188 protein-coding genes, 4 tRNA genes, 1 other RNA gene, 4 pseudogenes and 1 riboswitch (2 of these 198 running past the window's edge) are annotated in these 230,686 nt (G+C 47.1%); of the genes and pseudogenes, 58 read left to right on the top strand and 139 right to left on the bottom strand.

Features of this window, described 5'->3' with window-relative positions:
• The 4 genes from PTQ21_RS15890 to PTQ21_RS15875 all read right to left on the bottom strand — a co-directional run.
• Positions 1–855 carry the 5' portion of a carbohydrate ABC transporter permease gene (locus PTQ21_RS15890; protein WP_053783705.1) on the bottom strand. The gene continues 54 nt to the left of window position 1, outside the view, so the window shows 855 of its 909 coding nt (coding positions 1–855); the start codon lies at positions 853–855; the stop codon falls past the left edge of the window.
• Between the two features lie 17 nt (positions 856–872).
• The gene (locus PTQ21_RS15885; protein WP_064639152.1) at positions 873–1,859 is read right to left on the bottom strand and encodes an ABC transporter permease; all 987 of its coding nucleotides are present in this window, start codon (positions 1,857–1,859) and stop codon (positions 873–875) included.
• 174 nt (positions 1,860–2,033) lie between these two features.
• On the bottom strand, positions 2,034–3,653 hold the full coding sequence (locus PTQ21_RS15880; RefSeq protein ID WP_179132123.1) for a response regulator transcription factor: 1,620 nt from the start codon (positions 3,651–3,653) through the stop codon (positions 2,034–2,036).
• A complete protein-coding gene (locus PTQ21_RS15875) occupies positions 3,628–5,427 on the bottom strand; it encodes a sensor histidine kinase (RefSeq protein WP_274570414.1) in 1,800 nt (599 codons plus the stop codon). Before PTQ21_RS15875 ends, PTQ21_RS15880 begins: the two co-directional genes overlap by 26 nt.
• A 368-nt stretch (positions 5,428–5,795) precedes the next feature.
• Between PTQ21_RS15875 and PTQ21_RS15870 the strand changes: the two genes are divergently transcribed.
• Positions 5,796–7,232, top strand: coding sequence for a hypothetical protein (locus PTQ21_RS15870; protein WP_079694808.1), 1,437 nt, complete (start codon positions 5,796–5,798; stop codon positions 7,230–7,232).
• Between the two features lie 13 nt (positions 7,233–7,245).
• Here PTQ21_RS15870 and PTQ21_RS15865 read toward each other — a convergent pair whose 3' ends face one another.
• The 3 genes from PTQ21_RS15865 to PTQ21_RS15855 all read right to left on the bottom strand — a co-directional run bounded on the left by PTQ21_RS15865 (position 7,246) and on the right by PTQ21_RS15855 (position 8,661).
• Positions 7,246–7,836: a DUF4269 domain-containing protein gene (locus PTQ21_RS15865; RefSeq protein WP_274570413.1), complete on the bottom strand. Its 591-nt coding sequence runs from the start codon at positions 7,834–7,836 to the stop codon at positions 7,246–7,248.
• Between the two features lie 21 nt (positions 7,837–7,857).
• Complete coding sequence (locus tag PTQ21_RS15860) at positions 7,858–8,064, bottom strand: YwbE family protein (RefSeq protein ID WP_063564738.1); 207 nt, start codon at positions 8,062–8,064, stop codon at positions 7,858–7,860.
• A 126-nt stretch (positions 8,065–8,190) separates the two neighbouring features.
• Positions 8,191–8,661 (bottom strand): hypothetical protein, encoded by a 471-nt coding sequence (locus PTQ21_RS15855; protein WP_274570412.1) that lies wholly within the window; start codon positions 8,659–8,661, stop codon positions 8,191–8,193.
• 200 nt (positions 8,662–8,861) lie between these two features.
• Between PTQ21_RS15855 and PTQ21_RS15850 the strand changes: the two genes are divergently transcribed.
• Complete coding sequence (locus PTQ21_RS15850; protein WP_053783698.1) at positions 8,862–9,497, top strand: biotin/lipoyl-containing protein; 636 nt, start codon at positions 8,862–8,864, stop codon at positions 9,495–9,497.
• An 8-nt stretch (positions 9,498–9,505) separates the two neighbouring features.
• Entirely contained in the window at positions 9,506–11,047 is a 1,542-nt protein-coding gene (locus PTQ21_RS15845; RefSeq protein WP_274570411.1) for a DHA2 family efflux MFS transporter permease subunit, read from the top strand.
• Positions 11,048–11,184: 137 nt separating this feature from the next.
• On the opposite strand, the gene PTQ21_RS15840 is transcribed toward PTQ21_RS15845, so the two are convergent.
• From PTQ21_RS15840 to PTQ21_RS15830, 3 genes are all read right to left on the bottom strand, one after another.
• Positions 11,185–11,961 carry a polysaccharide deacetylase family protein gene (locus PTQ21_RS15840; RefSeq protein ID WP_063564741.1) on the bottom strand — a complete coding sequence of 259 codons (777 nt, stop codon included), beginning with the start codon at positions 11,959–11,961 and terminating at the stop codon, positions 11,185–11,187.
• Positions 11,962–12,028: 67 nt separating this feature from the next.
• The gene (locus PTQ21_RS15835; protein ID WP_072732331.1) at positions 12,029–12,967 is read right to left on the bottom strand and encodes an aldo/keto reductase; all 939 of its coding nucleotides are present in this window, start codon (positions 12,965–12,967) and stop codon (positions 12,029–12,031) included.
• An 88-nt stretch (positions 12,968–13,055) separates the two neighbouring features.
• The gene (locus PTQ21_RS15830) at positions 13,056–15,080 is read right to left on the bottom strand and encodes a Na+/H+ antiporter (protein WP_063564743.1); all 2,025 of its coding nucleotides are present in this window, start codon (positions 15,078–15,080) and stop codon (positions 13,056–13,058) included.
• Positions 15,081–15,293: 213 nt separating this feature from the next.
• Between PTQ21_RS15830 and PTQ21_RS15825 the strand changes: the two genes are divergently transcribed.
• On the top strand, positions 15,294–15,593 hold the full coding sequence (locus PTQ21_RS15825) for a hypothetical protein (protein ID WP_072732330.1): 300 nt from the start codon (positions 15,294–15,296) through the stop codon (positions 15,591–15,593).
• Positions 15,594–15,680: 87 nt separating this feature from the next.
• On the opposite strand, the gene PTQ21_RS15820 is transcribed toward PTQ21_RS15825, so the two are convergent.
• Positions 15,681–16,163 carry a MarR family winged helix-turn-helix transcriptional regulator gene (locus PTQ21_RS15820; RefSeq protein WP_274570410.1) on the bottom strand — a complete coding sequence of 161 codons (483 nt, stop codon included), beginning with the start codon at positions 16,161–16,163 and terminating at the stop codon, positions 15,681–15,683.
• A gap of 189 nt (positions 16,164–16,352) precedes the next feature.
• Here PTQ21_RS15820 and PTQ21_RS15815 point away from each other — a divergent pair, with 189 nt between their 5' ends.
• The gene (locus tag PTQ21_RS15815) at positions 16,353–16,877 is read left to right on the top strand and encodes an NAD(P)H-dependent oxidoreductase (protein WP_063564746.1); all 525 of its coding nucleotides are present in this window, start codon (positions 16,353–16,355) and stop codon (positions 16,875–16,877) included.
• 252 nt (positions 16,878–17,129) lie between these two features.
• On the top strand, positions 17,130–18,236 hold the full coding sequence (locus PTQ21_RS15810; RefSeq protein WP_274570409.1) for an FAD-dependent monooxygenase: 1,107 nt from the start codon (positions 17,130–17,132) through the stop codon (positions 18,234–18,236).
• A 102-nt stretch (positions 18,237–18,338) separates the two neighbouring features.
• Here PTQ21_RS15810 and PTQ21_RS15805 read toward each other — a convergent pair whose 3' ends face one another.
• The 8 genes from PTQ21_RS15805 to PTQ21_RS15770 form a co-directional block, all read right to left on the bottom strand.
• A complete protein-coding gene (locus PTQ21_RS15805) occupies positions 18,339–20,915 on the bottom strand; it encodes a beta-mannosidase (protein WP_090949013.1) in 2,577 nt (858 codons plus the stop codon).
• 92 nt (positions 20,916–21,007) lie between these two features.
• The gene (locus tag PTQ21_RS15800) at positions 21,008–22,591 is read right to left on the bottom strand and encodes a helix-turn-helix domain-containing protein (RefSeq protein WP_090805247.1); all 1,584 of its coding nucleotides are present in this window, start codon (positions 22,589–22,591) and stop codon (positions 21,008–21,010) included.
• The gene (locus PTQ21_RS15795; RefSeq protein ID WP_090949011.1) at positions 22,588–24,393 is read right to left on the bottom strand and encodes a cache domain-containing sensor histidine kinase; all 1,806 of its coding nucleotides are present in this window, start codon (positions 24,391–24,393) and stop codon (positions 22,588–22,590) included. Before PTQ21_RS15795 ends, PTQ21_RS15800 begins: the two co-directional genes overlap by 4 nt.
• Before the next feature lie 29 nt (positions 24,394–24,422).
• Positions 24,423–25,277 (bottom strand): carbohydrate ABC transporter permease, encoded by an 855-nt coding sequence (locus tag PTQ21_RS15790; RefSeq protein WP_371121405.1) that lies wholly within the window; start codon positions 25,275–25,277, stop codon positions 24,423–24,425.
• 39 nt (positions 25,278–25,316) lie between these two features.
• Entirely contained in the window at positions 25,317–26,195 is an 879-nt protein-coding gene (locus tag PTQ21_RS15785; RefSeq protein ID WP_274570408.1) for a carbohydrate ABC transporter permease, read from the bottom strand.
• 144 nt (positions 26,196–26,339) lie between these two features.
• Positions 26,340–27,653, bottom strand: a complete 1,314-nt coding sequence (locus tag PTQ21_RS15780; protein ID WP_274570407.1) for an extracellular solute-binding protein — start codon at positions 27,651–27,653, stop codon at positions 26,340–26,342.
• Positions 27,654–27,878: 225 nt separating this feature from the next.
• Positions 27,879–29,972, bottom strand: coding sequence for an acyltransferase family protein (locus PTQ21_RS15775; protein ID WP_063564752.1), 2,094 nt, complete (start codon positions 29,970–29,972; stop codon positions 27,879–27,881).
• Positions 29,973–30,486: 514 nt separating this feature from the next.
• The gene (locus PTQ21_RS15770; protein WP_090805236.1) at positions 30,487–31,047 is read right to left on the bottom strand and encodes a flavin reductase family protein; all 561 of its coding nucleotides are present in this window, start codon (positions 31,045–31,047) and stop codon (positions 30,487–30,489) included.
• A 258-nt stretch (positions 31,048–31,305) separates the two neighbouring features.
• Between PTQ21_RS15770 and msrA the strand changes: the two genes are divergently transcribed.
• Positions 31,306–31,782: a peptide-methionine (S)-S-oxide reductase MsrA gene (gene msrA / locus PTQ21_RS15765; protein WP_274570514.1), complete on the top strand. Its 477-nt coding sequence runs from the start codon at positions 31,306–31,308 to the stop codon at positions 31,780–31,782.
• A gap of 60 nt (positions 31,783–31,842) precedes the next feature.
• On the opposite strand, the pseudogene PTQ21_RS15760 reads toward msrA, so the two are convergent.
• Positions 31,843–32,535 (bottom strand): annotated as a pseudogene (locus PTQ21_RS15760) (HAD family hydrolase); the annotation flags it as partial.
• 190 nt (positions 32,536–32,725) lie between these two features.
• Between PTQ21_RS15760 and PTQ21_RS15755 the strand changes: the two are divergent.
• From PTQ21_RS15755 to PTQ21_RS15745, 3 genes are all read left to right on the top strand, one after another.
• Positions 32,726–34,486, top strand: coding sequence for a DEAD/DEAH box helicase (locus PTQ21_RS15755; RefSeq protein ID WP_072732325.1), 1,761 nt, complete (start codon positions 32,726–32,728; stop codon positions 34,484–34,486).
• A gap of 2 nt (positions 34,487–34,488) precedes the next feature.
• Entirely contained in the window at positions 34,489–35,706 is a 1,218-nt protein-coding gene (locus PTQ21_RS15750; protein ID WP_274570406.1) for a YqhG family protein, read from the top strand.
• Between the two features lie 333 nt (positions 35,707–36,039).
• On the top strand, positions 36,040–36,945 hold the full coding sequence (locus tag PTQ21_RS15745) for a hypothetical protein (protein ID WP_274570405.1): 906 nt from the start codon (positions 36,040–36,042) through the stop codon (positions 36,943–36,945).
• A gap of 95 nt (positions 36,946–37,040) precedes the next feature.
• Here the strand turns inward: PTQ21_RS15745 and PTQ21_RS15740 are convergent, their stop codons facing one another.
• A complete protein-coding gene (locus tag PTQ21_RS15740; RefSeq protein WP_064639170.1) occupies positions 37,041–37,265 on the bottom strand; it encodes a YqzE family protein in 225 nt (74 codons plus the stop codon).
• A gap of 193 nt (positions 37,266–37,458) precedes the next feature.
• Here PTQ21_RS15740 and PTQ21_RS15735 point away from each other — a divergent pair, with 193 nt between their 5' ends.
• The gene (locus PTQ21_RS15735; RefSeq protein ID WP_063564760.1) at positions 37,459–38,232 is read left to right on the top strand and encodes an N-acetylmuramoyl-L-alanine amidase family protein; all 774 of its coding nucleotides are present in this window, start codon (positions 37,459–37,461) and stop codon (positions 38,230–38,232) included.
• On the opposite strand, the gene PTQ21_RS15730 is transcribed toward PTQ21_RS15735, so the two are convergent.
• Complete coding sequence (locus tag PTQ21_RS15730) at positions 38,207–39,151, bottom strand: divergent polysaccharide deacetylase family protein (RefSeq protein WP_244552048.1); 945 nt, start codon at positions 39,149–39,151, stop codon at positions 38,207–38,209. The genes PTQ21_RS15735 and PTQ21_RS15730 overlap by 26 nt on opposite strands.
• Positions 39,152–39,227: 76 nt before the next feature.
• Positions 39,228–40,124 (bottom strand): AraC family transcriptional regulator, encoded by an 897-nt coding sequence (locus PTQ21_RS15725; protein ID WP_274570404.1) that lies wholly within the window; start codon positions 40,122–40,124, stop codon positions 39,228–39,230.
• 210 nt (positions 40,125–40,334) lie between these two features.
• Here PTQ21_RS15725 and PTQ21_RS15720 point away from each other — a divergent pair, with 210 nt between their 5' ends.
• A complete protein-coding gene (locus tag PTQ21_RS15720; RefSeq protein WP_274570403.1) occupies positions 40,335–42,773 on the top strand; it encodes a glycosyl hydrolase family 95 catalytic domain-containing protein in 2,439 nt (812 codons plus the stop codon).
• Between the two features lie 82 nt (positions 42,774–42,855).
• Here PTQ21_RS15720 and PTQ21_RS15715 read toward each other — a convergent pair whose 3' ends face one another.
• From PTQ21_RS15715 to PTQ21_RS15705, 3 genes are all read right to left on the bottom strand, one after another.
• A complete protein-coding gene (locus PTQ21_RS15715; RefSeq protein ID WP_274570402.1) occupies positions 42,856–44,460 on the bottom strand; it encodes an extracellular solute-binding protein in 1,605 nt (534 codons plus the stop codon).
• 133 nt (positions 44,461–44,593) lie between these two features.
• Entirely contained in the window at positions 44,594–45,484 is an 891-nt protein-coding gene (locus PTQ21_RS15710) for a carbohydrate ABC transporter permease (protein WP_063564764.1), read from the bottom strand.
• Positions 45,485–45,512: 28 nt separating this feature from the next.
• Positions 45,513–46,469 carry an ABC transporter permease gene (locus PTQ21_RS15705; RefSeq protein ID WP_063564765.1) on the bottom strand — a complete coding sequence of 319 codons (957 nt, stop codon included), beginning with the start codon at positions 46,467–46,469 and terminating at the stop codon, positions 45,513–45,515.
• A 253-nt stretch (positions 46,470–46,722) separates the two neighbouring features.
• On the opposite strand from PTQ21_RS15705, the gene PTQ21_RS15700 reads away from it, so the two are divergent.
• Positions 46,723–48,450 carry a cache domain-containing sensor histidine kinase gene (locus PTQ21_RS15700; RefSeq protein WP_274570401.1) on the top strand — a complete coding sequence of 576 codons (1,728 nt, stop codon included), beginning with the start codon at positions 46,723–46,725 and terminating at the stop codon, positions 48,448–48,450.
• 68 nt (positions 48,451–48,518) lie between these two features.
• Here the strand turns inward: PTQ21_RS15700 and PTQ21_RS15695 are convergent, their stop codons facing one another.
• From PTQ21_RS15695 to PTQ21_RS15650, 10 genes are all read right to left on the bottom strand, one after another.
• Complete coding sequence (locus PTQ21_RS15695) at positions 48,519–50,639, bottom strand: alpha-galactosidase (RefSeq protein WP_274570400.1); 2,121 nt, start codon at positions 50,637–50,639, stop codon at positions 48,519–48,521.
• Positions 50,640–50,805: 166 nt separating this feature from the next.
• The gene (locus PTQ21_RS15690; RefSeq protein ID WP_274570399.1) at positions 50,806–55,383 is read right to left on the bottom strand and encodes an S-layer homology domain-containing protein; all 4,578 of its coding nucleotides are present in this window, start codon (positions 55,381–55,383) and stop codon (positions 50,806–50,808) included.
• A 297-nt stretch (positions 55,384–55,680) separates the two neighbouring features.
• Entirely contained in the window at positions 55,681–57,213 is a 1,533-nt protein-coding gene (locus tag PTQ21_RS15685; protein WP_090805203.1) for a response regulator, read from the bottom strand.
• 100 nt (positions 57,214–57,313) lie between these two features.
• Positions 57,314–59,644 (bottom strand): glycoside hydrolase family 95 protein, encoded by a 2,331-nt coding sequence (locus PTQ21_RS15680; RefSeq protein ID WP_274570398.1) that lies wholly within the window; start codon positions 59,642–59,644, stop codon positions 57,314–57,316.
• 154 nt (positions 59,645–59,798) lie between these two features.
• On the bottom strand, positions 59,799–61,856 hold the full coding sequence (locus tag PTQ21_RS15675) for an alpha-galactosidase (protein WP_274570397.1): 2,058 nt from the start codon (positions 61,854–61,856) through the stop codon (positions 59,799–59,801).
• A gap of 129 nt (positions 61,857–61,985) precedes the next feature.
• Positions 61,986–64,361, bottom strand: coding sequence for a glycoside hydrolase family 95 protein (locus PTQ21_RS15670; RefSeq protein WP_274570396.1), 2,376 nt, complete (start codon positions 64,359–64,361; stop codon positions 61,986–61,988).
• A gap of 29 nt (positions 64,362–64,390) precedes the next feature.
• Positions 64,391–66,154: a right-handed parallel beta-helix repeat-containing protein gene (locus PTQ21_RS15665; RefSeq protein WP_274570395.1), complete on the bottom strand. Its 1,764-nt coding sequence runs from the start codon at positions 66,152–66,154 to the stop codon at positions 64,391–64,393.
• A gap of 114 nt (positions 66,155–66,268) precedes the next feature.
• Positions 66,269–67,912 carry an extracellular solute-binding protein gene (locus PTQ21_RS15660; RefSeq protein WP_090805183.1) on the bottom strand — a complete coding sequence of 548 codons (1,644 nt, stop codon included), beginning with the start codon at positions 67,910–67,912 and terminating at the stop codon, positions 66,269–66,271.
• 97 nt (positions 67,913–68,009) lie between these two features.
• Positions 68,010–68,909, bottom strand: coding sequence for a carbohydrate ABC transporter permease (locus tag PTQ21_RS15655; RefSeq protein ID WP_063564773.1), 900 nt, complete (start codon positions 68,907–68,909; stop codon positions 68,010–68,012).
• 15 nt (positions 68,910–68,924) lie between these two features.
• Complete coding sequence (locus PTQ21_RS15650; RefSeq protein ID WP_143805411.1) at positions 68,925–69,809, bottom strand: ABC transporter permease; 885 nt, start codon at positions 69,807–69,809, stop codon at positions 68,925–68,927.
• Positions 69,810–69,968: 159 nt separating this feature from the next.
• On the opposite strand from PTQ21_RS15650, the gene PTQ21_RS15645 reads away from it, so the two are divergent.
• On the top strand, positions 69,969–70,139 hold the full coding sequence (locus PTQ21_RS15645) for a hypothetical protein (RefSeq protein ID WP_218135355.1): 171 nt from the start codon (positions 69,969–69,971) through the stop codon (positions 70,137–70,139).
• Here the strand turns inward: PTQ21_RS15645 and PTQ21_RS15640 are convergent.
• From PTQ21_RS15640 to pelA, 4 genes are all read right to left on the bottom strand, one after another.
• Positions 70,136–72,250, bottom strand: a complete 2,115-nt coding sequence (locus PTQ21_RS15640; protein WP_240321374.1) for a helix-turn-helix domain-containing protein — start codon at positions 72,248–72,250, stop codon at positions 70,136–70,138. The two genes, PTQ21_RS15645 and PTQ21_RS15640, sit on opposite strands and share 4 nt — an antisense overlap.
• A 419-nt stretch (positions 72,251–72,669) precedes the next feature.
• Positions 72,670–76,539 carry a X2-like carbohydrate binding domain-containing protein gene (locus PTQ21_RS15635; protein WP_274570394.1) on the bottom strand — a complete coding sequence of 1,290 codons (3,870 nt, stop codon included), beginning with the start codon at positions 76,537–76,539 and terminating at the stop codon, positions 72,670–72,672.
• 351 nt (positions 76,540–76,890) lie between these two features.
• A tRNA-Leu gene (locus tag PTQ21_RS15630) sits at positions 76,891–76,974 on the bottom strand.
• A gap of 118 nt (positions 76,975–77,092) precedes the next feature.
• On the bottom strand, positions 77,093–78,052 hold the full coding sequence (gene pelA, locus PTQ21_RS15625; protein WP_274570393.1) for a pectate lyase: 960 nt from the start codon (positions 78,050–78,052) through the stop codon (positions 77,093–77,095).
• A 412-nt stretch (positions 78,053–78,464) separates the two neighbouring features.
• A riboswitch (cyclic di-AMP (ydaO/yuaA leader) is annotated at positions 78,465–78,596 on the top strand.
• A gap of 5 nt (positions 78,597–78,601) precedes the next feature.
• Between pelA and PTQ21_RS15620 the strand changes: the two genes are divergently transcribed.
• Positions 78,602–79,066: a C40 family peptidase gene (locus PTQ21_RS15620; RefSeq protein ID WP_064639184.1), complete on the top strand. Its 465-nt coding sequence runs from the start codon at positions 78,602–78,604 to the stop codon at positions 79,064–79,066.
• A 104-nt stretch (positions 79,067–79,170) separates the two neighbouring features.
• On the opposite strand, the gene PTQ21_RS15615 is transcribed toward PTQ21_RS15620, so the two are convergent.
• The 4 genes from PTQ21_RS15615 to PTQ21_RS15600 form a co-directional block, all read right to left on the bottom strand.
• Positions 79,171–79,500: a carboxymuconolactone decarboxylase family protein gene (locus PTQ21_RS15615; RefSeq protein ID WP_062322073.1), complete on the bottom strand. Its 330-nt coding sequence runs from the start codon at positions 79,498–79,500 to the stop codon at positions 79,171–79,173.
• Positions 79,501–79,617: 117 nt separating this feature from the next.
• Positions 79,618–79,836, bottom strand: a complete 219-nt coding sequence (locus tag PTQ21_RS15610; protein WP_063564777.1) for a hypothetical protein — start codon at positions 79,834–79,836, stop codon at positions 79,618–79,620.
• A gap of 123 nt (positions 79,837–79,959) precedes the next feature.
• Positions 79,960–80,289, bottom strand: a complete 330-nt coding sequence (locus tag PTQ21_RS15605) for a hypothetical protein (RefSeq protein WP_024629266.1) — start codon at positions 80,287–80,289, stop codon at positions 79,960–79,962.
• Between the two features lie 98 nt (positions 80,290–80,387).
• The gene (locus PTQ21_RS15600; protein WP_063564778.1) at positions 80,388–80,969 is read right to left on the bottom strand and encodes a xanthine phosphoribosyltransferase; all 582 of its coding nucleotides are present in this window, start codon (positions 80,967–80,969) and stop codon (positions 80,388–80,390) included.
• A gap of 204 nt (positions 80,970–81,173) precedes the next feature.
• Between PTQ21_RS15600 and PTQ21_RS15595 the strand changes: the two genes are divergently transcribed.
• Positions 81,174–82,232, top strand: coding sequence for a YkvI family membrane protein (locus PTQ21_RS15595; RefSeq protein ID WP_063564779.1), 1,059 nt, complete (start codon positions 81,174–81,176; stop codon positions 82,230–82,232).
• A gap of 90 nt (positions 82,233–82,322) precedes the next feature.
• Here the strand turns inward: PTQ21_RS15595 and PTQ21_RS15590 are convergent, their stop codons facing one another.
• The 6 genes from PTQ21_RS15590 to PTQ21_RS15565 form a co-directional block, all read right to left on the bottom strand.
• A complete protein-coding gene (locus PTQ21_RS15590; protein ID WP_090948962.1) occupies positions 82,323–83,453 on the bottom strand; it encodes a glycosyltransferase family 4 protein in 1,131 nt (376 codons plus the stop codon).
• A gap of 448 nt (positions 83,454–83,901) precedes the next feature.
• Positions 83,902–84,456 (bottom strand): GNAT family N-acetyltransferase, encoded by a 555-nt coding sequence (locus tag PTQ21_RS15585; protein WP_072732310.1) that lies wholly within the window; start codon positions 84,454–84,456, stop codon positions 83,902–83,904.
• 99 nt (positions 84,457–84,555) lie between these two features.
• Entirely contained in the window at positions 84,556–85,611 is a 1,056-nt protein-coding gene (locus PTQ21_RS15580; RefSeq protein ID WP_274570392.1) for a hypothetical protein, read from the bottom strand.
• A 99-nt stretch (positions 85,612–85,710) separates the two neighbouring features.
• Complete coding sequence (locus tag PTQ21_RS15575; protein WP_090948957.1) at positions 85,711–86,514, bottom strand: Cof-type HAD-IIB family hydrolase; 804 nt, start codon at positions 86,512–86,514, stop codon at positions 85,711–85,713.
• A 343-nt stretch (positions 86,515–86,857) separates the two neighbouring features.
• On the bottom strand, positions 86,858–87,604 hold the full coding sequence (locus tag PTQ21_RS15570; protein ID WP_063564784.1) for a pseudouridine synthase: 747 nt from the start codon (positions 87,602–87,604) through the stop codon (positions 86,858–86,860).
• A complete protein-coding gene (locus PTQ21_RS15565) occupies positions 87,601–89,289 on the bottom strand; it encodes an RsmB/NOP family class I SAM-dependent RNA methyltransferase (RefSeq protein WP_063564785.1) in 1,689 nt (562 codons plus the stop codon). The genes PTQ21_RS15570 and PTQ21_RS15565 overlap by 4 nt, the downstream gene beginning before the upstream one ends.
• A 228-nt stretch (positions 89,290–89,517) precedes the next feature.
• Here PTQ21_RS15565 and PTQ21_RS15560 point away from each other — a divergent pair, with 228 nt between their 5' ends.
• The gene (locus PTQ21_RS15560; protein ID WP_063564786.1) at positions 89,518–90,066 is read left to right on the top strand and encodes a thioredoxin family protein; all 549 of its coding nucleotides are present in this window, start codon (positions 89,518–89,520) and stop codon (positions 90,064–90,066) included.
• Positions 90,067–90,277: 211 nt separating this feature from the next.
• On the opposite strand, the gene PTQ21_RS15555 is transcribed toward PTQ21_RS15560, so the two are convergent.
• The 3 genes from PTQ21_RS15555 to PTQ21_RS15545 all read right to left on the bottom strand — a co-directional run bounded on the left by PTQ21_RS15555 (position 90,278) and on the right by PTQ21_RS15545 (position 92,807).
• Positions 90,278–90,772, bottom strand: a complete 495-nt coding sequence (locus PTQ21_RS15555; RefSeq protein ID WP_063564787.1) for a DUF309 domain-containing protein — start codon at positions 90,770–90,772, stop codon at positions 90,278–90,280.
• Positions 90,759–91,574 (bottom strand): GTP diphosphokinase, encoded by an 816-nt coding sequence (locus PTQ21_RS15550; RefSeq protein WP_063564788.1) that lies wholly within the window; start codon positions 91,572–91,574, stop codon positions 90,759–90,761. The genes PTQ21_RS15555 and PTQ21_RS15550 overlap by 14 nt, the downstream gene beginning before the upstream one ends.
• A gap of 135 nt (positions 91,575–91,709) precedes the next feature.
• Positions 91,710–92,807, bottom strand: coding sequence for a quinone-dependent dihydroorotate dehydrogenase (locus PTQ21_RS15545; protein WP_072733431.1), 1,098 nt, complete (start codon positions 92,805–92,807; stop codon positions 91,710–91,712).
• A gap of 238 nt (positions 92,808–93,045) precedes the next feature.
• On the opposite strand from PTQ21_RS15545, the gene PTQ21_RS15540 reads away from it, so the two are divergent.
• Positions 93,046–93,201 (top strand): hypothetical protein, encoded by a 156-nt coding sequence (locus PTQ21_RS15540; RefSeq protein WP_274570599.1) that lies wholly within the window; start codon positions 93,046–93,048, stop codon positions 93,199–93,201.
• 86 nt (positions 93,202–93,287) lie between these two features.
• Here the strand turns inward: PTQ21_RS15540 and PTQ21_RS15535 are convergent, their stop codons facing one another.
• The 3 genes from PTQ21_RS15535 to PTQ21_RS15525 all read right to left on the bottom strand — a co-directional run bounded on the left by PTQ21_RS15535 (position 93,288) and on the right by PTQ21_RS15525 (position 96,565).
• Positions 93,288–94,676: a L,D-transpeptidase gene (locus tag PTQ21_RS15535; protein ID WP_170867763.1), complete on the bottom strand. Its 1,389-nt coding sequence runs from the start codon at positions 94,674–94,676 to the stop codon at positions 93,288–93,290.
• Between the two features lie 222 nt (positions 94,677–94,898).
• On the bottom strand, positions 94,899–95,141 hold the full coding sequence (locus tag PTQ21_RS15530) for a ferredoxin (protein WP_024629252.1): 243 nt from the start codon (positions 95,139–95,141) through the stop codon (positions 94,899–94,901).
• A gap of 119 nt (positions 95,142–95,260) precedes the next feature.
• Positions 95,261–96,565, bottom strand: a complete 1,305-nt coding sequence (locus PTQ21_RS15525; RefSeq protein WP_072732307.1) for a DNA polymerase IV — start codon at positions 96,563–96,565, stop codon at positions 95,261–95,263.
• A gap of 546 nt (positions 96,566–97,111) precedes the next feature.
• On the opposite strand from PTQ21_RS15525, the gene cimA reads away from it, so the two are divergent.
• The gene (gene cimA, locus PTQ21_RS15520) at positions 97,112–98,731 is read left to right on the top strand and encodes a citramalate synthase (protein WP_274570391.1); all 1,620 of its coding nucleotides are present in this window, start codon (positions 97,112–97,114) and stop codon (positions 98,729–98,731) included.
• A 110-nt stretch (positions 98,732–98,841) separates the two neighbouring features.
• On the opposite strand, the gene PTQ21_RS15515 is transcribed toward cimA, so the two are convergent.
• On the bottom strand, positions 98,842–99,393 hold the full coding sequence (locus PTQ21_RS15515; RefSeq protein ID WP_064640973.1) for a TlpA family protein disulfide reductase: 552 nt from the start codon (positions 99,391–99,393) through the stop codon (positions 98,842–98,844).
• Between the two features lie 184 nt (positions 99,394–99,577).
• On the opposite strand from PTQ21_RS15515, the gene PTQ21_RS15510 reads away from it, so the two are divergent.
• Complete coding sequence (locus PTQ21_RS15510) at positions 99,578–100,066, top strand: M67 family metallopeptidase (RefSeq protein WP_274570390.1); 489 nt, start codon at positions 99,578–99,580, stop codon at positions 100,064–100,066.
• Here the strand turns inward: PTQ21_RS15510 and PTQ21_RS15505 are convergent.
• The 3 genes from PTQ21_RS15505 to PTQ21_RS15495 are packed head-to-tail and all read right to left on the bottom strand — an operon-like array spanning position 100,052 to position 103,314.
• Complete coding sequence (locus PTQ21_RS15505) at positions 100,052–100,789, bottom strand: exonuclease domain-containing protein (protein WP_274570389.1); 738 nt, start codon at positions 100,787–100,789, stop codon at positions 100,052–100,054. The two genes, PTQ21_RS15510 and PTQ21_RS15505, sit on opposite strands and share 15 nt — an antisense overlap.
• The gene (locus PTQ21_RS15500; protein ID WP_371121402.1) at positions 100,786–101,880 is read right to left on the bottom strand and encodes a DUF294 nucleotidyltransferase-like domain-containing protein; all 1,095 of its coding nucleotides are present in this window, start codon (positions 101,878–101,880) and stop codon (positions 100,786–100,788) included. The genes PTQ21_RS15505 and PTQ21_RS15500 overlap by 4 nt, the downstream gene beginning before the upstream one ends.
• A 33-nt stretch (positions 101,881–101,913) precedes the next feature.
• Entirely contained in the window at positions 101,914–103,314 is a 1,401-nt protein-coding gene (locus PTQ21_RS15495) for an ammonium transporter (RefSeq protein WP_274570388.1), read from the bottom strand.
• Positions 103,315–103,668: 354 nt separating this feature from the next.
• Here PTQ21_RS15495 and PTQ21_RS15490 point away from each other — a divergent pair, with 354 nt between their 5' ends.
• Both PTQ21_RS15490 and PTQ21_RS15485 read left to right on the top strand, forming a co-directional pair.
• The gene (locus PTQ21_RS15490; protein ID WP_063564944.1) at positions 103,669–104,097 is read left to right on the top strand and encodes a MerR family transcriptional regulator; all 429 of its coding nucleotides are present in this window, start codon (positions 103,669–103,671) and stop codon (positions 104,095–104,097) included.
• A gap of 29 nt (positions 104,098–104,126) precedes the next feature.
• Positions 104,127–104,807 (top strand): zinc metallopeptidase, encoded by a 681-nt coding sequence (locus tag PTQ21_RS15485; protein WP_063564795.1) that lies wholly within the window; start codon positions 104,127–104,129, stop codon positions 104,805–104,807.
• Positions 104,808–104,841: 34 nt separating this feature from the next.
• Here the strand turns inward: PTQ21_RS15485 and PTQ21_RS15480 are convergent, their stop codons facing one another.
• Positions 104,842–105,753: a glutamate biosynthesis transcriptional regulator GltC gene (locus PTQ21_RS15480; protein ID WP_024629242.1), complete on the bottom strand. Its 912-nt coding sequence runs from the start codon at positions 105,751–105,753 to the stop codon at positions 104,842–104,844.
• 70 nt (positions 105,754–105,823) lie between these two features.
• The gene (locus PTQ21_RS15475; protein ID WP_063564796.1) at positions 105,824–106,450 is read right to left on the bottom strand and encodes a rhomboid family intramembrane serine protease; all 627 of its coding nucleotides are present in this window, start codon (positions 106,448–106,450) and stop codon (positions 105,824–105,826) included.
• A 148-nt stretch (positions 106,451–106,598) separates the two neighbouring features.
• On the opposite strand from PTQ21_RS15475, the gene tpx reads away from it, so the two are divergent.
• Positions 106,599–107,117 (top strand): thiol peroxidase, encoded by a 519-nt coding sequence (gene tpx / locus PTQ21_RS15470; protein ID WP_063564797.1) that lies wholly within the window; start codon positions 106,599–106,601, stop codon positions 107,115–107,117.
• 73 nt (positions 107,118–107,190) lie between these two features.
• Here tpx and PTQ21_RS15465 read toward each other — a convergent pair whose 3' ends face one another.
• From PTQ21_RS15465 to PTQ21_RS15450, 4 genes are all read right to left on the bottom strand, one after another.
• A complete protein-coding gene (locus tag PTQ21_RS15465) occupies positions 107,191–107,583 on the bottom strand; it encodes a DUF1499 domain-containing protein (RefSeq protein WP_024629239.1) in 393 nt (130 codons plus the stop codon).
• A 186-nt stretch (positions 107,584–107,769) separates the two neighbouring features.
• A non-coding RNA gene (gene ssrS, locus PTQ21_RS15460) (6S RNA) lies at positions 107,770–107,961 on the bottom strand.
• Positions 107,962–108,012: 51 nt separating this feature from the next.
• Complete coding sequence (locus tag PTQ21_RS15455) at positions 108,013–108,849, bottom strand: YesL family protein (protein WP_063564798.1); 837 nt, start codon at positions 108,847–108,849, stop codon at positions 108,013–108,015.
• Between the two features lie 183 nt (positions 108,850–109,032).
• Positions 109,033–110,625, bottom strand: a complete 1,593-nt coding sequence (locus PTQ21_RS15450; protein WP_063564799.1) for a degradosome RNA helicase CshA — start codon at positions 110,623–110,625, stop codon at positions 109,033–109,035.
• A gap of 314 nt (positions 110,626–110,939) precedes the next feature.
• Here PTQ21_RS15450 and PTQ21_RS15445 point away from each other — a divergent pair, with 314 nt between their 5' ends.
• The 4 genes from PTQ21_RS15445 to PTQ21_RS15430 all read left to right on the top strand — a co-directional run bounded on the left by PTQ21_RS15445 (position 110,940) and on the right by PTQ21_RS15430 (position 115,025).
• Positions 110,940–111,752 (top strand): YitT family protein, encoded by an 813-nt coding sequence (locus tag PTQ21_RS15445; RefSeq protein ID WP_371121400.1) that lies wholly within the window; start codon positions 110,940–110,942, stop codon positions 111,750–111,752.
• A gap of 175 nt (positions 111,753–111,927) precedes the next feature.
• Positions 111,928–112,116 carry a hypothetical protein gene (locus tag PTQ21_RS15440; protein WP_170867818.1) on the top strand — a complete coding sequence of 63 codons (189 nt, stop codon included), beginning with the start codon at positions 111,928–111,930 and terminating at the stop codon, positions 112,114–112,116.
• A gap of 161 nt (positions 112,117–112,277) precedes the next feature.
• Positions 112,278–113,459, top strand: a complete 1,182-nt coding sequence (locus tag PTQ21_RS15435) for a putative glycoside hydrolase (protein ID WP_079694852.1) — start codon at positions 112,278–112,280, stop codon at positions 113,457–113,459.
• 204 nt (positions 113,460–113,663) lie between these two features.
• Positions 113,664–115,025, top strand: coding sequence for an MATE family efflux transporter (locus tag PTQ21_RS15430; protein ID WP_063564945.1), 1,362 nt, complete (start codon positions 113,664–113,666; stop codon positions 115,023–115,025).
• Between the two features lie 81 nt (positions 115,026–115,106).
• Here the strand turns inward: PTQ21_RS15430 and pfkA are convergent, their stop codons facing one another.
• Together pfkA and PTQ21_RS15420 are read right to left on the bottom strand one after the other, a co-directional pair.
• Complete coding sequence (gene pfkA, locus PTQ21_RS15425; RefSeq protein ID WP_053783630.1) at positions 115,107–116,078, bottom strand: 6-phosphofructokinase; 972 nt, start codon at positions 116,076–116,078, stop codon at positions 115,107–115,109.
• Between the two features lie 54 nt (positions 116,079–116,132).
• Complete coding sequence (locus PTQ21_RS15420; RefSeq protein WP_175381611.1) at positions 116,133–117,212, bottom strand: tetraprenyl-beta-curcumene synthase family protein; 1,080 nt, start codon at positions 117,210–117,212, stop codon at positions 116,133–116,135.
• Between the two features lie 179 nt (positions 117,213–117,391).
• Between PTQ21_RS15420 and PTQ21_RS15415 the strand changes: the two genes are divergently transcribed.
• Together PTQ21_RS15415 and PTQ21_RS15410 are read left to right on the top strand one after the other, a co-directional pair.
• Positions 117,392–118,732: a multi antimicrobial extrusion protein MatE gene (locus PTQ21_RS15415; RefSeq protein WP_079694853.1), complete on the top strand. Its 1,341-nt coding sequence runs from the start codon at positions 117,392–117,394 to the stop codon at positions 118,730–118,732.
• 36 nt (positions 118,733–118,768) lie between these two features.
• A complete protein-coding gene (locus tag PTQ21_RS15410) occupies positions 118,769–119,938 on the top strand; it encodes an MFS transporter (protein ID WP_063564874.1) in 1,170 nt (389 codons plus the stop codon).
• A 147-nt stretch (positions 119,939–120,085) separates the two neighbouring features.
• Here the strand turns inward: PTQ21_RS15410 and PTQ21_RS15405 are convergent, their stop codons facing one another.
• A complete protein-coding gene (locus PTQ21_RS15405; RefSeq protein WP_017689394.1) occupies positions 120,086–120,283 on the bottom strand; it encodes a cold shock domain-containing protein in 198 nt (65 codons plus the stop codon).
• Positions 120,284–120,446: 163 nt separating this feature from the next.
• Between PTQ21_RS15405 and PTQ21_RS15400 the strand changes: the two genes are divergently transcribed.
• The 5 genes from PTQ21_RS15400 (at position 120,447) to PTQ21_RS15380 (ending at position 124,543) form a co-directional block, all read left to right on the top strand.
• Positions 120,447–120,680: a hypothetical protein gene (locus PTQ21_RS15400; RefSeq protein ID WP_024629225.1), complete on the top strand. Its 234-nt coding sequence runs from the start codon at positions 120,447–120,449 to the stop codon at positions 120,678–120,680.
• 3 nt (positions 120,681–120,683) lie between these two features.
• Positions 120,684–120,869 (top strand): hypothetical protein, encoded by a 186-nt coding sequence (locus tag PTQ21_RS15395; RefSeq protein WP_024629224.1) that lies wholly within the window; start codon positions 120,684–120,686, stop codon positions 120,867–120,869.
• Positions 120,870–121,069: 200 nt separating this feature from the next.
• Positions 121,070–122,860, top strand: a complete 1,791-nt coding sequence (pepF, locus tag PTQ21_RS15390; protein ID WP_274570512.1) for an oligoendopeptidase F — start codon at positions 121,070–121,072, stop codon at positions 122,858–122,860.
• 135 nt (positions 122,861–122,995) lie between these two features.
• A complete protein-coding gene (locus tag PTQ21_RS15385) occupies positions 122,996–123,385 on the top strand; it encodes a LapA family protein (RefSeq protein ID WP_063564876.1) in 390 nt (129 codons plus the stop codon).
• Positions 123,386–123,502: 117 nt separating this feature from the next.
• Positions 123,503–124,543, top strand: coding sequence for a M42 family metallopeptidase (locus tag PTQ21_RS15380; protein WP_090805122.1), 1,041 nt, complete (start codon positions 123,503–123,505; stop codon positions 124,541–124,543).
• Between the two features lie 189 nt (positions 124,544–124,732).
• Here PTQ21_RS15380 and PTQ21_RS15375 read toward each other — a convergent pair whose 3' ends face one another.
• The 9 genes from PTQ21_RS15375 to PTQ21_RS15335 all read right to left on the bottom strand — a co-directional run bounded on the left by PTQ21_RS15375 (position 124,733) and on the right by PTQ21_RS15335 (position 134,209).
• Positions 124,733–125,671, bottom strand: a complete 939-nt coding sequence (locus tag PTQ21_RS15375; protein ID WP_072732300.1) for a hypothetical protein — start codon at positions 125,669–125,671, stop codon at positions 124,733–124,735.
• Positions 125,672–125,837: 166 nt separating this feature from the next.
• The gene (locus PTQ21_RS15370; RefSeq protein ID WP_072732299.1) at positions 125,838–127,772 is read right to left on the bottom strand and encodes an ABC-F family ATP-binding cassette domain-containing protein; all 1,935 of its coding nucleotides are present in this window, start codon (positions 127,770–127,772) and stop codon (positions 125,838–125,840) included.
• A 79-nt stretch (positions 127,773–127,851) separates the two neighbouring features.
• Complete coding sequence (locus PTQ21_RS15365) at positions 127,852–128,430, bottom strand: TetR/AcrR family transcriptional regulator (RefSeq protein ID WP_063564880.1); 579 nt, start codon at positions 128,428–128,430, stop codon at positions 127,852–127,854.
• Positions 128,431–128,443: 13 nt separating this feature from the next.
• Entirely contained in the window at positions 128,444–129,253 is an 810-nt protein-coding gene (locus PTQ21_RS15360) for a DUF92 domain-containing protein (RefSeq protein ID WP_063564953.1), read from the bottom strand.
• Positions 129,254–129,490: 237 nt separating this feature from the next.
• Positions 129,491–130,264, bottom strand: a complete 774-nt coding sequence (locus PTQ21_RS15355) for an ABC transporter permease (RefSeq protein WP_063564881.1) — start codon at positions 130,262–130,264, stop codon at positions 129,491–129,493.
• A gap of 16 nt (positions 130,265–130,280) precedes the next feature.
• A complete protein-coding gene (locus PTQ21_RS15350; protein WP_064639210.1) occupies positions 130,281–131,057 on the bottom strand; it encodes an ABC transporter ATP-binding protein in 777 nt (258 codons plus the stop codon).
• Between the two features lie 27 nt (positions 131,058–131,084).
• Positions 131,085–132,140: an ABC transporter substrate-binding protein gene (locus PTQ21_RS15345; protein WP_090948932.1), complete on the bottom strand. Its 1,056-nt coding sequence runs from the start codon at positions 132,138–132,140 to the stop codon at positions 131,085–131,087.
• Positions 132,141–132,161: 21 nt separating this feature from the next.
• Positions 132,162–133,601 (bottom strand): aryl-sulfate sulfotransferase, encoded by a 1,440-nt coding sequence (locus PTQ21_RS15340; RefSeq protein ID WP_274570387.1) that lies wholly within the window; start codon positions 133,599–133,601, stop codon positions 132,162–132,164.
• Positions 133,602–133,651: 50 nt separating this feature from the next.
• Positions 133,652–134,209, bottom strand: a complete 558-nt coding sequence (locus PTQ21_RS15335) for a MarR family winged helix-turn-helix transcriptional regulator (RefSeq protein ID WP_274570386.1) — start codon at positions 134,207–134,209, stop codon at positions 133,652–133,654.
• Between the two features lie 364 nt (positions 134,210–134,573).
• Here PTQ21_RS15335 and PTQ21_RS15330 point away from each other — a divergent pair, with 364 nt between their 5' ends.
• Positions 134,574–134,975 carry a hypothetical protein gene (locus PTQ21_RS15330; protein WP_274570385.1) on the top strand — a complete coding sequence of 134 codons (402 nt, stop codon included), beginning with the start codon at positions 134,574–134,576 and terminating at the stop codon, positions 134,973–134,975.
• Positions 134,976–135,094: 119 nt separating this feature from the next.
• Here PTQ21_RS15330 and PTQ21_RS15325 read toward each other — a convergent pair whose 3' ends face one another.
• The 6 genes from PTQ21_RS15325 to hemE form a co-directional block, all read right to left on the bottom strand.
• Positions 135,095–135,730 carry a fumarylacetoacetate hydrolase family protein gene (locus PTQ21_RS15325; RefSeq protein ID WP_274570384.1) on the bottom strand — a complete coding sequence of 212 codons (636 nt, stop codon included), beginning with the start codon at positions 135,728–135,730 and terminating at the stop codon, positions 135,095–135,097.
• A 104-nt stretch (positions 135,731–135,834) separates the two neighbouring features.
• Positions 135,835–136,587, bottom strand: a complete 753-nt coding sequence (locus tag PTQ21_RS15320; protein ID WP_090948924.1) for a glycerophosphodiester phosphodiesterase — start codon at positions 136,585–136,587, stop codon at positions 135,835–135,837.
• A 27-nt stretch (positions 136,588–136,614) separates the two neighbouring features.
• Complete coding sequence (locus PTQ21_RS15315; protein WP_274570383.1) at positions 136,615–138,024, bottom strand: CapA family protein; 1,410 nt, start codon at positions 138,022–138,024, stop codon at positions 136,615–136,617.
• A gap of 183 nt (positions 138,025–138,207) precedes the next feature.
• Entirely contained in the window at positions 138,208–139,632 is a 1,425-nt protein-coding gene (gene hemY, locus PTQ21_RS15310) for a protoporphyrinogen oxidase (protein WP_063564889.1), read from the bottom strand.
• On the bottom strand, positions 139,632–140,582 hold the full coding sequence (hemH, locus tag PTQ21_RS15305; RefSeq protein WP_274570382.1) for a ferrochelatase: 951 nt from the start codon (positions 140,580–140,582) through the stop codon (positions 139,632–139,634). Before hemH ends, hemY begins: the two co-directional genes overlap by 1 nt.
• Positions 140,575–141,639, bottom strand: a complete 1,065-nt coding sequence (hemE, locus tag PTQ21_RS15300; RefSeq protein ID WP_090948915.1) for a uroporphyrinogen decarboxylase — start codon at positions 141,637–141,639, stop codon at positions 140,575–140,577. Before hemE ends, hemH begins: the two co-directional genes overlap by 8 nt.
• 204 nt (positions 141,640–141,843) lie before the next feature.
• Between hemE and PTQ21_RS15295 the strand changes: the two genes are divergently transcribed.
• Positions 141,844–143,055, top strand: coding sequence for an MFS transporter (locus PTQ21_RS15295; protein WP_063564892.1), 1,212 nt, complete (start codon positions 141,844–141,846; stop codon positions 143,053–143,055).
• Positions 143,056–143,169: 114 nt separating this feature from the next.
• Here PTQ21_RS15295 and PTQ21_RS15290 read toward each other — a convergent pair.
• Positions 143,170–144,371 (bottom strand): annotated as a pseudogene (locus PTQ21_RS15290) (cytochrome P450).
• Positions 144,372–144,878: 507 nt separating this feature from the next.
• Between PTQ21_RS15290 and PTQ21_RS15285 the strand changes: the two are divergent.
• On the top strand, positions 144,879–146,090 hold the full coding sequence (locus tag PTQ21_RS15285) for an asparaginase (protein ID WP_274570381.1): 1,212 nt from the start codon (positions 144,879–144,881) through the stop codon (positions 146,088–146,090).
• 130 nt (positions 146,091–146,220) lie between these two features.
• Here PTQ21_RS15285 and PTQ21_RS15280 read toward each other — a convergent pair whose 3' ends face one another.
• A complete protein-coding gene (locus PTQ21_RS15280; protein ID WP_274570380.1) occupies positions 146,221–146,853 on the bottom strand; it encodes an O-methyltransferase in 633 nt (210 codons plus the stop codon).
• Between the two features lie 241 nt (positions 146,854–147,094).
• Here PTQ21_RS15280 and PTQ21_RS15275 point away from each other — a divergent pair, with 241 nt between their 5' ends.
• The 4 genes from PTQ21_RS15275 (at position 147,095) to PTQ21_RS15260 (ending at position 151,862) form a co-directional block, all read left to right on the top strand.
• Positions 147,095–148,246 carry a THUMP domain-containing class I SAM-dependent RNA methyltransferase gene (locus tag PTQ21_RS15275; RefSeq protein ID WP_063564896.1) on the top strand — a complete coding sequence of 384 codons (1,152 nt, stop codon included), beginning with the start codon at positions 147,095–147,097 and terminating at the stop codon, positions 148,244–148,246.
• A 213-nt stretch (positions 148,247–148,459) separates the two neighbouring features.
• A complete protein-coding gene (locus PTQ21_RS15270) occupies positions 148,460–150,457 on the top strand; it encodes an LTA synthase family protein (protein WP_274570379.1) in 1,998 nt (665 codons plus the stop codon).
• An 88-nt stretch (positions 150,458–150,545) separates the two neighbouring features.
• Positions 150,546–150,971 carry a cytidine deaminase gene (locus PTQ21_RS15265; protein ID WP_063564955.1) on the top strand — a complete coding sequence of 142 codons (426 nt, stop codon included), beginning with the start codon at positions 150,546–150,548 and terminating at the stop codon, positions 150,969–150,971.
• A 156-nt stretch (positions 150,972–151,127) separates the two neighbouring features.
• Entirely contained in the window at positions 151,128–151,862 is a 735-nt protein-coding gene (locus PTQ21_RS15260) for a DsbA family oxidoreductase (protein WP_274570378.1), read from the top strand.
• Between the two features lie 318 nt (positions 151,863–152,180).
• Here the strand turns inward: PTQ21_RS15260 and PTQ21_RS15255 are convergent, their stop codons facing one another.
• Both PTQ21_RS15255 and PTQ21_RS15250 read right to left on the bottom strand, forming a co-directional pair.
• The gene (locus tag PTQ21_RS15255) at positions 152,181–153,011 is read right to left on the bottom strand and encodes an aldo/keto reductase (protein WP_063564899.1); all 831 of its coding nucleotides are present in this window, start codon (positions 153,009–153,011) and stop codon (positions 152,181–152,183) included.
• A 175-nt stretch (positions 153,012–153,186) separates the two neighbouring features.
• On the bottom strand, positions 153,187–153,468 hold the full coding sequence (locus tag PTQ21_RS15250) for a hypothetical protein (RefSeq protein WP_090805070.1): 282 nt from the start codon (positions 153,466–153,468) through the stop codon (positions 153,187–153,189).
• A gap of 203 nt (positions 153,469–153,671) precedes the next feature.
• On the opposite strand from PTQ21_RS15250, the gene PTQ21_RS15245 reads away from it, so the two are divergent.
• Positions 153,672–154,070, top strand: coding sequence for a hypothetical protein (locus PTQ21_RS15245; protein WP_063564901.1), 399 nt, complete (start codon positions 153,672–153,674; stop codon positions 154,068–154,070).
• Between the two features lie 92 nt (positions 154,071–154,162).
• Here PTQ21_RS15245 and PTQ21_RS15240 read toward each other — a convergent pair whose 3' ends face one another.
• The 10 genes and pseudogenes from PTQ21_RS15240 to PTQ21_RS15195 all read right to left on the bottom strand — a co-directional run.
• Positions 154,163–154,384, bottom strand: coding sequence for a YuzB family protein (locus PTQ21_RS15240; RefSeq protein WP_024629198.1), 222 nt, complete (start codon positions 154,382–154,384; stop codon positions 154,163–154,165).
• 21 nt (positions 154,385–154,405) lie between these two features.
• Positions 154,406–154,708 carry a hypothetical protein gene (locus PTQ21_RS15235; protein WP_063564902.1) on the bottom strand — a complete coding sequence of 101 codons (303 nt, stop codon included), beginning with the start codon at positions 154,706–154,708 and terminating at the stop codon, positions 154,406–154,408.
• A 144-nt stretch (positions 154,709–154,852) separates the two neighbouring features.
• Entirely contained in the window at positions 154,853–155,110 is a 258-nt protein-coding gene (locus PTQ21_RS15230) for a hypothetical protein (RefSeq protein WP_062322197.1), read from the bottom strand.
• Positions 155,111–155,341: 231 nt separating this feature from the next.
• Entirely contained in the window at positions 155,342–156,556 is a 1,215-nt protein-coding gene (locus PTQ21_RS15225) for a M14 family metallopeptidase (RefSeq protein ID WP_371129211.1), read from the bottom strand.
• Positions 156,557–156,796: 240 nt separating this feature from the next.
• Positions 156,797–157,606, bottom strand: coding sequence for a glutamate racemase (racE, locus tag PTQ21_RS15220; protein ID WP_072733426.1), 810 nt, complete (start codon positions 157,604–157,606; stop codon positions 156,797–156,799).
• A gap of 225 nt (positions 157,607–157,831) precedes the next feature.
• Positions 157,832–158,218, bottom strand: coding sequence for a YtxH domain-containing protein (locus PTQ21_RS15215; RefSeq protein WP_274570377.1), 387 nt, complete (start codon positions 158,216–158,218; stop codon positions 157,832–157,834).
• Between the two features lie 186 nt (positions 158,219–158,404).
• The gene (locus tag PTQ21_RS15210; protein ID WP_274570376.1) at positions 158,405–159,310 is read right to left on the bottom strand and encodes a DUF4261 domain-containing protein; all 906 of its coding nucleotides are present in this window, start codon (positions 159,308–159,310) and stop codon (positions 158,405–158,407) included.
• A gap of 11 nt (positions 159,311–159,321) precedes the next feature.
• Complete coding sequence (locus PTQ21_RS15205; protein ID WP_063564905.1) at positions 159,322–159,783, bottom strand: DUF86 domain-containing protein; 462 nt, start codon at positions 159,781–159,783, stop codon at positions 159,322–159,324.
• Positions 159,784–159,956: 173 nt separating this feature from the next.
• Entirely contained in the window at positions 159,957–160,244 is a 288-nt protein-coding gene (locus PTQ21_RS15200) for a Dabb family protein (RefSeq protein WP_274570375.1), read from the bottom strand.
• 284 nt (positions 160,245–160,528) lie between these two features.
• Positions 160,529–160,867: pseudogene (locus PTQ21_RS15195) on the bottom strand (phage holin family protein); the annotation flags it as partial.
• 493 nt (positions 160,868–161,360) lie between these two features.
• On the opposite strand from PTQ21_RS15195, the gene PTQ21_RS15190 reads away from it, so the two are divergent.
• Positions 161,361–161,957, top strand: a complete 597-nt coding sequence (locus tag PTQ21_RS15190) for a helix-turn-helix domain-containing protein (RefSeq protein ID WP_024629188.1) — start codon at positions 161,361–161,363, stop codon at positions 161,955–161,957.
• 675 nt (positions 161,958–162,632) lie between these two features.
• Here PTQ21_RS15190 and PTQ21_RS15185 read toward each other — a convergent pair.
• On the bottom strand, positions 162,633–163,787 hold the full coding sequence (locus PTQ21_RS15185; RefSeq protein WP_111619272.1) for a sn-glycerol-1-phosphate dehydrogenase: 1,155 nt from the start codon (positions 163,785–163,787) through the stop codon (positions 162,633–162,635).
• 159 nt (positions 163,788–163,946) lie between these two features.
• Between PTQ21_RS15185 and PTQ21_RS15180 the strand changes: the two genes are divergently transcribed.
• Positions 163,947–164,126: a hypothetical protein gene (locus PTQ21_RS15180; protein ID WP_063564909.1), complete on the top strand. Its 180-nt coding sequence runs from the start codon at positions 163,947–163,949 to the stop codon at positions 164,124–164,126.
• Between the two features lie 59 nt (positions 164,127–164,185).
• Here PTQ21_RS15180 and PTQ21_RS15175 read toward each other — a convergent pair.
• Positions 164,186–164,269 (bottom strand) — tRNA-Leu (locus tag PTQ21_RS15175).
• A gap of 234 nt (positions 164,270–164,503) precedes the next feature.
• Between PTQ21_RS15175 and PTQ21_RS15170 the strand changes: the two genes are divergently transcribed.
• The 4 genes from PTQ21_RS15170 to PTQ21_RS15155 all read left to right on the top strand — a co-directional run bounded on the left by PTQ21_RS15170 (position 164,504) and on the right by PTQ21_RS15155 (position 167,744).
• Positions 164,504–165,691: an adenosylhomocysteinase gene (locus tag PTQ21_RS15170; RefSeq protein ID WP_274570374.1), complete on the top strand. Its 1,188-nt coding sequence runs from the start codon at positions 164,504–164,506 to the stop codon at positions 165,689–165,691.
• A gap of 40 nt (positions 165,692–165,731) precedes the next feature.
• On the top strand, positions 165,732–166,724 hold the full coding sequence (locus PTQ21_RS15165) for a Gfo/Idh/MocA family protein (protein ID WP_274570373.1): 993 nt from the start codon (positions 165,732–165,734) through the stop codon (positions 166,722–166,724).
• 57 nt (positions 166,725–166,781) lie between these two features.
• Entirely contained in the window at positions 166,782–167,177 is a 396-nt protein-coding gene (locus PTQ21_RS15160) for a DoxX family protein (RefSeq protein ID WP_274570372.1), read from the top strand.
• Positions 167,178–167,384: 207 nt separating this feature from the next.
• Positions 167,385–167,744, top strand: coding sequence for a winged helix-turn-helix transcriptional regulator (locus PTQ21_RS15155; RefSeq protein WP_063564912.1), 360 nt, complete (start codon positions 167,385–167,387; stop codon positions 167,742–167,744).
• Between the two features lie 77 nt (positions 167,745–167,821).
• On the opposite strand, the gene PTQ21_RS15150 is transcribed toward PTQ21_RS15155, so the two are convergent.
• The 3 genes from PTQ21_RS15150 to PTQ21_RS15140 all read right to left on the bottom strand — a co-directional run bounded on the left by PTQ21_RS15150 (position 167,822) and on the right by PTQ21_RS15140 (position 171,375).
• Positions 167,822–169,438, bottom strand: coding sequence for a sensor domain-containing diguanylate cyclase (locus PTQ21_RS15150; protein WP_063564913.1), 1,617 nt, complete (start codon positions 169,436–169,438; stop codon positions 167,822–167,824).
• Positions 169,439–169,618: 180 nt separating this feature from the next.
• A complete protein-coding gene (locus PTQ21_RS15145; protein ID WP_274570371.1) occupies positions 169,619–170,368 on the bottom strand; it encodes a spermidine synthase in 750 nt (249 codons plus the stop codon).
• 104 nt (positions 170,369–170,472) lie between these two features.
• Positions 170,473–171,375, bottom strand: a complete 903-nt coding sequence (locus PTQ21_RS15140; protein WP_053783582.1) for a LysR family transcriptional regulator — start codon at positions 171,373–171,375, stop codon at positions 170,473–170,475.
• Positions 171,376–171,439: 64 nt separating this feature from the next.
• Between PTQ21_RS15140 and PTQ21_RS15135 the strand changes: the two are divergent.
• Positions 171,440–171,853, top strand: a pseudogene (locus tag PTQ21_RS15135) (helix-turn-helix domain-containing protein); the annotation flags it as partial.
• A 61-nt stretch (positions 171,854–171,914) separates the two neighbouring features.
• Here the strand turns inward: PTQ21_RS15135 and PTQ21_RS15130 are convergent.
• Complete coding sequence (locus PTQ21_RS15130) at positions 171,915–172,352, bottom strand: MerR family transcriptional regulator (protein WP_090948885.1); 438 nt, start codon at positions 172,350–172,352, stop codon at positions 171,915–171,917.
• A 205-nt stretch (positions 172,353–172,557) separates the two neighbouring features.
• On the opposite strand from PTQ21_RS15130, the gene PTQ21_RS15125 reads away from it, so the two are divergent.
• Positions 172,558–173,442, top strand: a complete 885-nt coding sequence (locus PTQ21_RS15125) for an SDR family NAD(P)-dependent oxidoreductase (protein ID WP_090948883.1) — start codon at positions 172,558–172,560, stop codon at positions 173,440–173,442.
• A gap of 97 nt (positions 173,443–173,539) precedes the next feature.
• Here the strand turns inward: PTQ21_RS15125 and PTQ21_RS15120 are convergent, their stop codons facing one another.
• Positions 173,540–174,934: a DUF1254 domain-containing protein gene (locus PTQ21_RS15120; RefSeq protein ID WP_090948881.1), complete on the bottom strand. Its 1,395-nt coding sequence runs from the start codon at positions 174,932–174,934 to the stop codon at positions 173,540–173,542.
• Positions 174,935–175,086: 152 nt separating this feature from the next.
• Here PTQ21_RS15120 and PTQ21_RS15115 point away from each other — a divergent pair, with 152 nt between their 5' ends.
• The gene (locus PTQ21_RS15115) at positions 175,087–176,250 is read left to right on the top strand and encodes an oxalate decarboxylase family bicupin (RefSeq protein ID WP_090948880.1); all 1,164 of its coding nucleotides are present in this window, start codon (positions 175,087–175,089) and stop codon (positions 176,248–176,250) included.
• 28 nt (positions 176,251–176,278) lie between these two features.
• Positions 176,279–177,418 (top strand): zinc-dependent alcohol dehydrogenase, encoded by a 1,140-nt coding sequence (locus PTQ21_RS15110; RefSeq protein WP_274570370.1) that lies wholly within the window; start codon positions 176,279–176,281, stop codon positions 177,416–177,418.
• A gap of 106 nt (positions 177,419–177,524) precedes the next feature.
• On the opposite strand, the gene PTQ21_RS15105 is transcribed toward PTQ21_RS15110, so the two are convergent.
• The 4 genes from PTQ21_RS15105 to PTQ21_RS15090 form a co-directional block, all read right to left on the bottom strand.
• Positions 177,525–178,310: a class I SAM-dependent methyltransferase gene (locus PTQ21_RS15105; RefSeq protein ID WP_064639244.1), complete on the bottom strand. Its 786-nt coding sequence runs from the start codon at positions 178,308–178,310 to the stop codon at positions 177,525–177,527.
• A gap of 197 nt (positions 178,311–178,507) precedes the next feature.
• Positions 178,508–180,502, bottom strand: coding sequence for a PTS fructose transporter subunit IIABC (locus tag PTQ21_RS15100; RefSeq protein ID WP_274570369.1), 1,995 nt, complete (start codon positions 180,500–180,502; stop codon positions 178,508–178,510).
• Positions 180,503–180,637: 135 nt separating this feature from the next.
• The gene (gene pfkB / locus PTQ21_RS15095) at positions 180,638–181,549 is read right to left on the bottom strand and encodes a 1-phosphofructokinase (RefSeq protein WP_274570368.1); all 912 of its coding nucleotides are present in this window, start codon (positions 181,547–181,549) and stop codon (positions 180,638–180,640) included.
• A 2-nt stretch (positions 181,550–181,551) separates the two neighbouring features.
• Positions 181,552–182,298: a DeoR/GlpR family DNA-binding transcription regulator gene (locus PTQ21_RS15090; protein WP_274570367.1), complete on the bottom strand. Its 747-nt coding sequence runs from the start codon at positions 182,296–182,298 to the stop codon at positions 181,552–181,554.
• A 262-nt stretch (positions 182,299–182,560) separates the two neighbouring features.
• Between PTQ21_RS15090 and PTQ21_RS15085 the strand changes: the two genes are divergently transcribed.
• On the top strand, positions 182,561–183,244 hold the full coding sequence (locus PTQ21_RS15085; RefSeq protein ID WP_274570366.1) for a G1 family glutamic endopeptidase: 684 nt from the start codon (positions 182,561–182,563) through the stop codon (positions 183,242–183,244).
• Positions 183,245–183,358: 114 nt separating this feature from the next.
• Here the strand turns inward: PTQ21_RS15085 and PTQ21_RS15080 are convergent, their stop codons facing one another.
• The 5 genes from PTQ21_RS15080 to PTQ21_RS15060 all read right to left on the bottom strand — a co-directional run bounded on the left by PTQ21_RS15080 (position 183,359) and on the right by PTQ21_RS15060 (position 195,475).
• Positions 183,359–183,808 (bottom strand): hypothetical protein, encoded by a 450-nt coding sequence (locus tag PTQ21_RS15080; RefSeq protein ID WP_079694886.1) that lies wholly within the window; start codon positions 183,806–183,808, stop codon positions 183,359–183,361.
• Between the two features lie 167 nt (positions 183,809–183,975).
• Positions 183,976–185,403 (bottom strand): FAD/NAD(P)-binding protein, encoded by a 1,428-nt coding sequence (locus PTQ21_RS15075; RefSeq protein ID WP_063564926.1) that lies wholly within the window; start codon positions 185,401–185,403, stop codon positions 183,976–183,978.
• A gap of 412 nt (positions 185,404–185,815) precedes the next feature.
• The gene (locus PTQ21_RS15070; RefSeq protein WP_420800365.1) at positions 185,816–193,519 is read right to left on the bottom strand and encodes a hypothetical protein; all 7,704 of its coding nucleotides are present in this window, start codon (positions 193,517–193,519) and stop codon (positions 185,816–185,818) included.
• A 364-nt stretch (positions 193,520–193,883) separates the two neighbouring features.
• Positions 193,884–194,837 (bottom strand): SDR family NAD(P)-dependent oxidoreductase, encoded by a 954-nt coding sequence (locus PTQ21_RS15065; protein ID WP_269055749.1) that lies wholly within the window; start codon positions 194,835–194,837, stop codon positions 193,884–193,886.
• Between the two features lie 116 nt (positions 194,838–194,953).
• A complete protein-coding gene (locus PTQ21_RS15060) occupies positions 194,954–195,475 on the bottom strand; it encodes a TetR/AcrR family transcriptional regulator (RefSeq protein WP_063568300.1) in 522 nt (173 codons plus the stop codon).
• Positions 195,476–195,964: 489 nt separating this feature from the next.
• Between PTQ21_RS15060 and PTQ21_RS15055 the strand changes: the two genes are divergently transcribed.
• From PTQ21_RS15055 to PTQ21_RS15045, 3 genes are all read left to right on the top strand, one after another.
• The gene (locus PTQ21_RS15055; protein WP_063568299.1) at positions 195,965–196,384 is read left to right on the top strand and encodes a MarR family winged helix-turn-helix transcriptional regulator; all 420 of its coding nucleotides are present in this window, start codon (positions 195,965–195,967) and stop codon (positions 196,382–196,384) included.
• 27 nt (positions 196,385–196,411) lie between these two features.
• The gene (locus tag PTQ21_RS15050; protein ID WP_076289766.1) at positions 196,412–197,062 is read left to right on the top strand and encodes a nitroreductase family protein; all 651 of its coding nucleotides are present in this window, start codon (positions 196,412–196,414) and stop codon (positions 197,060–197,062) included.
• 86 nt (positions 197,063–197,148) lie between these two features.
• The gene (locus PTQ21_RS15045) at positions 197,149–197,445 is read left to right on the top strand and encodes a putative quinol monooxygenase (protein ID WP_274570365.1); all 297 of its coding nucleotides are present in this window, start codon (positions 197,149–197,151) and stop codon (positions 197,443–197,445) included.
• Between the two features lie 147 nt (positions 197,446–197,592).
• On the opposite strand, the gene PTQ21_RS15040 is transcribed toward PTQ21_RS15045, so the two are convergent.
• The 12 genes from PTQ21_RS15040 to nrdR all read right to left on the bottom strand — a co-directional run bounded on the left by PTQ21_RS15040 (position 197,593) and on the right by nrdR (position 214,468).
• Complete coding sequence (locus PTQ21_RS15040; RefSeq protein WP_274570364.1) at positions 197,593–198,642, bottom strand: NAD(P)/FAD-dependent oxidoreductase; 1,050 nt, start codon at positions 198,640–198,642, stop codon at positions 197,593–197,595.
• Positions 198,643–198,880: 238 nt separating this feature from the next.
• Positions 198,881–199,696, bottom strand: coding sequence for a helix-turn-helix domain-containing protein (locus PTQ21_RS15035; protein ID WP_063568296.1), 816 nt, complete (start codon positions 199,694–199,696; stop codon positions 198,881–198,883).
• 189 nt (positions 199,697–199,885) lie between these two features.
• On the bottom strand, positions 199,886–200,893 hold the full coding sequence (locus PTQ21_RS15030; RefSeq protein ID WP_274570363.1) for a FecCD family ABC transporter permease: 1,008 nt from the start codon (positions 200,891–200,893) through the stop codon (positions 199,886–199,888).
• Entirely contained in the window at positions 200,890–201,897 is a 1,008-nt protein-coding gene (locus PTQ21_RS15025; protein ID WP_274570510.1) for a FecCD family ABC transporter permease, read from the bottom strand. Before PTQ21_RS15025 ends, PTQ21_RS15030 begins: the two co-directional genes overlap by 4 nt.
• A gap of 12 nt (positions 201,898–201,909) precedes the next feature.
• Positions 201,910–202,884: an iron-hydroxamate ABC transporter substrate-binding protein gene (locus PTQ21_RS15020; RefSeq protein WP_063568294.1), complete on the bottom strand. Its 975-nt coding sequence runs from the start codon at positions 202,882–202,884 to the stop codon at positions 201,910–201,912.
• Positions 202,885–202,999: 115 nt separating this feature from the next.
• Positions 203,000–204,646 (bottom strand): helix-turn-helix domain-containing protein, encoded by a 1,647-nt coding sequence (locus PTQ21_RS15015; RefSeq protein ID WP_090812082.1) that lies wholly within the window; start codon positions 204,644–204,646, stop codon positions 203,000–203,002.
• 408 nt (positions 204,647–205,054) lie between these two features.
• Entirely contained in the window at positions 205,055–207,637 is a 2,583-nt protein-coding gene (locus tag PTQ21_RS15010; protein WP_274570509.1) for an Ig-like domain repeat protein, read from the bottom strand.
• A gap of 228 nt (positions 207,638–207,865) precedes the next feature.
• The gene (locus PTQ21_RS15005) at positions 207,866–208,999 is read right to left on the bottom strand and encodes a response regulator (RefSeq protein WP_274570362.1); all 1,134 of its coding nucleotides are present in this window, start codon (positions 208,997–208,999) and stop codon (positions 207,866–207,868) included.
• 124 nt (positions 209,000–209,123) lie between these two features.
• Positions 209,124–209,198 (bottom strand) — tRNA-Ala (locus tag PTQ21_RS15000).
• A gap of 53 nt (positions 209,199–209,251) precedes the next feature.
• The gene (locus PTQ21_RS14995) at positions 209,252–213,055 is read right to left on the bottom strand and encodes an IPT/TIG domain-containing protein (RefSeq protein ID WP_274570361.1); all 3,804 of its coding nucleotides are present in this window, start codon (positions 213,053–213,055) and stop codon (positions 209,252–209,254) included.
• A 684-nt stretch (positions 213,056–213,739) separates the two neighbouring features.
• Positions 213,740–213,815: transfer RNA gene (locus PTQ21_RS14990), tRNA-Ala, on the bottom strand.
• 185 nt (positions 213,816–214,000) lie between these two features.
• Complete coding sequence (nrdR, locus tag PTQ21_RS14985; protein WP_063568108.1) at positions 214,001–214,468, bottom strand: transcriptional regulator NrdR; 468 nt, start codon at positions 214,466–214,468, stop codon at positions 214,001–214,003.
• A gap of 115 nt (positions 214,469–214,583) precedes the next feature.
• Here nrdR and PTQ21_RS14980 point away from each other — a divergent pair, with 115 nt between their 5' ends.
• Entirely contained in the window at positions 214,584–214,805 is a 222-nt protein-coding gene (locus tag PTQ21_RS14980) for an alpha/beta-type small acid-soluble spore protein (RefSeq protein WP_053783555.1), read from the top strand.
• A 107-nt stretch (positions 214,806–214,912) separates the two neighbouring features.
• Here PTQ21_RS14980 and PTQ21_RS14975 read toward each other — a convergent pair whose 3' ends face one another.
• From PTQ21_RS14975 to PTQ21_RS14920, 12 genes are all read right to left on the bottom strand, one after another.
• The gene (locus tag PTQ21_RS14975) at positions 214,913–215,476 is read right to left on the bottom strand and encodes a lytic transglycosylase domain-containing protein (protein ID WP_063568107.1); all 564 of its coding nucleotides are present in this window, start codon (positions 215,474–215,476) and stop codon (positions 214,913–214,915) included.
• On the bottom strand, positions 215,473–216,069 hold the full coding sequence (coaE, locus tag PTQ21_RS14970; RefSeq protein WP_090954532.1) for a dephospho-CoA kinase: 597 nt from the start codon (positions 216,067–216,069) through the stop codon (positions 215,473–215,475). The genes PTQ21_RS14975 and coaE overlap by 4 nt, the downstream gene beginning before the upstream one ends.
• Positions 216,070–216,078: 9 nt before the next feature.
• Complete coding sequence (locus PTQ21_RS14965; RefSeq protein ID WP_063568105.1) at positions 216,079–216,858, bottom strand: manganese efflux pump; 780 nt, start codon at positions 216,856–216,858, stop codon at positions 216,079–216,081.
• Positions 216,859–217,012: 154 nt separating this feature from the next.
• Positions 217,013–217,843 (bottom strand): DNA-formamidopyrimidine glycosylase, encoded by an 831-nt coding sequence (mutM, locus tag PTQ21_RS14960; RefSeq protein WP_063568104.1) that lies wholly within the window; start codon positions 217,841–217,843, stop codon positions 217,013–217,015.
• A 116-nt stretch (positions 217,844–217,959) separates the two neighbouring features.
• Complete coding sequence (gene polA, locus PTQ21_RS14955; protein ID WP_274570359.1) at positions 217,960–220,614, bottom strand: DNA polymerase I; 2,655 nt, start codon at positions 220,612–220,614, stop codon at positions 217,960–217,962.
• Between the two features lie 220 nt (positions 220,615–220,834).
• Entirely contained in the window at positions 220,835–221,494 is a 660-nt protein-coding gene (gene phoU, locus PTQ21_RS14950) for a phosphate signaling complex protein PhoU (protein ID WP_063568102.1), read from the bottom strand.
• A gap of 63 nt (positions 221,495–221,557) precedes the next feature.
• Positions 221,558–222,313, bottom strand: a complete 756-nt coding sequence (gene pstB / locus PTQ21_RS14945; protein WP_063568101.1) for a phosphate ABC transporter ATP-binding protein PstB — start codon at positions 222,311–222,313, stop codon at positions 221,558–221,560.
• 218 nt (positions 222,314–222,531) lie between these two features.
• Positions 222,532–223,725 carry a methyl-accepting chemotaxis protein gene (locus PTQ21_RS14940; RefSeq protein ID WP_274570358.1) on the bottom strand — a complete coding sequence of 398 codons (1,194 nt, stop codon included), beginning with the start codon at positions 223,723–223,725 and terminating at the stop codon, positions 222,532–222,534.
• Between the two features lie 151 nt (positions 223,726–223,876).
• The gene (locus PTQ21_RS14935; protein WP_053783546.1) at positions 223,877–224,605 is read right to left on the bottom strand and encodes a response regulator transcription factor; all 729 of its coding nucleotides are present in this window, start codon (positions 224,603–224,605) and stop codon (positions 223,877–223,879) included.
• A 115-nt stretch (positions 224,606–224,720) separates the two neighbouring features.
• Positions 224,721–226,550 carry a two-component system histidine kinase PnpS gene (gene pnpS / locus PTQ21_RS14930; protein WP_072733977.1) on the bottom strand — a complete coding sequence of 610 codons (1,830 nt, stop codon included), beginning with the start codon at positions 226,548–226,550 and terminating at the stop codon, positions 224,721–224,723.
• A 30-nt stretch (positions 226,551–226,580) separates the two neighbouring features.
• Positions 226,581–226,925 (bottom strand): cupin domain-containing protein, encoded by a 345-nt coding sequence (locus PTQ21_RS14925; protein WP_274570357.1) that lies wholly within the window; start codon positions 226,923–226,925, stop codon positions 226,581–226,583.
• A 273-nt stretch (positions 226,926–227,198) separates the two neighbouring features.
• A complete protein-coding gene (locus PTQ21_RS14920; protein ID WP_274570356.1) occupies positions 227,199–228,068 on the bottom strand; it encodes an SDR family oxidoreductase in 870 nt (289 codons plus the stop codon).
• A 448-nt stretch (positions 228,069–228,516) separates the two neighbouring features.
• On the opposite strand from PTQ21_RS14920, the gene PTQ21_RS14915 reads away from it, so the two are divergent.
• On the top strand, positions 228,517–230,076 hold the full coding sequence (locus PTQ21_RS14915) for a histidine kinase N-terminal 7TM domain-containing diguanylate cyclase (RefSeq protein WP_274570355.1): 1,560 nt from the start codon (positions 228,517–228,519) through the stop codon (positions 230,074–230,076).
• A gap of 226 nt (positions 230,077–230,302) precedes the next feature.
• On the opposite strand, the gene PTQ21_RS14910 is transcribed toward PTQ21_RS14915, so the two are convergent.
• Positions 230,303–230,686: the 3' portion of a hypothetical protein gene (locus PTQ21_RS14910; RefSeq protein WP_231952601.1), read on the bottom strand. The gene runs 42 nt beyond the window's last position; the window shows 384 of its 426 coding nt (coding positions 43–426); its start codon lies off the right edge, out of view — the gene reads right to left on this strand; it ends in the stop codon at positions 230,303–230,305.

Below are 230,686 nucleotides of genomic sequence, written 5' to 3'. Positions count from 1 at the left end.
TGGATATGCCAGTACGATTGGACCAATACCGACTACAGCCATCGCCATCTGCAGTGTTTTATTCGGCAGATTCAGCAACCCGCCCTGGGAGGAAATCTGTGAAGAGACATTGGAGTTGGATGTTAAATATTGAATATCGAGCAGCGTCCGGTACATAAGGTACTGAAGACTGATCGTCCGGTTATCAGATATAAAAATCATGCTGAGATACCAGTCGTTCCAGTAATTCAATGTGCTGAACAGTGCAACAGTCGCCATCACCGGAAGGGAGAGCGGAAGCACGATACGTGTAAACGTTCTCAATTCACCCGCTCCATCAATCCGTGCCGATTCAAGAATCGATACCGGAATGGAATTGGCGAAGAACGTACGCATGACCAGCACGAAGAACGGTGACAACAGCAGCGGCATGATCAGTGCCAGAATCGAGTTTTTCAAATCCAGTACGTTCACATAGACGAGATACCACGGGACCAGACCGCCATTGAACAGCATGGTGAAAAAGATGAAAAAGGCGAACCACCCACGATACGGCAAATCTCTTCGGGAAAGCGGATATGCGTACAATGCAGTCAGTGCAACACTCGTTATTGTACCTATCACGGTTACGATAATTGAAATGCCATAGGAATGGATGATCTGATCCATGTCCTTGAACAGAAACTCATAGGCAGTCAGGCTAAACTTCTCCGGAATCAGCTTATACCCGTTCGCAATGACCGTCGTCTCGTCCGAGAATGAGATCGCGAAGACAAGCAGGATCGGCACGATGCAGGCAATGGCATAGAATATAAACATAGCGTGTATGATAGACGCGGAACGCCGCGACACGGCTAATGGATCACGTGATTTCACAGCTGGCTTGCCTCCTCTCAAAATAATGCATTATCTTTGTCCATTCTCCTAACGATGGTATTGGATACGAGAACAAGTACAAATCCGACAACAGCCTGATACAGCCCGGCTGCCGAGGACATCCCGATATCGCCTCCAATAAGGAAGGTTCGGTACACATAAGTATCCAGAACGTTCGTAACCGGGAACAATGCGCCCGATTCCAGCGGAACCTGGTAGAACAGACTGAAATCCGCGTAGAAAATACGACCGATCTGCAGCAATGTCATAATCACGATCAGCGGTACGAGAAACGGAACGGTAATGAAGCGAATCTGATGCCACTTGCTTGCGCCATCCAGCACGGCTGCTTCATAATATTCCTCATCGATGCCTACCACTGCTGCCAGATAAATGACGGCATAATAACCGATATTCTTCCATGTGTTCACCAGTGGCAAAATGTACGGCCAATACTTGGGCTCCGAATACCAGTCAATTGGTTGTCCGCCAAAGAGCTGAAGAATCGTTGAGTTCATGAAGCCCGAATCCTTGCCGAGAAACGCGAGCACCAGATAGCTGACTACAATCATCGACAGAAAATACGGAAGCAGCATGAGTGACTGATACAATTTGGACATCGCCTTGTTCTTCACTTCATTCAACAAAATCGCAAGCCCTACACCTACAAATAAATTCAGCGCAATAAATACCGTGTTATAGGCGAGCGTATTACGTGTGATCTCCCAAGCATCGCTGGTGGAGAACAAATACTTGAAATTATCCCAGCCGCTCCACGGGCTGCCCCAAATACCGTCGGCATAGTTTACATTTTTGAATGCAATCAGAACGCCGAACATCGGCATATAGTTGTTCACCAGCAGAAACAGAATGCCTGGCACAAACATGAGATACAAAACCTTGAATTTACCTAGATTGTACAGGACAGACTTTCGTTTTCGAACCGATATGTCCCTTCCATCCGATAGACGTGCTGCCTTACCCGCCTGGGGTTGTGTCTTCATAACTTGTTCTCCCTCACTCCTCTTGAATTTCATCCTCAGGATGAAACACCGCTGTGTCTCCTGTGGTTCAAGTATACGGCGGGGCGTTCAGGACCAATATCTGCTGTGGTGACCTGTTCACTGATCAAATTATGACTTTAGGGCACAAAAAAACAAAAGACGCAGCATGCTGCGTCAAATCTGTACCGTTCGAGACTGTTTGCGAAACTCCTGTGGGGTAATGCCCGTGCACTTTTTGAACATTTTCGTAAAATGAGAGTAATTGTAGTAACCGACCTTGCCTGCGATATCCGTCACTTTCACAGTAGACTGGGACAATAATGTCTTCGCTTTGGCTACTCTGCGCTGGAGAATAAATTCGGAAAGCGACATGCCTTTTTCTTTACGAAAAAGGCGGGATAGATAGGCCGGATTAAATCCGGCAAAGGATGCAAGTTCTTCTCGCATCAGCTCTTCACCAATATGATTTTCAATGTAAATGCATAACTGGTCCACAATCGTCATTGGACTGTGATCGTCCGGATACAATACCGGGATGGCACGACTAATCAGATCTGATGTCCACTGTTTCAGTTGGGGCAGCGAACGTGTCACAACGTTTTCTTCCGGCTCCCGTTCTCCGGGATACAGGCTGCGTACAGATACATTTTTCTGATGCAGCAACGGGTAGATTACATGCAGCATCGCATGATAATACAAGCGCAGAATTTCCGGTGACAAACGCTCCTGTGAAGCCAGTAATTCAAAGATTTCGTCCACACGCTCGCGCAGGTCGTCAAACTTTCCCGTTTCGAACAGGATGGACAGCTCGGAGAACCACGGTATTGGCAGAAAACGATCCTCCGTATCTCGGCCCACCTCGTCATAGATAAAGACCCCTTCAAGCTCGTTGATATTGCGACGCTCCATGTCCATCAGCTCATTCAGCATCCCCTGTAAATCTGTAACTGCTACCGGGACTCCGACGTAACAGGACAATCGGCAATAAAAGTAGGTACCGCACTCCTGAATATAACTCTGACATCCTTGTGCCATTTCACTCGCCGTAGGTATGATACCGTCCTGTTCGTATGCAAGCACAATATTTAGTCCACTGTGATCCTGAAACACTTCCCCAGGTTTGTCACCAAGCAGCATTTCCTTGGCAGCATTGCGGAGCGCATATTCCAGCACCTCCTCGTCACGCAGATCGAAGTCTCGCACCCATTCTTCGACGGAAATGACAATCGGCAACACGCACACGTGCGGATCAATCTCGGCTCCATAGACCTCGGCCAGCTCCTGCAGCTTTTGCTGGGTTAAGGTTACGCGCTGTGAGATGGCGTCTTTCCAGAAACGCTCGATCAACAGTGGTTTATGCGTTTGCCAGCGTTTGTACACCGTCTCATATACTTCATTGGTGCGGGAACGCTTCTCGTCATCCTTGATTTTGTCCATTGCCTGGCTCACAACCTTGAGCAGCTGGTCTGCGGGAGCAGGCTTCAGCACATAATCGAAGCTGTTCAGCTTGATTGCCGTCTGGGCATAATCGAACAGGGCATGACCTGTAAGAAAAATCGTCTGCATGCCGGGATCATGCTTTAACACCCAGCTCTGCAGATCCAGTCCCGTTTCACCCGGCATCTCAATATCACAGATCATAATATCAATGGGATGGGCTCTCATCAGCATTCTCGCTTCTTCCGCATCACCAGCACTGAATACCTGGTCAATTCCGGCCAGGCTCCAGTCCACCCCTTCCACCATCGCTTGCAGGGCGTATACTTCATCATCCACGATCAACAGGTTCCGCATAGGCTCTCCCTTCTTCTTCTTCCGTCTGGGCCGGCATATGAATATGAACTGCTGCCCCTCCTTCAGTCTGATTACTGAACTGCAATCCGGCATGTTCGCCGTACTTTACAAGCAGCCGATGAATAACGTTCCAGATGCCAATGTGCTGTCCACCCGGATCTTCGGCGTATTGCCCCTGTTGCAGGCGCTCCAGTATGTCTTGCTCAAATCCAACACCGTTATCTGTAATTGAAAGTTGAAGAACCGAAGACGGTTCAGGATCAGATAACGTTTTCGACTTCCATGCTCTTATGCAAATAACAAAAGGCTCTTTGCGCCGCTGGAAGCCATGAATAATGGCGTTCTCCACAAAAGGCTGAATCGTTAAAGGCGGCAGCACATAATGCCCCAGATCCGGTCCGACATCCAGAACGAAATCCAGCTTGTTTGGAAACCGCAGCTTCTGGATCTCCAAATAATGACTGATATGTTCCAATTCTTCATCCAATCGAATAACACGTTTGCCTGCACGCAGGCTGAACCTGAAATAATCTGCCAGATGCCCCGCCATCTGCTGCACCAGCTCATGCTTTTGCAACGAAGCCAGGCTATGAATGATATTCAATGAATTCAGGTAAAAGTGAGGATTAATCTGCATCTGCAATTGTTTAAACTCTGCTTCTCTTGTGCGCAATTGTTCCTCATACACATCTATCTTCAGATGCTGGATCTCACTTGTCATCTGATTGAAGCTGTGTGTGACAAACTCCAGTTCAGATGAAGACGGCGTCTCAAGCCTCACATCAAGTTCTCCTCGGCTGACCCTCCTCATCCCACGTATGAGCACATTCATCGGACGGAACAGGAGCTGCCTGAGAAAAATCATAGCTGTTATTAGGATGACTGCTGCACCAATCGGAAGCAGGCGAATGATCTGCTGAAAAAATGGCAGGTTTCGCATCATATCCTCCTCGGGCAGCAGGACAATATAATTCATCCCAGACATGGCTGAGGCAATGCCAAGCATCAGATACTGACGTGCACTGCCTGTGGACGTTACTTCAGAGATCACCTGGTACGGATTATTTAATCCCGTGATATGGGCTGCGGCCAATTTGATTTGTGCCGAGTTCAGAGCTGAATCGGACAGTGCCCCGCCATCTGCTCCCACGATGACTGCGCCTCCCCGGTCACCGGACTCCGTGAATTGCTCGGGGTGATTCAGTGCATTCATGTCCACCAGCGCCCCCGCATAGAACTGGGCGTTGATCCGCACCGTTTTGACCAAGGCATTCCATGTGCCTCCCCGAACGATGCTCCACTCTGGCTTCTGGATTTCCCCCTCCAGCTGCTGCATCTGGACCGGCATGCTCTCCTGCACAATCGACATTTTGACATCATAATTGCCCGAGGTAGCGAGTAACAGATCGTCATTCACGGCATCGTACAGAAAAAATGAATCGATCAGATTATAAAATCCGATATCGGTCATGAATTTGTTCATAATACGCTGTTTGGCAATAATATAATCGCCGCTGCCGTATTTGAGAAAAAACAGGGAGATAATGTCCGGGTCTCGCTCACCCAGACTGTATAAATACCGATTGGTCTCCTGCAGCACACGCTCGTTCTGCTCCACACTCTTCGCAAGATGATTCATATTGGTGAGAGACACTTGATCACGTACAACTTTCATGGCATATACGTTGTTGTAATATAGCAGCATGAATAGTGGCATCATGATCAATGTCAGACCCACGATAAACTTAAAGCGCAATGAACGGATGAAGTTCATGAATTCCCGCCCTTTTGTCTAATCTAGATTTCAGTTCTTTTGCACATTGTTGTAACCGCTGTCAAGATCAAGCGATTTCTCCTGTTTTTTTGATGCTCCACCACTGTATTTCTTCCATCTTCTTCCTTATAATGGCATGTTTATTGTAGTCATACTTGCTTGCATCTGTCTATGTGGTTCCGTGACCTGTCAGTGTCAATTCTGGTGACTTGCTCTTGGCTTACAGTACGTGTTCGAGGGTCCATGCTCTAATTAGTTCTCCATCTGTAAAAAAAATCCTGCTCCACACTCCACGAACGCCCGGTGATGACATGCATACGATATATCACTCCTTGGATTGACATCAAGGATGTAAGGAGGCATGTCCGATGAATATACAACTCGTCCCATTGCATTATGTATATCTGGCTTTTATCGTCTTGATTATCGCCGTCATGGTTCGGCGTAGAGACACAACCATCATTTGTGTCGCAGGTATCATGACCATTGGACTCCTGGCGACTGAAACATTAAGCGGATCGGTTTCCGGAATCTTCAGCAGTTTTATTTACGCAGCCAAGGAGCTGCTCAGCACCATTTTTATCATCTCGATCATTGTCGCCATGAGCCGGGTATTAATCCGGACGGGGATCAATGAAGTCATGGTGACACCACTCACCCGGTTCATCCGTTCTCCACAGGTCGCCTATTGGGGAATTGGATTCATTATGATGATCGTATCATTGTTTTTCTGGCCCTCTCCTGCCGTTGCCCTGGTTGGAGCTGTACTTCTTCCGGTAGCAGTACGAGTCGGACTTCCTCCCATCGGCGCTGCCATTGCCATGAATCTGTTCGGTCACGGCATTGCCTTATCAGGGGATTACATTATCCAAGGGGCACCCAAACTGACAGCTGATGCAGCTGGCCTTCCCGTTACCGCTGTTATGACTGCAAGTATCCCACTTGTCATAGTGATGGGGACGGTGTCTACCGTAACGGCATTCTGGATGCTGCGCAAGGAGATGAAGTCAGGTTCCCCCGTTAAACTCAGTGATCCGATCTCTGGTGAAGCAGTAACCGTTCATCCACCTTCGTCAGACTCTGCGCCGATCTCCGAGGAGCCAGCCGTTCAACGTCAAGCAATGCCCCCACGTTTGCAAAAGGTATTCGCTCTGATCATCCCATTGTTATTCTTAGTCGATGTCATTCTGATGTTTTTACTTAAATTACAAGGCGGTGATGCCACAGCACTAATTGGTGGAACGGCCGTGCTCATTCTGATTGCCGTATCACTTGCCGCGCATCGTCATACAGGTCCGGAAGAAACAACAAACTATTTAATTGAAGGATTTCAGTTCGGATTCAAGGTGTTTGGTCCTGTTATCCCGATTGCCGCTTTCTTTTATCTTGGGGATGCTGCGATCACAGAACTGTTCAACAACCCGCTGCCTGCTGGATCACACGGGATTGTGAATGATTTAGGGGTTGCTCTTGCAGGGCTAGTGCCATTGAATAATACGGTAGGTGCTATAACGATGACTGTGACCGGAGCGGTCACGGGAATGGATGGTTCGGGGTTCTCTGGAATATCCCTGGTCGGCTCCATTGCGTCCATGTTTGCAGGCTCGGCAGATTCCGCACCTGTATTGACGGCACTGGGTCAGGTCGCCGCCATATGGGTAGGCGGTGGGACCTTAATTCCATGGGCCTTAATTCCAGCTGCTGCCATCTGTGGAGTCAGTCCATTTGAACTGGCACGACGCAATCTGAAACCGGTACTGCTGGGATTAACAGTTACTACTATCGTTGCTATCTTTCTAATCTGATTACTTAACCGTGCTATTCGAACTGAAAAGACGTACGCAAACGGGCCCATTGCCAAAGCTCATCCTTACTCATTGCGGCCAGATGAAGCAATTCCTCATACGGGTCTCCCTGAAGTCCTAATACAGTAGCGAATGCTGGCTCCGTCTTCAAGCCTTCCAGCTTCAGTTTGCGAATCTCCCGATGTCCTGCTGCACCCCAGAGTTGCAACAATTCCCACTCTACCAGCATGTGAATATAAGCATTCTGCCTGCGTACAGATAGGGACTGAGCGAAAATCTCTACAGGCCAGTTTCCAATTTCCACACTACAGGTCACATAAGGACGCTGGCCAGCACGGCCATACCCCCTGTCGCATCGAAAACCCTGCATTCCGCCCAGTTGTTGGTGCACCAATGTTTGGAACGCCTCGAGATCCGCTGCCTCACATAATAGATCAAGATCACTTCCAGGAATATCAATATCAATCGGCACTGTTCCAGCCGGATAAGGCTGGTAAGCTGCCAATATGCTTAACAATCCACTGGATTGCAACACCTTATACGCATCCTGCTGACGCTCGTTCCCCGAGGCCAAATGTGCCATTACATCCGTAGTTGTAATCATGTCACACCCTCGGGTAGCGGCTCATTCTGACGCTCCTGTAACGACTTGTTTCACTCGACCCACCTGTCCACTGGTCAAACGCACTTTGATCCCATGCGGGTGTGTGGGCGATTTGGTCAACAAATCCTTCACGATACCGCGTGTCAGTTTGCCTGTCGGCTGATCTTGCTTGAGCACGATATCCACTTCAAGACCCGGTTTGATATTTACTCGTTGTTGTCCATTCATGGGTTTCCCTCTCCTCTTCAACGTATTCCATGTCATGTAGCCATAATTTAGAAAGCTTCATCTATTGTAGACGTTTTGGATTGAAAACGAAAGCCATGTCCAATGTTCAAAAACATAACTGAACTGTTATTTCCGCTTTGAAGAGGGATCAGAAGATTTGCTTTTCATCACTTTCAGAGCCGATCGATAGACTTCATCTGCACTCTTTTCAGGTTCTTTTGTCTCCGTCAGCACCGTTTCGTCTTCCACTTCGGCAGGTTTACGGAAATGAAGCAATGCTTGGCGATAAGCTTGATCACCATCTGTAGTCTGCGTCTCTCTTTTCTGTGGTGAAGGGGTCACTTCCGATGTAGAATCCATCTGATTAATTTCTGTTTGCCTACGATCCTCATGTTCCAAAACTTCTTTACGCTCTGCCTGTTCGTAAATTTTGTCTTCCTTCCGGGATCGATCTTCTTCATGCAGCAGGACAGGCCCTTCATCCATCTCTGTTATTTTGGAAGCTCTTGCTTCTGCAGCCTTGCGGGACAATCTGGAGTTATAAATCATCAGAAACACAACCCCAATAACAACAATTACCACCAAAATGATCAACATATGAGCATCCTCCTTATCATCCGCCTGTAGGCAGCCTTAATCAATATATTGGTGCCCTATTCTGCGAATAATATTTCACCTTGTTTCGTATAGAGCGACAAAGTAGCGGGAATGCTCCAAACAGGATTGTCAGCAGAAGACTTTCAGCACCAATCAAAGAGAAGGTTTACAGAAAACCGAATTGAGGAGGAATGATCAGCATGAATTCACGTGCCATTTTGATCAATATCATTGTTATACTGGTGATTTTGGGAGCCGGGGCTGCCGGGATCTACTATTACAACCAATCCACCAGCTACGTTAAAACCGATAATGCGCTTGTTACCGGGCAGCCTATCTCCGTGGCTTCCGCAGTAGGCGGTGAGCTTCGATCCTGGAAAGGCAAGGTAGGTACAACATTTAATGCAGGCGATACCGTTGCCACCGTCACCGCTGCGGGAAAATCAACATCCGTGACGATGCCTGTTGATGGCACCATTGTACAACAGACCGCCGTCGAAAATTCACTAGTATCTGCAGGTACGCCCCTCGCACGGGCCTATGATTTCAATAACCTGTACGTGACGGCCAATGTAGACGAGACCGCGATTGATAAAATTAAAGCGGGTCAGATCGTCGATGTATATGTCGATGCTTTTCCAGACACCACATTGACTGGCAAAGTAGACCAGATCGGACTTGCCACTGCGTCCTCCTTTTCACTACTGCCGTCGTCCAATACCAATGCGAATTACACCAAAGTAACACAAGTCATCCCGATCATCATTACGATCGAAGGATATAAAGGACTGGGTGTGGTTCCCGGCATGAGCGCTACCGTGCGCGTTCATATCTAAGGCTGCTGATGGATAATCAAGTACCTCTTGGGAAAACCATCGCTGTCCTGCTGCTCGGCGCCTTTATCGCCATTCTGAACCAGACTTTGCTCAATGTAGCCATCCCCCATCTGATGAATGACTTTAACGTATCAGCAACGACCGTGCAGTGGCTGTCCACAGCCTATTTGCTGGTGAACGGGGTACTCATTCCGATTACCGCCTACTTGATTGAATCGTTCGGAACCCGCAAATTATTCGTGACTGCGATGCTGTTGTTTACGTTAGGTTCGCTAATCTGTGCCATCAGTCCTGGATTTACGGTCATGCTCATCGGTCGTATCGTACAAGCCAGTGGAGCCGGTATTATTATGCCTTTGGTTATGAACGTGTTTCTGACTGTTTTCCCTCCTGAGAAACGGGGAACTGCCATGGGCACGATGGGCATTGCCATGATGTTTGCTCCGGCCATTGGCCCGACGTTATCTGGATGGATCGTGGAACATTATACATGGCGGATTCTGTTTTATATGGTCATCCCGCTTGCCTTGCTTGATATTTTGTTTGCCTTCATTTGGCTGAAAAATGTGTCCAAACTTACTTCGCCGAAATTTGATGGTTTTGGCGCTTTATTCTCCACCATCGGTTTCGGCTTTCTGTTATATGGATTCAGCTCTGCCGGAGATAAAGGCTGGACCAGTGCAACTGTGCTGTTGACACTGATTATCGGCGTGCTCTTCATCGTCTTCTTTGTACTCAGAGAAACGGCCATGAAGAACCCTCTGCTAGAATTTCGTGTATTCAAATACGATATTTTCACCATCTCAACGCTGGTCAGTGCAACGATTAACATGGCACTCTTTGGCGGAATGCTGCTGTTACCGATCTATCTGCAAAATATAAGGGGATTCTCTCCCCTGCAATCCGGGTTGCTGCTGCTGCCTGGTGCATTGCTAATGGGCGTTATGTCTCCCATCTCAGGAGCGCTGTTTGACCGGATTGGCTCTCGCCCCCTAGCCATTGTCGGCTTGATCATTACTGCCATCACCACCTTTGAGTTTAGTAAGTTGACGGGGGAGACGCCTTATGGTCACATCATGATGCTATACACGTTCCGGAGCTTCGGCATGTCCATGCTTATGATGTCTGTACAGACAGAGGGGTTAAACCAATTACCGCCTCATCTCACCAGTCATGGTACGGCCATGTCCAATACGGTCAGACAGGTCGCAGGTTCAATCGGGACCGCCCTGCTCATCACCGTAATGGCGACACGTGCAGGTATTCATTTGGCGGATTACAGCAACACCGTGACTACAACCAATGTAGCACTGACAGAACAAGTCGGTATGCTTGGCACGCAAATGGCTACTGCGGCAGGAATGCCGCCTGAACAAGGCACCAGTCTAGCATTACAGCAGCTCTATGGTATCGCTGTTCAGACGTCAACCATTGAAGGCATTAATGATGCTTTCATTGTAGCGACCTGGATTTCAATCATTGGTCTGTTTCTGTCGTTATTCCTGCGGCGGGCTCGCTCCCGTCCTCGTAAAGTCAAAACTGAACGCTAAAATGGCGTTGGGCAACCCTATATACTATATACAACCCCTGTATCACAGATCAGATCCGCAAGCTTCACTTAGATCAATTGAAACAATAAAAAACCGCAAGTCTCTTTAATCCAGAGACCTGCGGTTTTTGGCTTGCGCTATGGATGCTGGGGTAAGGATGAATTGTCATCCTTGGCAGCCTCTCTCGCCTTAACAGCAAGCAGTTCCGATACGGTTACAAAACGATAACCTTGCTCCTGCAGCTTAGGCAGAATCGTTTTTAGCGCAGCAACCGTCTGGGACTTGCCCTCCACCTTGTCATGAAACAGAACAATGTCCCCGTTACGTGCGTTCTTCAGCACTTTGTTCACAATGGCTGATACGCCTGGTGAAGCCCAATCACGTGTGTCCTGATGCCAGGACCATAGCACAATCGTATAGCCTTGCTGCTTGGCGACCTGAATGACCATGTCATTGTAATAGCCTCCCGGGGGTCTAAACAACGTCGGACGCTGCGCCCCTGCTCCAACAATGGATTTCTCCGCTATGTTCATTTCATGGCTGTACTTATCCGCCCTTGTTGACCTGACCGCGTACGTATGTGCATACGTATGATTGGCGATTTCATGTCCTTCCCGCTGCTCCTGTTTGATCAGGTCAGGAAACTTTTCCGCCCATTTGCCAAGCACAAAAAAAGTGCCTTTGGCCTGATACTGCTCGAGTAAAGCCAGAATTTGCGGGGTCTGGACCGGATCTGGCCCATCATCAAAGGTCAGTGCGATGAGTTTGTCATGTGTGGGAACCTCCCACACAATCTCTCCCCGTTCCTCATAATACTGTCGGTTCTTCTGCACAGGTTTGGCGTAGGCAGAACTGCTGCCAAGCAAAAAAACCAGCGTACACAATCCGATGCATCGGGCTGCCTTCAGGTTCATGTTTATGTCCTCTCTTTATCTTCAAACGTAAACTCCCTGTTAGCATTTCCCGATTCACCAGAACTATTTAACGAAATATTTGATCAATGACTGCAATTTCCTCAGCTGTGAGCTCAACATCCAGTGTTTTCAGATTGTTGATGACCTGCTCTGGTTTCTTGGCACCAGGAATGAGCGCATCAATGGACGGCTGAGTCAGGTACCAGGCCAGAACGAGATGGGCGACCTCAGCATCCTTGGACTGTGCAATGCTGCGTAGTTGTTCCACCTTGTCCAGATTCTGAATAAAGGCTTCCCCTGTGAATAACGGGTTCTTCGCCCGTCCATCCTGGAAGGTTGTATCACGATTATATTTGCCACCCAGCAGACCTGCTGCCAGAGGGAAGTAAGGTACAAAAGAAATGTCATGCTCTGCCGTATAGGGCAGCAATTCCTTCTCCGCTTCTCTTTTGAACAAATTATATTCAGACTGCAGCACATCCACATCTCCATTCCGATTTGCCTCACGCAGCTGATCAATGGAGAAATTGGAAACTCCGATGGCACGGATTTTACCTTCGTCCTTCAAACGTTTCAGCGCACCTACAGCCTCATCCTTCGGTGTAAGTTCATCCGGGAAATGAATATAGAACAAGTCAATATAATCTGTCTGCAAGCGTTTCAATGCCTCATCTACAGAGGTTTTGAGGAAAGCAGGCGAGTTATCAAAGACTACGTTACCATCCACGAATTTATGTGCAGCTTTCGTTGCTATGATAGTATCTTGACGCTGACCCGTTTCTTTCAGCACTTCACCAATTAAGCGTTCTGAATGCTCAGGTCCATAGATGAAAGCAGTATCCAAAAAGTTAATACCCTGTTTCAAAGCTGTACGAACGACATCCTTACCTGTCTCATCATTCAGCATATTCGGATAGATGTTATGTCCTCCTACTGCATTAGCCCCCAATCCAATCGGGTTAACAATCAGATCGGTTTTGCCCAAGCGAGTACGTTGTTCTGCCATGTCTCATCCATCTCCTTTTCTGAGCGTTGGTAACTCACATATATTATATCAGAGGGTTAAGCATATTTAAAATATCGGGTTTATCGGATTAGGTGTTTTTCAGCGCTGTAGCTTCCACATCATTGATGAAACGGCGGAGTTTTGCAGCCACATCGCGGTTAATTTCGCCATTTTCGTATAGCTGCTGTATGGTATTACGCTGCTCCTGCATCGCCACCATTTGCAATTCCAGCTTTTCCTGATCAAATGGATCTTCCGTTTTGCCCTGATTCCAGGTGCGTAATTTGGCAATTACCCGCTCATATCTGGAGATGACTGACAGAGCCACAATCCGGTTACTATCGTTCATATGAGCACGAATCGCCTTGATCGCTGCTTCAGAGGTACGCATCTTCACTTGACGGAACAGATCTGCATTTTCAATCATAAATGGCTGATCCGGCTTCCGTGAACGATTCGTAAACACATGTCCAAACAATCGTCCAATTTCACTGAGTGAGAACATCATCTGTGTATTCGTGCGGTTTGCAAGCATCATTTCCTTTCGATCCAACCAGCTGTTACATCTAAAGGCGGCTTCCGAAGCAATTACATTTTCATCCATCATATTCTCAATTTCTTTGCGTTCAGCCCGTGTACCGATGAGATTAATTGCTGTTTCCTGTTTTAAAATGTCCTTGCGCTTACCGGCAGTAAGCTCGCCAGCCGCCTGCCTGATATACTTCGACAGATCGGAAACAACCGCAAGCGCAGCAGCTTTATTCTGGTCGTTCATTTCCGACTTCACTGCACGAATGGCAGCATTCAGCATAATATCCTGTGCTTTTCTTTCTGTCGTTTGCGGTGTACCTTCTTCCGCTTTATCTTCGTTCTTCGCAAGAATAGGAAGGAACACACTTGCAGCAATCAGAGTGAACAGTATCACACCTGCGGCCAGGAAAATGATCAGATCCCTTTCAGGAAAAGGAGACCCGTCTTGGAGAACATAAGGAATGGAGAATGCCCCCGCCAGCGTTACAGCCCCTCTCACACCCGAAAGAGTAATGATCGTAACTTCTTTCAGCCGAGGCTTCCCGCTGGACAACGCCTCACCGGAATTTTCATTTCCTTTCCAGAACAGATAGATCCAGACAAAACGAAGTACCAACAATAGCACTGAAATGAGGCCCACATATCCGAGTACTTGAAGGTTATCAAACGAGACATTCTCGAAGATGGTACTCAGCACATCCGGGATCTGTACCCCCAGAATGACAAAGACCAATCCGTTCAAAATAAATAAAATGACAGACCAGGTACTGGCAGATACCACCTGCATCTTCAGTTGTACAGACTCGGTCCGATCACGCTCAATAGCATGAATGATCCCGCCAGCGACGACCGCAAGAATGCCCGAAACACCGACCTCTTCACTGACCAGATAAATGACGAAGGGCGTTAGAATTTGCAATAACATATGAATCGTTACATCTTCCATCCCCAGACGCCGAATCCAGACACCCAATCGGATCAACAGGAACGATAATAAGGCACCAATCAGCAACCCGCCAATCGCGATAAGTATAAAACTAAATGACGCCTGAGCCAGGGAAAATACCCCTGTAACCGTGGCGGCAATCGCAAATTTGAATGCAACCAGACCGGATGCATCATTCATTAATGCTTCTCCCTCAAGAAGCCTATGTATGCTCTTGGGTAAATGCACACGACCTGCCATAGCGCCTACAGCCACAGCGTCTGTCGGGGACAGAATTGCCGCAAGTGCAAAAGCCGCAGGAAGCGGAATGGTTGGAATGAGCCAGTGAATGGCATATCCTGCCACGACAACCGTTACAAATACAAGGCCCAGGGCCAGCAGAAGGATGGGCGCTCTTAGATTCCACAGCTCGTGCCTCGGTGTTCGCTTCCCGTCGTTGTACAGCAACGGAGCGATAAAGAGTACGAAAAACAATTCCGGATTCAGTGGCAGATGCACACCCGCAGGTAATAGTGCAATGGCTACACCGAGAACAATCTGAATCAACGGAATGGGGATAAAGGGTACAAATCGGTTCAAAATATTCGATAAACCGATCAGTACCAGCAAAACAAGCACGGCGATAAATAGTTCCATGATGACAATCCCTTTCCGTATAATGAAGTGGTGAAAACCATTTTGTGTACCTTATTTTAACATAAACCAAAGTTTATTATAAAAATGTTGTCATATTAATACCCGTCCAAAGCGAATGGACAACAGTCCGATTGCAGATTTCTGATTGGTTCTGTTTATAAGATGTTACAATATGCTCAGGACAATACCCGTTTGGAAAGGAACTTGGTGTCTATGGCATTTGGAATTAAACGACAGGAGCTGGCCGAGTGGAAAGAACGTGTATCTCGTGGCGACCTTGCCTATCTCACTCATTTCTGGATCGACAACCGTTTTCCGGGCATTACCAGTGTGACCAAAGTGGGCTGTTCGGATCTGAAACGGCTTGAGGACTGGTGTAGAGAGCATGGACTCGACCCACGTTACATCCATCGGCGTCAGCCTTTCCCCCATTTTGACCTGCTCGGTAAAAAACAGAAGGAAATTCTGATCCAGGAAGGTCTGACTGATCACATTCAACGTTTCCATCTTTAATTGAAAAAATTAAAACGCCAGCCTTCAAGATTCAAGTCCCAAAGCGGGCTCAAATTCTTGAAGGCTGGCGTTTTACACACCATATATTTAGCGATGCGTTTGTTCCAACGTTTTCATTTTTTCCAGCAGTTTCAGCTCAATTTTCTTCAGCATGCCAAACATCTGCAGTTGTTCCTCTTCCGTAAGCGCCTGCAAAAGTTCCCACGTCATCCGACCGCGATTATAAATCAACGTTCTTGCAAGCTGCTTCCCATCTTCAGTTAAAGATAACCATACAATTCTTCGGTCCTCTTCACTGCGCACCCGCTGGATCAGACCTTCGCTCTCCAGTTGATTCAGCACAATTGTGGTTGCTCCAGAAGATAGACTAAGTTGTCTGGCCACATCCACAGCCATACAGCGTTCTTCACGCAAAATCATGCCCAATATATGACTTTTCGTCGGATTCAATTTGCAGTTTGTTTCATTTCTTTGCTGCTGATCCAATACTTTATTTTTATATCTGAAGAAGGCCTCCAACAATTGATCGACATTTGCCAATTGAGAGTTTCGCTCCGTATCCGGGCTCATAAACGTTCCTCCTACCTTTGATCATAACCTACCTTATATTGTAACATATTTGTACTATTTTGTTTGTGAAAAATGTGCTTGTTTCCCAAAACCCTTTACTTGTCTGTAAAGTTCATGCTTATTTTGCCGTTTCATGTGACAAGCTACCTTATAGCATGAACAGATAACCACACAAGGAGGAATCAAGCAATGAACATTTATATTGTTTTCGATAGTGAAGGCGGTCATACACGAGCGCTTGCCGAGTCGATTGCTGCTGGCGCAGCCAGCGTGCATGGTGCAACCGTTCATTTGCATTCCACAGAAGAAGCCGACATTTACAAGCTGGTGGAAATGGACGCCATTATCTGGGGCTGCCCCGGACATTTTGGCTCCATCAGCTCCGGGTTGAAAAATTGGATCGACAAGCTGGGCTACCTCTGGGCAGAGGGCAAGCTTGTAGACAAAGTAGGTGCGGTGTTCTGTACCATCGCAACCGAGCATGGTGGACTGGAGTCAACGTTAATTCATCTGCTGACACCCATGCTCCATCAGGGCATGATCATTACCGGACTACCTGGAAACTTTGCAGATAATGCATTATATGGCTCCTATTATGGTGTTGGGGTGACTTGTCCGGTGGACAGTGATGATCTGCTCAGCGAACAGGGCATAGCACTGGGTAAAGCTCTGGGAGAACGCGTGGCTCGCATAACCAACCGACTGATCACATAGATATCAGAGTATTTCCCTTAAAAGAATTTGCTGTTCTTATCAAGCCTGCGCTCATAAGCTGAAAAGCAGTACCGCAGGCTTGAATCCTCCTTCCTGTAGAGAAATAGAAGGATTCTATTGCATTATTGGATTGAATTTGTTTATAATAACGTATATCTTTAAAGTTACTTTTAGTTACTTAATGATTTTTATAAATCTGTTATTATAAAGTAATAGGTTATTCATCCATTATATTGCAAGGGAATTTTACACATGAATCAAAATTCGTATTTAAAAACTGACGTTTGTATTGTGGGAGCTGGTCCTGGTGGGGCTCTACTCTCATTCCTGCTGAAACGGCAGGGAATATCCACCATTCTGATCGAGCGCCAGCCGCACCTTCTTAAGTCGTTTCGTGGCGAAGTGCTTAATGCAGATGGTGAACATGTATTGAATAAACATGGGTTATACCCTTCTGTAACCCAGCGTGGCGTGCTGCCTCTGGAGCAAATTCAATATTGGGAGAACGGTCAGATCATCCACACCATTTTCCCTGGAGAGCAAGAATCCCATGTGGGCATTCATGTGCCTCAGGATCATCTGCTGGAAGTCATCGTGTCACAATCACAGAACCAGGAAAACGAACAAGTCCTTTATAATACGGTTATGACTGGATTATTACGGAATAAGGCTGACCACACGGTTGGCATCAACATTCGGCAAGAAGGACGGCCTGCTTCCATTGAAGCAGCGGTTATTGTTGGTGCAGATGGCAGATATTCAGCTGTACGCAGACACGCTGGTCTGACCCCGGATATCCGCAAACATGGATACGATCTGTTATGGGCTCGCATTCCTGCTCCAGCAGGCTGGGAACCTGCTGTTCGAATGGCCAGTATGGATGGTCAGCAGTTGGCGCTATTCTCACAATTTGGAGGATACGTACAGATCGGATGGAACATCCCGCAAGGGTCCTTCTCCAAGCTGCGTGAACAGCCTTTTGCTCCCTTTGTACAGAAACTCGTGGCGGCCTTCCCCTGTCTCGCTGATTCGGTAGCTCAACATATCCAGACATGGAGTGATTTTGTTTTGTTATCCGTTGAGAGCAGTTTCGTCGATTCGTGGGCACAGGACAATGTGGTCTTGCTTGGTGATGCGGCTCACACAATGACTCCAACGGGCGCTTTTGGATTGAATGCCGCATTGGAAGATGCGGACGTGCTCGCTGAGCTGCTCATTGATATGGCAGCCGATCAATTCACTTCTACAGAACGGCTGCAAGAGCTGCAGGCCCGACGTGGAGAAAAAGTGAAGCAGCAGTTGGCTAGGCAACTGGAGATGGAGTCTTCGTTCCAGCAGCGGTACGAATCTTTTCAATAATGGGGCGTGTTATTCACATACCGCGTAAATCAACAAACAGCCGATGACTCCCTGTTGGGGAAGCATCGGCTGTTTTGTTCTTTGTGGAAAAACAATTAGGGATCAGGCTTCACTGCCATTCATGGCGCTTACCCGTAGCTCAGTCATCGGCAGAGACAACTTATCGGGATGACGTAATCTCACCGTACGGCTCTCACCAGGGAGAAGATCAAAATAGTTATCACTAAAACGAACGCGTCCGAGGGGCAGCTCGAGCTTCACCAACCGTGCAATTGCACCAATGGCTGTAACCGACACGGATTGCTCCTCTTCGTTCACATGTACACTGAGCTGAGATTGAGGCAGGTTAACATCCTTCGGATCACGTAAGAAATATCGATTGAGTGGTGCAGTGAAACCTTCGGCTACCAATTCAACCATCACTTCATCTGCCAATTTGCCTCCCAATACTTCCGCTTCGCTCAGCTCTGCAATGCGATTAGCGGATTGCGAACCTGTCTCCACATGATGCGAGCTGGAGTATACTTTTTCCCCATTCAATCCATAGACATTAAGTCGAAGCTGTCCCTTCAGAGTGTCACGTGTATCATTCACAACCCATAACGTAAGCAACTCACCCGGTTCATGTTCCAGAGACAGCAGTATCGGGTGAAAGAATACTTTTCCGTAATAAAAGGAGGCCTTCGGCAGCAGCTCGTAGTCAATCATGGACCAGCTTGTGCCTGGCCAGCTGTCATTCAGCTGCCACACAAGGGCTCCACTATTGCGATGATTGATCCGCCGGAAATGTTCAATGCCATACCGTAGTCCTTCCGCCTGTGTCAGCATCGAGTAGTTCATGTACTCTTCAATATTTTGCGGAATGCCCGTATATCCTTCCATTAGAAGAATGCCTTTCTGATGATTGGTATCCTTATTCCGATAGGCCATTTCGGGGCTGCCCCAGTAAAATTGCCCTGCAGGCATGTTTTTCTCCAGTGTGTAGCGGTTGGCCGAGGCGTGCATGCCGAATTCACTGCTGAACAGGGCATTATCTTTTTTATAGTTTTTGAAAGTCACGCCCTCAATACTGTAATTCAGCAGTGGCGGCTCGCCGTGTTTTCGGGGATACACGGAACCATGCCATACTTGCCAGTTATGACGATCCCCCACAGCCGGATCGTTGGCATCATTGCCGTGACTGTCCCCATACGGTGAGGAAGGCCAGTATGGACGAGACGAATCCAACCGCTCCAGCACTTCCGGTATCAGCTCATGGTAGATCAGCTCTCCATAGAAGGGGCTGGTAATATCTCCACTGGCGGACTTCATGTCATATAGCCAGTCAATTTCGTTATTGCCACACCAGAGTGCAAGCGAGGCACGATTGCGCAGGCGCAAGACATTATTTTCAACCTCATCCCGTACATTGTTCATGAAGTCCCGATTGAAATCAGGGAATAAGGCGTTGGCAAAAGCAAAATCCTGCCACACCAGTACGCCTTGCCGATCACACTCATCATAGAAGACGTCCTTTTCATATATACCGCCCGCCCAGACACGCAGCATATTCATATGCCCTTCCACGGTCAACTCGATCAGCTCACGATACCGGGAGGCCGGGATGGCACCAATCAGATGGTCGGCCGGAATCCAGTTGGCTCCCTTCGCGTACACACGCACTCCGTTCAGGATAAACGTAAAAGCATCCTCACCCTGATCATTATGAAGCGCCAGTTCAATGGTTCGTACACCATAAGGCTCGTTGTAACGATCTACTTCCACCCCATCGGCAAATAGCGTAACTTCCATCCTGTACAAGTAAGGTTCACCCAAATCATGCGTCCACCATAATTGTGGTGAATCTAATTTTAGTATTGTATCGGCGAGACCATTTTCCACAACTGCTTCGGCTGACCGTGCCACTTCATGTCCACTCGCGTCCAGTAAACGGATATCACAAGACAGGGCCACCGCTTTTTCACGTTTCTGTCTGCTACGGAAAGACAATACGGACTTCACATCCGCAGTGACATGGACAACTGCTTGCTGCTTGCTGGCTGATTCGGTACGTGCATATACGTTCTCCAGCTTTGCAATCGTTCGTCTTTCAAGACGTACCCCTCCCCAAATTCCTACGGTGACCATCCGTGGACCCCAGTCCCAGCCAAAATTCATCGCAGCTTTGCGCAACCATGGCCGTTCCTTCGTATACGAAGACCAGTCAAACGTTTCCTTGTCTCTGTGATGCAGATAAAGGGGATCGAACTTGACCGCTAAGGCGTTCCAGCCATTACGAACTAGTGTAGTCACATCGAAATTATGGGACATGAGCATATTAGCCGTTTGCCCCACTTCATGTCCGTTCACATATACGGTGGCGAACGTATCCAACCCGTCGAATATTAACTCAAAGTACTCCTCTGCTTCCCCATCCTTCGACAGGTTGAAGCTAGTACGATACCACCATTCCTTCTGCTCGATCCATCGACTCTTGGCATCGTTATGCCCATAGTAGGGCGGATCAATGATGCTGCGTTCCACCAGAGCGGTGTGCACATCCCCTGGCACCTCCGCTCCGATCCAAAATCGATCATCCAGCGCTGCCGCTGCAACATCCATGGGCCGCTTCTCCCCAACCTCGAAATGCTGTATTTTCCATTGTCCTGACAAATCCTGACTTGAATTAATCATCTTCATCCTTGCCTCGCTCCCCAGTTTCCTTGGTAATAAAATATCGAAAACGTTTGCAATATAAAAATGACTTCGTTCGTTCTTTAGCCTGCTAACCTTTAATGTCCGGAAGTCTTGTACGACACGGCCTCCTCGCGAAACTCACTCGGAGTCTTGCCTGTATGTTTTTTGAACAGCCTGCTAAAATACTTAACGTCCTCATATCCGCTGATAGCCGCCACTTCACTTACTTTTGCGGGAGAAACCACCAGCATGTCCATCGCGCGTCGAATTCGCATGCCAGTTACAAAATCACCAAAAGTGACGCCCGTTTCCTTCTTAAACAGTTCACTGAGATGGCCCGGATGCAGATGAACCTGACCTGCGACATATTGCAGGCTAATATCCTGTGCCAATCCAGATTCCATATAAGCAATAGCCTTCTGTACATGGGTGGTCCGCCCTTGTCCCATCTGGCTGTGATAGGTATGCATCAGCCCATATAAATGATGAAACAGCAGATCACGAAGTTCACCAGCATCGGCATCCGGGTTTGGCCTCCATGGTTCGAATCGTTCCAGATCGTCTCTTCCAATGGCCCGCATCGTGCGAATCAACCAGCGCTGTCCGGCATTCACCGCAGCATGCAGACAGGCATCAAAAGACTCTGGCGTTACTTCGGGGTCCAACAGGAGTTCATTCACCAGTTCTCGCGTCCATGTGGTCAGCATAATCGAGTCGTTATCCATTAACAATGTCCCCAGGGTAGTTTCTTCCTCATGCTGAAGGACGGCTTTGCCTCCTATGCGGTGCAAAACGTCTTCATATTGCCATATCCTGTCTTCAAGTAACCCATGGTAACGGTATGCAATCGACGCTGTTCGGTAGCTCTCATGCAGAAGTTGAACCTCCATACAGGGTCGACCTACTGCTGCACGCAATGTACATTTCAACAGTTGCTCCATCCGGGTTAACGCAATCCCCAAAGTAAATTGGAAATCCTGCTCATTCGGCGGCAGCTGTACAACACAGATAATCCGGTCTTTTTGAATGTGTGCAATTGCGCCTGACAGAACATCCTCCAGCATATTTTGCACGGCAAAGTTCAGTAAAGTAACCGAAGAATGATTCCACCCCTCAGCTTTTAAAATAAGAATCTGTCTCTGCACTTGCTCCTTGTCTGAGGAATATTCCGATTGCACATTCATTCCCGACTGGAGAAATACAGGACAAGGGCTTGATTCAACGTCTCCATCAATGATCCATCCAGCGAACAGGCGCTGTTTGTTCTCTCGCAGTAGCTGCCCTTCTCTTGATTTCTCAGCCCATCGTTCGGTAATCCGTTGTTTGGCCTGAAGCACCGTCTTGATAATATCTTCCGGTTTACTCGTCTTAAGCAGATAATCCGTGACACCTTGACGAATCGCTTGCTGAGCGTAAGAGAAGTCATCGTATCCCGATAAAATAATGACCTCGAGTTCCGGCAGCATATGCCGCCCTTCCTCAGCCAGTTCAAGCCCCGACCTTCCCGTCATCCGAATATCAGTCATCAGAATATGTGGCCTCTCCTCGGCCATGCGTGTTAACGCCTCTTCTGCCGAGGCTGCTGGCGAAAGCAGCTCAATCCCCAGTTCATGCCAAGCGATTACACTGGCGAGCCCTGTGCGGATAATTACTTCATCATCAACAATCAGTAATCTCATCGTGATTCCTCCAGGATTGGAATGGAAAATGAAATCCGGGTTCCACCTCCGACCCGGCTGTCCACTTCGAGCTGCGCCTCCGCTCCGTAATGAAGCAGTAGTCTCTCGTTCACATTGCGGAGTCCGTAACCCCCTTGGGATGTTTGCTTCATTGGCTCTTTCTCCGTCCAGTAGTGGTTTGAATCATGGTGCTCTTCCTCATCCGATGACACAAGGCTGCTTCTGACATGCTCAAGTCTGTCCCGCTCCATGCCAGCCCCGTCATCCAGAACCAGCACATTCATTCGTTCCTGTTCTTGACGAATCATGATCGTAATTGTGCCCATACCCGCTTTTGGCTGAATTCCGTGAATCATGGCATTTTCGACAAGTGGTTGGAGCAGCAATTTCAGCATCATTCGCTGTTCAAGTGCCGGATCCACAATATAATGCACGGCGAACTTGTCGGGAAATCGGATGGATTGTACACGAACATAATGGCGAATGTGGGCAATCTCCTGCCCAACTGGACAATAATCCCTACCCTGATTCAAACTGATGCGCAAAAAATCACTCAATCCCTCAACCATCTCTGCGATCCGCTTTTCCTCAGACATCAAGGCAATCCAGTGAATGGATGAAAGGGTGTTATACAGAAAATGAGGATTGATCTGCGCCTGAAGTGCCCTGAGATCAGCTTCCTTCTTGCGGGTTTCACCACGGATAACCTCTTCCTTCAGTCTCTCAATATGTGCACCGAGCAAATTATAACTCTCTCCCAGCTTGCCGATTTCATCATCACTTTCCGATCGAAATAGGGGCATCGGTCGATCCGGGTCCATTCGGGACAAATGTCTCGTAAGAACTCTCAGCGGCTTTGTGACTCGTCGCACCGTAAACCAGACCAGTCCTGCACTGATCGCAGCAGACAGCGTCACTGCAACAGCAGTTAGGATCAGAATATAACCGTTTTCGGACTTATACTGATCGTAGGGAACCGTTCCGGTCAGCGTCCAATCTGTCAACAGTTCCGGATAATAGAGCAAAGTACGTTTCTCATTGCCGCTGCCATACGTGGCTGTTCCACTGACTTCCTGTTGGATCAGCGTATGTACTTCAGGCTCGATCTTCTCCAGTGACTGTCCAAGACGGGATTTGTCCATGGAAGACAAAATCTCTCCAGTGGGACCGATCAGTTCCAGTCGACCTTCGCCCATACCCAGTCCCAGCGCTGCCCATCCTTTCGAGATTGCCTTCTCATCTAGACTGATCGCCAGCCATCCGATGGGCCGATAATCATGAATGCTGCGAATGGGTCGAACCAATGTTATTACATTTTGGATACCCGCATAATTCTGAACCGGATATACGCCAGTCCATGCTTTAACCGCATCACCACGCGGAGCAGGAGGATAAGTTACATTGGATGATTCATACCATGTAGCCGTGGACAGAGCCGCATCGAAACGTTCCGGATAGATGGCAATGTTGGCAATATATTTTTTGGAAGCGGCCAAATTGGTCATCCTGCCCAGAATATCCACACGCTCCTGCACATCGTCCTCATCGCTACTCAAATACTGCTGAATGTCCCTTTCTCCAATCAAAAAAATCGATAATGTCTCGGCATCCTGCAGCATATAGCGCAAATTCGCTTCTACCTGCTTCAGTGTGTCCATGCCGGAAAGCTTTGTTTTTTGCTCTGTGATGCGGGAAGAGATCAGAAAGGCGAACAGCCCCAGTGCCAGCAGCGGCACAATCATGGAAGCCGTAACCACGACGGACAGCTTCCGCTGCAGTGAAGATGTTAGCCAGCGTCCCACACCTTTTCCTCCTCTGGATGCGCTCTCATTTAACCTTTGACTGCTCCGGCCGTCATGCCTTTCATGACTTGTTCCTGAAATACCAGGTATAGAATGATGGTCGGGATTACGGACAAGGTCATGGCAGCAAGAGTCAGACCGTAATCGGTCTGATATCCGTCGGCAAAGTTGGCGATCGCGAGCGGTAACGTTTTCAACCCTGTTTTGTTAATAAACACGAGTGCGAATGAAAAGTCATTCCATGCGTGTAGAAAACTTAGAATAGTGACCGTTGACAAGGCAGGCACAGACATGGGAAGCATGATCCGGGTGAACAGCCCCCATAGACCTGTTCCATCAATAAAAGCGGCCTCTTCAATGTCACGTGGAATGCTAGTCAAATAAGCTGTTAGCACAAATATCGCGGTTGGCAACGCAAATGCGGTATACGGCAATATCAGTGCCCAATACGTATTCAGCAGAGACATCTGTTTCATCAAAATAAATAACGGAACCAATGTGCTATGAATGGGAATCAGCATACCTACAACGAAGAAGGTCATGATCAACCCTTTCCAACGAAACTGGAAACGTGCAAGTATAAATGAGGCCAGCGCTGCTATAAACAGCGTTATGATAAGCGAACCTACGGACACAATCAGGGAATTGCCAAAAGCGGTTCCCAGCTTTGAGCTTTCCCAAGCATTACTGAAATTCTCCACGTTCCATTTCTCCGGAAGCCCGAAGGGCCTGCTATAGAAATCTTCATTCGTTTTGAATGCACTGATCACAAGCCAATAGAACGGATACAATGTTAAAATACCATAGACCGTCAACAGCGTCCAAACAATTCCACTACGGAATTGGCGAACCGGATGGCCTGAAGTATTCCCTGGTGTTGGCATCGATAACGGTGTAACACTCATTACATTCCCCCCTCTCTCCTAATTCTCTTTTCTCTTACGGCTTGTCGCCCACTGGCTTGTTCCGATCAGCAGCAGGGAGATTAGCACAATGGTGGTCGAGATAGCACTCCCGAAGCCATAGCGATACGTGTTGAAGGTTGAATTATACATATACGTTGCCAGCAGCTCTGTCGCATGCGCCGGGCCGCCTTTGGTCATGATGTACACCAGATCGAATGATTTTAGGCTGCCCGAGATACATAGAATGATCGCCACCTGAACCGTTCCCCAGATCATGGGCAAAGAAATGGAAACCAGCTTGCGAATTCCGGAAGCACCGTCAATCTTGGCAGCGTCATGGATTTCGCCCGGAATATTCTGCAGCGCCGAGATGAAGATAATCAAGTACAAACCGACAAAACTCCAGAGCAGCGGTGGCACCAAGGAGAAAATGGCGATTTTGTCATCTGAAAGCCACTGCAGCTTCCAGCTTTCCAGCCCTAATGCATCCAGTAGGAAGTTCAGTATCCCGATCTGCGGGTGATAGATATATTGCCAGATCATACCGATAACTACTGTGGATAATACCATCGGCAGAAATACGGCTGAACGCAGAAAACGCTGTAACGGATTGCTTTTGTGCAAAATGACCGCCAGCATCAACGCTAACGGAATTTGCCCAAATACTGAAGCTAGAACAAAAATGACGTTGTTTTTCAGTGCCCGCCAAAATACGGAATCATGCCATATTTCCACATAGTTATCCAGTCCGATATATTTTGACTCTCCGATTCCCGACCAGTTGAAGAATCCATAGTACGCTGACCATACAACCGGCACAAATACAAACAAAGCGTAAATTAGAACTGCCGGAGCGAGCCCCAGCATAATAAAACGTCGACTGCGCAATGCGTTCATCTTGCTCACTTCCTTTCATCAAACCTTTGGTAATTACAACCCTTGATATCAATGCAAAACCCCTCCCCTACCGGGAAGGGGTCTGAATCTTACCGCAAAGCATCTTTCAGCTCATCCAGATCTGGATCGGAATGACCTATGACCTTAATTTCCCACTGCACTGGCTTGCGATGCCTGGATTTTATTCGCGATATCTGCGGCTTTACCACCCATCAATAGCTCCTGCAATCCATTGTTGATAACCTCGACGGTTGCAGATCCTAGTTTGGAATCATACACCGGAGTAATCTTTACTTCCTGCATTAAGTCATAGAGCTCCACAAACAATGGATGGGCTTTTGATTTGTCCAGATCAATCTTGTAGCTGACGAGTGTGCTGCTATCCAGAGTTGCTTTCTGACCGTCAGGGCCTGCCAAAGCGTAGAATAGCTCCATGGCCGCATCCTTCTGGGCACCGCTTAACTTTTTGCTTACACCCAAGCCTGTCCCCACAACTCCCGATGTCGTCCTGTCCTCACCCTGGCCTCCATCTACTGCTGGTAAAATCGTTATGTGTGTATTGTTCAAAATGTCTTCCGGTGCGTTGTTGACGAGGTTGGCCAATGCCCATCCGCCGTTCATCACCATCGCTGCTTTTCCCTGGAAGTACAGCTGCATCATCTGTGTTTCGTCAATACTGTTGAAACCATCCTGAAATGCTTTGCTGTTACCGAGTTCCTGCATTTTGTCCAGCGCCTGGATGAATTGTGGGTCTGTAAAGCTGGCCCCATCCTGCGCTGTTGCTTTTAAGAACCAGTCTGTGCCGGTTACCCGGTCAGCCAGTGTACTGAAGATCGTGGATTGAGCCACCCAATTGGCCTTGTTCCCCAGTGCGATCGGTATTACTTTGTTCTCATTAAATGTAGCGATGGCCTGCTCCAGCTCAGCCCACGTTTCAGGTACTTTCACGTTGTACTGCTTAAACAGTGCTTCATTGTAATAAATAAAGGAAGTGGGTGCGAGATTCATCGGTACCGAGTAGATATCCCCGTCCACCGTATATCCATCCAGAGCGTTCGGAATAAAGTTGTCTTTCCATTCCGGCTTCGCGTCCAGCTCGGCATTGATCGGCTGCAACAGATCCCCTTTCACAAACTCCTTGGTCATCGCATCCGGCCACATGACGAACAGATCCGGCATTTCATTGGCCGCTGCCACGGTCCGGAGCCTTGTTTTGAGGCCATCTGTCGGCAGACCTTCATCCACGACTTCAATATCCGGATGCGACCCACGGAAGTCTTCAATGATTTTGCGCATCGCCACCGCTTTGGCGTCCTGTCCAGTCCAGTTGTGCCATATAGTGACGGTTACTTTATCCTTGCTGTCGCTGCTTTCTGAGCTGTCCCCGCCGCCGCAACCAGCCAGAACGATAGAAAATAGCGTCATTGCCAATATTCCCGAAAGCCATTTTTTCAACATCTCTATAGTCCCCCTTGGCGATTTGTATACACTTATTGTAAATGGTAACGCTATCATTCTGTAAGGTGACGATGCACGGATGCAGGGGTGAAAAATATCGGATTCCCCGTTGATCCTGCAATCTTTGCTACATACAGAAAGAGCCCTCATCATGAGAGCTCTTTCTGTATGTGGATTCGGGAACCATTCTTGAATTTATAAATAAATGAATAGATAAGTTCTGATTTATTTCATACTGTCTTTCACAAGTGCTGCAAAAGCTTCCGAACCTTCCTTCGTCAGATGTACACCATCTTTTTCGAAATATTCGTCATGTCCTTCACTTGCAGTGTGCCAGTCAATGAGAGATACATTGCTATAATCTGACGCCGCTTCGTTCAGTGCTTTATTCACGGTTCGTTCCCATGGGCGAGGGACTCGCACAGTAACCAGATAAACATGTTCTTCATCTTTCAAATAATCCAACACGGAATTCAGACTTTTGGAATTGAAGGAACCGTTTGTTCCAAGCTCCAGTACGACCTGACTGCCCATTTGGTTATTTCTCTTCAGGCCATCCAGTACATCGGCAGCCTCCCACATCTGACGGCCGATATGACCGTCCACGTGCACGCCCGAAATGGTTTGTTCAAGATAAGGCTTGGCGTCCAAAATAACTGAATCTCCAATGACCGTATAATGAATCTTGCCATCTTTGGCTGGAGGGGCTGTTTCCTCTTGCTCTTTGGACGAATCTGATGTATTGACAGGATCCTCGGGTTGTTCATTACCGTTGTCTTCTGGATTTCCAGGATTGTCGGTGCTTCCTTTGGGTTTACCAACAGCATGGTTCGAGTCGCCAGGAGTTGATCCTTTCTGCTCACCTGAAGTTGGTTCCTCAGATTTCGGAGCATTACCTGGCTTCGTCGTTTGCTGTTCTCCTTTGCCTGGTGGATCTCCAGCGTTCGCCGCTGGTTTATCGTTTTTCTGTGGCGCAGGTTGGTTGTTGGCCCCGGAGGTGCTCACTGTTGCTGGAAGAACGTCCTGCCCCTTTTCCTCCGTTACGGAATGATCTCCATTCAGCGTGGCCGACATCGATACCGAATGGGAATCAGAATTCGCTGCTGACGTAATCATCATCTGTGACACCGTAAAGCACATCAACAGAATACTCATCAGCAATCCAGCGCGCTTCCACCATACGTTGCGAATACCTGTTGCATTGCGCCCTCTTCCCCATAACCGGGACCAGGAATCACGAAATCCGTTATGACGAATTGGATTTTCAATATATTTAAGTGACAAGGAGGCCAGTGCAACCGTTGCTGCAACCTGCAAAACCATTCGCACAGGATGTGCTCCACCCGTGTCTACCGTTGGACTCGTCAGAATAATGACAGGATAGTGCCACAAATATAAACCATAGGATCGTTCCCCGATCCAGCGCAATGGCTTGGCGCCAATAAGCCTTGCCAGGAAGGATGATGGATGAGCCAGTACAGCTACGAGCAAAGTCGTCGCTATAGCCTGAAGTACCATTCCTCCTCGATACAATGAAGGGTCGTACTCGCTGCTATTCAGCATCATGTAGATTAACCAAGCCAGCGCAGCTAAACCTAACACGTCCAGGACAAGGCGATTGATGCGGGCAAGGGATGACGATAGTTTGCGACTCGGCCATACCACGGCCAGTGCAGCACCAGCCAATAAGGCGAATGCTCTTGTATCTGTTCCATAATAAACACGGCTCGGGTCCAGATCCGGATTATACATGATGGCCATCGCACCAGCAGACAATTCAGCTGCTACGACAATAAAGACGACCAGCCATCCCTTTCTTTTGAACAAAACGATTGCTGCGACCAGTAGAAGGGGCCAAACAATGTAAAACTGTTCTTCCACAGCCAGCGACCAGAAATGTCCAAAGGGTGATGGAGGGCCGAAACTTTCGAAATAGGAAACGTTATGAAAGATATACCACCAATTGCTTATGTATAATACTCCCGAGACAATGTCACCACGCAACGCAGCCAGTCGAGATGGATCTGTGCAAAGCAGCCAAATCATCACCACTGCAGTCATCGTGATCATGCCAGGTAACAAGCGCCTTACTCTTCGCACCCAGAAATCACCGAGCGAAATCCGGCCATGCTCCTGCCATTGTGTCAAAAGAATATCTGTAATCAAATACCCTGATAGAACAAAGAAAATGCCTACACCGAGCAAACCGCCCGGAATAAAACCTAAATTCAGATGATACCCTATTACTGCAAGCACAGCGATGGCTCGCAAACCATCCAGTCCGTTCATATGCCGCTTGCTTTTCAACGATTGTGACATGCGAGCCCCTCCTTGACAATGTGAGTCGACATCATCCATGTCTGGGGCGTTCGTGAACTCCTTGTGGTTCTGGTTGTCATTAACATACGTATTGCACCTTCCATCATTCATTTACAACATAAAGAAGACGTGTTACTTAACCATGATGTTTTATGATTACGATTTCTTTATATCTTTGTCGTTATGTCCCGTTTAGCATTATACGCCCGAAAGATTATTCACAAATTACAGTAATAGTTACAATCCAGTGAAACGATGTAACCTTTCCTGCCAAGCATATATAGCTGTAAAATCATACTCTAATTTTATTGTTAAATACAGCATTTTTCATAGAATGGCTAATATTACCTTACCTTTTATTTCATATATGAGCAGATCCTTCTGAGGGTCTGGAGTGTACACTTATGCCAATAGGAAAAGGCTGCCGACTTGCTCAGCAGCCAATAACCATTATAAACCTATCTCTTGCCGGATTGAAAGTTTTGCTCATAATTGCATCTTGGTGCCTAGGACCCTAGAGGTAAAACGGATGAACCTTCTCCTCCGCACTCCCATCAAGAATCCGATAAGAGGATCGTCCTACGTACATTGGAATCTGCAATTTGTCCAGATTAACCATTCCATTTTCCAAGAAGTATTCCGGGTCTTGATACCGCTGTAATACTTCACCTGCAATCCATTCATGATCCCCATATGTTGTGATATCGATTACCTTGCACTCGTAAGCAAAATAAGATTCAGTCAGAATGGGTACATTCACTTTAATTCCTTCTTCGTATGTAATCCCGAATTTCGAGAATTTGTCTGTGTCTCTTCCACTGAAGGTTCCCGCAGCCTGAATCCACTCCGAATGATGACCCGGAAGGAAGTGTACCCCGAATACTCCACTCTGCTCAATCAATTCATAAGAGTACGTTTCCTTCCTCAGCGATATCCCGTAAATTCCGGGAGACGACCCAATATAGGTATGCCAGCCTGAGGCCATCACATTCTGCATGCCCTTATGACGAGACGTCACTACCGCCACCATGCCTGGATATGAATAAAACATAGGTTCATCTATCGGTTTCCGCATCTGATCACCTCTTCGTTTTCAATTGGCCCCAAAGCTGTAACAGGCCGTTTTCTCATCCATTATTATACAATATAAGTAAAGGATGAAAAAGAATTACTTCCTTATCACAAATCACTTTTTGAAAAGAAGAGGCTGGGTGAACTATCAAATGGATTGCGTTATGACTAGTATTCATAGTAATCTTGATTAAACACAACTGAGAAATGGGGAATAGCAGTGATTGAAAAAGCAACGTTTGCCGGGGGATGTTTCTGGTGTATGGTAAGTCCCTTTGAAGAGCAGCCCGGCATTCACGGGATTATATCCGGATACATGGGTGGAACCGTAGAAAACCCTACATATGAGCAAGTATTGACCGGGGACACGGGGCATTTGGAAGTTGTGCAAATCTCGTTTGATCCAGCCATTTTCCCATATGAGAAATTGCTTGAGCTGTACTGGCCGCAGATCGATCCCACAGATGCCACGGGTCAGGGTAATGATCGCAAAAGCCAATATCGGGCTGCCATCCTGTATCACAATGAAGAGCAACGCCAATTGGCCCTGAAATCACGAGAGGAACTTGCCAAAACAGGCCGATTCGATAAACCTGTCGTTACTGCCATTGAGGAAGCCTCCGTATTTTATCCGGCAGAAGAATATCATCAAAATTTCCATCGCAAAGATCCGAAATATTATAAAGAATCCCGGATTTATTCCGGACGTGATGAAATTATCAAGAAATATTGGAGTTAATCTCTTTAAATAATTAATTAATAAAGCGGCCACATGGGCCGCTTTTTTGTCGCATCCATTTTACAGTACACCGATTAAAGTCTTCAACTCCTCGAAGCTATCAATAACCCGATCCGCCTGAGCTAGTTCATCGGCTTGAGCAAAGTCAAAATTACATCCAATGGAAATTAAATCATTATCCTTCGCCGCCTTAATGTCAGACAAGCGATCCCCGATAACCATGCCATGAGTGATCTTATATTTCTCCACGATGGAGCGTACGAGATCAGACTTATTTTGTGATGAAATCTGCTGTATGCTGAAGGTTTCCGTTACCCACTCATCCAAATGATAATAGGTTACGATGGCATTCAAGTATTCGATTTGTCCATTACTCGCTATGTATATCGGTATACTCTTCTCTTTGCAGTATAGAAAGAACTCTTCTACGTACGGGTACAGGGCACCATGGCCTGCCTCGATATTCGCAATCAACTTCTCATGAAACCATTCATTCGCTTGTTGTCTAATCTGGTCCGAGTATCCGGGCAATAAATTCTCCCAGACGACGGGCAGAGGAACTCCCATAATCTCACGATACTTTTCTATTGGCGTATTCTGCTCCCACAATTCCTTTGATCTCAGATGATTAAAAGTGTCATGCAGAGAAGTTTCCAATATTCGATCTGTCTGAAATAACGTACCATCCATATCAAAAATCAATGAAAGCATCAACAGATTCTCCTCCTTCATATTCAGGATATAGTTTGAGATATAATAGTCACTCTACTTAAGTAAAGTGACTATTCATCAACATACGTGAATACCTATCATTTTACAACCCTTCCAAACTTTCTGATTGAAATCACCCCTTATTCCAAGGTTGGTTATGAACTGCCTCTCATTCGTCCATACTATTACCTACGAATAAACCGTCATCACGAATGGCAGGGGAGGAAGCACCATGAACCGGAAAAACCCGCATCAACTTAATCAACCTGCAGCAGAACTACCCGTTCCGCTTGAATTCGATCGCAGCTGGATCACCCAACTGGAGTCCAGACTCGATAAAGGCGGCCCTTGGGGCGATTACAGACTCTTTCAACTTGGCATTCAAGCCGAAGAGACGAATCTGATTCCCAACTTTGATGAAATCCAATGTCTGAAGCATTTACAGGGACTCACCCCTCTTCCACACCAGATGGATACTGCACGCAGAGTACTGTTTGAAATGTCAGGCCGTGCCATTCTCGCCGATGAGGTTGGACTTGGCAAAACGATTGAAGCTGGCCTGATTTTGAAAGAATATATGGTCCGTGGACTTGTATCCAAAGTGCTCATTCTCGTGCCTGCGTCCCTTGTACTACAATGGGTCCGGGAGCTGAATTCCAAATTTGGCATCCCAGCGATTGCACAGAAAAAAGCCTATTCCTGGCAAAATGAAATCGTGGTTGCCTCTATGGATACAGCAAAGCGTGACCCGCATAAAGATATGCTGCTGAATACAGATTACGACATGATTATTATCGACGAGGCTCATAAGCTCAAAAATAAAAAAACAACGAACTATCAATTCATGCTGAAATTGCGGAAAAAGTACTGCCTGCTGCTTACGGCTACACCGGTACAGAATGACATGAGCGAGCTGTTCAACCTCATTAATCTGCTCAAGCCGGGACAGCTTGGCCGTCAGGGTGATTTTGCAGCCAACTTTGTCGTCGACAAACGTATTCCGAAAAATCAGGAGCAGCTCAAGGATGAGTTGTCCAAAGTCATGATCCGTAACCGTCGCGGTGAAGGACCTGTTCAATTTACCAAACGAAACGTTTCCAATGTGAATTTGCAGCTTTCGCCTGAAGAACAAGCCCTTTACGATGGGGTGACTTCCTTTGTGAAGGATCAGTACCAGGAAGCCGGCGGCAATCTGAGCAGCATGCTTTCGCTAGTGACGTTGCAGCGAGAAGTATGCAGCAGTCGGGATGCCGTGTTTGTGACGTTGGTCAATCTGTCGAAGAAGCTTCCACTGGACTCCCCACTGAGGGATAAGATTTGGGAGCTCGTTGCCCATATTAAAGCGATCAAGGAAAATACGAAAGCCGAAAAAACGATGGAACTCGTTCGTGACATGAATGAGAAGGTTATTATTTTCACCGAATACCGTGCCACGCAGGAGTATTTGCTCAATTATTTTCGCAACAACGGCCTAACCGCTGTTCCCTACCGGGGCGGCATGAACCGTGGTAAAAAAGACTGGATGATGGACCTCTTCCGTGGCCGCGTACAGGCAATGATTGCAACCGAGGCGGGCGGTGAGGGTATCAACCTGCAATTTTGCCATCACATGATCAACTTCGACCTGCCCTGGAATCCTATGCGTGTCGAGCAGCGGATCGGTCGCGTACACCGATTGGGACAACAGAATGATGTGAACATCTACAACCTTTCGACGACAGGCACAATCGAGGAGCATATTCTGAATCTGCTTCATGAGAAGATCAATATGTTCGAGATGGTTATTGGTGGATTGGATGTCATTCTGGAGCGGCTGGAGAAGAAGGAATCGATCGAAAAGAGTTTGTACAAAATCATGCTTGAATCACAAAACGAAGAGGATATCCGCCGTAAAATGGACTCGCTTGGACAATCGTTGAACTCCATTCAGCGCGAAGTCGCAGATGAGGCACCAGCCGTATCCGGGCTTGATATTCGTAAAGGAGGCCTCTGATCATGACCATGTCACCCCATGAAGTGCAAGCGTATGTGCTCACTTACCTGGAAACACTTGATTGTCAGATTATGGAGCGTTCTCCTGCCCATGTTACGGTAAAACTTTCACCTGAAGCCGACAAGGCATTAACCAACCGTCCGTATTATTGGGGATTTGTGGAGCGAACCGGTGCACCTGCGGAGACGATGTCCTTTACATTCGTCTTTGATCCGGATGCCCATCAGCAAGCGTTGGAAGCTGAAGAAGCAAAAGCTGCACAGTTTGCTCCTCCAACCTCACCAGGTACCGGTACCCCCGAGGCTCCCAAAGATACCATTCTAGGTCGGTACTTCGGTATTGTCCCTTCTCTGCCTCAGCTGGGACCCGGACGGATTTTGAAAGAAGATGTTGTATATGGCAGTCGCAGGTTGCAGCAGATCTTCAATGCAGCACGTGAAGGCGGCGCATTCGTGAACCTGTTCGAACAGGCTGCAAAAAGGCAATTGCGAGCTACCGCGCCAGCAGTATATGAGCCATGGCTTGGTGTGTGTTTTAAAGTGGAATTCGCCTGTGATCTGAAAAAAGAGGAACTTCATTTTATCGGCATCTCCCTCAGAACAGGGGAAATTGTCGAGAAGTTCGGCTCGAAACTGAACAGGCGTGACCTTAGCCCAAGGCTGGCTGAAAATATGCACGTACAGACCGCCAAAGTGTCGCTAGCCGATGCCGGGGCAGCTCTGGAATCGCATTTGACAAATCGCTTGCTGGAACTCGACTATAGCTGGGCAGAGAAAGCCAAAGAACGGCTTGATCTGGAGCTTGCTGTTGTGGATACGTACTATGAAGCAGTTCTTAGAGAGGACACCCCTGAGGTCGACGTTGATACAACCTCTGCCTCCAGCACAGACGGTAGTTCAACGGATCAGGAACATGCAGGGACCGGGCCATCTACCCAAATTCAGACTTCTCGCTCTGGCCCTACTCGTATCCAGAAAGCACATCTACAGCCCATCGAACCAACTGGCGTGATGATTGGAGCAGATGTCGAACTCGCTGCTGAAGCTGCTGTTCAGGCAGAACCAGAAACGGACCCGGAACAGGAGAAAGCCCGCCAAGCGGTCCTGGACCGGGAAGCTATGAAGCTGCAATATGAAACACGGCGTACCGAGATGATCTGGCAATATGAGCCCAAAGTGAAGGTGACCGCGATTAGCAGCGGCATGTTTCATTTGAGATAGACGACGAAGACACTACTTTTCCCGCAAATGACGGCAAAAGTAGTGTTTATTCATGAGTGGCAGCCCGACAGGTTGCAGCAACCTTTGCATAACCTGTCCTCTAAAATGGAATTAGAAACGATCACGTAGCGAAAATGGAGTCCGTTTTGTCAGGATATGTACCCCAGAAAAGTAGGTGTTAGCATGAAACGACCCTTCCACAAGGGATGGAACGTGATTCGCCGTATAACCGGCATTGTAATGTGTTTTCTATGTATAATCACCCTGCTCCCCTTACTGCAAGCTGAAGGTGCTGGAATCCAAAATGCAACTAGGTTCGTACTACCCACTACATTGGCCACAAGTACGGCGGAACTTCATTCCGACACACTGGCTCCTGATGCAGTACAACAATTTGCTCGCGAGCAAGCTATCATTCTAAGTACTGAACATGAAGGGAACCATTGGGATCATGCTCAATTGGACTTTTATCCCCTCGGTCCAGGCACACGCAGCTGGTTGGTATACGCTAATGTTGGAGAGTCACCCGTTGGTTATATGATCATTTCAGCTAACGAGCAAGGACAATTACAGCTCAGCGAGTATGGTCAGGGAGAACAACGACCGTACAACATTTCCTTGTTGGATCAAGCTCTGGATCGACAGCAACTGGACTTGAAGAAAATGATTAATGACGGAGGAGGGCTTCAATTACGTTATGCGCCTCCCCTGCTCGCTTATTGGAAAGTGGAGAGACCTAACGATGATGCAATCTATATTGACGCAACCAACGGCGACACCTTACCAACGGGTATTTTGGATGCACTGGATACGGACTCACGGCAGGCTACGAGTCGAATGAAGTTCATAAGGTCAATATCTGTACAAGCTGTCGTGATGACCCCCGAGGATTCGCCACAAGTCTCCTCGTTGTCGTTGTCCGTTGACTCCATGGATCTGCAACCTTTCTTTGATCCCGCGGACAATCTGTTATGGATCACTTCAAAAGCACTTTCGATCAATGGCGTAAAGACATTGAATCAGCAATGGAAAGAGCATAAGAAGATCATTTTCTCTGCAGATGAGAAAAATGTCTTGTATGGCGGGGCTTTGCCTGTCAGTGGTTATCAAATCTGGCGTGACGACCGTGGAACCGTTCAAAAACAATATGTAGCTATTGGCGGGAATACTTCGGTAAGACGATTTGTACCTCTTCAGACTTTGCTGCGGGACGGGCATTTCTATGCTGTGAAACCTTGACCGATCTATACAACAAATAAGACGCCTTCCTCTGGTTCTTCATAGGAATGCGTCTTTTTCTTTGGAAGAAGCTACTACCTATGTTGGTTCTTGATTCACCCTTTACCTGAAGAGCTTCGTTTCTGCATTTTCCCCTGCGAATTCATTGCTTTTTCCTTTTTTCCAACCCATAGAGATACAGCAAAAGGAATCATTCCAAACCACTTCATAGTCCATGGCTCTTTGGCTTTGGTTCGTCCTTTACGCTCATCCTTCGGTGTGTCGATATAATGAACAACTCGCTCTGTAATGTATTTCACCAGCTCATCACTTTTGGCCATAACCTCTGCCTCCTTAGCTCCGGCAAAGCCGGGGCTTATGTTATCTCTATTGTGTGCAGAAGGGATCATCAATAAACATTTTTTTGCTGCAAAGAGTATGAAAAACAGAAGAATGCACAGTCTAATGCCAAAGGTATCCATCCACTCACTTTATGGCATAAGATGCCTATTTCAAGAAGGAGCGTGTATTCTCATGTATAAGCTGCTGGCCGCATCGATGGCATTGCTAATCAGCATCAGTTCCATCCCTCTGACCTCCCATGCCAGCGCGGCAAAATTTGCCTTAACCGACCTGCCTACATTGCATTCACAACGATCACCCATAAGCCCATCCATGCTGCCGGTAACCGATGGGGATGCCTATCACTCCACTCATCATGCTTTTGCAGCACCTGTGATCCTTCTGGACGTTGGTCATGGCGGCATTGACGGTGGAACAACAGACCATGGCGTACTGGAAAAAGACATCAACCTAGCCATTAGCCAAAAGGTGTATCTTCTGCTTCGCAGCAAGGGTTATGCAGTCATCATCAACCGACTTGGAGACTATGCGCTGAGTGACGAGAATCGCTGGTTAAACAGTCGCTCACGCCATCGCAGAGATTTGGCTCAACGCAAAAGCCTTAGCGAAGAGGTCAGCACCGACATCGTCGTCAGTATCCATGCCAACTGGAGTCCAAGATCAGCTGCTCGTGGCCCAGTTGTTTTACATCAGAACGAAGGAAGAAGCTACATGCTCGCAAGTTCCATTCAGAATCAGCTAAATCAATTGTACAAGACGGAGCGCGATGTGGTATGGGGCAAGCCCTTTTACCTGTTAAATCATGTGAAGCAACCCGCTGTAATTGTTGAAACCGGATTTCTGAGCAATGCACACGATCGCGCAATGATCAGCGACCCGGGCGAACAGAAACGGATTGCACAGTCCATTGCTAATGGCATTATTTATTATCTGTCGGCAGTTTAGGCTCAGCTTGCCAATGCCACACATCTCGGACCAGATCGCTAATACCGACGAACTCAATCTGACCTTTGAGCCGAGATACGGATTCATGGACGACAGCAGAGGTATTTAATCCGGTATGACCAACGTGACCGATCACTACACACACATCTTTGTCGAGAGCACGTTGGGCTGCCAAATCCATTTGCTTGCGTATTTGTTGTTTGGAATTGTGGTCATCTAGAAAAATATCGTTGCCGACGGGTGGCATGTTTTTGGTGATGGCCAATTCCCCTACCACAGATCGAAAATTGGTACGACTATCCACAAAAAATAGCCCGCGCTCTTGACATACATCCAATACAATGGACATGATCCGTTTATCAGACGTAATTTTGGAACCCATATGGTTGTTCATGCCGACGGCATAAGGAACTTCATCTATGGCTTTCTCGACTCGATCACGCACTTCCTCATCCGTCAGATTGGATGTGATCGCACCTGGCCCAAGCCATTCTGGTCTTCCCTTTTTGGGCTCCATTGGCATGTGAACAATCACATCCATTCCTTTTTCATGTGCGGCAATCGCATCTTTCTTCGTCGTTGGCAAGAATGGCATCACGGCCAACGTTAACTTAACCGGGGTCGCCAAAATTTCAGAAGTACCTTTCATGTCATTCCCCGCATCATCAATGATGATCGCCATTCGTTTACGCTGCGATTTGTCTGCCGGAGTTGGTGATATCTGACCTGAAGTTGAACCAGGTACTTGTATTAAGGTTTGCTCCATTAACATTTGCTCTGGCTGCCCTGAACGAATTTGTGATTCCGCACTGCTGGCAGAAAAGCCAAAACCATAAACCATGAATATCGTACCTGTGAGTACCACTGACATTTTAAATTTCCAGGTGCAGGACCACCCTTTTCGTCCGGCCTTATTCATCCATCGTTCCCTCCTTTGTTCTGTCCCATCATTATTTGAACAATGAAGGGGGAATATGTAGACAAAAAAAGCCTGTTCATTCCAATGGAGCGCTGAAGGCCGCTGTGTTGGAATGATGTAAGCGATATTGGCGAGGAGCCTGACCTGTCAGTTGATGAAAAAGGCGAGAGAAGTAATGAACCGAGCTAAAATGATATTTTTCAGCAATTTGAGTGATATTTAATGTCGTGTGAAGCAAATCATACTTCGCCCGTCCAATACGAAAGTGATTCATATACTGGATGGGGGAGTATCCTGTAGATTTCCTGAACAGCTCGAAAAAATGACCACGGCTCATTTTGAGACTTTTGTGATAGATATCCAGCGGCTTGGGTGCTCCGTGAAGTAAGTCCTTCTCCAAAATTTTAAGAATATGGGCTATCCGGCGATCAGGGATTAAATTCCCCTTCTCCATGCAGCAGTTCAGAAAATAGTCGATAAACGTCTGAAAATGACGCTGAATCGTCAAGCTCCGCATAAAAGTCTGCTCATTGGTGTATGAACCACTTTTATAAAAGTCTTGGAACAGATCCTGCCAGATTCGCAACGACTCCACCTTTGAAATCTCCCTAAGTTCATATGGAAAGGCTGGGCCAACAAAAGCTTGTTGCAACACCTGCGGCGGATAACAGATCGGACAGGACGTATCAAATACCTCTTTTCGCTCCACATAGTGCCAATCAAAATAACAACACAGATGTACCATAGGGTTATTCCCATCAGCCACCCATTCATGTAATTGCCCTGCTGGAATATAGACCAGCGAACCAGGACCGAGCCTGCTGCTCAGACCATTTATACTTAATATCCCATACCCTTCGCTGATCAAGTAAATGGAACTGGTATAACAAATTCGCGGAGAACTCGACTGTCCCTTCGCAAAAGGGTATCGGGTCGCCAAATATACATAGGGATGCAAGGAAGCAAAATTCATTGGAAGTTTCCTTTCCGACTCCGTTTTTCTCGATGTTAACCTTTCATCTCCATCATCGAAAGGTACAATTGGGGACTAGAGGTACATATCAGCAGAGCACCAATTGATCTGACGATCGTGCAAATCATGGACGTCTTGCTAAATACAGCAAACTGCTGTTCAGATACAGTAATAACTGTACATCGCATGACTTCATGAGGAGGACGACTTGTGCAGAAGAAGGATAGTCTAACGAAGAGAAAAAACGAGATAAAAAAGAACAGAGGCTATGAACGGGCCAAGCAGCATCCCATTTCCTTCACTGGTCCTGCGCCGGATTTTTTTGAAGGCGCACTACTGGGCAATGGAGGACTAGGTGTTGTCGTAACAACCCGTCCAGACGCTGTGATGCTCCATTTTGGGCACAACAATGTATGGGATATTCGTCTCGCCGAAGAACACCGTGAAGAGCTCATGACTTTCCAAGAGGTATATGACAGATTTGCTGCTCTGCCAGCTGATTTACCGCGATTAACGGAACATCCGTGGTACAAACAATATTGTGAGTTGGCTGGCCAAAATTACAGTAAGGCATATCCCAAGCCCATGCCCTGCGGGTCACTACTGCTGCGGTATGATCGGCGAAAGGCCGAAGTCATCGGCCACACCATGGATATTGCCAACGGCCTTTGCACGATTGATTTCCTGATCGATGGCAAACCTGCTGTATTCGAACTCTTTGTGGAAGGAGCGCACTACCGGATCTGGATGAAGGTAAGTGATACTGCGACGGGTGCTCCGATCCCCTTATTCGAGGAGATCAAGCTCATTCCTGATCCCGAAACACCGCCTGAATTTCCTCAAGCAGCAATCGTAACCAGTGAAATTACGGGTAGACAGTCATTTACGCAAATTTTGCCGCATGTTGAGCATCCCGCTACGCCCTATATCACACATGAAAAAGATAGAGCTTTCCGGCTCGCTGTTCGCTCGTCTGGATTAACAGCAATGAAGAAACATGCTTTGCATCATCAGACGCTCGCATCCAACGGCTGTCCTCTGGGAGAACCTGAACTCGGCTTTTTGGCCTGTGCAGAGCTCTGGGAAGGCCTTTACAGTGAACTCAATATTGAGGCCGACCCGCCAAAACTGTCTTCCTTTAGTCAAGCTAAGGAAGAATCGAATGTAATGTGGCGTGATTATTGGAGCCGCTCCTCCGTCTCTCTGGAAGATGAATTTCTGGAGCGTATCTGGTACCACAATCTTTACTTTTTTAATTGTGCCGTGAGAGAGGGCGTTACCTGTCCAGGCCTATTCGCCAACTGGAGCTACCGTACCATCGGTGCAGACTGGCATGGGGATTACCACATGAATTACAACACACAGCAGCCATTTTGGCTCGCATTCTCCAGCAATCATCTCGACAAACATCTGCCCTACGTGGATATGGTTGATCATGTACTTCCCATCAGCCGAGCATGGGCACGTGATTATTACGGACTAAGCGGAGCTTATTTCCCCCACTCAGCCTATCCTGTTGAGATGTCCATGATGCCCTACCCTGTCCCGCACTGGGGATGGGAAATCTGTGAGACGCCTTGGACCGTACAAAGTCTATGGTGGCACTATCGATATTCCATGGACGAGACGTTCCTGCGTGATCGTGCATTTCAACCCATGAAGGAAGCCGTGCTGTTCATGGTCGATTACATGAATCGTCCGGAAGCACAGGGTGAACGCTGGGGAGATGGTAATTATCACATTTTTCCGACGGTGGTGCCGGAGCTATATGAGATTTCACCCGGCTTTGCCAAAAACAAAGACTGCCTGATCGACCTGACACTGACGCGATTTCTGTTCAATGCGTTCACCCAGGCCTGCGGTGTTCTTGAAAGGATAAAATCCGAGCAGGAACTGCTAGAGAATGTAGAGGAGATTTTAAACCAGTTCCCTTCTTATCCCACAGCCGAATCACGCAACGGTCCAGTCTTTGTGTCGGTGGAGGGGGAAGATCCTGACGTGGTGTATAACGTCCCGATTCCTATTACGACTGTATTTCCAGGTGAAGATCACGGGCTTCATTCGTCAGAGGAGGAATATCAGACCGCAGTAAACTCCTACCTTAACCACCGCAACGAAGGCGGGAATGAACTGGTATTCTTTCATCTTGCAGGAGCCCGGCTTGGCGTGTTGGATCTGGAACGCTTCAAGCGTCAAATCCAGTATTGTCTGCTACCAAACGGTACTTGTACAGATCGGGTCCTGATGAGCGGTGGTCGCTATGCTGACACGGAGAACTTCGATTTCATGTCACGCATGGGCATCTGGTTCGAAAATTTCTCCCTGCCTGCCGTTATCAATGAATGCCTTCTTCAAAGTTATAATGGCACCCTGCGCTTCTTTCCCAACTGGCCGAATGGACAAAAAGCAGAGTTCCATACTCTCCGTGCTGTGGGAGGCTTCCTTGTCAGCGCGGCTTTTGTGGATGGGGAGACGGATTGGATCGAGATTGAGAGCGAAGCTGGTACTTCCCTAACCTTCTATATCTCATGGGCAGAAGGGGCATTGTGCACAGTTTCTTCTGGTGAACAATATATGTTTTCTGGTCAGGTTGGCAAGATCTCAACCGTAGCAGGAGATATCATCTCCATTGTTAAAGCGACGTTTTAGCGTGTCTTGTAGAATGTGTCCATAAATAAGAAGCGTCCCTGACCATCCCGGGACGCTTCTTATTACCAAATTTACTCTTCAATTACTTGGAAGACCACAGTTCCATACGCTGAGCATATTTCTCGTTAATGATATCTTCCACTTTCTCATCGCCAGCCTTCTTCATATCCTCCAGCATCTTGTCAAATACGGAGTTGGCTTCAGCTTCACTTGGAGCAATAATGGCTCTCGTAATGCTCTGATCCATAATATCCTTCACCTTCTGGGCCGTCAGTGCTTGAGGTGTTCCCCCATCCGGATTCAGGTTATCATACTGTGCTGTATCCCATACGGAATCACCAAGACTCTTGAGGGCCAGTTCATCCACTTCACTGCGTTGGAATTTAACGGCCATGTCGTACGGCTGTCCATTTGGATCCAGGCCATTTTTGATAAACCATAACCATTTACGAACGCCACTTTTCTTCACCGTATCATCCCAGTTATCCTTGAAGCTTTTCAGGAATGCAGGTTCCGGTTGTCGCTTGCCATCCACCATAGTGTATTGCTCGCCTTCCTTGCCCCACAGCAGCAAATGCTGTCCTTCATCACTCGCCAGATAATTAAACAGCTTTATGGTTTCTTCCGGGTGTTTGTTGTTTTTGGTAATCGCAATGGCATCCCATCCAAGCGAGCTTCTTGGGCCAAATGTTGTTTGAGCCGGGTCTACACCTGGAGCAACAACCTTGTATGCGAACAACTGATTCTTTTCCCCGCCATCTTTCTTCAAGGCGCCATTGCCGTTACCTGGGTCCCAATAGGCACCTGGTGTAGAGAATACTGCGCCAGTCGTCAGCTTTTGAATCCAAGTCTGTGTTTTGCTGATCGCAAATTCTTTCTCAATCAGACCTTCTCTATATAAGCGATTGATATATAACAGCATCTCGCGATATTTGGGGTCTTTAACATCATATTGCAGACGTCCGTTGTTGTCATAGTAGGCTTTTAAGCCCCACATGCCTTTGAATGTTCCCAAATTCGCGCCCATGTTCTCACCGTTCATCGTCATGGGAATGGACTCTTTGCCATCAATCGTGTTGTATTTTTCTTTAAAGTTTTTCAGGAGTGCTTCAAACTCATCCGTTGTAAGTGGCTTTGAACCATCTGCTTTGTCTGGAAGAAACTCTTCCAGCAGGTTTTGTCTCATCAGCATACCGAAGACCGGATCACTGTCGAGTCCATACCAGTTTGCCAGATAGTAGTTCTTGCCGTCTGTATAACGTGTTTTGGTCAAGGTTTCGCCATACATCTCTTTCAAGTCAGAACCATACTTTTCAATTAACTCATCCAGTGGAATGAATGCACCACTTGAAATGTACTTATCAAGTGAAGCGTCTCCCCGACTCATGACCACCACATCCGGATAGTCACCACTGGCGAGCATCAAGCTTAGTTTTTCCGTTGGATTACCTGTTGGTTGTTGGATGGAGATCTCTATGCCCGTCTTTTTGGTAATTTCCTGGGCAATTGCATCGGTAAATGGTTCTCCTTTGGTATTGCCATCAAACCACGTCAGCGTAATCGGCCCTTGTTCCCCATCTTTACCCGCTGTATTATTCTCCCCATCATTGGAGGAGCAGCCCGCAAGCAAACCAACGACTAATGCAGCCGTAATTCCCATGGTCATCCATTTTTTTGTCTTTATCATTGACACCCTAATTCCTCCCAATGAATAAATTCCTGTAGTGCTAGATTGAGCATTTCCAAAACGATCTTTGCCCACCCCCTTTCAGGGAGAAGCCACCGGACAAGCCTTCCCTGCAACCGGATCACGGAATAGATTAACTCTTAACAGCTCCCAAAGTCATGCCTTTAACAAAGTATTTTTGCAGGAACGGGTACACCATAACGATTGGTAAGGTGGCCACCATGGTAGCAGCCATTCGAATGGTATCACTCGAAACAGCATTTCGTTTAGCAGAGTTGGCCAGCATCTGCGATTGTGAAATCATGCCGCCAGTCTGAAATTGATTCAAGATTTTGACGAGCACGGCCTGCAGGGTCTTCAGGTCCGAGCTGTAGGTGAACGCATAGGAATCAAACCAGGCATTCCAATGCCCAATCGCTTGAAAAAGTCCTATTGTGGCAAGTACAGGTGTTGTCAGCGGCATCACAATCCGGAAGAAAATCGTCAGATCGTTAGCCCCATCTACCCTTGCCGATTCTTCAATCTCATGGGGCAGCTGCTCCATAAAGGTACGGACAATAATCATATAGAAGACATTCATCAAACTTGGCAAAATGAACACCGAAAATGTATCGATCATGTTCAGTGCCTTAAGCACCATGTAGAACGGAATGAGTCCACCACTGAAATACATGGTAAAGATAAAGTACAGGTTCCAGCCTTTGCGACCAACCAGATTCCGCCGACTTAGCGGATACGCAAGCATCGTAATGACGAGAACCGATAGCGGTGCGCCAATCAGCGTCCGTTTGACGGTTACCCACAGCCCGTTTAAAATCTCACTATCTTTCAAAATCTGCTGATAGCTGTCCAAGGTCAAGTCCCTGGGCCACAAGTAAACGCCGCCCCGTACCGTATCCTCCGCGCTGTTCAATGAAAGAACGAGTATATTCCAAAACGGAAGAAATGTAACCAGTAATACTAGAATAAGAATGAAATACACAATAATTTTGAAAATACGATCCCCGAATCTGTTCAGAATCATCACAAGCGCTCCCCTCTGTCTTTTGTAGTTAGAACAACGCCTGGTCGTTCACTTTTCTGGAAATCCGGTTCACGATGAGGACAAGAATAAAGGCAACAACGGATTTGAACATCCCCACGGCAGCACCGTAAGAGAACATGCTGTTTTGTAGTCCGTATTTGTAGGCATAAATATCAATAACTTCGGAGTATTCAAGCACGGTATTATTTTGCAGCAGGTATTGCTGTTCAAACCCTGCATTCAAAATGCCACCAACCGCGAGAATAGCCAATATGACAATTGTAGGGCGCATGGATGGCAGCGTTATATGCCACATTTGCTTAAATCGGCTGGCTCCGTCCACCCTGGCCGCTTCGTAGAGCTCCGGATTAATGGAAGCGATTGCGGCGAGATACATAATGGCGCTGAACCCCATCTCTTTCCACATGTTCGACAATGCGATAATCCACCAGAATAGAGGCCCGTTCTGCAAAAATGCGACTGGTTCTTTGACAATGCCCAGCAGAACCAGAATATTGTTAAGCATTCCATCCGAAGCAAGCAGCGTAATTACAATGTTGGCTGCAATAACCCATGAGATAAAATGCGGCAGATAAGAAACCGTCTGTACAAAACGTTTGAAAAATCCCTGTCTCGCTTCATTAAGTACAAGCGCGAGAATGATTGGCGCAGGAAATCCGAAGAACAGCGTCAGCAAGCTTGTCGCAAGCGTATTACGCATAACCCGATAGAAATCCCCTGTTGTAAAGAAATACTCAAACCACTGGAAACCTACAAATTCGGCATGGAAGAACTGGTATAAAAAAGATCCCCCACCCGGCTGATAATTCGTAAACGCCATATACAGTCCGAACATCGGACCATAGGAAAATAGCAATGTCGCAATGAAGGCAGGAAGCATAAGCACGAATAACCATTTTTGCTCTTTTAGTCTGCTTATCAGATTATTGCTCCTGACTGTTTTGATAGCGCTTACCTTATGCATTAAGTACCCTCCCTTTTTCTATACAGCAGCATGGCCGGCCATATCTTGATTCAACTTCTCTCCTATTTATCATAAATTTGACGCAGATCGCTTGCCATAGTCGAATTCTCCGAAAGATACCGCTTTTTAAAGATGTTTTTGTAAAAAGAGAGGATTGGTTTTCCATATTCACTCTGCTATGATGAATTGTGCAACGAATAATCAGTCAAGAGAGGGCTTCCAATTGCGCCAATTCTATCGAAAATACATATACATGCCTTTTGTTAACCTGAGCTTTCGTTCCAAACTATTTATGGTATTTGTACTCGTCACCATCATTCCAATGATGTTATTGGTTTATTTTTCCTATGAACTTACCAAAACGAAACTTACCGAGCAGATCTACATCAACATGACGAACTCCACAGCTCAGATCACTAAAAATCTGGAGAATAAACTGGATAGCTACGAACATATTTCCGCCTCCATTTATTTGGATAACCGCCTTGCCAATTACCTTACGAACGAGTATCAGGATGATCCGTCTTATTTGGATGTCTATAATTATATTGGCAATCGAATCGACACCGTGATGGCTGCCTACCCCGATTTTGATAGCGCATTCATTTATTCGGACAATCCATCTCTGCCCAAAGACAATTATTATATCCGGCCGATTACACCCGAAGTTCAGAACACGGAACTGTTCCACAAATTGAAACAATCCTATGGGAACATTATTCATCTCTCATCGCCGCAGACAGAGAATAGTCCCGCCATGTTTACGCTTGCCCGGCTGCTGAACAACAATAGTAATCAGTATCCCTACGGAATGCTGGTCTTTCAAATTTCCGAGTCTGTCATCTACTCTCTCATGGAAAAAGAAGCAGGCGGCAAAGATATCTTTATTATAAATGACAAGGGCATTATTCTTTCTTCAGCGGACAAACAGTTAATCAATACAAGCTTGCCCGAATTGCTTCATCAAAATTTTGACGAGACGCTTTCAGGCAGATTTGATACAACTTATCAAGACGTGAAGGCTCTAGCGGTCTATAACACGCTTAAAAATGGCTGGAAAACGGTGTCCATCTTCCCTTACGACAGTATTATCAAAGATGCCAAATCTCTCTCTCAGCTTATTATCAAAATTTCACTGGGCTTCATCGGCGTGGCGCTGTTGCTCATTTATATTACTGCATCGCTGTTCAGCAAACGTATCAGGACGTTAATTCGGATGATTCGGCGCATTGAACGGGGGGATTTCAATCCTACCCATGAGGAACAAATGGGCAATGATGAGATAGGACAGCTTCACTTTGCATTCGAACAGATGACAACCCGGCTGAAAAGTCTGGTTACGGAGGTCTACCAGAAGGAGCTACAGAGTAAGGAAGCCGAGCTTGACCTGCTTCAAGCTCAGATCAATCCTCACTTTCTGTATAACACACTCGGCTCGATCTCCTCTCTGGCCGTAAAGCATCAGGATCCGCAGATCCAGGATATGGTCCTTCATCTAGCCAAGTTTTATCGGATATCCCTGAATAAAGGAAAGAGCATCCTGACCATCAATGAGGAATTGAAATTGACGCAGAGCTATAATGCCATTCAGCTTATTCGATTTAAAGGCAAGCTGAATATCACCTACACGATAGATCAATCGATCTTGCCCTACTCGACCGTAAAGCTTGCGTTACAGCCTTTTGTGGAGAATGCAGTGATTCATGCACTTTGGAACCAGGATCGGCCCCTAAATATCCATATCAAGGGCGTCATCGAGAACAATAGTATCATCTTATCTGTTATAGACGATGGAATGGGCATGCGGCGTGAGACGCTTCAGTCTTTGTTTGAAGAGAAAGAAGGACGCGGCTATGGCATTTCAAATGTGGATCGGAGAATTAAGCTGAAATTTGGTGAATATTACGGTGTAAAAGTGTACAGCAAACTAGGCATGGGAACCACGGTCCAAATCCGTCTGCCACAAAAAGAGATCCAATAAAAAAGGAGTGCAATGCAGCCACTATTGGCTTGCAAAGCACTCCTTTTAAAACATTCTACAGCATCCTTTTATACCTGCTCACGGATACGATACACCAAGCTATCGAAATCGCCACGTAGAGGCAGCTCCACCCCGATGTTCATCAGCGCACGGCCACTGACCGATAATCCCAGCTCTTCAATGAGATAGGTCTTGTTAGCATGAAGACCTGCCAAACGGAGTCTAGGCAACGGTTCACCCAGCTTCTGCGAGTGAAGAAAAGCGAACAGCACATGATCACTTCCTGCAGCATCGCTGTACTGGACAGCCGTAACCCCCTTATGTCGAAGCGCAGTCAGGCGGAATTGTCTGCCGAATTGCACGAGATGGCGAATGGCTTTGTACTGACCGATGAATTCCCCGGACTGCCCAATCCATTCATCACTCCACTCGTTCAGATTGGAGCCAATACCAAGCGTGCCCATCATTGCACTGTGGAAACGATACTTCAGGGAGACGTTTCGACCGTTCATTCCTGTAGGTGACTCAGTTACCCAACAGGTCATCATACGTGGTGCGTACGTATAGGAGAAGCCTTCCTGAATGCTCAGACGGTCGAACGCATCCGTATTGTCACTCGGCCAGGACTGGTCGGCATAACGGAAGATGCCCAAATCAATCCGCGAGCCACCTCCTGCGCAAGTCTCAAACTCCACATCCGGGAACTTGGTTCTCAGCTGTGCCCAGATATCATAGAGACTCTGGACATGCCTTACCCATACTTCTTTCTGGCGGTTAATAGGGTGCCCCTTCATGCCAGGCTCCGTGATGGTCCGGTTCATGTCCCATTTAATGAACTTAATCTCATGGTTGCCAAGCAGTTCGGTCATAAAATCGATAATGTATTGCTTAACCTCCGGCTTGGAAATATTCAGCAGCAGCTGATTGCGAAGCTCCGTACGTTCCCGGGTCTCAAAATGATATACCCAGTCTGGATGTGCTCTATAGAGATCACTATCTGGGTTGACCGACTCCGGCTCTACCCATATGCCGAACTCCATCCCAAGTCCGTGAACCCGGTCAATCAGCTCAACAAGTCCGTTCGGGAACTTCTCCATATTCACGTTCCAGTCGCCCAACCCCGCTCGGTCGGAATGCCGCTGTCCAAACCAGCCGTCATCCACGACGAACAGCTCCACGCCCATCTTGGCTGCCCGCTCGGCAAGCGCCATTTGGTCCTGTGCGTTAACATCGAAGTAGGTAGCTTCCCAGGAGTTGTACAGCACTTTCCCGATTTCACTGCGAGGCAGTATGTAATTGTATTGATATTGATGCAAGCGGTGGCTCATTCCGCCAAAGCCTTCTGGGCTGAATCCGCCGACAAAGACAGGCGTCTCAAACGTTTCGCCCGCACCCAGCAACCATTCATTGTCAAAATCATTGATGCCACCTGTTACCCGCACATGCGTGAATGGGGTCTTCTCCGCAACAATCTTCCAGTTGCCGCTCCAGGCCAGAGCACCAAACCATACCCCGCCGCCGCTTTCTGTCGAAAGACCATCATCAATCGCAAACCATGGGTTGGCATGACCGTCCGTGAAACCTCTCCGCGATTCAAGTATCTTTTTCCCCTCTGTCAAAATGGTATTACGCAGTTGGAATTCACCCGACCATTTCCCCGTAACATGCGTCAAGCGGTAATCCTGGAGATATGGAAATGTCCAGGCTGCGGATTGCATGCTTTCCAGCACGATATCCTCCTGTCCCGTATTTACGATATTGGCGTAACGCTCCACCAGGTCGAATTCCGGGATGACCCGATATATCAGCTGCGTTTCAAGTGTATAGACCTGATCCTTCAACGTGATAATCAACGTCTGTCTGCCATCTTGTTCAATGATTTCGTGCCGGTCATACTTTACCTGAAGATCGCGGACACCATCAGACATGCGCAGCTTCAGAGATGGCTCTGTATAAGATGCTCCTCCCCAGAAGCTGTACTCCTCCACCTCTCCTTCCACTTCCGCGTCAAAAGAGCTATGGGATTGTAGATGGAGCAACGGAGCGCTGTCCTCGATGTCCACGGGGTTACCCCAATACAGATGCTGGAGGTGTTCCCTCTCATTAATTCCGAAAATGTAGGACGAATTTTGCGTCTGTATTGCAAATATACGTAGTTGTTCATTATATTGAATCGTCAAATTGATCATCCTTTCGAGTTCCTGTTACCCTCGTGCTGTGTGTTGTGAACATACCTATTATTGTAGGAAGCAGGAGTTAAATTAGCCATATCGCATTCTTACAATCCATAGGGGAAATCATCTCTCATTTCAAATTATGAAAATAAGGCTGCGATGCAATTCGCAGCCTTAAATCTTACTTCAAAATCAGGTTATAGATGACCTGAGCCGCCTCTGCACGGGAAGCTATCCCTTTAGGCACAAACTGCCCCTGTCTTTGGCCTTGAACTAGTCCTAGTTGGGCTGCATCCTTTACCGAAGCAGTTGCCCATGAAGAAACCTGAGCCATATCTGTAAACAAGATGTCTGTAGAACCAACAGGCACTTTCCCATCATTCAGTTTGTATGCTTTCATCAGCATCACCGTGATTTCCTCTCGGGTAATCCGTGCGTCCGGCTGGAAACTGGTTGTGCTTCGGCCGTTGACAATACCAGCTTGGGTCGCGATCGCGATAGGTTCCGCGTACCAGGCATCTGTCGCTACATCTGTAAATTGTACTTCCCTTGCTACGGTCAGTCCCAGAGAATGAACGAGCATGGCGGTGAATTCAGCGCGAGTGACTGCACGTCCTGGCTCAAATTGATCTTCGTTTGTGCCTTCAACATACCCCTTTGCTGCTAACTCCTTGATTACAGAGCTAGCCCAATGATTGGCCGGAACATCGGCAAACGTCCGATTCAATTCCAGAACGGCATACTTGCTGAAGTGGCTCACTTTAGTCGTTAATACGCCATTCACGTAATCCGATTTGAGAAATTCCAATTTCCCATTTTCGTTAATATAATAAATCCCCCCCTGTGAAGGGTCGAAGCCTTCAGCCGCTTCCAGACTCAGCGTAACCGGATGATCGAACGCAGAGAGTGTTTCGGTTGTACCAGATTTAGTTGTTACCGAAAGGCTGAATTCATAGATTTCTCCCTTAAGGGAAACCGTTGCCCGGGAAGATGATTCCACTGCAGCAATGACCTCCTTGGCCTTGCTGCCAAGCGGAACCATTTTCAAGGAAATGGTACTATCTTCCTGTTGCCCCGCTGGTAGCTTGCTCAACAGCTGCTGGAACAAACTCGCAGGTACTTGCAGGGTTAACTTGCCTGATTTCACTTCCAGTGCACGGTCGCCGAGCTGGCGTAAAACAGCAGATGACAATTGTAGCTCCTGAGTACCAGCCTTGATGTCCACAACGGCTTTCCCTGCCCCACTGTCCACTTTCAGCATATCGGCTGTGATGACCAGTTTTGCTGTATCGTTCTCCTGAACAGTGCTGTTGCCGGAGTTTCCACTAGTATTGTTGTTATTTCCATTGTTGCCAGGATTCCCTGGGTTACCTGGGTTACCTGGGTTACCTGGATTTTCCGGATTGACTGGGTTTTCGGTCAATTTAACCAACTTCGATTCAGCCGGTCCAAGCGAGATGGACCATGAACCCGTGGCTAACGAAGATTCACCTGTCCACAAATCTTGTAACGTGTAGGATTTGGATTCATTCAATCCGGCACGACCCAAATTAATCGTTTTGTTCGCTGAACTATTGGCGCTGTAATTAAATACGGCAAGGTAATAATTATTGCCGTCTTTCAGAACAAACGTATCCGCAGCATTTGCATTCGTATTCCCTTCAAGCGGCTTGAATGCTTTTCCTTTCAGCGCCACCTGAAGAACATCCGTGTTATTGTACAATGCTGTCATGTATTCCTGTGCCTTGGGATCGTTCACATCATCGGAATCCATCATCACCGTGCCGGCAATCACACCGGAATTTACCCGACTACGGGCTTCCTCCAGGCTTGAAGCACTGCTTAATGCCAAATGATCTGGGTCTGTATAAGAATAGATCGTTCCATTTTGCCAGAAACCATATGTCAATGAATTAAGCATGTACTCCGTCTCATTGATTTTGCCATAGGTGTCACAAGAGATCCGTCTGCTATGCGCGTATTGACTTGGAAAAATCGGTGCAATGGACGCACTAATAAACATTTTCCCATCCAATCGCTCTTCGACATAACGCATCCCTTCATTGTATGCCTGGATTCCTGTCGTCACGGTAGTGTCATAGTGTTGGCCTTCCAGTGATCCATGGGTCAGGAAATCCAGTTTGATGAATGTGAATCCAAGTGATTTAAACTTATCCAGAAAATAATTCATACGCATTTGACTCCCCGGATGTGTCACATCCAGTGCATATGCTCCATCCAGCGTAGGCAGAGGTTTCCCCTGAGCATCCTTGAGCACAATATCACCATACGTATATTGCCCGTTGGTACCATCTACCGTTTGGCTCATATCGTTGCCCCAATATACAAATGGTCCCCAATAGATGCCTGCATGCTGACCATTGTCCTTAATTACAGATACGGCTTGGGCAAGCTCTGCATCACTTAGATTATCCCAGTAGGAATCCATATTAATGAATACATTTCCGTTATTGTTGAATTTCTTAAGGTTATTCTTGAAATAATTGGACACATCCACTACGTTCTGATACGAAAGCCCGCTATCATAAGCTCCCCAGCTATTCCAACCTACTGGAACACCTTGTGGCAGCTCCGGATTCAACGCCAGCGGAGGTGTAATAATCGCATTGGCTTTTCCGTATTCTTCAAGTCCTGTGCGGTAATCACTGAAACCACCTACCATAATCAGTGGTGAGGACAGCTCAGTACCGGTCAGGCTGCCATGTGGTTGGGTATCGCGAGTAACGTCACTCGCTGCACCACCATACACAGCAAATTCATTCAGACGATTAGCTGAGCCTTTCCAGTCAATACCGGTCTTCCAGGTGTCATGGGTTACTGAACCAATCACAAGACCGTTACGTGTTGAGTTATTGAATACCGTCGTCATCTCGTAGCTAGTATCCGCCCGGTTCATCGTTTGAGATTTATAGCGAATCCAGGCGTCATTGTCAAAAGGTACTGTAAGCACACGATTATCCGAGCTTACGCCGATATCCACACCACCCGAATTTTTTACAGTAATTGGTGACATGTAATTACTTTGGATCTCTGTATCACTGAAGGCATCCAGACGGTTGAGGAAATACGATTTATCTTCATAAAACCGATAGACCTGCTTCAGGGTTGGTTTGCCAATTGACGTATGAACAAAGTTCAACTCAATGCCTTTGCCGAATCCATCCTGAATCTCCACAGGTGTTCCACCGCTCTTATGACTCTCATAACCTTTGGTCTCCACAAGGCCGTCACCAAGTTTAATGCTGCTGAAAATCCCCCGCATCTTCTGCCCTTCTGCCCAGCTATAGCCGACGAATCCAGTCTGGGTATTATAAGACACTTCGTATTGTCCGTTCGATACAAGAAGGCCATACGTGTAATCAGTCACCGTGATATCCCCGTATTGTTGCGAGTCACCCGGTGTTCCCAGATCGTCATCTCCTTCACCTGGATTTTCGGGTTCTGTCTCTATCGCAGGCTCTACGATAATCCGGTCCAGATCGGGAGAATAGCCATTGTTATCTGAAAAGGTAATCGTATTCTCGCCCTCAGTTAATGGGAGGGTAAGATCATACGTACCTACCGTATCCCAATCCAGGGTTTTAGGCAGGTCGTGGAACTGCTCTTCCCCATCATTCGCATGGACATAGAAACTCCGCGGATCACCGGAAAAATAATCTACCTTAACGCGGTAATCACCTGTCATTGGGGCTATAATTTTATTGAACGTCAAGGAGCTCCCGCCATTCAGGTAGCCGACCTTTTTGCCTCCGGAAGCATTCGGACTCTCTGTTACACGCGCTTCACCAGTCAGTGTATTGCCCGAATCTTCGGCTTCATAGCTAAGCGTATACGGGATTACTTCTATTCGGTCAAAATCGGGGGAGTACCCATCATGATCCGAGAACGTAATGGTATTAACTCCCTTATCGAGGGAAGCTTCTGCATCATACGTGCCTACCGTATTCCAGCTTGCCGTTTTGGGCAGATCAATCATCTCATCCGTCTCATTGTTCACCTGCATATAGACAGGTCGCTGGTCACCAGAAATATAAGATATTCGGATCAAATATGTACCATCTGCCGGTACAGTAACATTCGTAAATTGCAGTGAACTGTTTTTGTTCAGATCCGTTACTTTTTTCCCGCCTGAACTGATACTGCTGTCCACCACCTTGGCATTGCCTTTCAAAATATTGTCGGCTGCTTCTGCCTCAATGATTGCACCATGCAGATTTTTCTTCCAGTCGTCTCCGCCACCTTCTCCCGGGTGGTCACTGTCCAAACCGCGGATCACAATCTTGTCGATGTCGGGAGAATACCAGTTGTTGTCATCAATCAGGATTGTGTTGGTACCCGCGTTCAACGGAAGAGTCACATCATACGTTCCCACCGTATCCCAGTCGACTGTCTTGGGCGGTTCTTCAAATTGCTTCTCCCCGCCATTCGCACTAATATTGAACGGCCGCGAATCACCTGAAATGTAGTAAACGGAAATCTTATAATTTCCTGTCTCACTTACAGTAACATTGTTAAATTGCAAGGAACTGCCTTGGTACATGCCTCCGACCTTTTTGCCGCCTGAAGCCGTCGGGCTATCAGAGATTTTCGCGTTACCAAGCAAAATATTTCCCTCGGCCTCGGCTTCATAGGTATTCATATCATCGGCGTGAGCTGTTCGGACGAACTGGCCCCCGCCAACTACCAAGCAAAAAATGATAAAGAACACAAATCCTTTTTTCATAATCCGTCCCAACATAACATGCCTCCATTTTCTTATGATTGAGTTAGGTCTCCATATGCCTATCCTGCGGCGGTTCACAGCCATCATCTGTAATCGCTTTCATAAAGAGCTGTTAAATCCCCTCTCTCCTCCTTCCTTTCCTATATGCCTAATTGTAAAAAGGAGGAGGGGGATGTTCCATACCACAATGTTACTATTCATACAGGAAAGCCTCTTTCATTCGCCATATCATGGGTTAGTAAGAGGGAGCCTATCCAAATCATGTTCAAGGAAAACGGGAGGATCGTGATCGTTACCAGACAGCCTGTATCTTCATATACTTTTCCTGTATTCGTTGGGTGTTACGCCCTCTGTCTTCAGGAAAAGAGATATAAAATAAGATGAACTTTCATAGCCCACGTTCTGCGCGATATCGTGAATCTTGAGCGAGCCATCTGCCAGCAGTTCCCTGGCTTTATCCAGTCTGATGCGTGTCAGATAATCGTGAATGGTCATCCCTGTTTTGTCCTTAAAAATGGATCTCAAATAGTTTGGTGACAAATAGACCTGATCAGACAGGCTGTTGATGGTAATCGGCTGATTGTAATTCTGATCGATGAGAGTACGGACCTTGTGAATCAATTTTGCATTTTTGTCCATAAACCGCTCACCCAGCATACTCACGGCATCTTCCGCAGTACCGAGAATCAGATCCTCGATCTCATGCAGAGTCAGTGCATTATAGATGGAATGATACAGCTCAGCCCGCTTCGGAACAGGTTTATGAAGCTGCTCCAGCAGCTCATTAACGAGATCTATCGACCAGTCGCAGATGAATTTCTTCTTAACTCGCAGTGTTGCCAATCCCTCAATATACCCGTGCAGCTTCTGTGCCGCCCATTCAAAATCCAGTCGGTTAATGGCCTCAAACCATTCCTTTTGTTCAAAAGGGGGCATATGCTCCGTATAAAACTGGTTTGAAAGCGACTCCGCATGAATAATGGTGCCTGTACCTTCATAGAAACGCTCATTCAAAACGATGCGTGTCTGTTCGTACAGACAGTGAATATGGGATAACTCTGTCTCTTGTCCTCCTACAGCTGCCGTCACCGTAAAATCGAGGGCACTACGAATAGCCTCAGCCAAGTCTTCCCACGCATAATGTCCCGGCTGCTGGGCCGCTTCCATAAATACACCCGTCTCTCCTTCCTTGTAATCCACAAAGATCGCTTTCAGGTTCTTCGCCTTGAAGAAATGGTCGAGAAAAGACACCAGCCGTCCTGTACATTCCTCCAGACTTTGCTGTTCCTCTTCAGCCTCCTTGGGATCGATACTGAACAAGGCCATTGCATATCGGGTGGTCTCCGGTTGTCGGGTTAGACGGCTGAAACTAAAAGCGAGATCAAGAGCACGATCCTCATTTTTTTCGTAAGATAACTCCTTCAGGATATTGGCTTTGGCTGCCTCCATGGAACGGTTCTTCATTGCAACTTCTTCACAACGCTGTTTAACTTTACTGATAACGCTTTCAATTTCGTTTAAATCCAAAGGTTTTAGCATATATCCCACGGCCCCTACGTTGATAGCCGATTTTACATATTGAAATTCATCGTGCCCGGTCAGAAACATCACCTGGATCGAGTCGTAGCTCTCATGTATCTTTCTCGCCAGATCAATACCGTTCATTATCGGCATCTGAACATCGGTAAGAACGATATCAGGCTGGGTGGCCTCAATCTTCTCCAAGGCCTCCCTGCCGTTACTCGCCGTTCCCATGATATAGATACCCATCTCTTCCCAACGAATGTAATCCCTCATCATCTCAAGTCCCAGTTCTTCATCGTCTACCAAAAAAATACTGTACATCAACGTCCCCTCCCTTTGTCTCTTTCTGTCTCTATTATATGTTTTTCCCCCCGTTGGACCATGGTCCATATAAATGAAAGTTATTTTCAAGTATAGATCGTTATTTTACCAACTCCAGTTCGCTATTGAAATAGTAACTTTCGCCTGCTTCGGCATGAAGGATCGTTCTATGGTTGCCCCAACAAATGGTGAACGTTCCCGGCGAGAAAGTGTGAATGTTCGTAGAAGTCAGCTTTCCATTCTCCCAGACGATGTCAACCTCGGCATTTCCTTTTGCTCTCAGCCCAGTTATCGAGCCGGTGCTCCATGCCTGTGGAAGCGCTGGGAGAAGGTGGATCTCGCCCGCATAACTTTGCAGCAGCATCTCCGCTACGACAGCTGTACCGCCGAAATTTCCATCAACGACGAAAATATTACTCTCTGCTCCAGCAATTCCGGATTTGGAATAGGTGAACAGATTATCGAAGCACAGGCCGCCGATCAAATGTGAGAGGTGTTTATATGCCGTCTCCCCATCGTGCAATCTCGCAAAACCCAGTCCAAACAAAGCAGCTGTAAATTCAACATCCTCCAGCTCTTCCTGGACCATGCGGTTCTCCAGCGTTACTCGTGCTGCAGTACTGAGTTCCGGTGTATGGTCAGGTGTAATCTGATTGTCCGGATACAGCGCATACATATGAGACAAATGCCGATGCTCCGGCTGCACCTCCTCATAATCCTCCAGCCACTCCTGTAACTGGCCTTTCTTGCCGATCTGTAGAGGTGCAAGCTTGCTAATTGCTTCTTCCAGCTTGCGTCCGAGTTCCTCGTCTTTATTCAAAAGTTCAACTGAATGAAGACAAAATTCGAAGAGCCTGCGCACCAGCATCTGGTCCATTGTCGTTCCCATAGACAGCTGCTGTGCCGCCTCTCTCGAATTATCGGGATAAAAATGATTCTCCGGTGAATTAGAAGGACCCGTCACCAGCCAACCGTTCCGAGGATGCTCACACATGTAGTCCAGATAGAAAGCCGCGGATTCTTTAAGTACAGGATAGGCCACATTCTCTAGGAAAACACGATCCTGACTGTACTCATAATGCTCAATCAGGTGTGTAGCCAGCCATAATCCGCCTGTAACGTTCAGCCCCCATGAGGTCTCCCATCCAGGCAACGTAAAGCCCCATACATTGGAGAAGACATGAGCGACCCATCCATCGCATCCGTATACATTACGAGCCGTTTCCCTGCCCGCCTGTGCCAGATCCTCAACATACCGAAATAGCGGAAGATGGCTTTCTCCTAGATTCGTAATCTCTGTGGGGTAATAATTCATCTGGGTATTCATATCAAGGTGATAATCACAGCTCCAGCCCATTCGGCACGCTTCACCATCATTCCAGATTCCTTGGAGATGGAGTGGCAGCGGAGAGTTCTCGCGAGACCCCGCAATGGTCAGATACCGTCCATATTGAAAAAACAATGCGTACAGCTGCGGATCTTCATCCCCATTACCCTGTTCCAACAAACGAATACGTTGATCTGTAGCCAGACCGGATTTCCCCTTGAGCCCCAACTGAATATCAACCTTGTCATATTGCTTGCCGTAATCGCGGATATGATCCTCCCTCAGCAAGGCATACCCCTTGTTTAAAGCCTTCATCAGCGTATACTCGTTCTCTGTTTTCCAATCCTGATCTGTACGGCGATAATCCGTGCTTACACTAAAATAAATCCATGCCTCATCCGCTCCGGTCACGTTCAATCGACCATCTCTACTTACGATGGTACCCCCGGATACAACCAACTTGACCAAACCCTTGGCCCATACGCCGCAAGTCCCATCACTATGTACATTTTCCGTTGCCTGCCCTTGGAATTCAAGCGTGTTGTCATCTAAGGCTACTACCTCGAATGAGTCCGTGCCTGCCTGCAAGCCAAGTGTAAAGGATACGCAACCCTGAGCATTGCTCCAAATTCTTGAGGCCACTATATCATCGGCGTGAGAAGCGAAAACTTCACGAAGAATCGTGATGTTGTCATCCTTCCAGAACGCCCCGGCCAGCGCATGAGTCAGATCCAGCTCGCGTTGGAAGCTTCCAGCTTCATCAGAACCCGAATTCTTCTTCCCAAAATCAATAACAACATCACATAATCCAAGATGGGTGCCGAAATTACGTTTCTTTGGCTGTAAATGCTGCTTGGCAAGACGGTCTCCTCCATCATAATCCCCAGAGAAAAAATGATCTCGCATCTCTTGAAGTGCAGCCTTGCCTCCTTCGGAAGGGTGCTCCGGATCAATTCGACCCGACCAGTAGGTGACCTCGCTCATACTCCATACCTCTCGATGCGAAGACGCCATAACAATCGCCCCTATTCTTCCATTGCCCAGCGGCAGGCCTTGAGACCAATCCGCTGCAGGGGTTGAATACCATAAAGTAAAATCGTTCATATCATATCCTCCAGTCCAATAGTGATTATCTTTACAGATAGACTCATGACTCAAAACAGACAAACGCGCGATCTGTGAGATACAAAAGCGCGCGTTTGACTTTGTTTTTATATTCTAAAACCGTTCACATCTCTGGGTTATCATTTCTCCCAGGTCAGTTTCCCTTCACGGTCAATCTGAAGATTTTGGATTCCGCCGGTTCCAGTGAGACCGTAAGCTCTCCAGACGTTTCCCCTTGTGAGCCTTCCCACAGATCTTGCAAACTGTAAACGGCATTGGTGTTTAGTCCGGCCCGCTCCAGCGAGATGGATTTCACCGCAGCCTGTGCAGCATCAAAGTTGAAGACGGCGAGATAGAAACTTTTCTCTTCCGACGATTCAAGGACAAACACGTCAGAAGACAGCTTCCCAAAATCACCTTCAACTGGTCGGAAGGTTTTGCCCATACGAGCAACGTTCAAAATCTCCTTGTTACCAAGCCATTCTTTTGCTCGTTCGGCAGCATCCTCTTTGCGGAAGTCATCCCCGAGTAGAAGCACCGTACCGGCAATGACTGAAGCAGTCAGGCGGCTACGTCCTTCATGCCAGCCGGTAGCTTCCTGGTTGAAGCTCTTGTATAACACCGAATGATCCGGATCATTGTAGCGATAGAGCGTATTGCTCATCCACCAACCGTGTGTCAGCGAGTTCAGCATATATTCCGTATCCGCAAGTGTACCGAAGACATCACAGGAAATACGGCGGCTGTGGGCAAATGCATATGGAAATAATGGAGCGATGGACAAGTTAATGAAAAATGGCCGTCCGATTACTTCTGGCGAGAGCTTATGCTGCAAATAAGACATGCCATAGTGATAAGCCGCGATCCCTGTTGTAATATTCGGATTGTGGTGCTGTCCCTCCAACGAGCCATGTGCCAAGAAATCCAGTTTGATATATTCGAAACCTTCCGAGATGAATTTATCCGTGAACCAGTCGATTCTTTGCAGGTTGCCAGGATGTGTCGGGTCTATCGCCAGACCACCGTCTACATCTGGCAGAATTTCGCCCTCACTGTCACGCAGCAGAATATCTGCATAGGTGTATTTGCCGTTCGTTCCTTCGACCGCTTGACTGAACTGATCAGGCCCTCCCCAGAAGGCAAATGGGGTCCAGTACGTTCCCGCTCTATGTCCGTTTTGCCGTACTCGGTCCAGTGCGCTCTTCATCTCTTCCGGCGTAAAATTGTCCCAGAAAGCATCAAAGTTGATATATAACGTATCCTCATTCTCGAATCCAAGCGGCTGCACTTCATTTTTCAGAAAATCGCTGGTCGCTGTATATAGATCATAGTCCAGATCACTCATAGCCGCAGACCAGCTGTTCCATCCGATGGGGACACCGCCCTCCCAAGGTAATTGAGCCTCAATCCAGCTATTAGCCCTACCGTAGGCTTCAAGACCTTCACGGTAGTCTTCATAGAACCCGACGAATACCAATGGAGATTCAACTCTTTTTCCCTTCACATAACCATGAGGCTGGGAATCGCGAGTCAGTTCACCCACCGCACCGCCGTACAGATCAAGTCCCTCAATTTGTCCGCTTTTTTCGCTTTGCATACGAATCCCTGTTTTCCATACCTTATGCGTAAGGGAACCCATCACAATTCCCCGGCGGCTGTCGGGCGCGAACAAGGCTGTCGCCTCATAACTCTCCACATCAAGCGGCGGCTTAACCACCGTATATCTGACCCATTTATCGTTGTCAAACGGAACACGCAGAATGCTTGGTTCATTCTGGCCGGATTCTCCGCTGAGTGATATGGTTTTGGATTGGATGACAGCCATGCGATTCGCCTTAAGCTCTTCATCACCGACTATAGTGGTCTGCACCAGTACATACGGTGAGGATTCATACATATAGAAATGCTGCTCCAGTTGCGGCAGCAACGAGGCTTTATGCAGAACGACCAAGCGGATGCCTTTTCCAAATCCTTCTCGAACAATATCTTCCTGTGCCGTCAGCTCATGGTTCTGATAATGATCCGTGCTGTATTCCCGGCCCTGCCAGCGAAAAGCACTACGAATGCCCTTCACATGGGAAGAATGCTTGCCGATGAAGGACACTTCACCATTTTCAAGATTGATCTCCAGGCTCACGTGGCCATTTGTAACGCTTACAAGATTAACATTCTGTTGCTGCACTTGTACGGCTGTATCGCTAGTTAGCATCATATGCCTCCTTATTGTTGCATGCTGTGCCCTGAGCGGAGCTGATTATGTCTCTCCTGCCCAAGTCTGCCCTCATTATAAAGACCGAATAGAGCATTTTCCATGCAACGATCTTCCGATCCATAACGCGATTTAACTCAACTTAATCTTGTAAGTACGTCCTGCAGATGTAGGGAAACTTATGATATTTAAATCGGTGTTCTCCGTCTCAACCACGCTGCCGTCAAGCGTTACCACAATTGGGCCTTCACCTCTAAGCACACACTCCCGACCCAGGTGTGAAGTGATGTGCGCTTCTACGAGTTGTCCGTTGTCCCACCGGATACTGACCTCAAATCCACCTCGGGCACGCAGGCCGGAAATGTTGCCCTGTTGCCAAGCATCCGGCAGTGCAGGTAGCAGTTCCATATAAGGACGGTGAGATTGCAGCAGCATCTCGGCTATCCCGGCAGAGGCCGCGAAGTTGCCGTCGATCTGAAACGGAGGATGTGCGCCCAGAAGATTCGGATATACACCGCCATGGTTGTATTGTTCCGACGCTCCATCTCTGACCAGACGCAGCATGTTGGAGAGCAGATGCAGGGAACGATTTCCTTCCCTGAAACGGCTCCAAAGTGCAACACGCCATCCCAGGCTCCAACCCGTGCTTTCGTCTCCCCGCCGCTCAAGGGAGGTTCTGGCGGCGACAAACAACTCTGGTGTCTCTTCGTCCGAAAGCTGTCGACCCGGATACACGCCTACCAGATGCGAGGTATGCCGGTGGTAAATGTCCTCATCCTCATAGTCCTTCGCCCACTCCTGCAATTGGCCATATTTCCCGACTTGCAGCGGCAGAAGGCGTTCGCGAATGCTCACCAGTTCTTTTCTGAAATCCAGGTCCGTTCCAAGTATTTCCGAGGCTTCAATACAGTTGGTGAACAACTCCCAGATTAATGAGATATCCATGGTTGAACCCGGACTGACCGCTGCTACACCTTCCGCTGTCCGGAATTTATGCTCCGGCGAAGTTGAAGGCGAAGTCACAAGGTGACCGCTACCATCGTCAATGAGCCAGTCCAGTGCGAACAGCGCAGCTTCCTTCATCACTGGATACGCGGAATTCCGCAAATACGTCTCATCTCCGCTGAAGGCATAATGCTCCCATAAATGCTGGGTCAGCCAAATACCTCCCATCGGCCAGAAAGCCCAGCTTGGATCACCGTCACCATAATTGCCCACCGGTGCCGTCTGTCCCCAAATATCCGTGTTATGATGCGTGGTCCAGCCTCGGGTACCATAGTTGACCTGTGCGGTCTCAACGCCCTTCTTCGCCAAATTGCTGATCAAGTCCAGCAATGGCTCATGGCATTCAGCCAAATTGCATATTTCAGCCGGCCAATAGTTCATTTCAGTATTAATATTCAGCGTGTAATTGCTGCTCCATGGAGGACGAGTTACTGCATTCCATATGCCCTGAAGATTCGCAGCCTGCGTTCCAGGACGGGAGCTTGTGATCAGCAAGTAGCGCCCATAATGAAAGAGAAGCTCCACAAGCCCCGGATCCTCCGCCCCATAGGTCGTAATCCGCTGTTCAGTGGACATCTGCTCCGGAGCAGGTGAATTCCCCAGCTGAAGCTTCACCCGATCGAAGAGCAGACGATAATCCGCAATATGGGAGTCAAGCAGGCTGTCATATGGCTTGGCTACCGCCTCATTCAGAAATGAACTTGCAGTGAAGGAAGTATCTTTCCCCTCGACTCCCGGAATGGCATCCATACCATTAAAACTTGTTGCCGCACTGAAATAAAAAGTTGCCGTTGTCGCACCCAATACATGAATTCCACTGCCATCCACAGTTACCTGTCCGTCCTCTGTCTTTACCGCTAGCTGTCCTTCAAAGACCATGCCCTTGTTATTTCCGGGGTCACCGTATCGGATCGGATCGTCGCTTGCAACATAGCTGGGATCGACATGTTCAGGGGCCGTTCCTTCCATAACAAAGCGGCCTTCCCTAACACTAGTCACATGCCGAAGCGGGCTATCCAGTGACGCATGTACATTCAACGCACCTTCCACACTCGCAGCCAGCCGCAGTACAAGTACCTGATCAGGATGCGACGCAAACATTTCACGGGTATATATAACATGGCCAATCTGATATTCAAGGCTGTGCACTGCATGTTCTACATCCAGCGTCCGCTTATAGGAATGGTAGATGTTCCCGTGCTCAAAACGTAGGAGTAAATCCCCGAAAGGCAGGTACGATTGAGTGTAAGGTCCCATCATTTCTCTGGTCAGCGTGTCCGCTTCTGTATAACGTTCCTCCTGTAACAGCTTGCGGACCTTTGGCAGAGCGTCCTTTGCGCCAGGATTGTTGCCGTTCTTCGGATAACCGGACCATAAAGTATCCTCATTTAAGCTGATTTTCTCCTGCTCCACTCCACCAAAGATCATACCGCCCAGACGGCCATTACCAATGGGAAGCCCTTCCGTCCATACATGTGCAGGTTTGTCATATTGAAGTTTCATGTGCACTCTCCCTCATGATTTCTCAATTGCTAGTCAGTACCTTCTGGAACATTAGTGAACGTATTATCCGCAATGTCAACCTCGCTGCAGGCTATTGCATAGACTGCTTCTTCAACGCCGGATAACTTTCCTGTCTCGCTGGAGGAACATATTTTATTCGACTTAAAAACCAACCCACAAGTGGATTTGGCGCTTAGAATCGGGACATCACTACAAGTTTCGAAACGGTTATTCAGGATAACCACCTGTCGGTGGACCGGAGCGCTCTCATCAACCACCACATTCTCCGGGGATATGAATATCACGGGATGCTCACTGCCGCCACATTCAATAAAATGGTTATCGGAGATCGTCACATCCTCTACCCTTCCGGACTCATACCAGGACTCGGCATCCACCGCAATCAAAATGGCATTCATGGACATGCGTTCAAACGTATTCCCGGTAATCAGCACTTTCCGACGAGTTGTTACGAGGATGCCTCGTGTTGGTACTCGGGCAAAATGATTATTTGTAATTTCCACTTCAGGTGTCCAGGTTACATTCTCAATGACATCATGGCTGCCAATACCGTCCGGTACCGGATGAGCAAGAGTCAGTAAAAGCTCACGAGCACTTAAATGCTCAACCGCAACCACATTGTTGGAGGCGTAGGTCGTCAACGAACCGGAACGGACAAATTCGATTTCATCACCAGGATAAAATGCTGGAAACCCATGCGTCTGGGGATGCATAAATTGAACCTTCACGCAATCCACTGCTGGCTGATCTACAATTCGTAAATAGGTACCGTGGACATTGACAGGATCATCATGCGAACCGGAAAAATAGCTGTCCCTTACGGCAACCTTGCCTCTGCAGCTGGAGATGTGCAGAAAATCCGCAAAGCCGGCAACCGTACGTTCCGTTTCGGTACGGGGAGCCAGGTTCATCCGTGAGAAGGTCAGATTTGTGCTGAACTGTCCGACGACCCCGAGTCCGTGCAGAAAATGCAGACTCACGTCTCTCCACGTTATATCCGAGCATTCGGTCATAAAAGCTCCAACTTGATCACGAATGCCATCGCGGTTTTGTAGCACATGACCAGGGACCACATCAGGTTGAAAATCAAAATGCAAACGGATGGTCATGGGCTCAAGCTCTTCCACAGATTGGGCCAATTCCAGCCAATTGTCGATTCGCCAGGTTGTATTCCGTAATGGATCATAGGTTTGCATGGGACCTTCCGCAAAACTCCAGCCTTCACCGAGCCAGGTTAGCTTGTTGTCCCGAATGTGATAACGGGAATCGGGGTGAATGCGGGCATCGAAATAATGCTTTCCGCTTGAGATAATCGTCATCTCGGTCACCGTCGGCTGGTGATAGTCTGTACGCAGGTTGCGAATCTCTACATTGGTGCAATTGTCCAGCAAAAACAGGGTCTGTTTGCCGTGGAAAATAAACAGAGAGCCGTTGCCCTCCAGGGTTACATCGTTCATTTCTTTAAGCAAAATGGCAATAGTCTTGGTTACGTCTGGATTCTCTTCTTCACTCGTCGTATTGGAGATATAATAAGGCGCCCGAATCGCCTCCTCCGGGTAGAAATGATATCTGCCTCTCGCACAGTCCAGCACCACCGGACCAGAAATTTCGGCCGCCGCCTGAATTGCACGAGCCATGGCTGGCTGGGTGTCCAACTCAGAGTCCGGCACAGCGCCATAATCCGTCAAACTTATCGTCGTGAAATTCGTGATATCTTCTTGTTCTGTCACAGGAATGATGATCCCACCCTTCTTGGTATGTAACACATCCATTGCTTCTTCTCTATCATCACATATACTCCATCATCATACTTCGCTTCTGCCTAAATACAAGGAAAATCAGGTGCCGGTACATCATAGGCACCTGATTTCCGATATCCCTCTTAATTACTTGCTTGTATCATATGCTTTTTGCAAAATTTCTAGATAACGATCGAGCTTCAGGTTCTGTAAACCTTTCACATAAGCATCCCAGTCCTTATTCAAGTCCTTGTTGCCTGTGATGAATTGCAATTCATTTTGCTCAATGTAGTTTCTGATGTTGGTTTGCAGCAAACTGGCTTCGTCAATTTCGTTTGGATCAATCCAGACGGACCAGATCGGGAACAGCTCTTTCGGCTCATGCCCTTCGTACAACAGCGATGCGTCATATAATCTGCGCTCATAACCATTGGATGCATAAATATCTGTGCCTTGAACGAAGGTATCACGATATTCTTTTGGCATATAGAAGTGAGCCATACCACTCCAGCCCGCATTACGTGGTGCCTCACCCTCAGCCATAGGGATTTGTTTCACTACAGGTTTAACGTCTTTACCCAGTGCCACATCACCTTCCACCGGGTCAGTCCAGTCAATCCCCTTCATACCGCTTGCACCGTTCGTTTGACCTTCTGGTGTGAACATGTAGTCAACCATTTTGATCAGGGCAATTTGCGCTTCTTCACTTGCCTTGTTTGTGATTACAAATTTCGCTCCTGGAGATACACCGCCCGCATCATGCGTCGCATAGGACACACCCTGTGGTCCAGAAATCGGCGCCAGCGGGTTATAGTGCGCCGAGCGAGTATTGCCTTCGTCAATGTTCACGAAAATTGCGGGATGCATAGCTGCACCAGCACCCAAAATTTCAGCGTCAGCATTTTCACCGATTTTCTTGAACGCTTCTGCGTTTTGTGTGAATGCGCCAGGGTCAATCAGACCTGCATCAAAGAGGGACTTAATGTAAGTCAATCCTTCTTTCCATTCAGGTGTAATTGCCGCAGATTGAACTTTTCCATTTTCCATTTGCAGGTAGTTTCGGTCATCATCATAGACAAATGCATTCATCAGGAACGGAATAATTCGTACGCCGAACTCCTCTATGGAACCACTCAGAGGTACCTCATCTGCTTTGCCGTTTCCGTTCGGGTCCTGCGTCTTGAAAGCTTGCAGCACGTTTTTGAATTCTTCGGTCGTCTTTGGCATTTCCAGATTCAGCTTTTTCAGCCAATCAGTATTAATCCACATCTTGCTCGGATAGGAGCAGTGGAAACATTCCGTATACGCAACAAGTCCATAGATATTACCATCAGGCGCTGTATTAAGCGTTTTCAAATTAGGGTTCTTCTCCATAGCTGCTTTGATGTTGGGAGCGTATTGATCAATGAGATCGTTCAAAGGAACGAGCACACCCTGCTTGCCATACTTCAGCAGATCTGCCTGAGAGAATTGGTCTATATAGTGGGTCAGCAGATAGGCATCAGGGTAGTCGCCGCTTGCCAGCGAGATTTGCCGCTTTTCCTTGGCTCCATCCGATGGGTTGATCTCCCAATTGAATTTGATATTGAATTTGTCTTCCACAAATGCAGTGAATTTATTGGTCGGAATATCAATGCTAGAGTCCTGAACCGCGAACACGCTAATATTCACCTTGCCGCCCTCTTCCGAGCTCCCCTGTTGTGCAGTAGATGAGCTACCATTGGAACACCCGCTCATGACAACTGTGAATGCCACTACCAGCATCAATAACGTTACCATACTTTTCTTCAAATCTGATCACTCCCTTTTTGTAGTTTACCAGTTGAGACGATGGTACCTTGCGTATGAACTGTCTATATCTTCTTGCTCCATACACCGAATCTAAGGATCAACCTTTAACAGAACCGACCAGCATCCCCTGTACAAAATGACGCTGTACAAATGGATAGATGACAAGTACAGGCAAAGTGGCGACCACAATTAACGAATATTTTAACAGTTCGGTAAGCTGCTGTCTTTCCACCATTTTCGCGACGTCCATGGCACCCGAACCATTATTTTGAATGATGATACTTCGCAAGATGAGTTGCAGCGGGAACAGGTCTGCCGATTTGAGGTAGATCAGGGCATCAAAGTACGCATTCCACTGCCCCACAGCATACATGAGAACCAGCACGGCGATGATCGGCTTCGATAACGGGAGTACAACACTCCAGATAAATCGCATATCACTACAGCCGTCAATTTCACTGGCTTCCAGAAGCTCCCCCGGAATAGAAGATTGAAAGAACGAGCGAGCAATAATGACCTGCCATACCCAGATTGCATTCGGGATCAGTAACGCCCAGCGAGTATCAATCAGATGAAGCTGCTTCACAACCATATAAGTCGGAATCAGCCCACCACTGAAAATCATGGTAAAGGTAATGATCATCATCAGGGTGTTCCTGCCGAAAAAGGTTTTGCGTGACAACGGATAAGCAATCATGATGGTTAACGCTACACTGATCAGGGTACCTGCGACCGTATAGAAAATGGAGTTACCATAGCCGATGAGAATCTCAGGTGTATTAAATAATGCCTTGTAACCGTTGAAGGAAATATCTACGGGCCAGAGCCATACTCGACCGGAAGTTACTGCTGCCGGGCTGCTGATTGAGCTGCTGACGATAAATATCAGTGGGTAAATGACCACCAACGCCACGATACTGAGCAAAATGTAAATTGTAATCAGAAACGTTTTGTCCACAGCGGACTCTTTAATCTTGGTTTGAACGTTTGCAGCCATAGGTGAACTCCTTTCCTACCAAATGCTATTCTTAGTAACTCTCTTCGCCAAACCATTCACCGTAACCAGTAAGACCAGATTGATCAGTGAGTTGAACAGCCCCACCGCAGTTGCGAAGCTATAGTTGGCATTCAACAGGCCGACTCGGTAGACATAAGTTGCAATGATTTCAGAATTAGCCAGATTGAGCGGATTCTGTAACAGGTAGACTTTCTCAAAGCCAATCGCCATGACATTTCCGACATTCAGGATCAAAATAATGACAATGGTTGGCACCAGCCCGGGCAGATCCACGTGACGGATTTTTTGAAAACGCGAGGCTCCATCGACTTTGGCCGCTTCGTACAATGTGGGATCGATTCCGGCTAGTGCTGCCAAATAAATAACCGCACTGTAGCCCGCAGTCTGCCAAATGTCGGACCAGACATAGATCGAACGGAACATACCCGGCTCACCCAGAAAATTCACGGAATCCAGCCCAAAGAAGTTCATGGCGATGTTCACAAATCCAAGCCGTGGTGCCAGGAACAGCATAATCATGGACACCATCACGACTGTTGAGATGAAATAGGGTGCAAAGGATACGAGTTGGACGAATTTCTTGAACTTGGCTCCTCGTACCTCATTAATCATGAGTGCGAGCACAATCGGAATTGGAAATCCGGCCAACACTAAATAACCGCTAAGTAAAATGGTGTTCTTCACCAGGGTCCAAAATAATGGGTTCTCAAAGAACAGACGAAAGTTTTGAAAACCAACCCAATCACTTCCCCATATCCCCTTGATGACGTTATAGTCCTTAAAGGCAAGAACCGCATTGATCATCGGATAATACTTGAAGATGAGAAAAAATAGCAAGGGCGGAATCACCAGTAGGTGTAACTGCCAGTGCTTCATCATTCTTTTGCGGGCATTGGTCAGAAAACCAGGTGCCTTCGGCTGTGTTGATGTCTTGTGATTTAATACGATTTCCTTCTCCAGAACAATCCCCCCTTACTAGCTGTCTGCGATGCGTAAATTATGATAGCGCTTTCTTGATTCTGATCATAGTCGATTTTGATGTCCTATAAACAGGTACACCTGCGCCGTTACACGTACAGTTATCCTGCTTTTGGGGGCACACATCCGCAGTACGACAGCCATTTTTCCATTACGGAGGCGTATTCGCAAAAAAAGACCGCATTGTCCGGAACACGGACAACACAGTCTATGGGTCTTCCTTTCATTTAATCGTCAACCGATTGTCTATACACACTGGGCGAAACGCCATTCAATCGTTTGAAGGCCCTCCTAAAGGAGTGAGAACTATTGTAACCTACCCGTGACGCAATCTCGTCAACAGTATAATTGCTCTCTTTCAACAAAATCACAGCCTGATCCATTCGGACTTTGATCAGGTGATCGGAGAAATTAACCCCCGTAAACTCTTTGAACAATTGAGAGATGTATTTCTCAGGCCGCTCCACATGCTCTGCCACCCGATACAGAGTCAGTTCTGTATCTGAATACATTTTCGCAGTATATTCCTTAATCTGTTTGATGATTTGAATATGAGCATCCTTCTTCTTGTTTGCAATAACGGAGCAGAGCTCTTCCATGATCTCATAAAACTCAGCTTTGATCGTTTCGAGCGGCTCCGAGGAACCAATATCAATGACCCGCCGTTTCACATTCTCGATGGAGGCATATTCCGTAAACGCCTTTTGATCCAGCAACTTGAGAAAAGTCCCCTTCATTTCTCCAACAAGTTGATGCTTCATTTCCATGGACAGTTCCCGCTGCTCCATGTTCTGCACAATGATTGCATCGACAATCCGTTTGGCCTCTTCAAGTTCTCCTGCACGAATGGTGCCAATCAGTCGCTGCTCCGAATCCAGCGGGTAATAATACGTTGTATTTTCGGTTTGGGCTTCGTTGTTCCACATCATACCTTTTTTGTTCATGTAGACTGCATACTCCAGCGCCTGATTGGCCTGATCAAAGGAAAGGCTGACCTCTGTCAACGATGTGAAGAGATTTCCGAATCCCGACTGGATGGTGATCCTGTATTCATTGAACACATACTGTGCCAGATTCTCCATGATATGCGTGATATCTTCCTTTTCACGATCCAATTCGGAGTCGGTTTCCTTGGAAAAGAACAGGATGACCACTTTATCCGAACCCATATCGGTCATCAGGACATCCACGTCCAGTTCAGCCAAAGCCTGCTTCAACAGTAATCGGGAGGCATTCAGTTCATTCAGGATCTCGACGCTGTCCATACTGGCATAACCCTTAATCTGGACAATTCCAGCATATCCCGTGCCTTGATACAAATTAATATCTGCCTGTTCGGCAGCGGAAAGAATCTCATCCCGCGATTTGAATTCGCCGGAGATCAGCCGCTTCAGGAAGGCATCCCTGACCAGTGGGAGCTGGCGATTTAATTCGGATTCAAGCAGCTTGTTCTTAGTAAGCATAGCAGCGATATTTCCACTCAAAAAGTCAAATTCATTTTTGGGAGCCGATTCATCCTTCCCAAACTGCTCTTTCATTACACTTAACAGTCGATTGATTGGAACGCTGTTGCGATAAGCCAGCACAAGTCCAACAATCAGTCCGATGAGCAGTGTGCCGCCCGTAATCAGCATCGTCATCCCCTTGATCCTGTTTGCATTCTCCATCAGGACATGACGGGGAATACCCGCCTGGTATACCCATCCGTTCTTATCAGATCTTGTAGTGATCACAAGATCATCCCCATAGAACTGGCTGACTCTGCTTGGATCAAAATGAGAGTCAGAGGCCATTTTCACCATCTCGGGCTCGGAGCTCCCTTGCAGCGCAATGGTATTGCCCTCCGCATCGCTGATATGAACCCAGCCACCGTATCGGTCATTCAGGCTGGACAACAGACTAAGAATCATTTTCTCGTCAATGATTACAACGGCGACAGCCGGTGAAGAATCATTGAAGCTGTCCAGAGGCAATGACTGCATATATGTGATTACCGAAGTCTGCTTCCCCCTACTAACATAGGAACTAAGCGGTTTAATCTCACTCCGGTGGGTCTTCCCCAACACGTCCTTCATCCATTCTTCCAACGAAAGATCGTTATAACGAAAATCAGTATAATAGTGATTCGGTCTGTAAGAAGAGCCCGGGGTCAAAATTAGATTGTAATTCGCAAGATAAATATAATAATTTTGCAGAAAATCATTGGTCTGTCCAAAGGTCAACACATTCTCCATCGTTCTCCATATTCCATATACGTTGGTTTCGTTGTCCCTTTCATTCATAAGAACGTTCAGTTCCTGATTAACTGCAAGCTGTCGGGTGAAACCCTCCACTTCCGCCATGCGGCCCTCCAATATTTCCTGGCTTTTCTGGAGTTGGGTAACACTATTCTCAATGGAAATGGACTGTGTTACGGAGATGGAAGTTAGATAAGACATATAACCGCCAATGCTGGGTATAACCAAAATGATCACGTAGGAAATTAAAAATTTACGAAAAACATTGGAATATTTAATGGGTAACCCTCCTCCCCCTCCTTGAGGTATTGGTAGCGTTATCAAAGATAATAATATTTTCCGGGTTAGTCAATTGTTTTATCTCATTCTTCAATCGTGTTTCATTCGGGAATGAATAAAAGGCAACGATAAAAAGACGATTATCATTGCTTTTTTTAACATTTCCGAAGTTCTTTGGTTTGAGATGATAACTCCTTATCATTCAGAAAAAAGGGGCCGAGATGGCCCCCCAATCCTAGTTTACATCATTTCTTCTTTGGTTCTTCCACCTCTGATCGGGCTTTTACAACCTGATCGACGGATGCTGCTTCAACATCGCCAAAGGCCCAGTGTGTGGAAGGAACATCCTTCCACTGTGGCTGCGAAACGTTCGTGAGCGGTGCTCTGCCCAAAGCTCTGTTGATTGCTACAACGGCTTCCGCTCTTGTCAGTAAAGCATTCGGTCGAAAAGTTCCATCTTTATAGCCTCTCAGAATGCCTGCGCTTTGCGCTTTCAAAATGGCTTCCTTGGCCCAGTGACTACCGATATCCGAGAATCCATCGCCTGAATTCTCGGAAGCCGGACCAAGAAGGGACACAAGAGTGGCCATCTCCGCACGAGTCAATGGCTGATTTGGCTTAAACGTCCCATCCTTATAACCATTCATCAACCCCATCTTGCTTACCTTAGCAATGGCGTCGGCTCCCCAATATTCTGACTTAACGTCACTGAATACAACAGCAGATCCTGTGCCTTCTTTCTCAGATACCATTGCGAGTATGGTTGCCATCTCTGCACGGGTGAGCTTGTTATCCGGCTTGAACAACCCGCCCGGATATCCTTGAATATACGCCTTGTACGGAATATCTTGACCACCCTCTGTTCCTGTTGTCCCGTCTGTATTTCCAGATTCAGGAGCTGGCGCAGGCACAGAAGTGTCTGAAGGCTGGACGACAGGAGTCGATGGTCCACTTGGATTGGATGGACCACCTGGATTCGACGGATTCGTTGGTTCACCGTTTCCAGTAGGGACAGTAAATTTCAGTTGATCGGCCAGCATGAGCTCACCGGATTTCTTCACAGCTTTGAGTGTATGCTGGCCTTTTGCCAGTCCTGAAATGCTGTAAATCTCCTGCTGAATCTGCCGGCTTGGACTGTAGGCGTTCACGGTCTGCACCAGCTGTCCGTCTACATAAATGTCCACTTCGCCCTGTTCTGGTCCAGTCGGTGTAATCATACTTATTCCAGTGCCCTTGAAGGTGTATTCGAAAGAATCCCCGTCCACCACCGTGGAATGCACATCATTGAGATAATCACCGCCGAAGGCAAAGCTGAGGTTCAGCGTCCCCACTGACTGCGCAGCAAGATACGATTTTTTCAGTGTAACTCGGTTCCCTGCAACTGTATAATCGGACCCCGGAACCAGATCAAGTGATCCGTTAGTAATACCACTGAAGCTTTCCACCTGTTGCAGCAGCGTCACATCAATGTCTGTCTGAGCGGAAGCTGACTTGTCGAAATCCGCGGTTACCGGATTAATTAGATTCGGAAGCTCAACTTTGAGCATATCGAGCAGCATATACTCCCCCGATTTCTTCACTGCCTTGAGCGTGTGCTGCCCATCCGGCAGCCCCGATATGCTGTACAGGTTCTGCTGTGCCAGCCGACCGTTACGATGGGCGCTGACTGTTTCCTTGAATTGGTCGTCAACATAGATATCCATGTCTCCCTGTGACTGGTCAACCTCCGTAAATAACTGGATCCCCGTTCCCTTGAAGGTGTATTCAAAAGAATCATCGTTTTTTTCGGTATACTGCACATCGTCCTTATAGTCACCCAAACCTCTGCCAGTGCTTCGTGACCAGGAGCCGTTGTACTTGATTGCCGGATCGTCGTTATTGATCATTATAAATCGAATGCCCGTAGTATCGCTGATCCTTATTGCCAAAGACTGGGGATCACCCGCGCTAAAGATTACGTTTAGACTCGTTGTCCCTTTAGGCAGCTGCGTGAGGTACTGCTTCCTGATAGTCAGCTTGTCATTGACCACCGTGTAGTCGTCATCACTGAGCAGCACCCCATCATTTTCAACGCCGGTCAGCATATTGCCGTTCAAGGACAGCCTCACGGTGACATCCTTCTGTTGTTCCGTCTCCTTGTCAAAGTTTGCAGAGGTCGGACTAATGGTGCTGTTCTGCCCTCCAGGAGGAATTTCCATGGTTACTCTAAGCGCATCCAGCAACATATACTGGCCCGAGCCCTTGACCACCTTCAAGGTATGTGGGCCGTTGTCCAAATCAAGTTTGCTGTACAAAACCTGCTGGACTTCCCTTTCTCCACTGGTATAGGCGTTTACAGTTTCAGATGCTCCATTATCGAGGGTGACAATCATGTCTCCTTGGTCTTTATCCTTCTCCGTCAGCAGTTCAATGCCTGTGCCCGTGAAACTATACTCAAAATAATCGCCGTCTTTTTCAGTAAAATGCACATCGCCATTGTAATCACCGTAACTTCTGCCGGTATTGGAGTTCCATGAGCCCGTGTATTTAATACTGCTGTCATCATCATTAATGTAGACCTCATTGGTAACAGTGGCATCTTCCACAGAGATTGAATTTGCAGCATTGTCAGCTTCAGCGTCCAAGGCACCCCCTTGACTGCTATTCGCTGGACCAGTGCCAGAGGAATCCGTAATCGCTATGCTCAGATCCTGTCTCCCATCTGTCTGCTCCTTGCCCCCGTTGCGCTGCCAATCCCCGCTATAGAGCATGCCTGTATCATCGTCATTGACGGCTGATGTGCCGTTCAGTGCGGTTACTTTAAGCATCCGGGAAGCATGGGGTTCTAGCACGCCGCCACTGAATTCATGATTAAAATTCCCCAGCTCGGAATGGCTCCAGAGATCACGGACAGAAGCCGGACCGTTGAGGCCAAGATCGCTCCATTTGACTTTTACCTCCGCACTCTGGTCGCCCAAATTGAACAAGGCTACACTGTAAGTACCATCTCCGTTATTGGCATACCAAACCTGCTGCTTGGTCTCCATGGAAACCGGATGGCCTGGACGTCCAGCCTGATTGACGGCAATGACTTCGTCATTAGTAAGCAATTCCAATCCATAGCTGTCCAGCCTTGTTAAATCATCACCTGTATAAAGCGGTGCTGAAGAGATAGACCAGAAGGTCGTGGCCGTTTGCCGCTCAACCTTGGTCAGACCATCCATCGAGCCATTCCCGACATTCAGTGAATCGAAGTCGTTCCAGCCTCCGGGACCTGCATCCCGCCACCAGAGGGCAGCGATGGGGAACAAGCGGGAAATACTCGACCATTCGGTCAATCCCTTACTGCTGTCGTAAGCTTCAACGTCCCAGTCGATCCTCCAGCCGTTTGCATACTTTTTCCAGAAGTCCACGTAATTGTGATCAAGCGCCCAGGAAAGCTCAAACCAGATGTTATTTCTGTCCAGGGCTTTGGACCATGCCTCCACATCACCACGTGCATCCCGGCTCAGATTATTGATTCCCGATCCTGGCGTCACACTGTCGAATTTGACAAAGTTGATACCCCACTCGCCAAGAAGATCCGCGATGGAGTCAATGTACTTCTGTGAGCAAGGGTTCGAAAAATCAATTTTGTACGTGTACGAATCCCAAGCATCCATAACAACGAGCGGTTTTACTGCAATATCTTGCATACGACATGCCCCGCCCGACCCATAAACCTCAAGATTTTTATCATAGGCGGTGATTGATAATCCCGGAATCAGATAGATTCCGATCTTCTGTCCGTTATTATGGACGTAATCAATGACCTCCTGAAATCCATTTGGATAAAGAACAGTACTCGGAATAGGACGGCCGTATTCATCTTCGTCACCGTTCCAGCCAGCATCAATATTAATGTATTCATATCCATGGGCTTGAAGCTTCTCACGCATGGCGTCCGATTGCTTCTTTATACTCTCGGCCGATGTCCAGTTACCCGGCCCGTCATATACCTGCATGCTGTAACTGCTCCAACCCATATACGGCTTTTGGGCCAGACTCTTATCTGCTGCTTGTGCCACATTACCTGTCGTTCCCATAATCCCGAACTGCACCGCCGCAATCATAAATACCATGAAACACATTGCCATCCTTTTTCCGATTCGTTTCAAATTATCCCTACCCCCTCTGAATTTGGTCATTCAAATTCCTGTTGATAGCGCTTCCACACGAGAAGAGAATAGTGGATGAGGCATTCCCAAGATAGGTACAATTCGGTATTTTACGTACAATTAACCTGAAATATAGGGGCAAACCGTCGCAGAACAAACATATTTCCATTAATGGATAAATAAACAAATGGAAACTTCATTTTTGCTCAAGCCGAGGGAATGGGTTGAAAAGAATCAGGAAAAGCAAAGATCAAAATCTGTAAACAAATAAAAAAGGTTCCTAGAGTGGCAGCAATGCCATTCTAGGAACCTTTTTCGTGTTACATATGATGCGGTCGAGAGGACTCGAACCTCCACGGGGGTTAGCCCACACGGACCTGAACCGTGCGCGTCTGCCAATTCCGCCACGACCGCGTATGTCTTATCTCCGAGAAATTATATCGCGGCGACAAGAGATAATATAACATGTGCAGGTAATTAGTGTCAACAAAAAAAATATAATTTCGCCTTCAATGATAAAGCTTTTTATAAATTATATCTTTGAAGGCCAGTTGCCATACCAGGCATACCCGCCTCTTCTTTCCTTATCGATATCGCTGAGTTTGTATTTCACAACCCCATCACGTCCTACGAAGATCGGTTTATCCGTTCCAATTTCGTAAAAACGTGCCCAAATTGGCGATGCACCTGAATCAGCTACGAGTTTGCTATCTCCGTTTTCTCTGACATACTTGTATCCTGTAATTTTCACGTTGTTGAACCAGGCTTCTGCCGCTTGAATGGAAACCTTAATTTTCGAGTTCGACGGTCTTGTTTTCAAAAACTTTACAATCGTACTGCTCTCTCCAGCACTTAGAGAAGGCACTTCATATATCCTTGCTCCTGCAGGTTTTAGGGAGCTGGAATCATGCTGCTGTCCCCATGCAGTCAGTTTACCATTTGCTACAACCTGTGTATTGAGAATAGCATCTACACCTTTGGCAACTGATTTTTTACTGCGATCCGCAAGAGAGCTGTCGATGAATGAGAAATCACCTTTACGTGCACCTACTTCATCCAGCATGTACATGACATTAATCATGGCATCGTCGTTGAAGGTAATGTGTTTGTGATAGCCTGAGCTCTGGTATACTTGTGGCCATCCTCCATTGGAGTACTGCATATTTAACAAAAAGTTGATTCCTTTGATGGCAGCAGCCGAATATCGCGGATCATTTGTCTTTTTAAATTCCTTGGCTAATCTTCTAATTTCTGAGTATGTAGCTTTATTATCAATCGTAGATTTGGCCCACTCACCACTTGTTTCTTTGTAATCCTTCTTCCATCCCCCGTCAGGACGTTGATTCTTCAAAATATCTGAGATACTTGCTGTCGTTCCAGATGCGTCTGCAGCAGATACCTTAGCAGCAGGCTGAAATACCATTCCGACAACAGAGAAAATCATTGTACATGCCATTACCAAAGATGCAAACCTTGCTTGTGCCTTCAACATCGTTTAGAACACTCCCCAATTCATTTTCTGCAAACTGTTTTCCTTGAGCGTCTACCCTCCTTATATTTGTTTTAAACCCAAATTATTTCTTTTCATCCAATAAGTGGATTATACAAAAAGAATTCTATGCAAAACAATGAATTTTGTCAATAATTGCAACAATATGTAACAAATTCTTTGTCTTAACCTATAGGTATCGTCTAATCGAAATGTGAGAAAGCCAATAAATTATCCAATTTTTCTCCATTTGAAACAGTAGTTACTTTTTTGTCATCTATTAAAACCCAATATTCGAGTTATTTCTACATAAATAGCGATAATTCCGTTAACATTGAGATGATAAGAAGTGTTCAAAATCGGTTTGACATTTTCGCATTTATGCAATATAGTTTCAAAAGGTTACAAAAACTTAATTATTCATTTGCCGAGTTTCATGTTTGAAAACGGGGGAACCATTTTGGGTGAATTATTCTTATACATAGGAAATATAGGGAACCTTCTACCGAACCCTTAGCTAACTCCGTAGGCATCGAAGGGAGAACAAAAATTTTGAAAAAGCTTATCATCTCCATTTTTGGAGCAGCAGTTCTATTTACATCCGGTGCAGCAAGCACAGAGGCAAGCAGTATCAACACCGTCGTTAACAACATGACAGGCATACCTTACAAATGGGGTGGCACAACAATGGCCGGATTTGATTGCTCTGGATTTATGAGATATATTTTCAACAAATATAGCATTGAATTACCACGCACTTCCCAGCAACAAGCTAAGGCCGGAACTCCGGTATCCAAAGCTAATCTGCGTACTGGTGACATGGTATTCTTTAATACGATGGGCAATGGCATTTCACATACAGGTGTATATATTGGGGGCGGACAGTTCGCTCATGCTTCAAGCAGCAAGGGTGTCAGCATCACACAATTATCCAATCCTTACTTCAACGATCGTTACGTAACAGCACGCCGGGTAACAGGACAATTTATGTATAACAAAATGCTGGGCAAAATATAAGTTTGATTTGATATAGTGCAAAGAGGAGGCTCCGGGTGAATCCGGGACCTCCTCTTTGTTTGGGGCTTTTGTTTACAAATCCGGTGTGCTGTAGACTTCTATACTTAATGTAAAGCCTTCTGTACTCTCATTGCACCCTGAGACAGCGCATGGCCTCCGCCTACCGCTCCAGCCACAGCAACCGTCTCCATAATCTCCTGATCGGTCGCTCCTTTGGCACGTGCCTCTTCCACATGGTAAAACGTACATACCTCATTGTTCGCAAACAGTCCAATACCCAGCGCAATCAGCTGTTTGGTCTTGGCATCAATCGCCCCTGCCTGAAAGCATTCTCCAGTGAACTCATGATAAGACTTCACCACTGCTGGTAGCACATCGCTTAATTCACCAATCTGATCTTTATAGGCATGAACCTTATCATTCATCAGTGTCATGGTTACCGCACATCCTCTCGGCTGATATGTTACAAGCTCTCACTGTACCTATCTTCTCTCCCGAGAGGTGTAATTATGCCAAAACATCCATGGTAAATGAACCTAAATAGGCATGTCCTATTCTTCGAGCAGGCTCTCGCGTGGTTCGCTGAACAATTGATATCGGTAATTCCGATCAAGCTTGACCACACGACGATTCTGACGGCGAATGAGTACCTGCTCCCCGTCCCAAGCCACTACAATACCTGTCACATCATTGGACTGAATCTCGTCCCGTACTACCCTTACTTTTTCACCCGATAAACGCAGTGCATCCAATTGTGCATCACTGATCATATTTATGGCGCCTACTTTCCCAAAAAAATTATTTACAAAAAGAGACCTAAATGAAAAGTCATTTAGGTCTCACGTGACTGTATTGGACTGTCATGTCATTCGAAAGTATGTCCCGACTGAAAGTTACCGCTGCGCGTGCTCTTTGCTGTCGTTCTTCTCAAACCAAAAATCAAGCACTTTGGCGGACATCACACGTTCTTCAAGGTACTCCACTTGATGCGGTGTAAATTGTTCTTTCCAAGAGAAGGACAACTCTTCGCACAAGCCTACAATCGTCAGCAATTCTGACCAGGCAACGTAGCGTTTGTACCAGAAAAATTGAGGATGTTCAATCATATAGGGATAAAGGTCATCGAATTCCGTATGTTTACAATCCAGGGCACGCTCAAAATGTACTTTCGATTCCGCCAGCTTATCAATAAAAAATTGTTCTGTTGCCGGTTGGTTACCCATGGTGTTGCCTCCTCTCCCTAACATAACCCCATTATAAATGAAATCAGCGGTCATGCAAAGGCATTGTTATAAAAATAGGCACTTTTTCCTTTAAAAAGTCACAATTCGTTATCGTCAAATTGCACGGTGCCATCGTTCAGTGAACGAATGCGCACCAACGCTTCAACCGGGATACCCTGCTCACGAATAGTGCGCGCTCCGGCCTGAAAACATTTTTCGACCACGACACCGAATCCGACCAGTTCCGCACCCGAACGTTCGATAATTTTGATGACACCACGAGCGGCATCGCCATTCGCAATGATATCGTCAATAAACAAAATACGGTCATTCTCATGAATATATTCACGGGACACCATAATATCTGTTACGATCCCTTTCGTAAAAGAAGGTACTCTTTCACAGTAGGCGTCGGGGTCAGCCAAAAGTGTTTTTTTGCGACGGGCAAATACCAGAGGAACACCCAGTTCATGTGCGGCAGCAAAGGCGACCGGAATCCCGGAAGACTCCACTGTAATGACCCGAGTTACACCACTTTCACGAAAACGAGCGGCAAATTCACGTCCCATTTCCATCGTCAATGCAGGATCAATCTGGTGATTCAGCAGACCATCCAGCTTCAGCACCTGATCTGACATGACTACACCTTCTTGTAAAATTCGTTGTTTCAATACTTCCATAATTTGACCTCCCAAGCCTATCCTATGACGTAAAAGTATCATAGATCCGGCTATCAGTTCAAGCGAAATTGCCTTTGCTCTTGTCCAGAGCATAGAAATGACCCTATGTCACACTTCAATTGTCATGACTTTGATGGGTCAAGCATACCTTGTACCATGGCACCCGCATGTCCAAACTATTCAGGGGCCTGAGAGGGGAAACGCATGAAACAGGCATTTCGGGTGCTGCAGATCGCATTTACATACATTGGAACGGTAGTAGGAGCCGGCTTTGCAACAGGACAGGAGATATTGCAGTTTTTTACCCAGTATGGCAAATGGGCCACCATTACCATTGGCTTATCGACCATGCTCTTTGTCTGGTTAGGTACAAAAATGATGCTGATTGCCCATGATACCGGCTCGCGCTCATACGAAGATCTCAACAAACATCTATTCGGTCATAAAGCAGGAAACTGGATTACCTGGGTTACCCTTCTTATTCTCATCGGAGTAAACAGTGTCATGCTGGCCGGAGCAGGGTCGGTCTTTGTAGAGCATCTGGGGCTTCATTACCAGACCGGACTGATTGTTACCCTTATCGGTACATATCTGCTGCTTGGACGGGGCATTCAGGCTATTCTGCAAATGAACAGTATCGTAGTGCCAATGATGCTCCTGCTCTCTCTGCTTATGATCACCAGCACCATACATCATCCCGGCGCAAACCGATTTATTACATTAACCACGGACAGCAATCCAATCCAGGTCTGGTTATCTCCTCTGTTGTATACTTCATTCAACCTGGCACTTGCCCAAGCTGTTCTTGTTCCGGTGGGGAATCAGATTCGCAGCCGAAAGGTACTGAAATGGGGCGGCGTTCTGGGCGGGATTGGTGTAGGATTCATGCTTATGGCAGCCCACTTCGCCATGTCAGCCCAGATGCCTGGCATCACGCAATTTGAAATTCCAATGGGCAGCATTGCCTTTCAACTTGGATGGGTAGTCCAGTCTATCTATGTATCCCTGATTTTTATGGAAATCTTCAGTACATTTGTAGCCGATATTTATGGAATGACCCTCCAACTCAGACAGCATGTCCACGTACATCCCAAACTAATCATACTGGCCATCATGCTGCTATGTTATTCGCTTAGCCAGTTTGGGTTCAGCTCCCTGCTCTCTATCCTTTACCCCATTTTCGGCAGTTTGGCACTGGTCTGGGGTGCAAAATTAGTAATGGATCGATGGGGAAGCTTTCGAGGTCGTAACAAACACCTATAACAACGTATTTTTGTTGCGAAGTATCATTTCCCTAAACATAAAAAAAGCCGCTGTTCACACAGCGGCTTCCTTCTTTTCCCTTTCCAGAAGTTAAAACTGGCTCGAGAATTGCAAATACATTTTTTTCAGTTCATTGACCGATCTGCCCAAAGAGTAATGGGTTTTGGCCTTCTCGCATGCCGAACGAGCGAGCTCATAACGGTACGCCGGGTCAACCATCACCTTCTCCAGCGCTTCTGCCAGTGCAGACGGATCTTCTGAAGGCACCAGCAAGCCGTTACTGCCGTTCTCGATCTGTTCGGGTATGCCGCCAACATCTGTACCTACAAGGGCAAGACAGCTAAGCGCTGCTTCCGCGAAAACAGACCCGAACGCCTCCGCCCGCGAAGGAAGTACAAAGATATCAAAAAATGGCATGAATTCCTCAGGGTGCAGCGTGTAACCATAAAAAATAGTCTCATTATAAATGCCCAGCCGCTGGGCCAATTCTTCCAAGTCTGGACGGATCGGTCCGTCCCCAATAATATGAAGCACATAATCATGTCCCCGGGCTTTCAGTTCGGCACAGGCTTTGAACAGAATATCCAGCCCTTTCGCCGGAACCAGACGGCATACCGTGACCAGCTGTGGTATCGCATTCTCATGGGGAATTGGCTTAAACCTTTTCTCATCAAAACCATTCGGAATCACACCGATAACTTCGGGGTGCTGTACATAAGGCGCCAGATAACGACGGAAAGAATCCGATACTGTTAACAACCGCTCTGCCTGGTGCTCCAGCTCACCATAGATGGCCAGCAGGAATTGATGCTCCGGTCCGTTCGGCTCAATGCGTCCATTCAGTATCAGCTCTCGCTCATAACTGGAGTGGATCGTTTGAATGAGAGGAACATCCGGGAAAACCTTCTTCATTGCAAGCCCCGCAATAGGATGATGGGCATGAATCAGATCGTAAGGCTTCTGAATACGCAGCTTGGTCCACCACAAATAATCCCGGTAGGTTTGCATATATTTTTGCACGACAGGACTATCCTGATATTGGGTCCAATCGAACGTCTCAAACTGGATATCTTCCCTGCCCTTGTTGCGAATTCGCTTAGGCAACGAGAACAGATCCATCTCCCACCTCGGGGTTGTAAACCTCTCTTGCATATACGGAATCATAGAGGATACACCTCCGGGCTGCTCCGGAGGAAAGAAAAGCGCCTGCAGCAATCTCACCGTTAGTTTCCCCCTTTCTAGCATAAATCTTTTCATTACATCTTCAATCATGATATATCAGAACATATGTTCAGTAAAGGTACAAAATGAGATTTCTTATCACTCGCTCATTTACAGCCGAATAATAGAATTCATTTCAATATCAATTGTACCATGTTGCATCTGACGCTGACGATATTACGAGTACTGTTAGGTACTGAGGGCAATTCCAATGGAAATCATCGCTCTCTGTCTGCCTTTATTCTACTATACGTTATCTTATTCATCTTGTTTGAGCGTACGCCCTCACTTCGGAGTCGTATATACAACATATTCAGAAGATGCTCGGCTAAGAAGCGGATGTATGATTTTGAAAGTTAAGCCTCTTTTGCCGACATACAAATGAAAGCCAGTGAGCAATGGTAGCCCCCGGCTTTTTGAATGTACTTCTTATGTTTGAATACAGCGTTTATACAGACAAGTGTGTGACCGCCTTCTCGTACGTACTGAAGCCGTCTGTCTCTCCCACAAAGGTATAGTCGTTACGCCCATAGAATGCGTTCAATGTCGCGTTCTCGGCTCCGCAATCCAATCGGACAATATGTTTGTCCTCAAACTGGATCCCGCTGCTAGACCATTGCAAAATCGCCCTTCCCAATCCACTCTGCGCGTACTTCCTGCGAATGGCTAATCGGTGCAGATAAAGTGCACCATCCCCGGCATGCGCTTTGCTTCCCCATAAATGCACATCCCATGCACTTGGCTGGCTCATCAAAATAACCATGCCAGCTACGTCAGAACCCTTTTTAAATACAAATACGTCGCCACGCTGAATGGCCTCCGCCGTATTATGAGAATCCTCACCTTTTAACAAAGCATTCCATTGAGAAGAGCCCTGGCTCCGCAACCACTCGGCTGTTTCCATGAGCAGGGACATCACATCCTCCGTGTCTTCCGGCTGAGCCTGCAATGCCTTAAATTCATCATTGATGTAGTCTGTTGTGATACTGAATGAGTGCTTCATGATTCTCCTCCACTTCCAGGTCTCTCTTAAACTAATGGTACTATACCGGGAAATGGCTTGTTCGTCAAAAAGAAAAAAAAAGGCAAGAGGCTGTGCCTCTTACCCTTCAATCTTCGCTTCATCGATAATTTGATTACGGTATAACATCGTGAGATGTAATGTATCAAACTCAAGCTCTTTGTCCAGCTCTCGCATCAGAACTTCAACCAGACTCTTTCGCTGAACACTTGTGCCGGGTACCTGATAATCAATATAGCCTGACAAATCCGCTTCTGAGGTATCAATCGTTGCTGTACCTACAGGTAACCCTCCGCGTTCTTGTAGAAACAGTTCATATACCCGAAACTCCCGATCTTTGCGCACCAACATGACATAACAGGCTTCTTCAGCAGCTTCAATCTCTTCGAGATCTTCTTCGGACTCTATCTCATCCTCATCCGCAAAATCCCGGTGCACCCATTCCACCGATTCCATCTCCTGCCCTTGATGCCACATGCGGATCGTAATTGTATCGATGATTTCTTCATCCAGCTCTCGTACCAGCAGCTCGGCAGCCGCATCCTGATAATTCTCTGCCGGTTCATCATACCAATGGATCTCACCCTGCACATCAGCGCCATATTGTTTCAGGGAGGCTTCAGCCAGTTCCTGTCCATTGGCGTCATTAAATACATAGGTAGATATGCTGCGTCCGGCGCTTACCAGCTCCATTTCAAGCAAATGTTCCGGGTCTTCATATGTAAATGATTCGGCTTGTGAGCCAGGAATGACGTGTACTTCATTTACACCAGCCCGATCATTCTGTCCATCGTGACTGTAGCTATCTTCAGACCGTGACGACTGATTGAACATATCCGTTTGAGACTCTGGCTTCTGTAACACAGAATACAGTGTACCGCAGCTTACAAGCACTTCATACTCAGCAGCACTTACCGCATCCGCGAGAGAACGAATATATTCGTGCACCTGCTCCACAATATATTGTTCTGTCTCGTCAGGTAGCGAATTCTGCTCAATCTGAAGGCTGCCGGATACCCGATCCCCTTCCCTGAATACAAGCAGCAGCGAACCCATATATTGACCGCCCACCATAATATCCTGTACTTCGCCACCTGATGTTCGAAGATCAGGAATCAGCTCTACTTTCAGTTCCATGCACCTGTCCTCCTCGGTTCCTAACGTTATTCTATTAGGTTACCCTTGAGAGCGACAGTTTATAAGATACAACGCTATTCAGATTTTAAGAGCGAACTATTAGACGGACAACACATATTTTTGGATAGCGTGGGCCACACCCTGATCGTTGTTCGAAAGTGTAACCTCATCCGCAGCTGCCTTGACTTCTTCCGGGGAATTGTCCATCGCAACCCCTTTGCCTGCAAAGGTCAACATGGTGATGTCATTGTAGTAGTTACCTACCGCCATGATCTCGGAAGGCAGAATTCCTTTTGCTTCGGCTAGTCTTTTTAGAGCTGCACCTTTGGAGGCTTCTGGATGCATCAGATCAATGAAAAAATCACCGCTACGCGTCATATAATATGGAAGATTCCAGGTGGACCACTCCTGTTGCACCGCATTCATCTGCTCGATGGATCCAAACGCTGTGAATTTCGCAAGTGGCTCTGTCATATCCGCCCATTGCGGCAGCTTTAATGGCTCTGCCATGAAGTTTTGATACATTTCGCGTACCTGCAACTCCAAACCTTCGGGCTGATCCACATAGAGTCCAAACGCCGTGTTGATGTCAAAATGTACACCTTGCGCACGGCAGTAAGATATAAAAGGCTCCAGCCCCTGTCCATCCATGGCAAAATGGTGCACCACTTCACGAGTCTGAACCTGTGCAGTTACTGCCCCATTATGTGTAATGACATATCCGTCAAGTCCCATCTGCTCCATAAACGGGATCGTGTTCGCAGGACCTCTGCCTGAACACAGAACAATCTCAGCTCCCTGACGGGAAGCACGAATTAAGGTCTCTTGTGTCAATTCGGTAAGTTCATGATGATCATTAAGCAGCGTTCCATCGACATCCAGTGCGATTAATTTAATTGTCATTGTCTTCATTCCTTATCTGTAAAAGAGTCGCACCCACCCAAACCCTCCCTTCCGAGGGAGGGCCCATAGGGCTCTGCCCTCTGGACTCCCGTCTCGTTTACCGGCGGCGGTTTCGATCTTGCTATGTGACGGTCGGTGTGGGAGCGCTTGGTTGCCGGGTCTGCCGCTTGACAGCGGCGGCCCCGCCCAAGCTCAAGCGGGACCATTACGGGCAGGGCTTCGCCTTCTGCCCGGCTCCCTGCTCCGCTTCGCGAAGGACGGGAGCTGACGCACCTTTGGCACGGTGGGCAAGGCTTCGTACACTGCCCAGACTCCTTGCTTCGCTTCGCGAAGTAGGGAACTATTACTTCCGCAAACGTTCTAACTCGTCAGCGGTTAATTCGCGATAACTGCCAATTTCAAGATTGGCATCCAGCTCCAGGTCACCCATGGCAACACGTTTCAGATAAACCACACGTTTGCCAACAGCCTGGAACATTCTCTTCACCTGGTGGAACTTGCCCTCATGAATGATCAATGAAATGGAAGAAAACACGCCCTCTTCCGTTTCCTCACGATCCAGCACAGTCAGTTCCGCAGGCAACGTCTCATATCCATCATCCAGCTGAATGCCGGCTTTGAATTTTTCAATATCTTCTTCTTCAACATTTCCCAGCACACGGGCTTCATACGTCTTGGGCACATGTTTGCGCGGGGACAACAGATCATGGGCAAGTGGCCCATCATTCGTTAGAATGAGCAGGCCCTCGGTATCTTTGTCGAGTCGTCCCACAGGGAACGGATCGAAGACACGCTCCTCTTTACGCAGCAGATCAATCACCGTTTTATCCCGATTATCTTCGGTTGCCGACACCACGCCAGGTGGTTTGTGAAGCATCAGGTAGATCATTTCACGATACACAATCCGCTCTCCGTCAGCTTCAATTACGTTTACGTCTGGATTAACCTGCACACCGCTGTCTTTCACCGGTTTACCGTCCACACGGATTCTGCCCTGTTTTACCATCTTTTTGAGCTCACTTCGTGACCCCACGCCCATATGACTCAATATTTTATCCAGACGCAGCGTTTGTTTGCCTTTTCCACTCATACCGATGTCCACCTCCAGCCTGCCGGATATTCATTTTTCAGTACACCATCCAGCCATTTCCCCCAGCCAGCCGCAAATCCGTCCACACACACCAACACATAACCTTTGGCCGCCGTATCTGCTTGACGTTCAACTCGTGATTCTTCGATGTTCAACGTCTCTCCTTTGAGATACCTTACTGCTTCACCGTCTGCGGAAGATAGGTTAACGGATCTCTGGGCTTCGGCTGCATTCAAAGCGCATGCAAGCGGATGAGAGGGCACAAATCGCCCATTCTTTACGGTACCCATAAACCACCCTGGTCGAATAACCTTGAGCCCTTCCAGACGGGCAGCACCCACAGAAGATTGATACACTCGATCGCCATAATACACCGTTTCTCCAGCAAGCTCGATTTCCAGATTTTCTTGTACAAATTGAGCATACACCGTTCCTAGATCGACATTTGCCTGGTCGGTTCCTCGCCCCTGAGCCCGTTCGTTTTTACGACCACCACGTTCGTTTCCTTTGCCCTGTTTTCCCTGAGCCTTGCCACCACGGGTATGCTTATTATCGCGTTCTCTAGATTCGGTTCTCATTAGACGTTCCCGTTTCCGCTCTTCTTTACTGATTGGTGCAGATACACGGATAAATGGTTCTACCAATTCACTTGGTTCGGTGAAATCTGCGCCCACTGCCTGTCCATTTTGTAAAACGCTGCCCTCTTCTTGATTTCCGTCTTCTTCGATAAGAGATTCCGCACGATGCTGCAATACAGCAACATAATGTCCCTCCCCCTCCAAGAGATGAGGCCACAACCTCGCAGTGCCGCGCGTTTGGTCCAGCACAGATTCCGTCTCTTCTGCTTTTTCGGGCAACATCTGCCGCACCCATTCCGGACGTCCTGGCGCAAATCCTGCACTTTCCGGGATGTCATTCACCACAAAATCAGGATTGATGTTCAGGAATTCCGCTATCATCGCTTCATTTTCCTCTGGTGCAAATGTACATGTGGAATATACGATGGTACCCCCTGGAGCAAGCAGTTTGGCCGCAGTCTCCAGAATATCGCGCTGCATCAGCACACATTTTTCCACCGAATGATTTTCCCAGGATTTCACCATGTCCTCATCTTTACGGAACATACCCTCACCCGAACAAGGCGCATCGATTAACACTTTATCAAAATAATGAGAAAATGCATTCGCAATCCGTTCCGGTGATTCATTCAATACAACGGCATTGCGTATTCCATACATTTCCACGTTTTTGGCGAGGGCTTTCGTACGTTCCGCATGGATATCATTCGTAACGAGCACACCTTTCCCCTGAAGCTTGGCAGCGATCTGGGTTGTTTTCCCGCCAGGAGCCGCACATAGATCCAGCACGCGTTCCCCGGGTTTCACATCCAATAATTCAACTGGGGCCATGGCGCTTGGTTCCTGGATATAATACAAACCCGCATGATAATAAGGGTGTAACCCCGGCTTAACTCCATGAGGCACATAAAAACCCGTTCCGCACCACGGAATGGGTCGCATATCAAATGGAGCAATTTCCTTGAATTGTTCCAGCGATATTTTTAACGTATTCACTCTCAGCCCCGCATGTGGCGACTGCTCATAAGATTTCATAAATTGTTCAAATTCATCGCCTAACAAGCTTTTCATTCGCTCGGCAAATATCGAAGGCAGCTGTACAGCCATAATTCCACTCATCCTGTCTTGTTAAAATTGCATATAGTTCTATGTTATCATATCAGGGCATTGCTTTCCTATTGCTTCATACATCATATATATTCCACTACAGCGTGTAATGTAGTATAATGGCAAGTAGATTGATTGATGTGCAAAAATTCGGGTGTTTATGCATATTATCCCATCTTGTATTTTTGCCAAAACTATATTTCGATATGATCGATGGGGGATGTCTTAATGAAATCCAAGAAGAAAAAGAAAAGCGCTGCGATCCTTATTTTCCTGGGTATTTTCGTCGTTTTGATTGCAGCACTTGTCCTGGTGAACCAGCAATCCAAGAAACAAATGGACGCCGTGGGGAATGCTTATGGCATCGCCGCCTCCAAGCTTAATCCCGCAACACGCGAATTGCTGGACGATCCGAACTACCAACAAATCATTTTGCCTGATGATCTGAAAGCCAGAATTGATAACAAAGACAGCTTCTTTGTATATTTCTTCGCCTCCGACTGCTCACACTGCCGTGCGACAACACCTCAGTTGATGCCACTGGTCGATGAGGAAGGGATTCAACTGCCTCAGTTCAATCTGCGTGAATTCGATTCCGGTTGGACCGATTATAACATTGAGTACACACCAACTCTGGTATATTATCAGGATGGTGTTGAGAAAGACCGCATGGTTGGCGGGCTACAGGAAAATGGCAGTGCCAACGGTTATACACTGGATGACTACAAGCAATTTTTCGAGAAATATAAAGGCAGTACCACTCCATCAGCAAGCTAATCGTATAACTCTTCGTGGTTGCGATGGACCCGCATGGATTATATTGTCCTTTTCATGGACAAGCTCTGGAATCATTCCAACCTTTAATGATGTCCTTTAATATCGAACACCCCGGCCAATTCCTCTAGAGGAACGGTCGGGGTGTTTTTTAAAGATCATATGTCTGAGAACATGTTAATGATAAAGTGAATGATGTCTTTCTATTACAAGCTTACTCGCTCTGCAAGTTCTGCTCCTGCTGCAATGCTTTCATCTTCTCTTCATAGATTCGTCCACGTGTAGGACTCCGGCGTTGGGGAATATTAGGCTTCAGTTCAAGAGCACGTTCTCGAACCTCCTGCACCAGTACCTCATCCTGAATCTGAATATGCAAGTCTCTGTAAGGAAACTTCTGCGGCTCAGGACCCGAAAGTCCATGAACCAGCTCCTGTACTTCCTGCACCAACGGTCCAAGGGCAATACCTCGCGAAGTTTCCGGATATGACTTTAACAGATCTACCGAACTCTGTAACATCATGCGTCCTCCGCGAAGGTTATCATTCCTGAAATGATACAGCCCCACTGCAATCTGTAGCAATCCTTTGTACAGAGAATCTCGATCCCGTTCAAGCCACAGTTCTTCCAATACCTCATGGCATTCAAAGTAGTCCCGATCGCGATTGAAGTAGATCAGATAGTCAACATACAGCGGCTCATAGCTGCTCATCCGGGTTTTCGCCCTTTCTAGCCGCATTCAGAAGTGCTTTTACATCATCCAGAAGGTCTTTTAACCCTTCCATATCATGACGCTCCCAGCAGTCATTGAAGCGCTTTTGTGCCTCTATCGCTTCGTTCACGAGGTGGTAGAAATACAATTGATGTATGATGCTCAGCGTTCTTGATACAATATTTGAGTCATCTTCAAAGGCCTTTTGCGCCTCCAGAATTTGCAGACGGATCGCCGACATCTCATTATCGAGTACAAAAGCGGCTTCCGCCGTCTTTTTCAATCGTGCGCGCATATCATCCGGCAGACTCTCCCGAAACTTGTAACTAAGGGAGTGCTCGATCGTGGCCCAGAAGTTCATCGCCAGCGTCCGAATCTGAATCTCGGCCAGTACATTCTTCTGCCCAAGAGCCGTCTGAACAGGATACTCAATAATCATATGGAAACTGCGGTAGCCGCTTTCTTTGAAATTGGTGATATAATCTTTCTCGATTAATACCGTCAAATCCTTACGTCCACGTATATACTCGGCTACCCGCCGAATATCATCCACAAACTGGCACATAATGCGGATACCTGCAATATCCTCAATGCCTGTTTCCACCTGATCAAGCGGCACATTCAGGCGTCTGGATTTCTCCAGAATGCTGGATATTTTTTTGACACGACCGGTAACGAATTCGATCGGGGCGTATTCTTCCCTTTTCTTAAGCTCCGCCCGCATCGTTTTAAACTTAACTTTCAATTCCTCTACCGCTTGTTCATAAGGAAGTAAAAATGTACCCCAGTCTCTACCGTCCATGCTTATGCCTCCTGTCTCTATAGCTTCCCCTGTTCTTATCCATTATACATGATGTTAAGCGGGGGGAAGAGTCCCGTACGACATTACCCTCTTCCACGCTTCTAATTTCCAATCCGGGGAACTCCGAAACATTGCTTAACGATGCTCTGCACCGACAGCTTCCGAAATATGACTGTAACCGTCTTTGCGCAGCAATTCACGCAGTCCGGCATGAATGCGCCGGTTCACTTCAGGTCCTTCATAGATCAATGCCGTATATATTTCCACCAGGCTGGCCCCTGCTTTAATCTTTTCGTAAGCATCTTCGCTTGTGAAAATGCCCCCCGATCCGATGATTGGCAGTTTGCCTTCTGTCTGGCGATAGATTTGGCGAATGATTTCCGTGGAACGATCACGCAGCGGCTTGCCACTTAGTCCACCTGTCTCTTTAGCATGCTGATGAGACAGACCCTCGCGGCTGATCGTTGTATTCGTTGCGATGATACCGGCAACTCCACTATCTGCAATGGTACTTACCATATATTGAAGCTCCTGGTCATTCACATCAGGTGCGATTTTGACCAGTACCGTTTTAACGGAACCGCCCGCTCTCTTGCGCTGCGTCTCCATCTCATTCATCACAGCGGCAAGCAATTCCTTCAGTTCATTCCCATGTTGCAGATTACGCAAATCCGGTGTATTTGGTGAACTGATATTCACCACAAACAGGTCCGCATAATCGTATAGCGCTCGAATGCATTTTGCATAATCCAAATGTGCTTCTTCATTCGATGTCGCCTTATTTTTACCTATATTTACGGCCACTGGAATACGGCGCTCCGTGAGGCGTGCCAATTCACCCGCCATCGCTTCGGCTCCAAGGTTATTGAATCCCATCCGGTTCACCAATGCCTCATCGGGAGGCAGGCGGAATAACCGTGGCTGGTCGTTACCTGGCTGTGCAAGCGGTGTGACTGTGCCCACTTCCATGAAGCCAAACCCGATGGAAGAAAAGCCCGTTACAGCCTGTCCGTTTTTGTCCAAACCAGCCGCAAGTCCTACAGGTGTAGGAAAATGACATCCAAACATATCCACAGCCAGATCCGATGTTTCACGCACGCCATACATGACACGCAAACCGGAAGGAACCGGGCGAATACTCCCCATTCCACTGAGGCCGCCGATAATTAGATGATGGGCCTGCTCAGGGTCCATTTTGAACAACAAGGGTTTAGCAAGACTTCTGTATAACAAATCACTCACTCCGTTCTGGTCCGGTACGCTGAAAAAACTGCTTTCCGTCTTTTTCATATGTAAAAAAACACTCTATACACAAGTCTATCCGTTTCTTCTTCAAAAGGAAAGTAGTTTGAGCATAGACAGAAGGAATCGTATTATGCAAAATGCTCACAAGAAATCCACCCGCCTACTGGAAATGGCGAGTTGAATTCTTTACAATGGGAGCATGGCTACATCTATATAGCCTTATTCCATGAAGGAGGAACAGCCCATGGCTCCCAAACGCAAACCACCTACTTTGCAGCAAAAGAAAGATGAGGTCAACCGGAAAGCCATTATCTGGACCGCAGCCAGCGTCGGTGGACTGATCATTATCATTGGTGCGCTTATTATTATCGCCAACCTGTAAATGCTTCAACCGACTGTTTCTGCATCTACATACCAATCCAGCATGGATTTTACGTTTTCTTCGGTCTGAATCACTTGGTTTATCGTTTAATTCAACCAATGATACGTCTTATTCGGATTATTTTGCTTGGGAACAAGTGTGTACCGGTAGCGATCCTTCGCTTCTGGAACCATAGCTGTCTCTGGCAGCAGATCTTTCCCGATGCGTACCGGAGTTCCCTGAGGAGCAAGAGCAAATAGCTCTTCCACATCTTCAGTACTCATTCTCACACATCCAAGGGATTCATCCAGCCCGATACTGTTTGGCTCGTTGGTCCCATGGATGGCATAATTCGTCTCCGATAGCTGCATGCCCCTACTTCCAAATTCGCCATTAGAGCGACCATTTGGATTTACAACCTTGTCTGAAATGACAAACGAACCCTCTGGAGTGCGATCTCCTCCGAGCCCCACCTCGTAATTACGAATAATGGTGTCGCCACTAATCAGCGCAAGCTTATGTCTGCTCTTGTCCACGATGATTTCAAGCCGATCCTGTAAAAAAGGCTTTCCGCCTAACGTATCCACAAATGCAGCGTTTTTGCCTTGCGGCAAATCTGAACCTTCACGTGTTCCCTCACCTGTGTTTTTCCCTTTTCCCATTTGCCCTTGTTGATGCATGGCAAGTAGTGCCGAAAACATCCGGGTCATGCCAGGTGCAGTATCGCCCAGAATATTATTTGGAAACGGCTGGGCAAGTTGCGCCACACTTTTCGGCCAGCTACCGTTTTGTTTTTTATATGTAATCATTGCACTCGACAGAGCTGCAGCGGATTCCTGTTTGGCTGTCCAGGCTTGTGCCAGACGCTTGATCTCCGGTGATACTTCCGGCGGTTCACAGTTACACTGTTTGGCATCATAACTCTGTGCCGTTAATTTGCCACTGCTGTTTGTCTGAACGATGTATTTCACCGCCATATTTCGCTTCCATAATGTCCAGTTACCTGCGACCTGCATTCCAAGCACAGCCGATGTCTGTACTTTCGCACCAGAGCCTGACCATGCAGCTGCAAGTGCAGCCTCACCCTGGTCCCCTCCACCGAATGCTCCAGCTGTAAACACATTGGATTTTGCAACAAGAGCCAAGTCTTCCATCGGGTTATTCCCTGATTCGCTATCCATGGAATCGTCCGTCGATTCCAACGCTGAAGCCAAAGCCTCGGCTGCATCCCGATTGAAACCAGGAGCGTCTGCAGGTGGTAATCCTGCCAGTACAAGCAGCATAAGCAGGGTAAGCCACATCTTGCGAACACGATGTTTTTTCTCCTTTTGCTCAGCCATCTCAACCAGCTTCTCCTGATAATCCACCCATATATCTGCCGGTGCCTTGCTTCGTTCGAAAGCCTCGTAGACTTCACCCGCCTGTTGAAAACAATAGTTCGCCTTGGCTTCCTGCCCTTCACCCAAATATTCCTTACCGAGTAAATACCAGGCCATTTTATTATCTGGATGTTTCTTTACATATGTTCGTAGATGAGTATTTTGCATCCGATCCTCCATCATTTCGCCTTTTTCCGTTTCTATATATATCGGCAAATGATGACAAGAAATCCATAGGACTTGAGTACCCGGATCTAAGCCTCAACATTCGACAAAAAAAGCACATTCGACTGTCCCAATGACAGAAGAATGTACTCTTGTATGTTCATATGAAAGGAATTAACCTTCTTTGTTGAAAGGTTCATCCGCAACTTTAATGGAGTCCGTAGGGCAGCCGTCGCAAGCATCCTGCATGTCGTCGAACAAGTCATCCGGAATTGCTTTGATCCCTTTGTTGGCATCTCCATCGAAGATCACTTCTGCCAAACCTTCATCATCATAGTCATAAATGTCTGGCGCCGTTGCTCCGCACGCTCCGCACGCAATACATGTATCTTTTTCTACCCAAGTAAATTTACTCATTACCAATCTCTCCTCCTATTATTCAAAAACGTACAGTATTTTTATCTAGAAACATATTAATACAAAGTAAGAGTTATTACAAATAATTTTAACAGCCTCAAGACTCCATTATGCCCTATTTAATCGAGACTTTGCAAATTATCTTTTTGCAGCGATGTTCCCCGGACTTTATGATTGCGCAGTAATACGGAAGGATCATCCCCCAGCATGCCAGCTGTAACGACAGCATTCTCACCAAATTTGTCACGTAACTGATCCATAATGCGAATCAGGTTTTCCTTCTTCGGTTTCTGCTCATATTCAAACAGATCAAGCTGTATCGCGGACTCCTCACGTGGAATCAGCGTTTGGAGGGTCACACCCAACATACGAACAGGCTTCCCGCCGCGCCAATGTTTCGCAAATAAAGCACAGGCCTCCCGGTATATGATCGAAGCATCTTCAGTAGGCACTTCCATCATCCGTGATCTCGTAATCGTCTTCATATCCGGTGTACGAATCGTAATCTGAATGCCCTGACTGAGCATTTCGTGCTTGCGCAACCGTCTGGCAACCTGGTCACTTATATTCAACAACACCCGATGTACATCATCCATTTCAGATATATCCGCAGGCAGCGTTGTTGTATGTCCGATCGATTTGTTCGCTTCACGTTCAGCCTGAACTGCCGAATGATTAATGCCGTTTGCTGAATTTTTTAACCAAGAACCATTAATTCCAAACACATCGGTTAACATCCGCTCGTCTGATTTGGCCAGCTGGCCTATGGTTTCAATGCCCAGCTTCTTCAGCTTTTCCGCTGTCTTTTTCCCGATCCCAAACATCTCGTTACAAGGTCTATGCCACAAAATCTGAGGTACATCCCTCATCCGCAAAATCGAAATGCCATTAGGCTTTTTCAAATCAGAGGCCATCTTGGCAAGCAGCTTGTTGGGTGCAATTCCGATCGAACAGGGCATCCCCAGCTCATCCCGGATTCTGGTCTGAATACTTTCCGCAATCTCCAGCGGTGTACCAAACTGTCTGGACCCCGTAATATCGAGGTAACACTCATCGATTGAGGTCGCTTCAAGCAATGGTGTATAACTGTAAGCTATTTTCATGAATTCTTTCGAATACCTACGATATAAATGAAAATCCGGACGAATCACAATTAAGTCAGGACATTTCTTCAATGCTTGATGAACGACCATACCTGTGGAAATACCCCTGCTTCGTGCCGTGTAAGAACAAGTTACAATGACACCTTTGCGCACTTCACTACTGCCAGCAACGGCCGTCGCTTTTCCTCTATATAATTCCGGTTCCTCGGCTTCATGTACAGAGCAATAAAAAGCATTCATATCGACATGCAAAATCACTCGTCCGGCGGTAGGATAATATCGATCTACATTAATGTTGTTATGCGTTTGGTCTGAAGACATGATCCCCACCGCCCTTTCGTATACACAATTCCGTTACATGCAATCTCTACTCTATTATATCAAATTCCCTTATGTAAAAATCATTTATATCCCCTTGTTATCGGCGAGATTTAACGATCGATCGAATGATACCCCACACGGCAACGACGATAATAGCAATTATAATGAATGAAATAATTGTATTCTCCCACACAAAATGCATCCTCTTCCCTCCATTTATAAAGACAGGATTTGAATCCCTATGCAATCCTGGAATACTTGTATTTAGATGAAGCATAACATATTACAAGACTACGTTTACAGCTCACTTAACTCTACAATCCATCATTTGTTACACCAAATGGTGAATTCGATGTAGCATTTGGCGATAATGGTGCTATAATAATTAATTATACAAATTCACGATTTTAGGACAAATCTACACTTTGAATTTAATACAGTGTAGCGGTACAGAATCGAAGGATTCGTCACCAACATGCCCATATGTTTTTTAAACACACCATTAAACTTTCTAAAAAAAGCGCTTCATCTTAAAGGAGGATCTTCATGTCAAAGGCCATCTCCATCTTCGATACGACTTTACGTGACGGCACACAAGGGGAGGGAGTCAGCTTATCGGCAGATGACAAGCTCAAAATTGCCAAGAAGCTCGATGACCTGGGTGCTCATTATATTGAAGGCGGAATTCCAGGCAGCAACACCAAGGACATTGAGTTTTTCAAAAGAGTCAAGGAACTGAACCTGAACGCGAAGGTTGTCGCTTTTGGCAGTACGCGTCGTAAAGGTAGCATCGCCAGTGAAGACGCCAACTTGAAGCGCATGATTGAATCCGGTGCTCAGGCAGCGACTCTGGTAGGAAAATCGTGGGATTTCCACGTACACACTGCTTTGCAGACTACTTTGGAAGAAAATCTGTCGATGATCTACGACTCCATTGCCTATCTGAAACAAAACGATATGGAAGTCATTTTTGATGCAGAGCATTTCTTCGATGGATTTAAGAACAATCCAGAATATGCACAGGCTGTATTGACCAAAGCCCATGAAGCTGGAGCGGACTGGCTTGTAATGTGTGACACCAACGGTGGAACGATGCCGCATGAAGTGTACGAGATCGTGTCCACTCTCGCTGGACGACTTCCGCAAGCCCAGCTGGGCATTCATACACATAATGACTGTGAACTTGCTGTAGCCAACACCTTAAGCGCTGTACAAGCTGGTGCCAGACAGGTGCAAGGTACGATGAACGGTTATGGAGAGAGATGTGGTAATGCTAATCTGGCTTCCATTATCCCTAACCTGCAACTGAAGCTTGGATATGAGTGCGTTTCTGAGGATTCAATGAGACAGCTCACGAATGTTGCCCGTTATGTCAGTGAGATTGCCAACGTAAATATGCCAATCAACCAGCCTTATGTCGGAAATGCTGCTTTCGCTCACAAGGGCGGTATTCACGTCTCTGCCATCTTGCGTGATTCCCGAACTTACGAACACATCGTTCCTGAGTTGGTTGGTAATAAACAGCGTGTGCTCGTCTCCGAACTGGCAGGACAAAGTAACATTGTGTCCAAAGCACAGGAACTGGGTCTTGAATTCGATCCAAGCAGTGCTAACTCACGTCAGATCATTGAGAAAATTAAAGATCTGGAACATCAGGGCTATCAGTTCGAAGGCGCCGATGCCTCTCTTGAATTGTTGATTCGTGAAGCCAACGGTGACATGAAAGAATTGTTTACCTTTGAATCGTTCAAGATGCTTGTTGAAAAAGCGGCTGGCAAGTCTGTTGTTTCTGAAGCCTTTGTTAAACTTAACGTAGGCGGAACAAGTGCGTATACCGCAGCTGAAGGAAACGGTCCGGTCAACGCACTGGATAACGCACTTCGGAAAGCACTTGTGCAGTACTTCCCTTCCCTTGCCAACATGCATCTGTCCGACTATAAAGTACGTGTTCTGGATGAGAAAGATGCTACTGCCGCAAAGGTTCGTGTATTAATTGAATCCAAAAACACAGAAAACACGTGGAATACGGTCGGTGTATCCGAGAACGTGATTGAAGCGAGCTGGGAAGCCCTCGTACACAGTTTCCGTTATGCCCTTCTTCAGGAAAAATTGCAGGACGAGCCTGGCGTAGTCAACATCCCTGCTCACGGACTAAGCAACCATTAATGCATATTTCCCGGAAAATAAAAGAAGCGCCTGTCTCCAAAAAACATTGGAAGACAGGCGCTTTTGCTTCTCGCTTGGCTAGCTTCTTGCTTGGCTAGCTTCTTGCTTGGTTAATCCGCAATTAACTCCTTGATTTTGCGCTCCAGCTCTTTCTCAGGCAAAATCCCCAAGATAATTTCCTGAACGACACCTCGGGAATCAATCAGTACATTCGTCGGAAAAGCTAAACCGTTATATTTGGCATATGCTGTTCCGTCTTCATCAAGCAGAATAGGGAACGTCAGTTTGTATTCATCTACAAAAGCTTTGGCATCCCTGATTTTATCGTACGAAGTTACATTCACACCGTAGAGATCCAGTTTATCCTTGTATTTTGCTGCCAATGTATTGAGCGCAGGAGCTTCCTGCTTGCATGGTTCACACCAGGATGCCCAGAAACTGACGAAGATGGCCTTTTCCTTGGCTCCACCTACAGCGTAGGTTTTCCCATCCATGGCTTTCAAAGAGAATGCTGGTGCCAGTAAACCCGCTTTAGGCCCCGTCTCCGTCGGCATTGGCTCCTCTTGCTTAAACACGGCTGCGATTCCGTTATCTGCATTTTGGGCCAAAGCAATGCCCACAAGCAAAACAACACCCAGCAGTATGTATATATTTCGTTTCATGACCAGCCACCCTTTTGTATAATCAAACATATTGAGATTCACGCTCTTCTAACATGTGAGATATTTCAAGATCTCTATCATATTGTACCCTTTTCCTTTAAAATTTTACAATCGGAGTCACACAAAATAAAATAAAAAAGGACTCCTGCCGAAGCAGGAGCCAAAGAGAGAGGGGTGAATACAAATGGCAGCACTTCACGGGCAGCAAAACACCTTATACATCCCTTCCTCCGTAGAACAGGAGATGTCTAAGTACATGTTCGCTTCACTGCCACAGGAAACCTGCGGGGTTGTGCTGGGTGAAGCCGCAGCGGGCGGCATACGAATCAGTCGGTTTCAGCCCATTCGTAACGTAGCGCCTGACCCGCTGCACCATTTTGCATTGGATGATGCAGAATGGATCCGGTGTGTGTTCAATGAGCCACAACTTATCGGACTCTTTCACTCCCACCCCCGAACCACTCCCGTACCTTCCAATGAGGATCTGCGTAACCTACCGATTTTCGCTGGATTACTCAAGGTCTATTTTATAGGCTCGCCTGATCAGACAACTGGTACACAATCAAATATGCTTCTAAATGGTTATCAAATTCATTCAAATGTTGATTCAAGCATTGGAATGAGCCATGACCAATCATACAGCTTACAGCCCGCCCAGCTATGCGTGACTTAACTGGGTGTACAGATCACCCAATGTTTCTACATTTTTGCGAGACATATCCTCCAGATAACAGGACCATAACTGTGCTGTCATTTTGGCGTCCTCCAAAGCGTGGTGGCGTCCATAGATCGGAATGCTTTTGGATTCCAGCAATTCATCCAGACCATAGCCCGGCCTGTTTGGTTCTAGCCAACGTGCCAGCATTATCGTATCGATGAGCCGGTGCGTTAACCTTACTTTGGATGTCCGCCACAAGGCCGCATTCAGAAAAGCCCGATCATGCGCGCTTGCATGGGCAACCAGTACACTCCCGCCAACAAAAGACATGAAGTCATGCAAGCCTTCTAGCAACGACGGAGCATGCATCGTCATTTCCTGAGTAATTCCCGTCAGTTCAGTAATATGTTCCGGAACGGAGACTTTGGACTGAACCAACGTATAGAACTGCTCATTCTCCAACATCACACCGCCATTAATACGCACCGCCCCAAAGGAAAGGATCTCATCCCCATGCTGAGGAGAGAAGCCCGTCGTTTCTAGATCGAATACGACAGCATTCAATTCGTTCAAGGGTGTGTGCAGTACCTCGGGTCTGCGCTGTTCTCTCATCATCGAACGGATGAACGCCATATGTTGCGCCGTAGGGGCTCCCATTATGGAAGCGATGGCGGAAGGAACCCCTCCCTGGCGCAGCGAATTCCAGAATCCAGTATTGCCCCTTGCCGGCTCTCTCATGGACGTCTCCTTTCTGCAAAACGAAGTTGTCTTTGCAGCGCACGATGTACTCGCCGCACCAACCCTAACGTATCCCGGAGTTCATAAAGCATTTGTTTTTCCTTCAACTGTCTCTCATTTAGGAAACCACCGCTATGCTGTAACCCCTGTTTCATCACAACGGGTGTACTGCGTCGCAGTTTCAAAGCCGTCATAAAGGCTCGCTGAGCTGAATCCAACAAAGTAAGCGGAACTGCTTCGAGTGATACCAATCTCTGAATCCGCTTGAGCGTGGACGTTTCTTTGATACCATGCTGTAAAGCCAGAAAACGCGCACTGTTCACCAGCGGAATATACAAGCCGTATTTCACATCGAATCCACCTGCATGTTCACCGAATCGTTCGGTCACTACCCTTCCGAGGATGTTCAGTGTTGCCTTATGTTTAACGGTATTGCGCAGCACAGCATCAGAAAGCTCAGGAACCGATCTGAATCCTTCGTAAAATGCAGAAATCCATTCCTCCGCAAGCTGTGGCTCACCTGCAACAAAACGCATGTCTGAAGCGATAATCAGATTGCGAACCGGCTCCCATGACAGGTCCGATCCCCATGCTTTCAGTTGTTCCTTCCATGACTCCAGCGTTTTCCTCCATAAAGGCTCCGAGCACATCACTTTGCCTTCACATTTGGCGTAGCCAAGTGCCTCCAACATATCGGTCATTCGAAGTCCAAGTTCGGCAAAATATACCTCTTTCCCCTCATCCGGGGTATCGCTGATAATCATGCCATTATCCTGATCACTCCATAACGTCGCTTCTTGCCTGCCGGAACTGCCAAATACGATAAAGGCATAGGGGACGGGAGGTCGGCCTAAGCCTTCCTCTACCATCCCCTGGATGCATAACTCTACTGCCCGCCGAGCAACCCTGTCATGCAGTTCATTTACCGTCTGGTACCATTCAATCGGCGACAAGGAAGCGGACAACAGTTCCTGGAGCTCATTCTGCAATATCACACGTGCCTGGCGCAGTTCTTGAGAAGATGCCGCACCATCTATTCCCTGATAGGACCAGGATTGATTTATATACGGGATGGGTTCCATCATGTCCAGCCTCCTTGAAGCATGATTCAGCAATCATTCCTCTTAGGAGCTGAACGTACCGCCATTGGATTTAGTTTCTACATTTTTCATTTGTTCAGGGTACCCGTAAGTACCATGCTCACTTAAATCCAGACCCATCGTTTCTTCTTCTTCCGTTACACGGATTCCCATGATAGCTTTCATACCACCGAGAATAATGAAGGACATAATCAGTACGAAGGCAAATGCGCCTGCCAGACCCAGAAGCTGAACGCCCAGTTGGTGGAAACCGCCACCATAGAACAGACCCGCTTGACCTACGCCTGCATTCTCAGCAAGTTCTGGTGTTGCAAACAAACCTGTGGAGATCGCTCCCCACATACCGGCAATACCGTGTACAGAGAAGGCGTAGATTGGATCATCAATTCCTTTACGCTCAAAGAATTGAGCAGTGAAGAATGTGATAATACCTGCCAGAGCACCAATAACCAGCGCTGCCCATGGTTCAACGAAAGCACAAGCACCTGTGATGGCAACGAGTGCCGCAAGCACCCCGTTCAGCATGCTAGGAATATCAGATTTACCCAATACAGCCCATGAGATCAACAGTGCTGCAACACCACCAGCAGCCGCAGCTACGTTTGTAGTCAATGCTACATAACCGAAGAATCCATCACCCATGGCAGATAATGTACTACCTGGGTTGAAACCGAACCAACCGATCCAAAGGATAATTACACCGAGTACCGAATAAACTTGGTTATGACCTGGAATGATGTTAGGTTTACCATCTTTGTTATATTTTCCGATACGCGGCTTCAACAAGATGGTAGCTACCAGTGCGGCAGTTGCACCTGTCAAGTGGACAACCGTCGAACCTGCAAAGTCTTGCATACCAAGCTCAGCCAACCAGCCGCCGCCCCATACCCAGTGAGCAACAACCGGATACATGATAATGGTGTACAGCGTACCGAAAACGATATATACACTCATCTTTGCACGTTCTGCCATACCACCGCAGGCAATGGCCAGGGATACCGCTGCAAAGGCAAGGTGGAATACAAACTTGATTGTTAGCGGAACATCAGAGAAGGCCAGTGATTCGAACGAAGCAGCCATTCCGTCCCCACTCAGAAAAAATCCGGTTGTTCCGAAGAAACTGTTACCATTACCGAAACCAAGACCGAAGCCTAGAGCCCAGAAGGCAATAACTGAAATTCCCAATGTCAGGATTGTTTTACCCGCAATGTGTCCTGCGTTTTTCATTCGAGTTGAACCCGCTTCAAGTAAAGCAAATCCCCCTTGCATCAGGAAAACCAGCACAACAGCCAGAAACGTAAAGGCTGAGTTCAGACCGCTTTGAAGTTCGATGTTAGTCGGCCCCTCCGCAGCTGCAAATGCGCTGACCGGGAAAGCCAATAAAGTAAGCATTATTAACACCGAAACCAAACATTTCTTTCTCATATACCCCACTCCCTCTTATGTTAAGTTTCTTCACATATCGTGAAACTCTTAATGCCATTATAAGCAGAAGACAGGAAAGTTGACAAGAGTATTTTCAGCAAAATTGAAAAATATTTCTGGGAATAAAGTCATACGTCTTTTTCTTGCACTTAAGTACATAATCATGTCCCATGAGTACATAGATATAGAAACGCAGCTTGACAGCCGCCAAAGCGTAACGTTTGACTGTATGGTTAAAGATCATGTATCATAACTAATAGTAAGAAAAAAATTGGGCGGGTTATGCAAAGCCGCAACTGGAATCTACAATTCCCTACATTTGAACTTGCAAGCGAGGTGAATATTATTGGGGATATGAAATTGTTTCGGATTGGCGAACTTGCCAAAACTGCAGGTGTGAGCGAACGGACGATTGATTATTACACAAAGCTCGGTCTCATCGCTCCTGAAGAGCGCACAGAAAAAAACTATCGTCTTTATAGTAATGAAACTTTAACCAGGCTCGAACGTATTGTACACATGAAACAAGAGAAATATAGTCTCGACGAGATTAAACAATCTCTTGAGAAGTGGAGTCTGGTGAGCACGGAAGAACAGGTTGCCAGCAAACTGACAACATTGGAGCTCCACGTGCAACAGCTGGAGCGAGAGGTGAATGAGCTTAAACCGCTGCTAGGCGAGATGAAACCTGTACAAGCACGCAAGATGATGGCCGGACTGCTCACCAAAAGTGCTGGTACGATGGAAGCTTTGAAAATCTTGCTTGAGAACACCATGATGTAGCTTATTATTTAGAAAGCGGAGGAATGAATATGAGTTTTAATAACGGTATGTTCGTTTTGATCATTATCGCCTTTTTGCTCTCCTTATGGGCGCAATTTCGCGTTAAGAGTACATTCAATCGTTGGTCTAATGTTAAAAACCTGAATGGAATGACCGGTTACGATGCTGCCCGTCACATGCTTGATTCCAATGGCCTACACGACGTCCCTATTGAACCCGTGCGTGGAGCACTCTCCGATCACTACGATCCAATCAATCGTGTCGTAAGGTTGTCTGAGCCTGTATATTATGAAAATTCAATCTCAGCTGTCTCCGTTGCGTGTCACGAAGTTGGCCATGCGATCCAGCACAAGGAAAGTTATCCAATGTTGGCACTACGTCACCGGATTTTCCCGATCGTCAACTTTGCATCCGGACTTGCGCCCTTCTTGCTCATTGCCGGATTCATCTTTAATGCAATGAACCTTGTCGGTATTGGTATTATTTTCTTCTCCGTAACCGTTGCGTTCCAACTCATTACGTTGCCGGTTGAGTTTAATGCTAGTAATCGCGCAAGAGAGATTATGGTATCGGAAGGTTATATCCGGAACGAAGAAGAAAGAGGCGTCGCCAAAGTATTGAATGCCGCAGCATTAACTTACGTCGCTGCAGCGTTAATCTCATTGCTGGAACTGGTTCGTTACATCGGAATTTTCAATAGCCGCGACTAATTCAATACAAAAACAAAAAAACAATACCCCACCGTTAATCGGATGGGGTATTGTTTTGCTGTAAACCGAAATAATTAAGCAAGAATGAACGAAATGACTGCGCAACAAGCGGAAGCTTGTCATCCGCTCGATGGATCAACCCAATCGTACGCGTGACTTTGGGATGAGAAATGGCTACATGTGCCGGTTGCAGCGGATTCGTCTGGAAAAGGGCCATTTCTGGCAGTAAACTCACTCCCATACCAGCGGCAACCAGCCCACGAATGGTATCCGTCTCTTCACCCTCAAAAGCAATCTTGGGCGTAAACCCTGCTTCAAGACATGCGTGCCAAACAATCGGACGCAGAGAATACCCTTTACTGAATAATACAAACTTATCATCTTTAAGTTGCTCTAACGCAATGCTCTCTTCACCAGCCAATGGATGATTGGGCGGAAGGATTGCATGCAGTTCTTCCGTAAGCACAATGTCACCATCTACCTGGTCGTGCTTTTCCGGAAATGGAGATATAAATGCCAAGTCCACTTCAGCCGATAACACATCACGAATGAGCGTTGGGAACATGCCTTGCTTGAATCTGAATTTGACGTTAGGATAACGCTGACGGAACGCTGCTACAACCGAAGGAATCAAGTGAATACCGAGACTATGAGGAAAACCGATACGAATTTCACCATGCTCCGGGTCGAGAAACTCATGAACCTCCCCGACCGCTTTGTCCAGATCTTTCAATATACCTTCAACCCGTTTGCAAAAGAGCTGCCCAACGGCGGTCAACTGCAGATTTCGCCCTTTTTGCATAAAGAGGTCTACTCCCAGTTCTTCCTCCAGCTGATGAATCTGACGACTCACCGCAGACTGCGCTACGTGCAATTCCTCCGCCGCCTGCGTAACATGCTCCTTCTGTGCCACTTTCAAAAAGTAATGCAACTGTCTTAATTCCACTGCCACTGATCTCTCCAATCTGCTATACCCTACTTATCCTTGATTGCATTCCGTCTTCAGATCAATCCGACTACTGCTTAAAGCTGCGGGGTTTCCACAAGCGGATGAGAAGTCCATAAATGAAGAATCCACCTAACAACCCACCCAAATGCGCCATCCAGTTAATGCCTGTCATGGCAAAGGAAAAAATAATTCCGAATACAAGCAGTGTATACAACGTTTTACGTGAGGTCTCGTCCATCATTGTCCGCTGGAACAAAGCTACATACAGAAACGCACCATAGATTGCATAGATTGCTCCTGAAGCACCCACCGAGATTGTCGTCGCTCCAACCGAGTTATACCACGCAACAGCCAGAATGTTGCCCAGAATGCCTCCACCCAAGTACAACACACCATATCTTACCGACCCAAGCAGCCGTTCCATTGGTGGTGCAAATACGATGAGAGCAAAGCTGTTAAACAACAAATGACTGAAACCAGCATGCAAGAACATGGACGTAATGTAACGCCACCAATCTGCTGCAAATAACTCGTGGTTAACAAGCGCTCCAAACTTAAGCAGCGTCATACTGTTTGTGGAACCACCGTTCAAACTCAATACAATAAACATAACAACATTGGCAATTAAAAGAATCGACGTCAAAGGAAAAAATTTCAAATAACTTTTCCAGTTCTCATACCTTATAAATATCATAAGTTTCTGCTTTCACTCCACCCTGTTCAGATCGGCCTGTAAGTCTGACCCATTCTAATGATCCTTCGTCCGAATTGGACAATGCCTTTCATAAAAGATTATAATGGATTTTGGCACGGATCACCAACTTATAAGGAGGAACATTATTATGGCACAAGAACGTACAGGCGCAGCCACCTTTAAAGGCAACCCTATTACATTGATCGGACCCGAATTGAAAGTGGGCGATCAAGCACCCGATTTTACACTGAGTAAAAACCTGGTTGAAGATGCATCCTTGAAAGACTTCGCAGGTAAAATCAAATTAATCAGCGTTGTTCCTTCACTGGATACTGGCGTATGCGATGCCCAAACCCGTCGCTTCAACGTTGAAGCAGGAGATCTTGGAGACAATGTTGTCGTATTGACAGTAAGCGTTGACCTCCCATTTGCACAAGCACGCTGGTGTGGAGCAGCCGGAGTTGATCGCGTCGTAACACTGTCTGATTACAAAACACGTTCATTCGGTGAAGACTATGGTGTTCTGATCAAAGAATTCCAATTGGACATGCGCTCCATCTTCGTGCTGGATGCTGAAGACCGAATTACATATGTGGAATATCTGCCTGAAATGACAGACTCCCCTAACTTCGAGCAAGCGATTTCCGCTGTAAAAGCCTTGCTGTAAAAGGTAGTTCACGTTCAGAACAAAAGCGAGGAAGGTTAACCTTCTCTCGCTTTTTGTTATTCACCCATCTATTTCAATCATTTGACTTATACTTACTTAGCTTCTTATCCAATACGGAGAACAAGTTCATGATCGTGCGATAATTAGAACCCAGATCTCCAAGTGAACCACGTGAAGCCGAATACATATCGACCGCACTGCGTACAGGACTTACCGATATAATGGAAACCGTAATATCCATCGTCCGTCCAAAGGTAGTCCGCTTCTCCAGTATGACCTCTCCTACAGAAGGCACTTCATGCAGCACTTTATAACCCGGAATTTTTTTGAGTGTCGAAGAAACCTCTTCCCAGGCTCTGTCTTTGGATAAGTTATAATACCGTGTTTTTAATTTGGGATCCTTGGCTCGATCGCTGGTTCCCTCCATGCTGCGGATGATACCGACGAGCGTTCTCTTTAAGGTCAAGACCCTTCCTCCTTTGAATGTAACCGTTCCATTTATGTATACTAGTGTAACATTGTTCATGTAGTAACAAAAGGGCAAGCGACACTTTTAACAAAATACAGCCTATTCAACAAAATAAGCTCAAATAAAAAGCACCCTGAAATTCCTCGATTAGAGGAAAGAGTCAGGGTGCTGTACATGATAAAATAGGAACCCGCCTATGCCGTCCGGCTACATTGTCTTATGAACCTGCTTGGCAGGTGGGTGGCCGCAAAAATGTTTTTTGAAGTCCCCATGTCATATAGACAGGGCGTTTCAGCAACATTCTGTATTGATCTCCCGAAGACATCATCATTGGTTCAAAACAACGAATAACCGAAACGTACATCGCAGGATGTACAATTATTATATCCCTAACTGTGTAAAAAGTAAATGGTGACAGCTCATGTTTTATTTTTGGAGATTATCGTGTTTTTCGTCAGATGATTTAAGCTCAGATGGTTCAGCCGTCTCTATCGTCTCAACTGACTCCCCTGCCTGTTCAGCGGCTTGTGCAGCTTCCTCTTCTTCTTTCTTCAGCTGCATCTTCTCCATCTGCTCCTGCATCTTATTAAACGTTGCGTAGAAGTTGAAGAAAGCAAACCACGCAACAATACTAATAATGAAGAAGATGAACAAGACCGGATAACGAAAACCGATATAGAACAACAATCCACTTCCCAACAACGTGGAAAATACACGGAATGGTCTAATCAGCGTCAATAGAACCGCATTTTTGATAATCAATCCGATGGACATGTGGTAATGTACAACCATCGAGAAGAAGTTAAAGAGAGAAACAAACAGCAGCAGCAACAGTACGAGCATAATAATTCCAACCAGCTGCATATTCTTGAATTGTGTCATGTATACTGTGTAATCCAGATACATGATGGCAAACAGCAACGTATAGAAGATGCCTCCGATTAAACTCTGCTTGTAGTTCTCTTTGTAACCTACAAAGAAAGTACGGAAGATCGGCACGTCCGTATCACCCATATTCCATTTACGAACAACCGTAAACAGCGCCGACGTTGCCGGGAATAGTGTAAGCGGTGCCACAATGGCTATAGCCCAGTTCATTTGTAGTGATTCGTTAGCCAGGTTCTGCTGCATCACGAGCAGTTTCATAAACAAGAAAAACAAGAACGGAGACGAACAAATAGCCCACAACAGATTGGTTGCGGCCAGTCTCGTAATCCACTCTGTAAGTCGGTAGATCCCACCCATAGCTCCTTTAAATTCCAAACAATTCTCCTCCTCCGCAGCCTTGCGTCTAGCCTTAATTCTAATAATATTAATATACCTTATTATAGATAGGAAAAGCCAGCCCTTCCCGAAAAGAGATCGACGGCTCACTGGTTTGGCATAATCTGCACATAAAAAAATGGAGCAGTCGCCCTGCCCCATTTTCCAGTTCACACTTGTATATTATTCGAAAGAAGAATCTTTGGCAGGACGACGTCCTTCGTTGTTGCTTGGACGCGGTTTGCGGTCACGGTTGTAACCACCTTCTCTGCTTCCACTTCCACTTCCTGTTCCACTGCTGTTACGATCGCGGTTGTATCCACCACGTCCGCCGCCACTGCTGTTGCGATCACGGTTGTAACTACCGCCACCACCACTGCTGCTGCGGTTGCCGCTGTAACCAGATGGTTTGCGTCCGCCAGAGCGAACATCCGGTTTACGACGTTTTGCACGGATCGGATCTTCAGGAGTCAGATCAACTTGAGCATCTTTTTTGTCACCTGTCAGGAGCTTCAGAGCAGCTGACAACAGTTGAACAGAATCATATTGCTCAAGCATTTGAATCGCGATACCTTTGTATTCGTTCAGTTCGCCAGATTGTACGATTTCGAGCAAACGCTCAGCTGTCAAACGTTGTTTTCCTTCTACAGCCTCAGCCATTGTTGGCAGTGGTTTGCGCGGAATACGGTGACGTGTTACACGCTCGATAAAGTGCAGGTGGTCGATCTCACGCGGAGTAACGAAAGACCATGCAGCACCCTCTTTACCCGCACGACCTGTACGGCCGATACGGTGAACATAGCTCTCCGGATCTTGCGGAAGGTCAAAGTTCACAACGTGAGTTACGCCGGATACATCGAGACCACGTGCAGCCACGTCTGTTGCAACGAGAACGTCAATGCTGCCGTCACGGAACTTACGCATTACCGCATCACGTTGATTCTGGGACAAGTCACCATGAAGACCGTCTGCAGAATATCCACGTTTTTGCAAAGCTTCAGCCAATTCGTCAACACGACGTTTTGTACGTCCGAATACGATCGCCAGCTCAGGAGATTCCATATCCAACAAACGGCTAAGTGCTTCGAATTTTTGACGCTCAGGTACTTCGATATAAGATTGGTCAATCAATGGTGCACTAACATGTTTCGGGATCACAGAAATGTGCTCAGGATTGTTCAAGAATTGTTGTGCCAATTTTTGAATGTTAGGAGGCATTGTTGCTGAGAACAGCATTGTTTGGCGCTCGTCTGGAACTTGTTTCAGGATGGATTGAATATCCTCCATGAAACCCATGTCGAGCATTTCATCTGCTTCATCCAATACAACAGTTTGTACATCATCAAGTTTGATTGTTTTGCGGTTGATGTGGTCAAGGAGACGTCCAGGTGTACCAATAATAATCTGTGGTTTTCTTTTCAATGCACGAATCTGACGAACGATATCTTGTCCGCCGTAGATTGGCAGGGAGCGCAGACCTTTGAAGCGAGTGAGTTTTTCGATTTCTTCAGCAACTTGGATTGCAAGTTCACGTGTAGGTGCCATAATGAGGGCGCGGATTTTCTCGTCACTTTTAGTGATTTTGCTGATCAACGGAATACCGAATGCAGCTGTTTTACCCGTACCTGTTTGTGCTTGACCAATCAAATCTCTGCCTTCGAGTGCCAAAGGAATCGCTTTGGATTGGATCGGTGTTGCTTCTTCAAACCCGAGCTCAGTGATGGCTTGCAGCACCAGTGGTTCAAGATTGAAATCTGTGAAATTTAAATTTGTCAAAATTATTCATGCTCCTTTTATATGGTGGACATGGTGGACAATCCACTTTGTTGTCTGTATTCTTAAGTAGCGTTAATATTTATAGGGTATCCCATCAAGCCAAATTATTTTCACGAACGAATATAATTCCATGAATGGGTCCCAAACATAAGACTAAAACTACATACATGTGTTTGAAACATTTCAAAATTTTATTGCTCCATTTAGGAAAAGTTTCCTACTCAAGAATATCCACAAATTATTATATCACAAAACAATTCAAGATTACCAGCAATCTGGCTTTAAATATAAATGAGGTGATTAAATTGCCCAAAATGATTTGGCACTTTTTAGTGATCGTATTGGGTGCTGCAGCTATTGCCTGCGGCTTCAACTGGTTTTTGGTTCCCCATCAGCTTCTTAGCGGCGGGGTATCCGGTATTTCCATGCTTCTTGGCTATTTTACGAATTTGAATCTTAGTATAATGTATTTTGTTCTGAACATCCCTCTGCTCATTGCAGGTTGGTTTATTCTTGGACGACGCTTCATTACATTAAGTATTGTTTCGGTAGCAGCCACTTCATGGTTCATCGCGCTTCTGCCTGTTTTTGCTGTGGCAACAGATCCCCTTCTGAGCTGTGTATTTGGCGGCGTGTTAGTGGGACTAGGTACCGGAGTTTCTTTCCGAGTCGGCGGCTCGACGGGCGGGCTGGACATTGTTGGTTCCATTTTCACTCGTAATCGTGATTTCCCGATCGGTACGGTAATGGCTGGCATGAACGGAGCCATTATTATGCTGGCAGGCTATCTGAATGATGACTGGAACATCGCGCTTGCCTCCATGGTATCGATTTATATCACAGGTAAAGTGCTGGATCTGATTCATATCAGCCATGTCAAAGTCACATTGTACATTATTACCAATGAAACCGAAGCGATGTTGAAAAAATTGCTTGTTCGCCCTCGTGGGGTCACCAAAATCAAAACCCAGGGAGCATATACAGACATCGAAAAGGACATGTTAATGACAGTGACTACTCGCTACGAACTCGTTGAAATCAAACGAATTATCAAGGAAACGGATCCGAACGCCTTTGTTAATATTGTGGAAACGGTTGGAGTTATGGGCTCTTTCCGCCGAAGTTGAGACAGATGTACGGTTAACAATTCTAAACATTGTGGTATAATAACGGTGTACGGCTCCTAAATATGTTGTATAGCAGAATGTGCCCTTCAATTTCACAGAACCATGTGCTTTTCCGAATCGCGCCGAATGACTTACCATTTTGGAATTCGAGTAGGGAAGGGTGATTATTGTGGATATGGAAACGGTAAAACTGTTTGAAATCGTCAATAAATGGTGCCCGGAAATGCTCCCTTTCTTAAAACCGAATGAGCTCGACTCACTGATTGTTCTCCGGGATGGGCTGGGCATCCTGGAACAGGGAGACGCAATGGAAATCATTCAGTACAGTATTTGTGAGCATCAAAATGAGATCTACATTCAATAATTTTTTTAGATTGATCACGCCGCTTCTTGTGGGGGTTACCCCTCAACAGGAAGCGGTTTTCATTTTCCCCATGTGTTTCATCACTTGAATAATATGGTTAAAAGCCCAGAGGCTTTATTGTATAATTCAAACATGGAATGCACATAGGGGAGTGGAAATGAATGAACATGTTTTGGGCTTTACTGGCTATGGCCTGGGGAACCTTCAGTGGTACACCAGCTACAGCTGATCAAGGGAATCAACCCTTTCAATCATTAACAAACAGTTTCAACACCGCCATCATTCAATCTCAAAAAGATCAAGTCGTTATTGATGCGGATAACCCACCTGCCAAAATTGACCCACAACCCGATGCACCCGTTGTCAAAGGCATCTATGTGACGGCTTACAGCGCCGGTGGTGCACGGATGACATCATTACTCGATCTGATGGATAACACAGAGCTCAATTCCATGGTCATTGATATCAAGGACGATCTCGGATACATAACTTACCCTACGGAGAACAAGACGTTACAGGAAATGGGCAAATCTCAGCCTTTTATCCGTGATATTGATGCCTTGATGAAACGTCTGCAAAAACACGATGTTTACCCGATCGCACGAGTGGTAGTTTTCAAGGATACGATTCTCGCCAAGAAAAATCCGGAGCTCTCTTTCCGCAATAAGGACGGTTCTGTATGGGCCAATGGTAAAGGCGACAGCTTCGTGAATCCCTACAGCAAGGAAGTATGGGATTACAATATAGAGATTGCCAAGGAAGCTGCTAAATTGGGATTTAAGGAAATCCAGTTCGACTATGTTCGTTTTCCGGAAGGTTTTGAAACGCGTGCAGACGCATTGAAATACACCAAGTCTGACAAGTCCCGGGTCGACATTGTAGCCGAATTCGTGCAGTATGCACGCAAGGAGCTCGCACCGCTGGGTGTTCGAGTCTCGGTTGATATATTCGGTTACGCCGCCTCTGTTCCAGCAGCCGAGGGTATTGGACAGGATTTTGTGAAGATATCTGAAAACGTGGATGTCATCTCACCGATGGTTTACCCGAGTCATTACTCCACCGGCTGGTACGGTGTGAAGGACCCTGACAAAGATCCCTATACAACCATCAAAGGCTCCATGAAAGATACACATAAGAAACTGGATCCAACCAAGGAGCTGAAACCCGTTATCCGCCCATGGATTCAGGACTTTACAGCGAGCTGGTTAGGCAGTGGACATTACATCAAATACGGCAAAAAACAGGTAGAGGACCAAATTCGCGCGATGAAAGACATGGATGTGGATGAGTACCTGCTCTGGAATGCCTCCAATCGATATACACCAGATGTAAACTATAAATAATGCACTCTTTTTTTGTTCACTTTACTCCAATAACCTCGTTCCATATTCTCTGGAACGAGGTTTTTTACTATGCTCTCAACCTTACCTTCCACACAACCACGTTCCCCTCCCTATTCAAATCGGGCAAAATCTACTACAATAAATAGCTGTCCGTACATGACAGTTTAGTGATAACTCTTAAGAAGTGAGGCACTGCCAGTGAACATGACCACCACCAGCTTTTCTCAAAAAGTAAAGCAATTCCTGATTATATTTCTACCCATCTTCACCACACAAATCGCCCTCTCTGCCATGTCGTTTTTCGATACCAATATGTCAGGCAAGTTCTCCCCTGCTGATCTCGCGGGTGTCGCCATTGGCACAAGTCTGTGGTTGCCGGTGCAGACAGGACTAAGTGGAATTCTGATTGGCATTACACCTGTCGTTTCCCACCTGCTCGGTTCGAAGCGTAATGACAAGATTGGCCATAGCGTCATTCAAGCCTTATATCTCGGTGTGGCGGTCGGAATCGTTGTTCTTGCAGCAGGCACATTGCTGCTCAGTCCGATTCTAAACGGAATGCCTTTGGAGCCCCGAGTTGCCCAAGTCGCCTTCTATTTCCTGTGTGCTTTGGCTTTTGGGGTTATCCCCCTTTTCGGCTACACTGTGCTGCGGAGTTTTATGGATGCACTGGGACAGACACGGATCACCATGATGATTACGCTGGTTTCGCTGCCAGTAAACATCTTCCTGAACTATTTACTTATCTTCGGACGTTGGGGCTTCCCACAACTGGGAGGTGTTGGAGCAGGTGTGGCTACAGCAAGTACATATTGGCTCATTTTTCTCCTCAGCCTCTTTTTCGTACACCGGATTGAGCCCTTTGCCCAATATGGTATCTTTCGGAAAATGCCCAAAATTTCATTGACCAAATGGAAAGAGCTGCTCAAGATCGGCGTTCCCATCGGTTTCGCTACTTTTTTTGAAACTTCCATCTTTGCAGCAGTCACATTATTAATGAGCCGGTTCGACACCATTACGATTGCTGCCCACCAGGCAGCCCTGAATTTCGCTTCTACGCTGTATATGCTGCCTGTGAGTATATGTATGGCCCTTACAATTCTTGTGGGCTATGAGGCGGGTGCAGGGCGTGTGAGAGACGCAAAGCAATATAGTCTCCTGGGTATCGGAGGTGCCATTGGGCTCTCTCTGTTAACAGCTGTGGTATTACTGGTATTCGGGGAACAAATTGCAGGCGTGTACTCGAATGATCACGAGGTTATTGCTTTGACACAGCATTTCCTGATTTACGCCATCTTCTTTCAAATCTCTGATGCCATTGCCACCCCAACGCAGGGAGCACTTCGGGGCTACAAGGACGTGAATCCTGCATTGATCATAACGTTTGTCGCGTACTGGATCATCGGTCTACCTGTCGGCTACATCACGGCTACGTATACTTCACTCGGTGCCTTTGGATACTGGGTTGGACTCATTGCCGGCCTCGCCGTTGGAGCAACGGCGCTTCTCTGGAGATTGTTCCTTGTGCAGAAGCAAGCCTCGGTTCGTATGGCTGAAAATAAATAATGGAAATATAACAAAAAGAGCACAGCCCGCTGTAAATCGGGACTGTGCTCTTTTTGTTTTGAACTTTTGATGATAACTGGATTATTGGGACAAACGCTGTGCAAGCTCGTAAGTCACCATATCGAAGTCTTTTTTCGTATTAACAACTTTATCAATATCGGTCAGGGTCAGTTCTCCCTTGATAATACCGCAACCTTTGTCTGTCTCACCTGCAATCAGACTGCGAACAGCGAAATCTCCCAGACGACTGGCAAGGTTACGGTCAAACGGAGTTGGCGTACCTCCACGCTGAATGTGACCCAAAACAGTTACACGTGGCTCATATGTTGGGCAGCGTTCCATCAGTTCTTTTGCTACATCCTCACCTTTGCCCACGCCTTCAGCAACGATGATGATACTGTGGCGTTTGCCATGTGCAAAGTTGGCTTTCATGCGATCTGCCACTTCGTCCATGTCAAACGGAACTTCCGGTACAAGAATGGTTTCTGCACCCGATGCGAGTCCTGCATGTAAAGCGATATCGCCACAGTGACGACCCATTACTTCAACGATGGAAGAACGTTCGTGTGAAGACATGGTATCGCGCAATTTGTTAACTGCATCTACTACTACGCTTACTGCTGTATCGAATCCGATCGTGTAATCGGTGAAAGAAACGTCATTATCAATCGTTCCCGGAAGACCCATCGTGTTGATGCCCAGCTTGCTCAGTTTGTTGGCGCCGTTGTATGAACCGTCCCCACCAATAACAACCAGGCCGTCAATGCCGCGTGCACGCAGAATGTCTGCACCTTTTTGCTGACCTTCAGCGGTATAGAATTCCTTGCAGCGTGCCGATTGCAGAACCGTTCCCCCACGCTGGATGATATCCCCTACACTCCGCAAGTCCATTGGGAAAATATCGTTATTCAAAAGACCCTGGTATCCACGTTGAACCCCGTACACTTCGAGACCGTGAAACAGTCCGCTGCGAACAACCGCACGAACAGCCGCGTTCATCCCTTGTGAATCACCACCGCTCGTTAAAACTGCGATTTTCTTTACTGCTGTCATGATGTTTCTTCCTCCTCTAGTTTCACTTCAGGCTCCCACCACAATACGCCTGACTTACATATGCTTACGAATCCAGCGGCTAAAGATAAAGAAAAATACTCTTGTCATCGGACTATTCTTCATCAGACGCTTGGAAACGACGCGAACTTCCTGTTGTTCGCTGACTTTGGGATCAGACAGGTAAATGGCAAGCAGTCCTTCGATAATCATCCGGTGGAACGAACTTCCCGGAATCTTCTGCACATCACTGCGGGCCATCTCCACAATAAAAGCAATTCGGTCCAGCATTGTCTCCACATTCTCATAATAATTGCAGAAGTTGAGATCTCCTCCGATGCGATCTTCATCCTGATCGATTAAATAATCGAGCATAATGTGCAATGCGCATACATGAGGAAAATAGGCAGTGTGGATCGAAGCCGCCTGCTCCTCTGTCAGCTGATCATCACTCGCAGCCAGAAACAGCATGAATACGCCCAGCGTAGAGCCGGTAGCGGCGGCAAATTCGTTCCAACGGAACTGAGGTGTGCGGTGACGATGTTCCGACCACCATTCCAGCAATGCCGTTTCTCTCAGTTCCGGCTTAATGTGCTTATATACCTGCAGGTCCGTGTATAGGCCTGCCAGATCCTGAATTTGAGGCTTGGCGGATGCATAGCCTGGCAGCTGACGGGTCAGCTCCTGACATGAGGTCACCAGATTCCTTAGGTATCCACCATCATCCTGCTCCTCACGGAGCGCGTAATAATTGACAGGGGTTGCTTCGGGATCTACCGCATCAAGCATTGATTGATGGAGAAGCCGAAAGTCATTCGGGTCCATCGATGTACTGCGATCACACAGATTGTCCAAATAATCACTAATAGTCTGATATGAAACGATCAGTGGAATCAGAATGTGCCTGTTCGGCAAATCAGGTAAAGCATAAACGGTCCCGCCTTCACAGTGGAACTGCTTGTCCCTGAGACTGGCCAGTGCCTGATTGCGCAATTCCTCATTCGGAATTTTCTCAGCCTGGGCACGCCATCCATCCAATTCCTTCCGCGTTTCCGGAATGGTGTATTTGTACACCCCTCTCATCAATGCCAACGGTCCACGCGGATATTGATGACGATTTCGATTTGATTGGCTCAAAATAAATGTGCCTCCACTTGGTTGAATACGTATTAGAGCGATTTTTAACCAATCCTATTATAATATGATCCCCTTAATTGTACAAATGATCTCCCGCATATTCCGCACAAAAAATCGCATCCGCTTCCAAGGCTTTGTGATATACTAGGCATATTTCATCCATCAAAGGAGTCGTTGACATGACGTCAAGTGAACCACTTTCGTGGAGACGGTTATTTGCATTTTTTGTGCCGCTTGGCATATCCGCCTCTCTCGTTACCATCTCGCACGTGATCATTAACAGCACACTCGCACGTTCCGCTCATCCCGAGACGGTCATTGCCAGCTACGCTATCGCCGGTAGCCTGCTAACTCTCACCGAGCGCCCTTCAACCCTGCTGCGTCAAACCTGTTCGGCGCTGGTTCGGGACCGCCTTTCCTTTCAGGCCCTCACGTTTGTGACCAAAATATTTCTCGCTTGTGTACTTCTGATCGGATTTCTCATCGTATATTCTCCCATTGGAACAGGTGTATTCAAATATCTGTTCGGCGTAAGCCCGGAACTGTTATCCAAAGTGATCGACGTCTACGAGATTCTCATGTATGTCAGCATCTTTTCGGTCATCCGTAACATCTATCAGGGCATCATTATTACGAATAACCGTACGAAATGGCTGACAATCGGCATGTTATTCCGTCTTGCCGGCATGTATGGCCTGTCCTTGTATTTCATATATACAGACAGCATTGACAGTGGACGTGTAGGCGCTATCATTTTCGCCGCGGGTATGATGATTGAGGCTTTGGTCAGTTTTCTTGAAGGTAACAGCATCAAACGCAAGATGCCAGCCAAGTTGGAGGATCATCCCGTTGAAAACAAGGCAGACGTCTTTCGCTTTTACAAGCCGCTGTTATTATCCAGTTTCGTGGCCCTGTTTATCGGACCCGTTATTAATATCGTACTTGGCAAAACGACCGGGATAGCCTTGGCCATCTCTTCCTTTGCCGTTGCGAGTAGCCTGATGCAGCTGATGCTAAGCTTTTTTACATACATCCACCAAATCGTGCTGAATTTCTATCTTGTTGATGCCAAACTGGTGAAGAAGTTCGCACTGGTCACCGGATTTGTTCCTTTTGCCATGACCATATCGATTGCTTACACCCCGATTGGACCGTGGGTATTGGAAAATGTAATGAGCGTTCAGGGCAATCTGCTACAGCAAAGTTTGTGGACGCTGCGTGCGTTTGTACTGTTTCCGCTGATTTCACCTTTTCTCGACTTCAGCAATGGTTTGATTCTGCTGCGCGGACAGACCAAAACGATGTTCCGCTCCCAGACGGCCAATGCCATATGTACGGTGATCGTCCTGCTCATTCTGGTCAGTATATTCCCTGCGTGGAACGGCATGATCGGTGCAGTGGCTCAATCCCTCGGACTGCTTGCCGAGCTTGTCATTGTCTGGCTTGTCATCCGGCGTACACAGAAGGAACCTACCATGTCTGTACCCTCATCCGGAAAATCATCTTCCCTCAAGGGATAATAAATTTGAACTGTAATCAAGAATGGAGCTTTCATCATGAAATCAAGTCATACCGCCCGGCCAGATCAAAACTGGCTGCGGGCACTTATGTTCACCATCTTCGGTTCCACCGTTTTGGTGGTATCGTATTTCCAGCTTTACTTCAGTCATCTAGGATTCAGTCGGGCCGAAATCGGTTACCTCTACGGAATCGGTCCTCTCGTCTCCGTATTCTCCAACATGTTCTGGAGTATGGCCAGTGACCGCTACAAAACTGTACGCAAAGTGATGATCATCTTGCTTGCCGGGCAACTGATCACAGGTGTCATGCTTGCCAATGCCACAACCTTTGGTCAGGTGTTTGTACTGGTGGCCCTGTTTTACTTTTTCTACTACCCGGTTTATCCACTTTCCGATACGATGGCGATTACAACCGCGAGCAAATATGGACGTAATTTCACTTCCATTCGTGTATTTGGCTCGATCGGATATGCGTTCTTTGCGTTAAGCATTGGATATTTTCTCGGATCTTTCGGACCGGGATGGACGATGTGGGTATGTATCGCCCTGGCCGCGACTACTCTTCTGATCGGTTTTCGATTAAAAGAGCAGCCTTCGGGCAGCAGCACTAAAATGGATCTTTCGGGTCTGTGGTCCATCTTGAAACGAAGGGATGTCCTCACCTTTTTCGGTTGCGTTTTCCTGCTCGCTCTGGGTCACCGGATGAATGAAGCCTTTCTTACCATTACGCTGAAAGATCTAGGTGCCAGTGAAGGGCTGATCGGCTGGTCCCTGTTGATCTCTTCGGTCAGTGAGATTCCAGTGTTTTTGCTGCTAAGCAGATACGGCAATCGCTACAAAGAACTTCCTTTGCTCACGATCGCTGCACTGATGTATACGATTCGCTTATTTCTGATGTCCATCTCAGATACACCCGCGGCAGTCGTTGCTATTCAGACGATGCATAGCGTGACCTTTGGCATCTTCTACGTGACTGCAGTCCGTTATATTACCCGCCTTGTTCCGGATGGCTATCGCGCCACTGGTATGGCCTTGTTCACCATTGTGTGGTCCAGCGCTTCCGGTCTGCTCAGCGGAACACTGGGAGGATTGCTGCTGGAGCATACCAACAGAAACACCTTCTATCTCACTGCGATGGCGTTTTCCCTGGCCGCACTTGTTGGATTTTCCATGAAGCTTTGGTCAAGCATGACTAGCCGCACATAAGCATCCAACAAGGATTTCCCTTATGGATCTCAACATATCAAAACATATCAAAAAAAGCACAGCCTCCCATGGGGGGACTGCGCTTGGGTTCATATATTCAGCTAGAAGCCAATCATTTATAAGAAATCCGTTTAACCGGAAATATTCTTACAATTTGTTTACGTTAGCTGCTTGAGGACCACGGTTTCCATCAGTAATTTCGAATTCTACCGCTTGACCTTCTTCCAATGTTTTAAAGCCGTCGCCTTGGATTGCGGAGAAATGTACGAATACGTCCTCGCCGCCTTCAACTGAAATAAAGCCATAGCCTTTTTCTGCGTTAAACCATTTAACTGTACCTTTCAAATGAACAACCTCCTAAAAATATCGCCATCTATGGCGAATACCCTTATTATACTGTATGACCTTCTACATTGCAATTTATCTTTTCCATAAAAGTCGAAAAAATTTGCTTTGAATCCAAGGGTACGGTATCATTTTACCAAAACCGTTAGTTTGGAGACTACCTATGATAAAAAAACATGAAATATACAAAACAGACAAGTGGAATATGATGACCGTAGAAGTTCAAGGCAAATATCTGGTGCTTCGTGAAATCTCGGAAGAATGGGGAGAAGAATGCCATACATTCCTCAGCCGTCCTGCGTTGATGCACTGGGCTGAACGTCGCTTCCCGAAAGAAGATTTTGAGAACCGCGAGGACGAATGGCGTCAACTGATGGCTGCCTTCAAAGGGGTCTAGCCCATGCAGCTTGACTCAAGCAATGTTGTCATCTTTATTATTCTTGCTTTTTCCCTAGGAATCGTGCTGATTCTGGGACGCAACTCCATCCCGGATCGTTTAAGACGGGGCATGGCTCTGATTGCCACCCTGCTGATTTGTTTCGCATTTTTCCTGATCGTTTACTTTTTGGTCAATATGGGAGCCTAGCTTCTTCAAATATTTCAATGCCCCTCAGGTCATACTATACGGGATTATTCGTATAGTGAGGAGGAAGGCCGTTGAAATACCGCAAATCGCTGTTCATTCTGCTGGTACTTAGTCTGATTCCTTCGTCTCTCTCCGCACAAGCGAGTGGGACGAAGGCAGCTTCGTCTATATATTCTTCACTTCATCAAAGGAGGATTCCCATGAGTCAACTATTGAAACGTTCCGAGGTACCTACTGAACAAACATGGAAACTGGAAGATCTATTTGCCGATCAGAAAGCTTGGGATCAGGAATATGAAGAAGTATCGTCTTTGACCAAGAAAGCCTCCGAATTCAAGGGCAAACTGAACAAACCTGAGACACTCAAAAGCTGTTTTGAACTCGAAGATGAGATCAGTCTCAAAACCGAACGCCTCTTTGTGTATGCACGGATGCATCAAGATGAAGACACAGCTAACCCTACATATCAAAACCTGTCCCAAAAAGCACAAAAGTTAAGCGTGCAGGTTGGTGAAGCACTATCTTATGTTACACCCGAAATCTTGTCCCTTCCGGATGATCAGTTGGATGCCCTCATCTCCAACGAGAAACTCTCTGCCTATAAGTTCACATTGGAAGAGATGAAACGTGAAAAGGCTCATGTACTGAGCCAAGCCGAGGAAGCATTGCTCGCACAGGTGGGTAACCTGTCCCAGGCACCACAGACCATCTTTAGCATGTTGAACAACGCAGATCTCAAGTTCCCGAAAATCAAGGATGAGCATGGAAACGAAGTGGAACTGACTCATGGCAGCTATATTCAGTTCTTGGAAAATCCGAATCGGGAAGTTCGCGAACGTGCCTTCAAAGCGGTGTATGAAACCTATGGCAAGCAAAAGAACACCATTGCTGCAGCTCTGAACGCTAACGTAACTAAAAACATGTTTTATGCCGATGTTCGGAAATACCCTTCCGTCATGGAAATGTCCCTTTACGGCGACAACATTCCGAAGGATGTCTATACCAATCTTGTGGATACGATTCATGAGAGCCTTCCGCTGTTACACCGTTATATGGACCTTCGCAAAAAATTGCTCGGCGTAGATAAGTTGCATATGTATGACCTTTTCGCCCCACTAGTGGATGAATACAAAATGGATATTACCTACGAAGAAGCAAAACAAACGGTTAAAGATGGACTGAAGCCGCTTGGCAAGGATTATGCAGACGCATTGCAGGCCGGCTATGATGATCGCTGGATTGATGTATACGAAAATGAGAATAAACGTTCAGGCGCATACAGTTGGGGAGCCTACGGCACCCACCCTTACGTCTTGTTGAATCACAAAGATAACCTGAATAGTATGTTTACACTGGCACATGAAATGGGCCACGCACTGCATTCCCACTATTCGGACACTACACTTCCGTATCGTGATGCACAGTACACCATTTTCCTGGCTGAGGTTGCATCCACAACGAATGAAGCCTTGTTGATGGATTATCTGCTCAATAAATCGACGGACCCCAAGGAAAAACTGTACTTGCTGACGTATTATGCAGATCAGTTCCGTACCACCGTATTCCGTCAAACCATGTTTGCAGAATTCGAAAAAATTATTCACGAGCGTGCTGAACAGGGTGAAGCTCTCACACCTCAACTGCTTTCGGAAATTTATTATGACCTTAACGTCAAATACCATGGAAACAGCATGGTGGTGGACAAAGAAATTGAAATGGAATGGGCGCGTATTCCCCACTTCTATAACAGCTTCTACGTGTACAAATATGCGACCGGCTTCTCAGCAGCGACCAGTTTCTCCAAGCAAATTCTGGAAGAGGGCCAACCTGCCGTGGACCGTTATCTTGGATTCCTCAAGAGCGGTGGCAGTGACTATTCCATCAACATCCTGAAAAAAGCAGGAGTGGATATGTCTACGCCAGAGCCGATTCGCGAAGCTATGAGTGTGTTCAAGGAACTGATTGAGCAAATGGAACAACTAACGAAATAAGGTTGCTTTCTCGTCCATGTGACCTGATCCCTTGCCCAAATGGGCAAGGGATTTTATAATCAAGCAAGATGCAAGCTCCATGAATTAGGGTAATTGCTTACATAGTTCTGAATTGTTCAACAAGGAGGCACCACCATGAAAATGCAATGGGCACTCATCGCAGGTCTCGTTTTTGCATTACTTACCGGAATTTTTGCGGTCATTAATGTGGATTCCGTTCAAGTAAACCTGCTATTTAACACGGTTCAAATCCCGCTGATTCTGCTCATTCTTGGCTGCACCCTAATCGGTGGAATCATTGTAGGGTCTTATGGCATCTTCCGCCAATATCGACTGCAACGCGAGAACAAGCAATTGAAGCTGCGTGTATCCGAATTGGAAAGCTCCGCAGCAAGCAGCTCTTCCTCCTCTCTGGATTCGTTTAAATCGATGGATACATTCGGAACGACCGATTCGGACAACGCTTCTGTGGAGTCCGATTCCATTCAGAGTCAACGAAAAGGAAATCCTTCGGGTACGCTGTAACACATCAGAGGCAGCCTGCTGGCTATCGAGAATGGAATTGTACATTCTGCCAGACAGGCTGTATTCTCTTTTTAGAACAACTTTCTGCATATTTATTAACGAGGAGGAAATTTCTATATGAGTTTTACCATTGACGAATCCTATGTCCTATCTTTTCTGAAAAAGTTACTTGATACTCCCAGCCCTAGTGGCTATACCCACGATATTATTGAGATGATCCGCAAGGAAGCTGAATCACTTAATATCGCTTTTGAATTGAACAACAAAGGCGGAGCTGTGCTCACATTGCCTGGGCAGGATTCTTCCAGAACGATCGGACTGAGCGCACATGTGGATACATTGGGAGCCATGGTGCGTTCCATCACTTCCTACGGCACACTGAAGCTTACCTCTGTCGGTGGGTTTACCATGAACAGTATCGAGAATGAGTATTGCACCATCCACACACGTGATGGAAAGACCTATACAGGCACCATCCTCTCCCTGCACCCATCTGTACACGTCTATCCAGATGCACGCACGTTTGAGCGAAGCGAGAGCCATATGGAAGTGCGTATTGATGAAGTGGTCTCTTCCAAGGAAGATGTTCTAGCATTAGGTATCTCTGTAGGGGACTTTATTTCCTTCGATGCCCGTGCGGTCATTACGCCCAGCGGATATATCAAATCGCGTCACCTTGATGATAAAGCCAGCGTAGCTGCCTTGTTCGGTATCCTGGAATCTGCACATCGAGAAAACTGGAAACCAATACATAACGTTTCGCTACTTATCTCGAACTACGAAGAAGTTGGACACGGAGCATCTTATATTCCTGCCGAAATCAGCGAATTGATTGCTGTAGACATGGGCGCAATGGGTGACGACCTTAGCTGCAAAGAGACGGATGTATCCATCTGTGCCAAGGATTCGTCCGGACCATATGACTACGATATGACCACTCGACTGATCGAACTTGCCAAACAAGCAAACCTTGATTATGTTGTTGATATTTATCCACAATACGGCTCCGATGGCAGCGCAGCATTACGTGGAGGAAATAACATTCGCGCCGCATTGATTGGGCCGGGCGTTCACGCTTCTCACTCCATGGAACGTACGCATAAAGACGCTGTCCTGAATACAGCGAGACTACTGGCTGCATATATTACAACCAAATAAATTGTGAACACACACATGGACAAGTAGAATGGCAATACAGCATTTGAATAAATGATCAGAGTTGTGATCTCGATTTTGTTGGGCATGCCGACATGGATCATCTATAATTCACCTATATCATATAAAAAAGGACACTTCAGCTTCTCCGTTTAGAGGCAAGCTGGAAGTGTCCTTCTTCTTTGAGATGGCTTAATTCGCTCGTTCAATATGTTCGCAATACCTACGTTCCAGAAGTTCCAACATCACCTTGTGCTCCCGAATCTGATTCTTCAGTACACGCATCGTGCTTCGCACTGCACTCAGTCCATCCTTCACCTGTGTTTCTGCTTTGCGAATTTTGTCTTGAACCATCCAGTCTACAAAGAGATTATCGAAGAAATAGTCTGCGAATGAAAGCAGGCCTCCAAGGTGTAATTCCGTGTTTACAGCCATCTTCACATCCTCTAGCTCCTTCTGAAATCGGCGAAGACGTCTTCCGGCATCCATAATGGCAACCTGAGCATCATCCATTCTACTGCGCTTAATATGAGTCGAGATCATACCCCCACCCATCATGTCGTATACTCCCCAATTTCCCGCAGAGGACAAAGCCTTTTCAGCGCGTTCAAGTGCATCGAGCAGATACTGCCCCTCTCGATCCGCCTCATTCAGCTCCTGAAGCTCTCCTGAGAGATGTTCCCGATCCTCAGCCATTTGCTGCAATTCTGCATCTTTCTCCAGCAGATCGTTTTCCTTTTTGCCCCATAACACCTTGTAATCACTTTGCCAGAATTGATATTGCCGCTGTCCGTCCAGCTCCTGTTGCACACGCGAACGCTGCTCCTGGATATCCGTTAACATCTGGCTTGCTGTATCGTACTCTGCCTTACTTTCCATCAACTCCAGTTCTTCTTTCTCCAGTCGATCCTCTTTTTTGCCGATTAAATGATAAAAGAATGCTGATAAAGTCATGCTGTTGAGTCGATCAACATCGTTTTGTTCCTTCTGTAGGTGCTCCAGACGCTGCTGTACTTTCGTTTTCCATTCCGCTTCCTCCTGATTCAGCTTCTCCAGCCGATCATTCCATTTCTCGTACATTCTTCCCTTTTCCTTGATCACTGCCAATTGTTCATTCAGTTCTCTGTACATGGATGTGGAGTTCTCCCCCTTCTATGGAATTCTTTATTTAATAAACGGTTTGAATATGGTTAACGTTTCATATAAATTCATTTACATCAATTCAAAAAAAATCGCCCTCCCCCAAAAGACAACTGCAAGTCGCTTTTGAAGAGAGGACGATTCAATAAAATATACTTTAAGACTTGCTGTTTTCAATCTGTTCCGCAAGCTCATTCAGAACTGTCCAGCGTTCCATCAGTTCATCCAAATGACGCTCCGCCTCCGCCTGCTCTGCCATTAACTCCTGCAGACGAGCTGAATTGCTGAACGATTCTTCCATCTCTTTATTAATTCGGGCGAGATTGGCTTCAGCCTTCTCGATATTCTCATCAATCTGGTCATATTCACGCTGTTCCTTGAAGCTGAACTTCAGCTTAGGTTTCGCCGCCGAGGCAGCAGGTTTACTTTCCACCGTAGCCGGTTTCACTTTAGCTGCTGTTCCCGTCGCACTTTCCTGAGAAGATCCAGGGGCATTTTTCAGCATCCATTCTGCATATTCACTATAGTCCCCGACATGTACACGCACAGCACCGCCACCTTCAAAAGACAGTACTTTATCCACCGTCCGATCCAGGAAGTACCGGTCATGGGATACGACAAATACAACACCCGGGAAATCATCCAGGTAATCTTCGAGTACAGCGAGTGTCTGAATGTCCAGGTCGTTCGTCGGCTCATCCAGTAGCAGAACATTCGGTGCAGCCATCAGTACACGCAGCAGGTATAGACGGCGCTTTTCTCCGCCAGACAGACGGGAGATTGGTGTCCACTGTGACGCAGGGGTGAAGAGGAAACGTTCCAGCATCTGAGCTGCAGTAATGAGAGATCCATCGGCCGTTTTCACATTCTCAGCCACTTCCTTGATGTACTCAATAACCCGCAGAGATTCATTCATCTCCTGATGCTCCTGAGTGAAGTAGCCCAGATTAACCGTCGGGCCCACAACAACCTCCCCGGCATCAGGTTCAAGCTTGCCGGAGATCATTTGCAGTAAGGTTGATTTACCACTGCCATTCGGACCGACAATACCTACCCGGTCACCAGGTACCGCAATGTAACTGAGATCTTCAATCAATTTGCGGCCATCTGCCGATTTGCACAGATGCTCGATCTCCAGTATTTTTTTACCCAAACGAGTGGAACCCACCGATACCTCCAAAGAGCCTGACCGATTTGGTCCTTGTTGATCCTTTAACTCTTCGAAACGATCAATTCTCGCTTTTTGTTTCGTGGTCCGTGCTTTTGCACCGCGACGAATCCAGGCGAGCTCCGTACGCAGCAGATTTTGCCGCTTTTGTTCAGATGCGGATTCACGCTCTTCACGCTCAGCCTTCAGTTCCAGGTAGCGAGTATAGTTGGCCTCATATCGGAATAAACGTCCATGATCCAGCTCCAGCATCACATTTGCTACACGATCCAGGAAATACCGATCATGCGTGATCATGAGCAGGGCGCCACGCCGTTTTTGCAAATACTGTTCCAGCCAAACTACGGAATCATTATCAATATGGTTCGTAGGCTCATCCAGAATGAGCAGTTCGCAGGGATGAATCAGTGCAGAGGCAAGCGCTACCCGTTTGCGCTGTCCACCAGACAACGTACCCATCAGCGCATCGAATTGACGAATGCCCAGTTTGGACAGAATGCTCTTCGCTTCACTTTCCATCTGCCAGACCTGAAGCTGCTCCATCTCCTGGTTCAAGCGCAGCAAACGCTCTTGCAGCGCCGGATCGGAAGGATTAAGTTCCAGTAGCTCCATTGTTTCTGTATACTCACGTACCGTTTTCATCTCCGGGCTGTCGCCCTCGAATACTTGTTGCAAGACCGTATTATCCGGGTTAAACTGCGGATTCTGTGCCAGGAACTGTATACGCACGTCATTACCAATCGAGATCTGTCCCTCATCCGCTGGCTCCATACCTGCAATGACACGCAAGAATGTGGACTTCCCGGTTCCATTGACACCAACGACACCAATCTTGTCCTGATCGCCCATACCGAATGAGGCGTCTTTAAACAATATTTTCTCGCCATAGCTTTTCGCAACTTGCTCTACCGTCATTATGTTCATTGGTCGTAACCTACTTCTCTGTAAAATAAATTCAATATGAAGCTGCACTTAAGATGCAATGCAACTACGCTCACTCACGCTATACTTGCAAAAAGGAACGACATCCGTCCAGAAACAGAGCTGCTGCAAAGGCAATTCGTTTGTTCAGATGTTCCTCGTTAAACTCTGGATTCAGCATAATATCCATCTTTAGCCGATCGAGAATCCCGATATAAGCTTCTGCAAGCAGCACAGGCTCAGGTACGCCAGCATTCTCTAACACCTCACGCACCATGCTCATATATTCATTCATAAATGCCTTCATGAATTTCATCAGATCCGGATCATTATTGGGCGCCATGAAAAACATCTTGGTATGATTGCGACGCTCATAATAATACGTCAGGTGAGTCTTGGCTATCGCACCGAGCTTATCCCCCGTACTCTGATGTGAGTTTAACGCATAAACCAGGCGACTGATAAAATTGTCGCAGTCACGCTTGGATACAGCAACAAATAATTGTTCCTTATTTTTAAAATATAAATAAATGGTGCCTTTCGCGATGCCCGCTTCGTCCGCAATATCGGACATTTTCGTCTCATAGAATCCTTTTGAACCGAAAATACCGTAAGCTGCATCCAGAATAGCCTCCGATTTGTCTCCTTGCACAGTGCTCAAACGCACTCCCTCCCTACGACGCCAAAATGATACCCAAACCGATCGCCAAACATCCGCCGATCAATGAACTGAGCACGTTTACCAGATCATTACTCATCCAAGACCAGCCACGCGATCGAACGGTTTTGTGTCCACAATGCTCACTTACCTCGACCTCACGGCCGCACACAGTACAACGATACATATACTGAACCGTTGCGCCCAGATAGGAATCGGCAAAAGCTCCAGCCAATCCGCCGATAAGGCCGACACACGTCCAGCTAAGCAGACTCAAGCCTTCGATCCCGGCAATCGAGGAAAAGAAGAACGCTCCTGCCCCAATTAGAGCTCCGCCTATGGCAGCAGCTAGTGTCCCAAGTAATGAAACACCTCCAGAGGTACCTGGAGTCAGCACCTTCCACGTCACGACAGAGCGTGGTGGCTTACGGCTGAGACTTCCCCACTCGGTTGCCCATGTATCTGAAGTAACGGTAGCCATGACACCGATAAAAGCATACATCCAGGCTGGGTGTGGGAGGACCCAGTTCCCCAGAACAAGAAACATGCCGATTCCACCGTTAGCCATAACCTGTCCAGCATCACGATTACCCGTCTTGGCATACGATTTCTCAAGCTCCTGCTTGCGATCCTTGCGAAATTTGGAGAACAGCGTTGAGGTAATAAAAAACAACAGCAGTGTTCCAAACCAGAACAGGTTGCCCGCTCCGTAATATATCGTACCCATGATCACAGCCGCGAGGCAGCCGGACAGGGTTAGCGACTTCTTCGCGTAGGCAGCACCCGCCACAATAAAAGCGCATACGGCGCCAATAATCCAGTCCATAAGTTCTCCTGCATGTGGCAGCATCCATGGCCCACATGACGTTTTATATTTTTGAAATTCAATTATACCACGGTTTGATCCCAATGCCGAAACTCCCTAGCCCCGCATACAAAAAACCTGATTCAGCAGCTTTGAAAGCTACCAAATCAGGTCTATGATATTGCGATAAAACTGAGATGAGTGATCCTTCTTCCGTTTGACCAAGAATTCGAGGATTACATCACCTCAAGTTCCAGTTCAGACCCGCTTCGTCCCACCAATTACACCATAACGGTAGAGCACGCTGCGACCAAACCAATTGAACAACCGATCGGTGAGGAAGCCCATAAAGCCCAGAGAAATCAGGCCGACAAAGATCCAATCTGTGCGAAAGAATAATCGGGAATTCCAGATCAGATAACCCACGCCTTCATTCGCAGCAATCATCTCTGCGCCGATAATAGCCATATAGGAAGTGCCCATTGCCAGTCGTACCCCCGTGAAGATATACGGAGTCGTCGCCGGAACAACGACATGCAGCAAAATCTGCCATTCGTTGGCTCCCATACTGCGGGCTGACCGGACCTTGTCTTCTTCAATGGAGAGTACACCTGTCAGCGTGTTTAACACAACGATGAAGAACGTTGCATACATGATGAGTGCAATCTTCGATTGCTCCCCGATTCCGAACCAGACCAGGAATAGAGTAATGAATGCAATCGGCGGAATAAAGCGGATAAAATTAAGGAAAGGTTCGGCAAACAGCCGGATCATATGAACCTTGCCGATAATCAGCCCTACCGGGATCGCTATCACACTGCCAAGTACCCAACCCGCAAGCACACGTGTAAAGCTAATTCCGATATACTGCATCAGTGTACCGTCAGCAATCAGTTCGCGAGCACCAAGAATCGTATCCCAAGGACCGGGAATCACGTCGGGTCCATAGAGCATGGCTCCAAGCTGCCAAATCAGAATAACCGTCACCCACAATAGAGGGATAGACACCCACTTCTTCTCCAACCATCTCATCTTGCTATCACCTCAATTATTCTTCAAAATGGCTTTGAATCTGATCATATAGCGTGTTGAACTCAGAGGAGGCAATGTTCCTTGGATAAGACAGAGTATTGTCGTAAATATCCGTTATCTTGGAAGAAGGCCCTACTGACATAATTCCTATCCGCTGACCCAGCAAGAGCGCCTCCTGAATATCATGAGTGACAAAAATAACGGTCTTGTGGGTTTCCTGCCAAATATTGACCAGCTCTTTCTGCATCGTACGCCGAGTCATTGCATCCAATGCTCCAAAGGGTTCATCCATCAACAGGATGGCCGAATCGTTGGCTAGCACCCGGGCCAATTGCACCCGCTGCTTCATGCCACCTGACAGCTCCTTCGGAAATTTGGCTTCATGACTACCCAGTCCAACAAGCTCGATGTATCGGTCTGATATCGTACGCCGCTGAGATTTTGGCACCTTGGACATCCGAAGTCCAAACTCCACATTCTCCCTTACGGTAAGCCACGGGAAAAGAGAAGAATCCGCCTGCTGGAATACCATGGCCCGATCCTTGCCTGGCCTATCAATCTCCTTATTATCCACCTTGAGCTGACCGCCCGACTTAGAGATAAAGCCTGCAATCATATTTAGAAGCGTGGACTTGCCACATCCGCTGGGACCGAGCAGGACAAAGAATTCCCCTCCCTTGATGACCAGATCGACATCCTTGATAATATAGTGTACATCCCCATGGGTGGGGGCATTGTATGTTTTACGAAGCTGCTCGATACGAATCGTATGCTGATCTGCAGGTAAGGACATGAGAACACCTCCAATGCAATTTGCGAGTTATTTGCTATAAGTCACTTTATCTGGCAGTGCCTGCTTCAGGAGCTCCAGGTTCAGTTTGTTATCGAGATCAAAATCGTGTTCGATGATCCCGTTATCCACCATATATTGCTTCTGCCCTGCCAGACTGTCATAAGCTGCCTGGGTAAATCCAACTTCCCATGGATTGATTGGCAGATCCTTCAATGTGGCCTCCTTAGGCTGCTTGGTTTCCTTATACATCAGGTCTGCAACCTCTTCAGGATGTGCCTGGGCATACACGGAGGCTTCATTCAGCGCCGCGAGAAAACCACTCACCGTTTCAGGGTTCCCCTGGATGAATTCATTGCTTGCTACGAGCCCCATCCCAAGACGTACAGGGGTTTGGGACATATCGGTGAGCTGATGCACACCTTCAAGCGCATCGAATTTATCAGTCAAGGCGGAACCAATGACCCAGGTTGCATCTAGATCGCCCTGCTTTAGTGCAATGTAGGCTTCGTCAAATGCTCCCTGTCCCACCTGGGTTACATCAGTTAGTTCCAGTCCCTGGTCCTTCAAATATTCATCCCACAGATAAGGAATAAACGTACCGCGGATGAAACTTACTTTTTTACCTTTCAGATCGGCTCCACTCTGTATATCATTCTTGGCATACAACTTCCACGCAGCTGCCGCTTCATTCGTAGCCTGACCTGCGGAAGCAATGACAGAGTAATCCCCTTTTGCCAAAGCGTTCAATACAGGAAAGTCAGCTCCGTACGCAATATCCACCTGCTTGATAAACAGTGCATTTACACCTTCCGCTGGCGAACCAAACGTAATGCTCTCTGCATCAATGCCGTGGTTTGCAAAGAAACCTTTGGCAATGGCTACCCTGAATGTTGGGTTCGTACTTGTATCTGCGATCCGGACTTTCACTTTTTGGGCCTCTGTGCCGGAGGCACCCTTTGCTTCGGATACCGATTCGTTTGCGGAACATCCCGATAATATCAATAACATAGATAAGAGCATTAATAACGCACCAGTTAAGGTGGATGGTTTTCTCACAATATGCACCCCATTCGTTCTAATCATTGTTCGTCGCTCTTCGCCACCTTACTTGCCTTCATCTGACGTTGCCACACAGGCTGCACCTTCAACAAACGGCAGTGTTACTTCAACACTTACAACGGATGAAGAACCTTTGGGCGCTGCTCCCGGCACTCTGTAGGCGGAAACATCAATGGCTTCAATAGCAACCTCTTGGGGCTTCTCCAGCTGTGGTACCCAGTGATAAGGCACGCGATACGAACGATAGACCATATTGGTGTTCCGTCCATCCTTATAAGGGGAAATATATTCCCAAACCAGCTCATACTCGGATGTAACCTCGAACAGTCTGCCATTGGAACCTTCAGTAATTAGCGTGTTTCCATTAGGCAAGCGCTGAGCGGAGCTGATATACGGACTATAAAATTTATAGGAATCTGTCGGAACGGAAAATCCGGCTTCTGCGGATGTATATTGCCAAACGATCTCCAGGGTCACCGGATTGATCTCCAGTACGCGTGAATGATCGCGAACGGCGTGTTTCAAGCCGTATGGAGAAGCCGGATTGGGCAGGCCATAACCGGCCCAGCCGCCATTGTCGAATACCAGCAGATTCCCCTCTCCAGGCAAACCTTTGGGAATGATATGTGCATGGTGCTGTCCAATAATGGTGCCAATATGCTTCACTTCAGGCAAAGAGTAATCCGGCCCTAGTCTCCATACGATCTTTCCACTCTGTCTGTCGGTTATTGCGATAATATTTGCTTCTCTGGCATCCCAGATAATATTGTCGGGATGGAACCGCTCGTCTCCATGTTCATAGAAATGGTTTGGACCAACATAAGAAGCTGAATTAATATGTAGCCAATCCCCCACCCCACCACCGAGATGTCCAAATGAGCGTGTGTTCGGGTCACGGAACAGAACATTACGGGCGGCCTCATCGAATCCAAGTTCCTCAAAGTGCTCGTTCGGCAGCCATTCCCATAATACATTGCCCTCCCAATCCACTTCTATAATCGCATCATCGAGCAAAGGCTTATCCGAAATGGACGGGTTGTTCACATTTTTATGAGCAAGAATCAAAGTCTTCCCGCTCTGTGTCTTTGGTGCAAGCCCGGGGGCGTAATATCCGACAGGATTGCCTTCACGCTGAAAATCATGGTGCTGACGTGCGTACCACAATGGTTCATATCCTGGATCTTCAATGTGTTCGTAGCTGTTGTATTTCCATACAATATTGCCATCCCAATCCACCTGAACCAAATCGACGTTGTCCTGGATACCGAACTTCGGATCTCTTCGCCCCGTGCTGCCCAATACGAAGCCACCAGGGAAAACTTTGGCCGGAAAGCCCAGCAGCCCCTTCCACAGGTGAACCTCCTTACCATTCATATCAATCAGTACAACACCTTCCTCGCCTGCCTGATAGACGGTATAACCGCCCCAAGCCTTATCAGGGTTATATACGGTTGCCCCGGTTGGATAAATTGTTGAATGCCCCATTGATCATCTCTCCCTTGGTTGGTTTGTTTGTTTTCACATTGGATCAAACGTTAATAACTGAGATAATTGCTCTTTTCGGTATTCTCCCTCTGCTTCTGTTCAGGGTCACTTTTGATGGACGGATCGGGTCCCTGCTTCCCGTTGTTCTCTGCCAATTCCAGCAGCGTATCCGAGAACCCCTCCAGATTCGCTATCACCCGCTCATAAAATTGGCTTTGCTGCTCCAGTTCCTCCGTCGTAAAGCCCTCAAACAGAAGCGTGATACATCGGGCACCGATATTGCTGTTCCGTGCAAACATCTCCCGCCCACTGGCAGTAATGTCGAGCAATACCGTCCGACGGTCATCTTCCTTGCGCCTGCGGATCGTAAGTCCCTTTTTCTCCAACTTGTCTGTTAACGCTGTAATGGCACCTGAAGTGAAGTCCAGTTGTTCAGCCAAATCCCCTAACCGCTGTTCCCCTTCACGAATGATTTTGTGCAGGATGAGCATGCCCGGTAAACTGACCCCCTCTACCGATATACGATCTCGTTCTTTCACGAATCGTCTGACCATTTTACGAAACAACCAATCTGTCTTCTCCAACGCTTCCCAGTCGTTATTGCTCATTTCATCCTCCCTGTCTAACTGAAACGACAGCAAATACGAAAAAAGGCTCCCGCGGACATTCCATAGTGGAGTAGTCCCGGGAGCCTTTGGTGGTCCAATCAGCTCGCTTCAGTTCAAATTATTTCACTGTTCATTTAATTAGTGTTAAAATAATTGAGTTCATCATATAACCCACTAACCCAACCTGTCAAGTGTGAATTTAAATTTGTTTTTTCGTAGCCAGATGTCCCTCATATTTAGATAACTTATCCGGTTTTAAGTTTCACTTCAGCTTTCCCGGTTACACTATCCTCAGAGCGTTACATCAAACCAGCTACGATTCAGTTCGTACTTAACCATAGAAATGAGGATAACACATATGAATATGAAGCGCGTAATCATTGTCGGAACAATGATTGTTACCATGTCCTTCGCCGGAACAGCCTGGGGCAGATCAGCGATATCCCCTATACCTTTGACGAAATGGTCCATCGTTAACATCGATACCAAAGACGAGAGCGGAGATGAGTTGCTGAGTGCTCTGAATCAACAGTCGGAAGATGACTTGGTTCAGGATCTGTGCGCGGGTAAATCGCTGAGGATGATTGCAGATGAAAATGATGGTGATTTTAACGAGGTTGTCGCATTGCAAATAAGGCAGCTCAGGGAGCAATTAGATCAACGACTCGCAAGTGGAAGTATTAGCGCGGAGCAACACGCAGTGCAAAGCAGTGAACTGGAGGAGTTGGTCACGGAGAGTGCCAATACAGCCTACAACTTGGCGTAAATGAAAAGTCTCCCATGTGCTATGGCAGAGAATGAGGGCATGGCAAAAAGGAGCGTCGAAGCGCCCCTTTTATCTGTTTCATATTTGCTCTAAGTAAGCAGATTGATGATGCATGATACTTACTTAACTGCTGCTGCAATCGTGCATTTACCCAAAGGTTCTCCGTCCCAGGCCAGTTCAAGCACATCTCCTGCTGCCGTTGGTCCAACCCCTTCTGGTGTACCTGTAAAGATGACATCTCCAGGTCCCAGGCCGTAATGATGACCTACATAATCCACAATGTCCTGTAGACTGAAGATCATGTTACGAATATTGCCACGTTGGACCTCGGCACCGTTCTTGGTGAGTGTAAAGTCTTTCTCAAGAAGAGCCTGGGCCCCCGGAAATGGCTGGAATGCAGTAACAGGAGCCGAGTTCTTGAACCCTTTGGCCGCTGTCCACGGATGGCCCTTTTTCTTAATAACCGTCTGTACATCACGTAATGTAAAATCAATGCCAAACGCATATGCGTCTATCAATTCATCCACAGCCATACCCGGCTCATAACTGCGCCCGATTTGGATTACTAGTTCAGCCTCATAATGAACTTCGCCCTTTGTCGCAGGCAATTGCAGCGTTTCACTATTCAAGGCCACAACCGCATGGGAAGGCTTCATAAAGATCATCGGTTCATCCGGAACCGCGTTACCCAATTCTTCTGCATGAAGTTTATAATTTCGTCCTACACAGTATACATTTCGAATGTTTGTCAGCATGGGTTTACGACCACCTTTATCGGATTCATTAGCGTATATGGATCATGTTCATCTTTTTATTATATAAGTACATATCATATTTTCGCTATTCAAAAAATTGGAGTTTATGGTCTGAAAAATCGGCTGCTCGTTTCCTGAAAAGCCTGTTCCCACACATCAGGCCGGTTTGTACATAACATCAGCTCCGGATCAATCGCCGCAAGCCGCTTCATGATGATTTTGTCGTCCACTGTCCAAGCCATTACCTGAATGCCTTCAATACGCATCTCACGCATCAGCGATTTGTCCACATTGGTGTACCCGATGGAAAGAAAACTGCAATTCATCTGCCGCAGCACTGCTGCCAGATCCCCTGGCCGTGCATCAATAATCAAACCTGTTTTGAACTCAGGGGCCAGTTTCTTCACTTCAGCCAGAGCCGCAGGTTCAAACGAAGTGATGACCACATCATGCTGCATATGTCTCTTCCTCACCTCATGAATAACCGCTGCCGGCAGACCGGGATACATATTACCTTGCGTTTTCAGTTCGATATTCAATCTCACTTTGCCACAGGTGCGGTCCAACACTTCACTAAGCGCAGGAACACGTTCCCCTTTATAGGCTTTTCCTTTCCACGATCCCGCATCCAACTGCTGTATATCTGCCCAGTCCGTCTCTCGTACGAAGCCTTCACCGTTCGTGGTCCGGTTTAACGTAAAATCATGAATAACAACCGGCACACCATCACGTGATAACTGTACATCCAGCTCCATCCACTGAACTTCAGGCTGTTCCATGGCAAGCAGAAATGCAGCCATCGTATTTTCTGGTGCAATGGACGAAAATCCACGGTGCGCTACACAAAGGTTGTTCATTCCATCCCCTCCTCAAAAAAATGCATCTTAATTTGGCGATGCGAATCCGTTCGCATCAAAACGAATACCTGGCGAGAGCTGGGCCATCTGCTCCAGTAGCAATTTGTTGGCTTGATCCACCATCGGAATGGCCTCACCCAACCCCGCTTCATAAGGGATAACCTTCATGCTGCATTTGGCATCCTTACTACAACTCGCCTGAAAAACCGCTGTTTTCCACGTTTCCTCTGTCGTTGATTTCGAGAAAATAAAGTTGCCTGTACTATATGCAATCCATTTGCCTTTGTAGTACTCTACCCCTTGCAAGACATGGGGATGCCCACCTATGACCAGATCCGCTCCGGCATCTACAAATTCATGAGACAGTCGAGTCTGATCATTATTTGGAGTGCTGACCCGTTCCTCTCCCCAATGTGCAACAACGATAACCAGATCAGCTTTTTCACGGGCTTCCTGAATCGCCTTTACTGCACCTGTAGAATCGTAAGCTTCGGCAACACCGGCCCGATTCCCTTCCGCTTTCCAGCTTGTTTCAGGTACAACCCGGCTGAATCCAAGCAGTGCAATCTTCATGCCTTTGCGTTCCAGATATGCAGGTGCATAAGCCTCATCCCTGTTCATACCGGCTCCTGTGTGCGCTATACCATATTGCTCAAGGTAAGTTAACGTATCGACCAAACCTTCTACACCTTGATCCAAAATATGATTATTGGCCAGATTTACAGCATCAAATCCTGCTGAAGCCATTGCTTCGAGCGCCTTTGGCGAAGACTTGTATACATAGGTTTTGTCTGCAGCACCAGTTCCACCAAGGGTTACGGGAGTTTCAAGGTTTCCAATGGTCAGATCATCTTCCTTGAACAAGTTGCCAAGCTTTGCAAAGGGGTAGTCATAACCGTTCTTCTCCAACAATTCAGCCACTTTGCCGGAAAACTGAATATCCCCAACAAAGTTAATGGTTACATCCTTCGCCGAATGAGATGGCTGTGTCGCCCCAGTTCCGGCACCTTCGCTTCCCTTTGAGCCGGAAGAAGCGGGAGTATCCGTCGGTTTTTTCGTTCCCGTATCTGTCTTTCCATTTACCTTGGAGTCTGTAGCATCAGGCTTTTTCTCACCCGACGTACCGCCGGAATTTTCAGTTACCTGTTTATCAGAATCCTCCGATTCTTCATCCGGGGTATTACTTGCCTCCGAATCCGTGTCAGGTGAATTCACCTGATCACCGCCCTGAGGGCCCTCTTCATTCACAGGTTCCTGATTCACAGCCGTTTCTGTCACCGCCGGGTCTATTTGCTGCTCCTGCATGCCTACTGCGTAATAGATGCCGACGAGTCCAATTGCAGCAATCAATACCAGATTAATGATCCAAATCCGGCGTTTTCGGGCACGTTTCACTTTTTTCTTTTGTACACTTCGTTTTGATCTTGGGGGATACATAGGCAGCTCCTCTTCTTTACAGCAATCCTTATCATATTATATCAGGCATATTCTGGATTTCCATCATTCCTTGGAACTGCAAATATTGAAAGAGTTCAGACCTCTCCCCTTTTCGCTTTATGGTGCAAAAAAGGCCGTCTCCCTGTAGAAAAAATCTACGTTCGAGACAGCCAAATACGTTAATTACTTTGCAGCAATCAATTGCGTAGCTTGAACTGACATTTCCTTCGCCTGTTTGATACAGTCAGGCAAGCCTACCCCTTCATAACCAGCGCCGGCAATGTATACCCCCGGCAATTTGCTGCCAAGTTGTTCGCGCAGTGCTGCAATCTGCTGCAGATGACCTACCGGATACTGTGGCATGGATTTGCGGAGCCGAGTAATTTCCGAGAAGATCGGAACGGCCTCAACGCCCATTGTTTCACGCAAGTCCTTGAGTACCAGATCTGTTAGTGCATCATCCGGGAGCTCCACATTCTGTTCGTCTCCGGAACGGCCAACATAACAGCGAAGCAGTACTTTGTCATCTGGGCTGGTGTGCAGCCACTTGGTTGATGTCCAAGTACATGCTGTAATATTTCGACCTTCCTTACGCGGAACGAGGAAACCAGACCCATCAAATACATGTTCGATATCCTTTTTCTCAAAAGCCAGCACCACATTCGCTACCGATACGTAATTGATTGCATCCAGAGCCGCTGTATCCACATGTGGTTGCAGCAGTTCAGATGCAACATACGTAGGCACGGTAATGACTACATCATCTGCTTCAAGACGTTCTCCGTTATCCAGTTGAATGCTATACTTGGCCGCATCTCCAGTCTGAACCTCCAGAGATTTCACGGAAGTGTTCAGCCGTTGATCCACGTCCTGCAACTCATGTACAAGCGCATGAACCAGGCTCTGCAAGCCCTGACGGAAGTTCAGAAAAGCACTTTTCTTCGTTCCCGTATGGGTCTCTGTCGGTTTGCGGCCCGTCATCATTCCTCGGATCAAACTACCATAATCCCGCTCCACTTCACCGAATTGCGGAAAGGTTGCCTGAAGACTCAATCGCCGCATATCACCTGCATAGATGCCTGCGAGCAACGGTTCAGTCAGGTTTTCCAGCACTTCCGCTCCAAGGCGGCGCTCAATCATATAACCAAGCGATTCATCCTCTGTTGTACGACGGGGAGGGATGACAAAATCCATTAATGCGCGCAGCTTGCCTGCCGGAGATACAAGACCACTTCTCAGAAAAGGTCTCAACTCCGTCGGAATACCGAGAATGAGTCCTGCCGGCATAGGATGCAGCTTGCCACGCTGCATGATGTACGTTTTTTTGGATTCCGGATTTTGGCTGACCAGTTCATGGTCAATTTCCAGCTCTTTAGCCAAATCAATCATCGCCGTTTTGCGGGCAAGGAAAGAATCTGGTCCCTTCTCAATGACGAACCCATCCCGGTGCAGCGTTTCAATCATGCCACCCATGGAAGAACTCTTCTCAACCAAGGTGATGACAGGTTCAACCCCTGCTTCCCGGTAATGCTTCCGAATATAAAATGCCGCGCTTAGGCCGGTCAGACCTCCGCCGACAACAACGACACGACGTTTATGGTCTTCCATTACTCATCCGTTCCTTGCTGCCACTTGCTAATAATGACGTCACTTAACGTTTCCATGTAAAGTGGGTCACTATTGAGAGAATCAATACGCATAAGGCGCATGTCGATCTCTTTGGCAATCGCTTTAGCTTCAATATCAAGATCATAGAGCACTTCCAGATGGTCCGATACGAATCCAATCGGTGCTACAAGCACATCTTCCACCTGTTCACGAGCAAGATCCTGAAGTGTGTCCAGAATATCAGGGCCCAGCCATGGCTCTGCTGTCCGCCCCGCACTCTGCCACGTGAACTGCCAGTTGGTAATTCCTAAACGGGAAGCAATAACTTCCGAAGTCTCCAGCAGTTGCTGCGGATATGGATCACCGATATCTACAATTCGCGCAGGCAGACTGTGTGCACTGAACAGCACTCGTACATCCCCGCGCTTGGCCCCCGCTTCCTCGAAAGCATCCAATTTGGCGCTAACACGTGTGGAGAGAGCCTGAATCAATTTCGGATGCAGATGATAACTCTCAATGAATGACAATTGGATACCCAGTTCTTCCGCTTTCTCACGAGCACGCTTGATGTAGCTCCCTACACTCATCGTGGAGAAATGTGGTGCCAGTACGATGCCTATTGCAGTCTGAATTCCATCCTTAGCCATCTGTTCCACGCCATCCTCAATGAACGGATACGCATGCTTCAACCCTTGATAACAACGGAATTCAACCTCATTGGAACGGTCATCCTTGTTTAACGTCTCCTGGAGGGCCTTCACCTGATTATCCGTGTTTTCTCGAAGAGGGAATACACCCCCAACGATCGCTTCATAACGGTCGGTTAATTCCTTCAGTTGTTCCGGTTCAGGCGGACGTCCTCTCCGGATATGTGTGTAGTACGCTTCGATACTTTCCATATTCTCAGGTGTGCCATACGACATCACCAGTACACCTACCGTATTAGTCATTAGTAACCGTCACCCCAGTCTTCAATGCTTCAGCGGAATATTCATGAATATACGCCGTGAGTTCTCTTAATTTATCCAAAGACGCTTCAGGAAATAGTCCGTGCCCCAGATTGAAAATATACCCTGGCTCCTTGATACCTTCGTCAATAATCAATTTGGCATGCTGCTTGATCAGATCCATCGGTGCAGTCAGCACATAAGGGTCCAAGTTACCTTGCACAGCAAATTTTCCGCCCAGTCGTTTACGTCCCTCGGAGATCGATACTCTCCAATCCAGCCCAATCACATCAGCTTTCAGATCATGCAGGGTTGGCAGCAATTCACCAGAAGCCACACCCGGGAAATAAATTTTCGGTACATTCAAATCCGATAATTCGGTAAAGATACGAGTAATCGTCGGCAACACATACGTTCTAAAGTCGTTTGGCGAAAGTGCGCCCACCCAGCTGTCGAACAGTTGGAATGCCTTGCCGCCGTTCGCAATGTGAGCACGGACATATGTAATCACCATATCGCCCAGTTTTTGCATCAATTTATGCCACACTTCCGGTTCACTGTACATCATCGTTTTGGTCCGTATGTACCCTTTGGAAGGTCGGCCTTCAATCAAATAGCTGGCAATGGTAAACGGTGCACCGGCAAACGTAATCAGAGGTACATCCAGTTCCTTGTCCAGAATTCGAATCGTCTCCAGAATATGAGACAGATCTCCTTCAACATCAATGGGACGCAAACGATCCACATCTGCCGCCGTGCGGATTGGATTGTCTATGACAGGTCCAATATTTTTAACAATATCAAAATCTATACCGAGGGAAGCAACCGGATTCATAATATCGGAATACAAAATAGCCGCATCCACACCAAGTTTACGTACCGGCATGAGTGTAACTTCAGCTGCTAGCTCAGGTTGACGGCAAATTTCGAGCAAAGAATACTTTTCCTTAATCTTGCGATATTCGGGATCATAACGCCCAGCCTGACGCATGTACCACACGGGAACACGGTCCACCTGCTGTTTGAAGCTGGCCTGAATCAGACGATCATTATAGCTCATGTAAGAAGCCTCCAATAGTTTTTGGACTCATAAATAACATTATGCCCTTTTTAAAGAGCGGTAACAACCACGTGTCGATCTGTTCCGATGACAATACTATGACATTCCTTACATCCCCTCATCCATATGCAAATTATGTTATAATGAAAGAATCGTGTTTTTTTGAAACGTTGCAGAAACGATCGGAAAGGAAGTGAAAGCACTTTGAAAACGTGGAAAGTAAACCTCATTGTGCTTTGGTTTGGACAATTTCTGGTCAACTCGGGAATGACCATGATTACCCCGTTTTTGTCCCTTTATCTCGCCAGGGATCTTGGCGTGGTTGGTGAGCATGAAATTGGCATATGGGCGGGATTTATATTTGCTGCCAACTTCCTCACCTCATTTTTGTTCCAGCCCTTGTGGGGCAAATTGTCTGACAAGTACGGACGGAAAATTATGTTGCTGCGTTCCGGATTCGGGATGGCGATTGTTATTGCCTTGATGGGTTTTGCACAGAACCCATGGCAGCTCCTTTTATTACGACTGCTCAACGGTACGATCTCCGGCTTCAACCCGGCAGCAGTTGCATTGATCTCGGGTACAACGCCGAAAGATCGCATGGGTTTTGCCATGGGCATCAGCCAATCCGGCCAAGTGGCCGGTACGATTCTGGGTCCGCTGATCGGCGGTTTGCTTGCTGATGCAGTGGGCTTCCGCCCTATCTTCTATATTACTGGCGGACTGATCTTTGCGGCTTCAATGCTCGCCATGTTCCTGGTCAGAGAGAAGTTTGACCGCAAGGAAGCGGCCAAACTGCCGGAACAATCCGTATTGTCCGGTCTGAAGGAACTGAACAAGTCTCCCCAGTTACCTGCGCTATTTGCTGTAACATTCCTATTGCAATTTGCCATGATCAGCCCGATGTCACTCTTGCCGCTATATGTACAGAAGTTACACGGTTCGGATGTCAACGTCGCCTTCTGGGCAGGGCTTGTCGGCGCAGTCACGGGACTATCCAACATGGCCATGTCCCCAATTCTCGGGAAGCTCAGTGACAGGGTAGGTTCACACAAGGTACTTACATTCTCTCTTATAGGAACAGGGCTCATGCTTATACCGCAAGCTTTCGTGCAGACGGTATGGCAGCTCATCATCGTCCGTTTCATGATGGGTGTGTTCATGGGTGGCCTGCTTCCGAGTGTCAACGCGCTCATTCGCTCCTATACGCCAGACAGCATGATTAGCCGGGCGTTCAGCTTTAATACGAGCACACTCGCATTGGGTAACATGCTTGGAGCCGTAATCGGTGGCTTTATGGCCGGGTTCATTGGCATCGAAGGACTGTTCATCGTCTCTGGTGGGCTGTTGCTGCTCAACATGGTTTGGGTAAGACTCAAGCTGTACAAAAAGCCCCCTCTGATCAGAGAATCATGACGCTTGGATTCAATGTTATTTGTTCTTATAAAAAGCCGCTTTCAGCGCCTATTAGGCATGAAAGCGGCTTTTGGCATTCATTTGTTTAAACCTTAAAATTGATTCATTGAGTCATTAAGTCAGATGGTTTGTGAATTGAATCGGGTATTCTTTAACGCCAAATACAAAAGCACTTTGAATCGGCTGCAGAACCGTTTCCGGCACAAGCTGAATGTCTTCCATTTGCCGAAGCATCGTCTGAAGTACAACCCTCGCCTCCAGTCGTGCAAGCGGCGCACCGAGACAGAAATGAATACCAAATCCAAAACCCATATGTCTGTTCGGCTTACGGTCGGGCACGAACTTCTCTGCCTGATCGAATTGAGCGCTATCCCGGTTGGCCGATCCTACCCAGGATATCACCTGTTCCCCCGCCTGAATCGTTTGTCCGTTCAATTCTACGTTTTCTTTGGCAATACGCCCAATAGCCACAATTGGCGGATAATAACGCAACGTTTCCTCTACCGCAGTGGGGATAAGTTCAGGATGTTCTCGCAGCTGCTGTTGAAGCTCAGGCTGCTCTGACAGAATACGAACGGCATTGGTAATCAGATTGGTTGTGGTTTCATTACCGGCAGCAAGTAACAAGATGCAAAATCCGACTACTTCCTCTGCCGTTAGCTTCTCCCCTTCAATCTCTGCAGCAAGCAGTATAGAGATCAGATCATCCTCTGGTCGCTGACGTCTTTCTTCCATAATGGCCGTGAAGTAGCTCGCCAACTCCTGCTGGTTCCGTTTCTTTTCTTCCATCAATTCCTGGAAAGCTTCGTCACTGTCATCCCGTGCCCCCTTCACGAGTGCATCAGACCAGTCTTTGAACTTCTGGCGATCTGTTGCAGGGACTCCAATTAATTCAGCGATCACGATAACTGGAAGTGGAGTAGCAAGATCATCGATAAGACGCATACGACCTTCTGAAAAATGCGGAGTCAATAATTCATCAGCGATTTCCTGAATACGCGGAGCTAACGCTTCGATCGCTCTAGGTGTGAACGCCTGATTAACCAGATCCCGTAGTTGTTTGTGCTTCGGCGGATCTGTAGTAAGCATGCTGGCGTTTGCGCGATCACGTTCAGAAGAGAACAGTTTAGGATTTTTCAACACATATTGCACATCTTCATAACGGAAAACATCCCAGCATTCTCGATGATTGTCATAGCGGACTGGAGTATTGTCACGAAGTTCAGCGTACACCTGGAAGGGAAATAATTGCTGCTCCACCGCCTCCAGCTCCGGATCGGAATGTAATTGGCATACTTTCTGGGTGCTCGGTTCATCGTTTCTCCTCCAATCATTAATATATATTTATTTACATATTGAAATCACCATATATTATAGACTCAACACTGCGGGCATACAAATATTTGGCAATAATTGAGCCTCTTTTCCTAGAACGGATTACAAAAATCGTCAAGACTTGCTAACTAATACCCCCGCTATTCGTTTTGGATAAGATCACTTCAGCTATGGACGATACTGCAACACTTTCCCCAAAGTTTCCTTCTAAATCTATCAGGTCAAAAGACTCAAATGTAATAAAATATGACACAAAAGTTTATTTATTATGATTTCATATTCCTCATTCTCTTTTTCACCTTCTCATATTTATCCATAAAACCTCATAAATACGCTATATACTCTACATTTCTATCAATGTAACCGATTACTCTATCTATATCTACAATTGTCATATTATTTAACATGAAATACAATCAATTTGAATTCATATACATATCATCCTTAACAAACATCACACGAAACTAACCTGAAGGAGAGTGCTATTCATGAAAAAAACTTCAAATCTTCGTCCTTGGGCTGTATGGAGCACAGCCGCTTTGACAGCTCTGACCATTTCCCTGTCCCCCATCGGGACCTATGCGGCTCAGGCGGCTACGGTAGAAGTGAGCGGTACAACTAGTGCAGTTCAGACCGCATCATCCACTCCGGCTCGCAATACGACCATCCCTGCTCTATCAGATTCGTTCAAACAATCCGCTCTGCCTAATGTTCTGGTCATTGGAACGGGTGGTACGATTGCAGGTCAATCCGAGGATGCAACCAGCTTCCAGAACTATAAAGCTGGCACACTCCCGATTGGAGAAATGGTCGACGCCTTACCGGACAAACAGAAGATTGCAGATGTTAGCACACTCCAATTCGGAAATTCAGGTTCAGGTTCTTATACCTTGGCTGATCTCTATGACTTATCTCAAACCGTAGACAAGGCTCTGGCTCAGTATGACAGCGTTGTAGTTACCACCGGTACAGATACCATGGAGGAAATCGCCTACTTCCTTGACATGACCGTACAAAGTGATAAACCCGTCATCATTACAGGGTCCATGCGCCCTTGGACAGTTATCGGCTCAGATGCACAAGCCAATCTGTACAACGCCATCAAGCTCGCAGGCAGCGGGCGCACCACTTCATTTGGGACCGTGCTAATGTTGAACGATACCATTCAATTGGCACGCGGCGTGACCAAAACGAATGATTATCGAACAGACACGTTCGAAACTCCGATGCTTGGTGCAGTAGGTTACATTGATGAAGAAAACATTCGAATTTACCGTGCTCCTGCACGTGCCTTGAAGCCTGAAGGTACATTGAAACCGGCATTCGACCTGAGCAAAATCACGAAGGCAGATCTCGCCAAGGTGGAAATTGCGATTTCCTATCAGGAAGCTGGCGGCGAAGCTATTGAAGGATTTGTGAAGGGCGGCGCCAAGGGGATCGTAACGTCCGGTACCGGAGCAGGCGGTATCTCCAGAGCGATGGGACAAGCACGTACCAAAGCGGTCGAGGATGGCGTAATCTTCGTAACGACCACTCGGACAGGTTCAGGCAGTGTATATGGCGGTGGGAAAGGCGTTATTGCCGGTGACAACCTTAGTCCTCAGCAAGCACGCATTTTGTTGATGCTCGGCCTGTCCTTTAGCGACGATTTTGACACGATCCAAAAATGGTTCGAGACTTACGGAACGCCGGAAGTTTAATAAGGCTCTCATCACTTCACTCCAATAAGCAGAAAGAGACGATAATACCCTGAGATTCAGGAGTGTTATCGTCTCTTTCTTTTCGAATTGAATGCGCATTCCATCCGTTTTAACGGATCTGCATCTTTTCTTACTTCACCCAGGCCAGAGCCAGACCATCATAATCCGGCAGCATCGTTGTTACGAGGCGCGGGTCACTCGCCATCTGCTCGTTGAAGCGTCGAACCGCGAGGACAGCCGGACCCTGCTTGTCTGAATTCAGCGTACGGCCGCGCAGGAAACAGTTATCTCCCACAATGACCGCCCCGGGCCGCGCGAGCTTAATGGCGTAATCGAGGTATACGGGATAATTCTCCTTGTCTGCATCAATGAAGAAGAAATCGAAGGTACGTCCTTCCTGTGCCAGCTGCTCCAGACTGTCAGCTGCGGGGCCAATTCGATATTCGACTTTATCCCCAAAGCCTGCTTCCTCCAGATGACCACGAGCCATCGCTGCGTATTGCTCTTTTAGTTCAAGCGAAGTCAGGGTCCCCCCGTCACTTAAACCGCGAGCAAGACAAATTCCGCTGTATCCGCCCAGCACGCCGATTTCGAGTACAGCCTCCGCTTTCGATGTCATCGCGAGAAAAGTGAGCAAACGGCCATAAGCCGCTGCAACCGAAACTTCCGGCATGCCGTTCGATCGGATGGCTTCTTTTACCTTTAACAAGAGATCATCTTCTTGAAATAATTGATTTACATATTCGTCAGGGGTCAGATTCACCGCTAAAATCCTCCTTGGACACTTGGACTGCTTTCCATATGGATGCCAATGTTCTATAATAAATGTTTGTTGTCAAACACAGGTGGTTGAACTGCTGCATCGGCTCGAAAGATGAATGCATTAGCTCACCGCATTTCTCATTGTAAGTTTTTTCACGGAAAGCGGCAAGGCCGCACCGTCACTATACAGCTGAGAGAAGGATATTCCTTCCCCAGCTTGAAATGGAGTTGAAATGAATCACATGGCTCAATTGCAATTGATTGCGACCTCGGCGATGGGACTCGAGGCTGTTGTCGCCCGGGAACTGAAGCAACTGGGGTATGAGGATGTTACGATCGACAATGGCCGGGTTTTCTTCACTGGAGATTATATTGATATTTGCCGGTGTAATCTGTGGCTGAGAAGTTCCGACCGGGTGTTGGTCAAAATGGGTGAATTCCCGGCGACAACTTTCGATGAATTATTTGAAGGTACCAAAGCATTACCTTGGGAGGAATGGATTCCAGCCGATGGCGAATTTCCGGTTGAAGGTCGCTCCCAAAAATCTCAGTTGAGCAGTGTGCCTGCATCACAAGGGATCGTGAAGAAAGCAATCGTAGAGAAACTGAAGCTGACTTATGACACGGAGTGGTTCCCAGAGGATGGGTCTCGTTATGTGATTGAGGTCATTCTGCTGAACGATCGCGCCCTGCTTACTTTAGATACGACGGGACCAGGTCTGCATAAACGGGGTTATCGTAAACTCGTAACCGAAGCACCACTCAAAGAAACGCTTGCTGCGGCACTTATTCAGCTCAGCCGCTGGAATGTTTCCCGTCCATTCTATGATCCATGTTGCGGTTCAGGCACCATGCTGATTGAAGCCGCCATGATCGGCTGGAACATTGCACCTGGACTTCGTCGGACCTTCAACTCCGAGAACTGGGCTGTCATTCCTGAAGAATTGTGGGAACAGGCGCGCGAAGAAGCATTTGACGCGGTTCGCGACGATATTCCATTGCAAATTTCGGGCAGCGACATCGATCCGGAAGCTATTGAAGTAGCACAGGCAGCAATCAAGAGTGCCGGCTTCGCCAAAGATATTGAAGTCAGCGTCCTGCCCGCTCATCGTGCAAGACCACAGGGCGAATATGGTGTCATTATTACCAACCCTCCATATGGTGAACGTTTGAGTGAAGAGAAAGAAGTGCAGAAGCTGCTACGTTCTTTAGGGCGCAGTTACCTCGATTTACCGACATGGTCCTTTTTTGCCATCACGTCGACCAAATCTTTCGAGGAAGACTTTGGACACAAGGCAGACAAGCGCCGTAAGTTGTTCAATGGACGCATTGAAACCCAATATTATCAGTATTTGGGCCCACTGCCTCCACGTAATAAAACACCACAACAATAATAATATTGGAATGATCAAGCGCTCCTGCCGTTCACGGCTGGGGCGTTTTTTTGTATGTATTTCGGGATACTTATGGATGATCTTGTTAACATTGCTTCCGCATGAAGATTTTCTCCCCTGGGCATAGTTGAAAAGCCATGACACCACGCTATAATGGATAAAGTCCTATTTTACATTCCGTTAACAAAACCATTCATCAGGGAGGAGACATATATGTTTGTCACTAAGCCAACACGCAGCCTTACGCCGCGTGGGCTTCTGAATCATCCACTTACGTTATATCTTATTTTTCTTGTACTCATGCTGCTCAAATTAATGTGGCTCCACCACAATCTGCACGCTTACAACATTACGATGGGTCTTCTGGACAAAGTGATTGCCATCGGTTCGCTGCTGCTTCTGTCCTTCTGGACCTGGTGGCTGCCTCGCCGGGGCATGATTATATCACTCGTTATACTCAATCTGCTGCTCACTGCACTGATCTATGCGGATATGGTTTATTATCGCTACTTTCAGGATTTCCTAACAATCCCTGTGCTGATGCAAGCCAGACAGGTTGACGCTTTGGGAGACAGTATTGCTACGCTTATTTACGCCAGTGATCTGTGGTTCTTCGTAGATTGGCTGGTGATTATCCCATACGCAGCGATCCTGCTGTTCAGCAAACGTAACCGTCGTGGACGTTCCAGCGCATATTCGAACGGGTTGAACTCCTACACGTCAAATTCAGGCAAATCAAGTGTGCGTCGTCGACTCACCGCAGGCAGCATTGCTCTGGTATTGGGTCTGGGGCTCGCGGTTGGTCCGATATATTTTTATAGTAAAACCTGGGCAAAAGGGTTGTTCGATAACAACTGGTGGAACGTATCCATGTACAATGTTACCGGACTTCTTGCTTTTCATGGCTATGATCTGTACAACTATGCCAAAGACCAGCTCGGCTCTGGACCGGAGGTCGATCCTGCCGATCTCGAACAGGCGGAAGCTTATTTCGCCAGCAGACAGCAGGCTGATCCACTGAAGGATGAGATGTTTGGCAAGTACAAAGACAGCAATGTGATCATTGTCCAAGGTGAAGCCTTCATGAATTTCATGATTGGTCAGAGCATTGGCGGACAGGAAATTACGCCTCATTTTAACGAGCTGATGAAGGAAAGCCAGTACTACAGTCACTTTTATCACCAGACAGGTCAGGGGCGAACATCGGATGCTGACTTTGGGGCCAATATTTCATTGCATCCACTGTCGGTTGGATCCGCGTTTGTCCGTTACGCAGACCACAGTTATGATTCTCTGCCTTCTATCTTGAAGGATCATGGTTATAGTACGAATGTATTTCATGCCTATGAGAGCGGATTTTGGAATCGTTATACGATGTATCAGAATATGAAGTATGACAAGTTTTACAGTAAAAATGATTTTGAACAGGATGACCCGCTTGGCTGGTCGCTGTCGGATGAGTCCTTTTTCCGCCAATCGGTTGAAAAAATGAGCAGTGAGGTTACAGAGCCCTTCTACTCATTCCTCATTACGCTCAGCAGTCATCATCCATACGCGTTACCCCAAGATAAACAGCAGTTGGATGTGGGTGAATTCAAAGGAACGATGTTTGGCAACTATCTGCAATCCGTTCATTACGTGGATTCTGCGCTCGGTAACATGGTGGAAGACCTGAAAAATCGGGGATTATGGGACAAAACGATCTTCATGTTCTATGGGGATCACGATAATTCCATTAAGGAGCAGCCACAATACGAGAAATTTCTCGGACGTTCACTAACTGATCTGGATATGGAGCAGATTATGAACGAAGTGCCTTTGCTGGTGCATCTGCCTGACGGAGCCGCAGCGGGAACGATTGACGAGCCTGCCGGACAACTGGATGTTACACCTTCAGTACTGCATCTGCTCGGTATTTCAGATCAATCCTACTACCACATGGGCAACGATGTGTACGACGGTTCCTCCCGTATGGTGGTATTGCGCAGTGGTGCATTTACAGATGGCTCCCTGTTCTATATCCCTTCGGATGATTACATCTATGACAGCGGCTCCTGTTACGATCTGTCTACTGGTACCAAAACGGATATTAATGCTTGCCGATCTGGTCATGATGAAGCAACAAAGCGACTGCATGTGTCAGATACGGTTAATACGTTTGACCTGATCTCGCGTTTTCGCGAGGAACAAGCGCCTGCGTCCGAATCCTAACAGATATGGAACGGTAGCTGACGGAACGGTATAATTCATTTTTCAAAGTTAACCCGATACTACAATGAAATGGAGCTAGTGCATGACCATGACGTCACATCCAGACCAATTCAATATCGAACAAAAGCTGTTCGAAGAAGCTGCAAACTTTGTCAAACATCGCTACCCTCAAGGGTGGGGCGGCGCAGCTGCTGTTTATACCGAAGCTGGATCGCTGTTAATCAGCGTAGCTCCAGAAGTGATTAACGACGCCACGCATCTGTGTATGGAAACAGGCGCCTATCTGGAAGCCCACAAATTAAACGAGCGGGTCACCCACTCGATCTGTGTAGCACGGGACGATGAGCACTCAGAATTCAAGGTCCTCACCCCTTGTGGTGTGTGCCAGGAACGATTGTTTTTCTGGGGAGAAGACGTGAAGGCTGCCGTGTACGATCCGGATGGAGCTTTAATTTACAAACGATTGGACGAAATTCAGCCTTATCATTGGACCAAGGCATACCGGGATAAGTAAGAAGTTAAATTATAAGTGTTGAGGCTGCAATCCGTTGCATGCTTCGGCACTTCTTTTTTCGAGGCTGGTAATAACCACAACCTTGCGAATGATGGAAAGTCGCTATATAATTGTAACTGTATTGGTTTCATTTATAGATGATGGAGGTTTTAATGAATGAATATTGAAATATGGTCCGACTTTATGTGTCCTTTCTGTTATATTGGCAAACGTCGTCTTGAGAATGTACTCGCACAATTCCCCCACCGCGATGATGTGAAATTACAGTTCAAAAGTTTTGAGCTTGATCCAAATGCTGAATTGAATAGTGGCAAAACCAACGCAGAATATCTGGCTGCCAAATACAATATGAGTGTGGAGCAGGCACGCGGCATGAATGCCCAAATGAATGCCAATGCTCGTACGGCTGGACTGGAATACAACATTGATGAGATGATCCCTACCAACTCCTTCTCTGCTCACCGTCTGACGCATTGGGCAGAAACACAAGGAAAAATGCTTGAGTTGAGCGAACGACTATTTCAAGCGATCTTCATTGAAGGTAAACATGTCGGCAATTCCGATGTACTGATCGAGTTGGCTGAAGAAGTAGGTCTAGATCGCAATGCAGCAGCAGAAGTGTTGTCCAGTAATCAATTCGCAGACCAAGTGCGTGCCGACCAGGCAGAAGGCGAACAGTTAGGCATCCGGGGTGTACCGTTCTTCGTATTTGATCGCAAGTTCGCTGTATCTGGCGCTCAACCGGATGAGGTGTTCCTTGACGCTATCCAGAAAGCATGGGACGAGCGTTCCCCCTTCACAATGGTAGAGTCCAACACCACTGACGCAGATGGCAGTGGAGTATGCACCGAAGACGGCTGCGAGGTTCCGCAATCGGATCAATCCAAATAACACAAAAGCAGCAGGATCAAGGGGCTTCCCTTGATCCTGCTGCTTTTTTTACAATCTACAACTCAAGCTCATACTAAAGTTTTAGTGTTTGATAAACAGTTGCAGTGGAGGGGACGGAATCAATTCTGAAGAAGCGGAGCGTTCGCCTGAAAGCTTTCTGTAGGAAAGCTGCTTCGGAAGCATAAGCTGTCTCCAAATTTTCACCTTGAGAATTTTGAATCAAAAAATTTGGAGACAACAGCGATTGGAAGAATGATCCGTATCCGGAACAACTCCACGCAGATCATTAAACACTTATTTTGGAATTGAGCTACACGCTCAATCCCAAAACAGCTGATCCGGATGTGGTCCCGTCCGTTTATCCGAATCCAGCGCATCAATCAGTTTCAGCTCATCAGGAGTCAGTTCAAAATCAAAGATGTCCGCATTCTCGCGTATCCGCTCCGGGGTAACCGACTTCGGAATCGTCACGATCTGATTCTGAATATCCCAACGCAGAATAACTTGCGCTGGTGTTTTTCCGTATTTCTGGGCCAGACTTTTCAAAGCCGATTCCTTGTTCAGTTTACCTCTCATAATGGGGCTCCATGCCTCCAGTTGAATGCCCTGCTCCCCGCAGAAATCCTGCAGTTCCTGTTGAATCAGACCCGGATGCAGTTCCACCTGATTCACCGCAGGTACCGTTCCACCTTCATCTATGATATCGCGCAGATGGTGTACTTCGAAATTACTTACACCAATGGCACGTACACTTCCTTCGCTATATAGACGTTCGAAAGCTCTCCACGTCTCCTTATACTGGTCTCTACCAGGCCAGTGAATTAAGTATAGATCAATGACATTTAATCCAAGCGCCTTCTGACTGGCCTCAAATGCTCTCAAGGTCGAATCAAAGCCTTGATCCTCGTTCCACAGCTTGGTTGTCACAAACAGCTCATTCCGAGCAACACCACTGCTCGCAATGGCTTGTCCCACTTCCTCTTCATTTCCATAAACGGACGCCGTATCAATGCTCCGATATCCAACTTCCAATGCAGTCTCCACTGCTTGCTGTACTTCTTTACCCTTTGCTCGATAAGTCCCAAATCCCAGCCATGGCATCGTCACGCCGTTGTTCAGAATCGTACAATCTGTAATATGTTTTGTCATTCTGTACCTCCTGTGTGAAATTTGCCTGCTCATGGTCTATTAACCTTCTCACAAAATTTTAAGCGGCACGTTACACACAGTTTGACTGAGATCCACTTCTTGGGGTCATTCAAAAGAGACATGAATAACCCGCAAAGCACTGCTGCTCTGCGGGTTTCTGGTGTGACAGGAACGCCTATAGATCCCCTTGCCCATTCTGACTCTGGATCGAGTTCAATCTTCTCTTCTCCTCAATGAACATCTCTTCTGCCAGCTCAACGCCCTGACCTCCAAGCGAACGTTCAGCTTGACGCATAGCCTGCTCGGTATGCGCCAAACGGCGTTCTGCCTGTTCAATGGTCTGTTCTGTTGGATGTGACATTGCCTGTGAAACGGCATAATGAAGTTTGTTCACTGCATTCTGCGCCTGGGATACGGTCGTATCGGCTTGCAAACTGGAATCATAACGCTTCGGCATGAGTATTCCTCCTTGGGATCATGTTCCTGTTACCCCATTAGGATGGTTGACATCGGCCTTCCTTATTCTTCTTTTGCTAAAACAATGACGGATCGCTTCACTGTTCCCCTTAAACGATTAGTAATAAATATCATGATGTGTATAACCTTTTCCGGTCTGACTGCGTTTATTTGATAAGTACCTTTTCACAAGGAGGCGTGCGTTTGAAGAACTTTGGGATTATGTTCATACTGCTATCTTTATTGCTGCTCATCAGTGGCTGTACACCTTCTACGTATGAAATAACGGGATATACAGGCTCCTCTATTAATAACGAGATTCCGGTCCCCGTGAATGCAAAGCAGCTGAACGTAACGACATATTCAGACAATCCAAACATTAAAACGGGCATTAAATATGAATTGAAACATATCGGGGGAGAACAGGGATTATATGTACCCTCCGATTATTTCGAGAAGTTATCCGAAGCCGGATGGGTTGAAGTGGAAGAAGAGCGAATGGGGAATGTTCATTATTTTAAAAAAAGCGATACGATCATCGCCATTGAGATTCAAGAGGATACCTTTAAGATTTTTGAAATGATGCAGGGCTTTACGTTCTAACCCTGTACCGTTCCTAATCACAACTAAAAAAAGAGAGGCCGCGGCCTCTCTTTCCTTTCGTGGACAAGTTTGCCCAATGTAAATTCATACAATTACTTTACGAATTTCGCTACTTTTGCAAGCACTTCTTCTTCTGACGGAGCACTGATGTACCTACCGTTGATGAAAACAAAAGCACGCTTCGCGCAAGGACCGCAATACGATTTGCAACCAATTTTGATCTCCGTATCCGGAGCCATTTTCTCCAACTTGGCTACAATCGATTTTAGTCTGATATGATTACATTTTTCGCATACGCGGATATCGTTAGCCATGAGTTCCCCTTCTTCGCTCCCTTAGTGGTCGCCGTGGTTGCCTTGGGATGGATTCGTAATAACGAAGCCTTCTTCAGGGAAGTAAAGGTAATCAATTTTAACGCCATCCAGCAAAGGCTGATCATTCTCAAGAATAACGTCGATCTCTTTATCGGTAGATACAACCGTATCATTTTCTTTTGGCGTATCGATATCGAGTCCGTAGTGGGCATGATCTCCATGTGCATGTGTGATCACAACGCGCAGCAATTTACCTTCGTTCTCAGGCTTGTCCAGTTCAAGTTTTAATACTTTCGCGGCATTACGTGTAATTTTGCAGTTCATTTCATTCATCTCCTATATCGTAATTGCTGGTTCCAACAATTTTTCAGTATTTCTAAACTCCAGCATCTATTGTAAAGAAAATTACTGCGCTTCGCAATAACATTGATGCAAAATCGATGTTAAAACCACCCATTTTGTGTCGGATTAAGACGACGCACCCGCTGTAAGTACCGGATATTTGCGCTCCGCACGACTTACAAACCAGTTCATCAGCAACAACGTAACCCCGATATCATCTATAGGCATAAACGGCATCACGTCAGGAAGCACCCAGTAGAGCAGCGCCGGGATGATGAACAGCAGCTTCTCACCCAAAGGGATCTGAGGAGCCCGCAACAGACGCGGCAGCCGTTTGAATACTTGTGTCCATCGTTTGAATGACAGCAGTCTTCTCCACTTCATATGAACCCCTCCGTATGATTATTGCACTGAAATAAAACAGAACACGTTATAGTCACACCCATCATTACCCGTTCCAGAGCGATCCGGAACGAATGATGCAATATGCAGATTAAAAAAACGAACGCCGGTCACAGCGCCCGTTCCTGTTATACGAGTGGACAACCTTTAAGTTTCATGTCTTCCCATCCAAATTATGTGAAGTCAGATTTCATGGATTCCCGGTCTTCCCTGTTAGTGCTCTCGATCTGTTAATAATTCAGCCAACAGCATGCCAACCTCTACGCAGATGTCATCGAACTGATCCATGGGCAGCGGGTTGACCCCAAGTCCCACTTCTACCGTGAAGCCGGGCTTTCGAAACTTCTGAATGAACCAGTCTTTGTACCCTGCATCACTTCCACCCAGCTTAACTGCCTTGTACCCCGAAGCCCTTGCCAGTCTGCGTGACAGCGGGGCACTCTCCTTTGGCTCCAAATCTCGGTAGTTCCAATAAATTTCTTGTCCCTGACTGTGCAGCGAAACGACAGCATCGAAATGATGTTGCTCGGTCCACTGTGCAAGTGCCCATGCCTCCGGTTCCGATAAGGGAGCGGTTCCTGCATAATCTCTGGGCCCTGGTGTCGTTATCCCTCTTCTAGCTGCTTCTTCCTCCCAATAAGCCGGGAATTGATCGTTAAGGTCTACTCCCCTGATATTAGACTTCCAATGCGTAAAATGGGAGCGTCCAGCATTCCATGCCAGCAATTCTTCTGCATGGGGATGATCATTGACCACGCCCTCTTGCACCAATTCAACTCCATCCGGGTTGACCATGGGCACACCCCACAGCGTAGTTTCCTGCATCCAGCGTTCCGTCTGGAATTGATGCCATGGCGTATGTGTACTGTAGGCCTTCGCATATTCTTCAATGAACCGCATCAGAACCGCCGTTGTCAGCCACTCATTTGCATGAACTGATGCGTTGACATGAATATGTCTGGGGCCTTGACCCAAACGCAGATAAGGCAAATCCTTGCCCATGACACTGCTGCCAATGGAGCCAATCTCGATAAATGGATACTTCTTTTCGAGCAAACCGATATCACGGCTCATTTCACGATAACCATACTCTCCCTGCAACTTGACGATAGTTTTTCCATTTGAATCTGGAATATGAATACATCGTCCGCACCAGTCCGGAATGTTCGCTATTTCTGGGTTGGCCTCGCGCAATTCTTCTTCATTCATTCCAAAACGTAATGCAATCACAGCCACTTTCTCCCCTGGTTGCACTGCATACCTTCGTCCCATTCCCGGCGTAATGCGCAGCATCTGTCCTGTTAGCAAATAGGGCTGGGACGCTGCTTCAGGGTTGAGAGCAGCCAGTAACTCCTTCGTCATATGGTTCGCTGCCGCAATACGCGACAAGGTATCTCCCTGTTGAACAATAATCCATTGCAGCTCCATGTCGATCTCCTTTCCCTTAGGAAATTGTGTAATCTCCCGTCCTTTTCTCGCCTGTGTCCTTACTGTATGTAATATGTATGCGGGTCTGGTTGTCCGTCATGTGACATGAATCGCGTAAATCCCTCCAACATAAGAAAACGTGATGATACATCTGAGCTTCTTATACTTTCGGATATAAACAAAAGAATCCCGGAACACTTAGTGTTCCGGGATTCTTATAAACATTGAAATCAAAAAAAGTTATGGTAATTGGGTAACCTGCCACACAACTGGCGTTTTGGAGATCTGCTCTCCGAGCCATTGGCGGGTAATATTCTGGAACATGCGGGGGTCCCCTGTGCAAAAAAACTGATGGACCGGCGTCTCATCCCCACTGGCCAGCTTTCGTTTATCATACAAAATCGTACTGATTTCCCTTGCCGTTTCATCTGCCGAACTAATCAGCTTCACTTCCTGCCCCATAACCTCCTGAATGGTATCCATGAGAAAAGGATAGTGCGTACAACCCAGAATAAGACAATCAATCGGCTGTTGTTTAATCTGGCCTAGAGATTGCTCCACCGTACTTGTCGTTTGCTTGGAACGGAATTCGCCTTGCTCCACCAGTGGCACAAGTGCCGGACAAGCCTGACTGACCACATCAATATAGGGAGACAACTGTTTGAGTGCAGACGTATATGCACCACTTCCAATGGTCCCCACGGTGCCAATGACACCGATGCGTCCTGTGCGTGTCGCTGTGATGGCTGCTCGTGCTCCAGGATGAATGACACCAATGACAGGCACATTCACCTTGGCTCGAATATAGTCGAGCGCTGCTGCCGTAGCCGTATTACAGGCGATAACGATAACCTTCGGATCGAACTGGATCAAGAAATCAACGATTTGTTCCGTGAATTGTTTAACTTGTTCGGACGAACGGGGTCCGTACGGTGTCCGGGCAGTATCTCCAAAATATATGATCTTTTCCCGTGGGAGCTGACGCATCACTTCCTTGGCGACCGTCAATCCCCCTACACCGGAGTCTAATATAGCGATTGCTTGCTGCACGAACACACCGCTTCCTTCTTCATTGAATTGGTTCTGTTAACATATTGGTTCCCAGAGCTTTCTTCCTACCGTATGAATTTTCAGGCAAAAAGGTACCTACATCTTACCCGATTTCATCGCAGGGTTCAAACAAAATGCCGCATCGTACAACTCCTACACGACCACGCACAACAAAGCAGGCTCCCCTCCAGATGGAGGAAAGCCTGCTCGCGTTCAAGCTTAGCTTTAGATGTTATCTTTGGAGTCGTCGGCAGGAAGCTTCGCAATGACTTCAATGCCAGACTCATTTGCTGCATCTGCATCGATGGAAGAATCGGAATCAGTAATGACGGCGGATACGCGCACTTCTTTACCTTCAGCGCAATTGCGCCACGATTGGATATCCTGGATAACGGCATCTGCCGTCTCTTTTACTTTGGATACGATCTGTGCGCTTTGTTCTCCTACCTTGCTAGCCAGTTCCTGACCCTTCTCACTCACCTGACGTGCACCTTCCGAAATATCTTGACGAAGTTCGCGTCCGGATTTTGGCGCCAGCAGCAAAGCTGTCACTGAACCTACAACCGAGCCGATTAATGCTCCCCACAACAAACTTTTGTTAGAATCCTTCACGTCTCATCTCTCCCTTTACCTTAAATGAAGTACCGAATAACTAAGCAACGGCCTGTTGCTCGTCAATCCGGGCGAATGCCTACTCTGTTGATGCAGTATAAGCAGCAAGGGCTTGACCTGACACTCGGATACCAAAAAAAATTCTGGATGTCGTCTTCGCACCTTCTGACGTTATCGAGATATGTCTCAGGTCTGCCGCGCCGGCTCAAGCGGAGCAGCAGCATGTTCATCACCCGGGTCCAGGTCAATTACATATCGTCCTGGTGCAATCAACGCCGCCTGATGCTCACAACGCCAGCGTCGTCCGCCGGAAGATCCCAGCGTCTGTCCATCCTGTAGAACATCTCCCTGATCAAATATGTAATAGGCGGCACCCAGTAATGTCTGGGCTACCGTATCCGGATCGAGTCCAATAAAATGACACTGTACATCAGGCACACCAAGTGCTGACAAACCTACCGTGTCCATAACCAGCTGACGCTGTTCCTCCGTGCCCCCAGCCTGATACATGCGCACATTCATCGCAGCGTAGAGATGCTCCTCACGCTCCTGTGACAGCACATAGGCTTCTGGTTCAACTAATTTGTCACTTCCGTACCAGTATAACGCCTCACAAGGCAACACTTCCATGACAGCCTGAATCGTCTTTTGGAACAATTCAAGTCGTTGTTTGCGCGGCATGGCAGCAGTGAACATATCATGAAGTCGGATAGAATATTGGATCGTTTCCATAGCTTGTCCTGCTTCTGGCCAATGCCAGGCTTGCTGTAAAGCCCCTCCAAAGCGGGCACGATCTACAATTTCAGTAATGGGGAGCATGCAAGTCTGTGCTGGAATATTACCTTCCTGAAAAGAAACCTTATAATCCAGGTGGTAGAAAACCAGCATCTCAGGATTATGCTCCTCATTACCCCGCTTCACGTCAAGCCGGACTTGTCCGGTATGACGGCTCAGTGCATCATGCAAACGCCCCTGATCTATAACGGGACGTTCCTGAAATAACAGCTCAATCATATATACCGGATGAAACCCGGAAGGTATGTCATTCGTTTCATTATTTACTTCTCGAGCTTCTTTCCGTTCGTTCGTCATGCTGTTTCCCCTCATTCCTTGCTCTGTCCCTCGGCCTGTGCAGTCTGGAAAGGTCCGAGTTCTTTTTCCACATAGGTATTGACCTGATGGGAAAAATGTTCAAGCACGCCCGGCAAGTCACTGCTCAGCGGATGCAGTTCAGACCGCTCCCAGCTGTAATAGTCCTGAACGAGCGGCTTGCGCAACGATACGAGGCGACTAAGCACCTCATAGGTTGCATGATCAAAAACTTTCTCTTCGTGGTTAATTTCAATAATATCGTCATAACTGCTCGCATCACGCATGATGAAGCCATCAATGAGATAACTCCCAACATCCGTAACGATTTCAATCGCCAGATGAAGACAGCGTTCCTGTACCAGACCCAGCATGAGACTGCCATCCCAAGCTTGTGACGCGCGACGAAGACCTTCAGCCACCTCCGGTACGGCAGCAAGCCGGCGGGCAATCTGTTCTCTGTTTACGTAATACAATGTGTTCACTTCCCGTTCAGTGAATTATCGGTTCCTTTTTCCTCTTCGCTTCAGCCAAAATAACATCACAGGACAAGCGATCAGAAACACGACAAAAATATATAAAAATTCCATAACGTCTCTTAAATCGCTCATGCAGAGTCCCCTTTATCCAAAATAGAATGAATAACAGATTAGATTTCGTAGTCCACTGCAATCGACTGCTCTCTGACCTCGTTCATATACTTGATGACTTCCTGATGCAGCGGATGCACCTGATATGCCTGAAGATCTTCCAGTGATGCAAATTCTGCCGTAAGTGAGATGTCAAAAGATCTGTCCGAACGAAGCACGTCAATACCCACTTCAAGCGAGATCAGAACATCAATTTTCCCTTGCAGATTGCGAAGAACATTCGCAGCCGCTTCGATACTTTCAGGAGAAAGATCTTTCATTTTAAACAGAACAATATGTTTAATCATCAAACAAGCACCTCATTTAAGTATAATAATTGGTATGATTGAATTTTCTTGTATCCAAAATATATCATAACGTCCTCTATTACGAAAGGATACTTGGAAACGTTCTCTTCAAAGACAATCTAATCAGGGCTGCTTTCATTCGCTTTGGATTTCTCCTGAGACATATTATCCGTCTGTTCACTTTGGTTTGTCTGTTTTTCCGGTACGACTTCTGCTGCTTGTTCTTTTGTCTCCTTATTCTCCACGTTCGGCTGTGGTTGAGGCCACTCCCTGTCAGACAACCCCTCCTGTTTTTTCAGCACCGCTATAGCCTGTCTGAGCTTGTCAGGCAATGGAAGCCCAATGCGGGCATAATTTTCGGTAATGGATATCAGCTCATTCACCAGATAAAAGTAGATGGCTCCCCCTTTAATGATGTCAGTTCCCATGAGCATGTCAATTCGGTGGGCAAGCAGAATAACCGTTAGCATGAGACCTTTGCGCGCGAGCCCCCAAAATCCAACATTACTATTCAATCCTTTTCCCGTTCTTACTGCCGCAGCGAGACCCGTAATATAATCCACAGCCATTGCAACCGCCAGCAAGCTAAGCAGCTGATCCCATCCACCAAAAGCAAACGTCATGAACGCCCCTGAAATGGCAGCAAAGGTACTTACGGATGGACTCACGTTTCTCACCTCTCCCTCTCACTTGATCTCCATACAAGATATGTAAGAATAAGAGATTTTGACAGTCCACATGCCTTGCTGAACACGCGGATTTCTAATTTCAGATTTGTGCACATTGGAAATGGGTTCCTTTAACGGGAATCGAATATTTATGGGTAAATCAGGGAAATAAACCGCATCATATCAACAAAAAATAGATAAAAGTACTAAAGTCTCACTAATAGGTAATTAGACTCATTTTATTTTTATTCATTATCTATTTGATCCCTTAAATTTAGTGAAACATTGTAATCTAGGAATATACTAGGATGTGAATTGCGTCTGGTCTAGTTCATAATTCCTCCTTTGTAGCGGATTCGCGCATCCACTCATTTGAAACAGGTGCACCCGGCACTTGAAAGTACCCCCGTACTTATTGTAGTATTTGGTTAAAAAAATCGGAGGAAATATGCCTAATCAACCAGAACAACATTCCATCCAGGCGTGGTCTCTGATCAACCGTAAATATTTGGGAAAAGGCGTCCGTGTTAAACGATTCCGAAAACCGACACGCTGTCAAATCCGCAACCGTGTTCTTCTTGCCGTGCTGATGGCCAATGATATCAAGTTGTCTCAGCTCGCCGAAGATCTATCCATCTCTTCACGCAGCGTCAGCGCGTGGGTGTATGAAGGACGGATACCCGGCAGTACCAATTTGGACAAGGCATGCCAATTGCTCGGCTACCCGCGCCACATTCTTTTTAATGAAGAGGTGGTACGCAAAAGCCCTGTCATTTGTCAGCCCGAGCCTTCCCGCTTCATGAAGCGTACGGTGACCCGTTCTCCGGTTAGCAACCGTATTCTAACAGGCTTGTGTATGGTCCATGATTTGTCGGTGACAGATGTCAGCCACTGGATCGGGGTTCACCCCGGCACTTTCCGCAAATGGCTGCATCAGGGAACGCTGCCTTCTGCTGCGTTTCAGGAACAAGCGGAACAATTTTTCCGCATCCCGAAAACTATTTTGTTCGCAGATGTCATCTTGAAAGATCGCCACAATAACTAAATTAGCGAACAACCAAAAGGCTCTGTCCTCTCCCCATTGGGAAAGACAGAGCCTTTTTAAAATACCACTTTCATCGTACAAATTTTATTAGGTTACCATTTCTCCAGTCGGGTGTACTCAGCATCGTCTCTCAGGGGCAATAAGCGGCCCTCCTGCCCTCCAAACAGCTTTGGATGCATCATTCCCTTCATTCCCAGTCACTCCTTAACCTGGGCCGGTACAGCGTGCTCTCTGAACGAGGCGAAAATCCCATTGTCGAAATGCGTGACGACTTATACCCATATGTGCCTCATTGATGATAACCAACCAGTCCATTAAATCATGGATCATTTAAAGAAATATAACTTCGTCGTTAGCTTCATTTTCATAATATATTTGTACGAACAATTTAACACAACACTTTATATAAAGTATAAAAAAAGCCTGTCCCTTAAGGGAGTAGGCTTAATTCAAACTCTAATTCAGCTCGTATAACGTTTGATTTGATCTATCCTTATCTCTTGTAAGACCGTGTTTTTCAAAAATTCATGTGATTTGTTGCTATCGAATTAAGCACAAGCACCTCTAGCGCAAACAACAACACTTCCTTGTCTCGTACATTACAGGATCTACTCATAATTTGTACGTACAACTAAATCCATAAGATAACACTTGTTCATATTATTTTTCCCATCCTTATTTCGAATCCACGTTTAGAATCTCGTTGATATATTTCAGTCCCGTATAACGATCACGAAGCAAATGAGCTGTGTTGAAAGCATGTTCCACCATCTCCATGGATACACCTAGTTGTTCAGTCGTTGTAGGTCCCCCAACTTGCTCAAGCCAAGCTATAAGCTGAGATGCATCCGGCAGATTATTGTATACCTGGAATACCGGCTCGTCGGATTTTTGTGCAAGATCTTTGTATTTTATGGTAAGCAGTGCACAGGCCACTCCCACCTTGGCACCATGCAAAACAGGCTTGTGCCCTGACTCCATCAGATCCATCTCCCACCGATGAGACAGATGATGTTCTCCACCGGATGCCGGACGAGAATGATCAATGATTAGCATGGAAATGCCGGAAGCAATCAGCGCATCGATCAATACACTCACACCATCGGCCCGTCCTTCAGCGATCCCTTGTACATGCTCCACACAGGAAGTTAGTGCTTCTTCTGTCATGCGATAAGCTACGGGGCAGAACGGTTCTCCACCCAGATCCCTGGAAACCACCCAGTCCGCCAGTGATGTATATTTACCAAGCATATCTCCGAATCCGGCTGCATTCATCTCTTGGGGGGCTTGCTCCAAAATATCGATGTCCGCAAAAATAGCTTTAGGCGGTACCGCCTGGAAAGTCTGTTTGACGCCGCTTACAATAAGAGGTGCACCCGCTGAGGTAAATCCGTCAACCGAAGCTGCTGTAGGCACTGACAGAAAGGGCTTGTTCATTTTGGAGCAAACAAATCGCACCAGATCATGAATGGTCCCTGAACCAGCAGCAATGATCGCCTGACTTTCTTGTTTCACACCGAGCAGTACCTGCACAATCCCACCCTCATCGGCGATCACGTCGCCTGCTTTGTTCTCTGGTATGCATATCTCATCCACATGAACGCCCGCTTCTCGGATGTTCTTTACCACCTCGTGTCCCGCTGCCGGACCTGTAAATCGATCATATACCACTGTTACATGTCTGTACCCTTGCTCGGACAAATAGCCAGGTAACCGCTGAATAGCTCCATGCTCCAGATAGACCTGCATTTGCACCAACCGATGATCATGCCCACAAGTACAATTTTGCGCTTCTTCGTTCCATACGGCAATTCGCTTGTTCATATTCATCCGTTTTTAACCTCCCTTAAGAAATATCATGCATAATTACATGGTTAAAACCACAAAATGAAAAAAGGAAATAAAATGTGAGTATTTTCCTGATCACACTTTACTTCCTGTATTAAAAATTTGCAAACCCCAAACTCACATTCCCAAGCAGGTGAACCTATGAAATTAACCAAAGAAATAGGAATTTCTCTCGGATTTCTCGCAGGAACGACATTTGGCAGCGGCATCGCCTTTTTGTTTCGCTTCCAGGCATATGAGGTGATGGCAAGTGTTGCGCTCTTTGGTATTGCTGGAGCGATTGCAGGCCTATGTGTGCAACAATTCATTTTCAATAAATAAAAAAACAAAAAAAGCTCGCGAATTGCCTTTAGAGCAATTTTGCGAGCTTTTTTCTTCGATGCGGTCGAGAGGACTCGAACCTCCACGGGGGTTAGCCCACACGGACCTGAACCGTGCGCGTCTGCCAATTCCGCCACGACCGCATAATATGTATCTTCTCATCATGGATGAAAAGTACTCCGGTCAAGCAATTGCTTGTTTTACCGTAATTAAGAGTATACATGCTCTGTAATAAGTTTGCAATACCTTTTTTCCAAGCTGCAATGAATAGGACATATGTCCTTTTTTAACCCCATCAAACTCCCTATCGTAGACATTAAGCAGATCAAGTGTCCTGTTGGACACGCTATACCTTGCATAGAAAAGGGGAGTTTTGCATGACGATCAAGAACACAACACATGAACGTATTGAAGAAGGAAAACGCAGCATTCACTGGACGGAAATGCATATGCCCCTGCTCGGGGAATTGAAATCCCATTTTGCCAAAGAGCTGCCTTTTGCTGGTTTAACCATCGGTATATGTATTCATGTAGAACCTAAAACAGCTGTATTATGCCGCACACTCCAAGCAGGTGGAGCCAACGTTGTATTGACTGGCAGCCCGGGTACAACCAAAGACGCCGTCGCAGCAGCTCTGCAAGAAGAAGGCATCACGGTATATGGTCAACGTGCGGACAGGCGCAATGAGCACCTGCAAAATATCCAAAGTGTACTTGGTCACCAACCCCATCTCCTCATGGATAATGGAGCTGATCTGGCGCGTACCTTCATTCAACAGTATGATACTAACTCTCTTATTGGTGGTACGGAGGAGACAACGACCGGGGCCAATCTTCTGCGTGAAGAGACGGATGAGAACATTCCTTTCCCCATCATTGTTATTAATGATAGTCCACTCAAACGAATCATGGAAAATGAACATGGTGTCGGACAGACCATTATTGAAGGTTTCATGCGTACTACAAACCTGATTCTGCCTACACGTCGTTTCGTCATCGTAGGTTATGGAACCTGTGGACGAGGCATCGCCAAATATTTGCGGAATCTGGGCAGTCAGGTCGTCGTTGTTGAAACCGATCCGATTGCCGGTCTGGAAGCGGCGCTGGATGGGTTCAGAGTGGCACGATTGGAGGATACATTTGCATTTGCCCAAGTGTACATTACTGTCACTGGCCGTCCTAACGCCATTCTGAAGGAACATTTTAATCAAATGAATGATGGAACGATCCTCGCCAATGCCGGACATTTTTCTTGGGAGATGGATCTGGAAAGTCTCCGTCAGGAGGCGGAGCATACGGAACAACTGACAGCGGATATCGAACAATTTACATTAACCAACGGACGCCGACTCATGCTACTTACTCAAGGCGAGATGCTGAACCTGGCTGGTGGCAGCGGCAACCCTGCCGAAACGATGGATCTAGGCTTGTCCCTGCAAGCCGCCTCCCTCCTATATCTTGTACAACAACGCCAACATCTCACCCTAGGACCACAGCCGGTTCCTCATAGCGTTAACAACACCATTGCCGGACAGATGCTGAAGCATTTAAGCTACAAAATCTAATCATTAAAAATGGTGATATGAATTTAAAGGAGAGGTCCGTATGAGAAAAGCCAAACTTTGTTTTATCGGTGCAGGATTCCATGCATCCACGAATATATATCCATCTGCTGTTGAAGCAGGAGCAGACATTCAGGCCATCGCCACCCGCAGTATTGAACGGTCCGAGGCGGCTCTCCTTCGTTTTGGGAGCAGAGGGAAAGCCTATGACAATACTCAGCTGATGCTGCAGAATGAAGACTGTGACGGCGTCGTTGTTGTGGCGCAACCAGAGGATCAGACAGCACTTGCCCTTGAATGCATCCGGGCTGGCAAAAATGTATACGTGGATAAACCCCTCGGATGGAACGCTGCCGAAGCTGCTGCTGTGGCTGAAGCTGCCCAAAAGGCCGGTGTGGTTGTTATGGTTGGATTCATGAAACGATATGCGCCGGTCTACATGAAACTCAAGGAACTGATTGATGGTGGATCATTGGGGAGAGCACGTTCTTTCCAAATGAAATTTGCTGTAGATAGCACACCATTCTGCAAGGATGAGGAACAATTCATGAAGCTCGCTGCCATTCATATGGTCGATCTGATGCGTTTTCTGTTCGGGGAAGCCGTACAGGTCACAGGCACAACGGTTAAGGACGGAGAACATATTAACCAGGGCATTTCCCTGAAATTTGATCATGGTGTGGTGGGCAGTGCCTACTTTGTTGGCATGAGTGCATGGTCACGCGAAAGCGAAAATGTACTTGTCACCTTTGACAACGGATTTGCGTTAGCAGATGAAATCAACACGCTTACGGTTCATCAATCTCGTACAGGGGAAAACCTTCCCTGGAAATCCCTTGAGGAGCAGGATACTGTTTTCACCCCGTCGAGCTCTCCCATGTCAGGGGCTTATCGCGACCTCTACTTACGAGGATTTGTAGGGGAGATGGCTCATTTTATGGAATGCTGTCAGAACAAATCTGATCCACATTCCAGTGGTAAGGATAATATTGAAACCATGGCGTTATGTGATACCATTCTGGCGTCGCTGATCTGACATTCATATGATATAAGACCAATCATTTTATACAACTAGAGAAGAGGAAAGAAGCACATGTTAGACGCCGGATTACTTATCATTCGACTTGTTATTGGTTTCATTATGATGGGTCATGCATGCAAGAAACTGTTTGGCTGGTTTGGTGGAGAAGGCATATCAGGAACAACCGAATTTTTCGGGGCGATTGGTCTGAGGCCCGCAAGAGTTATGGCTGTCTGTGGAGGCCTTATTGAGTTGATCGGCGGATTCCTGTTTGGAGCAGGTCTGTGGACTGGTTTTGCTGTCATTTTGCTCATCATCCCTATGGTTGTTGCCATAGCAAAAGTTCATGCAGGTAAAGGACTTTGGAATCTGAACGGAGGATTCGAGTACAATCTGGTTATGCTCGGATCACTGATCGGTGTTGCACTTGCGGGTGCAGGAGCTTACTCCCTGGACACTTTATTCTAATCAAGCCTTTCATTCCTGAGAACCTCGGTGTTTCGTGATACGAAACCGGGGTTCTTTGTTGTTTTATCTTCATGCAGATGTATGGGATGGGGTTTATAATCCAAGGGAGAAGTGATATGCTCATAGATGAGTGATATGTACATTTATGTGCTGTAGTACTAAAATTGATACTATAAATAACCACCACGAACTGGAGGTGCAATTATAATGAGAAAAAACCCGGCCGATGGGTGCCCCTCGCCTTATGGCTGTTCCGTCGAAGTCACGCTGAGCGTCATTGGAGGCAAATGGAAAGGTGCGATTCTATATCACCTATTCTCCGGCTCGTTAAGATTCAACGAGATTAGAAAGTTATTCCCTGATATTACTCAGCGGATGTTAACTCTCCAATTAAGAGAGCTGGAAAGCAGCGGAATTGTTCACAGGGAAATCTATCCTCAGGTTCCACCCAAAGTGGAATATTCGCTTACACCGTTTGGAGAAACGCTCCAGCCGATTATTTACAGCATGCGAGACTGGGGAGAACAGTATACAAATGAAGTCCAGGCCAGATCACAAGATGTCTAAACAAAAGACAAAAGAAGCTATCCCTCTCTTCGATGGGATTAGCTTCTTTTGATTTCGAAATGAAAGATGAGTAAACCTTATTTTATGACCGTTTGAATGGTAATGGTCCGATTACGTCCCTCTTCCTTGGCTTGATATAACGCATTATCCGCCAAATGGAACAACTCTGTCGCTGTTGTGGAATGCAGTGGATATTCGGCAATGCCTGCCGAAATCGTCACAGAACGATCAATGGGCAATATACTTTGTTCCACCGATACACGGATATGCTCGGCAATCTGATACGCTGTTTTCGAATCCGTATGTCGCAATAACACAACAAACTCCTCCCCGCCAAACCGGGAACATATATCCTGCGTCCGAACTGACAGTTTAATGATATTCGCGATATGCTTCAGAACCTGATCCCCCGCATGATGCCCATACGTATCGTTTATGGATTTGAAGCGATCAATATCCAGTACCACAATGGAGAACGGAACTTCTTCATCAATCCACTGCTGAATGACTTCTTCAAATGTTCTACGATTGGTCATTCCGGTTAATACATCCGTTCTGGCATCATAAGTAAGTTGATCCTTCTGCTTGCGAAAATTCGCCAATGCAGTCAGCACGGTTCGTGTTAACAAATCCGCTTCCCTGTTCCAATGCGGCTTCATTACAGGCAGATCTACTTTACCCTGATCCACCTGGTTAACCAGGTCTGCAAGATAAACAAATGGACTGGCCAGCTTGCGCGCTACACGAATAACGATAAGTGTCAGAATGATAAACGGAATTGAAGTGTACAGCAGCAACATGCGAATATGTTGATTCAGCTGATCGTATACCATCTGGGTTGGAGATACAACGACAACTCCCCAATCTGTTGTCGGGACCTTATAATAACCTGCGAGTGAATCTACACCCGCCAGATTCTTATATTGTTCTTTGCCCGTCTGGTCGTTAAGCAATTTCTGCACCACTTGATTTTTGCTTAGATTTTCACCGATTCTTTCCGTATCCGGGTGAAACAACAACGTCCCGTTGGCATCCACAATATAAAAATAAGAGCCATTACTGGTCCTCAGTTGGCTGCCAAATGACAGATTCAAAATGTTATTTTCCTGTAGATAGATGCTCCCACTAATTAAACCTTTGAATTCACCTGATGGACTGAAGATCGGTTCACTCACAAAAACGACTCTGCGTTCCGAATAAGGCGCACGATACGCTTCGGATATATAGGAAGACCTCGATTTAAACGCATTTTTCGCTGCATTAGAAGTTATAGGCTGTCCGAGGCTTTTTTCCAAATAAGGAGATGAACCCCGGATTATTCCCGATTCATCTATCAGAGAAACCGAATTGAAATAATTACTGCTGTTTCGAATCAAATCCAGTGTGGGATCTAGTTTTTTGGCGTCTGCATAGTCTATATCCGGAAAATAGTTGGCTGAATACTTCAAACTGCCCTGCATGGATTGAAACAACGAGTCCAGTGTTTGGCTCATCTGCACGGCACTCGAATAATTAAGTGAGAGCGTATTATCAATCAGCGATTGCTTCTGGGATGTATAAGACGAAATAAACATAATGGTCAATGTCATCAAAACGGCAATGGTGACCAATCCACTCAACAGAGCGGTAAGGCTGATTTTTTTGATCTCCCTTACTTTTCTTCTTAATCTGGATGTTTTATTCTTTGCGATCATTATTGCTTCCCCCGGTTTTTCATGAAAAGGCATATTCCTTCTATCTTATATGAAAGTTGTTAAGAAGAAATAAATAGTTTGTGAAGTTCGAATAATTACATAGTAAGATTGACGATTTAATGACAATTGATAACATGATATGACACTTTTCTTCGAAATCATCTGTAACTGTATTTGAGATTAAGATTCATTTGAATCCACAATAACATATCCCTCGCCAGGCTGCTGTTCTACAAACCCAGCCATATGACGCGTTTGAAATGAAATCGGTCCGTCACAACCGACCAAAATACGATTTTGGACTTCATCCGTTGTTTCAGCTGGCAATGCAAATGAGCGCGTATAAGCGAAGTGTTCCTGTAACGTGGTATGAATCGCATTCACCAGTCTGTCATTGCCCGCACGCCCAAATACATTCAGCAATACGATACCACCAGAATGCAATTTGTCTTTTAGCATCGTGAAAAATGAGCTTGAAGTAAACTGTGCAGGTGTTCCCGCAGCCGTAAAAGCATCTACAATAATATAATGGTATGAGCCTGATGCCTCCTGCTCCAATAGTTCACGACCGTCACCAACCAACACATGATCTCCACGATATCCAAAGAAAGTTCTGCTGAGCTCAATGACTTCCGCATCAAGTTCAGCGACTTTTAGTTGACGGTTAGACAAGTAGCTTGATAGGGTTCCGATGCCGTGTCCAATTATAAAAACCGATTCATAATCGGGATTATTTCGTTCAATCAGGTGAACCATCGCCCTTGGATACTCCAGCACCATTCGGGATGGCTCGTCCAGATCCATTGCCCCCTGAACTGCTGCATTGGAGAATTCTAGCACACGAAATCGGCCCTTATCTCCATAAAGCTTGGATGTATCATATATCGTCAACTCATGCTGTTCACTCTTATTTCGGTATAAAACTCGCACTGACCGTTCTCCCTTCGTACTTTTACGCAATGATTATAAGTATAAGTGTGTTTCTAAAAAAAAAACCGACTCCGCTGGAACGGAAACGGTTTTCCCATGACCATTTAGGATTGAATCGCCTCATGCAGAGCCTGGACATACTCCACGCCCAGATTGGAAAGCGAAGCATTCTTATGGCTGATCCAGCCAACATTAATGGTCTCTTCACACTCCAGCGGGACGGGGATAATCTCATTCCCATTCAGGTCGGCACTAAGCACACCTGTTGAGATGGTGTATCCGTTCAAACCGATCAGCAGATTAAACAGCGTGGCTCGGTCGTTAACCTGTATGCTTTTGGGATGAGAAAGCGTGCTTAGGATCTCCTCTGAAAAATGGAAGGAGTTATACTCCCCCTGGTCAAAGGACAGGTATGGATAATCCTGAAGCTGTTCAATCGCAACCGATTCCTGCTTCGCCAGCGGATTTTGCACACTGATAAAAATATGCGGCTTGGCAACAAACAGACTGTTGAACACCAGCCCCGCATCCTTAAGCAATTTGTTAATTACCTTGGAATTGAATTCATTCAGATATAGTATGCCAATTTCGCTGCGCAGGCTTTTTACATCCTGGATAATCTCATACGTTTTCGTTTCCCGCAGAGCCAGTTCATATTCATCCTGTCCATACTGCTGCACCAGCTTCACGAATGCATTTACTGCAAACGCATAGTGCTGTGTGGAGACGGAAAAATGTTGCGGAGACGGCTTCGCGTTCAAATAACGATTCTCCAGTAATTCCGCCTGCTCCACTACCTGGCGTGCATAACTTAGAAATTCCACGCCTTCTTTGGACAAGGTTATCCCTTTATTCGTGCGTTCAAAAATGGTAATCCGCAGCTCCTGCTCCAGATCCCGGATGGCATTCGACAGGCTGGGCTGGGAAATAAACAGCCGCTTGGCGGCTTCATTCATCGAGCCACGCGTGGCGACTTCAATCACATATTTTAGCTGTTGCAGCGTCAATGTATTATTCCCCTCTCTCTGGTGCGTTACTTGATCATACTATACCATATTGCAGCCTAGAGCTCGCGAGGTTCTATATAGCCTGATTCAGGATGAACATGGACATTCCATCAGGCAGTTTGCAGTCCAGAACAGTCACGCACAGCACATCGCTCAAGTCATTGATTTGATTCAATCAGAATACGCCCATCCGCTACGAATCGAGCAATTGGCTTCCATGATCAACATGAGTACATCCTCATTGCATTATCATTTCAAAGCCATTACCGCCATGAGCCCACTACAATATCAAAAACAGATTCGATTGCAGGAGGCACGGCGAATGCTGCTTGCAGGTTTAACCGATGCAGCCGATGCTGCATTCCAGGTTGGGTACGAGAGTCCTTCCCAATTCAGTCGGGAGTACGCTCGCATGTATGGTCTTCCTCCCAAAAGTGATATCAAACGCCTTCGCCATATACTCCATATCGAATGCTAAATATAAGCAAAAAAACCACGTCATAATGACGTGGTTTTTTTGTTCCGCTGGCTAGCAGCGCTCAGGAGAAGATGTTCTTCTTTTCAAATACAGACATCTGATTCTCCCCGGTAATCGGGCACTCATCCGGAAACATGCTACGCTTCTTCATCTTCTCATCGATAAAATCGACGATCTGCTGCAAGGATGCAATCTGGGCTTCAATCTTTTTCCGATGGTTCAGCAGCATTTCACGCTCATCCGGGAAATCTTCAAGGTCCGAATCCATCGACATCTGTAGATAAGGCTTCATCTCCTCCAGAGACATGCCTGTTTTTTTCAAACAAGTAATAAGCTTCATTGTCTGGATGTCCTCCGGACGGTATACCCGATGGCGATTGGCCTTGCGTTCAGCCCGGGGAAGAAGTCCAATCTTCTCATAATAACGAATGGTATCTTCCGATAGCCCGGCCTGTTCTGACGTCTCTTTAATGGAGAACACTTCAGTATCATTCATCATCGTCGACCTCCTCCGCCTTCATTGATCTCTATCTTACAACTTGGAGTCAGCTCCAAGTCAAGGTTGTTATGCGTTTATGGAAACCGCATCCAAAAAATTAAAATATAAACCAACAGCACGCTTGACTTGGAGTCGACTCCAAATTGTAGAATGAGCGCATTAGACAGATTGGCCCTGTCACACCATTCACTCAGGAGGTATTTATATGAATTCAAACCATACACTTCGTACAGCCTTAATTACAGGCTCAACTTCGGGAATCGGTCTTGAACTGACCCGCACCTTGTTAGCGGAAGGCTGGCAAGTTATCGGCCTTAACCGTTCCGCTTTTCCGAAGGAAGACAGTGATATTCAGGACGGATTGCGCTCCGGTCAGCTCCGTTGGGTTCAAGCTAATCTTACTCAGTACGATAATCTGAGAAAAGCACTGAATCAAATTAAATCCGAAACGGATACCATCGATGTGTTGTTCAATAATGCCGGGGGCAGCGGTTATGATCTTCGTTTGTCCGATCAGGGACATGAAATGCACTTTGAATTACAGACCGTGGTGCCGTACATCATTTACATGGAACTACAGGATCTTCTTCACAAAAGCACCTTGAAAACCGTTATTAATACATCCACCAGTGCGTTCAATATGGTTAAACAGTTTAACCTGGACATCCTGGAACATCCAGCCGAGTTCAAAAAACTGTTCGGTCCTTATGCGACTTCAAAGCTCGCACTGTCTTTATGGACACGCGAAGCTGCTTCTACCCCTGCGGCTAAAGGAATTCGGTTACTCAGTGTGGACCCCGGGGGCAACAATACACTTAGAGGTAATAAAACATCTGGACTGCCCTTTTATATCAAACCAATCATGAAGCTGTTCTTCCCACATCCAAGTCACGGAGCTTCTCTGCTTTATAATGCTGCCATTACGCAAACCAAACTTACATCCGGTACGTTCCTGATGAAAAACAAACCCGCCCATCTTCGTTTTACGGATCAAGGCTCGGCAATTTTGAACAGAGTACATGAAATTTATGAGCATGAATTTTTGCAGCTTGACTCCAAGACCGATCCCGTAAGCAAAAAAAGTGTCTGAGCTTTCTTCAAAAAGACGGGACCGAGCGTATCGGTCACGTCTTTTTGTTGTTCCTTTGGATTCATTTTACTCCTTACATGTATGGTATCCAGGCTTCTTATTGTATCCGAGCGACCGGAGGTACTTCATATTCCCCTTCCAGCATGGATGGTTTCGGAGCAAACATCCTTAGCACCAAATTGAAGTCTCCTGGTGGTGCAGGAAGCCAATTCGATTCCTTCCCTTCAGGAGCAGACTGCTGAATATAAAGGTCCAGTGAACCATCAGGATTGTACAGCAAACCTTTCGTCAAATCCCCAATCGAATATCTGCCAATGGCATTATCGACCAGATAAAAATTCGAACCATACAGGGTGAGAGACCAAAATCCGGTCACCTGCGGAAGATCATTCTTGTTAAAATGCAACACATAACGTTGCTTGCCATGCAGCTTTTCCCCATTTTGATCTACAAATGCACGTGCATATAGCTCTTCCTCCGGGACATTGGCGCCCAAACCGGAATATGCAACGACAGCTCGCAGCAGAAATTGGGTACCATAGGTTCCAATATCATGGCCGATATACCATCCATTGGCGGTCGGAATCGACTTGACTGAATTTGCAATAATACGTTGCGCATCCTTTGCGGCACGCAACAGTCCGGCTTTCGTGGCAGCATTCAGATCAGCTGATTCAAATCCCTTGGCAGGATCAATGCCGATTAGCTTGAACTGATCCAGCAGAACTGCATCACAGGCGGGCGGAGGATTTTGCCGAATCTGTTCCGTCATGATTTTATAGAAAGCAAACGGGTCGTTCTTCATGGAAGACATCTGATTCGAAGACGAACCGTCTGTTATACCACTGGAAGGATTACTGGTTGGCGTTGACAGGGTGAATTGTTTCTCGAAAGCAACTGCACGGTTCAGATCCTCTTTACCATTCACTTGCACACGTCCGAGCAGCCAAACGATTGGCGTTGGGGCATGGATAGATGCTTTAGTTATATCACTGCTTCTACCGGGTCCAACGATGGTGAACTGCCCTGCCTTGTTTTCTGTCGTACGATTGGACACATTCCTGAACGTATTGGTATACGCATCGAGCATTTGAACGGTGTAATAACGGTCATCCGTGTTAGCCGGAACGTTCAGTATCACCGGGCCTTTGGAGAGATCCAGCCAGGCACTAAAATAAAGTGTATTGCTATTAGGAGTTACAATATCGTGATATTGCGGAGAAGCCAGCATGCTGGAGTAATAAAACTGATTGAGTGGGGCTCTTGTTTTCAGAGCCATCTGTCTCGTTTGTTCCATAACTACCAGCGGATAGCCGTATATGTAAGCCTGAACCCCAAGCGAATAAGCCAACTGTTCCTGTGAAGAAGCTACATTGTCTTTCCTTATGTCATCCGGACTGGCCAGAACCTCCAGTGGCCTCGCAGCGATTGAAGAAGCGACAGTCCCAACAATGAAACAGATGTAAAGCAATAACCTGAAACGTTTGCGCATTCCTCTCACCACCTATCGTGAATTTTCACGTTATTTTCCACTTCGCCAACGCAGATTATTCCCGTCCCTCATAATTGCCAGGCTCTGGTTCATAATCTTCACTATACCGACATCTGTCATGGGACGAAGTGATGAACTGGAGGAATCTGCATATGAAAAATGAAAACAACAACAATGGCAAGCCATTAATTATACCGCAGCCGATACGAAAAGACGGTGCCGGAAGTCCGGATCTGGGGCCTCGGGATGTGATGAGAGATCTACAAAATCCGGATATGCTGGTACCTCCGGTAACCGACAACGGCTTATTACCCAACCTGAGAATGTCTTTTTCCGATACACATATGCAGTTGAACCATGGCGGCTGGTCCCGCGAAATTACGGTACGGGATCTGCCCATCGCTACGACACTAGCTGGTGTGAATATGAGCCTTACACCTGGAGGTGTACGGGAGTTGCACTGGCATCAGCAATCGGAATGGGCGTATATGATCTGGGGTACGGCACGAATTACGTCCGTGGATCAGCAAGGTCGTAATTTTATTGCAGATGTGGGGCCGGGAGATCTGTGGTTTTTCCCAAAAGGTCTGCCCCATTCCATTCAGGGCTTGGCCGATGGATGTGAGTTTTTGCTTGTATTTGATGATGGGTCCTTCTCCGATCTGAATACATTATCCATCTCTGATTGGTTTGCGCATACGCCACCGGAAGTGTTGTCCGTCAATTTTGGCATACCCGAATCCGCGTTCCAATCCATGCCAACAGAACAGGTTTACATTTTTCAGGATCAGGTCCCTGGTTCCCTCTCAAGCCAGGAAGTGCAGTCCCCCTATGGCACGGTTCCGCTCTCCTTCAAACATCGGCTATTAGCTCAGAAACCGATCGTTACACCGGGAGGCAGTGTGCGCATTGTGGACTCCACTAACTTTCCGATCTCAACAACCGTTGCCGCAGCACTCGTGGAAATCAAGCCTGGAGGTATGCGCGAACTTCACTGGCATCCCAATGCGGATGAATGGCAATACTATTTGACCGGGCAAGGAAGAATGACGGTTTTTGGAGGGAATGGCATTGCACGCACATTCGACTATCGGGCTGGAGATGTTGGATACGTTCCTGTAGCCATGGGGCATTATATTCAGAATACGGGCACCGATACGTTATGGTTTTTGGAGATGTTTAGAAGTGACCGCTTTGAGGATATCTCCCTGAATCAATGGATGGCATTAACCCCGGAAGAGCTAGTGCATGACAACCTGAACGCTTCCCCCGAACTGCTCCATTCGTTGCGTAAAGAAAAATGGCCTGTTGTTTAATAGGAATACATCTAGGAGGAATATGAAGATGAAAGCTGTTACTTTTCAAGGAACCAAGGATATTCAAGTCAAAGAGGTGGAAGATCCACGATTGCAGCAAAAGGATGACATCATCGTGCGTATTACTTCTACAGCCATATGTGGATCAGATCTTCATATTTATCAGGGAGCTCTGCCAGCCCAGAAGGATTATGTCATCGGCCATGAGCCGATGGGCATTGTTGAGGAAGTGGGACCTGAAGTGACGCGAGTAAAAAAAGGAGATCGTGTGGTGTTGCCTTTTAACATCTCCTGCGGCGAATGCTTTTATTGCAATCACGACATGGAGAGCCAGTGCGATAACTCAAACCGCAATCCGGAGGTTCATACCGGAGGTTATTTTGGCTTCACGGAACGATACGGAAATTATCCGGGCGGTCAGGCTGAATTTTTGCGTGTTCCTTATGGGAATTTCATGCCTTTTGTGATTCCCGAATCATGTGAGCTCGAGGATGAAGCCCTGTTATTCCTGTCCGATGTGCTCCCTACTGCGTACTGGAGTGTTGAGAACGCCGGGGTGAAGCCGGGAGACACTGTAACTGTGCTTGGCAGCGGGCCGATTGGCCTGATGGCACAAAAATTCGCCTGGATGAAAGGTGCCAAGCGAGTCATTGCTGTGGATCGTCTTCCGTATCGACTGGACAAAGCCAAACGAATGAATAATTCCGAAGTATTTAATTTTGAAGATTACGATGATATGGGTGAACATATTCGCGAAATAACCCAAGGCGGAGCGGATGTTGTCATCGACTGTGTAGGCATGGATGGCAAGAAATCCACTTTGGAGGAAATTGGACAGAAGCTGAAAATTCAAGGCGGTACATTAAGTGCAATTGAGATCGGTATCAAGGCTGTGCGCAAATTCGGGACGATGCAACTGACGGGTGTTTATGGCTCGACCTATAACATGTTCCCCCTAGGCAATCTGTTTGAACGAAACATCAACCTGAGAATGGGACAAGCCCCTGTTATTCACTATATGCCGGAGATTTTCCGCAAAATCACGGCTGGCGAATTCGACCCTACCGAGATCATCTCTCACCGCATTGCGCTGGAGAATGCGAAGGAAGCTTACCGGATTTTCTACGAACACGAAGACGAGTGTACCAAAGTTATACTGAAACCTTGATTATGTGACGACGATCTAAAAAGGCAGATGTCCCTTACGCGGGCCCTCTGCCTTTTTTGCTTTTGCTTTTGTTCACTTAAACGAATTAATTAATAATGGCGAAACCTTATTTTCCTTTTACCGCCTGAATATATACACTTTCTCCTTTGAAGCTAACGAGTCTGCCAGAATGCGTCACTTCAAAATTGAAATACTTCTTAATCACAGATGGCGCGCTCAGCATGCTTGCTTCAAGCTCTCTACTTTCCGACTCCGGGAGTCCAGCCCTATTGCACCAGTCTTCAAATATAAAGTGTTTCTCAAAGGAAACCATCGCTTCCATTCGAAATCCGGCAAGCTCCAACATCCGAATCCATTCCGTCTTACGCCATGCCCGAACATGACTTCCATCACGCCACTTCTCGATTTCATTGTAAAATTGGTCATTCTCATCACGTTCAGGTGCCACATTATCAATTAATAACAGTCTGCCACCAGGTTTCATTACTCGAAGCGCCTCGGATACAAAGGAAGATACGTCTGGAAAATGGTGTGCAGCAATGCGACAGGTCACAAGGTCAAAGAAATCATCCTCGAAAGGGACGTGTTCAGCATCTCCTGCAACAAAATCCACATTCTGGTGCCCATTTCCCCGGATAAAATGTTCAGCCACTTGTAACATCTCATCCGTTAAATCCAATGCGATAACCTGCTCAACAAGCGGAGCTAATGCATTGGCAACATGTCCTCCGCCAGTGGCAATATCCAGCACCTTCATATCCAAGCTTGCTTGAGATGAAGCCACAAGCAATGCCAGATCATCACCTTTGGCATGACCGGCACTAGTCACATATTTCTCCGCATTTTTCGCAAATTGTTTGCGTACCTGTCCTTTAATCTGATCATTAGACATGCTGTTCCCTCCTTATAGTTTCATTAGATGAAACGTCGTTTCATTAATTAGATATTATTTATCTTATCACAGAATGACCTGCAGCGAAATAAAAAAGCATCTCCCCAGTGAATTTCACTGAGGAGATGCCATCTTATTTTAAATAATCTATGAGATAGAGATTGTTTATAACTTTTAGGGAAACTTTACCCTTTGACTTATTTCAGAACGGTCGGCGATTTTTTCCACAGTCCGAGAATCAGACCGGAGATTACTGCACCGATTGCTACAGCAAGCAGGAAGAGTAATGCGTGATTCGCCAGTGCCGCAACGAAGATTCCGCCATGCGGAGCAGGTACGTTAATGCTCCACAGTTGAGTCAGTCCACCTGCAACAGCAGAACCGAGAATACAGGATGTCAGAACACGTAGCGGGTCAGCCGCAGCAAATGGAATGGCACCTTCTGTGATGAAGGAAAATCCGAGCACATAATTCGTCAAACCTGATTTGCGTTCTTGCTCCGTAAATTTGGATTTGAAGAACGTTGTAGCGAGTGCAATCGCCAGCGGCGGTACCATACCGCCTGCCATAACAGCTGCCATCCAAGCACCATCTGTATTTCCGCTGGATGTGAATACACCGATAGCAAATGTATAAGCCGCTTTGTTAAACGGTCCACCCATATCGATGGACATCATGCCGCCAAGCAGCAAGCCAAGCAATACAGCATTTCCAGTACCCAGGTTTCCAAGTGCATCTACAAGCCATGTGTTAAGAGAACCGAAGATTGGATCAAAGACATAGAAACTTATTGCACCAACGATAAGCAATCCGAACACAGGATACAGCAGGATTGGTTTCAATCCGTCAATTGCTTTAGGCAGTCCTTTAAACAGTTTGCGCAGACCAATTACAACGTAACCTGCCAGGAAACCGGCAGCCAGACCACCAAGGAAACCAGCGTTCGAATTCACAGCCATCAATCCACCGACCATACCAGGCATCAGGGCCGGACGATCACCAATACTCATCGCAATAAATCCGGCAAGGACAGGAATCAGGAAGTGGAACGCACCGGTCCCGCCACCAATGGTCTGCAACAATTGCACAATAGGATTGTCCGGACTCGCAATTTGTTCAAACAAGAAGGATATGGCGAGCAAAATCCCGCCACCTACAACAAATGGAAGCATATGCGAGATCCCATTCATCAAATCTTTATAAATCTTGCTGCCCATGCTCAATTTGCCTTGGCTTTCTCCTTCACCCTTCCCACCGTTGCCGCCTTGGCTTCGGTAGATCGGAGCGTCCCCGTTAACTGCTTTGCGAATCAGTTCTTCGGATTTGCGAATGCCATCGCTTACGGGTCTTTGTAATACCGGTTTGCCATCAAAGCGGGCCATTTCCACATTTTTATCTGCCGCAATGATAACCCCTTTGGCACGAGCGATTTCATCAGCTGTCAGTACGTTCTGTGCTCCTTCGGAACCGTTGGTCTCTACTCGGATATTAATGCCCATTTCCTGTGCTTTCTTTTTGAGAGCGTCTTCAGCCATGAACGTGTGAGCAATACCTGTTGGGCAAGCGGTTACTGCAACGACAAAATCTTCAGATGCCGCATCACCAACAATAAGGCCTGATGTATTCTGCTTCTGTCCATTCGCATTGCCCGCGCCAGATACAGCGTTTGTTCCATTTGCAGCATTTGCTGCTTTCTCCGCTTCGGCTTTTTCTTTGGCAGCTTTTTTCTCCGCTTCTTCCGCCTGTTTGGCATCGAATAATGCAGTCACTTCTTCAGGAGTGTCCGTGCTCATTAGCTGCGAGATGAAATCGCTATCAATCAACAGCCTGGAAAGAGCCGCAAGTGTACGAAGATGCGTATTGGCCGCCCCCTCTGGAGCTGCAATCATGAAGAATATATGAGCCAGTTCATCATCAAGCGCTTCAAAATCAAGTCCTTTTCGACTCTTGGCAAATACAACCGTAGGTTCATTAACTGCTGTTGTTTTGGCATGAGGCATGGCAATACCGCCACCAATCCCCGTGCTGGATTCCGCTTCGCGTTTATAAATCATTTCCTTAAACAGAACCGGATCATTAATACGTCCGCTACGGTTTAAACTTGCAATGAGTTCATCAATAGCCTCTTCTTTCGTCGTGGCTTGCAGGTCCATGATCATCGTTTCCTGGATCATCAGGTCTGTTATTCTCATTTGGTACACTCCCTTAAATTCAGTCAGCCTGCGTGATACAGACCGACTTATAATTGTACTTTTTACGCTGTTATCTGCTATTAACTGAATCCCCTCTTCTAAAAAGGGGCCTGTATTCCATTCATTTTGTACGGACTATATTTTGGTTATGGTGACTTGAGTACGCAGCTCTTCGATGAGTTCACGAGTCGCCAGATCATCTGAGAAAGCCGTTGCACTACCCGAAGCAACACCCGTTCGGAACGCTTCAAGCAGGTCTTCGTTTAATCCAAATGTACCTACGAATCCACCGATCATGGAATCTCCAGCACCAACCGAGTTTTTCACGACACCTTTTGGAACGCTCGCATGGTAGACATCTGTTTTGGTAATCAACAGCGCTCCTTCTCCTGCCATGGAGATCAACACATGTTTGGCACCTGCTTCCAAAAGCTTGCGACCATAGGTCACCAGTTCCTCTTGAGTGTCGATGGTTACTCCGAAAAGTTCAGCTAGTTCGTGATGGTTCGGCTTCACCAGCAGCGGTTCATGTACCAAAGCATCCATTAAAGCGGGTCCTGTCGTGTCGATTACAAATTCGGCACTCGTTTGTTTGCACACGTTGATCAGACGATTGTAGAAATCAGCTCCCAGTGAAGGTGGTACACTTCCCGAAAGAATGACGATATCTCCTTTTTGCAATGCGGATAACTTGTTAAGCAACCCTTCTGCTTCCTCTGGTCGAATGGCTGGTCCCAGTCCGTTAATCTCTGTCTCTTCCCCATGCTTCAGCTTGATGTTAATTCGGGTATCATCTGCGATGGTAACGAAGTCCGTCAGAATCTTGTCTTCCTGCAATTTGTCATTAATGAAACGGCCTGTGAACCCTCCCAGAAATCCGAGTGCAGTGTTTTTGGCTCCCAGTTGATTAAGCACTCGCGATACGTTAATGCCTTTGCCTCCAGGAAGTTTCAGTTCCCGATTCATACGATTCAAATCACCAAGCTTCAGATCATCCACTTCCACGATGTAATCAATGGAAGGATTAAGTGTTACGGTATATATCATGGCTATCCCTCAATTATTTTAGTTTTCTGGGCGATTACAGAGCGCCAGTGTTCCGGCATACGTTCTGTGATCAAGTCTGCCTCCTCAAGGTCAAACAGTTTGGCAAAAGTAATTTCCCCAATTTTGCTGGAATCAGCCAGCACGTAGGATTTCCCGGACAATTGATGTGCACGTCTTTTAATCAAGGCTTCCTCCGGATCGGGAGTTGTATACCCCATTTCGGCATCCACTCCGTTGGTTCCGATAAAACATTTATCAAAACGGAAGTTGTCCATGTTCTGTAATGCGATACTGCCAATCACGGCTTTGGTGTGAATTTTCATCATTCCGCCAAGCAGATAGCTGCGTATTCGTTTACTTACCAGCGCTTCTACATGAGAAAGTCCGTTCGTCACTACCGTAACGTCCTTGGCCTCAATATAGGCAATCATGGCTAATGTCGTCGTCCCTGCATCCAGATAGATACATTCACCATTGTTGATTTCCTGTGCAGCTAAACGAGCAATCGCCGTTTTCTGTTGAATGTTTTTGAACGTTTTTTCTTCCATACCAGGTTCCGGCGTCTTTTCATTCACTAGAGCAGCACCACCATGTATGCGTTTCAGCATCTGACGACTCTCCAGATCAATCAAATCGCGCCGTATCGTTGACTCAGAAGCACCCAGCACATCGACGAGCTCTTGCAGTTTCACAATGCCTCTTTCGTGTAAGCGCTGTATAATTGCAGCATATCGTTCTTCAGTTAGCATTTTCATTCCTCCAACTGCTTTTATAGTAACATAAATCCCTCAAAAAACAATCACTTTCATTCAAATTAATTTAAAATCATTCAAAAACCATCAACATTCGACATTTTATAGACATCAAAGATCGCATTCAACCCTAAATATCGTTCAAAATCATTCAAACCTTATTTCTTTCTCAGATTGTCCATGTCCTCTTTCGTCTTCACTGCATTTGATAATATCGAACGAATGATTTCGTCTCTATTTTCACATTGGAGGTGGCCGTATGGCGAATAATCGAAACAAACGCCGAAAACCCTGTATACCTCAAACAGGCAAAACAAATTCTTCACTACGCTTCGGGTGGATTTCCTCCAACTGGAGTGGTTATGCCCGAGCGGGTGACAAAGCTGAATTCAGACGTATCTCGGCTGAATGGAACGTGCCCTTTGTTTTACCATCGTCCAAGTCCTCATACTCCTCAGCCTGGATCGGAATTGATGGATACGAGAATTCCAATCTCATTCAGACTGGAACAGGCCATGATTGGGTTAACGGCCAAGCTAGTTATTATGCCTGGTGGGAAATTCTTCCGGACGTTGAAACGATCATCCCTTTTCCTGTATCACCGGGAGATCGGATGAGAGCGGCCATTTACAGAATCAATCGAACTCGCTGGTGTATCACACTTCATAACCTGACCCAAAATTGGACTTTCCGCACCGTTCAGCAATATGCAGGCCAGCAATCATCCGCGGAATGGATTGTAGAAGCTCCATCATTGGGAAACACCATCTCCCGGATGGCAAAAATCACGCCTGTCACCTTCAAGTGTTGTCGCCTGAACGGTCGCTGCCCCGGCTTCATCGTCAAAGAGAAAGGCATCATGATTCAGCAAAAACAGGTTGTTTCCATTCCAGGAACACCGGGACCAAGCGGAGACTCTTTTGTCGTGAAACGAAACGGCTGAGACTTCTTCGTAGACAGTTCGTTAATGAAAAAAACTGCAATGTGCCGTATTCGGCGTACCATTGCAGAATGGATATTCGGTCATTATGGAATTGACACGAGTCTCTTTTTTCAATTATAGGAATAGCTCAGCCCTGTCTGGTTTGGGTTTTACCCAATTTCCTTCTTCATTAATAAATGCACCCTTGAAACGCCCCATCTCCAATTTCTCTACTAGCTTCATCTCATCCAGTACCAGAATTTCAGACAACTGCTGCAAACTATAAAAATCACTTGGATCATAATCCAGCAGGATTGGAACAGCCATGTCGTACAGTTCTTTAATTAGATTCTCCAATGAATGACGGCCGAGGTTGTCCATGGTTTGGAAATACTTCAGATCATGGGACACCAGATTGCGGAACGATTTATCCTTCAAGTTCATCCACAGCGTATTACACGCCTGAACACTCATATAGTTCTGCTCTACATCATAATATTGGATCTCTTCAATCTTCATATACTTTTCCTGAAAAGCTACAATTTTGATCAAGGGTTCATTTCGTTTGCGTGACGCTTTCTTCAAATGGGTTCTGAACCCCTCATAATCCATGATTCTCACAATAATCTATCGCCTGCCTTAACGCTGTATAATTCGATATTTTACAGCATTATATAAGCACCCGTAAATGTAACTTTAGAAAAAGGAAAACCGTACAGCATCTTACCCCGCTGTACGGTTATTTTGAATACTCAGATTCCAACTTCACTCTTCACCCAACTCGCAGTAAATTCCTGCTCGTTATACTTAAAAAATTGCTCCAAGATCTGTTCCCGGTCATCCAGGAAAAGCTGGTCGGCTACAGCTGAAACCAACTTCGGCACAGCATTCTTTGTCCCCGATATTGCTGAGGCGGACAGGCCGCAACTTGCAAGTGCAGAGTAATTAAAGACAAACAACCCACGCAGCTTATCCTGCCCCTCCTCATCTCTGCTGGTCATTGCAAACCCGGGACTAAGGTAGGGATGTGCGTCAAGCAGTGCATTCCTCTGTACCGTCGGAGCTTGAAACCGGTCTGCCCAGCGTGCAATATGTGCCTCCACCATTCTGAGCTCGGGACGCAGTGACGGATTACTCACCATCCCCGTACTTATGACCAGAAAATCAAAGGAGTGCTGTCCCTGTGGCGTAGTCACTACCGCTTTCCCATCCTTCATCTGTATATCCAGCCAAGGTGCTTGAAGATGTAATTGGAAGCCTGGCCATGCAGCGGCTCGGTTGAAGGTATCGTTGGTTGGTGGCTGATTGTATTTGAAAAAATGGGAAATGGTCGCATACTTATCCTCGTCCGACAAAACGTGAAACCGTTCGATCATACCGGATTGTTCCATCTGACGTATCGGGTTAATGCTCGGCAATTGTTCCCGCCGCACAAATACGTGGGCCTCAGCCACACCTGTGGCTAGTGCAAAGTTGGCATTATCAAAGGCTGAAGCTCCGCCGCCAAGTATGGCAATCCTTTTTCCTCGTAACCGTTCAAAATCAATCAGCTCCGACGTGTGAGCGTAAAGATGCCTAGGTACTTTCTCAGCGATCATCGGTGGTACATGCCACTCTCCACCACCCTGGATGCCCGTAGCCAAGACAACCTTTCGTGCCAGCAACATATTACTTGGAGCCCCTGCACCCGTAATGTGCAGCCGGTGTAAGCCTCCATCTGCAGGTTCAATCAGTCTCAGTTTTACTTCATTCATGACAGGCAGATTAAGCACTTGCCTGTACCAGCGCAGATAGTTCATCCATTCGCTGCGCGGAATTTTATCAACCGCATCCCATCCGGAGGAGCCTGATTGAGCCTCCCACCATGCTCGAAACGTCAGCGAAGGAATACCGAGATCAATGGAAGTCAGGTGTTTTGGTGTACGTAACGTGACCATACGCGCGTAAGTTTCCCAAGGTCCCTCCAACCCTGCGGCATTTTCATCAATGACCAGGATGTTGGATATCCGCTCACGCAGGAATCCAAAAGCAGCCCCCAAACCGCTCTGCCCACCACCTACAATAACGACATCATAGATATGGCCTTCGTCATGTTCGCGTGGGCGAATCCAATCCGCACCTCCATATGCGAGATAAGCCAGATCATCTTGTACTCGTTGGTTTAATGTTTCAAGGCTCATCATTCATCAACCCTTTCAACGTCCACTCGTATGCTGCTACGAACCGCTCGTTTAATGTTATGTTTGTGTAATAATTTGTTTTTTTAATGGATATTCTGCAAGTTCAAAGCAGCCTAATTCATTTACCATATGGATAAAGACGATGATTCCGTCTCAATCCCTTACATCATTTTCATAAGGATTAGCGTTATTATATGAGTTGGGGTCATTTTTTTGAATATCACGACAGATTTCTTGTCATCAGACCTAAAAATATCTAACATGCTTGTTAACTATAACGAAACCAAATTTTAACGACTTCGTCCTGTATGTAAAAAAACAGATCAGGTTGGATATTAACGATAGATCCAACCCGGATCTGTTTTCGTGTTGTCTTATTTTTAAATAGGTGGGGTGCTGAAGAATTAATACCTCATGTCAATTCGTGTACTGACCATACAATACCGTTCGTTGCTCCAATCCCCAAGTTCAGAGTAATCGTTAATCCATTCGCTGCGTAAAACAACCCAATCACATCGCCTGCATTCAGCGTAACCTGCGCCGCTAGCGTTACGGCTCCACTACCAAGAACTGCCCGCAACGTAAGTAGCGTTACGCTGATATTCAGGATTGGCAATAGTCCATTGACCAATGTAGTCGTAGTGGGGGATGTTCTTTGCACCAGAAACGCTGGATTGACCCCAGCACCCAATGAGATGGCGATTGCGGCAGTTGTAGAAAAATTGATTGTTGCCACAATCGAGTAGGTCCCCGTATTCGGCGCCGTGTAATTGCCTGTAGTTGCATTAAAATTTGCATTACCATAGTAAGGACTTGCTGTACTCCAGTTGGTTAACTGTGCACTGGTTGTTGTTGATAGGTTAGCCAAAAATGCAGAAAATCCTTGTGCAGCTAGATTGGGCCCTGATGCACCCGTAGCCCCTGTGGCTCCCGTGGATCCAGTAACTCCGGTCGCCCCGGTAGCCCCAGTTGCGCCTGTTGTTCCCGTTCCCGTTGCACCTGTCGCACCAGTTGCACTCGTTACACCCGTTGAACCCGTCGCGCCAGTGGCTCCGGTTCCGGTTGCGCCCGTCACACCTGTTACCCCAGTAGATCCTGTCGCGCCGGTGGATCCGGTTATACCTGTTCCCGTTGCACCTGTCACTCCGGTTACACCAGTAAATCCTGTGGCGCCGGTTGTTCCCGTTGTTCCCGTTCCCGTGGCTCCTGTCGCACCTGTTTCACCCGTAAGTCCTGTTGCTCCGGTAGCTCCAGTCGTTCCTGTTCCCGTTGCACCTGTCACACCAGTTACACCAGTAGCCCCCGTTGCACCTGTAGCTCCCGTAGCTCCTGTTCCGGTGGCACCTGTCACACCTGTTACCCCAGTAAGACCCGTTGCACCTGTGGCTCCCGTAGCTCCTGTTCCCGTTGCCCCTGTCACACCAGTTACCCCGGTAAGACCCGTTGCTCCTGTGGCTCCAGTTGTTCCTGTTCCCGTTGCACCTGTCACACCAGTTACACCTGTTACCCCAGTAGATCCTGTCGCGCCGGTGGTTCCTGTTGTTCCCGTTGATCCTGTCGTACCGGTGACCCCAGTTAAGCCCGTTGCACCAGTGGCTCCAGTTGTTCCTGTTCCGGTTGCGCCTGTCACTCCAGTTACACCCGTCGCACCAGTGGCTCCGGTTGTTCCTATTCCGGTGGCACCTGTCACACCTGTTACCCCAGTAAGACCCGTTGCACCTGTGGCTCCCGTAGCTCCTGTTCCCGTTGCACCTGTCACACCAGTTACCCCGGTAAGACCCGTTGCACCTGTGGCTCCCGTAGCTCCTGTTCCCGTTGCACCTGTCACACCAGTTACCCCGGTAAGACCCGTTGCTCCTGTGGCTCCAGTTGTTCCTGTTCCGGTTGCGCCTGTCACCCCAGTTACACCCGTCGCACCAGTGGCTCCGGTTGTTCCTATTCCGGTGGCACCTGTCACACCTGTTACCCCAGTAAGACCCGTTGCACCTGTGGCTCCAGTTGTTCCTGTTCCGGTTGCACCTGTCACACCAGTTACCCCAGTAATGCCCGTTCCACCAGTGGCTCCCGTAGCTCCTGTTCCGGTTGCACCTGTCGCACCAGTTACCCCAGTTGAACCCGTTGCACCTGTCACGCCAGTAAATCCTGTCGCTCCCGTGGCTCCAGTTACTCCAGTAAGCCCCGTTGCCCCAGTGGCTCCGGTTGTTCCAGTTCCGGTGGCACCTGTCGCACCAGCTACTCCAGTAAGTCCCGTTGCTCCGGTAGCTCCGGTTGTTCCAGTTCCGGTTGCACCTGTCGCACCAGCTACCCCAGTAATCCCCGTTGCACCAGTGGCTCCCGTAGCTCCGGTTCCGGTTGCGCCTGTAACACCTGTTACCCCAGTAGATCCTGTCGCGCCGGTGGTTCCTGTTGTTCCCGTTCCGGTAGCACCTGTTCCACCAGTTACCCCAGTTGAGCCGGTGGCTCCAGTAGCCCCTGTAGCTCCCGTTCCTGTTGCACCTGTCACACCTGTTACTCCAGTAAGACCCGTTGCACCTGTGGCTCCTGTTGTTCCTGTTGTTCCCGTTCCGGTAGCACCTGTTGCACCAGTTATACCTGTTAAACCCGTCGCGCCTGTGGCTCCAGTAAGACCCGTTGCACCTGTGGCTCCCGTAGTTCCAGTTCCGGTGGCACCTGTCGCACCAGTTACCCCAGTAAGACCCGTTGCACCAGTAGCTCCAGTCGTTCCTGTTCCCGTTGCTCCTGTCACTCCTGTTACTCCAGTAAAACCCGTTGCACCTGTGGCTCCAGTTGCTCCTGTTCCGGTTGCGCCTGTTGCACCAGTTACTCCAGTAAGACCCGTTGCTCCCGTGGCTCCGGTTGTTCCCGTTGATCCTGTCGTACCGGTGACCCCAGTTAAGCCCGTTGCACCTGTAGCTCCAGTTACACCGGTAAGACCAGTTGCTCCGGTAGCTCCGGTTGTTCCTGTTCCCGTTGCACCTGTCACACCAGTTACCCCAGTAATGCCCGTTGCACCAGTGGCTCCCGTAGCTCCGGTTCCGGTTGCGCCTGTAACACCAGTTACTCCAGTAAGACCCGTTACTCCCGTGGCTCCGGTTGTTCCCGTTGATCCTGTCGTACCGGTGACCCCAGTTAAGCCCGTTGCACCTGTAGCTCCAGTTACACCGGTAAGACCAGTTGCTCCGGTAGCTCCGGTTGTTCCTGTTCCCGTTGCACCTGTCACACCAGTTACCCCAGTAATGCCCGTTGCACCAGTGGCTCCCGTAGCTCCGGTTCCGGTTGCGCCTGTAACACCAGTTACTCCAGTAAGACCCGTTGCACCCGTTGCTCCAGTTACACCTGTTAAACCCGTTGCACCTGTGGCGCCGGTCGTTCCCGTTCCGGTGGCACCTGTCAGACCGGTTACACCCGTAGATCCCGTCGCACCAGTAGCTCCCGTTGTTCCTGTTCCCGTTGCACCTGTCACACCAGTTACTCCAGTAAGTCCCGTGGCTCCAGTAGCCCCTGTAGCTCCTGTTGTTCCTGTTCCTGTTGCGCCTGTCGCTCCAGTTACACCCGTCGCACCAGTGGCTCCGGTTGTTCCGATACCCGTTGCGCCTGTAGCACCAGTTACACCCGTTGAACCAGCCGCGCCTGTGGCTCCAGTAGCCCCGGTCCCTGTTGCACCTGTCACGCCAGTAAATCCTGTGGCTCCCGTGGCTCCAGTTGTTCCGGTTCCCGTTGCCCCTGTTACACCAGTTACTCCAGTAAGCCCCGTTGCTCCGGTTGTTCCCGTTCCGGTTGATCCTGTCACTCCTGTTACCCCAGTTAAGCCCGTTGCACCTGTCACTCCAGTAAATCCTGTGGCTCCGGTTATACCAGTTGAACCCGTCGCACCAGTAGCCCCAGTCGTTCCTGTTCCGGTTGTTCCTGTCACACCAGTTACTCCAGTAAGTCCCGTTGCTCCGGTAGCTCCGGTTGTTCCCGTTCCGATTGCACCTGTCGCACCAGTTACTCCAGTAAAACCCGTGGCACCTGTTATACCAGTAAGTCCCGTTGCACCAGTAGTTCCCGTTGCTCCTGTCACACCAGTTACACCTGTTAAACCCGTCGCGCCTGTGGCTCCTGTTACTCCAGTAAGCCCCGTTGCACCTGTGGCGCCGGTCGTTCCCGTTCCGGTGGCACCTGCCAGACCGGTTACACCCGTAGATCCCGTCGCTCCTGTAGCTCCAGTTGTTCCTGTTCCGGTGGCGCCTGTCGCTCCAGTTGCTCCTGTTCCGGTTGCGCCGGTGGTTCCTGTTGTTCCCGTTACCCCTGTCACGCCAGTAAATCCTGTCGCTCCCGTGGCTCCAGTTACTCCAGTAAGACCCGTTGCACCTGTGGCTCCAGTTATTCCGGTTCCCGTTGCCCCTGTCACACCAGTTACCCCGGTAAGACCCGTTGCTCCTGTGGCTCCAGTTGTTCCTGTTCCGGTTGCGCCTGTAACACCAGTTACTCCAGTAAGCCCTGTTGCACCAGTGATTCCAGTTGTTCCTATTCCGGTGGCACCTGTCACACCTGTTACCCCAGTAGATCCTATCGCGCCGGTAGCTCCAGTTGTTCCCGTTCCGGTAGCACCTGTTCCACCAGTTACCCCAGTTGAGCCGGTGGCTCCAGTAGCCCCTGTAGCTCCCGTTCCTGTTGCACCTGTCACACCTGTTACCCCAGTAAGTCCTGTTGCACCAGAAGCTCCAGTTGTTCCTATTCCCGTTGCGCCTGTCGTACCGGTGACCCCAGTTAAGCCCGTTGCTCCGGTAGCTCCAGTTGTTCCCGTTCCTGTTGCACCTGTCGCACCTGTTACTCCAGTAAGACCCGTTGCACCTGTGGCTCCTGTTGTTCCCGTTCCCGTTGCACCGGTCGCCCCTGTTACCCCAGTAAGACCCGTTGCACCGGTGGCTCCAGTTGCTCCGGTTCCTGTTGCACCTGTCACACCAGTTACACCTGTTAAACCCGTCGCGCCTGTGGCTCCAGTTGTTCCGGTTCCCGTTCCCCCTGTCACACCAGTTACTCCAGTAAGACCCGTTGCACCAGTGGCTCCTGTCGTTCCTGTTCCGGTTGCCCCTGTCGCACCAGTTACCCCAGTTGAACCCGTCGCGCCGGTCGCTCCGGTTATTCCCGTTCCGGTTGATCCTGTCACTCCTGTTACCCCAGTTAAGCCCGTTGCACCTGTCACGCCAGTAAATCCTGTGGCTCCGGTTATACCAGTTGAACCCGTCGCACCAGTAGCTCCAATTGTTCCAGTTCCGGTGGCACCTGTCGCACCAGTTACACCAGTAAGCCCAGTTGCACCAGTAGCCCCAGTCGTTCCTGTTCCGGTTGCTCCTGTCACTCCTGTTACTCCAGTAAGACCCGTTGCACCCGTGGCTCCCGTAGCTCCGGTTCCGGTTGCCCCTGTCGCACCAGTTACTCCAATAAGCCCTGTTGCACCAGTGATTCCAGTTGTTCCTGTTCCCGTTGCTCCTGTCACTCCTGTTACTCCAGTAAAACCCGTAGCTCCTGTGGCTCCTGTTGTTCCCGTTCCTGTTGTACCTGTCGCACCAGTTACTCCAGTAAGTCCCGTTGCACCTGTGGCTCCCGTAGCTCCGGTTCCGGTTGCTCCTGTCGCACCAGTTACCCCAGTAAGCCCTGTTGCACCTGTGGCGCCGGTCGTTCCCGTTCCAGTGGCTCCTGTCGTACCGGTTACCCCAGTAAGACCCGTGGCTCCAGTAGCCCCTGTAGCTCCCGTTCCCGTTGCACCTGTCACTCCAGTTACCCCAGTAAGACCCGTTGCACCTGTGGCTCCAGTAGCCCCTGTTCCGGTTGCGCCTGTTGCACCAGTTACTCCAGTAAGACCCGTTGCACCTGTAGCTCCCGTCGTTCCTGTTCCCGTTGCTCCTGTCGTACCGGTCACCCCAGTTAAGCCCGTTGCACCTGTAGCTCCAGTTGTTCCTGTTCCGGTTGCACCTGTCACACCAGTTACTCCAGTAAGTCCCGTTGAACCCGTCGCACCAGTAGCTCCGGTTGTTCCAGTTCCGGTGGCACCTGTCGCACCAGTTACACCTGTTAAACCCGTCGCGCCTGTGGCTCCAGTTGTTCCGGTTCCCGTTGCACCTGTCACACCCGTTACTCCAGTAAGCCCCGTTGCTCCGGTTGTTCCCGTTCCGGTAGCACCTGTCACACCGGTTACCCCAGTTAAGCCCGTTGCACCTGTAGCTCCAGTTGTTCCGCTTCCGGTTGCGCCTGTCACACCAGTTACTCCAGTAAGTCCCGTGGCTCCAGTAGCCCCTGTAGCTCCTGTTGTTCCGATACCAGTTGCGCCTGTAGCACCAGTTACACCAGTTACACCCGTTGAACCAGTCGCGCCTGTGGCTCCAGTTGTTCCGGTTCCCGTTACCCCTGTCAAACCAGTTACTCCAGTAATCCCCGTTGCTCCGGTTGTTCCCGTTCCGGTTGCACCTGTCGCACCTGTTACCCCAGTAAGTCCCGTTGCTCCTGTCACACCCATTACGCCAGTTAGTCCCGTTGCACCTGTGGCTCCCATAGCTCCGGTTCCGGTGGCTCCTGTCGCACCAGTTACCCCAGTAAGCCCTGTTGCACCAGTGGCGCCGGTCGTTCCCGTTCCGGTGGCACCTGTCAGACCGGTTACACCCGTAGATCCCGTCCCACCAGTAGCTCCCGTTGTTCCTGTTCCCGTTGCCCCTGTCACTCCAGTTACCCCAGTTAAGCCCGTTTCACCTGTCGCACCAGTTGTTCCTGTTCCGGTTGCACCTGTCGCTCCAGTTACACCCGTCGCACCAGTGGCTCCGGTTGTTCCCGTTCCCGTTGCGCCGGTTGCGCCTGTGGCCCCAGTTGCTCCTGTTCCGGTGGCGCCTGTCACGCCAGTTACTCCAGTAAGTCCTGTGGCCCCTGTCGCACCAGTTACCCCAGTTGAACCCGTCGCGCCGGTTATTCCCGTTCCGGTTGATCCTGTCGTACCGGTTACCCCAGTTAAGCCCGTTGCACCAGTAGCTCCTGTCGTTCCTGTTCCCGTTGCTCCTGTCACGCCAGTTACTCCTGTTCCGGTTGCACCTGTGTCCCCGGTTGTTCCAGTTCCGGTTGCGCCGGTCGCACCGGTTACCCCAGTAAGACCCGTTGCACCAGTGGCTCCTGTCGTTCCTGTTCCCGTTGCTCCGGTAGCTCCGGTTGTTCCCGTTCCGGTGGCACCTGTTAATCCTGTAGCACCAGTCGTTCCTGTTGTTCCAGTTCCGGTTGCTCCCGTCGCACCAGTTATACCCGTAGATCCCGTTGCACCAGTAGTTCCAGTAGTTCCAGTAGTTCCAGTAGTTCCAGTAGTTCCAGTAGTTCCCGTTCCTGTTACTCCTGACACACCAGTTACGCCCGTAGATCCTGTTACCCCAGTTAAGCCCGTTACACCTGTGGTTCCGGTTGCACCGGTAGTCCCCATCTCTCCCATGGATCCTGTTGCTCCTGTTATACCTGTGGTTCCAGTCGTTCCGGTAGCCCCAGTCACACCTGTATTACCTGTAACACCTGTCACTCCAGTGCTACCTGTGGTTCCAGTTACACCTGTTGTGCCCAATGCTCCAACGGCTCCAGTTGCTCCCGTCAAACCTGTGGTTCCTGTGGCTCCTGTTTCACCAGGATCGCCCGTTGCCCCAGTTATCCCTGTCGTGCCAGTCACTCCAGTGCTACCTGTAGTTCCCATTCCAGTTGCGCCGGTTACACCGGTTATGCCCATTGCTCCCACGGCTCCGGTTGCCCCAGTCACACCTGTATTACCTGTAACGCCGGTCACTCCAGGATCGCCCGTCGCTCCTGTTACCCCTGTCGAGCCTGTTGTGCCTGTCGCTCCTGGATCACCAGTAATTCCCGTGGCACCTGTTACACCTTTTATCCCTGTAGTTCCGGTTGATCCAGTCGCCCCCGTAATTCCTGTAACGCCCGGATCACCAGTTGTACCTGTAAGTCCTCGGACTCCGGTTGATCCCGTTATTCCTATCGAGCCAGTAGCTCCCGTATTCCCCATCCTACCTACTATTCCCATTGCTCCTGTGATTCCCGTAGCCCCGGTTACACCTGTCTTTCCTTGAAACCCTCTATATCCCCTCGGTCCACGTAACACAGGACATCTGGATCTGACAGCTCTTTTCTTTTTAAGCGCAAACTTCTTTTTGGATTTACATTTTACTTTTCTTTTAATAGAAACACGAGTGCCTGCTTTTTTTAATTTGCGTTTGGTTGTACTGATTGAGGACATTTTGCGCTCCTTTTTGGACATATAGCTCACAAGAAAATCCCCCCTCCTTGTACACCGTATCTATTCTCCGCTTTTGCAATACTACACTCTATGTCTAGGACAGGTTTTGTGCACCGCCCATTAATGAAGTCATATCAGCATTCAGCATTTTGGTTTAGGTCGTAAGCATTAACCGATTCATAACGCAATTTAATTATTGATTGATCAATTACAAATCGACATAACACATTTATTTCTTTTGCAGCTCACCTATCGTCTGTGTAATCCCTTCTTCAAAAGAAGTCATCTTCACCGGCCCAACCTTGGCCTCGTATTTCTTTTTACTCAACACCAGCGGTTCTTCTGTCAAATATAACATTTCAACAATTTCTTTCATTACCGGTACGGCCAATCCAAGCAGTGAAAGCCCTGTTTTGCCGAGGGCTATGACCGGTTTCGCTTTACCCGCCGCCTGTTGTGCAATACGTACGATTTCCTTACCAGATATTATCCCAGCACCAGGGATATTCCAGTTCTGCCGATAGGCATCATCTCTGCTCGCCAACTCCACAACCATGACCGCTGCATCTGGCAAATAGATATATTCTCGTGGCATTTTCATAGTTCCGATAAAAAAAGTCATTTTCCCTTCCGCTATTGCTTCAAGCGTAGACCCCAGGTAAGAAGCCTGATTGGCAGTAGGACCATAATAATCAGGCAAGCGAACAATCATCACTTGCGCTTTGCACCATTTGCTGCTAAATAACATCTGCTCAAAGGCAAGCCGAGTCTTTCCTTTTCGAGTATGCGGCTGCTTTGGATGTTCTTCAGTCACTTCTTTCATTTGTCTTCTGCCATACGGATAAATCCCGTCAATGACGACCACCTTTAGGCCCAATTGTTCTGCCGCCTCCATAACGGATTCACCCAGAGGAATCAGCTTGCTCTCCATTTCGTTATAAGGTACATTCGCGCAATGAAACATTACATCGGCTTCTAGTGAAGCAGCTATAATATCATCGAATCGGAATGCATCTCCAACAGCGATCTGTAGATGATCAGGCGAACCCAGTTTTACCGCAAGTTGCTCCAGTTTTTGACGTGAGCGACCAAAAATGATTGTAGAAATACCACGTTTAATCAATTCCTCTGTAATCGCTGCGCCCGTTCCACCTGTTGCCCCAACCACGATTGCTCTTTTCATTACATCTCAACCTCTTTCTCTCAATTAGTTATTGATCAATTACTTACTTCAACACAATATAACGTATATTTAGTGATTGATCAATAACTAAAATACAAAAAGGGACTCTTCCCTTTCTATCTATCCATAAGCTCTGGCATATCCAGTGCGGTTGATATATTACATAACATCCCGATTGCCAAGAATATCAACGTTCTTTGCTTTGGATTGGCACTGCCTGCGGCTGTAAAAGCTTCCAATACCATATCTCGCACCTCTGCGAATCCTTTTTGCATCGCTTGACGGATGACTTCTTCCTGAACCGTCTGCGCCTGCATTTGCAGCAAAATTTCGTTCTTGTGAGATTTAAGAATCTCTTCATAGGCTTCTGTTAACTCGTTCTCCAACTGATCTGGAGTAGCTGTCTCCACCACCGCTCGGAATGAATCAATCACTCGCGTCCAGGATACCTCAAGTGCTGTTAACAGCAAAGCTTCTTTGCTTTTAAAGAAACGAAAGATATACGGTTGCGAAATATTTGCTCTTTCTGCTACCTGAGCTGTGGTCGCCCGAAAATAGCCAATTTCAGCAAACACCTCAATCGCTGCGGATATGATATCACTACGTCGATTAACCGATACCGCTGCATTTTTAGCCATATTATCACACCTTCATTACATAGTAATTAATTGATCAATAGCTTGAAGTATATAGGAAAGTCTAATGCATTGCAAAGAGACTCATCCCTGCAATCTAAGCACAGCTTAGAAGCTCTCTATTGTTTAAACATTTCTGTGACGTCAATTTCATCCGTATGTATATCGCCTCATTACAGTTTATAATTATTCTCAACCACAATATAAATCGATATAAAGTTACTTGAATGGATAACCTACACCTACGGAACCAAGAAGAATATCGCTTTGGAATAGATGGATTTATCTTCTCATGACTACCCTGTTGCAAAATCAAAACACCCATGATATATTAATTGAGCCATCAATGATTGATGCATCAAATATTGATACGTCAAAGATTAACTTAGCAGATATTACTGACTAAGCAATGGCACTGTATAATGGCAACTTTATGTATTTTGTTCACATAAGCCGTTGTTCATGGTCGAGATTCACCCGGGAGGTCTAGTCATGACACGTGTGTTTTCCAAGGAGGAGCAGATCATCAATCTGCTCAACGGGCTGGGTAACAAGATCAGCCCCAAGTTCGAACGCTGTACGGGCATCAGCTCATCACGCTTTGAGATTTTGCATGAGTTGGACCAGGTGGACGAGATTAATCAGTCCATGTTGCAAAAAATCATTAATATCGACAGTGCGGCGATCACTCGCCATCTGAAGCAGCTTGAAGCCGATTCGATGGTCACCAGACGTAAAAATCCGGAAGACAACCGCGTTACCTTTGTCCGCCTTACGGATGAAGGACGGAAGCAAATCGAAGGTTATAAAGTTGAGAAAACCAATTTTATCAATCAGATTCTACAGGATTTTAGTGAAGAAGAAGTTCATCTGCTTGCTGATTTCCTGGAACGAATGCAAAACAATTTCTAAACCCATATATAGAGGAGAGAATCATACATGAGTACATTCCAAAGCACTTTTCAAAAGACAAATGATTTTAACGAAATTACTTACGGCCGCCGGTCTGTAAAACTATACGATCCTGAAGTCAAAATCAGCCGTGAAGAAATGACAGAAATTCTGTCAGAAGCTTCTCGCGCCCCATCTTCCATCAATTTGCAACCTTGGCGTTTTCTCGTTGTAGATACGGCTGAAGGCAAAGAAAAGCTTGCTCCTCTCGCTAGATTCAACCAAAATCAGGTTTTGACTTCCGCAGCAGTCGTTGGTGTATTTATTGATATGAACAATGTCGAGTACATGGACGAAATTTTTGGTAAAGCGGTAGAGCTTGGTTATATGCCACAGGAAGTCAAGGATATGCAGCTCAAAACTGTAATGCCTTATTACGAAAATATGCCCGCTTCCGCTCTTCGCGATGTCAATCTGATTGACGCAGGTCTGGCTTCCATGCAATTGATGCTCGCTGCACGTGCTCATGGTTATGATACTAACCCAATCGGTGGTTATGAGAAAGATCAAATTGCTGAAGCATTCGGTATGGATAAAGATCGTTACCAACCCGTTATGCTGATCTCGATCGGTAAATCGGCCAAAGAAGGTCACCCTTCCTACCGTCTGCCTGTTGAGACAATTACGACTTGGGCATAATATCAGTCAATGTTTTACGTGCTCCAGCACCAGTTACATTTCAAACAATAACAACATTCTAAATACACTAATGGAGGTTGAATATTATGATTATCATTCACGCTCACTTGCAAGTTAAACCAGACCAGGAACAAGCTTTTTGGGAAGCTACAAAAGTGCTGATCCCTGCAACACGTAATGAAGAAGGCAACATCAGCTATGATCTCGCCAAAAGTACTGAACGCGAACATCACTACACGATGATTGAGCTGTGGAAAGACGAAGCCGCTACAGCTTCCCATAATGCAAGCGCCCATTTCCAGGCTTTCGTTCAACAAGCAGCAGCATTCATGGCCGCTCCAATGAACGTTGAAGTATTCGCTGGAGAAGCGGTTAAACGCTAAAACATGAGCCTTACACTAATTAATTAAGCAGACCGACGAGATCGTCGGCTTGTGAAAAAGAAACCGCTCCTCGTCATGCTGACGGGTGAGCGGCTTTTTTGATATTGAACGAATTTTTTTATGATGAACATTTTAGTTTGTTGTATTTTATTTGGTATATAGATGCTTCATCAGCTCACGGTTTTTCTGCGTGAACAAGTCATTGTGCGAGGAAACCATTCCATGTGTATTGGCTTCGGGTGCCACGTACAGTTTGGCTTTGTTCACCGCATTGGCTGCGTCCTGGAACGCTCCTGCGATCAAATGAAGCTTCCCTTCATGATGCAAAATATCTCCCGCAGCAAAAATGCCCGGTACGGATGTTTCGCTGACTGGTGTGCCTGCGATCCAATGATCCTTCATATCAATCTTAATATGACTGTTCACAAGCAATTCCTTGTCCCTCTCATAACCGTAGTTAATGATGACCTCATCCACGGCCAGCTCCAATGAAGCTCCGTCCTCATTACGCTTCAGCACAACCGTCTCAATCTGTTGATGATCGTCTGTAGCGACCAGCTTCTCAATCGTTGTATTGAGCAAGCATTCGACTGAACTATTCTCAAGACGTGATATTTCAGCTTCATGGCCTTTCAGCGTATCTTTCCGATACGTTAAATAGACTTGTTTGGCAATAAGGGCAAGCTCGTTTGCCCAATCAATCGCCGCATTACCGCCACCCGAGATCAGAACCGTTTTGTCCTTGAAACGGGACAGCGATTTGACTGTATAATGTAAGTTCGTTACCTCGAAACGTTCTGCACCTTCAATTTCCAGTTTAATCGGCTTCAGAATTCCTCCACCAATAGCTAAAATCACAGTTTTGGAGTAATGTTTTTCCTCAGAAGCGGTGTGCAGTACGAAGTGTCCTTGCTCATCCTTGGATATGGACGTGACCTTTTCTCCAAGAACAACCTCTGGCTGGAAAGTCAGCCCCTGATTGACCATTTGTTCGATTAGTTGTGCGCCCGGAACGGGTTGTAAGCCCCCTATATCCCAGATCATTTTCTCAGGATACACATGTACCTTTCCGCCAAGATAGGGCTGGAATTCAATGATTTTGGTTTTCATTTCACGCAAACCGCTATAAAAAGCTGAAAATAATCCGGCAGGCCCACCACCAATAATCGTTACATCAAACAATTCATGATCTTTCATCTTGAATACCCCATTTCCGAATTGGTTTGTCCAACATTCTTCTTCCATTTATTCCTGCATGGTTAGAACGGCCGAGGACGCATCGAGAGAATAAATAGCTTTTATTGTATTCATCTCAGTCAGCCTTCCAAACCTTTATAATAATGATTCTCATTATCATTTAATACTATAGCAAGGATCATTGAAAATGCGAATGCACAAATCACCAATTTGGGATGTACTATTGTCTAATGGAGGCTTAATTAAGATGCGTGTATTCCGAAGGAGAAACACCAAATTTACTTTTAAAAATTCGACTGAAATAGAGCGGATTGGTATAACCAACACTGATCGCAACATCGCGAATCAAATAACTACCTGATTTCAGCAGCTCCCCTGCCCTCTCCATGCGATAATGGATGACATAGTCAATTGGGCGGAATCCCGTGTATTTGTGAAAAAAGTAGGAGAAACGCTTTGAACTCATGCCATGTAACTCTGCTAGCTCATCCAGTGTCAGCAGATTCATGTAATGTCCATGTATATAAGAGATGGCTTGCTCAATCACCTTTTCACTCGGCGAAGTTCCATTTTCCCGTTGACTGCAGCCTGTAAAAACCTGAACCATGATGCTCAAAAATAATTCTTTGACTCGAAGTTTGCCAATTCCCCCTTGCGCGTGTAATTGTTCCTGCAGCATAACCAGTAATTCAACAACCCTTGGATTGGCCCCGGAGTCCAATTTGAAATGAGAGTCGCATTCCTGAATGCTGTCGCCCTTTTCCAATAGGTCAAAACTATAAAATACTAAATAATATTCATACTCTGAATGACCATTCACTTGTGAGTCCAACTGCATGCCTGGTGCTGCATGAAAAACGGACCCGGGCTGTAATTCGTATATCGTTCCATCTACTGACATACTGGCTTCTCCCCGTACCACAAAAAGAAATCCATGATTTAATGTTCTGAATTCACGCAATATACTTTTGGGCTGTAAAACCAATCGATTGATTCCATCTATTTTAAAAGAATTATCTGCAAATATTGAAGCTAATTGATCCACATCTGTCATGGTAATTCCACCTATCTTTTAGAATCGGTTTAAACTGTGCCTATTTTATCTTATCACACGAATCAAGTCATACTGGGTTGCTTAGTTCACCTTTCCCCCGTCAAAACTACAAACAAAGGCCATCCCTTGTCTTGACGACAAAAGATAGCCTCATTAGCTATGTGTTCAATTAATCTAAAGATTTTTAGATTATTTCTTCAATAATAAATAGACAAAATACGGCACACCGATTAGGGAGACCATAATTCCTGCTGCAATTCCATCAGGATCAACCAGGTTGCGTCCAACCGTATCTGCAATTAATAGAAGCCAGCCTCCAAGCAGAACGGCTACAGGAATAAATAACGAGTTACGTGGACCGACCAGCGCTTTGGCGATGTGTGGAGCCATCAAACCGATAAACGCGATTCCTCCCGTAACCGATACAGCAGATGCGGCAGCTGCAACAGCAATCACCATGAGTACCAAGCGTTCCCGCTCCAGCTTCAACCCCACTCCGATTGCCGTTTCTTCGTTCAATCCCATGAGATCAAGCCGTCTGGTTCTGAACAAAGTAAGCGGGATTAACACAATCAGCCAAGGCAGCAAAGCCCATATGAATGGCCAGTCTGCCCCCCATATGTTTCCGGAGATCCACTTGGCAATAAAGTCGACCTTGGATCGCTCCGCCGAAGATATGATGACAATCATGATGCCTGACAGCGCCATCGAGAATCCAACCCCGACCAACACCATTTTTATGGGATCAAGTCCCTTGGTCCGGCTATAGGAGAACAGATAGATGAGCGCGGCTGTCAGTAATGCACCAATAAAAGCAGCTAACGGTAACATATAAACGAACGTGCCCACTTCAATCGGGAAATACAGAAAGAAGATGGCAACGGCAACACCTGCACCTGAATTGATTCCAATGATGCCTGGATCGGCCAAGTCATTACGCGTAATGCTCTGAAAAATAGAGCCTGACAGCGCAAGCGCCATACCAGCTAGTAATGTAATAAAAATTCGAGGTAATCGGACCGAAAACAGAACAAAGTCTTCTTTAAATGTACCTTGGCCAAATAACACCGGAATTACCCTTTTGAAAGACAACGAGGAATACCCCCAGCTCATACCTACCACAGCCGTGATGAGGATCAGCAGCAAACACACGAGCAGAATCAGTCGTTGCTTGCGAATTCGCGCAGACATTGTCATGAGAACGCTTTGCCCCCTCTACGCACAACGAACAGGAAGAAAGGTAATCCAAGCATGGAAGCAATGGCGACCACAGGTGTTTCGTAAGGTGCATTTATCGTTCGACCCAGTGTTTCGGCAACCAGCATAAACGATGCTCCGGCAAAAATGGATACGGGTATAATATACCGATAATCCGTGCCCACCAATTTACGGACAATGTGCGGGATCATTAAGCCGACAAAGGCCATATTTCCGATCAATGCAACCGACGCTCCGGTAAGCACGATGACCAGCAGGAACAGAACAGTTTTGACGAGTACAAGTTTCTGCCCCAGTCCAGTCGCCACCTCATCGCTCAGGCTAAGAATGTTGATCTGGTTGGAAAGAAACGGAACTACAGCTAAACCAATCAGTATGACAGGCGCAATAGCTTGAATCTGGCCCCATGTCGTTCCGATGAGTCCTCCCGAAGTCCACATGGATACATCCTTGGAAATTTTGAAAAAGATACTGATGCCATCCGAGATGGCATACATAAAAGCGGATACAGCTGCCCCGGCAAGCACTACCCGAATAGGGGATAAGCTCCCCCTCCGCATCGAGCCGAGCACAATAACCAATGCTGCTCCAAGTGCAGCACCAACAAAACAAGCGACCATAATTCCAAAATATCCGAGTGATGGCATGAAAACAAAAGCCAGGGCGAGTGCCATATTGGCACCTGAAGTCAAACCGAGCAGTCCAGGATCAGCCAGCGGATTGCGAGTAATTCCCTGCATGATGCCTCCGGAGACGGCGAGAGCCGCTCCGATCAGCATGGCAGCGAGTTCCCGTGGGAGTCTGATCTCTCGCAGAATAAGAATATTATCGTTCTTCGTCGCAGAGGTCAGGGTCAGCCATAGATTGCGGAATGTCGTTTCTTCTGCGCCAAACATCATGGCGATGATGAAACACACGATAAGTACGAGTACACTACCCAGCAGCTTGGTTGCAAACCGAAAAGGAAGTCGTTTATTTTTCATCGCGTTCAAGTTTTACTTGCCAAGAAAATGTTCGATAAAGAATTCCAGCTGGTATTCCATGCTGAGTGGATCATTGAAGTAGAATGCCTTGGCATCGGCTTCAAATACTCGATTATTTTTCACCGCATCAATATTTTTGTATGTTTCGGTATTTTGGAACGAATTGTCCTCATCGGCATTTTTACTGAATATTACATAGTCTCCCATGTAGTCTTTCAATACTTCGTTCGATACAGCAAAGAATCCGTCTTTCTTAGTAGCTTCCTTGACCTTAACTGGCATACCTAAACCGAATTGATTATAAAGTATTTCCGTTCCACGTCCGAAATTTTCGCCATACACATAAAGTTGTTTATTGAACGTTTCAATAACGGATACAGTCGCATTGTCGCCAATTTTGGCTTTGATTTCTTCCCCTACTTTTTTGCTTCGAGCGTCAAAATCGTCAACCCAGGCCTGGGCTTCTTTTTCTTTGTTCACAAGCTTTCCGATCTCCAGTTGTTGCTTGAGGAAGTCCACCTTACCATATGTATAGGTGACTGTTGGAGCAATTTGCTTCAGCTTATCAATGTTCTTGATATCAGACAGGCCGATAATCAGATCTGGGTTCAATTCAATAATTTTCTCCAGACTTTCGTCGGTAACCGCCTCAGTATTCGCAAGTTTATCTTTGAAATTCGGGTTCTCCTTGGACATTTCATCCACACCAACCAGCGGCACATCCAGTGCCATCACGTTTCCTGTCAGGAATCGGGTCAGCACAACCACACGTTGCGGGTGGGAAGGAACTTCCACAGGACCTGTCTCCGATTGATATGTGAACGTACCCGAATCTGACTCGGATGAAGAACCTGTTGAATCCGTGTTCGAAGAAGTGGATTCGTTGGATGTAGTTGCATTCTCCGTTGTATCTTTGGCTGAGTTGCTTCCACAAGCGCTAAGCAATAAGACCAGAACTAATATAAATGGAACAAAAAGCTTTCTCATTAGATGACTCTCTCCCTTTTCTCTTTGAATATGAAAATCATTCTCATTACAATAGCTAATTATAGGCATGCAGGATGAACCTAACCATGCCTTTTTGTTTGAGAAAACCTTTGGATTATTGGATGCCAGTCCATAAGGATACAGCCCGTCCGAGCTGCAAACGAATGGAAACCGGGTTGTAGGGTATCCACTCTTCCTGCTCCAGATGATAGATCCGATTTCGCTTCACTGCCTCAAGCCCTTTCCAGTATTCCGAGTTAAATATACCTTCTGAATGAGCCTTGGACCCCTTTTCATCTGGAAAAACAATGACGAGCATACGAGTGCCCTCGTAATCCTGAAGTTCCGACAGTTGGATAGAGACCGAATGAAATTGGTCGCCAAACCTCTGTATTTCCTGGGCAATCTTGGCCGGAGGACGTAATCCGAGTGATTGATACATCACATATCCGACATTTCTGATTCCATATATTTGTAAAGTATCCGGTTTTATGACGAGAATGGTCAGCGTCTCATTCACAATCTGGCTCGTCTGAATGGCTTCCCGTGCCTGCTGTTCTTCCCTTTCAAAGTCTGCCAGCCATTGTTCTGCCTTCTCCCCCCTTTGAATGGCCTGTGCGATAAACCGCAGATGTTCTTTCCAACCAAGCTCCATCCAAGCAATTTCAACAATAGGAGCGATGGATCTCAGACGTTCAGAACTTAATCCGTTCATATGTAGATGCTGATTTGCTGCAATGATGAGCTCAATATTAGCATCTAGCAATGCGGACTTTATTTGTTCAGGTGAACTGTCAGAATGGATAAAACGTATCGTTTGAGGTGGGCTAACTCCCTCTGTGCTTACATATTCGCTGCTTTCCGAGATGACGACCGCTGGTTCCAATCCAAGTAACATTAGATGGCTTGCATAAGGTGCACACCACACAGCCACTCGTTGAGAAGGTCTGCGACGTGTGTAACCTGAAGGACTCTCTCCTGTCTGCTGCTTGAAGCGACGACTAAGATAGAATTCATCCTTATATCCGACCTTCAGCGCGATCTCACGAAGTGAAGCGGACCCGCCAATTAATAACTCTTTGGCACGGTGAACACGCAAGCGTGAGAGATACTCATTGGGTGAAAATCCAGTAAGCTGCTTAAATAGGATGGAGTAGTGAGAGCGACTGACTCCCGCAATTTCGGAAAGTCCTTCGGTTGTTATCTTCTCACTAACATGGTTTTCCATAAATGTGATGCTGCGTTCCATAGATGGTTGCTCACTCGCAATATATTTTGCTTCCATTCGTTCCAACAGACTCATCAGTACTTGATGAAACAGAATCTGGTTACGCATATGCCTGACTTCATTTCCAGGTAAACGATACATATAGAGCTCCTCAAGCTGTGCTGCAATCGCAGGTTCATAGAACTCAATAAGAGTTTCTGTTGCGAGCACACTGGACCGTCCCATGGCTATCATTGGCAGTGATCTCTTCTGTTCTTGCGTGCGAATGGAGAGGGTGTATATATGAAGTGGATGCATCTGATTCCCCTGTATAACGACATCACTCTGCGCCGGAATAAGGATTACCATGCCATCGGTGAGTTCGTATATGTGATCGTCGAGATGAAGTGAACCCTTACCACTTGAAACGGCCAACAGAACGGTTAGGTTCTCATGGATCCTATGTATCGGCATGGTTGACGTACTATACAATGATTGAATGCTGTCTGCTGTATATATTGGAAAATAGGACTCTGCCCATTCCGAGTTGTTCATTTTCTTATCCTCCGTGACTGTTATGACTGTTAGCGGAAAACTAAAATAATCGTTCCGTTCTGGGGTCACTCAGTCCACTTACTGATGATGGGATGATGCCTGATAAACGGCTCTGCATGACTATTTTAACATTAAGGCTTCCTTCAGAATACTAGCATTCCGATTATAAATAGCTTATACGATTGTCGCCATAACTATGTGAGAGTTCATAAGGAGAATTAGCATAGGTTAATTCAATGCAAAACACGTTCCATAGCATGTTTGTCTTATTATTGTTCTTCTCTTCATCTGGTGCACCTCATAGTCGGATCTTGTAATCATCTGAAAATAAAAAAAGCCCTAATTGAATTAGGGCCAAAGCATAAACCATTGTTGAGTAACAACAACCTTTACCAAAAATTCTGAACGTTATTGCTCTTGTTGGACTGATCTATTCAGCAGAACAGTTACGGCCTCCGCTCTAGTTGCTTTATCATTCGGCGCAAACATATGATTTCCTTTTCCTTGCATCAAACCTGCCTGCTGCACATAAAGGATGCTTCCACTTGCCCAAGCTGCAATATCCTTATCGTCAGCAAAGTTGGTTACAGCATTATTCTCAATGGTTATACCCGAAGCTTTAGCAAGCATGATGGCCATCTCTGCACGTGTAATGTGATCATTTGGATGGAAAGCACCATCGGTGTATCCTTTAATAATACCTGCTTGTACCGCCTGTGCAACTGCCGTCCTTGCCCATGTATCAATTTCGGTCTCGTCTGTGAACGATAGCGATACTGCTTCGCCCTGTGGTTTCAACACATTCATCAGCATCACCGCGAATTCTGCACGTGTTACTGTCGAATTAGGCTTAAACGTACCATCGGTGTATCCGTTGACGATTCCGCTTGCAATCGCTTTTTGAATATTGGCTTCCGCCCAATGTCCGGTAATATCACTGACGTTTATGGTCGGCGTTTTGTCGATGGACAGAACCGCAAACTTGGTGAAGTGATCGACATCGACAGTTATTTGATTTCCGATAACTTTACCACCAACTTCCACCCAAATCTTTTTGCCTTCATCATAATAAAAGACTGCAACTTGCTGCTTGCCTTTAACGACGGATGGATCAAACACGAAGGTCAGTGTAATCGGAGAATTGAAGTTTTCTGCAAAATTTTTCTCAAGCTCATAAACCGGGCTGGCAAGAATCTCGTTATTTTTTAAAAGGCTAAACGTATCCTGCACCTTTTTAATGATCAATTGCAGATCTTTCACAGTGGCGTTAGTCGGAATTGAGATTTTAATCTCGGTCCCCAAGCTAACCTCTCCTGCTTGGCCTGCCATAAGCTTTAGTTGACCATTACTTGAAATAACCGGAGCATTGTTTGGCTTCGATAATGCCTCGCTAGGAAACGACGAACCGCCGCCCGTCGTTGGAGCCTCTGGTGGGTTCTGCGTCTGTGCAAGCAACGTAATTGTATAAGTTACCTTTGTTACTCCGTCCTCTGCTATAACAATGACTTTCCTGCCAGTTTCCAATGTTTGTGCTACATGAATCCCATCCGCATCGTAAACTTCAAATGTTGCATGTGCTGCAGGGGTAATGGCAGCTTTGAGCGCAGCAAGCGTTGTACCATATGGGATATTTTTAATCGTTTCCTGACTTGTCCCACCTTTACTTACTGTTCCAATAGTGGAATTCAACGTTGCTAATGTATTCACACTGACTTTTAAGCTGATGTCACCGGAGACACTTTCATAGAACGTATCGTCTCCTTCATAGGTTGCCGTAAGGGAATGATTGCCGATACCCAGCTCTGAAGTCGTAAAAGTTGCCTTGCCACTGGATAAAGATACTTGAGCAATTTGCTCCTCACCATCCTGAAAAACGACGTCTCCGGTGGGTGTACCGCCATCCGGACTATCTATCTTTGCTGTCAAGACGACTGAATCTCCGTGCAGTGTTTCCGATTTACTGCTCGTCAACTGAGCCGATGAACGCTTCAGATCAACTGCCTGTTGAAAGAAAGAGTGACTGCCTGCATAGAGGTCATCCCCGTTATACTTTGCCTCTATACTGTTTAATCCGACAGAAAAAGAAGAGACGGAAAGTGTGGCTATGCCATCAACTACAGTTGCTGAGCCTATCAAATGATTCGACCCGTTTATGAAATCAACTGTTCCTGTAAGAGGTTCCTGAAGATCTGAAGACGTTACTGACGCAATTAAATCAACAGACTTTCCTATCCGTGAAGGATTCTCGCTTGAGCTTAACTCGGTAAATGAAGGAATCCGGTTTACCTCATAACTCAATTCAGATGTTTCACTTGAGGAATAATTGGCGTCACCTGAGTACACAGCACGAATGGCGTGTGTGCCGATCCTTAGATCCGCTGTCGTGAAGTTGGCAATGGACGCAGGCGCGAGTAATTCTTCCAAACCCATTGTAATGCTATCATTGCCTTGCCCCCAGAAGGTGAGGGTCTGCGCAGCAGCATCCATCGTAATTTTCGACAAATAACGTGCCCCCCCTTTTGTCCATTGCTTCACGATGTTGCCGGAAGCATCGTAAGCGACAATATTCATAGCATTGTCATTATTGGTATAACTATAAGCCCAGTACGTGTATTGCCCCCACTGAACAATGGGACAGGTATTGTTAGGGCTGTCTGTGCAAACCACTTTACTTCCAGGAGGGATTAAAGCATTTGTAGAAGATGTTGTAATCTTAGGCTCAGGCTGCCTTAAAGGAGCCGTCACCAGAGCTTGTTCCCCATCCATAAAGGTTACCATCCCGCTTGGTATGGTTTGTTCGATTGCCGGATTCGTTACCGTGGCGGTAAAGGTAACTTCCTTTCCATAGGTCGACGATGCGGAACTCGCCGAAATTTCTGTTACCGTCCCCCCCTGTGCAAGAGCCGTGCCAGTCCCAGTATCCATCAGTGTAGGTAACGTCAAAGCGAGAATAACCAAGATTATTATCTTCTGTTTAATTCCGCGAATCATGTTGTGCACTTCTATTTCTCCTCTATATGAATAGTAGCATTGCTGAACTCTCGTTTCCCCTCAGTCACAATGCAGGAATTAACAGAGCTTGGCTGTTGTGCTCCTCCATACTGTACAGCAAAGCTTTCCTCTGTAATCTGAAAAGAAAGCGCTTCCTGTTAGGTATTATTGATATTTAAAATAAATAAACGGTAGTTACTGTTTAGACAGAATCTACCGTGTGCTACTTCAAATAAATTGGCGTGAAGGTTCGGAGCAAAACCGTTTGAAATCGAACCTCGATGACTCCTCATCTTGATCGAGTAGATCCCGAACAATCTCATAATAAGACCTTGCGTCGTCTTCCCTTTTCATCAGGAGCAGCAACGAAATCATTTTGACATGGAGCAGGCTACTCAAGGGATTTAACTCCGCCCACTTGCGCATCAGATTCAATGCGATATCGAAACGCTGTTGTCGCACGTAAACCTTAACTATTGCTTCAAGCAATTCTGCGTAGCCGAGCTCAAGCTCAGCTTGTCGCGTCGTTGCCCAAGCATAACCGCTCCCCGATAGATAACCCTCTCCATATAATTGGACAGCCTTCAGCGCATGTGTTAAGGATGAATTCTGTTTGAATAACCGTACCTCTTCTTCATATGAATCGACATCATCGAATGATACCCGCCAATTCAGACTGTAGCTGCCACCAGCCGTTTTAGTCTGAGATATAAGATCGGATATCCCCGAGACCTCCAAATCCTTACGAAGCTGATAAATCGTCGAATACAAATTGGTTTGCGTCCGCTGTTCGTCCTTCCCATACCATATTTCATCCATAATCTGCGCTTTACTGACCGCTTTTCCTTGATGATGATGAAGATAAGCCAAGAGCTCCTTGGACTTAGAATTACGAAAGCGAATCATGTCGCCGCTCTCCGCTAAAACGTTGAAGGGACCGAAGCGTTGAACTGCAATTCCACGTTTAGACTGATGCGTTGCCTCATTCTTGCTACCGTTCCTTTTCACGAGCCTTCCGATTGTTCGTTCCAGGTCATTCTGCAGAATGGGCTTCAATAAAAAATCGATGGCTTCTACCTCAAAAGCACTCTTGGCATACCCCTCATAGGCCGTCAGAAATGCGATATGAATCTCTGGCCTGCATTCCTGAAGTCGTCGTGCCAGCTCCAAACCGTTTATCATAGGCATCTCGATATCAAGCAAGGCCAAATCGATTCTTTCCGGCTCCGTTAAAATATATTCCAAGCAATCCGTCGAACTATGGAACAAGCCTACTATCTGAACTTGCGGAATCAGTTCCAATAATTTCGTAACTCTGCGAAGAGCTGGCTTCTCATCATCCACCGCAATGATTTGAATCATCCGTTCTCCTCCACTCCTATGACTTTGAGGGATGCTCTTAAAACCTTTGTAAAAATTAAAAAGCATAATATAGAAAAAAAGCCTTCAAACACTTGCAATCTTTGTGTTTAAGGCTTTTTGACATTGGAGCCTAGGGGGATCGAAGCCTCGAACCCCTGACCACATCGCTGCCAGCGATGTGCTCTCCCAGCTGCGCTAAGACCGGGATATAAAAACTCAATATTTCTTAATGGTATGTTTTACCCTTGAATCTTATCTATCGATTGAACCCATCGTCTGTAGCATCCTGATAAACACAACCGCCGCTTGCGCGCGTGTCGACTCCCCCTTTGGATCGAACGTATTTGCGCCCGTACCTGTCATGATATCAAGCTTGACCATCAGGCGAAGGTCCTCAAGATAGGCTGTATCCGCGTTTCCGATATCCTTGAAGCCATTAAGGCTCACCGGCTCTTTGGATATCGGCAACTGTTCAAGTCCCGCCACTGCCGCCAGCATACTAGCCATTTCCTCTCGTGTAAGCGGCTGATTAGGGGAAAAGCTGTTTTCTTTCACAAAGGCGAGCAGTCCGAGCTCCTTCGCTATGGATACCTCGCCTGAATACCACGTACCTGGTCTGACATCGTTGTAGGGCGAAATGTACTTATCAGATGTCCCGCGTCCAAGCGCCCGGACTAACATAGCGGTAAACTCTGCTCTGGTTAACGCTTTGTTGGGATCATACAGTCCTCCGCCTACGCCTTCGACTAAACCTTTGGCTGCAGCAAGATCGACATCTGATTGGCTCCAATGCTGCTGTACATCAACAAAACTTACCGTGTTTTGTGCCACAACGTAGACACTGTTTGAATAGGAGCTGATCTTTACAACCCACACGCCGTCAATCTGTTTCTTCTCAGCTGCAACAAACTCCAATTTCTTTGTCGTTACGTTATAGCGGAATGCCCCCCATTGAGCAGGCATGCCCCCCACGCTCTTGGGCATCGGAATCACTCTTGTAAGCGCCTTGCTGAACTTATCTACCGTTCCGATCGCTTGTCCCGTCTTGGTGTTGATGATATAGATATGAAAATCTACAATCGCACCCATTGCTTGAGCATTCGGGAGGCTGTTTGCAAATACTGCTTGGATGTCCTTATCGCCGGACTTGTCGGTTAGCGTAATTTTAAAGCTAATGTCATCGTTATTCACATTATTCTTAGCTAGCAAGTCCTTCAGCCCCGGAATGAGAGATGCCAGATTGACCGGCACTTGATAGCTGCCGTAAGGGGTCTTGATCTCGATGAAGAAGGTAGCGTTCTTGCCCTCAATGCTCGTTAAAATGCTTGCCGGTATGCTGACATAGGCAAAGCCGTCTTTTGGTGTAACTTCAAGAGTGACGGACGGCTTACTGCTATCGATTTTAGCCGAATCAATCATAATGCCGTTTTGGTCAATATCCAAATGGGTTGAAGCAAGAGGAGTAGTTCCAACAGGAGTAGTTCCACCACTACTGCCACTATTAACAACCTGCGTTACATTAAAGGTTACCGGCGTCATGCCCGATGCCGACACTGTTACCGTAGCTTTATACGTCCCGGCGGCGAGTTCGTCATTGGCTTTTACCGTAAAGGTCGTCGACGGCTTCCCACCATTGAGCGTTGTCACCGTCGGCTGCGTAATCGTAAAGCTACTGGCGTTTGTTCCGCCGAGCGTTGTCGTCAAGCTCACCAAGTCACCAGATCCCGTTCGCGTCAAATTGACCGTTTTCGTTTCCTGCATCCCCGAAGCATAGCCCGCAGTCAGCGCATTCAGCGCCTCATCTGACAACGGGCTAATCGCGTACGTAACAACAAACCTAGTAAATTGGGCTACTCCCGATGTCACCGATGTACCACCAGGCGTCGTTACCGTTACGTCTACGGTTCCTGCACTACCCGCCGGAGCGATGGCCGTGATTTGTGTCGCTGAGTTCACGGTATAGGACGCCGCCGTTGCACCGAACTTCACCGCCGTTGCATCGGTCAGATTCGTACCGGTCAATGTGACGATCGTGCCTCCGAACGTCGGACCCGATGTCGGCGACATGTTTGTAATCGTCGGTTCGGCATGGTACGTATATTGGTCCGCTGCCGATGTCGCCGATGTACCACCAGGCGTCGTTACCGTTACGTCTATGGTTCCTGCACTACCCGCCGGGGCGATGGCCGTGATTTGTGTCGCTGAGTTCACGGTATAGGACGCCGCCGTTGCACCGAACTTCACCGCCGTTGCATCGGTCAGATTCGTACCGGTCAATGTTACGATCATGCCTCCGGACGTCGGACCCGATGTCGGCGACACGCTTGTAATCGTCGGTTCGGCCATGAAGTATGTGTAGCCGCCCATCAACGTTGCGGTTCCTCCTGGTGTCGTCACCACGATATTTACGGTTCCTGCACTACCCGCCGGAGCGGTTGCCATAATTTGCATTGCCGAATTTACAGTATAGGACGTCGCCGCTCTTCCGCCGAACGTAACCCCAGTCGTCCTGGTCAGATTCGTACCCGTCAATGTGACGATCGTGCCTCCGGACGTCGGACCCGATGTCGGCGACATGTTTGTAATTGTGGGTTCAGCCAGGTACGTATATTGGTCCGCTGCCGATGTCGCCGATGTACCGCCTGATGTCGTTACCGTTACGTCTACGGTTCCTGCACTACCCACCGGAGCGGTCGCCGTAATTTGTGTCGCTGAGTTCACGGTATAGGACGCCGCCGCCGTTGCACCGAACTTCACCGCCGTTGCATCGGTCAGATTCGTACCGGTCAATGTGACGATCGTGCCTCCGGATGTTGGACCCGATGTCGGCGACATGCTGGTAATCGTCGGTTCGGCAAGGTACGTATATTGGTCCGCTGCCGATGTCGCCGATGTACCGCCTGATGTCATTACCGTTACGTCTATGGTTCCTGCACTACCCGCCGGAGCGATGGCAGTGATTGACGTTGCCGAATTTACGGTATAGGACGCCGAAGTTGCACCGAACTTCACCGCGGTCGCCCCGGTCAGATTCGTACCGGTCAACGTGACGGTCGTGCCTCCAGACGTCGGACCTGATATCGGCGACAACCCTACAATCGTCGGCGCGGCCATGGACATATACGTATACTGATCCACCGCCGATGTCGCTGAAGTCCCGCCCGACGTCGTTACCGTTACGTCTACAGTTCCCAAACTACCCGCCGGGGCGGTTGCCGTGATTGACGTTGCCGAATTTACGGTATAGGACGCCGCCGCCGTTGCACCAAACTTCACCGCGGTTGCCCCGGTCAGATTTGTACCGGTCAACGTGACGGTCGTTCCTCCTGACGTCGGACCCGATGCCGGCGACATACTTGTGATCGTCGGCGCGATTGCATTGACTAGCACGTTCGCCGTACTGCCCACGTTATTAAACATTAATGCTGCAGCGTTGCCTGCTTCATCCATAATTGATCCGCCATTTAGAGACAAGGCTCCAATAGTAATCCCGTTACTATCGGATAGTCCGGTTTGGACAGTATATCTGAATCGCAACGCGTTTGATCCCGAACCGCCTGCATAGGTTGCATACACAGTTGTTGTTCCTACAACTATAGAGATTGTTGGAGTGTCCGTAACAAACACGACCTCGTCCATGTTCACTGTAAAATTCAAGTCCTCTCCTGCACCATAAGTACCATTGGCAGGAACATCCACGCTTGTCACGGAAGGCCCAACTGTGTCAACAAAGTAATTGTTTGATATGGTGGTTCCGTTCCCCGCAACGCCTGCGGCAGTTACACCTGAGTGATCGAGCGAAATATGGAATGGACCGCTGAAATTGCTTAGGGGCGGCGTGAGGGTTGCGGTATAGTTAATATTGTCATAATTTGTTAATCCACCAAGAGTGCCGCTACCTATGGTCAAATCAGCAAGGTCAAACCCAGTCACCGCTTCTGAAAAGGTAATCCTCACCAGTGACGTTTCTCCGGAAGCCAGATGATCATCAGCTACAAAAATGACGGCTGTTGGAGTGGCCGCAAACGCCTTTTCAAATAAGTACAATGGCAGCAAACTTAAAATGATTACACACACAAATAACTTTCTTATTGTTCTTGTTTGATACATACCCTGTTACCCACTCTCTAAGTTAGGATTCACTTCGATATTCCAACCGGAAAAGAACGTTCTGAACAAATTTTCACACGAAAAAAAGGCTTAACCGTCGAACCATATAAGATGAACTAAGATTAAAATTGGAGCTGATTAATGACTCTGGTTGGCGATAAAATAATTTGTTTCATTAAATCAGCAGGGTTCAATTGCGGACTACATTTCAATCAGGAAAACGTAATTTCACGAAATGCTCTTTGCTCGACCGGTTTTGCTTGGGCAATGTATATATGGCTTTATTTGTGAAATGAAGTCGAACCGCCAAAAAACGCTCATACTGGCGTGTACTGTCTGTTTGTTTCATCCCTTCGGTTAGTTTTTGAATTTTGTTTTGTCATTGTCTATACCGACCTTCGGTTACTTTTTTTCGAATTGGGGAGATACAGCCCTTTTTAGAAACTATGAATTCAAATTATGTAGTAAAAAAATGCCCGTCCAGTTATTTGCTATTATATAACATTATGAGTTTTTTCGTTCAGTAAATTATCGAATGTTCTTGCGAAACGCACTTTCTTCGTTCTATCAGAATATGTCCATAAAAAACAAAAAAACGCAGTTCCCAAGGACTGCGTGCATTTACTATTTTGGTGGAGCCTAGGGGGATCGAACCCCTGACCTCATCGCTGCCAGCGATGCGCTCTCCCAGCTGAGCTAAGGCCCCAAATTATGAATGTAACAAGTTGTCCAACACTGCAATGCTCCGCAGGCGACTCCTATATCATATAAAATACAGCTTTTGCTGTCAACAACTTTTTCTTGAAGCTAAAGTGATTGGAGAAGAACAACCTTTTTACTGGAACACACAGATGGTAACCCCAGAATGCTCTTCCCCTTTTACCCGTTTCACTAATCCTCGTTGTTGTCTTTGGACAATAAAGATTTCAGTTCTTTCATGAACATATTGATGTCTTTGAATTGACGGTACACCGAAGCAAAGCGCACATAGGCTACTTCATCCACTGGAAACAGCTGTTCCATCAGCAGTTCGCCAATCTGACGGCTCTCTACTTCTGCATCGGCTGTATTTCGCAGAGACTTCTCTGCCTCAGATACCATCATTTCCAGTGTCTCCACAGAGACCGGACGTTTCTCACAAGCCCGAATCAGGCCACGGAGAATCTTGTCCCGGCTAAATTCCTCACGACTGCCATCTTTCTTGATGACGATCAGCGGTGTTTCTTCCACCATTTCAAAAGTTGTAAATCGACGGCTACATTGCTCACACTCACGACGACGACGAATCGATTTCGATTCATTGGCCGGCCTTGAATCAAGCACCTTTGTGCCCAGGTAGGCGCAATAAGGACATTTCAAATCAGATCACTTCCCACGTTTTACTTTTTACCAGAAATTGCCTGCATGCATTTAGTTATGAAAATCGTATTGCCGACACATAATACTTTTACCAACCGCGAGGAGGTGAACAGCAATGGCACAAAGCAATGGTAACTCCAACAACCTGGTGGTAACTAAAGCTTCCGCAGCTCTCGAACAACTGAAATATGAAGTTGCTCAAGAACTCGGAATCAGCATCCCACAAGACGGATACCAAGGTAACATGACTTCTTACGAGAACGGTTCGATCGGTGGATACATCACGAAGCGTCTGGTAACAATTGCAGAACAGCAATTGGCAGGTCAATACCAATAATATCTGCATCGTAATACGGTACACAGAGGAGCATGGAGCGGCCGGTGAACAACCGGCCTGCTCGGTGCTTCTACTTATTTTAGAGCATGAATCCAAAGTGTCTTAACTTAGAACGTATTATAGATCTTTACATATTGATTATAATAATAAATGACGCGTTGTACATAGTGCCGGGTTTCACCAAACGGAATATCTTTGACCGTCTCGAATGAACCGTCCCATACGCCATCCCTTAACCATGAGTTCACTTTACCTGGACCTGCATTGTAAGCAGCAATCATAGCCGCTTCATTCCCGTCAAATTGATCTGACAGATTACGTAGATACCAGGTGCCCAGCTGGATATTCCTTTCAGGCTCGTGCTTCAATTCTTCCAATGAGGTTCCCGGAATTTTGGCTTGCTCCATAATCCAGTTCGCGGTGTCAGGCATCAGCTGCATTAATCCGATGGCACCTCTCTTGGATTCCTTGCTTGTCTTAAAATTGGTCTCCACCTTGATGATGGAAGCGATGAGAAACGGATCAACCTCATAACTCTGAGACTGGGCCCGAATCTCTTCCTTATAATGAATCGGATAGAACCATGACATCCAATTGGTATTCAGGAACAGCACCAATACAAAAGACACAAACATCAACAACAGTACCCGTTTCTTACGCAGCAATCTCATATTAGGCCCTTACGATGCAAAAATGAAATGAGTTGCTGCTCCGTCTCTGACCACAAGCCGCTGTTATCGATAAGCACGTCAGCACGCTGCTTCTTATCTTCAATATCCATCTGCACGTCTATACGGGCATCTGCCTGTTCTGCCGTCATTCCATCCCGGCTCATCAGTCGTTCTAGCTGCACTGACCTCGGAACGTAAACAACCATCACCTCTTCGAAGCCATCCTCCAGCCCTGACTCGTACAATAACGGAATATCCGATACGACCAGCTTGTCCGGATGTTCAAGCTCGTACAGAGCAGCGCGCTCGCGCATCTCCTTGCGGATCGCTGGATGTGTAATAGCCTCAAGTGCCTTACGTTCCTCTGGATTCTGAAAAACAATACTGCCAAGCTTTTTCCGATCCAGTGTTCCGTCCTCATTCAATATGGCTTGTCCGAACCGCTGAACAGCCGCAGCCAAAACGGGATGCCCGGGCAGCATTACTTCCCGGGCAATAACATCTGCATCAATGAGCAACGCTCCCTTACTGGCGAGAAAGGCGGACACGCTGCTTTTGCCTGTCGCGATCCCGCCGGTTAAGCCAATATTCATTATTTCACCTCACAACAACTTCATTATTCCCATAAACATTAATAAAAGCGCAGGTAACACAGATAATCTTCGCATCCACCGCAGAGCAGCAAAGCGCAACCCAACTTTCATGCCCAGTGACAGAAATGCCCCACTAAACAACGCAATAACTAATGCTGTCCACAAAGTCGGAAATCCCAATAATGCTGCCCCTAATCCTGCACCAAAAGCATCCAGAGAAAGGGCTATCCCCAGCCACATCGCTTCTTGGACGGATATACTGCCCGAGTTATCCATATCCGCCTTCGAGGGACTACGCAGGATCTGAATAACCACACCCAGCTTCCGCAGCTCAAGTGTAAAGACCATTCGTTCCAGAGATCCTCCAGAAGCAGATGGCTCAAGCTCCAGCGCGAGCACCTGATTCCTGCCCTTCGACTGAGCTTCTGGTGAGGCTTGCGTACTACTGCGGATTGTTCCTGCTCCTGCTCCTGTTCCCTCACCCACTCCATTGTCCGTTTCCAGCTGTTCCTTGCCCCGTTTTCGAATGAGTTGCAGCAACGACCATGCGCCAATACCGATCAGAATAACCGCTCCAACAATTGAAGCCACGTCCGGAGATACGACATGAGACAGAAGCACACCTACTTGCATCGATAATGCAATAACCAGACCCGAACAGATGGAAATGACGACAATGGATAACAGCGGAATTTTAGTTCTCCGCAGCCCATATGTAATCCCGACTCCAAAACCATCTAAACTAAGCGCCAAAGCAAGCGCCAGTAATGAAATAAAATGATGCAGCACCCCGGATTCCTCCCCTGTGCGGAACTCGTTCCAACTGGCGGCTGCCAGTATGGGTATACGCCCGCTTATTTCTGCCATATCAGTATATGGAGGGAGGAATCCAAGGGTGCTACAATTTGACGATTTCGTTCATGCTACCAAACCCATCAACGATTTAGAGCAGCGGTTGACAGTTTGGACAGTAATGCGTGCCCCTACCACCTACAACACTCTTCTCGATTAATGTGCCACACGTTGCACAAGGTTCAGACTTGCGTCCATATATTTTCAACTGATGCTGGAACATTCCCATCTCGCCCTGTCCATTGACATAGGACTTAATGGAGGAACCTCCTGCATTCACCGCATCCTGGAGCGTAACCACGATCGCTTCATGCAGCACGGTTAACTGGGCTTCGGTTAATGTCTTGGCAATGGTTTCTGGATGAATTCCAGCGCGGAACAAGGCCTCGTCCACATAAATATTCCCGATGCCGACCACATATGCCTGATTTAACAAGACGGCTTTAATTTTGGTCGTGCGTTTGCCAACAGCATCACGGAATGCAGCTACAGTAAACGCAGGATCAAGCGGCTCCAGCCCCAGTTTTAACAAAGGTTTGGATACCAGTTCCTCCCCTGCATTGAAGAGATGCATTGTACCGAATTGACGGACATCCTTGTAACGTAATTCTGTACCATCGGTAAAGTGAAAGATAACATGGGTATGCTTCTCCACTTCCTCATGCTGTTGGTATACCCCGTACCTGCCTTCCATCCGCAGATGGGAGACAAGCACCAGCCCGTCCAGCAAAATACGCAAAAACTTGCCTCTGCGCTCCACACCGATCACGGTATGTCCCTTAAGTTCCATTGCAAATGCATCTATGTCGTCCGGCCGCTGAATAATCCGCGGCAAGCTAACGGTAACGGAGTCAATGGTCTTGCCAACAATAAGTTGATTCAATGTTCTTCTGACTGTTTCGACTTCCGGTAATTCCGGCATGATGTTCTCACCTCCCCTATATTATAACGGAAGATGGCGCTCAGCGGGACCCCTTCTTGTGTCGAAAACAGTTGAAAAATATTTTGTAAAATAACGGAAAACCCGCTTGGGATCTATTATTTAGCCTCGTACCAGTTTTCTCCGTAGCTGACTTCCGCTTTTAGCGGCACTGACAGCTCCAATGCTTTTTCCATCACCGAAGGAACCAGCTCTTTCATCAGTTCCATTTCATCCGCAGGCACTTCGAATACAAGCTCATCGTGCACCTGTAATAGCATGCGGCTCTTCAGCTTGCGTTCACGCAGTGCTTCATCCATCTGTACCATGGCAAGCTTGATGATATCTGCCGCAGTTCCCTGGATCGGTGTATTCATTGCTGTCCGTTCAGCAAAGGAACGCAGGTTAAAGTTGCTTGCATTGATTTCTGGCAGATAACGACGGCGTTCCAGCAACGTTTTGACATAACCATCCTGACGGGCTTCCTTCACAATATCATCCATATATCGACGCACACCCTGGAATACTTCAAAATATTGATCAATGAACTGTGCTGCCTCTTTCCGCGTGATGTGCAGGTTCTGAGACAAACCGTAGTCGCTGATCCCGTATACGATACCAAAGTTAACCGCCTTGGCAGAACGACGCATGTCTCCATCCACCTCTTCTGGCTTCACGCCAAACACATCTGAGGCCGTCTTCGTATGGATATCCATGTCCTGGACAAAAGCTTCCTTCAGCCGCTCATCATCTGAAATATGTGCAAGGACGCGCAGTTCAATCTGCGAATAGTCTGCTGCCAAAATGGACCACCCTGGTTCGGAAGGAACAAATACCTTTCTGATTTTACGGCCTTCCTCCATCCGAATCGGAATGTTCTGCAAGTTCGGGAACTGGCTGCTAAGACGTCCAGTAGCCGCAATCGTCTGACGGTAAAACGTATGCACCTTGCCATCCTTATCTGAAATCTCTTTGAGGAGTCCTTCTACATATGTGGACTGCAACTTGGCAAGTTGACGATATTGCAGAATATGTTTGACCACATCATTATATGGAGCCAGCTTCTCCAATACTTCGGCATCCGTAGAGTATCCTGTCTTTGTTTTCTTCACCACAGGCAAACCGAGTTTATCAAATAAAATCTCACCCAGCTGTTTCGGTGAATTCAGATTGAATTCCGTACCGGAAAGCTTGTAGATTTCCGCCATCAACCTGCTTATATTTTCTTCGAACTCACTACCCAAAGCCTTCAAATCTGCCGTATTAGCCTTAATCCCCTGTTTCTCCATATCTGCAAGAATACGTGACAATGGCATCTCCAGTTCATGGAAAAGTGCGTTCATCTCATTGCTCTCCAGCGCCTGCTCCTGGAGTGGAATAATGGCTGCTACTGCCGCCGCTTTGCGACACAGAAAATCGCCCAATATATCCGCCTCAGGCACTCTGTATTTTGCACCTTTGCCCATAACCGAATCATCCTCCACGAGGGAAGGCAGACCATACTTCGTGGTCAGGCCGCTAATCGTCTGATTCGATTCGGTTGGATCAAGCAAATAGGCAGCCAGCTGCACATCAAAGGACGCTCCAGCAAACTCAATGCCATGCGCATGCAGTGCCAGATCAACACGATGCAGATCATAACCACGCTTGGGTTGTTCTGCGTTGCCAAGCCATTCTCTTACTGGGGCCGCTGCATCAGACTGAAGCAACTCGGGAGACAGGAATGTATAGGTTTCGGCTGAACCAACAGCAAGTCCAATGAGTTTCGCCTGATGCGGGTTATCACCATGTGTCTCCACATGCAGCACATCAATGGATTCGAGTGAACCGAACAGTTCACTAATCGTTTCTTCTGTTGCAATGGAGGATTCCACTACGGCCGCCGGAACGGCTTCCTGTTCAGAAACTACACTTGCACGGAATGACAGGCGCTCTAGCAAAGACTTGAATTCGAGCTTGGCCAAAGCCGGACCTGCCAGTTCCTCTTTTAAGCCAGCAAACTGCATATCTTCCCAAGTTTGTTCCAATGGAACTTCACGGTGGATCGTGGCAAGCTGCTTGCTCATACGTGCATCTTCGGCGTGAGCCTCAATTTTTTCTTTCATTTTGCCCTTTAGCTCACCTGTGCCGTTAAGAACTTCCTCAACCGAACCGAACTGGTGCAGCAGCTTCAGAGCCGTTTTCTCTCCAACACCAGGAATGCCCGGAATATTGTCGGACGCATCACCCATCAGACCTTTGAGGTCAATGATTTGCAGCGGGGTCAGACCATAGCGCTCCTTAATCTGAGCGGGATCGTATAGCTCAATCTCGGTTACCCCTTTGCGCGTAAGCCCGATATGCACATGTTCAGAGGCAAGCTGCAGCATATCTTTGTCACCTGACACAACGAGAACCTGTCTTCCGGCTTCATCCGCACGTTTCGTTAATGTTCCGATAATATCATCCGCTTCAAACCCTGCAAGCTCAAACTGGGCAATCCCGAAGCCCTGAAGCAGCTCTTTCAGCAGCGGAAATTGTTCCGACAACTCCGGCGGTGTTTTCTCCCGACCACCCTTATACTCCTGGTAACCTTCGTGTCGGAACGTAACTTTGCCTGCATCAAATGCCACCATCACATGTGTCGGTTTATGCTCTTCCAGCAAGCGCAGCAGCATCGTGGTGAAGCCGTACACCGCATTGGTGTGCAAGCCTTTCGAGTTAGTTAGCGGTGGCATTGCAAAAAACGCCCTGTAAATAATGCTATTTCCATCTATAAGAATAAACTTGTCCATTCCAGCACCTCGCGTATCGTATGGTCAATCCTTCAATCACATCTACTCTCATGATACCATACACACCTGTTACAACAAAAAAATTAGTCATCTTTATAGGCCATGATCTGGCCTGCAAAAAAAAGAACTCCCTCCGCGGATGACCTGTTCACAGGCCGTCCGAGAGAAAGTCCCTTCATTTCGCTACGAATAATACCCCAATTCCACTAAAAACGGTTACCTATTGATTCAAATCAGGGCGTTTTCCTGTTACCAGATACACCGTGCTCTCACCAATGTTTGTTGCGTGGTCACCAATCCGTTCGATATAACGTCCTACCAACATCAAGAGCATCGCTTGGGAAGCCTTATTTGGATGGTCTGTCATAAACGAGTAGAGGTCACTGATCATATGACTGTACAATTGGTCAACCTGATCATCGGTCTGAGCCATTTTGTAGGCCAGATCCGTATTTTCTTTCAGGAAGGATTCAATGGATTCCTCAATCATGGACTTCACGATTTCCGCCATTCTTGGAATATCCACAAGCGGTTTAATGAGCTCCTGCCCATCCATACGAAGGGTCACTTTGGCCACATCCAGCGCAAGGTCACCCATACGCTCCAAGTCACTTGAGATTTTGAAGGCAACAATAATGCGTCGCAAATCCTTCGCTACCGGCTGTTGTGTAATGATGAGCTTGGAACCCAATTCCATAATCTTGTCTTCCAAGGCATTCAGATTCGCATCATTCTTGATGATGACCTGAGCTTTCTCGGCATCCATCGTCTGTAAACTTTCAATAGCACCATCCAACGCTGTGCCTACATGCTCACCCATTTGCCGAAGCAGTGTGCGCAGTTCCTCAAGCTCCTGATCAAATTCTCTTCTGCGAATCATAGATTCCATGTCCTCCTTATCCATCATCTCCGGACACGCCGGGATCGTTCGAACTCAGCTTGCTTATCCGAACCGTCCGGATATATAATCCTCGGTTCTGGAATCCTGCGGTGTGGAGAACAACGTTTCTGTATCTGCTGCCTCCACCACTTCCCCGTTCAGGAAAAATACCGTACGACCCGATACCCGTGCAGCTTGGTGCATGTTGTGGGTTACCATTACAATCGTGTATTTGTGGTGCAGTTCCTTGACCAGTTCCTCAATTTTGAGCGTTGAGATTGGATCAAGTGCAGACGTTGCTTCATCCATCAACAGTACGTCAGGCTGCACGGCCAGAGCACGTGCAATACAGAGGCGCTGCTGTTGTCCACCGGAGAGACTGAGTGCCGATTTTTTGAGCACATCCTTCACTTCATCCCACAGTGCAGCATGAACAAGACTCTGCTCAACCAAACGATCCAGTTCGGCTTTTTGCGTCACCCCATGAAGTCGTGGTCCGTAGGCCACGTTATCGTAGATCGATTTTGGAAAAGGGTTAGGCTGCTGAAATACCATTCCGACCCGCTTACGCAGCGTCTCTACTTCAATCTCATTGCTATAAATGTCGGAACCGTCCAACATAACTTGTCCTTCCACACGTACGCCTGGAATCATGTCATTCATCCGATTCAATGTACGAAGCAAGGTCGATTTACCACAACCCGACGGACCGATAAACGCGGTAACTGTCTTCTCCGGCAGGTCCATCGATATATTTTTAAGCGCGTGATGCGTATCATAGTATAAATTAAGTCCTTCAATGTGAATGAGGTCCTTCATGGATGTTCACTTCTCCTTCGCGGCAGGGACAACCAGATTCCCTTACGTAGACCGATGCCAATGATTGAACTTGGCTCTCGGTCATCTATAATATCCTACCCTCTCATTGTAAAAACAGTATCACTTTCATGTTAACGGAATGTAAAAAGAGACATCTTTCACACCCATGACCCTCCTATCCGATCATTGCGTATGAATGATGCCTATCCTACCGTCATTTAGTCATCCGCCTGGACCATATCTTCCAGTCTCTCCCGAATGTGCTCGGCCAATTCTCCAGCCGTTTTGCCTTCCTTCGCGATATCCTCTGCAATATGGGACATGCCTGCCACAGCCGTGTTCAGCTGTTTGAATGCATCCCCTCCTTCGTTTACATGAACGGAGCTGCTGTCAATCTCTGCCGCGCTTGCTCTCACCAGTTCTACAGTCTGTCTGGTCAATCCTCCGATATCATCCAGTAAAGAGGACATATTTCCCGCAACCTCACGGGTCTGCTTGGCTAGTGCACGAATCTCACCAGCAACGACCTGGAAACCCCGTCCGTACTCCCCCGCATGTGCCGCTTCGATGGAAGCATTCATAGCGAGTAGCCCACTTTGGTCAGCCAATAAACGAATGGAACGTGCCATCCCGGAACCCATGTCGATAGAGCTCAGCATGTCATCGGCGTGTTTCTGCTGACCCTCCATATGCTGATATACACGGTTATAGGAAGCATCAACCTGACTGAGACTGCTCGCTCCCTGTTCGGACAACTGCATGATCTGAGACGCTTCTACCCCAGCCTTTTGAGCGGCTTGAACCAGTTTGGTGACGGAGTCGTTGATTCTCGTTATTTCCTGTCTGCTCTGTGTAATAATATGTACACGTTCTTCCGAAGCCACATGCTGCAGTTTACGGGAAAGGGACATAACATCCCTCATCGTCAACACACCCAGCAATCGGTCTTCTTCCGTAACGATCAAACAATCGTAGAAATGTTGCTCACTGCGTGCAAGAGCGATGTCAATAATCGCGGTCGCTTCTGCATGCACATCGACAATAACAGGAGAAGAGTCCGCTACGTGTACAACCGGCTTACGATAGAAAAGATCTGCCGCGAAGCGTCCATTCAACATTCGGTATAATGTCTCTCGCATCAAAAAACCTAATGGCCGCATGTGATCATCACATAATACAATACACGGATATTCCTGATCCTGATTGAGCAGGCTTGCCGCTTCCCCGCAGGTAGTGTGAACGTCAACTACAGGTATTTGACGGCAATAGTCCCGTAATGAAATTACATTCTCTTTGGTGACCCCAATTTCATCTTCATCTTTTTGTTCTCCCGTGGGAGCTACAACTTGTTCCTGTTGCGTATTTATCATTTCTTCGGGCTGGTCGGGCTTCACTTCGAGCAACATGGGCATAAATGCGCAATCTCCTTTACGTATGAGCTCCGTCCTGAGGTGGAATATATAGGTATAAAGTATCACTCAGACAGCTTCATCCTACTCCCTATACGTAAAGGAAAATAATTGTTTATGTTAACGGAATGTAAAAAAAACTCCCCGATCATTGTTAACTTGAATGATGGGGAGTTTTTCTTTTTACAACCAATTTATAACCTACACCGCGAATCGAATCAATATGAACCGATTCCGGGTCCAGCTCCAACTTTTTCCGCAATGAACTGACATGAACGTCCACCGTGCGCTGTCCTCCGATATAATCGAAGCCCCAGACCGCATTCATCAGATCATCCCGTGTAAGCACAACACCCGGCTTCTTGGCCAGATAAAGCAGTACCTCGAACTCCTTGGGACGAAGACTGATGGATTGTCCACCCAGTGTCACTTCATACTTCAAAGGATAAATCTCAAGCTCTCCCAGAATAATACGGGAACCGTCTTTATCCTCTGGTTGCGGCAAATCTTCACCGTTCGAATAACGTCTTAACACTGCATCTACGCGAGCAAGCAATTCGGATACACCAAATGGCTTCGTAATATAATCATCGGCACCTGATTTTAAGCCTTGTACAACTTCGGCTTCACCGTTTTTGGCTGTGAGAATAATGACCGGTGTGCTAACACCCTGAATTCGTAACTTATTCAGAATATCCAGACCGTTCATTCCAGGAAGCATCAGATCCAGCAGAATCAGATCAAACTCCTGGGACAACGCCCGATCATAACCTGAAGATCCGTGATCCTCAGCAATAACATCATAGCCCTCTTGTGTCAGGTTATACGTAAGCAATCTTGATAATGTTGGTTCATCTTCAATAACGAGCAAACGCTGCGCCATGATACCCCTTCTCTCTTATAGGTTGTCTGTTGCCACAACACTTTCATTATCATAGCACCTAATTGTTAACTCTGTGTAAAACAGCTCATTCCTTTTACATTTCACTTCCATTGCACTAGATTTCTTCATCCTGAATTAATGGAAGGATAACACGAAACGTAGTCCCCATGCCAAGTTCGCTCTCTACAGACAGTTTGCCATGGTGCAATTCTACCAGATGTTTCACAATTGAAAGTCCAAGTCCGGTGCCTCCCGAATTACGGGATCTGCCCTTATCCACCCGATAGAAGCGTTCAAAAATCCGCGGCAAATCTTTCTTCGGAATACCAATTCCTGTGTCGGATACTGCAAATACAACTTCTTCTTCGTCCTCATTATATTCAACCGACACTTGTAATTTTACCCGTCCGCCCTCAGGCGTGTAATTAATGCCGTTGGATAACAGATTAATAAAGATCTGCTTCATTTTATCCTCATCAGCTTCAATATACAATTCTTCGGGAACATTCATCTCCAGGCGAATCTCTTTCTTCTCCGCCACCTTGGACAAGGTACCCAGGACCATCTCAAAGAACGAATGCACATGCACAGGTGAACATTGCAGGGGAGCCCGTTTGGACTCAATTTTGGATAACTCCAGAATATCTCCGATTAATCGATTCAGTCTGTCACCTTCATCATAGATAATCTGCAGGAATGAACGCTCCGTCTCTTTGTCCTGTACCCCGCCGCTAAGAAGCGTTTCGGCAAAACCTTTGACCGCAGCCACCGGCGTTTTGAGTTCATGAGATACATTCGCGACGAATTCACTGCGCATTGATTCCAGCCTGCGGATTGCTGTTACATCCTGCAGAAGGAAGAGCATCCCCCGATAAGCGCCGTCATCTTCGGACATCGGTACTCCATCAATGCGAATTAATTTTTCGACTGGATTGAACACACTTACTTCTTCATGCATCGGTTCTCGCAATGCAACACTCTCTTCAATCGTGCGTGTCAGCTCATAATGCCGCTTCAATTCAATATATGGTTTGCCAGTAACCCGTTCTGCCTGAATGCCAAGCATACGCTCCGCTTCCCGATTGACCAGCGCAATAGATTGACCAGCATCGATCATTATAATGCCGCCCGTCATGTTGGCAAGCACACTTTGCAGCAGCGCTTCATTATCCCTAATCGTCTTCAGTTGCATCTGAAGGCTGTCTGCCATTCCGTTAATGGCAAGTCCCAGTTGACCGATCTCATCATTACGAGTTACATCCACTCTAGCATCATAATCCAGCTTGGTGATCCGGTGAGCCACCTTCGTAATATGCTCAATGGGCGATGTCAGTCCCCGCGCAACCCGGTAACTTACCAGAGCCACAATCAGGAACAGAAGGCCCAAGGTGAAGAACATCAAAATCCAGCCCTGCTGAAGACCCTGATCAACAGCTTCAAGACTCATGGATAGTCGAATGTAACCATCAAATTTCCCACTGGGTAACTCGATCATGTCGCTTTGATCCGAATTCACAGGAAGCGCCACATACAGCATGTCCTGCCCTAATGTTGCACTATAACGAATCGACTGACCATAATTTTGCCCAACCGCTTCTTTAATCTCCTGACGGTTCAAGTGGTTGTCCATTGAATTGGGATCGCTCTCCGAGTCGCCAATGACCGTTCCATCTTTATTGATAAAAGTTACCCGTGAATCCGTCAGTCGATCCAGCTCAACCGCACGTTCTGAGTAATATTTCTGTGTCTCTGCATTTTTTGGATTGGTTGCATCATGGAACGGGAACGTTGCTTTTAGCAAGTTGATCTCACGCACCATCGTTTGCTCCAATGCATTAATGTGAGTAGTCTTAAAAACTCTGCCCATCGTATACCCCGCCACAATGACGGAAATACCGATCAGCACCATCATAATGATGGCAAGGCGAATTCGGAACGGTCTCATCTATCTCTTCCTTTGTTATAAAATTAATAATTACATATCCATTTCTATTCGATCACCACGAGTGGTGGGTTGTGAAATGACAAGAAATTCTACGTCTGCTTCGCCCCGATTCTGCATCTGATGTGGCATGCCCGACGCAATTTCTATCCCTTCATGGAGTTCAAGCACAAACTCTTCCCCGTTAAGTTCCATACAAGCCTCACCGCTAAGAATAAAGAAAAACTGACGACTTATCGAATGGTAGTGCCGGGTTTCAGAAGTTCCTGCAGGCATACGTTCATGAATAATGCTCAGTGTTTCATTTTGAACGAGATGCCAACCATCGCACTGTCCACCCCATATATAGTGTGCCGCATTTTGTTTGCTAATCTTCATGTGACCGCCTCCGAAGCTTACTTGTCGGTCTATATCATATCACAGATAGCATGGAGACCCTCTCATTTTTGATTAGCAGCACGCGGCGTCAGTTCTAGAACTATCTCCAGGCAAGCCTAATGATAAAGTATCATGGTTGCATCAACGCCGATCCCGACTTTTGTAAACTGGATCAAAATCATATCTCTTCCGCTATATGCTCATTAAAAAAAGACGTACCGACCAGTCATGCTGGTAACGATACGCCTTCGTTTGAAATACGTCGTCAATGGATTATCCGTTGACCACTTCGCCGCCATTAACGTGCATCACCTGACCGCTCACGTAGGAAGAATCATCCGAAGCGAGATACACGTAAGCTGGAGCCAGTTCATCCGGTTGACCTGGACGTTTCATTGGCTGAGTAGCACCAAATTCGCTCACCTTTTTCTCATCAAACGTGGATGGAATGAGCGGGGTCCAAATCGGCCCTGGAGCAACAGCATTCACACGAATTCCCTTCTCCACAACATTCATCGACAAGGAGCGTGTAAATGAAGTGATAGCTCCTTTCGTAGATGAATAATCAATTAACGTCGGATTTCCGCGATATGCGGTAATGGAGGTTGTATTAATGATTGTACTGCCTTTCTTAAGATGTGGCAGAGCAGCCTGTGTAATATAAAACATGCCAAAAATATTTGTGCGGAACGTACGCTCCAGCTGTTCTGGAGTAATATCCTCCAGCTGCTGCTGGGGATGCTGCTCCGCTGCATTATTCACGACAATATCCAGCTTGCCTAGTTGATCCACCGTCTGCTGCACGGATTTCTTGGCAAAGGCATTGTCACCAATGTCCCCGGGAATCAACATGCATTTGCGTCCTTCCTGTTCGACCTGACGCTTGGTCTCTTCCGCATCCTCATGCTCACTCAGGTATACAATCGCTACATCCGCGCCTTCCTTCGCATATGTAACGGCAACAGCACGTCCAATTCCACTGTCTCCACCCGTGATCAGAGCAACCTTATCTAACAATTTACCGGCTGCTTTATATTCAGGTTTCTCAAACTCTGGTTTGGGGTTCATCTCCGATTCGATACCCGGGCGCTGATCCTGATGTTGGGCAGGCATCGTCTTTTTGTTTTGTGTGTCGGTTGACATCTGGCATTTCTCCTCTCAAAATGGAATGTCCTGATTCAGATTCATTCTGTAGGATGGCATGAACAATACAGATTAATCCCTTTTCCAATGCTCATGCTCCAAAGTCACTGTCTCTTGCCTCGATACATACTTACCACTCGCTTTTGGCCGTTAAACAGAAAAATTCCCAATACTCTAATGGCTGTTTCTTTATCGTTTCTCACAGACATGCTGTCAACTGAGGCAAAGCCGCATTGAATTCGACCTATTATGCCAATCATTCGAAAATTTTATCGAAATTGAACGGATTCACCAACCAAATTGTATTCCTATGCCGTATGGGCTGATGTACAATGTACAGTATACAGATAAGCTTTAAATAAAATTAATCCAGTTTGGATGAAGCGATATCATGCATTCATGCTTCCCAACTAAGCAAATATTCTGATCTAATATGGAGACCAAACCCATGGAATCGCACATTAATTCTTATATAACACTTGTAGCAACTTCAGCTGTGCTGAATGTTTTTCTGTGTTTATATACTTATGTTAGAAGAGCAGAAATCCCCAGTTCGAAAATATTCATTCTCTATACAGCAGCTCTGTCGGTTTACACCTTCGGTTACGCGATTGAACTCGCCAGCAATACACTGGAGCAGATGAAATTCTGGACGGTCATCGAATACATTGGTATGCCTTTCTCCGCCTCTCTTGGGCTGATGCTCATGATGCAATACACGGGTAAAAAATTATCCAAAAAAGCTTCTGCTGCACTGTTTGTAATCCCTTCCATTACCTTGTTCATGGTGGCAACAAATGATTTTCATCATCTTTTCTATAAAAGAGTATGGTTAAGAGAAGACAGTTCCGTCCCTCTAATCGATATTGCCGTAGGGCAATGGTACGTTGTTCATGGTGCATTCACCTTTTCCTGTCTGTTATGTGCCTGCCTTATTCTCGTCGGACAATGGAAACATACCAAAAAGATGTATCGTCGTCAGTTACTCACATTGATCACTTCACAGCTTATTCCCATGGTAGCGGCCTTTGTGTATTTACTTGGTCTGACCCCAGGTGGTATGGATCCTGTTCCGGTTCTCATGTGCATTACATCCGCAATGTATATCTGGGCTATTCTATCCTCCCGTCTGTTAACCATCGTACCTATCGCCAAGGATAGTATCTTTGAGAGCATGCGTGAAGGCGTTATCGTGCTGGATAGTTCCAATCGTCTCGTCGACTATAACAAATCTCTGCGTGATATGCTGCCAGAGCTTGATTTCAGCATGGTAGGTCAACATCTGAACGATGTATGGCTGTCGCTTGCCGGTGAGACCTTTCCAGTGGAATATGGCCGAGAAGGTCTGCAAACCGATCTGTACTGGCAATTGAACGGAGAGACCGTCTGTTATCAGGTGAGAACCTCTTATGTGTATAACAAAGAAGGACAAGCCGTTGGCACACTGATTATGCTGATTGATATTACAGAGCAACGTTTCCTACAAGAACAATTGAAGCAACTGGCTTACTTCGATGGTCTCACCAAAATATATAACCGCACGCAGTTCCTGCTTAGAGGTCGGGAGATACTGAGTGAAGCCCAGCTTAATCTGCGGCCGACGGCCTTTATATTATTTGACATTGATCATTTCAAACGAATTAATGACACCTATGGACATGACGTTGGGGATCAGGCCATCATTCATGTGGTCTCTGTATGTAATCGTTATCTGAATTCGGAGATGTTGTTTGCACGTTATGGAGGAGAGGAGTTTGTTATCGCGGTACCCAATGCCTCCCTCCAAGACGGTGAGCAGCTTGCTGAGAAGTTACGCGTGGCTTTGTTGAATGACCCGCTGGAGGTACAAGGTACTCGTATTCCACTGACTTCAAGCTTCGGAGTGGCACAATATAATGGAGGGTCCGATTCTCTGGAATCCTTGCTGCGTGATGCCGATACGGCACTATATGAGTCCAAGCGTAACGGTCGTAACACCGTATTTGCCCACAGTGTGAGCCTGGGTTAACTAAATGTAGCGTTTAACTACGTGAGCCATATATGCCGTTATTTCAACACTAGCACCTTGTTGGTTGTCAGACATCACCCCAGACGGAGCGAACAAAAATAGACAGCCTCTGGGCTGTCTATTTCAATACGGTTCAAGACCTTACTTTCTTATTCAGCTTGTCCCAACGTTTAAAGTGCAAACGCTTTAAGTTCAGCTCTCAAATAAAACTCGTTCGCAGCTATTGTTAGATCACTTGGTTGTTCACCATCAGATACACCATAATGAGCAGGAATACGGCAAGCAATGTGCTGAACATACGAATCTTACTTTGTTCTGCACTGACGTCACGATTGCTTTTCACAGCCTCTGCTGCCAAGCGTAACGGTTTACCCATAATGCCACCGATTGCTGCAATAGCCAGCAACAGAACCACTACCACGCCCATCCACAGATAGGAATACTCACCCTTGGTCATCAAGTAACCACCCGTAAGAAGCTGAATTACAAGTCCGTACTGTGCGATACGGTTTAATGAACGGAGCGATGCAAATGCTCCCTCTTGAGCGGCAGCACTCAATGTACGGATTTTGCCCACAACGAATGGCAAGATCAGATAGAAGCCCATCGC

It is taken from the genome of Paenibacillus marchantiae, from assembly GCF_028771845.1.
Taxonomy (GTDB): Bacteria; Bacillota; Bacilli; order Paenibacillales; family Paenibacillaceae; genus Paenibacillus; species Paenibacillus marchantiae.
This window is presented reverse-complemented; position numbering and strand designations above follow the sequence as displayed.

Coding starts and splice junctions, on each gene's coding strand:
- PTQ21_RS14920 (WP_274570356.1), bottom strand. CDS start 228,068: ATGTCAACCGACACACAAAACAAAAAGACGATGCCTGCCCAACATCAG.
- PTQ21_RS15805 (WP_090949013.1), bottom strand. CDS start 20,915: ATGAAGATGATTAATTCAAGTCAGGATTTGTCAGGACAATGGAAAATA.
- PTQ21_RS15595 (WP_063564779.1), top strand. CDS start 81,174: ATGAAACAGGCATTTCGGGTGCTGCAGATCGCATTTACATACATTGGA.
- PTQ21_RS15800 (WP_090805247.1), bottom strand. CDS start 22,591: ATGAGATTACTGATTGTTGATGATGAAGTAATTATCCGCACAGGGCTC.
- PTQ21_RS15005 (WP_274570362.1), bottom strand. CDS start 208,999: ATGATTCAAATCATTGCGGTGGATGATGAGAAGCCAGCTCTTCGCAGA.
- PTQ21_RS15670 (WP_274570396.1), bottom strand. CDS start 64,361: ATGAAACTTCAATATGACAAACCTGCACATGTATGGACGGAAGGGCTT.
- PTQ21_RS15015 (WP_090812082.1), bottom strand. CDS start 204,646: ATGAACAACTCGGAATGGGCAGAGTCCTATTTTCCAATATATACAGCA.
- PTQ21_RS15430 (WP_063564945.1), top strand. CDS start 113,664: ATGACCACCACCAGCTTTTCTCAAAAAGTAAAGCAATTCCTGATTATA.
- pstB (WP_063568101.1), bottom strand. CDS start 222,313: ATGAAGGACCTCATTCACATTGAAGGACTTAATTTATACTATGATACG.
- PTQ21_RS15230 (WP_062322197.1), bottom strand. CDS start 155,110: ATGAAGTGGAGAAGACTGCTGTCATTCAAACGATGGACACAAGTATTC.
- PTQ21_RS15715 (WP_274570402.1), bottom strand. CDS start 44,460: ATGATAAAGACAAAAAAATGGATGACCATGGGAATTACGGCTGCATTA.
- PTQ21_RS15445 (WP_371121400.1), top strand. CDS start 110,940: ATGATTTGGCACTTTTTAGTGATCGTATTGGGTGCTGCAGCTATTGCC.
- PTQ21_RS15485 (WP_063564795.1), top strand. CDS start 104,127: ATGAGTTTTAATAACGGTATGTTCGTTTTGATCATTATCGCCTTTTTG.
- PTQ21_RS15025 (WP_274570510.1), bottom strand. CDS start 201,897: ATGAAAAATAAACGACTTCCTTTTCGGTTTGCAACCAAGCTGCTGGGT.
- PTQ21_RS15375 (WP_072732300.1), bottom strand. CDS start 125,671: ATGTACAGAGAACTGAATGAACAATTGGCAGTGATCAAGGAAAAGGGA.
- PTQ21_RS15505 (WP_274570389.1), bottom strand. CDS start 100,789: ATGAGAGAGCCGGCAAGGGGCAATACTGGATTCTGGAATTCGCTGCGC.
- PTQ21_RS15710 (WP_063564764.1), bottom strand. CDS start 45,484: ATGATTCTGAACAGATTCGGGGATCGTATTTTCAAAATTATTGTGTAT.
- PTQ21_RS15565 (WP_063564785.1), bottom strand. CDS start 89,289: ATGGCTGTACAGCTGCCTTCGATATTTGCCGAGCGAATGAAAAGCTTG.
- PTQ21_RS15275 (WP_063564896.1), top strand. CDS start 147,095: ATGGCTCAATTGCAATTGATTGCGACCTCGGCGATGGGACTCGAGGCT.
- PTQ21_RS15530 (WP_024629252.1), bottom strand. CDS start 95,141: ATGAGTAAATTTACTTGGGTAGAAAAAGATACATGTATTGCGTGCGGA.
- PTQ21_RS15410 (WP_063564874.1), top strand. CDS start 118,769: ATGAAATCAAGTCATACCGCCCGGCCAGATCAAAACTGGCTGCGGGCA.
- PTQ21_RS15210 (WP_274570376.1), bottom strand. CDS start 159,310: ATGACGAACGAACGGAAAGAAGCTCGAGAAGTAAATAATGAAACGAAT.
- PTQ21_RS15330 (WP_274570385.1), top strand. CDS start 134,574: ATGAAGCGCGTAATCATTGTCGGAACAATGATTGTTACCATGTCCTTC.
- PTQ21_RS15550 (WP_063564788.1), bottom strand. CDS start 91,574: ATGGACGGTAGAGACTGGGGTACATTTTTACTTCCTTATGAACAAGCG.
- PTQ21_RS15665 (WP_274570395.1), bottom strand. CDS start 66,154: ATGGATGTGTTACATACCAAGAAGGGTGGGATCATCATTCCTGTGACA.
- PTQ21_RS15060 (WP_063568300.1), bottom strand. CDS start 195,475: ATGGCTAAAAATGCAGCGGTATCGGTTAATCGACGTAGTGATATCATA.
- PTQ21_RS15010 (WP_274570509.1), bottom strand. CDS start 207,637: ATGATTCGCGGAATTAAACAGAAGATAATAATCTTGGTTATTCTCGCT.
- PTQ21_RS15180 (WP_063564909.1), top strand. CDS start 163,947: ATGAAATTAACCAAAGAAATAGGAATTTCTCTCGGATTTCTCGCAGGA.
- PTQ21_RS15580 (WP_274570392.1), bottom strand. CDS start 85,611: ATGGAACTGAAAGTAGAGCTGATTCCTGATCTTCGAACATCAGGTGGC.
- PTQ21_RS15725 (WP_274570404.1), bottom strand. CDS start 40,124: ATGAATTTTGCTTCCTTGCATCCCTATGTATATTTGGCGACCCGATAC.
- polA (WP_274570359.1), bottom strand. CDS start 220,614: ATGGACAAGTTTATTCTTATAGATGGAAATAGCATTATTTACAGGGCG.
- PTQ21_RS15150 (WP_063564913.1), bottom strand. CDS start 169,438: ATGATCGCAAAGAATAAAACATCCAGATTAAGAAGAAAAGTAAGGGAG.
- PTQ21_RS15780 (WP_274570407.1), bottom strand. CDS start 27,653: ATGTTGAAAAAATGGCTTTCGGGAATATTGGCAATGACGCTATTTTCT.
- PTQ21_RS15355 (WP_063564881.1), bottom strand. CDS start 130,264: ATGAGATGGTTGGAGAAGAAGTGGGTGTCTATCCCTCTATTGTGGGTG.
- cimA (WP_274570391.1), top strand. CDS start 97,112: ATGTCAAAGGCCATCTCCATCTTCGATACGACTTTACGTGACGGCACA.
- PTQ21_RS15635 (WP_274570394.1), bottom strand. CDS start 76,539: ATGGCAATGTGTTTCATGGTATTTATGATTGCGGCGGTGCAGTTCGGG.
- PTQ21_RS15225 (WP_371129211.1), bottom strand. CDS start 156,556: ATGGAGCTGCAATGGATTATTGTTCAACAGGGAGATACCTTGTCGCGT.
- PTQ21_RS15065 (WP_269055749.1), bottom strand. CDS start 194,837: ATGAAAAGAGCAATCGTGGTTGGGGCAACAGGTGGAACGGGCGCAGCG.
- PTQ21_RS15540 (WP_274570599.1), top strand. CDS start 93,046: ATGAAGGAGGAACAGCCCATGGCTCCCAAACGCAAACCACCTACTTTG.
- PTQ21_RS14915 (WP_274570355.1), top strand. CDS start 228,517: ATGGAATCGCACATTAATTCTTATATAACACTTGTAGCAACTTCAGCT.
- PTQ21_RS15200 (WP_274570375.1), bottom strand. CDS start 160,244: ATGATTAAACATATTGTTCTGTTTAAAATGAAAGATCTTTCTCCTGAA.
- PTQ21_RS15880 (WP_179132123.1), bottom strand. CDS start 3,653: ATGCGGAACCTGTTGATCGTGGATGATGAAGTATACGCCCTGCAAGCG.
- PTQ21_RS15490 (WP_063564944.1), top strand. CDS start 103,669: ATGAAATTGTTTCGGATTGGCGAACTTGCCAAAACTGCAGGTGTGAGC.
- PTQ21_RS15755 (WP_072732325.1), top strand. CDS start 32,726: ATGAACCGGAAAAACCCGCATCAACTTAATCAACCTGCAGCAGAACTA.
- PTQ21_RS15075 (WP_063564926.1), bottom strand. CDS start 185,403: ATGAGCCTTGAAACATTAAACCAACGAGTACAAGATGATCTGGCTTAT.
- PTQ21_RS15610 (WP_063564777.1), bottom strand. CDS start 79,836: ATGATCAGTGATGCACAATTGGATGCACTGCGTTTATCGGGTGAAAAA.
- PTQ21_RS15085 (WP_274570366.1), top strand. CDS start 182,561: ATGGCGAATAATCGAAACAAACGCCGAAAACCCTGTATACCTCAAACA.
- pelA (WP_274570393.1), bottom strand. CDS start 78,052: ATGTTGAAGGCACAAGCAAGGTTTGCATCTTTGGTAATGGCATGTACA.
- PTQ21_RS15770 (WP_090805236.1), bottom strand. CDS start 31,047: ATGCGGAAACCGATAGATGAACCTATGTTTTATTCATATCCAGGCATG.
- PTQ21_RS15250 (WP_090805070.1), bottom strand. CDS start 153,468: ATGCCGAAGCGTTATGATTCCAGTTTGCAAGCCGATACGACCGTATCC.
- PTQ21_RS15020 (WP_063568294.1), bottom strand. CDS start 202,884: ATGAGAAAGCTTTTTGTTCCATTTATATTAGTTCTGGTCTTATTGCTT.
- pfkB (WP_274570368.1), bottom strand. CDS start 181,549: ATGATATATACCGTAACACTTAATCCTTCCATTGATTACATCGTGGAA.
- PTQ21_RS15855 (WP_274570412.1), bottom strand. CDS start 8,661: ATGTTGATCATTTTGGTGGTAATTGTTGTTATTGGGGTTGTGTTTCTG.
- PTQ21_RS15380 (WP_090805122.1), top strand. CDS start 123,503: ATGAGTTTTACCATTGACGAATCCTATGTCCTATCTTTTCTGAAAAAG.
- PTQ21_RS15165 (WP_274570373.1), top strand. CDS start 165,732: ATGAGAAAAGCCAAACTTTGTTTTATCGGTGCAGGATTCCATGCATCC.
- PTQ21_RS15790 (WP_371121405.1), bottom strand. CDS start 25,277: ATGCCAACACCAGGGAATACTTCAGGCCATCCGGTTCGCCAATTCCGT.
- PTQ21_RS15845 (WP_274570411.1), top strand. CDS start 9,506: ATGGATAATCAAGTACCTCTTGGGAAAACCATCGCTGTCCTGCTGCTC.
- PTQ21_RS15160 (WP_274570372.1), top strand. CDS start 166,782: ATGTTAGACGCCGGATTACTTATCATTCGACTTGTTATTGGTTTCATT.
- hemH (WP_274570382.1), bottom strand. CDS start 140,582: ATGACTAATACGGTAGGTGTACTGGTGATGTCGTATGGCACACCTGAG.
- pfkA (WP_053783630.1), bottom strand. CDS start 116,078: ATGACAGCAGTAAAGAAAATCGCAGTTTTAACGAGCGGTGGTGATTCA.
- PTQ21_RS15585 (WP_072732310.1), bottom strand. CDS start 84,456: ATGAAGCACTCATTCAGTATCACAACAGACTACATCAATGATGAATTT.
- PTQ21_RS15170 (WP_274570374.1), top strand. CDS start 164,504: ATGACGATCAAGAACACAACACATGAACGTATTGAAGAAGGAAAACGC.
- PTQ21_RS15440 (WP_170867818.1), top strand. CDS start 111,928: ATGGAAACGGTAAAACTGTTTGAAATCGTCAATAAATGGTGCCCGGAA.
- PTQ21_RS15860 (WP_063564738.1), bottom strand. CDS start 8,064: ATGAATGGACAACAACGAGTAAATATCAAACCGGGTCTTGAAGTGGAT.
- PTQ21_RS15825 (WP_072732330.1), top strand. CDS start 15,294: ATGGCATTTGGAATTAAACGACAGGAGCTGGCCGAGTGGAAAGAACGT.
- PTQ21_RS15785 (WP_274570408.1), bottom strand. CDS start 26,195: ATGAACGCATTGCGCAGTCGACGTTTTATTATGCTGGGGCTCGCTCCG.
- PTQ21_RS15155 (WP_063564912.1), top strand. CDS start 167,385: ATGAGAAAAAACCCGGCCGATGGGTGCCCCTCGCCTTATGGCTGTTCC.
- PTQ21_RS15615 (WP_062322073.1), bottom strand. CDS start 79,500: ATGACACTGATGAATGATAAGGTTCATGCCTATAAAGATCAGATTGGT.
- PTQ21_RS15185 (WP_111619272.1), bottom strand. CDS start 163,787: ATGAATATGAACAAGCGAATTGCCGTATGGAACGAAGAAGCGCAAAAT.
- PTQ21_RS15560 (WP_063564786.1), top strand. CDS start 89,518: ATGAAATCCAAGAAGAAAAAGAAAAGCGCTGCGATCCTTATTTTCCTG.
- PTQ21_RS15340 (WP_274570387.1), bottom strand. CDS start 133,601: ATGGGGCATTCAACAATTTATCCAACCGGGGCAACCGTATATAACCCT.
- PTQ21_RS15535 (WP_170867763.1), bottom strand. CDS start 94,676: ATGGCCTGGTATTTACTCGGTAAGGAATATTTGGGTGAAGGGCAGGAA.
- PTQ21_RS15435 (WP_079694852.1), top strand. CDS start 112,278: ATGAACATGTTTTGGGCTTTACTGGCTATGGCCTGGGGAACCTTCAGT.
- PTQ21_RS15680 (WP_274570398.1), bottom strand. CDS start 59,644: ATGAACGATTTTACTTTATGGTATTCAACCCCTGCAGCGGATTGGTCT.
- PTQ21_RS15840 (WP_063564741.1), bottom strand. CDS start 11,961: ATGAACCTGAAGGCAGCCCGATGCATCGGATTGTGTACGCTGGTTTTT.
- PTQ21_RS15260 (WP_274570378.1), top strand. CDS start 151,128: ATGAATATTGAAATATGGTCCGACTTTATGTGTCCTTTCTGTTATATT.
- PTQ21_RS15315 (WP_274570383.1), bottom strand. CDS start 138,024: ATGTATCCCCCAAGATCAAAACGAAGTGTACAAAAGAAAAAAGTGAAA.
- phoU (WP_063568102.1), bottom strand. CDS start 221,494: ATGATTCGCAGAAGAGAATTTGATCAGGAGCTTGAGGAACTGCGCACA.
- PTQ21_RS14925 (WP_274570357.1), bottom strand. CDS start 226,925: ATGAAGATTAGCAAACAAAATGCGGCACACTATATATGGGGTGGACAG.
- PTQ21_RS15385 (WP_063564876.1), top strand. CDS start 122,996: ATGAAAATGCAATGGGCACTCATCGCAGGTCTCGTTTTTGCATTACTT.
- PTQ21_RS15575 (WP_090948957.1), bottom strand. CDS start 86,514: ATGACAATTAAATTAATCGCACTGGATGTCGATGGAACGCTGCTTAAT.
- PTQ21_RS15265 (WP_063564955.1), top strand. CDS start 150,546: ATGACGTCACATCCAGACCAATTCAATATCGAACAAAAGCTGTTCGAA.
- PTQ21_RS15285 (WP_274570381.1), top strand. CDS start 144,879: ATGAAAAAAACTTCAAATCTTCGTCCTTGGGCTGTATGGAGCACAGCC.
- PTQ21_RS14935 (WP_053783546.1), bottom strand. CDS start 224,605: ATGGCGCAGCGTTTGCTCGTTATTGAAGATGAACCAACATTATCAAGA.
- PTQ21_RS15870 (WP_079694808.1), top strand. CDS start 5,796: ATGAATATACAACTCGTCCCATTGCATTATGTATATCTGGCTTTTATC.
- PTQ21_RS15525 (WP_072732307.1), bottom strand. CDS start 96,565: ATGTCTTCAGACCAAACGCATAACAACATTAATGTAGATCGATATTAT.
- PTQ21_RS15360 (WP_063564953.1), bottom strand. CDS start 129,253: ATGGACTGGATTATTGGCGCCGTATGCGCTTTTATTGTGGCGGGTGCT.
- PTQ21_RS15370 (WP_072732299.1), bottom strand. CDS start 127,772: ATGAACATAATGACGGTAGAGCAAGTTGCGAAAAGCTATGGCGAGAAA.
- PTQ21_RS15395 (WP_024629224.1), top strand. CDS start 120,684: ATGCAGCTTGACTCAAGCAATGTTGTCATCTTTATTATTCTTGCTTTT.
- PTQ21_RS15740 (WP_064639170.1), bottom strand. CDS start 37,265: ATGGCCAAAAGTGATGAGCTGGTGAAATACATTACAGAGCGAGTTGTT.
- PTQ21_RS15865 (WP_274570413.1), bottom strand. CDS start 7,836: ATGATTACAACTACGGATGTAATGGCACATTTGGCCTCGGGGAACGAG.
- PTQ21_RS15270 (WP_274570379.1), top strand. CDS start 148,460: ATGTTTGTCACTAAGCCAACACGCAGCCTTACGCCGCGTGGGCTTCTG.
- PTQ21_RS15120 (WP_090948881.1), bottom strand. CDS start 174,934: ATGCGCAAACGTTTCAGGTTATTGCTTTACATCTGTTTCATTGTTGGG.
- PTQ21_RS15040 (WP_274570364.1), bottom strand. CDS start 198,642: ATGAAAGATCATGAATTGTTTGATGTAACGATTATTGGTGGTGGGCCT.
- PTQ21_RS15510 (WP_274570390.1), top strand. CDS start 99,578: ATGGCAGCACTTCACGGGCAGCAAAACACCTTATACATCCCTTCCTCC.
- PTQ21_RS15050 (WP_076289766.1), top strand. CDS start 196,412: ATGAGTACATTCCAAAGCACTTTTCAAAAGACAAATGATTTTAACGAA.
- PTQ21_RS15035 (WP_063568296.1), bottom strand. CDS start 199,696: ATGACAGATGTGGATCAATTAGCTTCAATATTTGCAGATAATTCTTTT.
- PTQ21_RS15655 (WP_063564773.1), bottom strand. CDS start 68,909: ATGGCTGCAAACGTTCAAACCAAGATTAAAGAGTCCGCTGTGGACAAA.
- PTQ21_RS15240 (WP_024629198.1), bottom strand. CDS start 154,384: ATGGCTAACGATATCCGCGTATGCGAAAAATGTAATCATATCAGACTA.
- PTQ21_RS14980 (WP_053783555.1), top strand. CDS start 214,584: ATGGCACAAAGCAATGGTAACTCCAACAACCTGGTGGTAACTAAAGCT.
- PTQ21_RS15255 (WP_063564899.1), bottom strand. CDS start 153,011: ATGACAAAACATATTACAGATTGTACGATTCTGAACAACGGCGTGACG.
- PTQ21_RS15650 (WP_143805411.1), bottom strand. CDS start 69,809: ATGATGAAGCACTGGCAGTTACACCTACTGGTGATTCCGCCCTTGCTA.
- PTQ21_RS15415 (WP_079694853.1), top strand. CDS start 117,392: ATGACGTCAAGTGAACCACTTTCGTGGAGACGGTTATTTGCATTTTTT.
- hemY (WP_063564889.1), bottom strand. CDS start 139,632: ATGGAAGACCATAAACGTCGTGTCGTTGTTGTCGGCGGAGGTCTGACC.
- pnpS (WP_072733977.1), bottom strand. CDS start 226,550: ATGAGACCGTTCCGAATTCGCCTTGCCATCATTATGATGGTGCTGATC.
- PTQ21_RS15885 (WP_064639152.1), bottom strand. CDS start 1,859: ATGAAGACACAACCCCAGGCGGGTAAGGCAGCACGTCTATCGGATGGA.
- PTQ21_RS15125 (WP_090948883.1), top strand. CDS start 172,558: ATGAATTCAAACCATACACTTCGTACAGCCTTAATTACAGGCTCAACT.
- PTQ21_RS15875 (WP_274570414.1), bottom strand. CDS start 5,427: ATGAACTTCATCCGTTCATTGCGCTTTAAGTTTATCGTGGGTCTGACA.
- PTQ21_RS15820 (WP_274570410.1), bottom strand. CDS start 16,163: ATGAGCCCGGATACGGAGCGAAACTCTCAATTGGCAAATGTCGATCAA.
- PTQ21_RS15045 (WP_274570365.1), top strand. CDS start 197,149: ATGATTATCATTCACGCTCACTTGCAAGTTAAACCAGACCAGGAACAA.
- PTQ21_RS14975 (WP_063568107.1), bottom strand. CDS start 215,476: ATGAGATTGCTGCGTAAGAAACGGGTACTGTTGTTGATGTTTGTGTCT.
- PTQ21_RS15675 (WP_274570397.1), bottom strand. CDS start 61,856: ATGATGCTAACTAGCGATACAGCCGTACAAGTGCAGCAACAGAATGTT.
- PTQ21_RS15830 (WP_063564743.1), bottom strand. CDS start 15,080: ATGGAACTATTTATCGCCGTGCTTGTTTTGCTGGTACTGATCGGTTTA.
- PTQ21_RS15775 (WP_063564752.1), bottom strand. CDS start 29,972: ATGTCACAATCGTTGAAAAGCAAGCGGCATATGAACGGACTGGATGGT.
- PTQ21_RS15750 (WP_274570406.1), top strand. CDS start 34,489: ATGACCATGTCACCCCATGAAGTGCAAGCGTATGTGCTCACTTACCTG.
- PTQ21_RS15695 (WP_274570400.1), bottom strand. CDS start 50,639: ATGATCAATTTGACGATTCAATATAATGAACAACTACGTATATTTGCA.
- PTQ21_RS15690 (WP_274570399.1), bottom strand. CDS start 55,383: ATGTTGGGACGGATTATGAAAAAAGGATTTGTGTTCTTTATCATTTTT.
- PTQ21_RS15190 (WP_024629188.1), top strand. CDS start 161,361: ATGCCTAATCAACCAGAACAACATTCCATCCAGGCGTGGTCTCTGATC.
- PTQ21_RS15350 (WP_064639210.1), bottom strand. CDS start 131,057: ATGTCCTTACCTGCAGATCAGCATACGATTCGTATCGAGCAGCTTCGT.
- PTQ21_RS14940 (WP_274570358.1), bottom strand. CDS start 223,725: ATGCCCATGTTGCTCGAAGTGAAGCCCGACCAGCCCGAAGAAATGATA.
- PTQ21_RS15730 (WP_244552048.1), bottom strand. CDS start 39,151: ATGAATAAGGCCGGACGAAAAGGGTGGTCCTGCACCTGGAAATTTAAA.
- PTQ21_RS15815 (WP_063564746.1), top strand. CDS start 16,353: ATGAACATTTATATTGTTTTCGATAGTGAAGGCGGTCATACACGAGCG.
- hemE (WP_090948915.1), bottom strand. CDS start 141,639: ATGAGCTATAATGATCGTCTGATTCAGGCCAGCTTCAAACAGCAGGTG.
- PTQ21_RS15345 (WP_090948932.1), bottom strand. CDS start 132,140: ATGATTAGAACGAATGGGGTGCATATTGTGAGAAAACCATCCACCTTA.
- PTQ21_RS15735 (WP_063564760.1), top strand. CDS start 37,459: ATGTATAAGCTGCTGGCCGCATCGATGGCATTGCTAATCAGCATCAGT.
- PTQ21_RS15645 (WP_218135355.1), top strand. CDS start 69,969: ATGTCCTATAAACAGGTACACCTGCGCCGTTACACGTACAGTTATCCT.
- PTQ21_RS15335 (WP_274570386.1), bottom strand. CDS start 134,209: ATGAGCAATAACGACTGGGAAGCGTTGGAGAAGACAGATTGGTTGTTT.
- PTQ21_RS15110 (WP_274570370.1), top strand. CDS start 176,279: ATGAAAGCTGTTACTTTTCAAGGAACCAAGGATATTCAAGTCAAAGAG.
- pepF (WP_274570512.1), top strand. CDS start 121,070: ATGAGTCAACTATTGAAACGTTCCGAGGTACCTACTGAACAAACATGG.
- PTQ21_RS15835 (WP_072732331.1), bottom strand. CDS start 12,967: ATGGCAGAACAACGTACTCGCTTGGGCAAAACCGATCTGATTGTTAAC.
- PTQ21_RS15030 (WP_274570363.1), bottom strand. CDS start 200,893: ATGACAATGTCTGCGCGAATTCGCAAGCAACGACTGATTCTGCTCGTG.
- mutM (WP_063568104.1), bottom strand. CDS start 217,843: ATGCCGGAATTACCGGAAGTCGAAACAGTCAGAAGAACATTGAATCAA.
- PTQ21_RS15495 (WP_274570388.1), bottom strand. CDS start 103,314: ATGAGAAAGAAATGTTTGGTTTCGGTGTTAATAATGCTTACTTTATTG.
- PTQ21_RS15515 (WP_064640973.1), bottom strand. CDS start 99,393: ATGAAACGAAATATATACATACTGCTGGGTGTTGTTTTGCTTGTGGGC.
- PTQ21_RS15600 (WP_063564778.1), bottom strand. CDS start 80,969: ATGGAAGTATTGAAACAACGAATTTTACAAGAAGGTGTAGTCATGTCA.
- tpx (WP_063564797.1), top strand. CDS start 106,599: ATGGCACAAGAACGTACAGGCGCAGCCACCTTTAAAGGCAACCCTATT.
- PTQ21_RS15850 (WP_053783698.1), top strand. CDS start 8,862: ATGAATTCACGTGCCATTTTGATCAATATCATTGTTATACTGGTGATT.
- coaE (WP_090954532.1), bottom strand. CDS start 216,069: ATGAATATTGGCTTAACCGGCGGGATCGCGACAGGCAAAAGCAGCGTG.
- PTQ21_RS15685 (WP_090805203.1), bottom strand. CDS start 57,213: ATGTACAGTATTTTTTTGGTAGACGATGAAGAACTGGGACTTGAGATG.
- PTQ21_RS15400 (WP_024629225.1), top strand. CDS start 120,447: ATGATAAAAAAACATGAAATATACAAAACAGACAAGTGGAATATGATG.
- PTQ21_RS15570 (WP_063564784.1), bottom strand. CDS start 87,604: ATGAGTGGAAAAGGCAAACAAACGCTGCGTCTGGATAAAATATTGAGT.
- PTQ21_RS15325 (WP_274570384.1), bottom strand. CDS start 135,730: ATGCTGACAAACATTCGAAATGTATACTGTGTAGGACGAAATTATAAA.
- PTQ21_RS15100 (WP_274570369.1), bottom strand. CDS start 180,502: ATGAGAATAACAGACCTGATGATCCAGGAAACGATGATCATGGACCTG.
- PTQ21_RS15810 (WP_274570409.1), top strand. CDS start 17,130: ATGAATCAAAATTCGTATTTAAAAACTGACGTTTGTATTGTGGGAGCT.
- PTQ21_RS15605 (WP_024629266.1), bottom strand. CDS start 80,289: ATGGGTAACCAACCGGCAACAGAACAATTTTTTATTGATAAGCTGGCG.
- PTQ21_RS15055 (WP_063568299.1), top strand. CDS start 195,965: ATGACACGTGTGTTTTCCAAGGAGGAGCAGATCATCAATCTGCTCAAC.
- PTQ21_RS15105 (WP_064639244.1), bottom strand. CDS start 178,310: ATGTCTAATGATCAGATTAAAGGACAGGTACGCAAACAATTTGCGAAA.
- PTQ21_RS15700 (WP_274570401.1), top strand. CDS start 46,723: ATGCCTTTTGTTAACCTGAGCTTTCGTTCCAAACTATTTATGGTATTT.
- msrA (WP_274570514.1), top strand. CDS start 31,306: ATGGTAAGTCCCTTTGAAGAGCAGCCCGGCATTCACGGGATTATATCC.
- PTQ21_RS15475 (WP_063564796.1), bottom strand. CDS start 106,450: ATGATATTTATAAGGTATGAGAACTGGAAAAGTTATTTGAAATTTTTT.
- PTQ21_RS15090 (WP_274570367.1), bottom strand. CDS start 182,298: ATGCTAACTGAAGAACGATATGCTGCAATTATACAGCGCTTACACGAA.
- PTQ21_RS15320 (WP_090948924.1), bottom strand. CDS start 136,587: ATGAACAACCTTTGTGTAGCGCACCGTGGATTTTCGTCCATTGCACCA.
- PTQ21_RS15130 (WP_090948885.1), bottom strand. CDS start 172,352: ATGATGAATGATACTGAAGTGTTCTCCATTAAAGAGACGTCAGAACAG.
- PTQ21_RS15115 (WP_090948880.1), top strand. CDS start 175,087: ATGAAAAATGAAAACAACAACAATGGCAAGCCATTAATTATACCGCAG.
- PTQ21_RS15555 (WP_063564787.1), bottom strand. CDS start 90,772: ATGAGCAGCTATGAGCCGCTGTATGTTGACTATCTGATCTACTTCAAT.
- PTQ21_RS15235 (WP_063564902.1), bottom strand. CDS start 154,708: ATGAACTGCAAAATTACACGTAATGCCGCGAAAGTATTAAAACTTGAA.
- PTQ21_RS15705 (WP_063564765.1), bottom strand. CDS start 46,469: ATGCATAAGGTAAGCGCTATCAAAACAGTCAGGAGCAATAATCTGATA.
- PTQ21_RS15640 (WP_240321374.1), bottom strand. CDS start 72,250: ATGGCGGAAGTGGAGGGTTTCACCCGACAGCTTGCAGTTAATCAGGAA.